General features: G+C 73.2%; 187 protein-coding genes, 3 tRNA genes, 1 pseudogene and 1 riboswitch (1 of these 192 cut by a window edge). Of the genes and pseudogenes, 69 read left to right on the top strand and 122 right to left on the bottom strand.

The genetic code is table 11. The features are described 5' to 3' along the window. Positions 1-127 precede the first annotated feature (127 nt). A pseudogene (locus O3T09_RS06300) lies at positions 128-610 on the top strand (IS5 family transposase); the annotation flags it as partial. Here the strand turns inward: O3T09_RS06300 and O3T09_RS06295 are convergent. The 7 genes from O3T09_RS06295 to O3T09_RS06265 form a co-directional block, all read right to left on the bottom strand. After that, positions 607-1,509: a cytochrome c oxidase assembly protein gene (locus O3T09_RS06295; RefSeq protein WP_036317477.1), complete on the bottom strand. Its 903-nt coding sequence runs from the start codon at positions 1,507-1,509 to the stop codon at positions 607-609. The pseudogene O3T09_RS06300 and the gene O3T09_RS06295 overlap by 4 nt on opposite strands. A 211-nt stretch (positions 1,510-1,720) precedes the next feature. Continuing rightward, complete coding sequence (locus O3T09_RS06290; protein WP_168167992.1) at positions 1,721-1,951, bottom strand: hypothetical protein; 231 nt, start codon at positions 1,949-1,951, stop codon at positions 1,721-1,723. Positions 1,952-2,006: 55 nt separating this feature from the next. Continuing rightward, positions 2,007-2,690, bottom strand: coding sequence for a vitamin K epoxide reductase family protein (locus O3T09_RS06285; RefSeq protein WP_080695921.1), 684 nt, complete (start codon positions 2,688-2,690; stop codon positions 2,007-2,009). A gap of 8 nt (positions 2,691-2,698) precedes the next feature. Beyond that, the gene (locus O3T09_RS06280; protein WP_036317487.1) at positions 2,699-3,451 is read right to left on the bottom strand and encodes a DsbA family protein; all 753 of its coding nucleotides are present in this window, start codon (positions 3,449-3,451) and stop codon (positions 2,699-2,701) included. A gap of 80 nt (positions 3,452-3,531) precedes the next feature. Then, complete coding sequence (locus O3T09_RS06275; protein WP_041102741.1) at positions 3,532-4,449, bottom strand: cation diffusion facilitator family transporter; 918 nt, start codon at positions 4,447-4,449, stop codon at positions 3,532-3,534. A gap of 72 nt (positions 4,450-4,521) precedes the next feature. Beyond that, positions 4,522-5,235 carry a cation diffusion facilitator family transporter gene (locus O3T09_RS06270; RefSeq protein ID WP_036317504.1) on the bottom strand — a complete coding sequence of 238 codons (714 nt, stop codon included), beginning with the start codon at positions 5,233-5,235 and terminating at the stop codon, positions 4,522-4,524. Then, the gene (locus O3T09_RS06265; RefSeq protein WP_020628509.1) at positions 5,232-5,564 is read right to left on the bottom strand and encodes an ArsR/SmtB family transcription factor; all 333 of its coding nucleotides are present in this window, start codon (positions 5,562-5,564) and stop codon (positions 5,232-5,234) included. Before O3T09_RS06265 ends, O3T09_RS06270 begins: the two co-directional genes overlap by 4 nt. Positions 5,565-5,706: 142 nt before the next feature. Here O3T09_RS06265 and O3T09_RS06260 point away from each other — a divergent pair. Both O3T09_RS06260 and O3T09_RS11885 read left to right on the top strand, forming a co-directional pair. After that, positions 5,707-6,601 (top strand): IS5 family transposase gene (locus tag O3T09_RS06260; RefSeq protein WP_102708157.1). Its coding sequence is split into 2 segments (ribosomal slippage): positions 5,707-6,063 and positions 6,065-6,601, totalling 894 coding nucleotides; the frame shifts between segments, so codons are not numbered across the junction. Next, positions 6,571-6,831: a helix-turn-helix domain-containing protein gene (locus O3T09_RS11885; protein ID WP_083325321.1), complete on the top strand. Its 261-nt coding sequence runs from the start codon at positions 6,571-6,573 to the stop codon at positions 6,829-6,831. The genes O3T09_RS06260 and O3T09_RS11885 overlap by 31 nt, the downstream gene beginning before the upstream one ends. Here O3T09_RS11885 and O3T09_RS06255 read toward each other — a convergent pair. Beyond that, positions 6,793-6,864 (bottom strand) — tRNA-Asn (locus O3T09_RS06255). The two genes, O3T09_RS11885 and O3T09_RS06255, sit on opposite strands and share 39 nt — an antisense overlap. Before the next feature lie 206 nt (positions 6,865-7,070). Between O3T09_RS06255 and O3T09_RS06250 the strand changes: the two genes are divergently transcribed. Continuing rightward, the gene (locus tag O3T09_RS06250) at positions 7,071-7,730 is read left to right on the top strand and encodes a PepSY domain-containing protein (RefSeq protein ID WP_070709229.1); all 660 of its coding nucleotides are present in this window, start codon (positions 7,071-7,073) and stop codon (positions 7,728-7,730) included. 81 nt (positions 7,731-7,811) lie between these two features. Here O3T09_RS06250 and dnaG read toward each other — a convergent pair whose 3' ends face one another. The 3 genes from dnaG to O3T09_RS06235 all read right to left on the bottom strand — a co-directional run bounded on the left by dnaG (position 7,812) and on the right by O3T09_RS06235 (position 11,002). Then, positions 7,812-9,722, bottom strand: a complete 1,911-nt coding sequence (dnaG, locus tag O3T09_RS06245; protein WP_102708158.1) for a DNA primase — start codon at positions 9,720-9,722, stop codon at positions 7,812-7,814. Between the two features lie 30 nt (positions 9,723-9,752). Continuing rightward, complete coding sequence (locus O3T09_RS06240; RefSeq protein WP_070708491.1) at positions 9,753-9,998, bottom strand: hypothetical protein; 246 nt, start codon at positions 9,996-9,998, stop codon at positions 9,753-9,755. Between the two features lie 62 nt (positions 9,999-10,060). Further along, positions 10,061-11,002 (bottom strand): arsenic resistance protein, encoded by a 942-nt coding sequence (locus O3T09_RS06235; protein WP_373271566.1) that lies wholly within the window; start codon positions 11,000-11,002, stop codon positions 10,061-10,063. On the opposite strand from O3T09_RS06235, the gene O3T09_RS06230 reads away from it, so the two are divergent. Next, complete coding sequence (locus tag O3T09_RS06230; RefSeq protein ID WP_129866888.1) at positions 10,976-12,559, top strand: anthranilate synthase component I family protein; 1,584 nt, start codon at positions 10,976-10,978, stop codon at positions 12,557-12,559. The genes O3T09_RS06235 and O3T09_RS06230 overlap by 27 nt on opposite strands. Positions 12,560-12,672: 113 nt before the next feature. After that, positions 12,673-13,575, top strand: coding sequence for an SIR2 family NAD-dependent protein deacylase (locus O3T09_RS06225; RefSeq protein ID WP_134416448.1), 903 nt, complete (start codon positions 12,673-12,675; stop codon positions 13,573-13,575). On the opposite strand, the gene O3T09_RS06220 is transcribed toward O3T09_RS06225, so the two are convergent. The 3 genes from O3T09_RS06220 to O3T09_RS06210 all read right to left on the bottom strand — a co-directional run bounded on the left by O3T09_RS06220 (position 13,502) and on the right by O3T09_RS06210 (position 16,747). Continuing rightward, the gene (locus tag O3T09_RS06220; protein WP_144819127.1) at positions 13,502-14,908 is read right to left on the bottom strand and encodes a deoxyguanosinetriphosphate triphosphohydrolase; all 1,407 of its coding nucleotides are present in this window, start codon (positions 14,906-14,908) and stop codon (positions 13,502-13,504) included. The two genes, O3T09_RS06225 and O3T09_RS06220, sit on opposite strands and share 74 nt — an antisense overlap. Then, entirely contained in the window at positions 14,901-16,211 is a 1,311-nt protein-coding gene (gene dusB, locus O3T09_RS06215) for a tRNA dihydrouridine synthase DusB (protein ID WP_002856235.1), read from the bottom strand. Before dusB ends, O3T09_RS06220 begins: the two co-directional genes overlap by 8 nt. 119 nt (positions 16,212-16,330) lie before the next feature. Beyond that, a complete protein-coding gene (locus tag O3T09_RS06210; RefSeq protein WP_002856236.1) occupies positions 16,331-16,747 on the bottom strand; it encodes an ankyrin repeat domain-containing protein in 417 nt (138 codons plus the stop codon). Between the two features lie 139 nt (positions 16,748-16,886). Between O3T09_RS06210 and O3T09_RS06205 the strand changes: the two genes are divergently transcribed. Beyond that, positions 16,887-17,909: an LLM class flavin-dependent oxidoreductase gene (locus O3T09_RS06205; RefSeq protein ID WP_044659687.1), complete on the top strand. Its 1,023-nt coding sequence runs from the start codon at positions 16,887-16,889 to the stop codon at positions 17,907-17,909. Next, on the top strand, positions 17,906-19,204 hold the full coding sequence (locus O3T09_RS06200; protein ID WP_144824878.1) for an MFS transporter: 1,299 nt from the start codon (positions 17,906-17,908) through the stop codon (positions 19,202-19,204). The genes O3T09_RS06205 and O3T09_RS06200 overlap by 4 nt, the downstream gene beginning before the upstream one ends. A 7-nt stretch (positions 19,205-19,211) precedes the next feature. Here the strand turns inward: O3T09_RS06200 and O3T09_RS06195 are convergent, their stop codons facing one another. The 3 genes from O3T09_RS06195 to O3T09_RS06185 are packed head-to-tail and all read right to left on the bottom strand — an operon-like array spanning position 19,212 to position 22,359. Then, positions 19,212-19,847: a cation transporter gene (locus tag O3T09_RS06195; protein WP_020628397.1), complete on the bottom strand. Its 636-nt coding sequence runs from the start codon at positions 19,845-19,847 to the stop codon at positions 19,212-19,214. Continuing rightward, the gene (locus O3T09_RS06190) at positions 19,844-20,968 is read right to left on the bottom strand and encodes a GNAT family N-acetyltransferase (RefSeq protein ID WP_260840817.1); all 1,125 of its coding nucleotides are present in this window, start codon (positions 20,966-20,968) and stop codon (positions 19,844-19,846) included. Before O3T09_RS06190 ends, O3T09_RS06195 begins: the two co-directional genes overlap by 4 nt. An 8-nt stretch (positions 20,969-20,976) precedes the next feature. Next, a complete protein-coding gene (locus O3T09_RS06185; protein WP_227449016.1) occupies positions 20,977-22,359 on the bottom strand; it encodes a glycine--tRNA ligase in 1,383 nt (460 codons plus the stop codon). 141 nt (positions 22,360-22,500) lie between these two features. Between O3T09_RS06185 and O3T09_RS06180 the strand changes: the two genes are divergently transcribed. Continuing rightward, entirely contained in the window at positions 22,501-22,743 is a 243-nt protein-coding gene (locus O3T09_RS06180) for an RNA-binding S4 domain-containing protein (protein WP_002856244.1), read from the top strand. A 52-nt stretch (positions 22,744-22,795) separates the two neighbouring features. Here the strand turns inward: O3T09_RS06180 and O3T09_RS06175 are convergent, their stop codons facing one another. Continuing rightward, positions 22,796-23,488 carry an alpha/beta hydrolase gene (locus tag O3T09_RS06175; RefSeq protein WP_269295444.1) on the bottom strand — a complete coding sequence of 231 codons (693 nt, stop codon included), beginning with the start codon at positions 23,486-23,488 and terminating at the stop codon, positions 22,796-22,798. Between the two features lie 80 nt (positions 23,489-23,568). Here O3T09_RS06175 and O3T09_RS06170 point away from each other — a divergent pair, with 80 nt between their 5' ends. Beyond that, positions 23,569-24,462 carry an SGNH/GDSL hydrolase family protein gene (locus O3T09_RS06170; protein ID WP_060973781.1) on the top strand — a complete coding sequence of 298 codons (894 nt, stop codon included), beginning with the start codon at positions 23,569-23,571 and terminating at the stop codon, positions 24,460-24,462. A gap of 75 nt (positions 24,463-24,537) precedes the next feature. Here O3T09_RS06170 and metX read toward each other — a convergent pair whose 3' ends face one another. Together metX and O3T09_RS06160 are read right to left on the bottom strand one after the other, a co-directional pair. Beyond that, a complete protein-coding gene (metX, locus tag O3T09_RS06165) occupies positions 24,538-25,668 on the bottom strand; it encodes a homoserine O-acetyltransferase MetX (protein WP_101965803.1) in 1,131 nt (376 codons plus the stop codon). Beyond that, entirely contained in the window at positions 25,665-27,032 is a 1,368-nt protein-coding gene (locus O3T09_RS06160; RefSeq protein ID WP_101965802.1) for a bifunctional o-acetylhomoserine/o-acetylserine sulfhydrylase, read from the bottom strand. The genes metX and O3T09_RS06160 overlap by 4 nt, the downstream gene beginning before the upstream one ends. Before the next feature lie 130 nt (positions 27,033-27,162). Next, positions 27,163-27,278: riboswitch (SAM riboswitch) on the bottom strand. A gap of 177 nt (positions 27,279-27,455) precedes the next feature. Between O3T09_RS06160 and O3T09_RS06155 the strand changes: the two genes are divergently transcribed. Further along, the gene (locus tag O3T09_RS06155) at positions 27,456-28,091 is read left to right on the top strand and encodes a VOC family protein (protein WP_101965801.1); all 636 of its coding nucleotides are present in this window, start codon (positions 27,456-27,458) and stop codon (positions 28,089-28,091) included. A gap of 18 nt (positions 28,092-28,109) precedes the next feature. Here O3T09_RS06155 and O3T09_RS06150 read toward each other — a convergent pair whose 3' ends face one another. Continuing rightward, entirely contained in the window at positions 28,110-29,006 is an 897-nt protein-coding gene (locus O3T09_RS06150) for a CPBP family intramembrane glutamic endopeptidase (RefSeq protein WP_101965800.1), read from the bottom strand. Between the two features lie 140 nt (positions 29,007-29,146). On the opposite strand from O3T09_RS06150, the gene O3T09_RS06145 reads away from it, so the two are divergent. After that, entirely contained in the window at positions 29,147-30,223 is a 1,077-nt protein-coding gene (locus O3T09_RS06145; protein WP_144819576.1) for a phosphotransferase, read from the top strand. 15 nt (positions 30,224-30,238) lie between these two features. Here the strand turns inward: O3T09_RS06145 and gatB are convergent, their stop codons facing one another. From gatB to O3T09_RS06090, 11 genes are all read right to left on the bottom strand, one after another. Next, positions 30,239-31,744 (bottom strand): Asp-tRNA(Asn)/Glu-tRNA(Gln) amidotransferase subunit GatB, encoded by a 1,506-nt coding sequence (gene gatB / locus O3T09_RS06140; RefSeq protein WP_100058902.1) that lies wholly within the window; start codon positions 31,742-31,744, stop codon positions 30,239-30,241. Then, entirely contained in the window at positions 31,741-33,357 is a 1,617-nt protein-coding gene (gene gatA, locus O3T09_RS06135) for an Asp-tRNA(Asn)/Glu-tRNA(Gln) amidotransferase subunit GatA (protein ID WP_200970021.1), read from the bottom strand. The genes gatB and gatA overlap by 4 nt, the downstream gene beginning before the upstream one ends. 7 nt (positions 33,358-33,364) lie before the next feature. Continuing rightward, positions 33,365-33,661: an Asp-tRNA(Asn)/Glu-tRNA(Gln) amidotransferase subunit GatC gene (gene gatC, locus O3T09_RS06130; protein ID WP_113914051.1), complete on the bottom strand. Its 297-nt coding sequence runs from the start codon at positions 33,659-33,661 to the stop codon at positions 33,365-33,367. A gap of 204 nt (positions 33,662-33,865) precedes the next feature. After that, a complete protein-coding gene (locus tag O3T09_RS06125) occupies positions 33,866-34,390 on the bottom strand; it encodes a GNAT family N-acetyltransferase (protein ID WP_269295443.1) in 525 nt (174 codons plus the stop codon). Next, positions 34,387-34,869, bottom strand: a complete 483-nt coding sequence (locus O3T09_RS06120) for a hypothetical protein (RefSeq protein ID WP_145032323.1) — start codon at positions 34,867-34,869, stop codon at positions 34,387-34,389. Before O3T09_RS06120 ends, O3T09_RS06125 begins: the two co-directional genes overlap by 4 nt. Continuing rightward, positions 34,866-35,783 (bottom strand): inositol monophosphatase family protein, encoded by a 918-nt coding sequence (locus O3T09_RS06115; protein ID WP_269295442.1) that lies wholly within the window; start codon positions 35,781-35,783, stop codon positions 34,866-34,868. The genes O3T09_RS06120 and O3T09_RS06115 overlap by 4 nt, the downstream gene beginning before the upstream one ends. After that, the gene (gene ligA, locus O3T09_RS06110) at positions 35,780-38,173 is read right to left on the bottom strand and encodes an NAD-dependent DNA ligase LigA (RefSeq protein ID WP_002854358.1); all 2,394 of its coding nucleotides are present in this window, start codon (positions 38,171-38,173) and stop codon (positions 35,780-35,782) included. Before ligA ends, O3T09_RS06115 begins: the two co-directional genes overlap by 4 nt. A 40-nt stretch (positions 38,174-38,213) precedes the next feature. Then, positions 38,214-38,972, bottom strand: coding sequence for a PP2C family protein-serine/threonine phosphatase (locus O3T09_RS06105; protein ID WP_002854360.1), 759 nt, complete (start codon positions 38,970-38,972; stop codon positions 38,214-38,216). Between the two features lie 11 nt (positions 38,973-38,983). Then, complete coding sequence (locus tag O3T09_RS06100) at positions 38,984-40,123, bottom strand: adenylate/guanylate cyclase domain-containing protein (protein ID WP_002854368.1); 1,140 nt, start codon at positions 40,121-40,123, stop codon at positions 38,984-38,986. Then, positions 40,120-40,647 (bottom strand): PH domain-containing protein, encoded by a 528-nt coding sequence (locus tag O3T09_RS06095; RefSeq protein WP_049158532.1) that lies wholly within the window; start codon positions 40,645-40,647, stop codon positions 40,120-40,122. The genes O3T09_RS06100 and O3T09_RS06095 overlap by 4 nt, the downstream gene beginning before the upstream one ends. 30 nt (positions 40,648-40,677) lie before the next feature. Continuing rightward, a complete protein-coding gene (locus O3T09_RS06090; RefSeq protein ID WP_269295441.1) occupies positions 40,678-41,514 on the bottom strand; it encodes a biotin--[acetyl-CoA-carboxylase] ligase in 837 nt (278 codons plus the stop codon). A 189-nt stretch (positions 41,515-41,703) separates the two neighbouring features. On the opposite strand from O3T09_RS06090, the gene O3T09_RS06085 reads away from it, so the two are divergent. From O3T09_RS06085 to O3T09_RS06060, 6 genes are all read left to right on the top strand, one after another. Further along, positions 41,704-43,287: an acyl-CoA carboxylase subunit beta gene (locus O3T09_RS06085; RefSeq protein ID WP_122054107.1), complete on the top strand. Its 1,584-nt coding sequence runs from the start codon at positions 41,704-41,706 to the stop codon at positions 43,285-43,287. Beyond that, positions 43,284-43,577, top strand: coding sequence for a hypothetical protein (locus O3T09_RS06080; RefSeq protein ID WP_269295440.1), 294 nt, complete (start codon positions 43,284-43,286; stop codon positions 43,575-43,577). The genes O3T09_RS06085 and O3T09_RS06080 overlap by 4 nt, the downstream gene beginning before the upstream one ends. 35 nt (positions 43,578-43,612) lie before the next feature. After that, positions 43,613-45,298: a DUF885 domain-containing protein gene (locus O3T09_RS06075; RefSeq protein ID WP_269295439.1), complete on the top strand. Its 1,686-nt coding sequence runs from the start codon at positions 43,613-43,615 to the stop codon at positions 45,296-45,298. Next, positions 45,295-45,990 (top strand): Maf family protein, encoded by a 696-nt coding sequence (locus O3T09_RS06070; protein ID WP_002854386.1) that lies wholly within the window; start codon positions 45,295-45,297, stop codon positions 45,988-45,990. Before O3T09_RS06075 ends, O3T09_RS06070 begins: the two co-directional genes overlap by 4 nt. A gap of 164 nt (positions 45,991-46,154) precedes the next feature. Then, positions 46,155-48,011 (top strand): acetyl/propionyl/methylcrotonyl-CoA carboxylase subunit alpha, encoded by a 1,857-nt coding sequence (locus O3T09_RS06065; RefSeq protein ID WP_002854389.1) that lies wholly within the window; start codon positions 46,155-46,157, stop codon positions 48,009-48,011. A 171-nt stretch (positions 48,012-48,182) separates the two neighbouring features. Further along, positions 48,183-49,628: an MFS transporter gene (locus O3T09_RS06060; RefSeq protein WP_002854390.1), complete on the top strand. Its 1,446-nt coding sequence runs from the start codon at positions 48,183-48,185 to the stop codon at positions 49,626-49,628. A 121-nt stretch (positions 49,629-49,749) separates the two neighbouring features. On the opposite strand, the gene O3T09_RS06055 is transcribed toward O3T09_RS06060, so the two are convergent. Further along, positions 49,750-51,189, bottom strand: coding sequence for an NAD(P)H-quinone dehydrogenase (locus tag O3T09_RS06055; protein ID WP_269295438.1), 1,440 nt, complete (start codon positions 51,187-51,189; stop codon positions 49,750-49,752). Between the two features lie 64 nt (positions 51,190-51,253). Between O3T09_RS06055 and O3T09_RS06050 the strand changes: the two genes are divergently transcribed. The 9 genes from O3T09_RS06050 (at position 51,254) to O3T09_RS06010 (ending at position 59,904) form a co-directional block, all read left to right on the top strand. After that, positions 51,254-52,099: a purine-nucleoside phosphorylase gene (locus O3T09_RS06050; protein WP_052520063.1), complete on the top strand. Its 846-nt coding sequence runs from the start codon at positions 51,254-51,256 to the stop codon at positions 52,097-52,099. Beyond that, positions 52,099-53,829, top strand: coding sequence for a phospho-sugar mutase (locus O3T09_RS06045; protein WP_002854393.1), 1,731 nt, complete (start codon positions 52,099-52,101; stop codon positions 53,827-53,829). The genes O3T09_RS06050 and O3T09_RS06045 overlap by 1 nt, the downstream gene beginning before the upstream one ends. A gap of 20 nt (positions 53,830-53,849) precedes the next feature. Further along, positions 53,850-54,539: a deoxyribose-phosphate aldolase gene (deoC, locus tag O3T09_RS06040; protein WP_036334234.1), complete on the top strand. Its 690-nt coding sequence runs from the start codon at positions 53,850-53,852 to the stop codon at positions 54,537-54,539. Between the two features lie 58 nt (positions 54,540-54,597). After that, a complete protein-coding gene (locus tag O3T09_RS06035; RefSeq protein ID WP_002854395.1) occupies positions 54,598-54,903 on the top strand; it encodes a hypothetical protein in 306 nt (101 codons plus the stop codon). Positions 54,904-54,981: 78 nt separating this feature from the next. Further along, positions 54,982-56,049 carry an acyltransferase family protein gene (locus O3T09_RS06030; RefSeq protein WP_002854397.1) on the top strand — a complete coding sequence of 356 codons (1,068 nt, stop codon included), beginning with the start codon at positions 54,982-54,984 and terminating at the stop codon, positions 56,047-56,049. Next, on the top strand, positions 56,046-56,987 hold the full coding sequence (locus tag O3T09_RS06025; RefSeq protein ID WP_002854398.1) for an arsenate-mycothiol transferase ArsC: 942 nt from the start codon (positions 56,046-56,048) through the stop codon (positions 56,985-56,987). Before O3T09_RS06030 ends, O3T09_RS06025 begins: the two co-directional genes overlap by 4 nt. Positions 56,988-57,615: 628 nt before the next feature. Next, entirely contained in the window at positions 57,616-58,503 is an 888-nt protein-coding gene (locus tag O3T09_RS06020; protein ID WP_036334236.1) for a nucleotidyltransferase family protein, read from the top strand. Then, positions 58,493-58,825, top strand: a complete 333-nt coding sequence (locus O3T09_RS06015) for a PqqD family protein (RefSeq protein ID WP_049158517.1) — start codon at positions 58,493-58,495, stop codon at positions 58,823-58,825. Before O3T09_RS06020 ends, O3T09_RS06015 begins: the two co-directional genes overlap by 11 nt. Positions 58,826-58,860: 35 nt before the next feature. Next, positions 58,861-59,904, top strand: a complete 1,044-nt coding sequence (locus tag O3T09_RS06010) for an acyltransferase family protein (RefSeq protein ID WP_216879618.1) — start codon at positions 58,861-58,863, stop codon at positions 59,902-59,904. Between the two features lie 6 nt (positions 59,905-59,910). Here O3T09_RS06010 and mfd read toward each other — a convergent pair whose 3' ends face one another. Together mfd and O3T09_RS06000 are read right to left on the bottom strand one after the other, a co-directional pair. Further along, positions 59,911-63,567, bottom strand: coding sequence for a transcription-repair coupling factor (gene mfd, locus O3T09_RS06005; protein WP_269295437.1), 3,657 nt, complete (start codon positions 63,565-63,567; stop codon positions 59,911-59,913). Beyond that, complete coding sequence (locus tag O3T09_RS06000; protein WP_002854411.1) at positions 63,564-64,628, bottom strand: MauE/DoxX family redox-associated membrane protein; 1,065 nt, start codon at positions 64,626-64,628, stop codon at positions 63,564-63,566. The genes mfd and O3T09_RS06000 overlap by 4 nt, the downstream gene beginning before the upstream one ends. A 184-nt stretch (positions 64,629-64,812) precedes the next feature. Here O3T09_RS06000 and O3T09_RS05995 point away from each other — a divergent pair, with 184 nt between their 5' ends. Both O3T09_RS05995 and O3T09_RS05990 read left to right on the top strand, forming a co-directional pair. Beyond that, on the top strand, positions 64,813-65,340 hold the full coding sequence (locus O3T09_RS05995; RefSeq protein ID WP_002854412.1) for a DUF2505 domain-containing protein: 528 nt from the start codon (positions 64,813-64,815) through the stop codon (positions 65,338-65,340). 89 nt (positions 65,341-65,429) lie between these two features. Further along, positions 65,430-65,999 carry an arsenate-mycothiol transferase ArsC gene (locus O3T09_RS05990; protein WP_100069087.1) on the top strand — a complete coding sequence of 190 codons (570 nt, stop codon included), beginning with the start codon at positions 65,430-65,432 and terminating at the stop codon, positions 65,997-65,999. A 45-nt stretch (positions 66,000-66,044) separates the two neighbouring features. Here the strand turns inward: O3T09_RS05990 and pth are convergent, their stop codons facing one another. The 3 genes from pth to O3T09_RS05975 all read right to left on the bottom strand — a co-directional run bounded on the left by pth (position 66,045) and on the right by O3T09_RS05975 (position 68,612). Then, entirely contained in the window at positions 66,045-66,620 is a 576-nt protein-coding gene (gene pth, locus O3T09_RS05985; protein ID WP_002854414.1) for an aminoacyl-tRNA hydrolase, read from the bottom strand. A gap of 7 nt (positions 66,621-66,627) precedes the next feature. Then, positions 66,628-67,266: a 50S ribosomal protein L25/general stress protein Ctc gene (locus O3T09_RS05980; protein ID WP_002854415.1), complete on the bottom strand. Its 639-nt coding sequence runs from the start codon at positions 67,264-67,266 to the stop codon at positions 66,628-66,630. Between the two features lie 185 nt (positions 67,267-67,451). After that, on the bottom strand, positions 67,452-68,612 hold the full coding sequence (locus O3T09_RS05975) for an O-antigen ligase family protein (protein WP_232502371.1): 1,161 nt from the start codon (positions 68,610-68,612) through the stop codon (positions 67,452-67,454). A 318-nt stretch (positions 68,613-68,930) separates the two neighbouring features. Between O3T09_RS05975 and O3T09_RS05970 the strand changes: the two genes are divergently transcribed. Next, positions 68,931-70,334: a polysaccharide biosynthesis tyrosine autokinase gene (locus tag O3T09_RS05970; RefSeq protein WP_002854417.1), complete on the top strand. Its 1,404-nt coding sequence runs from the start codon at positions 68,931-68,933 to the stop codon at positions 70,332-70,334. Positions 70,335-70,395: 61 nt separating this feature from the next. Here O3T09_RS05970 and O3T09_RS05965 read toward each other — a convergent pair whose 3' ends face one another. Together O3T09_RS05965 and rfbB are read right to left on the bottom strand one after the other, a co-directional pair. Continuing rightward, complete coding sequence (locus O3T09_RS05965) at positions 70,396-71,811, bottom strand: sugar nucleotide-binding protein (RefSeq protein WP_002854419.1); 1,416 nt, start codon at positions 71,809-71,811, stop codon at positions 70,396-70,398. A 13-nt stretch (positions 71,812-71,824) separates the two neighbouring features. Further along, entirely contained in the window at positions 71,825-72,820 is a 996-nt protein-coding gene (rfbB, locus tag O3T09_RS05960; RefSeq protein WP_002854422.1) for a dTDP-glucose 4,6-dehydratase, read from the bottom strand. Between the two features lie 42 nt (positions 72,821-72,862). Here rfbB and O3T09_RS05955 point away from each other — a divergent pair, with 42 nt between their 5' ends. Then, complete coding sequence (locus O3T09_RS05955; protein WP_080556388.1) at positions 72,863-73,789, top strand: glycosyltransferase; 927 nt, start codon at positions 72,863-72,865, stop codon at positions 73,787-73,789. 385 nt (positions 73,790-74,174) lie between these two features. On the opposite strand, the gene O3T09_RS05950 is transcribed toward O3T09_RS05955, so the two are convergent. Next, the gene (locus O3T09_RS05950) at positions 74,175-75,017 is read right to left on the bottom strand and encodes a glycosyltransferase family A protein (protein WP_080556389.1); all 843 of its coding nucleotides are present in this window, start codon (positions 75,015-75,017) and stop codon (positions 74,175-74,177) included. Positions 75,018-75,065: 48 nt separating this feature from the next. Here O3T09_RS05950 and O3T09_RS05945 point away from each other — a divergent pair, with 48 nt between their 5' ends. Further along, positions 75,066-76,070 (top strand): glycosyltransferase family 1 protein, encoded by a 1,005-nt coding sequence (locus tag O3T09_RS05945; protein WP_145015632.1) that lies wholly within the window; start codon positions 75,066-75,068, stop codon positions 76,068-76,070. 27 nt (positions 76,071-76,097) lie between these two features. Here the strand turns inward: O3T09_RS05945 and O3T09_RS05940 are convergent, their stop codons facing one another. The 3 genes from O3T09_RS05940 to O3T09_RS05930 are packed head-to-tail and all read right to left on the bottom strand — an operon-like array spanning position 76,098 to position 78,510. Further along, complete coding sequence (locus O3T09_RS05940) at positions 76,098-77,030, bottom strand: glycosyltransferase family 2 protein (RefSeq protein WP_002854428.1); 933 nt, start codon at positions 77,028-77,030, stop codon at positions 76,098-76,100. After that, positions 77,027-77,539 (bottom strand): acyltransferase, encoded by a 513-nt coding sequence (locus O3T09_RS05935; protein WP_002854430.1) that lies wholly within the window; start codon positions 77,537-77,539, stop codon positions 77,027-77,029. The genes O3T09_RS05940 and O3T09_RS05935 overlap by 4 nt, the downstream gene beginning before the upstream one ends. Next, positions 77,536-78,510 carry a glycosyltransferase family 2 protein gene (locus O3T09_RS05930; protein WP_002854432.1) on the bottom strand — a complete coding sequence of 325 codons (975 nt, stop codon included), beginning with the start codon at positions 78,508-78,510 and terminating at the stop codon, positions 77,536-77,538. The genes O3T09_RS05935 and O3T09_RS05930 overlap by 4 nt, the downstream gene beginning before the upstream one ends. Positions 78,511-78,584: 74 nt before the next feature. Here O3T09_RS05930 and rfbA point away from each other — a divergent pair, with 74 nt between their 5' ends. After that, on the top strand, positions 78,585-79,454 hold the full coding sequence (rfbA, locus tag O3T09_RS05925; RefSeq protein ID WP_002854434.1) for a glucose-1-phosphate thymidylyltransferase RfbA: 870 nt from the start codon (positions 78,585-78,587) through the stop codon (positions 79,452-79,454). 4 nt (positions 79,455-79,458) lie between these two features. Here rfbA and O3T09_RS05920 read toward each other — a convergent pair whose 3' ends face one another. The 10 genes from O3T09_RS05920 to O3T09_RS05875 are packed head-to-tail and all read right to left on the bottom strand — an operon-like array spanning position 79,459 to position 91,002. Then, positions 79,459-80,580 (bottom strand): glycosyltransferase, encoded by a 1,122-nt coding sequence (locus O3T09_RS05920; RefSeq protein WP_002854435.1) that lies wholly within the window; start codon positions 80,578-80,580, stop codon positions 79,459-79,461. Between the two features lie 9 nt (positions 80,581-80,589). Beyond that, complete coding sequence (locus O3T09_RS05915; protein ID WP_002854436.1) at positions 80,590-81,552, bottom strand: glycosyltransferase family 2 protein; 963 nt, start codon at positions 81,550-81,552, stop codon at positions 80,590-80,592. A gap of 16 nt (positions 81,553-81,568) precedes the next feature. Continuing rightward, the gene (locus O3T09_RS05910; RefSeq protein WP_002854438.1) at positions 81,569-82,606 is read right to left on the bottom strand and encodes a glycosyltransferase family 4 protein; all 1,038 of its coding nucleotides are present in this window, start codon (positions 82,604-82,606) and stop codon (positions 81,569-81,571) included. Then, complete coding sequence (locus O3T09_RS05905) at positions 82,603-83,748, bottom strand: acyltransferase family protein (RefSeq protein ID WP_002854439.1); 1,146 nt, start codon at positions 83,746-83,748, stop codon at positions 82,603-82,605. The genes O3T09_RS05910 and O3T09_RS05905 overlap by 4 nt, the downstream gene beginning before the upstream one ends. Continuing rightward, complete coding sequence (locus tag O3T09_RS05900; RefSeq protein ID WP_269295436.1) at positions 83,745-84,884, bottom strand: glycosyltransferase family 4 protein; 1,140 nt, start codon at positions 84,882-84,884, stop codon at positions 83,745-83,747. The genes O3T09_RS05905 and O3T09_RS05900 overlap by 4 nt, the downstream gene beginning before the upstream one ends. Continuing rightward, positions 84,875-87,118, bottom strand: coding sequence for an N-acetylneuraminate synthase family protein (locus O3T09_RS05895; RefSeq protein WP_002854446.1), 2,244 nt, complete (start codon positions 87,116-87,118; stop codon positions 84,875-84,877). The genes O3T09_RS05900 and O3T09_RS05895 overlap by 10 nt, the downstream gene beginning before the upstream one ends. Continuing rightward, on the bottom strand, positions 87,115-87,906 hold the full coding sequence (locus O3T09_RS05890) for an acylneuraminate cytidylyltransferase family protein (protein WP_002854448.1): 792 nt from the start codon (positions 87,904-87,906) through the stop codon (positions 87,115-87,117). The genes O3T09_RS05895 and O3T09_RS05890 overlap by 4 nt, the downstream gene beginning before the upstream one ends. Further along, a complete protein-coding gene (locus O3T09_RS05885) occupies positions 87,903-89,024 on the bottom strand; it encodes a hypothetical protein (RefSeq protein WP_002854450.1) in 1,122 nt (373 codons plus the stop codon). The genes O3T09_RS05890 and O3T09_RS05885 overlap by 4 nt, the downstream gene beginning before the upstream one ends. Continuing rightward, complete coding sequence (locus O3T09_RS05880) at positions 89,021-90,082, bottom strand: CgeB family protein (protein ID WP_002854452.1); 1,062 nt, start codon at positions 90,080-90,082, stop codon at positions 89,021-89,023. The genes O3T09_RS05885 and O3T09_RS05880 overlap by 4 nt, the downstream gene beginning before the upstream one ends. Next, entirely contained in the window at positions 90,079-91,002 is a 924-nt protein-coding gene (locus tag O3T09_RS05875; protein ID WP_269295435.1) for a glycosyltransferase family 2 protein, read from the bottom strand. The genes O3T09_RS05880 and O3T09_RS05875 overlap by 4 nt, the downstream gene beginning before the upstream one ends. Positions 91,003-91,202: 200 nt before the next feature. On the opposite strand from O3T09_RS05875, the gene O3T09_RS05870 reads away from it, so the two are divergent. Next, a complete protein-coding gene (locus O3T09_RS05870) occupies positions 91,203-92,297 on the top strand; it encodes a PqqD family peptide modification chaperone (RefSeq protein WP_269295434.1) in 1,095 nt (364 codons plus the stop codon). 53 nt (positions 92,298-92,350) lie between these two features. Here the strand turns inward: O3T09_RS05870 and lepB are convergent, their stop codons facing one another. The 12 genes from lepB to rsmI all read right to left on the bottom strand — a co-directional run bounded on the left by lepB (position 92,351) and on the right by rsmI (position 106,818). Continuing rightward, on the bottom strand, positions 92,351-93,103 hold the full coding sequence (gene lepB / locus O3T09_RS05865; RefSeq protein WP_269295433.1) for a signal peptidase I: 753 nt from the start codon (positions 93,101-93,103) through the stop codon (positions 92,351-92,353). A gap of 2 nt (positions 93,104-93,105) precedes the next feature. Then, complete coding sequence (locus O3T09_RS05860; RefSeq protein WP_020627447.1) at positions 93,106-94,086, bottom strand: ribose-phosphate diphosphokinase; 981 nt, start codon at positions 94,084-94,086, stop codon at positions 93,106-93,108. 111 nt (positions 94,087-94,197) lie between these two features. Next, positions 94,198-95,691: a bifunctional UDP-N-acetylglucosamine diphosphorylase/glucosamine-1-phosphate N-acetyltransferase GlmU gene (gene glmU / locus O3T09_RS05855; RefSeq protein ID WP_269295432.1), complete on the bottom strand. Its 1,494-nt coding sequence runs from the start codon at positions 95,689-95,691 to the stop codon at positions 94,198-94,200. A gap of 37 nt (positions 95,692-95,728) precedes the next feature. Beyond that, positions 95,729-95,800: transfer RNA gene (locus tag O3T09_RS05850), tRNA-Gln, on the bottom strand. A gap of 64 nt (positions 95,801-95,864) precedes the next feature. Next, positions 95,865-97,358 (bottom strand): sugar transferase, encoded by a 1,494-nt coding sequence (locus O3T09_RS05845; protein WP_269295431.1) that lies wholly within the window; start codon positions 97,356-97,358, stop codon positions 95,865-95,867. A gap of 140 nt (positions 97,359-97,498) precedes the next feature. Continuing rightward, positions 97,499-99,340 carry an ABC-F family ATP-binding cassette domain-containing protein gene (locus O3T09_RS05840; RefSeq protein WP_269295430.1) on the bottom strand — a complete coding sequence of 614 codons (1,842 nt, stop codon included), beginning with the start codon at positions 99,338-99,340 and terminating at the stop codon, positions 97,499-97,501. 65 nt (positions 99,341-99,405) lie between these two features. Then, entirely contained in the window at positions 99,406-100,374 is a 969-nt protein-coding gene (locus O3T09_RS05835) for a 4-(cytidine 5'-diphospho)-2-C-methyl-D-erythritol kinase (RefSeq protein ID WP_269295429.1), read from the bottom strand. After that, complete coding sequence (rsmA, locus tag O3T09_RS05830; protein WP_060775311.1) at positions 100,371-101,294, bottom strand: 16S rRNA (adenine(1518)-N(6)/adenine(1519)-N(6))-dimethyltransferase RsmA; 924 nt, start codon at positions 101,292-101,294, stop codon at positions 100,371-100,373. Before rsmA ends, O3T09_RS05835 begins: the two co-directional genes overlap by 4 nt. A 60-nt stretch (positions 101,295-101,354) precedes the next feature. Continuing rightward, positions 101,355-103,175 carry an ABC transporter ATP-binding protein gene (locus O3T09_RS05825; protein ID WP_260849690.1) on the bottom strand — a complete coding sequence of 607 codons (1,821 nt, stop codon included), beginning with the start codon at positions 103,173-103,175 and terminating at the stop codon, positions 101,355-101,357. 24 nt (positions 103,176-103,199) lie between these two features. Further along, the gene (locus O3T09_RS05820; protein WP_269295428.1) at positions 103,200-104,153 is read right to left on the bottom strand and encodes a TatD family hydrolase; all 954 of its coding nucleotides are present in this window, start codon (positions 104,151-104,153) and stop codon (positions 103,200-103,202) included. A gap of 120 nt (positions 104,154-104,273) precedes the next feature. Next, positions 104,274-105,761, bottom strand: coding sequence for an NAD-dependent succinate-semialdehyde dehydrogenase (locus O3T09_RS05815; RefSeq protein ID WP_206396960.1), 1,488 nt, complete (start codon positions 105,759-105,761; stop codon positions 104,274-104,276). Between the two features lie 172 nt (positions 105,762-105,933). Next, positions 105,934-106,818 carry a 16S rRNA (cytidine(1402)-2'-O)-methyltransferase gene (gene rsmI / locus O3T09_RS05810; protein ID WP_216879589.1) on the bottom strand — a complete coding sequence of 295 codons (885 nt, stop codon included), beginning with the start codon at positions 106,816-106,818 and terminating at the stop codon, positions 105,934-105,936. Between the two features lie 67 nt (positions 106,819-106,885). On the opposite strand from rsmI, the gene O3T09_RS05805 reads away from it, so the two are divergent. The 4 genes from O3T09_RS05805 (at position 106,886) to O3T09_RS05790 (ending at position 112,528) form a co-directional block, all read left to right on the top strand. Beyond that, positions 106,886-107,758: a hypothetical protein gene (locus O3T09_RS05805; protein ID WP_216879588.1), complete on the top strand. Its 873-nt coding sequence runs from the start codon at positions 106,886-106,888 to the stop codon at positions 107,756-107,758. A 55-nt stretch (positions 107,759-107,813) separates the two neighbouring features. Then, positions 107,814-109,427 (top strand): dolichyl-phosphate-mannose--protein mannosyltransferase, encoded by a 1,614-nt coding sequence (locus O3T09_RS05800; protein WP_216879587.1) that lies wholly within the window; start codon positions 107,814-107,816, stop codon positions 109,425-109,427. Positions 109,428-109,495: 68 nt separating this feature from the next. After that, the gene (locus tag O3T09_RS05795) at positions 109,496-111,334 is read left to right on the top strand and encodes an AMP-dependent synthetase/ligase (protein ID WP_002854481.1); all 1,839 of its coding nucleotides are present in this window, start codon (positions 109,496-109,498) and stop codon (positions 111,332-111,334) included. Positions 111,335-111,439: 105 nt separating this feature from the next. Continuing rightward, a complete protein-coding gene (locus O3T09_RS05790; protein WP_002854482.1) occupies positions 111,440-112,528 on the top strand; it encodes an alkene reductase in 1,089 nt (362 codons plus the stop codon). Between the two features lie 85 nt (positions 112,529-112,613). Here O3T09_RS05790 and O3T09_RS05785 read toward each other — a convergent pair whose 3' ends face one another. The 3 genes from O3T09_RS05785 to O3T09_RS05775 are packed head-to-tail and all read right to left on the bottom strand — an operon-like array spanning position 112,614 to position 115,789. Further along, positions 112,614-113,834 (bottom strand): TIGR01906 family membrane protein, encoded by a 1,221-nt coding sequence (locus O3T09_RS05785; RefSeq protein ID WP_002854489.1) that lies wholly within the window; start codon positions 113,832-113,834, stop codon positions 112,614-112,616. Positions 113,835-113,881: 47 nt separating this feature from the next. Further along, positions 113,882-115,441, bottom strand: coding sequence for an adenosylhomocysteinase (ahcY, locus tag O3T09_RS05780; protein WP_002854490.1), 1,560 nt, complete (start codon positions 115,439-115,441; stop codon positions 113,882-113,884). A gap of 45 nt (positions 115,442-115,486) precedes the next feature. Continuing rightward, complete coding sequence (locus tag O3T09_RS05775; protein WP_036334265.1) at positions 115,487-115,789, bottom strand: DUF3499 family protein; 303 nt, start codon at positions 115,787-115,789, stop codon at positions 115,487-115,489. 62 nt (positions 115,790-115,851) lie between these two features. On the opposite strand from O3T09_RS05775, the gene O3T09_RS05770 reads away from it, so the two are divergent. After that, positions 115,852-116,397 carry a hypothetical protein gene (locus tag O3T09_RS05770; protein WP_100069088.1) on the top strand — a complete coding sequence of 182 codons (546 nt, stop codon included), beginning with the start codon at positions 115,852-115,854 and terminating at the stop codon, positions 116,395-116,397. 55 nt (positions 116,398-116,452) lie between these two features. Here the strand turns inward: O3T09_RS05770 and O3T09_RS05765 are convergent, their stop codons facing one another. Next, positions 116,453-116,980 (bottom strand): WhiB family transcriptional regulator, encoded by a 528-nt coding sequence (locus O3T09_RS05765; RefSeq protein WP_269295427.1) that lies wholly within the window; start codon positions 116,978-116,980, stop codon positions 116,453-116,455. 170 nt (positions 116,981-117,150) lie between these two features. Between O3T09_RS05765 and O3T09_RS05760 the strand changes: the two genes are divergently transcribed. Further along, positions 117,151-117,774 carry a hypothetical protein gene (locus O3T09_RS05760; RefSeq protein ID WP_269295426.1) on the top strand — a complete coding sequence of 208 codons (624 nt, stop codon included), beginning with the start codon at positions 117,151-117,153 and terminating at the stop codon, positions 117,772-117,774. A gap of 27 nt (positions 117,775-117,801) precedes the next feature. Here O3T09_RS05760 and O3T09_RS05755 read toward each other — a convergent pair whose 3' ends face one another. After that, positions 117,802-118,419 (bottom strand): GtrA family protein, encoded by a 618-nt coding sequence (locus tag O3T09_RS05755; protein WP_269295425.1) that lies wholly within the window; start codon positions 118,417-118,419, stop codon positions 117,802-117,804. 162 nt (positions 118,420-118,581) lie between these two features. Between O3T09_RS05755 and O3T09_RS05750 the strand changes: the two genes are divergently transcribed. Genes O3T09_RS05750 through manA form a run of 4 tightly spaced genes read left to right on the top strand, consistent with a single transcriptional unit; the run spans position 118,582 to position 123,240 of the window. Then, positions 118,582-119,787 carry a 5-(carboxyamino)imidazole ribonucleotide synthase gene (locus tag O3T09_RS05750; protein ID WP_144820049.1) on the top strand — a complete coding sequence of 402 codons (1,206 nt, stop codon included), beginning with the start codon at positions 118,582-118,584 and terminating at the stop codon, positions 119,785-119,787. Then, positions 119,784-120,341 carry a 5-(carboxyamino)imidazole ribonucleotide mutase gene (gene purE, locus O3T09_RS05745; protein ID WP_049147836.1) on the top strand — a complete coding sequence of 186 codons (558 nt, stop codon included), beginning with the start codon at positions 119,784-119,786 and terminating at the stop codon, positions 120,339-120,341. Before O3T09_RS05750 ends, purE begins: the two co-directional genes overlap by 4 nt. Further along, positions 120,341-121,954 (top strand): LCP family protein, encoded by a 1,614-nt coding sequence (locus O3T09_RS05740; RefSeq protein ID WP_441338887.1) that lies wholly within the window; start codon positions 120,341-120,343, stop codon positions 121,952-121,954. The genes purE and O3T09_RS05740 overlap by 1 nt, the downstream gene beginning before the upstream one ends. Positions 121,955-121,995: 41 nt before the next feature. Further along, positions 121,996-123,240 (top strand): mannose-6-phosphate isomerase, class I, encoded by a 1,245-nt coding sequence (manA, locus tag O3T09_RS05735; protein ID WP_269295423.1) that lies wholly within the window; start codon positions 121,996-121,998, stop codon positions 123,238-123,240. Positions 123,241-123,263: 23 nt separating this feature from the next. On the opposite strand, the gene glpX is transcribed toward manA, so the two are convergent. After that, positions 123,264-124,286: a class II fructose-bisphosphatase gene (gene glpX, locus O3T09_RS05730; protein WP_010079310.1), complete on the bottom strand. Its 1,023-nt coding sequence runs from the start codon at positions 124,284-124,286 to the stop codon at positions 123,264-123,266. Positions 124,287-124,393: 107 nt separating this feature from the next. On the opposite strand from glpX, the gene O3T09_RS05725 reads away from it, so the two are divergent. From O3T09_RS05725 to O3T09_RS05715, 3 genes are read left to right on the top strand one after another with little or no spacing between them, the layout of a single operon-like run. After that, entirely contained in the window at positions 124,394-124,984 is a 591-nt protein-coding gene (locus O3T09_RS05725) for a DUF4245 domain-containing protein (protein ID WP_061866912.1), read from the top strand. Continuing rightward, positions 124,981-125,652, top strand: coding sequence for a carbonic anhydrase (locus tag O3T09_RS05720; RefSeq protein ID WP_049147417.1), 672 nt, complete (start codon positions 124,981-124,983; stop codon positions 125,650-125,652). Before O3T09_RS05725 ends, O3T09_RS05720 begins: the two co-directional genes overlap by 4 nt. A 55-nt stretch (positions 125,653-125,707) precedes the next feature. Further along, positions 125,708-127,129 carry a class II fumarate hydratase gene (locus tag O3T09_RS05715; protein ID WP_044659622.1) on the top strand — a complete coding sequence of 474 codons (1,422 nt, stop codon included), beginning with the start codon at positions 125,708-125,710 and terminating at the stop codon, positions 127,127-127,129. Between the two features lie 90 nt (positions 127,130-127,219). On the opposite strand, the gene O3T09_RS05710 is transcribed toward O3T09_RS05715, so the two are convergent. Further along, a complete protein-coding gene (locus tag O3T09_RS05710) occupies positions 127,220-127,723 on the bottom strand; it encodes a prepilin peptidase (protein WP_036316321.1) in 504 nt (167 codons plus the stop codon). A 330-nt stretch (positions 127,724-128,053) separates the two neighbouring features. Then, entirely contained in the window at positions 128,054-129,502 is a 1,449-nt protein-coding gene (locus O3T09_RS05705; RefSeq protein ID WP_119217512.1) for a PhoH family protein, read from the bottom strand. Between the two features lie 228 nt (positions 129,503-129,730). Here O3T09_RS05705 and O3T09_RS05700 point away from each other — a divergent pair, with 228 nt between their 5' ends. After that, positions 129,731-130,372: a rhomboid family intramembrane serine protease gene (locus tag O3T09_RS05700; RefSeq protein ID WP_260840436.1), complete on the top strand. Its 642-nt coding sequence runs from the start codon at positions 129,731-129,733 to the stop codon at positions 130,370-130,372. On the opposite strand, the gene O3T09_RS05695 is transcribed toward O3T09_RS05700, so the two are convergent. Continuing rightward, positions 130,351-131,124 (bottom strand): isoprenyl transferase, encoded by a 774-nt coding sequence (locus O3T09_RS05695; RefSeq protein WP_041105013.1) that lies wholly within the window; start codon positions 131,122-131,124, stop codon positions 130,351-130,353. The genes O3T09_RS05700 and O3T09_RS05695 overlap by 22 nt on opposite strands. Positions 131,125-131,229: 105 nt before the next feature. Here O3T09_RS05695 and trhA point away from each other — a divergent pair, with 105 nt between their 5' ends. Then, complete coding sequence (gene trhA / locus O3T09_RS05690) at positions 131,230-131,949, top strand: PAQR family membrane homeostasis protein TrhA (protein ID WP_078025759.1); 720 nt, start codon at positions 131,230-131,232, stop codon at positions 131,947-131,949. A 156-nt stretch (positions 131,950-132,105) separates the two neighbouring features. Here trhA and O3T09_RS05685 read toward each other — a convergent pair whose 3' ends face one another. Beyond that, entirely contained in the window at positions 132,106-132,510 is a 405-nt protein-coding gene (locus tag O3T09_RS05685) for a hypothetical protein (protein ID WP_036384966.1), read from the bottom strand. A 48-nt stretch (positions 132,511-132,558) separates the two neighbouring features. Next, the gene (gene mca, locus O3T09_RS05680; protein WP_269295422.1) at positions 132,559-133,551 is read right to left on the bottom strand and encodes a mycothiol conjugate amidase Mca; all 993 of its coding nucleotides are present in this window, start codon (positions 133,549-133,551) and stop codon (positions 132,559-132,561) included. A 115-nt stretch (positions 133,552-133,666) separates the two neighbouring features. Here mca and O3T09_RS05675 point away from each other — a divergent pair, with 115 nt between their 5' ends. From O3T09_RS05675 to O3T09_RS05665, 3 genes are all read left to right on the top strand, one after another. Next, positions 133,667-134,113, top strand: a complete 447-nt coding sequence (locus O3T09_RS05675; RefSeq protein ID WP_098093465.1) for a DUF4307 domain-containing protein — start codon at positions 133,667-133,669, stop codon at positions 134,111-134,113. 258 nt (positions 134,114-134,371) lie between these two features. Further along, a complete protein-coding gene (greA, locus tag O3T09_RS05670) occupies positions 134,372-134,866 on the top strand; it encodes a transcription elongation factor GreA (protein WP_060973861.1) in 495 nt (164 codons plus the stop codon). Between the two features lie 97 nt (positions 134,867-134,963). After that, positions 134,964-135,602, top strand: coding sequence for a GPP34 family phosphoprotein (locus O3T09_RS05665; protein ID WP_036316333.1), 639 nt, complete (start codon positions 134,964-134,966; stop codon positions 135,600-135,602). A 10-nt stretch (positions 135,603-135,612) separates the two neighbouring features. Here the strand turns inward: O3T09_RS05665 and ilvA are convergent, their stop codons facing one another. The 20 genes from ilvA to O3T09_RS05565 form a co-directional block, all read right to left on the bottom strand. Next, positions 135,613-136,944, bottom strand: a complete 1,332-nt coding sequence (gene ilvA, locus O3T09_RS05660) for a threonine ammonia-lyase (RefSeq protein WP_070709175.1) — start codon at positions 136,942-136,944, stop codon at positions 135,613-135,615. Beyond that, positions 136,944-138,161, bottom strand: a complete 1,218-nt coding sequence (locus O3T09_RS05655; protein ID WP_070709173.1) for an AI-2E family transporter — start codon at positions 138,159-138,161, stop codon at positions 136,944-136,946. Before O3T09_RS05655 ends, ilvA begins: the two co-directional genes overlap by 1 nt. After that, positions 138,158-139,129: an aldose 1-epimerase family protein gene (locus O3T09_RS05650; RefSeq protein ID WP_036339976.1), complete on the bottom strand. Its 972-nt coding sequence runs from the start codon at positions 139,127-139,129 to the stop codon at positions 138,158-138,160. The genes O3T09_RS05655 and O3T09_RS05650 overlap by 4 nt, the downstream gene beginning before the upstream one ends. A 121-nt stretch (positions 139,130-139,250) precedes the next feature. Beyond that, positions 139,251-140,126, bottom strand: a complete 876-nt coding sequence (locus O3T09_RS05645; protein ID WP_036339974.1) for a Bax inhibitor-1/YccA family protein — start codon at positions 140,124-140,126, stop codon at positions 139,251-139,253. A 183-nt stretch (positions 140,127-140,309) separates the two neighbouring features. Beyond that, positions 140,310-140,386, bottom strand: a tRNA-Leu gene (locus O3T09_RS05640). Positions 140,387-140,477: 91 nt separating this feature from the next. Beyond that, positions 140,478-141,893 carry an NAD(P)/FAD-dependent oxidoreductase gene (locus tag O3T09_RS05635; RefSeq protein WP_036339972.1) on the bottom strand — a complete coding sequence of 472 codons (1,416 nt, stop codon included), beginning with the start codon at positions 141,891-141,893 and terminating at the stop codon, positions 140,478-140,480. A 53-nt stretch (positions 141,894-141,946) separates the two neighbouring features. Further along, positions 141,947-143,545 (bottom strand): DUF501 domain-containing protein, encoded by a 1,599-nt coding sequence (locus O3T09_RS05630; RefSeq protein WP_269295421.1) that lies wholly within the window; start codon positions 143,543-143,545, stop codon positions 141,947-141,949. Positions 143,546-143,595: 50 nt separating this feature from the next. Further along, positions 143,596-144,402, bottom strand: coding sequence for an FtsB family cell division protein (locus O3T09_RS05625; protein ID WP_102708598.1), 807 nt, complete (start codon positions 144,400-144,402; stop codon positions 143,596-143,598). Between the two features lie 137 nt (positions 144,403-144,539). Then, positions 144,540-145,817, bottom strand: a complete 1,278-nt coding sequence (gene eno / locus O3T09_RS05620) for a phosphopyruvate hydratase (protein WP_036339963.1) — start codon at positions 145,815-145,817, stop codon at positions 144,540-144,542. 177 nt (positions 145,818-145,994) lie between these two features. Further along, entirely contained in the window at positions 145,995-146,801 is an 807-nt protein-coding gene (locus O3T09_RS05615; RefSeq protein ID WP_119217515.1) for a MazG nucleotide pyrophosphohydrolase domain-containing protein, read from the bottom strand. A gap of 7 nt (positions 146,802-146,808) precedes the next feature. Continuing rightward, a complete protein-coding gene (locus tag O3T09_RS05610; RefSeq protein WP_036336747.1) occupies positions 146,809-148,020 on the bottom strand; it encodes an adenosine deaminase in 1,212 nt (403 codons plus the stop codon). A 24-nt stretch (positions 148,021-148,044) separates the two neighbouring features. Continuing rightward, a complete protein-coding gene (locus O3T09_RS05605; RefSeq protein WP_102708600.1) occupies positions 148,045-148,692 on the bottom strand; it encodes a DedA family protein in 648 nt (215 codons plus the stop codon). Positions 148,693-148,696: 4 nt separating this feature from the next. Further along, on the bottom strand, positions 148,697-150,031 hold the full coding sequence (locus tag O3T09_RS05600) for a thymidine phosphorylase (protein WP_078025770.1): 1,335 nt from the start codon (positions 150,029-150,031) through the stop codon (positions 148,697-148,699). A 75-nt stretch (positions 150,032-150,106) separates the two neighbouring features. Beyond that, on the bottom strand, positions 150,107-150,538 hold the full coding sequence (locus O3T09_RS05595) for a cytidine deaminase (RefSeq protein ID WP_102708602.1): 432 nt from the start codon (positions 150,536-150,538) through the stop codon (positions 150,107-150,109). A gap of 2 nt (positions 150,539-150,540) precedes the next feature. Continuing rightward, positions 150,541-151,848 carry an ABC transporter permease gene (locus O3T09_RS05590; protein ID WP_020626190.1) on the bottom strand — a complete coding sequence of 436 codons (1,308 nt, stop codon included), beginning with the start codon at positions 151,846-151,848 and terminating at the stop codon, positions 150,541-150,543. Further along, on the bottom strand, positions 151,845-153,260 hold the full coding sequence (locus O3T09_RS05585; protein ID WP_101965730.1) for an ABC transporter permease: 1,416 nt from the start codon (positions 153,258-153,260) through the stop codon (positions 151,845-151,847). Before O3T09_RS05585 ends, O3T09_RS05590 begins: the two co-directional genes overlap by 4 nt. Further along, positions 153,257-154,855: an ABC transporter ATP-binding protein gene (locus O3T09_RS05580; protein WP_144818792.1), complete on the bottom strand. Its 1,599-nt coding sequence runs from the start codon at positions 154,853-154,855 to the stop codon at positions 153,257-153,259. Before O3T09_RS05580 ends, O3T09_RS05585 begins: the two co-directional genes overlap by 4 nt. A gap of 126 nt (positions 154,856-154,981) precedes the next feature. Next, positions 154,982-156,139, bottom strand: coding sequence for a BMP family lipoprotein (locus tag O3T09_RS05575; protein ID WP_036313327.1), 1,158 nt, complete (start codon positions 156,137-156,139; stop codon positions 154,982-154,984). 144 nt (positions 156,140-156,283) lie between these two features. Beyond that, positions 156,284-157,540 (bottom strand): amidohydrolase, encoded by a 1,257-nt coding sequence (locus tag O3T09_RS05570; protein WP_036314553.1) that lies wholly within the window; start codon positions 157,538-157,540, stop codon positions 156,284-156,286. Between the two features lie 61 nt (positions 157,541-157,601). Continuing rightward, entirely contained in the window at positions 157,602-158,753 is a 1,152-nt protein-coding gene (locus O3T09_RS05565) for a mannose-1-phosphate guanylyltransferase (RefSeq protein ID WP_144818790.1), read from the bottom strand. A gap of 246 nt (positions 158,754-158,999) precedes the next feature. Here O3T09_RS05565 and sdhC point away from each other — a divergent pair, with 246 nt between their 5' ends. The 4 genes from sdhC to O3T09_RS05545 all read left to right on the top strand — a co-directional run bounded on the left by sdhC (position 159,000) and on the right by O3T09_RS05545 (position 162,543). Next, a complete protein-coding gene (gene sdhC / locus O3T09_RS05560; protein WP_078025777.1) occupies positions 159,000-159,404 on the top strand; it encodes a succinate dehydrogenase, cytochrome b556 subunit in 405 nt (134 codons plus the stop codon). Between the two features lie 3 nt (positions 159,405-159,407). Continuing rightward, positions 159,408-159,887, top strand: a complete 480-nt coding sequence (locus tag O3T09_RS05555) for a succinate dehydrogenase hydrophobic membrane anchor subunit (RefSeq protein ID WP_036314556.1) — start codon at positions 159,408-159,410, stop codon at positions 159,885-159,887. 77 nt (positions 159,888-159,964) lie between these two features. After that, positions 159,965-161,752: a succinate dehydrogenase flavoprotein subunit gene (gene sdhA / locus O3T09_RS05550; protein WP_100057761.1), complete on the top strand. Its 1,788-nt coding sequence runs from the start codon at positions 159,965-159,967 to the stop codon at positions 161,750-161,752. Next, on the top strand, positions 161,752-162,543 hold the full coding sequence (locus O3T09_RS05545; protein ID WP_100057760.1) for a succinate dehydrogenase iron-sulfur subunit: 792 nt from the start codon (positions 161,752-161,754) through the stop codon (positions 162,541-162,543). The genes sdhA and O3T09_RS05545 overlap by 1 nt, the downstream gene beginning before the upstream one ends. 178 nt (positions 162,544-162,721) lie before the next feature. On the opposite strand, the gene O3T09_RS05540 is transcribed toward O3T09_RS05545, so the two are convergent. The 8 genes from O3T09_RS05540 to O3T09_RS05505 all read right to left on the bottom strand — a co-directional run bounded on the left by O3T09_RS05540 (position 162,722) and on the right by O3T09_RS05505 (position 169,494). After that, positions 162,722-163,249, bottom strand: a complete 528-nt coding sequence (locus tag O3T09_RS05540; RefSeq protein WP_144818788.1) for a hypothetical protein — start codon at positions 163,247-163,249, stop codon at positions 162,722-162,724. A gap of 8 nt (positions 163,250-163,257) precedes the next feature. Then, on the bottom strand, positions 163,258-163,842 hold the full coding sequence (locus tag O3T09_RS05535; protein ID WP_101965812.1) for a hypothetical protein: 585 nt from the start codon (positions 163,840-163,842) through the stop codon (positions 163,258-163,260). Positions 163,843-163,950: 108 nt separating this feature from the next. Continuing rightward, entirely contained in the window at positions 163,951-164,607 is a 657-nt protein-coding gene (locus tag O3T09_RS05530; RefSeq protein ID WP_102708603.1) for a hypothetical protein, read from the bottom strand. Positions 164,608-164,665: 58 nt separating this feature from the next. Next, the gene (locus tag O3T09_RS05525; RefSeq protein ID WP_102708604.1) at positions 164,666-165,949 is read right to left on the bottom strand and encodes an ABC transporter permease; all 1,284 of its coding nucleotides are present in this window, start codon (positions 165,947-165,949) and stop codon (positions 164,666-164,668) included. Next, positions 165,946-166,707, bottom strand: coding sequence for an ABC transporter ATP-binding protein (locus tag O3T09_RS05520; RefSeq protein WP_269295420.1), 762 nt, complete (start codon positions 166,705-166,707; stop codon positions 165,946-165,948). Before O3T09_RS05520 ends, O3T09_RS05525 begins: the two co-directional genes overlap by 4 nt. A gap of 188 nt (positions 166,708-166,895) precedes the next feature. Then, the gene (gene trpS / locus O3T09_RS05515; protein ID WP_049145560.1) at positions 166,896-167,978 is read right to left on the bottom strand and encodes a tryptophan--tRNA ligase; all 1,083 of its coding nucleotides are present in this window, start codon (positions 167,976-167,978) and stop codon (positions 166,896-166,898) included. Between the two features lie 26 nt (positions 167,979-168,004). After that, positions 168,005-168,931, bottom strand: a complete 927-nt coding sequence (locus tag O3T09_RS05510; RefSeq protein ID WP_070708991.1) for an exodeoxyribonuclease III — start codon at positions 168,929-168,931, stop codon at positions 168,005-168,007. Further along, positions 168,931-169,494 (bottom strand): hypothetical protein, encoded by a 564-nt coding sequence (locus tag O3T09_RS05505; RefSeq protein ID WP_020624732.1) that lies wholly within the window; start codon positions 169,492-169,494, stop codon positions 168,931-168,933. The genes O3T09_RS05510 and O3T09_RS05505 overlap by 1 nt, the downstream gene beginning before the upstream one ends. Positions 169,495-169,596: 102 nt before the next feature. Here O3T09_RS05505 and O3T09_RS05500 point away from each other — a divergent pair, with 102 nt between their 5' ends. Beyond that, positions 169,597-171,099, top strand: coding sequence for an MFS transporter (locus O3T09_RS05500; RefSeq protein ID WP_063718690.1), 1,503 nt, complete (start codon positions 169,597-169,599; stop codon positions 171,097-171,099). A gap of 16 nt (positions 171,100-171,115) precedes the next feature. Here the strand turns inward: O3T09_RS05500 and O3T09_RS11840 are convergent, their stop codons facing one another. The 4 genes from O3T09_RS11840 to glyA form a co-directional block, all read right to left on the bottom strand. After that, the gene (locus tag O3T09_RS11840) at positions 171,116-172,984 is read right to left on the bottom strand and encodes an ABC transporter permease (protein ID WP_036314576.1); all 1,869 of its coding nucleotides are present in this window, start codon (positions 172,982-172,984) and stop codon (positions 171,116-171,118) included. Between the two features lie 3 nt (positions 172,985-172,987). Further along, the gene (locus O3T09_RS05485; RefSeq protein ID WP_070709516.1) at positions 172,988-173,968 is read right to left on the bottom strand and encodes an ABC transporter ATP-binding protein; all 981 of its coding nucleotides are present in this window, start codon (positions 173,966-173,968) and stop codon (positions 172,988-172,990) included. A gap of 97 nt (positions 173,969-174,065) precedes the next feature. Further along, entirely contained in the window at positions 174,066-174,977 is a 912-nt protein-coding gene (locus O3T09_RS05480) for a bifunctional methylenetetrahydrofolate dehydrogenase/methenyltetrahydrofolate cyclohydrolase (RefSeq protein WP_020624736.1), read from the bottom strand. Positions 174,978-174,984: 7 nt separating this feature from the next. Continuing rightward, positions 174,985-176,265 carry a serine hydroxymethyltransferase gene (gene glyA, locus O3T09_RS05475; protein WP_010079361.1) on the bottom strand — a complete coding sequence of 427 codons (1,281 nt, stop codon included), beginning with the start codon at positions 176,263-176,265 and terminating at the stop codon, positions 174,985-174,987. 227 nt (positions 176,266-176,492) lie between these two features. Here glyA and O3T09_RS05470 point away from each other — a divergent pair, with 227 nt between their 5' ends. After that, complete coding sequence (locus O3T09_RS05470) at positions 176,493-178,007, top strand: catalase (protein ID WP_036314582.1); 1,515 nt, start codon at positions 176,493-176,495, stop codon at positions 178,005-178,007. Between the two features lie 105 nt (positions 178,008-178,112). Here O3T09_RS05470 and O3T09_RS05465 read toward each other — a convergent pair whose 3' ends face one another. Beyond that, the gene (locus O3T09_RS05465) at positions 178,113-179,651 is read right to left on the bottom strand and encodes a hypothetical protein (protein ID WP_101965723.1); all 1,539 of its coding nucleotides are present in this window, start codon (positions 179,649-179,651) and stop codon (positions 178,113-178,115) included. Positions 179,652-179,830: 179 nt separating this feature from the next. Here O3T09_RS05465 and purU point away from each other — a divergent pair, with 179 nt between their 5' ends. After that, a complete protein-coding gene (purU, locus tag O3T09_RS05460; protein WP_036314586.1) occupies positions 179,831-180,736 on the top strand; it encodes a formyltetrahydrofolate deformylase in 906 nt (301 codons plus the stop codon). Positions 180,737-180,778: 42 nt separating this feature from the next. On the opposite strand, the gene O3T09_RS05455 is transcribed toward purU, so the two are convergent. Continuing rightward, positions 180,779-181,786 carry an IS481 family transposase gene (locus tag O3T09_RS05455; RefSeq protein WP_036314588.1) on the bottom strand — a complete coding sequence of 336 codons (1,008 nt, stop codon included), beginning with the start codon at positions 181,784-181,786 and terminating at the stop codon, positions 180,779-180,781. Between the two features lie 126 nt (positions 181,787-181,912). On the opposite strand from O3T09_RS05455, the gene O3T09_RS05450 reads away from it, so the two are divergent. Then, the gene (locus O3T09_RS05450) at positions 181,913-182,434 is read left to right on the top strand and encodes a gamma carbonic anhydrase family protein (RefSeq protein ID WP_036314590.1); all 522 of its coding nucleotides are present in this window, start codon (positions 181,913-181,915) and stop codon (positions 182,432-182,434) included. Positions 182,435-182,467: 33 nt separating this feature from the next. After that, the gene (locus O3T09_RS05445; protein ID WP_241251982.1) at positions 182,468-183,463 is read left to right on the top strand and encodes a D-isomer specific 2-hydroxyacid dehydrogenase family protein; all 996 of its coding nucleotides are present in this window, start codon (positions 182,468-182,470) and stop codon (positions 183,461-183,463) included. A gap of 27 nt (positions 183,464-183,490) precedes the next feature. Here the strand turns inward: O3T09_RS05445 and O3T09_RS05440 are convergent, their stop codons facing one another. From O3T09_RS05440 to O3T09_RS05420, 5 genes are all read right to left on the bottom strand, one after another. Next, positions 183,491-184,783 carry an ABC transporter ATP-binding protein gene (locus O3T09_RS05440; RefSeq protein ID WP_144826111.1) on the bottom strand — a complete coding sequence of 431 codons (1,293 nt, stop codon included), beginning with the start codon at positions 184,781-184,783 and terminating at the stop codon, positions 183,491-183,493. 35 nt (positions 184,784-184,818) lie between these two features. Further along, entirely contained in the window at positions 184,819-185,721 is a 903-nt protein-coding gene (locus O3T09_RS05435) for a carbohydrate ABC transporter permease (protein WP_080695955.1), read from the bottom strand. Next, complete coding sequence (locus O3T09_RS05430; protein WP_070708749.1) at positions 185,718-186,689, bottom strand: carbohydrate ABC transporter permease; 972 nt, start codon at positions 186,687-186,689, stop codon at positions 185,718-185,720. The genes O3T09_RS05435 and O3T09_RS05430 overlap by 4 nt, the downstream gene beginning before the upstream one ends. Next, entirely contained in the window at positions 186,686-187,987 is a 1,302-nt protein-coding gene (locus O3T09_RS05425) for an extracellular solute-binding protein (protein WP_070708748.1), read from the bottom strand. Before O3T09_RS05425 ends, O3T09_RS05430 begins: the two co-directional genes overlap by 4 nt. Positions 187,988-188,073: 86 nt before the next feature. Next, on the bottom strand, positions 188,074-190,767 hold the full coding sequence (locus tag O3T09_RS05420) for an ATP-dependent helicase C-terminal domain-containing protein (RefSeq protein WP_206450415.1): 2,694 nt from the start codon (positions 190,765-190,767) through the stop codon (positions 188,074-188,076). A 66-nt stretch (positions 190,768-190,833) separates the two neighbouring features. Here O3T09_RS05420 and O3T09_RS05415 point away from each other — a divergent pair, with 66 nt between their 5' ends. Further along, positions 190,834-192,681: a glutaminase gene (locus tag O3T09_RS05415; RefSeq protein WP_060974374.1), complete on the top strand. Its 1,848-nt coding sequence runs from the start codon at positions 190,834-190,836 to the stop codon at positions 192,679-192,681. Between the two features lie 46 nt (positions 192,682-192,727). Here the strand turns inward: O3T09_RS05415 and O3T09_RS05410 are convergent, their stop codons facing one another. Next, complete coding sequence (locus O3T09_RS05410) at positions 192,728-194,326, bottom strand: TIGR01777 family oxidoreductase (protein ID WP_069941536.1); 1,599 nt, start codon at positions 194,324-194,326, stop codon at positions 192,728-192,730. Positions 194,327-194,398: 72 nt separating this feature from the next. On the opposite strand from O3T09_RS05410, the gene O3T09_RS05405 reads away from it, so the two are divergent. Next, positions 194,399-194,992 carry a methylated-DNA--[protein]-cysteine S-methyltransferase gene (locus tag O3T09_RS05405; protein ID WP_095353386.1) on the top strand — a complete coding sequence of 198 codons (594 nt, stop codon included), beginning with the start codon at positions 194,399-194,401 and terminating at the stop codon, positions 194,990-194,992. 161 nt (positions 194,993-195,153) lie between these two features. Here O3T09_RS05405 and O3T09_RS05400 read toward each other — a convergent pair whose 3' ends face one another. The 3 genes from O3T09_RS05400 to purH all read right to left on the bottom strand — a co-directional run bounded on the left by O3T09_RS05400 (position 195,154) and on the right by purH (position 200,686). Beyond that, entirely contained in the window at positions 195,154-197,376 is a 2,223-nt protein-coding gene (locus O3T09_RS05400; RefSeq protein WP_100058387.1) for an NADP-dependent isocitrate dehydrogenase, read from the bottom strand. A 197-nt stretch (positions 197,377-197,573) separates the two neighbouring features. Further along, positions 197,574-198,926 (bottom strand): magnesium transporter, encoded by a 1,353-nt coding sequence (gene mgtE / locus O3T09_RS05395; protein WP_136940005.1) that lies wholly within the window; start codon positions 198,924-198,926, stop codon positions 197,574-197,576. A gap of 68 nt (positions 198,927-198,994) precedes the next feature. Beyond that, a complete protein-coding gene (gene purH / locus O3T09_RS05390) occupies positions 198,995-200,686 on the bottom strand; it encodes a bifunctional phosphoribosylaminoimidazolecarboxamide formyltransferase/IMP cyclohydrolase (protein WP_070709860.1) in 1,692 nt (563 codons plus the stop codon). 120 nt (positions 200,687-200,806) lie between these two features. Between purH and O3T09_RS05385 the strand changes: the two genes are divergently transcribed. Next, positions 200,807-202,228, top strand: a complete 1,422-nt coding sequence (locus O3T09_RS05385; RefSeq protein WP_070709858.1) for an MFS transporter — start codon at positions 200,807-200,809, stop codon at positions 202,226-202,228. On the opposite strand, the gene purN is transcribed toward O3T09_RS05385, so the two are convergent. Then, positions 202,215-202,778, bottom strand: a complete 564-nt coding sequence (gene purN, locus O3T09_RS05380; RefSeq protein WP_020621609.1) for a phosphoribosylglycinamide formyltransferase — start codon at positions 202,776-202,778, stop codon at positions 202,215-202,217. The two genes, O3T09_RS05385 and purN, sit on opposite strands and share 14 nt — an antisense overlap. Before the next feature lie 22 nt (positions 202,779-202,800). Between purN and O3T09_RS05375 the strand changes: the two genes are divergently transcribed. After that, entirely contained in the window at positions 202,801-203,238 is a 438-nt protein-coding gene (locus O3T09_RS05375; RefSeq protein ID WP_070709856.1) for a hypothetical protein, read from the top strand. Between the two features lie 10 nt (positions 203,239-203,248). Here O3T09_RS05375 and O3T09_RS05370 read toward each other — a convergent pair whose 3' ends face one another. Further along, complete coding sequence (locus tag O3T09_RS05370) at positions 203,249-204,613, bottom strand: cell division protein PerM (protein ID WP_233263244.1); 1,365 nt, start codon at positions 204,611-204,613, stop codon at positions 203,249-203,251. A 160-nt stretch (positions 204,614-204,773) separates the two neighbouring features. Between O3T09_RS05370 and O3T09_RS05365 the strand changes: the two genes are divergently transcribed. From O3T09_RS05365 to O3T09_RS05350, 4 genes are all read left to right on the top strand, one after another. Beyond that, a complete protein-coding gene (locus tag O3T09_RS05365) occupies positions 204,774-205,991 on the top strand; it encodes a glycosyltransferase family 4 protein (RefSeq protein WP_070709353.1) in 1,218 nt (405 codons plus the stop codon). A gap of 74 nt (positions 205,992-206,065) precedes the next feature. Continuing rightward, positions 206,066-207,124 carry an aldo/keto reductase gene (locus tag O3T09_RS05360; protein ID WP_070709355.1) on the top strand — a complete coding sequence of 353 codons (1,059 nt, stop codon included), beginning with the start codon at positions 206,066-206,068 and terminating at the stop codon, positions 207,122-207,124. 157 nt (positions 207,125-207,281) lie between these two features. Beyond that, positions 207,282-208,622 carry an NADP-specific glutamate dehydrogenase gene (gdhA, locus tag O3T09_RS05355; RefSeq protein ID WP_020621604.1) on the top strand — a complete coding sequence of 447 codons (1,341 nt, stop codon included), beginning with the start codon at positions 207,282-207,284 and terminating at the stop codon, positions 208,620-208,622. Between the two features lie 193 nt (positions 208,623-208,815). Then, positions 208,816-209,116: the 5' portion of a hypothetical protein gene (locus tag O3T09_RS05350; protein ID WP_020621603.1), read on the top strand. It continues 758 nt past the right edge of the window; only the first 301 of its 1,059 coding nucleotides appear in the window; its start codon is at positions 208,816-208,818; the stop codon falls past the right edge of the window.

The following is a 209,116-nucleotide window of genomic DNA, read 5'->3' as shown; positions in this document are numbered from 1 at the left end:
TCCCATCACGGTGGCCAGCACCACCACCCAAACGGGCAAACCAGCTGGCCACCAGTGGGCAGTTCTGATGGCCACCAGCGGGAAGAAACACTGGCCGCCTATGGGCAGAACTCAATGGCCCTTGACATCCCGGGGAGGGCTGAGCACGAAGATCCATCAGCTCGTCGATGGGACCGGGCTGCCGCTGGTCAGCCTGATCACCCCCGGCCAAGCCGGGGACTCCCCGATGCTGCTGCCGCTGCTGGGGCGGCTGCGCGTGGCACGGCCGGTAGGGCGGCCCCGGACCCGCCCCGAGGCGGTGCTGGGCGACAAGGCGTACTCCTCCCGGGCGATCCGCACCCACCTGCGTGCCCGCCGGATCAAAGCCGTGATCCCCGAGCCGGCGGATCAGCAGGGCCACCGCAGGCGCCGCGGCTCGGCCGGTGGCCGTCCCGTGGGCCTGGACTCGCAGGCTTACAAGGGCCGGAACGTGATCGAGCGCCAGTACGCGCACCTGAAGCAATGGCGGGGCCTGGCAACCCGGTACGACAAGTACGCGATCGTCTACCGGGCCGCCGTGGTGTTGAACGCTGTGCTCGCGTGGTCCAAACGATTGTCAGACATGCCCTAGCTCTCGTTCCGTCTTCGGGAGAGGCTGGCGAGGTACTCGTTGTAAGAGTCGAGTTCGGCGTCCTCGGCTTTCTGTCGCTGTCTCGAGGTGCGCACGTCGCGGGCTCGCCAGCGGGACAGGCAGACGATGAGCACTACGAACATCGGCAGCTCCGCGTAGGTCCATACCAGCGTGCCGGCGATCGCCTGGTCGATGACGGGGTCATGGCTGCCTGTGGGGGTGGCGTATGCGCTGAACAGCGGTGTGGCGGTACGGAGCAGGATCAGGCCGAAAATGGCGTGGATCTGGATCTCGACGGCGATATCGACGAATCGTGCGGCGAAGGAGGGTTGGCGCGGTAGCGGATCGGAGGACCATAGCGGTGTTGCCGAGACGATGCCGAGGACGAGGATGACGAAGAGCAAGGCGTCCTGGCCGAAGGGGATGCGCATGATGACGCTGATCGCGTCGGTCAGGTAGAGGACCGGGTACAGCAGTATCGCAATGACGATGGCGACCACAGGGTGCAGTGCGGCGCTCCAGAATCGTGAGCGCAGTCCCCCGTGCGCGGCACGGAGCACGAGACGCCCGAGGCCGGTGTGCGGTGTGCTGCGCAGGAGCAGCAGCCCGGGTGACCCTGCGATGAGGAGCGGCGGAACGACGGTCAGCAGGGTGATCTGCTGGAACACCAGCGCTGTGATGGATTCCGTCGCGAGACGGTTCACACCGAACATCGTGATAGCGAAGATCAGGGCGCACCCGATCAGGAACGATGCTGTGCGGGCGATCGCCCAACGGCGCCTGTTTCGCCACATCCAGATCGCTCCTCGCAGATACAGTGCCGCGAACAGCAGAGCGGCGATGCCGACGGGTGAGCCGGTGAGGGGTTCGAACGTGACCCACTGGTCGATCGGCGGCACAGCGAATTTCCCTTCATCGAGGCGATCAAACGTCGGCGACTTCGGCCGCGGTGGTGGTGCCGGAGCGGGGTCAGGTGAGGCCGGAGTAGGAGTGGGGCCTTGGCCCTTGATCGTGGACACGGTGTCGGTTCGGTTATGCCGCTTCCGCAAGCGGCACCGGCTCCCAGGGCAACCAGGTACAAGGGAATCTGCCACCGCTCCAGCCAGCCGATCATGTACTTCCTTTCCGGGCGAGGACCTTGCCTCCATCCTCACGGAGCTGCCCGGTTGTCGCGACGTGGCGGTAGAGGGCCTGTTGGACAAGGAACCTACTGCCTGCCCTTCTCGGTTTCCCAACCTGTGTCCGGCTTTGCCGACAGCTCGGCTCCTCACGCCTCAGGTAGTGCCCGAGCGCCAGCCCTGCTTGGCGGGCGCCGATCACTAGCACGTCGGTCTTGGCCATGGTGTGGTTTCTCCTCGTTGCGGGCGCGTGGGCGGGCCGTAGTGCGGCTGGTGTGTCAGTAACCGGTGAGGGCCGGGAAGAAGGTCCAGAACACCGAGGCGGCCACGGCCACATAGGCGATGGCCACCAGGGTTCCGGCCCAGCCGGCGGAGAACCGCACCACCGCGGCGTGCGCGGGGATCACGCCGTGGGCGAGGTTGCGCACGGTGAGCAGGATGAACAGCGGGATCATCGCCGCCCACACGATCATGCAGTACAGGCACAGGATGTGGATCTCGAACAACGCCTGGGACCACAGCCAGATGGTGAACACCGTGCCGGCGGTGACCCCGGCCTGCAGGCCGGCCCAGTACCAGCGCCCGGGGCTCGCCCCGGAGAGGGTCACCATGGCGGTGGTGATGACCACGGCGAACGCCACGATGCCGATCAACGGGTTGGGGAAGCCGAACAGCTCGGACTGCCAGGTCCCCATCACCTTCCCGCAAGACACCCAGGGGTTGATGTCACAGCTGGTGATGTACCCGGCATCCTCGTACAGCTCCAGGCGTTCGAGCACCAGGATCGCCGAGGCCACCCAGCCGACCACCCCGGTGATCAACAGCACCAGGCCGAACGGACGGTGCCGGGCGACAGTCGGTATCCCCGCTACGTCGGAGGCCTGCCCGGTACCGGCAGGGCGGTCGGTGGTGGTCGTGGGGATCGTCACGGGTGAATTGGTGTCGGTGTCGGGGACACTCATGGGCCCGGTCAGTCCGTCGTGGCGGCGGCGTCGACCTCGGCGCGGAACTGCTCGAGGGTGTTCAGAGTGAGCATCTGTCCGTCCAGGAAGAAGGTCGGGGTGCCCTGCACGCCCAGCGCGGTCCCGTCGGCCACGTCGGCCTCGATGCGGTCGCGGGTGGCCGGGTCAGCCACCGCGGCATCGTAGGCGGCCATGTCCAGGCCGAGATCCTCGGCGTAACCGCGGAACACCGGGCTCCGGTCCTCAGTGGTATGGCTCCACTGCTCCTGGGTGTCGAACATCTGCTGATACATCGCCTCGTACTGTCCCTGCTGGCCGGCGGCTTCCACGGCTACGGCGGCGGTCATCGAGTTGGGATGTCCGGGCAGCGGGAAGTAGCGGTGCACAAAGGTCACCGTGTCGGCGTACTCGGCGCGCAGTTCTTCCACGACCGGGTAGGCGGCCTTGCAGCCCTCGCACTCGAAGTCCAGGAACTCCACCAGCACGGCCTGCTCGTTCGGGGCCTTGGACAGTACCCGGCTGTCTGGGCGCATCACCGGCGTGGCCTCCGAGGGGGCGCTCTGCCCGGTCCCGGAGGAGGCAGTTTGCCCGGAGCCCTGGGGGGCGGCGTCGCGGGGGCCGCTGGCGGCCACCACTCCGACGATCAGCCCGGCCAGCACCACAGCGGCCAGTACGACCCAGACGATGGTCTTGGCCTTGCGGGATGTGGTGCCCGGTGTTGACGGATCAGAGGGGGTCGGATTGCGGGTCGGTGTGCTCACGAAGGGATCCGTTTCGGTCGGTGGCGACGGCACCCTGCCGTCGGGGTGGGAATGAGCTGGGGCTGGGATGCAGGGGTGGGTCAGGGGTGGAGGGTCTCAGTGTGGGGGTGGGTGGCCGGTTCGATTTGGAAGGTGGAGTGTTCGATGGGTACTTGGAAATCCTGGGCCACGCACCGTTGCAGGTCGGTCAGCACAGTGCCCAGGTGCGCGGCGGTCAGGCAGCCGTTGTGCACGGTGACGTGCGCGGAGAGCACGGGGGTGTCGGAGTCGATGCGTGAAGCGTGCAGGTCATGGACCTCCAGCACGTGCGGCAGCTCCGATAGCCGGATGCGGACCGCCTCCAGGTCCAAGCCCTTGGGGGTGGTCTCCATGAGTACGTCGATGGTGTCGCGAAGCAGGATCAGGGCTCTGGGCACGATCAGTGCGGCGATCAACAGGGACACCACCGCATCGGCGCGATTCCAGCCGGTGGTGGCGATCACGATCGCCGAAACGATCACTGCGACCGATCCCAGGGCGTCGTTGAGTACCTCCAGGAACGCGGCCTTCATGTTCAGGTTCTCACCTCGGGAAGAGGCCAGGATCGCCAGACCGATGAGGTTGCCAGCCAAACCGATCACCCCGAACCAGAGCATCGCGGTGGATTCGACCTCGGGGGGTTCGATGAGCCGGCGTACGCCCTCCACGGCTACGAAGCCGCCCACGGCCAGCAGCACCGCGGCCTGCGCGGCCGCGGCGATGATCTCGGCGCGCTTGTACCCCCAGGTGCGCTTGTCCGTGGCCGGGCGCAGCGCCAGGGTCGCGGCGGTCAGGGCGATCAGCAACCCGGCTGAGTCAGTAAACATGTGCCCGGCGTCGGCCAGCAGGGCCAGACTGCCCGAAGCCAGCGCGCCGATGACCTCGGCGACCATGATCGTCGCGGTGATGGAGAAGACCACGGCCAGCCGGCCCCGCCGGCCCGCCGCCGGAAGAGCATGGGAATGATCGTGTCCGCTCATACCGGGGTCTCTTCCACTCGATGAATCATCAGCTTAACGTCACCATCCTGTCCGGCGATACTGAAGGCACGCTCAATGCGCACAGCAGGCGCAATCCGCCCCGCAGCCATCGCCGTCCTTCTCGTTCTGGTCCCCGGCGATCAGCGCGGAGGCGGGGGTGCAGCAGGCATCCCCGCGCCAGGCCTCCACCCCTTCCTTGAGGGCGACGGCGGCGATCACCAGGGCCGCGACTGGGTCGGCCCAGGTCCAGCCCAGGGTGCTGTTGAGGACCAGGCCCACCAGCAGGACCGCCGAGAGGTAGGTGCAGATCAGGGTCTGTTTGGAGTCGGCCACCGCGGAGGCGGACCCGAGTTCGCGGCCAGTGCGCCGCTCGAACCAGGACAGGAACGGCATGATGGCCAAGCTCACGGCGGCCAGCACGATCCCCACCGTGGAATGCTCCGGTTGCCCGGCCCCGAACAGGGTGCGCACGGCGTCGACGGTGATGAAGGCGGCCAAGCCGAAGAAGGAGAAGGCGATCAGGCGCAGCGCCACCTTCTCCCGGCGGTGCGGGTCCGGGGTGGCGAACTGCCAGGCCACCGCGGCGGCGGAGAGGACCTCCACGATGGAGTCCAAGCCGAAGCCGATCAACGCGGAGGACGAGGCCACGGTGCCGGCGGCCAGGGCGATGGCCGCCTCGATCACGTTGTAGGTGATGGTTCCGGCCACGATCCAGCGGATCCGGCGGTGCAGGACCGCACGGCGGTCGTCCGTGAGGGGCTTGGAGCTCAGCGTGAGGGTGCTCATGCGCAGGTGCATCCCGCAGCGGAGCAGCAATCCGGGTCGATGGTCAGCGTCAACTCCAGCAGCTCCCCAAGGGTCTGGCCCAGCCGGGGGTCGGCCAGGGCGTACCAGACGTTGCGGCCCTCGGCGGTAGTGGTCACCAGCCCGCAGCCGCGCAGGCAGGCCAACTGGTTGGACATCACCTGCTTGGACACCCCCAGCTCCCCGGCCAGCGCCGACGGGCGGGCCGGCCCATCACGCAGGGCCAGCAGGATCCGGGTCCGGGTGTCATCAGAGAGGGCATGGCCCAGTCGGGACAACGCCGAGACATGAGTGAGGGTCGTGGTGCTCATGCCTAGAACGGTACAGCATAACGTGTACCCTTGTCGGGGTGCCGCCCGGCAAGCGGCCGGCACCATGGCCCGATCCCAGGAGGTCCGCGCAACTAGGGCGTGTCTGAGAATAGATGCACGAGTCAGCTGAGACCCTGGGGACATGTCCCGGTTCCAGATGCTCTCTGACACCCAATGGGAGTTGATCGCCCCGATGCTCCCGACCCGGACCGGCCGCGCCGGCAGGCCGTTCGCCGACGCCCGCACCATGGTGGAGGCGATCATCTACCGGTACCGGTGCGGAATCGCTTGGAGGGATCTGCCCGAGGTCTACGGGCCCTGGCAGACCGTGTGGACCTGGCATCGGCGCTTGGCCGAAAAAGGCACCTGGGACACGGTGCTGGCCACGCTGACCGCCGCCGCTGACGCCGAAGGCCTGATCGATTGGTCGGTCTCGGTGGACTCCACGATCGCCCGCGCCCACCAGCACGCGACGAACATCACCCGCCACACAGGGGGATGGATCGAACTACAAGAATCCGCGTGAGGAGCCGGCCGATCACGGCATCGGGCGCTCCCGTGGCGGGCTGAGCACGAAGATCCATCAGCTCGTCGATGGGACCGGGCTGCCGCTGGTCAGCCTGATCACCCCCGGCCAGGCAGGGGACTCCCCGATGCTGCTTCCTCTTTTGGAGCAGCTGCGCGTGACCCGGCCAGTAGGGCAGCCCCGGACCCGCCCCGAGGCCGTGCTGGGCGACAAGGCGTACTCCTCCCGGGCGATCCGCACCCACCTACGCGCCCGTGGGATCAAAGCGGTCATCCCCGAACCAGCCGACCAGCAGGGCCACCGCAGACGGCGCGGTGCCCGCGGCGGGCGCCCCATTGGCCTCGACGCGGCCGCCTACAAGGGCCGCAATGTCATCGAGCGCCAGTACGCGCACCTGAAGCAGTGGCGGGGTCTGGCGACCCGGTATGACAAGTACGCGATCGTCTACAGGGCCGCTGTGGTCCTGAATGCTGTGCTCGCGTGGTCGAAGGCATTGTCAGACACGCCCTAGCAGCAGCGCTCGGCGTCTCACAGAGCGGCATCTCACACCGGCTTCGCGCGCGGGTGGCCTTTACGTTGGAGGAGCTGGCCACCATCGCGGAGGTCTTCGACATCACGCTCGCGGAGCTGCTCGGCCCGGTCATCCTCCAGGCACGAAGAAGCCCCCACACCGACATGGTCGGTGCAGGGGCCTCTGCTCGGCTCCCCCGGTTGGATTCGAACCAACAACCCTTCGATTAACAGTCGAATGCTCTGCCGTTGAGCTACGGGGGAATGTGCCGCGAACCGCCGGAGCCGTTCGGACAACGGATGGAACTCTACCAGAGCCCCCGCCCGCGTGCCACCCGGCCGCGGGGCGCCGTCGTCGCCCTGCCCGCCCCCGGGGACCGGCGGCCCTTGCCAGGCACGGCTCCGGCAGGCCTACCGTGCGAGGACATCCCCAGAATCATCAGGAACGGACCCGAAGGAGAGACGTGTCCATGACCATCACGACCCTCACGCGTAAGACCGCCCTGACCGGCACGGGCGTGCTGGCCGCGCTCGCCCTCGCGGCTTGCGGCACCACGGCCGACAACGGCGACGACGGCTCCGTCTCGCCGGAGGTCGACGCCTCCTCGGCAGTGGCGAGCACCCCCGCCACGGACGACGCCTCGACCACGTCGGCCTCGGCGTCGTCGTCGGCGTCGTCGACGGCCGCCGCGGCCAGCAGCGGCTCGGGCACCGGCCAGGCCGACGACCCCGCCTACGCGGTGATCGACGCGGTCCTGGAGAAGCACGGCGACGGCATCATCGTCGAGGTGGACGCCAACGATGACGACACGACCTGGGAGGTCGACGTCGTGGTGGGCGAGGAGGTGAAGGAGCTGGACGTCACCGCCGACGGCGACATCACCGAGACCGACCGCGAGTCGGATCTCGAGGACGTCCAGAAGGCGAAGGACGCCGAGGTCACCGCCCAGCAGGCACTCGACACCGCCCGGGAGGGACGTGACGGGGTGACCCTGGACAAGATGGACCTGGACGACGACAACGGCACCCTCCAGTGGGAGGTCGAGTTCGACCGCGAGGACGGCTCGGACGGCCCCGAGGTCGAGATCGACGCCAGGTCCGGTGAGGTGCTCACGGTCGACGAGCACTGACGCCGCGCGGCCAGCCGGCCGCCGTCTCCCGAACGAAAGCGCGTCTGGGGCCGCCGTTTCCCGAACGAAAACGGGTGGGGGTCAGTCGTCGGCGCGGAGGGCCCGGCGGCGCGCCTCCAGGTCCATGAGCTCGCTGTTGAGGCGGGTGAACTCGGCGGGGTCGCCCTCGGGGCCGAGCCGCTGCAGGCGCCCGAGCAGCTCCTCCTTGCGGTGCACGATCTGCAGGGCGAACAGGCGGTTCATGATGTCCCGGCAGTACCGGTCCACATCCTCGGGAGTGCGGGCGGGCAGGTCGCGGACCGCCAGCTCGGAGACGACGCCGGCCACCTCCTGGGGCACGGCGTCCCGCACGGCGTCGACCCAGCGCTGCGGCGTCGCCCCCGCCGACCCGGCCATCTTCACGCCCTGGTGGACGGCGGCGTACTGCGGGACCGTGAAGCGGGCGGCGTACAGCGCGGTCCACTGCTCCGCGGAGAGCAGGGTCGGATGCTGCAGCACCACCTCGAGGGACTCACGCTCCCGACGGGCGACGGGGTCGCGCGGATCCACCGGCACCACGATCCGCGGCGCCGGGGCGGCGGCCTCCCCGTGGCGGCCCGTGGGCCCGATCGCCTGCCCGTCGTCCGCCAGGGCTGGCCGCGCCTCGGGCTCGGGCCCCCGCCGCGGCGCGCGCCCGGCCGCGACCACGGCGCGGTGCACGGCGTTCGGGTCCAGACCGAGCCAGCCGGCCAGCTCCCGCTCGTAGCCGGGACGCAGGACGGCGTCCTTGATGCCCGCCACGATCGGCGCCGCGTGGCGCAGGGCACCGGCGCGGCCCTCCACGGTGTCGAGGTCGTAGTCCTTGAGCCCGGCCCGGATCGCGAACTCGAAGAGCGGGCGCCGCGAGGCGATGAGCGCGCGCACCGCCTCGTCGCCCTTCTGCATGCGCAGATCGCACGGGTCCATGCCGCTGGGCTCCACGGCCACGAACGTCTTGGCGAGGAAGCGGTGGTCCTCGTCGAACGCCTTGAGCGCGGCCTTCTGCCCGGCCTCGTCGCCGTCGAAGGTGAAGATCACCTCGCCGCCCGTGCCGTCGTCGGAGATCAGGCGGCGGGCCACCTTGATGTGGTCCGCGCCGAACGCGGTGCCGCACGTGGCCACCGCCGTCCCGACACCGGCCAGGTGGGCCGCCATCACGTCCGTGTAGCCCTCGACGAGCACCAGCTGGCGCTCCTTGGCGATCGTCCGCTTGGCCAGGTCGATCCCGTAGAGCACCTGCGACTTCTTGTAGAGCGGCGTCTCGGGGGTGTTGAGGTACTTGGGCCCGGGGTCGTCGTCGTACAGCTTGCGCGCGCCGAAGCCGATGGTCGCGCCGGTCATGTCCCGGATGGGCCAGAGCAGGCGGCCGCGGAACCGGTCGTACAGGCCGCGCTGCCCCTCGGACACCAGCCCGGAGGCGCGCAGCTCCTCGTCCCGGAACCCCTTCTGCCGCAGGTGGTCCAGCAGATGCGACCACCCCTGCGGGGCGTATCCGAGGCCGAACTGCGCCGCGTGCTCCTGTGTGAATCCCCGCTGGGTGAGGAAGTCGCGGGCGGCCTGGGCCTCAGGCGAGCCGAGGGCCCGACGGAAGAACTCGTCCGCCACCTTGTTCGCCTCGAACAGGCGACGACGGCGCCCCGTCTCCGCCTTGTCCGGGCCGGTGCCGCCGTCCTCGTAGTGCAGCTCCACCCCCACGCGGGACGCCAGCCGCTCCACGGTCTCCGTGAACGTGGTGTGCTCGAGTTCCATCAGGAAGCTGATGACGTCCCCGTGCGCGCCGCAGCCGAAGCAGTGGTAGGTGCCCACGCCGGGGCGCACGTGGAACGACGGCGTCCGCTCGTCGTGGAACGGGCACAGCCCCTTGAATGAGCCCACGCCCGCCGAGCGGAGGGTGACGAACTCCTCCACGACGGCCTTCAGATCCGTGCGCTCGCGGACGAGGTCGATGTCCTTGCGCACGATCAGTCCAGCCATGCGGACCATTCTAGGGACGGGGCGGAGCGGTCAGCCCCGAGCGGAACCGGCCTCCGTGGACGGCTCGGCCTCCGCTGCGGCCTGTGCAGGACCGGTCCCCGCCGCGCGGGGCGCTTCGGTCCGCGCCGCGCCCGCTCCCTCGGACGCGGGACGCCCGGTGGCGGGGTCGATCACGGGCAGCGCGCCGGTGGCCGCCTCGACCAGCGGATGGAACAGCGCGGCCGAAGCCAGGCCGCCGTGACGGCGGCGCGCCGAGGACACGAACGAGAGGCTCATGTCGCCCACCATAGCGACCCGCGACCGTGATTCCGGTCACGGGAAGGCAACATTCTGGGCGGTCAGGTCACGGTTCGACGCGCGCCCGCCCCCGCGGACTGCCCGTGCAGCGGCAGCAGCCGGGGCACCAGCCGGACGAGGCTCACCATCACCCCGAGCTCCACGAGCGTCTGCGTCACCACCACGAGCGGGGCCGGGTCCAGGCTCGCCGGCAGGGCCAAGGTCAGCGGCAGCACGACCAGGGAGTTCCGCGTCGCGCCCGAGAACACGAGCGCCCGCCCGGCGGGCACGTCGAGGCGCGCCCACCGCGCAGCCACCACGCCGAGGGCCACCGTCACGGCGGCGAACGCCGCGAACAGGGGCACGACGGCGGCCAGCGCGGGCAGCTGCTCCCCCACCCCGCGGATCTGTGAGGCGACCACCGTGAACAGCGTGACGACCATGAGCGGGACCATCGCCGCCGTGAACCCGCGCACCACCCCGGCCGCCGCGCACCGCACCCCACCGCGGCCGCGCACCGCACCCCACTGGAGCAGCGCCGCGAGCGCGAGCGGCAACAGGATCAGCACCACCAGCGCGCGGACGAACGGCCCGGCGTCGACGGCGGCGACCGCCTCCGGACCGGCGAACGCCCGCAGCAGCACGGGCAGCACGACCAGCTGGACGAGCATAAGCAGCGGAGCGGCCGCCAGCAGCCTCTCGGCCACCCCGCCCGCGAGCGCGGTGAACGCGATGACGTAGTCCACGCACGGGGCCAGCAGCACGAGGAGCACGCCCACGAGCAGCGCGTCGTCGTGGGCCACGAACCGACTCAGCCCGAACACCACCGCCGGCACCACCACGAAGTTCAGGACCAGCAGGGACGCCAGGAACCTGCCGTCCCGCAGGCCCGCGCCCAGCGCGGGGAACGGCACCGCCAGGAACGTCGCCAGCGTACGGAGCGATCCGGACGGGGGCTGACCCCTACGCTGGGGGCCATGCCCACCGCGCCCGCCCCGCCCCAGGACGCCTCCACTCCCCTGCACGTCGCCGTCCGCACGCTCGACGCCGCGGCGCTCGCCGCGGCCGGGCACACGGCGGCGACCGCCGTGGCCGCGGTCTATGCGCACGCCGTCGTGCGCGGGGCCGCGTCGTTCTGGCTGGACTCCGCCCTGCCGGACCCGGCCGAGGCACGCTGGTCCGTGGCAGGCGACGGGCTGGATGTGCTCGGCGAGGAGCATGGCCGTGCGCCCTCCCCCGGCCCGCGGCTGGTCCGGCACGACGACCCCGCCGATCCGGACCGCGCGTGGGCGGACCTCGCGGCCGCGGCCGCACCCCGGCCGGTGGTCGGCGGCGAGGGGCTGCCCCTGCGCGGCGGCCTGGTCGGCTGGCTCGGCTACGAGCTCGGCCTGGCGGATCTGGGGGTGACACCGCCCTCACGTCGAGCCGAGGACCCCGCGTCCCTGCCCGCGCAGTTCTGGGTGCGCCCGTCCCGCTACGTCGTGGCGGACCACGCGGCCGGGGTGCTGCACTGCTGCGTGGCCTCCCTCGATCCGACCGCCGCGGAGACCGGGGCCGACCGCTGGGCAGGGGACGTGCGCCGCGCCCTCGCCGCGGCCCGCCGCGCTCTCGAGACGGCGTCGGGCGACGTCGTCGTGCCCCCGCCGCGGGACGCCGGTCCGGGACCACGGGCCGATGAGGAGGCGCCGGGCACGTGGCGCGAGGACCGGGCAGCGTACGCCGAGCAGATCGCCCGCTGCCGCGCCGCGCTGCACGCCGGCGACTCCTACGAGCTGTGCCTGACCACCCGCTTCGACGCCGACCCCGGGCTGCGCGTGGACCCGCTGGTCCTCTTCCACGAGCTCGCCGCGCACCAGCCGGCCCCGTATGCGGCGCTGCTGGAGCACGGCACGGGTGCCCGCCGGTGGGCCGTGGTCTCGGCCTCCCCCGAGCGGTTCCTCGCCGGGCGCGCGGGCCGGTACAGCACCAAGCCGATCAAGGGCACGGCCGCCCGCCTGCCCGACCCGGCCGAGGACGCCGAGGCCGCCCGCGCGCTCGCCGCCGATCCCAAGACCCGGGCCGAGAACCTCATGATCGTGGACCTGCTGCGCAACGACCTCTCGCGGGTGTGCGAGCCCGGCTCCGTGCAGGTGCCCTCCCTCATGGCGGTGGAGAGCTACGCGACCGTCCACCAGCTCGTCTCCACCGTCACGGGCACCGCACGAGCCGGCGTCGAGCCCGTGGACGTGGTGCGGTCGCTGTTCCCGGGCGGGTCGATGACGGGCGCGCCGAAGCGACGCAGCGTCGAGCTGCTGGCCGCGTGGGAGGCCTCCCCGCGCGGGGTCTACTCCGGGGCGCTGGGGATGCTGAGCGCGGACGGGACGACGTCGTTGTCCGTCGTGATCCGCACGGCCGTGCTCACCGGGGGCCGCTGGTCCGTGGGGGCCGGCGGGGCGATCGTCGCGGACTCGGACCCGGCCGCCGAGCACGACGAGGTCCTCCTCAAGGCCCGCGGCCTGCGCCGGGCCCTCGCCCGCGCCGCCGGCACGGGCCTGCCGACGACGTCGCCCGACCTCACCTGACCCCACTCACGGGTTCGGGGGCGATATTCGGCGGTATTCCGACGGAATAACGCCGCAAACCGCCCCCAAACGAAGGGGGGCGACCACCCGTGCCGCCTGCCTAGGCTGGGGACATGGCCGATCCGCACCCCGTCCTCGCCGCCTCCGCCCCCGACCTCGACCCTGACGTGCTGGACGCCGTCCGCGCGCTCGTGGCCGCCGCCGAGCGTCCCGTGGTGCTCTCCGGGGCGGGGATGAGCGCCGAGTCCGGCATCCCCACGTTCCGCGACGCCCAGACCGGCCTGTGGGAGCGGTTCTCCGCGGAGGAGCTCGCCACGGAGGAGGCATTCCTCGCGGATCCCGCGCTCGTGTGGTCCTGGTACCGGTGGCGTGCCCGGATGGTGCGGGCCCGCCAACCGAATCCGGGGCACGACGCCGTCGCCGTCTGGCAGCGCCGCACGCCCGGCCTGGAGGTGGTCACCCAGAACGTGGACGACCTGCACGAGCGCGCCGGCGCCCGGGTCCTCGCGCACCTGCACGGGTCCCTGTTCGAGCACCGCTGCGCCGACTGCGGGGCCCCCGCCGACGTCGATCCGGGCGCGCCCGCGGACGAGGCGACGGCCGGCTCCGAGGCCGACCTCGAGGCGATGCTCCGCGAGGCACCGCCGGCCTGCACCGTGTGCGGGGACGGGCTGATCCGCCCGGGGATCGTGTGGTTCGGGGAGATGCTGCCGGCCGAGCCCTGGGACCGCGCCTTCGCCGCGCTCGAGGACTGCGACCTGTGCCTGGTGGTCGGCACCTCGGGCATCGTCCAGCCGGCGGCGTCCCTGCCGTTCGTGGCGCTGGGGGCCGGGGCCGCCGTCGTGGAGATCAACCCGGTGGAGACCGAGCTGAGCGGCGCGGTCACGCACGTCCTGCGGGGTCCCGCCGGCGCGGTGCTTCCCGCGCTGCTGGACCCGCCGGTCAGAGCCAGACGCGACGGAACTCCGCGCCCTGCACCAGGGTGTGATGCCACTCGACGGCGGTCGAATCGGTGAGCGAGGCGATCTGGTCGATCACCACGCGCCGCCGGGCGGCGTCGTCGGGGGCCTGCGCCCAGTCGAACGCGAACATCGGCTCGAGGTACCGGTCCCCCGTGGCCTCCAGCAGCGCCACGAGCTCCGCGAGCACCTCGCGCTGCCGCGCGTAGAGCGGCTGGCGCTGCTCGGCGGTCATCACGTAGGCCGCCGCGATGCCCTTCATCACGGCGATCTCGGTCTCCGTCTCCTCGGGCACCACGACGTCGGCCCCGTGGCGGGTGAGCGGCTCGTTGCCGAACACCTGGCGCGTGGCGTCGAAGGCGGCGCTGCAGAACCGGCCGATCAGCTGGCTCGTCATGTCCTTCATCGCCGCGAGCGCCCGCCGGGAGCCGTCCATCTCGGAGACCCACACGTTGGTGGCCTCGAGGCGGGCCAGGGCCGCGTCGACCTCGGCCGGGTCCGTGTGCGGCAGGTACCACTGGCGGGTGGTCTCCACGACGCGCTCCCGGTGCTCCGGGATGGCCAGCCACTTGAGCTGGAACACGGCGTTGACCACGCCGTCCTCGACGTCGTGCACGGAGTAGGAGATGTCGTCCGCGAGGTCCATGACCTGCGCCTCCATGGACGTGCGCGTGCCGGGCACCCCGGCGCGGAACCAGCGGAACACGGGCAGGTCGTCCTCGTAGACGCCGAACTTGCGCGAACGCGTGCCGTCGGGGCGCAGCGGGGCGTCCTCACGGGTCCACGGGTACTTGCACGCGGCGTCGAGGGCGGCGCGCGTGAGGTTCAGGCCCGCGGAGGAGCCGTCCGCGAAGAGCTTCTTCTGCTCGAGGCGGGCCAGCAGGCGCAGGGTCTGGGCGTTGCCCTCGAAGCCGCCGACGTCCTCGCTGAGCGCGTCGAGCGCCTTCTCCCCGTTGTGCCCGAAGGGCGGGTGGCCGAGGTCGTGGGACAGGCAGGCGGTGTCCACGAGGTCGGGGTCGCAGCCCAGCGACCGGCCGAGCTCACGCCCCACCTGGGCCACCTCGAGCGAGTGCGTCAGGCGGGTGCGGGCGAAGTCGTCCGCGTCCGGGGCGACCACCTGGGTCTTGGCCCCCAGCCGGCGCAGGCCCGCGGAGTGCAGCACGCGGGCACGGTCCCGCTCGAAGTCCGAACGGTAGGAGGACTTGGGCGGCTCGGGCAGCCACCGCTCCCGGTCCCACGGCGTGTAGCCGGGGGTCTGCACGGCGCGGCCGGCATACGGGGGCCGGCCTTCCGGGCCGAACAGCACCGGCTGGTGGGCGGCGCCGGTCCAGGGCGACGACGGCGCGGCGGGCGTTCCGGCTGCGGGCACCGGCGTCGTGGGCTCAGCCACCGGAGACGTCCAGCTCGGCGGCCTGGATCATGGCCTGCTGCTCGGCATTGAGCTCGCGGGAGTCGAGCCAGCCGTCCGGCAGGTGCGGGCGCTTGGGGGCGCCGGAGCGGCCGCGCGGGCCCTCGGCGGCCTCGCCCGGGTAGGGCTGGTCGCGGTCCACGCGGGCGAGGATCTCGCGCATCGTGGCGAGGTCCGGGACGGTGGACAGGGCGGTGCGGATCTCGGAGCCCACGGGGTAGCCCTTGAAGTACCAGGCCACGTGCTTGCGGATGTCCCGCAGGGCCTTGAGCTCGTCGCCGCCGAAGGTGCCCACGAGCAGCTCGGCGTGGCGGTACAGCGTGTCCGCGACCATGCCGAGCGTCGGCTGGAACCGGTCCTGGCGGCCCTCGAACGCGGCCTGCAGGTCGCCGAACAGCCACGGCCGGCCCTGACAGCCGCGGCCGATCACGACGCCGTCCACGCCGGTCTGCTCGACCATCGCGATGGCGTCCTCCGCAGACCAGATGTCGCCGTTGCCGAGTACGGGGATGTCCGGCAGGGCCTCGCGCAGCCGGGCGATGTCGTCCCACACGGCGGTGCCCGAGTAGAACTGGCGCGTGGTGCGGCCGTGCAGGGCCACGGCGGCGACGCCGAGGTCGCGGGCCGTGCGGCCGGCGTCGAGGAAGGTCAGGTGGTCCTCATCGATGCCGCGACGCATCTTCACGGTCACCGGGATGTCCCTCTTCGCGGCCTCGGTGACGGCCGCCTTGACGATCGAGGCGAACAGCTCCGACTTCCACGGCAGGGCCGAGCCGCCGCCGCGCCGGGTCACCTTCGGCACGGGGCAGCCGAAGTTCATGTCGATGTGGTCGCAGCGGTCCTCCTCGACCAGCATCCGCACCGCCGCGCCGGTGGTGACCGGGTCCACGGAGTAGAGCTGGACGGAGCGGGGCACCTCGTCGGGGTCGTGCTGGATGATGCGCATCGACTCGGGCTTCCGCTCGACCAGCGCGCGGGCCGTGACCATCTCGTTGACGTAGAGGCCGCCACCGTACTCGCGGCACAGGCGGCGGAACGCGGTGTTGGTGATGCCGGCCATGGGGGCGAGCACCACGGGGACGTCGATGGTCAGCGGCCCCAGCCGCAGCGGGGGCAGGGCCAGGCGGTCCGTCGTCGGGGCGGGGTGGCGGGCCTCGTGGAGCTGATCGTCGTCGGTGATGCGTCGACCGGCGCCGGCGGACTTGGCGTAGTGCGCGGCGTGGAGGTCGGCGACGTCGTCGGCGTCGGTCACCGCCGCGGCGGGGAGGGTGTGGGAAGAAGTCATGTCGGACCCCATTCTTCCATTCCGCCCGGCACCCGCGTCACCGTGCCCCACCACGAGGCCCGCTGGGAGGCGATCGCAGAGGCACCCCGCCGGGACGGGCAGACCGTCCTCCCGGCGGGTCAGGCCTCCGACGCCGGCGCCGCGTCCCCGCCGTCGAGCACCGCCAGCAGGTCAGCACCGGCGAACATCTGAGCGGTCTGACGCGCCGAGGGGGTGCCCGCGTCCGGGTCCGCACCGGCCGCGAGCAGATGCCGCATTGAGGCGACATCCCGTTTGAACGTGGCGCAGGTCAGGGCGCGCTGGCCGCGATCGTTGGCGTGCTCGATCTCGGCGCCGGCCTCGATCAGCATCGCCACCGTGTCCGGGTGCTCGTGATAGGCGGCGAGGGTGAGGAAGGAGTCGCCCGCGTGGTTGCGCAGGCGCGTGCTCACCCCGGCGTCCAGGTACGCCTTCAGCTGGGCCGTGTCCCCGTCACGCGCCATGTCGAAGAGCCGGTTCGCCAGCTCGATGTCCTTCTCGCTCCACTGCTCACTCATGCCCGCCAGTATGGCGGACGCCGCGGCGATCGACCGCTCCGCAGCGACATCTCCGCGGGTCTGCCCGCAGGTGATGTCGCCGGCCGGCGGTCAGACGAGCACCGGGAACAGCCCCGCCCGCCCCGCGGTTGCACCCGGCATGACCCGCAAGCACCTCGGCTTCCTCAACTTCGGCCACTGGATCCACCGTCCCGGCGCCGAACCGGACGCGCGGCAGGCCCTCGACGACGTCGTCGCCATGGCCGTGGCCGCCGAGGACGCCGGGCTCGACGGCGCCTGGCTGCGCGTCCACCACTTCCAGCGGATGTTCTCCTCGCCGTTCCCGATCCTCGCCGCGATGGCCGCCCGCACCGAGCGGATCAGCCTCGGCACCGGCGTGATCGACCTGCGCTACGAGAACCCCCTGTACATGGCCGAGGCCGCGGCCACCACGGACCTCATCTCCGGCGGCCGGCTCGAGCTCGGCGTCTCCCGCGGCTCACCCGAGGCCGCCCTCGACGGCCAGGCGCAGTTCGGCTACACCCTCGCCGAGGGGCAGACCTGGGCCGACGTGACCCGCGAGCGCGGACGCCGCTTCCTCTCGGCCGTGCGCGGTGAGGGGATCGCGGCGCCGGACCTGACCTCCGGCTGGGCGCACAGCTCGCAGCCGCTGCGGATCGAGCCGCACTCCCCCGGGCTCGCGGACCGGATCTGGTGGGGGTCGGGGTCCACGCCGTCGGCGGTCGAGGCGGGGCGGGACGGCTACAACATGCTCTCCTCCACCCTGCTCCTGCAGGACGACGGCCGACCCTTCCACGTCCAGCAGGCCGACCAGATCGCCCGCTACCGGGAGGCCTTCGCCGCGGCCGGCCACGCCGGTCCGGGCCGCACGGCGGTCACGCGCTCCGCGTTCGTCATCCAGGACCGGGAGGACGAGCTGTACTTCGGTCGGGAGCGGGCCTCGCGCGACTCCTCCGGCATGCTCGAGGGCGGCGCCGCCCGCTCCGGCCCGACCTACGCCGGGTCCGCCGAGGAGGTCGCGGAGAAGCTCGCCGCCGACGACGCCGTCGCCGCCGCCGACTGGGTCCTGTTCGCCAACCCCAACCAGCTCGGGGTCGAGTACAACGCGAAGATCTTCGCCGGCTGGGCGGAGGTCTGGCGCCTGCTCGGCTGGGATGCATGAGCCAGGCCGCGCCGCACGTCCCAGCCGACGACGGCTTCGCCCGAGCCCGTCGCGCGCGCTGGGCCGTCACCGCCGCCTTCGCGACGAACGGCGCCCTGCTCGGCGCGCTCATCCCGCACTACCCGGAGGCGAAGGCCGCGTTCGGACTGGACCCGGCCGCCTTCGGCCTGCTCGTCATCGCGCTCGCCGTGGGCGGCACGCTCGCCGGGCCCCTGCCCGCGCCGATCCTGCGCCGGTTCGGCGCCCGCCGCGTCATGCTCGCCGGCAGCGTGGCCATCGCCCTGCTGACGACGGCGGCCGGTCTCGTCCTCGACATCGCCGGGGCGGGCGCGGGGGCCGGGCACGGTGCGGGCACGGCCGCGGGCTGGCCGCTGTGGGTCTTCGCGGGCCTCGTCCTGGCGTCGGGCGTGCTCGACGCCGTCGTGGACACCGCCCAGAACGCGCAGGGCCTGCAGGTGCAGACCCGGCTGGCCCGGCCCGTGCTCACGACCATGCACGCCGGCTGGAGCCTCGGAGCGGCCGCCGGCGCCGGGCTCGGCGCCGCGGTCATCACCGTGGGCGGCCCCGCGGCCCTGCACCTGGGGCTCAACGGCGCCGTGTGCGTCGCGGTGCTGCTGGGGGTCCGGCGCCTGTTCCTGACCGAGGACCCCGCGGATCCGGTGCCGACCGATGACGCGTCCGACGAGGCATCCGCGCGCCCGACGCCGGCCCGCAGCGGGGTGCTCCCGCCGCGTGCCGCCCTGGCCGCGCTCGTCCCCGCCGTGGTGATCGCGATGGCCGGCTTCGGCGTGGAGGAGTTCGGCAACGCGTGGGCCACCCTGTTCCTGATCACCGAGCGCGGCCTGGACCCGGCCGCGGCGGTGCTCGGCGCGTCGACCCTGCTGGGCGCGCAGTTCATCGGCCGCCTCGCGGGCGACCGCACCCTGGCCGCCCTGGGACGACGCGGGGCGTTGACGGCGGGGCTGGGCGCCGTCGTCGTGGGGCTGGGGCTGGCCCTGGCGCCGCTGCCCGAGTCGGTGGCCGTGCCTGCCGCGTTCGCGGGGCTGGCCCTGGCGGGGCTCGGCTGCGCCGTGGTGGTGCCCGTGGCCTATGCCCTCGGCGACGAGGCGCCCGGGCTCAAGCCGCAGACCGGGCTGGCGGTGACGAGCTGGTGCATGCGGCTGGCCGGGGTCGGGCTCAGCCCGGCGGTCGGGGCGCTGGCCGGCGCCGTCGGTCTGGCACCGGCGCTGACGGTGTTCCTGGGCCTGGCCGTCGTCGGGGCGGTGCTGGCCGCCCGGCTGCCCGCCACCCCGTAGGAACCGCTCAGTCGTCGTCGACCTCGCCGGCGAGGGCCCGGGCCGCCAGGTGCTCCTCGGTCGCGGCCTCCCAGATCTCCTTGGCGGCGGAGCCGTTGAGCAGCACGAGCAGCACGCCCACGATGATGTCCGCCCAGCCCGACGCCGTCAGCACGGTGATCCCGGACAGGGCGATCAGCACGGCGCCGGCCACGAGGTCGTTGCGCGCCGCGAGCCACGCCGCCCGGGTGAGGGAGCCGCCGTCGGTGCGGACGCGGGACAGCAGGGCCACGCACACGAGGTTCACGAGGATCGAGCCGACGGCCACCCCCAGCAGCACGCCCGCGGCCGGCGGCTCGGGGTCCCCGACCTTCGTGGCCGCCATGACGAGCGCCGCCACGGCCGGCAGCACGATGACCCCGGCCATGACCTTGCCGATGACCGCCTGCCGGGCCGCCGTCCACCCCAGCGCCACGAAGATCAGCAGGTTGACGGCGAAGTCCTCGAAGAAGTCGACGGAGTCCGCCACGAGGGCCACCGAGCCGATCCCCAGGGCCAGGATGATCTCGACCACCAGGTAGGCGCCGTTGAGCAGGGCCACCGCGAGGACGGTGCCCCGCAGGGCGCGGGCGCGCCGGCGGTCCGCTGCGGCCGCCCGGTTCACGCGCCCGGCGCGTCGTCCACGAACACGTACGTGTCCACCAGGGTCCGCGCCGCGTTGCCGCCGATGAGCCCGTCCACGATCCGTTCCAGCGGGGCCATCGCCTCGTCCACCTCGATCTGCACGGGGTACTGGGCCACGAGCAGGGCGAGCAGGTCGGCCACGGCCTGCAGCGCGTCCTCCTCCCCCAGCTCCGGGTCCCAGCCCACGAGCACATCGGCCGGCGCGTCCTGGCGCTCCGGCGTGTAGGACACCGCGAACGCGCGGATGCGCCCGCCCTCGGCCTTCGGCGCGTCGCGGAGCACGACGGCGCCCGCGGCCCCGGTGGCCGGGCCCAGCAGCAGCTGCTGGGCGGCCCCGACACTCAGGGTCGACGGGTCCCACGCGTGCACGGCGTCGTAGAACGCGGTGACCGCCTGCGTCAGCTCGACGGAGCCGGTCGAGGCCTCCTCGAGGACCACGCCGTCCGGGTGCTCCTCCCCGCGCACGTCCGGCAGGCCGATGGCCCCCGGGGCGATCGCGACGCGGCGGGAGCGCTGCACGGGCGTGAAGCCCTCGGCCACGAGGAACGCCTCGGTGCCGGCGGCCAGGGCGGCGGTCTGGGACCGCACGGCGTCCGTGTCCACGGGCGGGCGGCCCGTGGCACCGTCGGCCTCGGTCTGCGGGTCGGCGCCGGCCACGCCGGGCACCAGGGCGTCCCTGGCGAACCGGGCCTTCAGGGCCGTCGTCGGGATGGCGCCGGCGGCGTGCGCCTGTACGGCGAGCCCCCGCAGGGCCGCCACGAGCGCCCGGCCGATGCCCCGGCGCCGCTCGGCGGCCGCGGTCTCGACGTACAGCCACAGCCGCCGCGGGTGCACGGACGAGGCGTAGACGACGCCGGCCGCCACCGGCACACCGGCGGCCTCGGCCACGAGCGCGCGGCGCCAGGGCCGTTCCGCGTCCTCGGCGAGCATCGCCCGGTCCTGGTGCTGCTGCGCGTTGGCTGGGTCACCCCACACCTCGAGCAGGGCCAGGTCGTCCCCGGGCCGCCAGGGACGCAGCACGATCTTCCCGCCGGCGACCGCGGCGGAGTCGAACAGCGCGCCGCCGTCGTCGTGCCCCGCAGCCCCGACCGTTCCCGTCACGTCCCCGCTCACTTGACCAGGCGCTCCAGCAGGTAGGACTTCACCTGGGACAGCGCCACGCGCTCCTGGGCCATGGTGTCCCGCTCGCGGATGGTCACGGCCTGGTCCTCGAGGGTGTCGAAGTCCACGGTGATGCAGAACGGGGTGCCGATCTCGTCCTGGCGGCGGTAGCGACGGCCGATCGCGCCGGAGTCGTCCGTCTCGATGTTCCAGAGGGTGCGCAGCTCCGCCGCGAGGGACTGGGTGGCCGGCTGCAGCTCGGGCTTCTTCGACAGCGGGAGCACGGCGGCCTTGACCGGGGCCAGGCGCGGGTCCAGCTTGAGCACGGTGCGCACGTCCACGCCGCCCTTGGCGTTCGGGGCCTCGTCCTCGGCGTAGGCGTCCACGAGGAACGCCATCATGGCGCGGGTCAGGCCGAAGGACGGCTCGATCACGTACGGGGTGTAGTGCTCGTTGTTGGCCTGGTCGAAGTACTGCATCTTCGTGCCCGAGTGCGCGGTGTGCCGGCCGAGGTCGTAGTCGGTGCGGTTCGCGATGCCCATCAGCTCGCCCCAGCCGTCGCCGCCGGTGAAGCCGAAGTCGTACTCGAGGTCGATCGTGGCGTCCGAGTAGTGGGCCCGCTCGTCCGCGGGGACGTCGAACTTCCGCAGGTTCGCGGGGTCGATGCCGAGGTCGATGAACCAGTCCCAGCAGTCCTCGACCCAGCGGTCGAAGTGCTGGCCCGCCTCGGCCGGCGGCACGAAGTACTCGATCTCCATCTGCTCGAACTCGCGGGTGCGGAAGATGAAGTTGCCCGGGGTGATCTCGTTGCGGAACGCCTTGCCGATCTGGCCGATGCCGAACGGCGGCTTCTTCCGGGCCGCGCCCAGCACGTTGAGGAAGTTCACGAAGATGCCCTGCGCCGTCTCCGGGCGCATGTAGTGCAGGCCCTCCTCGTTGTCCACGGGGCCGAGGTAGGTCTTGACCAGGCCCGAGAACAGCTGCGGCTCGGTCCAGGCGCCCTTGGTTCCGCAGTCCGGGCACACGATCTCGGCCATGCCCTCGGCCGGCCGGCCCTTCTTGGCCTCGAACGCCTCGAGCAGGTGGTCCTGGCGGTGCCGCCTGTGGCACTGGGTGCACTCCACGAGCGGGTCGGTGAAGGTCTCGACGTGGCCGGAGGCCTCCCACACGGCGCGCGGCAGGATGATGGAGGAGTCCAGGCCCACCATGTCCTCACGGGAGCGCACGAAGGTCTTCCACCACTCGGCCTTGATGTTCTCCTTCAGCTCCACACCCAGGGGCCCGTAGTCCCACGCGGAGCGCGAACCGCCGTAGATCTCACCGGCCTGGAACACGAAGCCTCGGCGCTTGGCGAGGTTGATGACGTTGTCCAGCGGGGACTTGGCAGCCATGGGGGCATCACTTCCGTACTCATCGGCGGGGCGGGAGGGGATCACGACGACGACGGCACCCGGCCGCCTTCGACGCGGCGGGCCCGTTCCGGCGCGGCGCGCCGGTCGATCCCGTCCAGCCTACCGGCCATGATGGACACCATGACCGAGACGAACGCACCCGACGCCCAGCCCCTGCCCATCCGTGACGCATCCATCCGCCTCGGCCAGGCGCTCAAGCTCGCCTCCCTCGTGGAGGACGGCGCCATGGCCCGCGACGTCGTCACCGACGGTCTCGTCACCGTCAACGGCGCGGTCGAGACGCGTCGCGGAGCCCAGCTGCACGACGGGGACGTCGTGGAGTTCAACGGCGAGGCGTTCGTCGTCCAGGCCGAGCAGGCCTGAGCCGACGCACCGGCGGGCGGCCGCGGCGCCGTCGTCGAACAGGCCCGGTGGGTCAGCCGCGGGGCGGCACCATGTGGGCGAGATACTCCTTCACGTGGCCCAGCTCCTGCTCGTTGATCGCGTGGCCGAGTCCGGCGTAGACGATCTTCATGAGGTCCACGTGGGCGTTCAGCCAGGCATGGGTCTCCTCGACCCGGGGCTCGGAGATGATCGGGTCCTCCTGGCCGCGGCCCCAGAAGACCTTCGGTCGGACGCGGGCGACGTCGTCGTCGCGAGTGAACAGCTCACGCAGCCGCGGCTCGGTGAGCTCCGGGTCCACCACGAAGCCGGACAGCGCCACGGTGCACGCGTAGGCCTCCGGGTCCAGGCGCAGCAGCGACGTGGCCATCGCCATGCCCTGCGAGAAGCCGAGCAGGGAGACGATGCGGAAGTCCCCGCGCACGGCCTGCACCCAGGCGTGCAGGGCCTCGACGGCCTCGCGGACCGGCTCGGCGGTGGAACCCAGCTCGCCCGTGACCGGGTCCTGGGAGAGCGGGAACCAGGCGTGGGAGCCCGGCTGCAGGGGCAGGGGCGCGCGCACGGCGGCCACCGTCACGTGCTCGGGCAGGTGCGGGACGAGGCCGAACAGGTCGTCCTCGTTCGCGCCGTAGCCGTGCAGGACGATCAGCAGGTCCTCGGTGCGCTCGCCCTCGGGGCGGGACCAGCGGACGACGGGCTCGACGGCGGGGGTGGGGTTCGCGTTCACGTCCGCCAGCCTAGCGAGCGGCACGGTCGGCCCCACCCGGAGGTTGACCCCTCCCGCGCGACGCGGGCAGAATCCTACCCGTGGGTAACCCATCCTCCTCCCAGCCTCCGCACGCCTCCGACGCGACCCCGGTCGACGACCCCGCCGCCCATCCGTGGCGCCGCTACGTCGCCATCGGGGACTCGTTCTCCGAGGGCATCGGCGACCCGGACCCGGACCGCCCCGGCTACCACCGCGGCTGGGCCGACCGCCTGGCGGGGGAGCTCGCCCGCCTGACGCCGCCCGGTGAGGACCTGGCCTACGCCAACCTGGCGGTCCGCGGGAAGCTGCTGGACCAGATCGCCGAGGACCAGGTGGAGCCGGCGCTCGCCCTGCGGCCTGACCTCATCAGCGTGTGCGCGGGCGGCAACGACATCCTGCGCGGCGCGGACCCGGACGAGATCGCGGTCCGGCTGGACGCCGTCGTCGAGCGTCTGGCCTCCGACGGCGCCACCGTGCTGCTGTTCAACGCGACCGACGTGAAGGGCACGCCCGTCATCGGCCGCATCCGCGGCACCGTGGCGATCTACAACGAGAACGTGCGCACCATCGCGCTGCGGCACGACGCGCTGGTGCCGGACATGTGGTCGCTCAAGGACCTCGCCCGGCGGGAGATGTGGGCCGAGGACCGCCTGCACTTCTCTGCGCTCGGGCACCACACGATCGCCGCGATGGTGCTGGACACCCTCGGCGTGGAGCACGGCCTCGAGCACCTGCGCCTGTCCCCGCCGGCGCCGCGCACGTGGCGCGAGGCCCGCGCGTCGGACGCGGCGTGGGTGCGCACGCACCTGGCGCCGTGGGTGGTCCGCCGCATCCGCGGCGTCTCCTCCGGCGACGGCGTCACGGCCAAGCGCCCCGTCCCCGAGCCGCTCTTCGGCGCGCCGATGCCGCGGGGCTCGGACCACACCGAGCCGCTGGACGTCGTCGAGCCCTGAGCCCGGCCGGCGGGGACCGGTGGCCGTTTCTCGAACGAAAGTGCCGCGACACGCCGCCGTTTCCCGAACGAAAGTTCAGAGGGCGAGGGTGCGCTTGAGCGTGTCGGCCACCTGGCCGTATTCGGTGAGGAAGCCGTCGTGGCCGATGGGCGAGGCGATCGTGTGCACCGGCGGCCGCGCGGGCAGCGCCGCCGCGAGCGCCTCGGACTCGGCCGGCAGGTAGAGCCGGTCCGAGTCGACGGCGGCCACGAACGCCCGGCCCCGGTAGTCCGCGAGCGCCGCCGCCACGCCGCCGCGCCCGCGCCCGACGTCGTGGCCCATGAGGGCCTCGGTGACCACGAGGTAGGAGTTCGCGTCGAACCGGTCGGTGAGCTTGGCCGCCTGGTGGTCCAGGTAGGACTCCACGGCGTAGCGCCCGCGCCCGCCCGGCACCCCGACGACGGCGCCGAACGGGTCCTCGACGCCCTGCGGTTCCCGGCCGAACCGCTGGCCGAGCTCTCCCGCCGTGCGGTAGGTGGTGTGGGCGATGCGCCGGGCGATGCCCAGGCCGGCCACGGGGCCGGGGCCGGGGTAGTAGTCGCCGCCCTGGAAGTCCGGGTCGAGGCGGATGGCCGCGGTCTGGGCCTGCCCCCACGCGATCTGGTCGGCGGAGGAGGCCGCGGTGGCGGCCAGCACACCCACCCCGGCGACGCGCGCGGGGTGGGTCGCGGCCCACTCGAGGGCGCGGGCCCCGCCCATCGATCCGCCGATCACGGCGCGCCAGGCGCCGATCCCGAGGTGGTCGGCCAGGCGCCGCTCGGCCTCGACCGCGTCCCGCAGCGTGAGGAACGGGAACCGGGAGCCCCAGGGCCGCCCGTCGGGGGCGGGCGTCGAGGGCCCGGTGGAGCCGTGGCAGCCGCCGATCATGGCGGGGGCGACCACGAACCACCGGTCCGTGTCCACGGCGCGGCCCGGGCCGACGAGGGCGTCCCACCAGCCCGGCGTCGGGTCCTCCTCGTGCGCGGCCACGTGCGCGTCGCCGGTGAGGGCGTGCAGCACGAGCACGGCGTTGGAGCCGTCGGCGGCGAGGGTGCCCCAGGTCTCGTAGGCCAGCTCGACGTCGGGCAGCAGCCCGCCGGTCTCGGTGCGCAGCTCGCCGACCCGCAGGCGGTGGCGGCCGCCGCGGGGCAGCGCGGTGCGCGACGGACGCGTGGCGACGGCGGTCATGCCCGCTCCCCCGCGTCGTCGTCGCCGCGGCGGGCGGCGGCCGCGAAGCCGCGCTCGAGGTCGGCGAGGATGTCCTCGACGTCCTCCACTCCGAGTGAGAGCCGCACCAGACCGGGGGTGACGCCGGCGGCGCGCTGCTCGTCGTCGGTGAGCTGGGAGTGGGTGGTCGAGGCCGGGTGCACCACGAGCGAGCGGACGTCACCGATGTTGGCCACGTGGTGGTGCAGGGTGAGCCCGTCCACGAACGCGGCCCCGGCCTCGCGGCCGCCCGCGATCTCGAAGGAGACGAACGCGCCCGCGCCCTTCGGCAGGTAGCGCTGGGCCCGCTCGTGCCACGGGCTGGACTCCAGGCCGGCGTAGACCACGTGCTCGACGTCGTCGCGGCCCTCCAGCCAGCGCGCCACCGCGGCCGCGTTGGCCACCTGCCGCTCCATGCGCAGGGACAGGGTCTCCAGGCCGAGGTTCACCAGGAAGGCGTTGAACGGGGAGATGGCCGAGCCGTAGTCGCGCAGCAGCTGCACGCGCGCCTTGAGGATGAAGGCCAGGTTGGCGCCGAGCGGCGAGCCCACCCCGAGGTCCCGCGCGTACACGAGGCCGTGGTAGGACTCGTCCGGCTCGTTGAAGCCGGGGAACCGCTCGGCGTGCTGCGCGTAGTCGAACGTGCCGGCGTCGACGATCACGCCCGCGATGGCCGCGGCGTGCCCGCCGAGGTACTTCGTGGCGGAGTGGGTGACGACGTCCGCGCCGTGCTCGATCGGTCGCAGCAGGTACGGGGTGGCCAGCGTGTTGTCCACGATCAGCGGCACGCCGGCCTCGTGGGCGGCGTCGGCGACGGCGCGCACGTCCAGGACGTCCCCGCGCGGGTTGCCGAGGGTCTCGCCGAAGAACGCCTTGGTGTTCGGCTTCACGGCGGCGCGCCAGGACTCGAGGTCGTCCGGGTCGGTCACGAACGTCGTCTCGACGCCGACCTTGGCGAGGGTGTGCTTGAACAGGTTCTGCGTGCCGCCGTAGAGGCTGGCCGAGGCGACCACGTGGTCGCCGGCGCCGGCGAGGTTGAGGATCGCGAACGTCGTCGCCGCCTGACCGGAGGCCAGCAGCAGCGCGCCCACACCGCCCTCGAGCGCGGCGATCTTCTCCTCCACCGGGCCCTGCGTCGGGTTGCCGATGCGGGTGTAGAGCGGGTCGAGGTCCTTGAGCGCGAACCGGTCCGCGGCCACCTGGGCGGACGGGAAGTCGTACGAGGTGGTCTGGAAGATCGGCAGGGCGGTCGCACCGAAGGCGTGCTGGCCGACGGCGACGCCCGCGTGGACCTGCGCGGTGGAGAAGCCCCAGGCGTCGGGGGTCGGGGTGGGCTGGTCGGTCATGGCGGACCCTCCTGAAGGGTTCAGGGGCCGGACCCGGCCGCCCCGCCCGCCGGCCGACGTGCCGATCCGCGGACCGGCGTCGTCGAGGTGCCGGAGATGACCCGGCGCCGTCGAGAGGGGCCGTGGGATCGGCCCGCGCTTGCCGGCGTCCGTTGTGGGGCCGGCCTGGTCGTCACCCGGGGCACCCCACCGCGGAAGGAGGGTTGCCGGTCAGCATGCCGGGGCCTGTTGCTGACTCTCGTGACCGTGCCTCCGAGTGTAGCCCGCCGCCCCGCCACGATTTCGTCACGCGTGTCACACGTGGATACGCTCTCCGCACGGGGCGCCCGACCCGTCAAGGGCTCGACGCCCCTGGACTCGCACCAGGTCAACCCCCGGGGCAGCCCGGGAACGGAGAGGAACAGCGCAGTGCACACCTGTCGCATGGACCACGTGTCCTACGCCGCCGGCCCCGAGGGCCTGGACGCCACGGTCGCCCGCATCGCCGAGACGCTGGGCATCGAGCGGATCAAGGGCGGTGTCCACCCACGTTTCGGCACCCAGAACGCGCTCTTCCCCATGACGGAAAGGCAGTATCTGGAGGTCGTCGAGGCCCTGGACCACCCGGCCTCCCTCAGCGCGCCGTTCGGCCAGCTCGTGCGCGCCCGCACCGAGCAGGGCGGCGGCTGGATGAGCTGGGCGGTGGCCACCCCGGACATCGGCCGGTTCGAGCGCCGCCTCGGCCGCGAGGCCGTCCCCGGCAACCGTCGCTTCCCGGACGGCCGCGAGCTGTCCTGGCGCCAGATCGGCATCAAGGGAACCCTCGCGGACCCGCAGCTGCCGTTCATCCTGCGCTGGGCCGACGGCCAGGAGGACATGCACCCCTCGCAGGCGGCCGAGCCGCAGGCCACCATCGAGCGCCTGAACATCGCCGGCTCCCCCGAGCGCCTCGCCGAGTGGCTCGGCGACGACGAGGACGGCCAGGTCCAGGACGTGAACATCGAGTACGTCGCGCCCTCCGGCACCCCGGGCATCGTCTCGGTCACCTTCCGCACCCCGAAGGGCGAGGTCACGCTCTGAGCGCGGGGGCGGGGCCGCTCAGCCGAGCAGCCCCGCCCGCGCCAGCAGCGGGTAGCCGACGAACCCGACGGCGTCCAGCAGCGCGTGCGCGATGACCAGGGGCATCACCCGGCGCACCCGCAGGAACACGAGCGCGAACACCACGCCCAACAGGGCGTTGCCCACGCCCGGCCCGATCCCCTGGTACAGGTGGTACGCCCCGCGCAGCAGCGCGAGGGCGAGCACCACCACGGCCGCGCGGGTCGGCAGGTACAGCCCCTCGGCGCTCACCCACGACGACGGCACGGCCGGCGCCGGATCGCGCGCCAGGCCCGCGGCGCGCAGCCGCTGCAGATACCCGAGCCGGTCGACGAGCCAGGCGCCCACGATGACCTCCTCCAGCAGTCCGTGCCGCAGCGCGGAGAGCAGCAGGACCGGCACCTGATACCAGCTCTCCCCGAGCGCCGAGCCGACGATCGCCGTCGTGATCCCCAGGGCCCGGCCGGCGGCGTAGACGCCGAGCGTGCCCAGCCCGATGGCCGCGAACAGGCCCAGGCCCCAGGCCAGGTCGCGGCCGGGGCGGCGCAGGTCGAGGCCGAGCACCCGGAACGGGTTCCGGCCGCGCAGGTGCATCAGGTGCAGCACGAGGGCCACCGGCACCAGCGCGAACCCGATGCCGAGCAGCTGATAGGTCAGGTCGAACACCCAGCGGTCGGCCAGGGCCGGGTTGAGGACGGTGGTCTGCTCGCCGAGCGGGGCCTGGGTGGCCTTGTCGATGAGCTGGACGATCGCGTAGACCGCCGACTTCCCCAGAGAGAGGCCGAGGACGATCGCGATCTCCCACCGCACCGTGCGCGCCGAGGGGGCGGGCAGCGCGGGGGCGGGTCGGACGGCCGGGCCGGCCTGGGAGCGGGACGTGCGCGGGGTGGCGGGCATGCCCCCCAGTATCCGCCCGCCCCTCTCCCCCCGGGCGCTTTCGAACGTGAGGGAGGGCCTGTCTCCCGTTCGAAAGTCCCCATTCCCCCGATGTCACGTTCGAAAGTCCGGGAGGGCGGAGGGAGGGTTAGCGTGGTCGTGTGGTCTCCCCGCCTGCCCCCAGCGAGCTCGAGCTGGTCCACCGCGCCCTGCAGCACCTCCGCCCCGGCCTCGACCCCGCCCTCGCCCGCCGGCTCCGCACAGCCGACTGGGCCGCGGCGTCCGTGGAGGAGGGCGGGCAGTTCCACCGCGTGCTGGTGCTCGAGGACGTCGGCGTCCTCCGGATGACGCGGGCCCACGAGGTCGGCGCCGCCCCCGCCGCGCGGTGGGCGCCCGAGCGGGACCCCGCGGCGCACCTGCCCCGGCGCCTGGCCCTCCTCGACGGGCTCGCCTCGGCCCTGGCCGAGCGCGACGTGCCGTGGGCCGTCCCGGTCGCCCTCTCGGACCCCGTCCCCGCGGGCCCGGGCGCCGCGGTGCTGCAGCGCTTCCTCCCGGGCGGGCCGCACCCGCCGCACGAGGGCGATCCGGCCGTGCTGCGCGGCGTCCTCGACGACCTCGCCGCCGTGGACGTCACCGACCCGCGGATCGCCCCGCACCTCGGCCGCCCGTTCGCGTTCCGCGGCCCGTGGACGCCGGAGCGCGCCCGGCACGTCGCGGCGCTGCCGGGGGCGGTCGCCGCGCGCCTGGGCGCGTGGGAGGGGCACGACGTCGACGCGCGGCTGGGCGCCGAGGCGTGGCCGGACGCGGTGGCTGCCCTCGCGGACGCGGTGACGACGTGGACCGCCGCGCCGCCCGTGCCGCCGTCGCTCGTGCACGGCGACCTGGCCGGGCACAACATGCGCTGGCGCGCCGTGCCCGAGGACGAGGACCCGCGCGCCCCGCTGCGCTGGGCGCTGGCCGGGGTGCTGGACTGGGACTTCGCGTGCGCGTGGGACCCCGCCCTCAACGTGGCCTACCTGGCGCTCTGGCACGGCGAGGAGAAGGTGCCCGACCTGGCCCGGGACGCGGCCGAGGCGCGCCGGGCCCGCGTGTGGCTCGGGGCGATGGCCCTGGAGACGCTCGACGACGCGGCGGCCCGGGACGCGATCGTCGGCGGGCTGGCCGCGGGGTCCTGGCGGCGCCTGCTGCGCAAGACCCTGCCCCGCGTGGCGCGGGCCCTCACCGCCCTGGACGGCTGAGGGCCCGCGCGGTCGTCAGGACACGCCCAGGCGCTCCAGGACGATCTCGCGGACGCGGCCGGCGTCGGCCTGCCCGCGGGTGGCCTTCATGACCGGGCCGATCAGGGCGCCGACGGCGGCCATCTTGCCGCCCTTGATCTTCTCGGCCACGTCCGGGTTGGCGGCGATCGCGGCGTCGACGGCCTCGGTGAGCGCGCCGTCGTCGGACACCACGGCCAGGCCCTTCGCCGAGACGACCTCCTTCGGGGCGCCCTCGCCGTCGGCCACCAGACCGAGCACCTGCTTGGCGATCTTGTCGTTGATCGTCTTCGCGGCGATCAGCTCCTCGACCTCCACCACGTGCGCCGGGGTGATCCCCAGCTCGGCGACGGCGACCTCACGGACGTTCGCCAGGCGGGCGATCTCGCCCATCCACCACTTGCGGGCGGCCGCCGCGGAGGCGCCGGCCTCCACGGTCGCGACGATCTCGTCCAGGACGCCGGCGTTGACGACGTCGCGGAACTCCTCGTCCGAGAAGCCCCACTCGGCCTTGAGCCGCTTGTTCCGCACGGCCGGCAGCTCGGGCATGGCCGCGCGCACGCGCTCGACCCACGCGGCGTCCACGTGCACGGGCACGAGGTCCGGCTCGGGGAAGTACCGATAGTCGTCCGCGTCCGACTTCGGGCGGCCCGAGGTGGTGCTGCGGGTGTCCTCGTGCCAGTGGCGGGTCTCCTGCGTCACGGTGCCGCCCGCGGCGAGCACCGCGGCCTGGCGCTGGATCTCGTGGGTGACCGCGTGCTGCACGGCGCGCGTGGAGTTCACGTTCTTCGTCTCGGTGCGGGTGCCGAACTCGGTGGCGCCCTTGGGCATCAGCGAGACGTTCGCGTCGCAGCGGACGTTGCCGCGCTCCATCCGCGCGTCGGAGATGTCGATGGCCTGCACGATGTCCCGGATCGCGGTGACGTAGGCGCGGGCCAGCTCGGGGGCCCGCGCGCCGGCGCCGACGATCGGCTTGGTGACGATCTCGATGAGCGGCACGCCCGCACGGTTGTAGTCGACGAGAGACGCGGAGGCGCCCTGGATCCGTCCGGAGCCGCCCACGTGGGTGAGCTTGCCGGCGTCGTCCTCGAGGTGCGCGCGCTCGATCTCCACGCGGAAGACCTCGCCGTCCTCCAGCTCGACGTCCAGGTGGCCGTCGAAGACGATCGGCTCGTCGTACTGGGAGGTCTGGAAGTTCTTCGGCGTGTCCGGGTAGAAGTAGTTCTTCCGCGCGAACCGGCAGGTCTCGGCGACCTGCGCGTCCAGGGCCACGCCCAGGCGGATCGCGTACTCCACGACCTTGCGGTTGAGCACCGGCAGGGTGCCGGGCAGGCCGAGGTCGAGCGGGGTCACGTTGGTGTTCGGCTCGTCGCCGAACGTGTTGGGCGCCGAGGAGAAGATCTTCGTGGCGGTGTTCAGCTCCACGTGCACCTCGAAGCCCAGCACGGGGTCGAAGCGCTCCATCGCCTCCGCGAAGTCCATGGTCTGCTCTGCGTGGCTCATGCCCGGCCTCCTGCCGTGGTCGCGGTGGTGGCGCGCTGCGCGCCCTTCTCCAGCTCGGGGGCCTCGGCCCACACCGGCCCGCCCCGGCGCTGGGCCACGAGGCGTTCGAGCGCGGCGCCGGCCTCGTACAGGCGGGCGTCCTCGCGCGCCGGGGCCATCAGCTGCAGGCCGTAGGGCAGCCCGTCGACGACGCCGCCCGGCACGGACATGCCCGGGATGCCGGCGAGGTTGGCCGGGATGGTGGCCAGGTCGTTGACGTACATGGTCATCGGGTCGTCCGTCTTGGCGCCCAGCTCGAACGCCGGGGTCGGCGCGGTGGGCGTGAGGATGACGTCCACCTGCTCGAAGGCGCGGGCGAAGTCCTCCTGCACGAGCGTGCGGACCTTCTGCGCGGAGCCGTAGTAGGCGTCGTAGTAGCCGGCGGACAGCGCGTAGGTGCCCAGGATGATGCGGCGCTTGACCTCGGCGCCGAAGCCGGCGGCGCGGGTGGCGCCCATAACCTGCTCGATCGTGCCGCCGCCGTCGGGCACCACGCGGTGGCCGTAGCGGACGCCGTCGAAGCGGGCCAGGTTGGAGGAGGCCTCCGAGGGCATGATCAGGTAGTACGCGCCGAGGGCGGCGTCGAAGCTGGGGCACGAGACCTCCACGATCTCCGCGCCGGCCTCACGCAGGGCGGCGACGTGCTCGTCGAAGCCGGCCCGGATGCCCGGGTGGAACGCCTCCGCCGGCAGGTCCGTCACGACGCCGACGCGCAGCCCCGCCAGGTCGCGGCCGCGGGCCGCGGCGGTCAGGTCCGCCGGCGCGTCGGCCAGGGACGTGGAGTCCTGCGGGTCGTGGCCGCCGATGACCTGCTGCAGCGCCGCGGCGTCGGCCACGGTGCGGGCGGCGGGGCCGATCTGGTCCAGCGAGGAGGCCATCGCGATCAGGCCGTAGCGGGAGACCGCGCCGTAGGTGGGCTTCACGCCGACCGTGCCGGTGAACGCGGCGGGCTCGCGGACGGAGCCGCCGGTGTCCGAGCCGAGGGCGAAGGGGGCCAGGAAGGCGGCGACGGCGGCCGCCGACCCGCCGCCCGAGCCGCCGGGCACGCGGTCCCCGTCCCACGGGTTGCGGGTGACGCCGAACGCGGAGTGCTCGGTGGAGCCGCCCATGGCGAACTCGTCGAGGTTGGTCTTGCCGAGGATCGGCAGGCGGGCCTCGCGGAGGCGGGCCACCACCGTGGCGTCGTACGGGCTGAGCCAGCCCTCGAGCATGCGGGAGGCGGCCGTGGTCGGCTGGCCGCGCGTGACGATGTTGTCCTTCACGGCCACGGGCACGCCGGCCAGCGGGTGCAGGGCGTCGGCCTCGGGGCCGCCGGCGGCGCGGATCGCGTCCACCTCGGCGGCGACGGCGAGGGCCTCGTCCGTGTTCACGTGGAGGTAGGCGCGCACGCCGCGGTCGCCGTCGGCGTCGGCGCGCACGTCGCCGTCGTGGGCCGCGATGCGGTCCAGGTGGGCCTGGACGAGCTCCACGGAGGTGGTTGTGCCGGCGCGCAGGCGCTCGGCCATCTGCAGCGCGGTGAGCCGGACGAGCTCGTCGGCGCCGAGGGTCGCGTTCACGTCGAACGTCTCGGTCATGGGGTGATCACTCTCCGTCCAGGATGGCGGGGACCTTGAACTGGCCGTCCTCGGAGTCCGGCGCCTGGTCGAGGGCCTCCTCCTGCGTGAGCATGCCGGCGGGCACATCCTCGCGGAACACGTTCTCCAGCGCGATGGGGTGGGACGTCGGCGTCACGTCGTCGCCCGCGGCGTCCTGGACCGCGGAGACGTGCTCCAGGATCTTCTCCAGGTCGCCGGACATCGTGTCCAGCTCCTCGTCGGTCATCCGGATGTGGGCCAGGCGAGCCAGATGCTCCACCTGATCCCGGGTGATCTCAGGCATGGATCTCCTCGTGTGACGGGTCGGGGCGGGGTGGACGACGCCGGCGCGGCGGCGGCCACATCGGAATCGAGTCTAGTGCCGGGGCCTGGACGGCCGCCGCCACCGCTTCGGGGCGGGAAATCCACCCCACTGCGGCTCCCCGGGCCCGCATGACAGGGATTTCCCGCCCCGCATGGGGTCCCGGCGCCGATCTCCCGCCCGGGGTCAGTCCAGCGCGAGCCGGTAGACGAGGAACGGGCCGGTCTCGTCGGCCGGGTCGAGGTCCGGCACCACGTCCGCGAGGAACCAGTCCCGCTCCGGGACGCGCACGAAGCCGGCGCGCTCGTACATCCGGTGGGCGCCGGTCATGGAGGGCATGGTGGTCAGCACGACGGCGTCCACGCCCTCCTCGGCGCGGGCCCGCGCCACGATCTCGGCCAGCAGGGCGCCGCCCACCCCGCGGCGGTGGAACCGCGGGTGCACGGCGAGCATGCGGAACTCGTACTCCCCGTCGCCGGAGGTCTCGGCCAGGGGCGAGCCGGGCGGGGTGAGCACCACGGACCCGGCCACCTCGCCGCCGACCTCGGCCACGAGCACCTCCGCGCGGCCGGCCCGGTCGGCCACGTCCATGAGGGTCCTCACGTAGGCGTCGTCGGGGGCGATGTGGCCGCCGTCGACATAGGACGCCAGGGTGAGCTCGGCGACCGCCTCGTGGTCCTCGGGGCGCAGCGGGCGGACGAGGGCGCTCATGCGTCGACCCCGGCGCGCTGGCGCAGCGTGTCCTTCAGGCGGGCGCGGGTCGCGTCCGTGGCCACGACGTAGTCGCGCCGACGCAGCCAGGCGGTGGGCACGGCCTGGTGGGGGTGGCCGTCGCGCGCCTCGTGCAGCCCCGCGAGGAACGTCGCGGCCGCCGGCTCCTGCCAGATGTTCACCCAGTAGGCGCGCTCCCGCTCCTGCGCCGTCAGTTCCTTGACCAGCCGCCTCGTGAACGGGCAGCCCGGCCGCCAGAACACGACGACGCCGCCGCGCTCGACGTGCGCCTGCGCGCCGGCGAACGGCCGTGAGCGGACCCGGACCGCCCACCGGTACGTGACCGCGTAGCCGGCCAGGACGAGCCCGGCCACGATCATGCCGACCTGCTGCAGGCGCGTCCCGGCGATCACGAACGCCAGGCCGCCGGCCACGAACAGGACCGGGTAGAACCACGGGTCTCCGACGATCCGCCTCATGCCGTCTCCCCCGTCACGGCGGCCAGGGCGGCCGCGTCCACGTCGCCGGCCACCATCCAGTCAGGATGTGCCGTGCCGTCCGCCGAGGCGGGCCGCGTGACCGCGACGCCGGCCTCCTCCGCCACCAGCGCGCCGGCGGCCCAGTCGTACTCCTGCGTGCCGAACTCGGCGTACGCGTCCAGGGTGCCGTCGGCGACCATGCACAGGTCCAGCGCCGCCGAGCCGATCCGTCGCACGTCCCCGAACGCGGGCAGCAGGGCCGCGAGCGCCCGCACCTGCAGGGCCCGGCGGGCGGGGTCGTAGCCGAAGCCGGTGGCGAGCAGCCGCCCCGAGCGCCCCGGCACGGGACCGGTGAGCCGCACGGGGGCGGCATCGCGGTCGGGCACGTCCACGCCCGCCGTCGTCGCGTCCGCGGTGCTGAAGGCACCCCGGCCCGCGCTCGCGAACCAGGTGCGCCCCAGCGCGGGCGCCGCCACAACGCCGGCCAGCCAGCGTTCGGTGCCCTCGGCCACCCCCAACAGGTCGGCGGTCTCGGCGTCCACCGGACCGGTGACGCCCACCGAGGTGCAGAACTGCGGCAGGCCGCGCACGAAGTTCGTGGTGCCGTCCAGCGGGTCGATGGACCAGCGGTACCCGGACGGCTCGGCCGGACGGGTGGCGCCGTACTCCTCGCCGGTGATCTCGTCCGAGGCGCGGTAGCCGGCGATGACCTCCCGGACGGCCTGCTCGGCGCGGCGGTCGTAGTCGGTGACCCAGTCGGAGCCGGAGGACTTCGTCTGCGCGCCGATCTCCTCGACGCCCAGCGGGACGGCCGGGTGGTGACCGGTCCAGCGCCGGGCCAGGACGTCCGCGCCGGCGCGCGCGGCGGCCTTGGCGACCACGAGCAGGCCCGGGACCGTGGTGCGCGCGCTCATGCCGAGGCCTCCACGTCTGCGGCGCCGTCGGTGGTGTCGTCCGTGTCCGCCGGGCGCACCGCGTCCGCGCCGCCGGCCAGCAGCGCCGTGAACCCGGCCTCGTCCAGCACGGGCACGCCGAGGGACTGCGCCTTGTCCAGCTTGGAGCCGGCGGCCTCGCCGGCCACCAGGAAGTCGGTCTTCTTGGACACGGACCCGGAGGCCTTGCCGCCGCGCACGAGGATCGCCTCCTTCGCGGAGTCGCGGGAGAAGCCCTCGAGCGAGCCGGTGACCACCACGGTCAGGCCCTCGAGCGTGCGCGGGGTGGACTCGTCCTGCTCGTCCTCCATGACCACGCCCGCCGCGGCCCACCGGTCCACGATCTCCCGGTGCCAGTCCTCGGCGAACCACTCGATGAGCGCGTCCGCGATGATCGGGCCGACGCCGTCGATCTCGGCCAGCCGGTCCCGGTCGCCGGCCTCAGCCGCCGCGCGCAGCGCCGCCATCGAGCCGAACGCGGTGGCCAGTGAGCGGGCCGCCGTCGGGCCCACGTGCCGGATGGACAGCGCCACGAGGGTGCGCCACAGCGGCTGCGACTTGGCCTTCTCGAGCTCGTCGAACAGACGCAGCGTGTTGGCCGTGGGCGCGGACGGCCTCTTCGCGGTGCCGGCGGTGAAGAAGTACGGCTTGAGCGTGAACACGCCCGAGGGCACCATGCGGCCGTCCACCTTCGTGCGGCCCTCGCGCCACACGCGGACCTCGCCGAGGGAGCGCTGCAGGTCCGTCAGCCCGTCCTCGCCGCGCGGGCCCGTGATCTCCTCCGGTGTGCCGGAGGCGAGGTCGAAGATCTGCGCCTCCGCCGTGATGGGGCCCGGGCCCTCGGGCCGCACCTGCCCCTCGTGCTCGGCCGGGTCCTCGCCGGGGCCCTGGACGAGCCAGCGGGCGGCCTCCTCGCCGAGCGCCTCCACGTCGAAGGCGCCGCGGCTGGCCAGGTGCTCGACGCGGCCGGCCAGCTGGGCCGGGCAGGAGCGGGCGTTGGGGCAGCGCAGGTCCACGTCCCCCTCCTTGGCCGGGGCCAGCGGCGTGCCGCACGAGGGGCAGTGCGTGGGCATGACGAACTCGCGCAGCTCCCGGCCGGCCTCGATCGCCTTCTCGCGCAGCGGCAGCACGGGGCCCACGACCTCGGGGATCACGTCCCCGGCCTTGCGCACCACCACGGTGTCCCCGATCAGCACGCCCTTGGCCTTGACCACGTCCTGGTTGTGCAGGGTGGCCAGGGAGACGGTGGACCCGGCCACGGTGACCGGCTCCATCACCGCGAACGGGGTCACCCGCCCGGTGCGGCCCACCGAGACCGCGATGTCCCGCAGCAGCGTGTGCACCTCCTCCGGCGGGTACTTGTACGCCACGGCCCAGCGGGGCACGCGGGAGGTGTGGCCGAGGTAGCGCTGGTCCGCGAACGCGTCCGCCTTCAGCACGATGCCGTCGATCTCGTGGATCAGCTCGTGCCGGCGCCGGCCGTACTCCTCGATCACCGCGACGACGGCGGCCAGCGCCTCCTCGTCCGCGCCCTCCACCCGGCGGGTGTAGGGGCTCACGGGCAGGCCCCAGCCCGCGAGCGCGTCGTACACCTCGTGCTGGGACTCCAGTCCGAACGCCTCGACCGAGCCGATGCCGTGCACGAACATGGCCAGCGGGCGCTGCGCGGTGACCGCCGGGTCCTTCTGGCGCAGGGCGCCGGCGGCGGCGTTGCGCGGGTTCGCGAACGGCGTCTGGCCCTCCTCGGCACGGCGCGCGTTGAGCTCGGCGAAGGCGGCGGAGGACATGAACACCTCGCCGCGCACCTCGAACTCGGCGGGCCAGCCCTCGCCGGAGAGCTCGTGCGGGATGTCCCCGATGGTGCGCACGTTGGCGGTGACGTCCTCGCCCGTGACGCCGTCGCCGCGGGTGGCGGCCTGCACGAGCCGCCCGTCCCGGTAGCGCAGGGCGACGGCGAGCCCGTCGATCTTCACCTCCACGAGCCAGCGGGGCGCCACGCCCGGCCGCACCTGCGTCAGGGCCTGCGCCGCGCGGCGGAACCAGACCTCGAGCTCCTCGATGGAGAACACGTCCTCGAGCGAGTACATGCGGGCCCCGTGCCGGACGGGGGCGAACGCCTCCGAGACCTCCCCGCCGACCTCCTGGGTGGGCGAGTCGTTGGACACGAGCTCGGGGTGCAGGGCCTCGAGGTCCTCGAGGCGGCGGTACAGCGCGTCGTACTCGGCGTCCGAGATCTCCGGGGCGTCCCGCTGGTAGTAGGCGGTCCGGGCGGCGCGGACCCGCTCCACGAGGTCCTCGTACTCCGCCCGCAGGTCCGCGGCGGGGATGTCCTGCGGATCGGGCTGGGCGGCGGATTCCTTGGGGGTGCTCACCCGGCCCAGCGTAGTCGGCGTCACGGACGGCGCACCCGGGTCAGGGGATGCGCACGAGCACCGCCGTGACGTTGTCCCGGCCGCCGCGCCACAGGGCGGCGCCGATGAGCTTCTCGAGGGCGTCCTCGAGGGTGTCGGCGTCGTCGATCAGCGCGCGGATCTCCTCGTCCAGCAGCTCGCCGGTCAGGCCGTCGCTGCACAGCAGGACGAGGTCCCCGGAGGCGAGGGGGACCTCGGCCACGTCCACCGTGAGCGCCTCGCGTGAGCCGAGCGCGCGGGTGATGACGTTGCGGCGCGGGTGGACGCGGGCCTCGGCGGGGGTGAGCTCCCCCGCGTCGACGAGCATCTGGACCGCCGAGTGGTCCACCGTGAGCTGCTGGAGCACCGGCGAGCCGACGGGCCGCAGGTACACCCGGGAGTCGCCGACGTTCGCCACGGCCCAGCGACCGCGTTCCGTGTCCAGGCAGGCCAGCACGGTGAGGGTGGTGCCGGAGCGCCCCAGCCCGGCCTCGACGACGGCGGCGTCCGCCTCGTGGATCAGGTGGCCGAGGTCCTGGGGCGTGTGGGCCGTGCCCGGGGCGAGCACCTCGGGGGCGCGGCGGCGCAGGGTCTCGATCGCGGCGGCCGAGGCCACCTCGCCGGCCTCGTGCCCGCCCATGCCGTCGGCCACGGCGGCGAGCACCAGCGGCTCCCCCACCACGGTCCACGCGTCCTCGTTCAGGTCGCGGACGGCGCCCACGTGGGTGGCGCCGGCGGCCTGGGGGCGCGGCGCGGACGGAGTCTCGGGGCGGGGGTCCACGGGGTCCTCGATCAGTCGGCGAGCAGGGTCTGGGCCGACCCGTCCAAGAGCAGGGAGGGGCGGACCTCTCCGAACCCGCGGACGATCCTGGGCGGCTGCGGGACGAGCACGAAGCGCTCGTCCCGGGACAGGGCCGCAGCGGTCATGGCGTCCACGAGCACGGTACCCGGATCGGCCAGGGACGTCAGCCGCGCGGCGAGGTTCACGGTGGGCCCGTAGATGTCTCCCATGCGGGAGAGCACCCGTCCCCACGTCAGGGCGACGCGCGCCGAGGGCAGCTCCTCGTCCGCGGCGATGGTCTCGGCCAGGGAGAGCGCGATCGCGGCGCCGGCCTCCGGGGTCTCGGCGTTGAACATGACCTCGTCGCCGATGGTCTTCACGAGCCAGCCGCCGCCGGCGGAGATGGTCTCCGCGGCGAGGGACTCGAAGCGGAGCACCATGCGGGCCAGCGTCCGGTCGTCCATGGTCCGGGAGAGCGTCGTGTAGGAGACCATGTCCGCGAAGCCGACGGCGCGGGCCAGCGGCAGCGGCGCGTCCGACTCGGAGCCGTCGCGGCCCTCGGCGCTGGCCGCCAGCCCGGCCTCCACGCGCACGGTCAGGCGCTGGACGGCGCGGTTGAGCTGGCGCCGGTAGACGATGCGCATGGCCTTCTCGAGCGGTCCGACCATGTCCGGGAGCATGTCGACGACGGCCCGCCGCGCCTCCGGGTCCGTCAGGTCCTCGGAGGCGATCTTGTCCTCCACGAGCGCCTCGATCTGCCACACCACCATGCGGTCCGTCATCTGCCCGATCGAGCGGGCCAGCGAGATGGCGGTGTCCTCGTTCAGCGTCCCCGAGCGCACGAGCGTGAGCACGGACTCGAACGCCTCGATGTCCGCCTCGGTGAAGGCCTTGTGCCCCTCCGGCGACGTCGGGTAGCCCAGCGCACGCCAGATCTTCCGGGCGGAGGCCATCGAGACGCCGAGGCGCTGCGCCACCTCCCGTGAGGTGTAGGCGCGCGGGCCCACCACCAGGCCGGCGTCGAGCGTGCGCATCGCGCTCGTCCAGCCGGCGGGCTGGGCGGACCGCTCCTCGACGTCGCGGGCGGTCGTGTCCTCGGCCGGCGGGACGATCGGCAGCGGTGCGGTGTCCGGTGTCTCCGGACGGCTCATCGGAGGTCTCCTGTCGGGACGGGGGCGGGCCAGGTCCTGGTGCGGGCCTGGCGGGTGAGGTGGGCCAGGGCCTCCTCGAAGCGCGCGGCCTCGGGGACGTCGCGCAGCCGCCAGTGGACCTGGCGGGCGGGCTCCTGGAAGAGGATGTGCAGGTCTCCGGCGCCCGAGCCGCGGCGGCGCCGCTGCACGTCGGCGATGGACACGAGCGGCATGGCGGCCCCGGAGCCGCCGACGCCGGCGCGCTGGAGGATGCGGCGGTCGGTGACCACGGTGCGCCGGAAGACCCAGCGCCACAGCGGACGGACGGTGCCGGGGAGCAGGACGAGCGCCGCGACCACCCACGCGGCCGCCTCGAGTACGGCGCGGTTCGCGGCGACGATCCCGGGCAGGTCGGGGCGTGCGAGCACGCCGACGGCCAGGCCGAGCAGGAACGCGACGGCCACGAGGACCGCGGCGGGGCGCAGCAGCGCGCGCGGGTGGGTGCGGGTGCGCACCATCACCTGCTCACCGGGCTCGAGTCGCACGGCGGTCACCTCCTGACCGGGACGGGTGTGTCATGCGCCGCGATGGACGTCTCCGCGCAGGTGGGCCACGTCCCCCGCACTGACCTCGGTCTCGATTGTGCCACGATCCGGTGTGACGTGCCTCACGCGCAGGGTGCCGCCGGGACCGAGGCCCACGGCCGTGCCCTCCAGCACGCCGCCGCCGGGCAGCTCGGCGCGCACCGCGCGGCCCAGGGTGGAGAGCCGGTCCGCCACGGCCGCCACGGCGGGGTGACGCCCGTCCACGGCCGCCGTCTGCCCCGCCACGCCCGCCGCGAAGCGGTCCACGGCCGCCACGACGGCGTCGCGCAGCTCGACCGCGAGGTCCCGGGGTGCGGGCACGGCGTCCGCGCCGATCCACTCCGCCAGATCCGTGGCGGTGTCCACCGGGGCGGCCCCGCGGTGGTCCAGGTTCACGCCCATCCCGACGACGACGCCGGGCCCCTTGCCGTCCGAGGACAGCGCCACCGTGGCCAGCACGCCGCACAGCTTGCGCCCGTCCGTGGCGAGCACGTCGTTCGGCCACTTCACGTGCGTCGGGACGCCCCGGGCCGCGAGGCGCTCGGCGACCGTGGCGGAGGCGACGAGCGAGAGCCAGCTCAGGTGGGCCGGGGAGACCGGCACCCCGCCGGACTCGGGACGCAGGTACACGGACAGGGCGAGCGCCGCCCCCGGCGCGGCGCTCCACACGCGGGAGTGCCGACCCCGGCCGGCCCGCTGGTCCGCGGTGGCCACGGCCGCACCGTGTCGGTGCCCCTCGCGGTCCAGCCGCGCGAGGAGCTCATCCTGCGTGGAGCCGGCGGAGTCCAGCCAGGTCAGGTCCGGTGTGGGGGCGTCGTCGGGGTGCATGCCCCTAGATATACACGGCGTCCCCGGGGGCGGGCTGAGCGGGCCGATCCGCCGCCGGGACGCGCGGACGGGCGGTCCGGGCCGACGTCCTCGCCGTTTGTGGGCTTCCTCCAACGGAGGGCGTCCGCGGCGGCCCGTACACTGGCCGACTGAGCCTCCGCATCTGGCGGACCACCACAAGGAGGACGTGTGACCGATCCCGATCTGACCACCACGGCCGGCCGGCTGGCCGACCTGCATCGGCGGCTCGAGGCGACGGCCGCGCCCGGCGGCCCGGACGCCGTCGAGCGCCAGCACGCGCGCGGCAAGCACACCGCGCGCGAGCGGATCGACCTCCTCCTGGACGAGGGCTCCTTCGTGGAGCTGGACGCGCTGGCCGTGCACCGCACCACCGCGTTCGGCATGGACGCCAAGCACCCGGCCGGCGACGGCCTGGTGTCCGGCTTCGGCACCGTGGACGGGCGCCAGGTGGCCGTCTACTCCCAGGACTTCACCGTCTTCGGCGGCTCGCTGTCCGAGCGCAACGGCCAGAAGATCGTGAAGGTCCAGGAGTTCGCCGCGCGCAACGGCTGCCCCGTGATCGGCATCCTCGACGGCGGCGGCGCGCGCATCCAGGAGGGCGTGGCCTCCCTCGCCCAGTTCGCGGACATCTTCCGGAACAACGTCCTGGCCTCGGGCATGATCCCGCAGATCTCGCTGATCATGGGCCCCTCCGCCGGCGGCGCGGCCTATTCGCCGGCGCTGACGGACGTCGTGGTGATGGTGGACCAGACCTCGCACATGTTCATCACCGGCCCGGACGTGATCAAGACCGTCACGGGCGAGGACGTGGACATGGAGACCCTCGGCGGCGCCCGCTCGCACAACGCCACCTCCGGCACCGCCCACTACATGGCGTCCTCGGAGGAGGACGCGATCGCCTACGTGCAGGAGCTGCTCGAGCTGCTGCCCTCCAACAACCTCGCGGAGGCCCCGACCTTCGAGGCCGCGGACCCGGAGCCCACGGACGAGGACCTCGCCCTGGACGAGATCGTCCCGGACTCCGCCAACCAGCCCTACGACATGCTCGCGGTCATCGCCTCGATCGTGGACGAGGGCCACCTGCTGCAGCTGCAGGAGCTGTACGCGCCCAACGTGATCACCGGGCTGGCCCGCCTGGACGGCATGAGCGTGGGCGTCGTCGCGAACCAGCCGATGCAGTTCGCCGGCACCCTGGACATCGCCGCCTCGGAGAAGGCCGCGCGGTTCGTGCGCTTCTGCGACGCGTTCAACATCCCGATCATCACCCTCGTGGACGTGCCCGGGTTCCTGCCCGGCACGGACCAGGAGTTCAACGGCATCATCCGCCGCGGCGCCAAGCTGATCTACGCCTACGCCGAGGCCACCGTGCCGAAGCTGACCGTGATCACGCGCAAGGCCTTCGGCGGCGCGTACATCGTGATGGGCTCCAAGAAGCTCGGCGCGGACCTGAACCTGGCCTGGCCGAGCGCGCAGATCGGCGTGATGGGCGCCCAGGGCGCCGTGAACATCCTGTACCGGCGCGACCTGAAGGCGACGGCGGAGGCGGGCGGCGACGTCGACGCGCGCCGGGCCGAGATCGTGGCCGACTACGAGGCCGAGCTGCTCAACCCGTACCAGGCCGCCGAGCTGGGCTACGTGGACGCCGTGGTGCCCCCGCACGCCACCCGCGGCCAGCTCATCCGCGCCCTGCGCGCCACCCTGCACAAGCGCGAGGCCCGCCCCGCCAAGAAGCACGGGAACATGCCGCTGTGAGCGCCCCGCTGGGTCCGGGCGCCCCGGACGAGAACGACGAGTCCACGCAGGCCACGCCGGCGTCGGCCGACCCGCTGCAGCTCAGCGGCCCCGAGTTGGAGCCGGAGGAGATGGCCGCGCTGGCCGCCGTCCTCGAGGCGGCCGCCGCGGCTCGGGCCGAAGCCGCCCGGCTCGCCGCCGAGGCCGCCGACCCCCGTCCCCTGGACCGCACGCTCCGCCGTCGCGGTGACCTGGGCCTGTGGGCCCGGCCCGGCCGCGGCCAGTGGCGTCAGGGCGCGGGCCCGCAGTGACCCGACGGGCGGGCGCCAGCGCCTAGAGTGCCGGTATGACCCAGCACACCTCCCAGGCCGCCGACGGCGCCCGCACCCCGTCCGCCATCGACGCACTCGCCGAGCGCTACGTGACCGACCTCCTCGCCCTGCATCCGGACACCGCCACCGAGCTCGGCTTCCCGGGCCGGGAGACCGAGTACACGGACTTCTCCCCCGCCGGCGCCCGCGCCGACGACGAGCTCAACGCCCGCCTGCTCGAGGAGCTGGCCGCGCTCGAGCCGCAGGACGAGACGGACCGCGTCACGAAGGCGGCCATGCAGGAGCGCATCGGCCTGGAGCGCGAGATCCACGCGACCGGCCGCACCGAACTGAACAACATCGCCTCCCCCGCCCAGGGCATCCGCGCGGTCTTCGACCTCATGCCCACGGACACCGCGGAGCAGTGGGGCCACATCGCCGGCCGCCTCGAGAACCTGCCGGCCGCCCTGCGCGGCTACACCGAGTCCCTGCTCGCCTCCCGCGACGCCGGCCACGTGGCCGCGGTGCGCCAGGTGGACATCGTGGTGGAGCAGGCCCGCGCCCACGGCGCCGCGGGCGGGTTCTTCCCGGGCCTGGTCGAGCGGGCCGAGGCAGCCGACGTCGTGGACGACGCCCTGGCCGCCCGCATCCGTTCCGGCGCGGACGCCGCCGCGCAGGCCTACCGCGACTTCGCGGACACCCTCGAGGCCGAGCTGCGCCCGCACGCCCCGGAGGCGGACGGCGTCGGGATCGAGTACTACCGGCTGGCCTCCCGCGTCTTCCTCGGCGCCGAGATCGACCTCGAGGAGACCTACCGCTGGGGCCAGGAGGAGCTGGCCCGCATCATCGCCGCGCAGCAGGCGGACGCCGAGCGCATCCGGCCGGGCGCCACGATCGAGGAGGCGCGCGCGATCCTGGACGCGGACCCGGAGCGCACCCTGAAGGGCACCGAGGCCCTGCGCACGTGGATGCAGCGGCTCTCCGACGACGCGGTCGAGGCCATGAAGGAGCACTTCGAGATCCCGGCCCCGATGGACCGGCTCGAATGCATGATCGCCCCCACCCAGGAGGGCGGCATCTACTACACCGGCCCCTCGGACGACTTCTCCCGGCCCGGCCGCATGTGGTGGTCCGTGCCCCCGGGCGAGGACGAGTTCACCACGTGGGCGGAGACCACCACGGTCTACCACGAGGGCGTGCCGGGCCATCACCTGCAGATCGCCACCGCCATGATGAACCGGGAGAACCTCAACCTGTGGCGCCGCAGCTTCTGCTGGACGTCCGGCCACGGCGAGGGCTGGGCCCTGTACGCGGAGAAGCTCATGGAGGAGCTCGGCTTCCTCGACGACCCGGGCGACCACCTCGGCATGCTGGACATGCAGCGCATGCGCGCGGCCCGCGTGGTGTTCGACATCGGCTACCACTGCGGCTTCGACGCCCCCGAGTCCGACGGCGGCGGCGCGTGGACCCCGGAGAAGGGCTACGCGTTCCTGGCCAAGCACCTGAGGATCTCCGAGGGCCAGCGCCGCTTCGAGTTCACGCGCTACCTCGGCTGGCCGGGGCAGGCGCCGGCGTACAAGGTGGGTCAGCGCATCTGGGAGCAGATCCGCGCCGAGCACGAGCAGGCCGAGGGCGCCGACTTCGACCTCAAGGCCTTCCACACGCGGGCCCTGCGCCTGGGCAGCATGGGCCTGGACACCCTGCGGGAGGCGCTCGCGTGATCCCGCACGACGACGGCGCGGCCGGCCCCGGCGCGGGCCTGCGGCTGGTGCTCGGCTCGGCCTCCCCCGGCCGGGCGGAGGTCCTGACCCGGGCGCGGGTGCCGTTCCGCGTCGTCGTCTCGGGGGTGGACGAGGCGGCCGTGGGCGCGGCGGCGGGCGACCCGTCGCCGGCGGAGCTGGCGGGCCTGCTGGCGGAGGCCAAGGGCCGTGACGTGGCCGCCTGTGTGGCGGCCGCCGGCGTCGAGGCGCCCACGCTCGTGCTCGGCTGCGACTCCGTGTTCGAGTTCGAGGGCCGCGCCCACGGCAAGCCCTACGAGCCCGAGGTCGCCGTCGAGCGCTGGCGCGCCCAGGCCGGCCGGGAGGGCGTGCTGCACTCGGGCCACTGGCTGGGCCTGGTGCTGCCGGAGCCCGGGGCCGGGTCCGGGGTGGCCGCGGAGGCGGGCGTGGTGTCCGCCGTCGTGCGCTTCGGCGCCGTCACCGAGGCCGAGATCCAGGCCTACGTGGCCACGGGCGAGCCGCTGCACTGCGCGGGCGCGTTCACGGTGGACGGCGCGGGCGCGGCCCTCGTGGACGGCGTGGACGGGGACCCCAACGCGGTGATCGGGCTGTCCGTGGCGTGGCTGCGGCGGGCCATGGCGGCCCTGGGCCAGGACGTCACCCGATTGTGGGAACCCTCCAACGCGCAGCGCTGATCCGGCGCGACAGGGCCGCGTGCCTCGGAGGGTTCCGCCACAACGAGTAGGGTGCTGGTCAGAGTCGGCGCCGTCCCGCGCCCTTCGCCCCACCGGGTGAGGGGCACGACCCCGGACGTGGCGCCTGCACCCCCAGCCGTGATCGTCCGAGGAGTCCATCGCCCATGAGCATCGCCGACGCACCGCAGGCCTCGGTCGTCCCGCCCGTCGACCCCGCGGCGGAGCGCCGGTTCTCCCGGGTGCTGATCGCCAATCGCGGCGAGATCGCCGTGCGCATCATCCGGGCCTGCCAGGACGAGGGGCTGACCTCCGTGGCCGTCTACGCCGAGCCGGACCGGGACGCCCTGCACGTGAGGCTCGCAGACGAGGCCGTGGCCCTCGGCGGGGAGACCGCCGCCGACTCCTATCTGGTGATCGGCAAGATCCTCGACGCCGCCGAGCGAGCGGGCGCGGACGCCGTGCACCCCGGCTACGGCTTCCTCTCCGAGAACGCGGACTTCGCGCGCGCCGTGACCGACGCCGGCCTCGTGTGGATCGGACCGCCCGCCGAGGCGATCGACCGGCTGGGCGACAAGGTCTCGGCCCGCCAGCTGGCCACCAAGGTCGGCGCCCCGCTGGCGCCGGGCACCACCTCCCCCGTGACCGGCACGGAGGAGGTCGTCGCGTTCGCGGACGAGTTCGGCCTGCCGGTGGCCATCAAGGCGGCCTACGGCGGCGGCGGCCGCGGCATCAAGGTGGCCCGCACGCGCGAGGAGATCCCCGAGTTCTACGAGTCCGCGGTCCGCGAGGCCGTGGCCGCGTTCGGCCGGGGCGAGTGCTTCGTGGAGCGCTTCCTGGACAAGCCGCGCCACGTGGAGACGCAGTGCCTGGCGGACGTGCACGGCGACGTCGTCGTGATCTCCACCCGCGACTGCTCGCTGCAGCGCCGCAACCAGAAGCTCGTGGAGGAGGCCCCGGCGCCGTTCCTCACGGACGAGCAGAACGCCCGCCTCGTGGAGTCCTCCAAGGCGATCCTGCAGGAGGCCGGCTACGTCGGCGCGGGCACGTGCGAGTTCCTCGTGGGCCAGGACGGCACCATCTCCTTCCTCGAGGTGAACACGCGCCTGCAGGTGGAGCACCCGGTCTCCGAGGAGATCACCGGCATCGACCTCGTGCGCGAGCAGTTCCGCCTGGCCCGCGGCGAGGCCCTCGGCTACACGGACCCGCAGCCCCGCGGCCACTCGATTGAGTTCCGCCTCAACGGCGAGGACCCGGGCCGCAACTTCCTGCCCGCCCCCGGCCGGCTCACCACGTTCCGCATGCCCAGCGGCCCGGGCGTGCGCGTGGACTCCGGCGTGGTGGAGGGCGAGACCGTCTCCGGGGCCTTCGACTCCATGGTCGCCAAGCTGATCGTCACCGGCGCGGACCGCCGCCAGGCCCTGCAGCGTGCCGCTCGCGCCCTGCGCGAGGCCGAGATCGTCGGCATGCCTTCGGTACTGCCCTTCCACCGCGCCGTGGTGCGCGACCCCGCCTTCGCGCCCGAGATCGCCGGCTCGGAGGAGCCGTTCTCGGTGCACACCCGGTGGATCGAGACGGAGTTCGCGAACCACATCGAGCCGAGCGCCCTCACCCCGGCGGAGCCGGCCCCCCGCGAGGCGCGCCACACCGTGACCGTGGAGGTCAACGGCAAGCGCGTGGACGTCACCCTGCCCACGTGGGGCGAGGCCCTGCACACGATCTCCGGCGCCGCCCAGCGGGCCGGTGCGGGACGACGTCGGCCCCGCGGCAAGCGCGGCGTGCCGGTGGCCGCGGCCGTCAGCACGGACGCGCTGACCGCCCCGATGCAGGGCACCGTGGTGAAGGTCGCCGCCGAGAACGGCCAGACCGTGGCCGAGGGCGACCTGATCGTGGTCGTGGAGGCCATGAAGATGGAGCAGCCGCTCGCGGCCCACCGCGCGGGCGTGGTCAGCGGGCTCGAGGTCGAGCCGGGCCAGACGGTCACGGCCGGCACGGTGGTCGCCACCATCGCCGACGCGGAGTGAGCCGCCGGCGACGACGGCGGGGAGCGCCGTCGTCGCCGACTGGTTCCACATGGTGGACGACGGGGACGTGACTCTCGCAGATCGGCGCGAACAGGCTTAGCCTGACACGCATCTTCGTCTCACATCGTGGTCGATTGCGACCCCCTGTGCCCGTCATACCAGGGAGACACCATGTCCCACTCCACCCCGCCCGTGAACTCGGGCGCCCCCACCGCCACCACCGATCTCACGTCGAACGCGGTCGCCGCTGCGGAGGAGGTGCCCCGCTCGCGGGTCATCATCGCCTCGCTCGTGGGCACCTCGATCGAGTTCTACGACTTCTACATCTACGCCACGGCCGCCGTCTCGGTGTTCCCGCTGATCTTCTTCGCGGGCGGCGACGACAACACGGCCCTGCTGGCCTCCATGGCCACCTTCGGCGCGGCGTTCGTCGCCCGGCCGCTGGGCGCCGTCGTCTTCGGCCACCTGGGCGACCGCGTGGGCCGCAAGACCACGCTCATCGGCTCGCTGCTGACCATGGGCATCGCGACGTTCCTCATCGGCCTGCTGCCCACGTACTTCCAGATCGGCCTGTGGGCGCCGGCCATGCTGACGCTGCTGCGCTTCTTCCAGGGCCTGGGGCTCGGCGGCGAGTGGTCCGGCGCCGCCCTGCTGGCCACCGAGTACGCCAAGGACGGCAAGCGCGCGCAGGCGGCCATGTGGCCGCAGCTCGGCGCGCCGATCGGCTTCCTGCTGGCCAACGGCCTGTTCCTCACGCTCGTGCTCGGCTTCGACCACGACTCCACGAGCCCGGTGCTCGACGGTCCGTTCCTCACGTGGGTGTGGCGCCTGCCGTTCCTGCTCTCGATCGTGATGGTGGCCGTGGGCCTCTACGTCCGCGTCAAGCTCGAGGAGACCCCGGTCTTCCAGCGCGCCCTCGACCGCGACCAGCGCGTGAAGGCGCCGCTGGGCGAGGTGTTCCGCCGCAACTGGTGGGAGCTGATCCTGGGCACCTTCGTCATGTACGCCACCTACGTGCTCTTCTACCTGATGACCACGTGGATCCTCTCCTACGCGATCGGCAAGCCGGCCAACGGCTTCCTGGGCGTCCCCTACGCCGAGTTCCTCGTGCTGCAGCTGGTCGGCATCCTGTTCTTCGCGGCGTTCGTGCCGGTCTCCGGCCTGCTGGCGGACCGTTTCGGCCGCCGCCCCACCCTGATCGTGATCTCGGTGCTCATGGTGCTGTTCGGCCTCTCGTTCGGCCTGTGGCTCTCGCCGGAGAACATGGGCGTGGGCGCGGAGCTGAACGTGCCGCTGATGCTGGCGTTCCTGGCCACGGGCATGACGCTCATGGGCCTGACCTTCGGGCCGATGTCCGCGGTGCTGCCCGAGCTGTTCCCCACGAACACGCGCTACACCGGCTCCGGCATCGCCTACAACGTGTCCTCGATCCTCGGCGCCGCGCTGACCCCGTTCATCGCCGCCTGGCTGGTGCAGAGGTTCGACGTCTCCTACGTCGGCTACTACCTGGCCGCCGCCTCGGCGATCACCGTCATCGCACTGGCGCTCTCCCCCGAGACCCGGCACACGGACCTCGACACCGTCACCTCGGCCCGCGAGCGCCGCGCCGCGCGCTGACCCCGGCCGGCCCCCGGCGCTCCCCCGCGCCCCCGCCCGCACTGTCGAACGTGACATCGGGGGAATGGACGCTTTCGGTCGTGAGATGGGCCCTATCTCACGACCGAAAGTCGTCTCTGGGTCAGATGCGCACGTGGAGGCGGCGTGCCGCCTCCGCGATCGACCCGGACATCGACGGGTACACGGTGAAGGTGTCCGCGAGGTCGTCCACGTGCAGCTTGTGCGTGACCGCGAGCGCGAGCGCGTAGATCAGCTCGGAGGCGCGCGGCGAGACCACCACGCCGCCGATCACGGTGCCGGAGCCCTGACGGGCGAAGATCTTCACGAACCCCTCCTCCGCGCCGGACATCTTGGCGCGGGGGTTGGTGTGGAAGTCCAGTCGCAGCACGTCCGCCTGGTACTGGCCGGAGTCCACCTGCGCCTGCGAGACACCCACGGTGGCGATCTCCGGCGAGGTGAAGATGTTCGAGGCCAGCAGGTGCGGGCGCAGCGGCTTGAGGGCGTCGCCGAGCAGGTGGGCGACGGCGATGCGCCCCTGCATGGCCGCCACCGAGGCGAGGGCGAGCTTGCCCGTGCAGTCGCCCGCCGCGTAGATGCTCGGCACGGACGTGCGGGAGACGCCGTCCACGAGCACGTGGCCGGAGCCGGTCAGCTTCACGCCCACGTCGTCGAGGCCGAGGCCCGCCGTGTTCGGCACGCCGCCGACGGCCACCAGCGCGTGGGAGCCCTCGATCGACGGGGTGTCCTCGGCGCCCTCGCCGGAGAGGTGCACGCGCACGCCGGTCTCGGTCCGCTCGACGGACTCGGCCCGGGAGCGGGAGACCACCCTGAGGCCGTTGCCCTCGAAGACCTTCTCGAGCAGTTCGGCGGCGTCGGCGTCCTCGCCGGGGAGCACGCGGTCGCGCGAGGAGACGAGGGTGACCTTGGCGCCGAGGCGGTTGTAGGCCGAGGCGAACTCGGCGCCGGTGACGCCGGAGCCCACGACGATCAGGTGCTCGGGCAGCTCCTTGAGGTTGTAGACCTGCTTCCAGTTGAAGATCCGCTCGCCGTCCGGGACGGCGGTGGGCAGCTCGCGGGGGCTCGCGCCGACGGCCACGAGGATCGCGTCCGAGGTGATGATCTCGGGCTCGGCGCCGGCGTCGGCGTCGTCGAGGGCGCGGACGGACACCTCGTGGGGGCCGACGACGCGGCCCACGCCGTCGATCACCCGGACGCCGACCCGCTCGAGGCCCGCGCGGATGTCCGAGGACTGCTCGTGGGCCAGGTTCAGGATGCGGTGGCCGACCCGGCCCATGTCCGCGTGGACGTCGGCCCCACCGAGGTCGACGCCCAGGTCCACGGAGGCGCCCACGCGGCGCATCGAGTCGGCGGCGGCGATCAGCGTCTTGGAGGGGACCACGTCCGTGAGGACGGCCGCGCCGCCCAGCCCCTGGCGCTCGACCAGGGTCACGCGGGCGCCCAGCTTCGCGGCCACCATGGCGGCCTCGTAGCCGCCGGGGCCGCCGCCGATGATGGTCAGGGACGGGATGAAGGTGCTGTTTTCCTCGCTCACGGGCTCCATTGTGTCCGCCGCGGACGGGAAAGTCCTAGCCCGCGCTCACGGGACACCGCCTAGACTCCACGACGTGACCGACCAGACCAGCATCCCCTCCCCCGACTCCCCCGTGACCGGCGACCATCCGGGCTTCGCCGAGGCCCGCGCGGCCGCCGACACCATCGCCCGGGCGACGGGCGTGGCGGAGCACCGCGTCGCCGTCGTCCTCGGCTCCGGCTGGGGCGAGGCCGCCGGCCTGATCGGCGACGAGGTCGCCGCCGTGCCGCTGGCCGAGGTGCCCGGCTTCCACGCCCCGAAGGTGCCCGGCCACAACGCGGTGATCCGCTCGGTCCGACTGCCGGACGGCACGCACGCCCTTGTCTTCGGCTCGCGCACGCACTTCTACGAGTCCCGCGACGCCCAGGCCGTGGCGCACACCGTCCGCACCGCCGCCGCCGCCGGGGCGCGCACCGTGGTGCTGACCAACGGCTGCGGCGGCCTGGACCCGGAGATCGCCCCGGGCACCCCCGTCCTGATCGCGGACCACATCAACCTCACCGGCGCCACCCCGCTCGCCGGCGCCACGTTCGTGGACCTGACCGACCTCTACTCCCCGCGGCTGCGCGCGATCGCCCGTGAGGTGGACCCGTCCCTGCGTGAGGGCGTGTACGTCCAGTTCGCCGGCCCGCAGTACGAGACCCCCGCCGAGGTGCGGATGGCGCGCACCCTCGGCGGCGACCTCGTCGGCATGTCCACGGCGCTGGACGCGATCGCGGCCCGGCACGCCGGGCTGGAGGTGTTCGGCATCTCGCTGGTGACCAACCTCGGCGCCGGCATCTCGGAGACGCCGCTGTCCCACGCCGAGGTCGTCGAGGCCGGCCAGGCCGCCGGCCCGCGCATCGCGCGCCTGCTCGCGGACATCGTGGGGCGGCTCTGATGCCCGCGCATCCCCCGCACGACGACGTCGCCGCGCTCCCGGAGGACGTCCTCGCCCGGGCTGAGCGGTGGGCGGCGGAGGACCCCGATCCCGCGCACCGGGACACCCTGCGCGCCGAGCTCGACGCGGCCGCCGGCGTCGGCCCGGAGGCCGCGGCCGCCCGGGCGGCGCTCGCCGCCCGCTTCGCCGGGCCGCTCGTCTTCGGCACCGCCGGCCTGCGCGCCGAGGAGGGCCCGGGCGAGTCCCGCATGAACCGGCTCGTGGTGCGCCGCACCGCGGCGGGTCTGGCCGCGCACCTGTGGGACGGCGTCGGACGGGACGCTGCCCCGCCGCTGGCCGTCGTCGGGTACGACGCGCGGCGCGGTTCGGCCGCCTTCGCTGCGGACACGGCCGCCGTCCTGACGGCCGCGGGCGTGCAGACCGTCCTGCTGCCGGATCCGCTGCCGACGCCGGTGCTCGCCTTCGCGGTGCGCCATCTCAGCGCGGACGCCGGCGTGATGGTCACGGCCAGCCACAACCCGCCCGCGGACAACGGCTACAAGGTCTACCTCGGCGGGCGGCTCACGGACGAGGCGGGTCGAGGGGCGCAGATCGTCTCCCCCGCGGATGCGCAGATCGCCGCCCGCATCGACCACGCGGCGTGGACCGCGGACATCCCGCTCGCCGAGGATGGCTGGACCGTGGCCGGGCCGGACCTGCTGGAGGCCTACCGCGCGGCGGCCCTCGGCGTGCTCGACGACGACCGGCACGGCCACCGCGACCTGCGCGTGGTCTACACGCCCCTGCACGGGGTGGGCGGCGCCGTGGTCCCGGGCCTGCTCGAGGACGCCGGCTTCGGCCCCGTCCACGTGGTGGCCGAGCAGGCCGCCCCGGACCCGGCCTTCCCCACGGTGGCGTTCCCCAACCCGGAGGAGCCGGGGGCGATGGACCTCGCCCTCGCCCTGGCCGCCGAGGTGGACGCGGACCTGGTGATCGCCAACGACCCCGACGCCGACCGCCTGGCCCTGGCCGCGCCCGTCACCGACGCGCACGGCGTCCGTACGTGGCGGATGCTCTCGGGCGACGCCGTCGGGACGCTGCTGGGCGCGCACGCGATGCCGGCCCTGCACGCGGCCGGCCGCAGCGCCGCGAACTCCGTGGTCTCCTCCCCGCAGCTGGCCGCCCTGGCCGAGGCGAACGGGGTGACGCACCACGTCACGCTGACCGGCTTCAAGTGGATCTCCCGCGCCCCGGACCTCGGCTTCGGCTACGAGGAGGCCCTCGGCTACTGCGTGGACCCGGACATGGTGCGGGACAAGGACGGCATCACGGCCGCCCTCATGGCCGCGGAGCTGACCGCCGCCCTCACGGCGCAGGGACGCGGCCTGACGGACGCCCTGGCCGACGTCGACGCGGTCACCGGCGCCATGCCCAGCGCCCAGGTCTCGGTCCGCGTGGCGGACCTGTCCCTGATCGCCCGCACCATGACCGCTCTGCGTCAGCAGGCCCCGGCCACGCTCGCGGGCGAGCCGGTCACCGTGCGCCGAGACCTGGCCGCCGGCGGGGACGGGCTGCCGCCCACGGACGCACTGCTGTTCGCCACCGACTCCGGCACCCGCGTGCTCGTGCGTCCCTCCGGCACCGAGCCGAAGCTCAAGTGCTACCTCGGCACCCGGGACGCCGACCCGGCCGCGGCCGCCGAGCGGCTCGAGGCGCTGCGGGCCGAGGTGACGGCCCTCGTGGGCGGCTGAGCCTCGGTAGGCTGGTGGGCATGACCGTCTCCCTCACCACCGCCGAGCTGGCGAAGTACATCGACGCGACCGCTCTGAAGGCCGACACCTCGGAGGCGGACGTGCGCCGCCTCGTGGCCGAGTCCCGCGAGGCCGGGGTCAAGAGCGTCTGCATCAACCCCGTGTGGGTGCCGCTGGTGGCCGCCGAGCTCGCGGGCTCGGACGTGCTGACCTGCACCGTGATCGGCTTCCCCCTCGGCGCCAACGCCTCGGAGGTCAAGGCCTTCGAGGCCCGGCAGGCGATCGACGCCGGCGCGGACGAGGTGGACATGGTCCTCGACATCGCCGCGGCCCGCGCCGGGGACCGCGCCCGGCTCGTCGCGGACGTCCGCGCCGTGGCCGAGGCCGCGCATGCGGGCGGCCCCGCGGGTGAGGGCGGGGCGCTGCTCAAGGTGATCGTGGAGACCGCCCTGCTGGACGACGACGCGATCGTCCTGGCCTGCGAGGCCGCGGTCGAGGCCGGGGCGGACTTCGTCAAGACCTCCACGGGCTTCTCCACCGCGGGCGCCACCGTCGAGCACGTCGCGCTGATGCGCCGCACCGTGGGCGAGGACATCGGAGTGAAGGCCTCCGGCGGGGTGCGCACCCGCGCGGACGCCCTGGCGATGATCGAGGCCGGCGCCACCCGGATCGGGGCCAGCTCCGCGCTTGCTATCCTGGGATCCGACTGACTCGCATCACTTCGGCCGGGCGTCCGCCCCGGCCGGGACCGCACCGAAGGAGCATCACGTGATCCGCAACGGCAAGGCCATCGACCACTCCAACGTGGGCGGCGTCTGGGGTTCCCTGATCGCCTTCATCGTCGCCTTCGGCGCGTTCCTCGGCTGCCTCTACGCCATGGGCTTCTGGTCGCTCGAGTCGGTCTGGGTCCCCGGCCTGATCGCGCTGGCCCTGGCCACCGTGGCCTTCATGATCCCCCAGGTGTTCCTGGGCCGCAGCGACACCGTGGACACCACCGCCATCCACACCCGTCCCGCCGTCGAGCACGCCGCCACCGGCGCCCACGCCGTCGAGACCGGCGCCGCGCACCGCTGAGCCGTCCCGGAGTCGAGGATCGCTGACACCGGTCGTCCGGCCGCCACGCGCCGAAGGGCGTCCACCCGCAACACGGGGGTGGACGCCCTTCGGCTTGTCTCCATCGCGGCGGTGGTGCTGGGTCACGCGTACCTGACGGACCTCACCTTCAGCCGGTACCTGGAGATCTGGCGGATGCCGCTGTTCTTCTTCCTCACCGGCTACTTCTGGACGCGCGGCCGCCCCTGGGCCAAGGACGTGCGGGGCCGCTTCCGGAGCCTGATGGTGCCGTACCTGGTGTGGGCGGCGCTCATGTCCGTGGCGGCGTTCGCGTGGTTCGCCGACGACCCCGACCTGCTGCGGCGCCTGGTGCTCACCGGCTGGTACGGGGGCGCGGACCAGGAGCCCCCGTGGTGGGCCTTCTGGTTCATCTCCGTCCTGTTCTTCACCACGGTGCTGCGCCGGTTCCTCGAGCGCTTCCCGTCCGCCGTCGCCTGGGCGGTGGGCCTGGCCGGGCTGGCGTGGGCCCACCTCGTGCCGGACTCCGCGATCGCCCGCACGCCGCTGGGCGTCGGGCTGGCCCTGCCCTGCCTGCTGTTCGTCCTCAGCGGCGAGATGTTCCGCCGCCACGTCCAGCCGCACGTGCGGCGCCATCGGACGCTCATCGGCGTCGGCCTGGTGCTGCTCGGGCTGGTCGCGGTCCGGCTGGGCCTGGAGCCGCCCAACATCAAGTTCGGCGGCTTCGGCACGCCGGTGCTCACCCCCGCCGTGGGCGTCCTGATGTCCGCGGGGATGGTGCTCGTGTTCGGTTCCATGGTGGAGAGGCTGCTGCGCTCCTTCGCCCGACGCACCGGGACGGGTCAGGCCCTGCGCCGCGTCATCACCGCCCTGGTCCGGACGGGCACTGTGGTGGTGCTGCTGCACGGCTGGGTGCTGATGTGGATCATGCGCCACGGCGTGGAGGACAACTTCGCCAAGTTCGCCCTCGCGCTCGCCCTGAGCTGGGTGGCAGGCCTCGCCCTGCTCGCCACCCCCCTGTCCAAGCCGTTCACGGGGGCGCGCCGCCGCTGGTACCCGGTGCACCGCCTGCGACGCGTGGAGCCCCCGCACCCCGTCACGTCCGCGCTGCCGCGCGTCACGACCGCCTCGGAGAGGACACACCCATGAGCAGGGATCATCGCCCCCCGATCCGCAATCCGTTCCTGCCGCCGACGCCGGAGGAGCCCGAGGTGCCGGCCCACGACGGCGGCCACCCGGCGGGTGACGGCGGTGACGCCGACGCCCCGGCGGCCTCCACGGGGCGGGAGGATCGCCTCGCCGAGTTCCGGCTCGGCCCGGCGTTCCGCCCCCACCCGGCCGACCCCGCCGCGCCGCGACAGCGTGCGACGCCGGCCGAGCGCGCGGTGGCTCCCGCGACCGCCGCGACCGCTGAGCCGGCCTCGCCCGCCTCACCGGCCGACCGTGCCCCCGGCCCCCTGCCGAGCGCCCGCGTCCTCGTCGTGTGCACGGGCAACATCTGCCGCTCCGCCTACGTGGAGTACGCGCTGCAGGCGCAGCTCAACGCCCTGCTCGGCGACCGGGGCCGCGCCGAGGTCACGAGCGCGGGCACGGAACCGAACCAGGCGCTCACCGTCCCCGGCCCGCTGCTCGACCTCGCGCCGAGCCGCCGAGTCCGCGCCGCGTTGACGCAGCATCGACCGCAGCAGCTGACCGGGCGTTCGCTGGCGGACCAGGACCTCGTCCTGACCGCGACGGACGACCACCTGGACGAGGTGCTGCGCGAGGACCCCGCGGCGGTGCGCCGGACCTTCACGATCCTCGGCATGGGCACCCTCCTGCGCGACCACGGCGAGGAGCTCGCCGCGTCGGTCCCTCCGGGCGCGGGCGTCACCGTGCTCGTCACGGCGCTGGCGGAGCTGCGCTCCCGCCTGATCGCCCACGGGGAGCGGCCGGACGCGGATCTGCCGGACCCGTTCCGCGGCCCCGCCGAGGGCTACGCCGCGATGGCGCAGACCGCGCAGCCGATCATCGAGCTGCTGGCGTGGGAGATCGCCCGGGCCCTGGACGGGGACCTCGTGGAGGACGAGGACCCGACGGGCGCCTGACCGGCCGGCCTCAGAGATCGGGGACAGCGCCGCCTCCACTGCCACGCGCAGGGGGTGCGCAGCCGGGGGCGGACAGGCGCAGCCTAAGAATGCGTAGGCGCCGAGGATGGCGAGGACGAGCACGACGCCACCCCCATCTGCGGCGTCGACCAGAGCCACAGGACGGCGCACGCCAAGCCCGCCATGGAGGTGCGGAGCCCGTGAGGAAGACGCACACCGCGGCGGTGACGAGCAGGGCCACCTTCCACCGCCGCGTCCGCACCAGAGCGAGCGGCAACTGAGCCGACCGCGGGCGATGCAGTCAACACGACCGATGAAACCCGCGATCCGCACCCACCAGCGCAACCAGTCCAGGTCTGGGATGCCCTACGGCAGGGGGACGATCGCGGGGAACGGCATGCTCGGTGAACATGGAGAATGGAACTCTACAGGTGGATCTAGACAGGTCGCACAGCTCATCGCCAGTCCTGCCACGCGTTCATGGATGGCACGTCGGCACGGAGCGCCCGGGAGCGTGCGGGTCTCGCGCCGTCAGTCCACGAATCCACCTGAATCCCCTTTCACTTTGCACCGGGTATCCGGCACAGTCACCACCGGGCCCTCCTTCCGGTGGACTAAGCTCGCGGCCATGGGGGAACGAGCGACGGGACAGCGACCGGCCGCCCCGCCGTCCTTGGACCTCGAGGTCCGCGTCCGCCTCGCGCACGCCCGCATCACGCATCTGCTGGACCGGGCCGGCATCCGCGGCCTGCACGTCAAGGGCTACGCCACCGAGCCCGGCGTCTACCCCGATCACCGCCGCAGTTCGGACGTGGACCTGCTGGTCCATCCGGCCGATGCCGCCGCCGTCACCGCGCTCCTGCGCTCCCACGGCTGGGAACCGGTCGCCACCTTCTCGGAGGGGTCGATCTTCCAACACGCGGCCACGCTCTGGCACGACCAGCTGGGCTATGTGGACGTGCATCGGCTCTTCCCCGGCCTCGGAGCGTCCCCCGAGACGGCCTTCGACGCCCTGTGGAGCGAGCACATCCACCTCGTGATCGCCGGCCGGCCCGTCCCGGTGCCGAGCCCGCGCCACCAGCGGCTCGTCGTGATCGTCCACGCGGCCCGCGACCCGTTCCGCGGTGGCCTCGACGTCCGGCACATCCGGGAATCCCTCCCCGCCGAGAGCTGGGCCGCCCTGCGCGAGGAAGCCCACCGGCTGGACGCGGGCGCGGCCTGGCACGTCGCCACGGGCGAGGCCGCCGACGGCGTCGACACCCGGCAGCTGGCCCTCTTCGCGGCGCTGCACGAGAGCCAGAGCGGTCTCGAGCTGTTCCGCACCCGGTGGCGGTCGGCCGCCACGGTGCGGGAGCGGGCCGTCCTCGTGGCCCGCACGATCCCGGTGAACCGCCCCCATCTGCAGATGCGCCTGGGCCGGCCTGTCACCCGCGCGGACCTGTGGCGTGAGCAGGGCGCCCGGCTCGGCGCACTCGCCGGCTGGGCCTGGACGAAGGCGGTGCGCCGTGGCCGTTGAGACCACCGAGGGCTGGGCGCTCGCCCCCGACATCGCGTGGGCCTGCACCGCCGGCGGCCAGGCCGCCGTCATGACGCTCGAGGCCGGTCAGCCGCTGCTGCTGAGCGCCTCGGGCGACGTGATCTGGGAGGTCCTCGTGGGCGGCCGCACCCCGGAGGACGACCTGGTCGCGGATCCGCCGGCGCCGCTGTCGACGACGGACGTCACGGTCCAGGTCGCGGAGGCGTTCGGCCTCGCCCCCGCCGACGTCGCGGCCGACGTCCACGCCTTCCTTGAGATGCTCGAGGCGCACGGCGTCCTCGTCCGCGTGAGGAAGGCCTGACCCGCCTCGATGTCTGCCCCTGAAGGATCGCCCTCGTGAGCCCTGCCCCGCCTCCCGTCCGCACCCACGCCCGCTTCACAGAGCTGGACGGGCTGCGCGGTATCGCCGCGCTCGGTGTCGTGCTGGCCCACTACATCACCCTCGCGAACACGTTCTTCCCCCATCTGCGCCAGGCCCCGGTCGACTTGAACCCGCTCACCCTCGGCGTCCACCTGTTCTTCCTCATCTCGGGCTTCGTCATCTTCATGACCGTCCGGCGTGTGGGCTCCGCCCGGGAGTTCCTGACCGCGCGCGCCATCCGCCTGTTCCCCCCGTTCTGGGTGGCCCTGCTCCTCACCAGCGCGATCGGCTACCTCTCCCACGAGGCCTGGCTGAAGCCTGGGCTGCGACAGTTCCTGGCGAACCTCACCATGGCCCCGAAGCTGTTCGGGGAGAAGCCCGTCGATGGGGCCTACTGGACGCTCGCGGTCGAATGGGTGTTCTACCTGGGCATGGCCCTGCTCTGTGCGCTCGGCCTGACGCGCCGGGAACAGCTCACCACGTGGCTCCTCGCACTCTGGGCCGTGGCCAGCGTGGGCCTGAGCGTGGGGCTCACCCTCTGGCGGTCCGCTGGCTCAGGCCTGGCGGACGTCCTGCTGACCGCCACGATCGCCGAGTACGCTCCCCTTTTCGCGAGCGGCGCCCTCCTCTTCCTGAGTCGCGAACGCGGCCGCCTCGACCCGCGCCTGGCCCTGACCCTGCCGTCGGCACTGGCCACCGCACTCATCGTCCAGGGCCCGGGCCACGCGATCATGCTGGCCGTCCCGATCGTGATCTTCGTGGCCGTCGTCGTGCGCGAGCGCACCGCCGTGCTGCGCACTGCGCCGTTGCAGTTCCTCGGACGGGTCTCGTACGGGTGGTACCTGCTGCACCAGAACATCGGCTACGCGATGATCTCGCTGACGCAGGACCGGGTCCTGGGCTTCCTCATCGCGTTCCCGCTCACGCTCGGACTGGCGTGGGCGCTGTACGAGCTGGTGGAGGTTCGCCTGAGCCGCGTCCTGCGGCGGCGGCTGCTCCCCCGGCGTCGGACGGCCTGACCCGTCTCAGCCCTCCGGCGTGAAGATCGCGTCGACCACCTGCTGCGCCCACTCGAGCAGCGGGACGTCCACGAGGTCTTGACCCATGACCGGCTTGGTCTTGGGACGCGGGATGAGGACGCCGTTCAGGGCGGGCTTGACCTGGGCGCCCTTGTACATGCGGGTCAGGCGCATCTGACGGGACTCCGGCAGGTCCGCGGCGGGGCCGAACTTCACGTTCTGCCCCAGCAGCATCACCTCGGTGACGCCCGCGGCCCGGGCCCGGTTGCGGAACCGGGCGACGGCGACGAGCGCCTCCACCGGCTCCGGCAGCGGGCCGTAGCGGTCCTTGAGCTCCTCCACCACGGCGTCCACGGCGGCGTCGTCCGCGGCCTGGGCGAGGTTGCGGTACATCTCCAGGCGCAGCCGCTCCCCCGGCACGTAGTCGTGCGGCAGGTGGGCGTTGACCGGCAGCTCCACCTTCACCTCGGCGGGCGCGGTGTCCTCCTCGCCCTTGAAGTCGGCCACGGCCTCACCCACCATCCGCAGGTAGAGGTCGAAGCCCACGCCGGCGATGTGCCCGGACTGCTCCCCGCCCAGCAGGTTGCCGGCGCCGCGGATCTCGAGGTCCTTCATGGCCAGCTGCATGCCCGCGCCGAGCTCGTTGTGGGTGGCCACGGCCTTGAGCCGTTCGAGGGCCACCTCGCCCAGGGGCTTCTGCGGGTCGTACAGGAAGTACGCGTACGCCCGCTCGCGGCCACGGCCTACGCGGCCGCGCAGCTGGTGCAGCTGCGAGAGGCCGTAGCGGTGGGCGTCCTCCACGATCAGGGTGTTGGCGTTGGCGATGTCCAGGCCGGTCTCGATGATCGTGGTGGAGACGAGCACGTCGAACTTCCGCTCCCAGAAGTCCACCATGATCTGCTCGAGCCGGGCCTCGCTCATCTTGCCGTGGGCGACGGCGATCCGCGCCTCCGGCACCAGCTCGGCGATGCGCTTGGCCACCTTGTCGATGGTGGTGACGCGGTTGTGCACGTAGAACACCTGCCCCTCGCGCATGAGCTCGCGGCGGATGGCCGCGGTGACCTGCTGGTCCGAGTACGGGCCCACCGAGGTGAGCACGGGGTGGCGCTCCTCCGGGGCGGTGGCCAGCGTGGAGGTCTCGCGGATGCCGGTGAGGGACATCTCCAGGGTGCGCGGGATGGGCGTGGCGGACATGGCGAGCACGTCCACGTTGGTGCGCATTTTCTTCAGCGCCTCCTTGTGCTCGACGCCGAAGCGCTGCTCCTCGTCCACGATCACCAGGCCCAGGTCCTTGAACTGCACCTGGTCGGAGAGCAGCCGGTGGGTGCCGATCACCACGTCCACCTCGCCGTGCGCGAGCCCCTCGATGACCTCCTTGGACTCCTTGGCGGTCTGGAACCGGGAGAGCGCGGCCACCTTCACGGGGAAGCCGGCGAACCGGTCGGAGAACGTCTGGTGGTGCTGGCGGGCGAGCAGCGTCGTCGGGACGAGGACGGCCACCTGCTTGCCGTCCTGCACCGCCTTGAACGCGGCGCGCACGGCCACCTCGGTCTTGCCGAAGCCGACGTCTCCGGAGACGAGCCGGTCCATGGGCACCGCCGCCTCCATGTCCTTCTTGACGTCCTCGATGGTGGTCAGCTGGTCCGGCGTCTCGATGAACGGGAACGCCTCCTCCAGCTCGGCCTGCCACGGGGTGTCCGGGGCGAACGCGTGGCCGCGCGAGGCCATGCGGGCCGAGTACAGGCGGATGAGCTCGCCGGCGATCTCGCGGGTGGCGCGCTTGGCCTTGGACTTGGTCTGCGCCCAGTCCGAGCCGCCCATCTTGGACAGCGACGGCGTCTCCCCGCCCACGTAGGTGGAGATCAGGTCGAGCTGGTCGGTGGGCACGAACAGCCGGTCGCCGGGGGCGCCGCGCTTCGAGGGCGCGTACTCGAGCACGAGGTACTCGCGGTAGGACTCCTCGGCGCCGGGGGCGGTGCGCGGTCCGCCGGTGACCTTGCGGCGCTGCAGCTCCACGAAGCGGGCGATGCCGTGCTGGGAGTGCACCACGTGGTCACCGGGCTGCAGGGTCAGCGGATCGACGGCGTTGCGCCGCTTCCGGGCCAGCCGTGCCCCGGGGGCGCGCGTGCCCGCGGTGCGGTGCCGGCCGAACAGGTCGTGCTCCGTGATCAGGGCGATCTGCGCGTCCGGGATCGTGAAGCCGGAGCCGACGGGCGCCGTCGCGATGGAGACCCGCCCCGGGGCGAGGTCCGCGGGCAGGGGCCCGTCCGCCACGGAGGCCGTGAGGCCGGCCTCCGTGGTGAGCTCGGCGAGACGGCGGGCGGAGCCGGGGCCGTCGGTGAGGACCACGGCATGCCACCCCTCCGCGAGCCGGACGCGGGTGTGCGCGACCATGGCCTCGATGTCGCCGGAGAAGGTCTGCGCGACGCCGAGGGTGGCGCGCAGGGTGGCGGCGTCGGGCAGCAGCTCATCGTCCGAGACCAGCGCGGTGACGGACCAGAACCCCTGGTCCTGCTCGAGCGCGGCCGCGCGGAGTTCGGCCACCGTGAGGAAGCCGCCCGCGGCGGACTGGTCCGCCCCGGCCACGTCCACCGGGGCGACCGCGCCCTGCGCGGCGCCGGCCCACGCGGCCTGGAGGAACTCCTCGTTGGTGGCCAGCAGGTCGTCGGCGCGGCCGCGCAGGCGCTCGGGCTCCACGAGGACGGTCAGCGAGCCTGCGGGCAGCATGCGGGGCAGCGACGTCATGGCCTCGGCCAGCAGCGGGGCGAGGGACTCCATGCCCTCCACGGCCACGCCCTCGGCGATCCGGTCCAGCATGTCCGCGGCGGCGGGCATGGCCGGGATCAGCTCCTTCGCGCGCCGGCGCACGTGGTCCGTGATGAGCAGCTCGCGGCACGGGGGCGCGTACAGCTCGGAGGGGTGGCCCGAGCCGTCCTCCGTGGTGTCCTCGAGGGAGCGCTGGTCCGCCACGGAGAACCAGCGCATCTGCTCCACCTCGTCGCCGAAGAACTCGATGCGCACGGGGTAGTCCTCGGTGGGCGGGAACACGTCGATCAGCCCGCCGCGCACGGCGAACTCGCCGCGTCGGCTGACCATGTCCACGCGCGAGTAGGCGGCGTCCGCGAGCGCGGCCACCACGCCGTCGAAGTCCCGCTCCTCCCCCGTCCGCAGGGTCACGGGGCTCAGCTCGCCGAGCCCGGCCACGAGGGGCTGCAGCACGGCGCGCACGGGGGCGACGACCACGCGCAGCGGGCCCTCCGCGTGCTCCTCGGGGTGGGCGAGGCGGCGCAGCACGGCCAGGCGGGCGCCCACGGTGTCCGAGCGCGGGGACAGGCGCTCGTGGGGCAGCGTCTCCCAGGACGGGAACAGTGCGGCGGCACCGGCGGGGGCCCAGGCGGCCAGGTCGGTCACGAGGTCCTCGGCCTCGCGGGTGGTCGCCGTGACCACGAGGACGGCGGCGCGCTCGCCGTGGCCCTCGGCCAGCGCCTCGGCCAGGACGGTCAGTAGGGGCGCGCGGGCGCCGTCGGGCAGGCCGATCTCCAGTTCGACGCCCCGGGCCTCGAGCGGCCGGGAGGCGGAGGCGGCGGCCGCCTCGATGGCGCGTTCGGCGCGCAGGCGCGGCAGCAGCGGGGCGAGGACGGGGGTGGTCTCGGGGGCGCTCATGCGCGGACCTCCGGGGTGGCGGTGGAGCCGTCCGTGGCGGCGGGCAGTTCGGTGGTCATGATCTCCCGGATCTCTTCGAGGAAGGCGAGGACGTCGTCGGCGCCGCCCACCGGGCCGCCGGCGGTGAGCCGGTCCGTGCCGAGCAGCACCGCGGTGGGGAACGAGTGCAGGCCGAGGGCCTGCGAGGCGGCGCCGGCCGGGTCGGCGAGCACGAGCGACGCGTCGACGGCGCCGCTGTGGATCGCCCCCTCGGCGCCGGGGGCGTGCTGGGGCATGATGACCCGCAGCCGGACCGGCCCGAGCGCGTCCTTGAACTCGTCCAGCCGCTCGATCACCCGCGCGCAGGAGCCGCACCCCGTGGACAGGCGCAGGGCCACCACGGCCCCGTCCGCGACCAGCCGGTGCAGACCGGTGTACTCGCCGTCCGCGACCACGACGGCGTCCGGGAACGGGTGGCGTTCGGGCTCGGCGCCGTCGGCCGGGTCGACGGCGGCCGGGGCCTCGGGCGTGGGCGTCGCCGCGGCGACGTCGGGTGCGGCCGGGACGGACTCACGCCCGGCCAGGAACGCGGCGGTCGCGAGCAGCACGGACACGAGCAGGGCCCACGCCCACGCCCCGGCGCCGAAGGCGGCGAGCGGCTGCCAGGCCAGGCCCGCGCCGTGCACCGCCAGCGAGACGATCCCCTCGGCCAGGGCCAGGACGGCGAGGACCAGGAAGACGACATTGCGGACCACGGTGGTGCGGGAGATCGGGGCGGCCGAGGCCTCGCCGAAGCAGCCGCACGAGACGCCGTCGTCCTGGGCCCGGACCACGAGCGCGAGGAAGGCGGCGAAGAGGGCCACGGCCACCAGGCCGACGACGGGACGCAGCAGGGTGAAGGGCTGCAGGAGGGCGGCGGCGAGCAGCAGCTCGAGCCAGGGGAACGCGCGCGCCAGGGCGGGGGCCGCGAACGGGCGGGGCACCCTGAGCCGGGTGAACGTGGCCTGCACGTCCTCGCCGGAACGGAGCTTCGCCGTCCCGCTCAGGAGCAGGATGAGGGCCACGGCCCAGAGTGCCGACATGGCGGACACACCTTCCAGGGGGTTCACGAGGGGTCGCGCGGCCGGTCCCGGCACCGTGCACGGGACCCGGGTCGCGGAGGCCAGCATATAAGGTGAGAGATGGACGCCCATCGCCGTCGGCGAACCGGTGCAGGCCCTCTCACGGCCCGCCGGGCGCGGCCCGACTTGACCCCGAGGAGACACCGTGGCCTTTTCCGCTCAGCAGTCCATCCCGCACCCGCCGGCGGCCGTGGCAGCCGCCCTGGCGTCCGAGGACTTCCACCGTTCCGTGGTCGAGTCCTTCGGCGGCTCCCTGGTCTCGTTCTCCGTGGAGGGCTCCCCGGAGGGCCCGATGACCGTCACCGCCGTGCGCTCCCTGCCCGCGGACCGCATCCCGGATCGTGTCCCGGACATGGCCCGCAAGCTCATCGGCTCCGCCCTCCAGGTGGAGCAGGTGGAGCGCTGGGACGCGCCCGCCGCGGACGGCTCCCGCGCCGGCACCACCACCATCACCGTGCCCTCCGCCAAGGCGACGGCGGACGGCTCCCTCCGCCTGACCGCCGCCGGTGAGGGCTCCCAGTTCTCCGTGGACGGCACCCTCGTCTGCCGGATCCCGCTGGTGGGCTCGAAGCTCGCGGCGAAGGCCGAGCCGATGGTCGGCAAGGTCGTCAATCGTCAGGCCCGGGCGCTGTCCTCGTGGCTCGAGCGTGACGGCGGAGCCGCGCGCGGTTGATCTCGTTCTCCCGTCGCCCGGCGCCGACGAGCCCGGCTCCGCCTGCCCGACGGGGGCGTCGGGCCCTCCCCCCGCCGGACGCCGTGCTCATGGTGTGCACCGGCAACGTGTGCCGCTCGGCCTACGCGAGCCGAGCCCTGCAGGGCCGGCTGGCGGCTCTGGTCCCCGGCCGGGTGGAGGTCGGCAGCGCCGGCACCCAGCCGAACCAGGCCCTGAGAGTGCCCCCGCCGCTCGTGCGGCTTGGCGCCGAGGCCGGCGTCACCGGGCTGGAAGGCCACCGGCCCGCCGCGTTGCAGCCGTTCATGGTGGCGGAGGCGGATCTCGTGTTGGCCGCGGCTCAGGAGCACATGCGCTTCGCACTCCATGAAGTGCCGCAGGCGGTCACCCGGATGTTCACCGTGCTGGAGCTCGCGGCGCTGGTCCGCGCGATGGACCAGCGGGACGGGCGGGACTGGATCCCCGCCGGTCGCGGAGTGCGCGCCTTCGCCGCGGAGGCGGCCCGCCACCGGGCCCTCGCCCGGTCGACCGCCCAGCCCCTCGACGTCGTGGACCCGTTCCGCGGGCCGGTGGAGGGGTACGCGGAGATGATCCAGATCATGGATCCCGCCCTGGAGACCATCGCGGACGCCCTGGCCCGCGCCGTGAGCCCGACCCCCTGAGCGTGGGGTTGCGCCCCCCGTCGAGCACGCCGCGGGGCGGGAGGCTCAGTGGAACGCCTGCTGGGCGGGCTCGAGCCCGTCCGTGACGAGCTTCTCGACGGCGTCCGCCGCGCGGTCCACGTGCAGCGGCAGGACGTCCTGCTCGGGCTTGGTGAAGGGGCGCAGCACGAAGTCGGCCACGTCCATGCGGCCCGGGGGTCGGCCGATGCCGACGCGCACGCGGGCGTAGTCCTTCGTGCCCAGCGAGGCGGTGATGGACTTCAGGCCGTTGTGGCCGCCCTCTCCCCCGCCGCGCTTGAGGCGCAGGGTGTCGAACGGGATGTCCAGCTCGTCATGGACCACCACGAGGTCCTCGGGGCCGATCCCGTAGAAGGACGCCAGCGCGGAGACGGGGCGGCCGGAGACGTTCATGTAGCCGGTGGACTTCGCGAGCACGACCCGCGGTCCCCCGATGCCGAGGCGACCCGTGGCCACCACGGCGCCGGCCCGGTGGCGGGTGAACCCGACCCCCATGCGGGAGGCGAGCTCATCCGCCACCATCTGGCCGACGTTGTGACGGGTGCGCTCGTACTCGGACCCGGGATTGCCGAGCCCGACGATGAGCGTGGTCCCCGTCGCCACGGCGTGATCAGTCCTCGGAGCCCTCGGACTCGCCCTCGGCGGGCTCGCCCTCAGCGGACTCGGCGGCCTGCTCCTCCTGCACGGACTCGTCGCCGAGGTCCTGCTCGACGACCTCGCTGACGGTGGCGATGACGATGTCGTCCTCGAGCTGCAGGGTGGCGCCGGCGGGGACCTGCACGTCCGGGGCGTACACGTGGTCGCCGGCCTCGCGGCCCTCGACGGAGATGGTGACGGCCTCGGGCAGGTCGGTGGCGTCGGCCTCGACCGGCACGGTGACGTAGTCCAGCACGTACTCGGTGCCGGGGGCGACCTCGCCCTCGACCTGCACGGTGACCTCGACGACGACCTTCTCGCCGCGACGGACCTCGATGAGGTCCAGGTGGTCCACGGTGTCCTTGATGGCGTGGCGCTGGATGTCCTTGGGCAGGACCAGGTGCTCCTCGCCGGCCTCGTTCACGACGGTGAGCAGGGCGTTGGGGTTGCGGACGGCCAGGGTGGTCTCCTGGGCTGGCAGCAGCAGGTGCACGGGCTCCTGGCCGTGGCCGTAGACGACGGCGGGGATCAGGCCGGCACGGCGGGCCTGGCGGGCGGCGCCCTTGCCGAAGTCGGTGCGGCGGGTGACCTTGATCTTGAGCTGGTCAGACATGATGCGTCCTCCTGTGGGGGTCTCGGCCGCGCAGCCGGGGGCGGCGCGGGATGCGGCCAGGAGGGGGCTTCAGTGCCGCAGCGGGTCAGCATGCTGACGCGCGGCGGCGGCCTCGTCGATCACGGAGCGCACGCTCCCTCGCCTGGGCAACCTGAGCAGGATAGCACCGGTGGTGCTCGACGCGTTCAGCGGCCCGCGCGTCGGGACCGCTCGATGATGCGGTCCAGCTTGCGGCGGTGGGCCCGGTCCTTCGCGGGGGCGCCATGGTCCTCCTCGTCCTCCTGGGCGCTCAGCAGGAGTCCGCAACCGAGCACGATGGCGCCGAAGATCGTGATGAACACCTCCCCCAGCTGGAGCGAGGCCACGAGGATGATGAGGGCGGCCGCTTCGACGGCGACACGGGAAGGTGAGCGGTGCGTCCGGGCGAAGGGCCGAAGGCACAGCCAGAGGTAGGCGCCGACCACCACGATCAGGAACGGCCAGCCGCCCTCGACCAGGAGACCCAGATAGGAGTTGTGGAAGAACATGGACACGTGGTCCAGGTCCACGAATGCCGTGGAGAGGCCCTGGCCGAAGAAGGACGTCTCCGCCACCTTCTCCACGGACGCCGCCTGGATCTGCGCCCGGAACCAGTCCGTGCCCGTGCGGTCGCCGAAGATCCCGAGGTCGGCCAGGTTCTCCTCGGCCCAGCTGACGAACCAGCCCATGACGACCGCGAGTGCGATACGGAGGGCCCGCCCCAGGTAGGGGCTCACGAGGATCCACGCGACCGCGCAGAACAGCGCGGCCATCGAGGTCCGCGAGCCGGTGAGGAAGGTCAAGACGGAGCCGGCACCCAGCACGAGGAACTTCGGGCCCATGCGTTGCATGGTGGCCACGAGCAACACCGGCAGGAGCGCATAGAAGAGGCCGGAGACGTTCTTGTCCCCGAGGAAGCCGGTGAGGTACCCGCCGTAAGTGTCCGGGGCCAGGCCCGCGTAGAAGAGGGGCACGTTGATCAGTGCTCCGGCCGTCATCCCGTAGAGGATGCCCTTGATGTCGATCCGCTCGCTGGCGATGGCGTAGATCAGCAGGATCAGGAGCGTGATCCTGGTGGCGCGCCGGGTGGGGTCAAGGTCGTTGCGCACGGTCACCGCGACGAGATACGCCACCAGGGCCAGTGCGACGAGGGCCAGCATGCCGTAGTGGGAGAGGTCCCGGCGGGGCTGCCGGAATGAGGCCAGGAGCAGCAGAAGGATCGCGGAGAACTCCGCGAACGGGATCGGCAGGCCCGGAGCGGTGAACGCCTCCACCACCAGACCGACCGCCAGTACGGCCTCGAACAGCCGCGGCGAGGCCGACGTCACCAGTGGGTTCCACGGGGAGCGCGTCCACGCGGCCTGACCGTCCGGGACGAGGCCGAGCGAGGCGTGGCCCCGGGCAGGCCGATCCTCGGGTGGCGCCACGGCCCTCACAGCGCGGGCAGCCGTCCGGTCACGGGGCGTGCTCGAGCGCATGGTGCGGAACCTTTCATGGACGCCGGGCGATACTCGGTTCAGCGTAGCGCGGTGGCGGGCGCCGTCCTCGGGGCCCTCAGGCCGCGCGGTGGGTCTTGGTACCGTGGACCGCGCGTGCCTCGCCCACGACGGCCCGCGCGTCCCCGTCCATGACCCCCGAGGTGCTCCGTGACGATCGTCGACTTCTTCCGCCTGCTGCGCGCCAACCTCCTCCTGCTCTTGGCGGCCGCCCTCGTGGGGGGTCTGCTGGGCTGGGGCTACTCCGCGCTGCAGCCCCGGATCTACGCGTCCGAATCTCAGGGGCTCCTCGCCGCGCGGAACGCGGATCAGAGCCTCATCGCCGGCAACGGACCCGCCGAGAGCCGGGCTCAGGCCTACGTCGCCCTGATCAACAGCCAGGCCGTGCGTGAACGCGTGGCACAGGACACGGGGCAGGACGACGACGACTCGCTCTCGGCGGCGCTCGTCCCCGGGTCCAGCATGATCAAGGTGACCGCCACCTCGACGGATCCCGAGACCGCCGCGCGGCTCGCGAACAGCGCCCTGCAGGCGACGGCGGACGTGGCGGCGGAGGTGGACAAGAACAGCCCCCTGGAGGTCGTGCCCCTGTCGGACGCCCGCGTGCCCTCTGCCCCCGTGAGCCCTGACACCCGTCGCAACGTCCTCTTGGGCGTCGTGGCCGGACTGGGTGCGGGACTCGCCATCGCCGTGCTCCGCCGCCTGCTCGACGTGAAGGTGCGCAGCCGCGCCGACGTGAAGGAGATCACCGGCGCCGGCGTGATCGGCGCCGTCCCAGAGAACGCGTCCCTGACTCGCACGGGCGAGGCGGCCGTGGACCTCGACCCCCGGGCCGGCGAGGCCATCCGGGCGCTGCGCACCAACCTCAAGTTCGTCTCCGTCGACGAGCCGCCGCGCGTCGTCTCGTTCACGAGCGCGGACCCCTCCGAAGGCAAGTCGACCGTCGCCTCGAACCTGGCCCGCGCCCTGGCCCTGGCCGGCGAACGGGTGCTCGTGGTGGACGCCGACCTGCGGCGCCCCCGGCAGCACGACCTCTTCAAGGTGGCGGGCGACGTGGGCCTGTCCGAGGTGCTGGCCGGTGAGGTGCAGCCGGACGACGCCCTCGCGGCCACCGGAATCCCGAACCTCACGCTGCTCCCCGCCGGCCGGACGCCCCCGAACCCGTCGGAGCTGCTGGGCTCGAAGCGCATGCGGGCCCTGCTGAAGCTGGCATCGGAGGACTTCTTCGTCATCGTCGACTCCCCTCCCCTGCTGCCCGTCACGGACGGCTCGCTCCTGGCCACGGCCGTGGACGGGACTGTGCTCGTGGTGCGTCAGGGGCGGACCCGCAAGGACCACCTGGAGGCGGCTGTGGAGAATCTCGCCGCAGTGGACGCGCATCTGCTGGGCGTCGTCATGAACGGCGTCGCGCGCTCCCAGCGCGGCGGCGGATACGCCTATGGCTACGGGTACGAGAGCACGTACCACAAGTCCCACGAGAAGTACCTCTCGAGCGTCGGCTCGTCCGCGAAGAAGGGGCGGCGTTCACGCCGCAAGGCCCGCACGCGCAGCTGATCGCCCCCCACGCACGAAGCCCCCGCCGAAGCCGGCGGGGGCTTCGTCATGCGGGACGCGGTCAGCGCCTCAGGTACGTCCGCAGGCGTTCGCGCTGGTCCGGGGCGGTGTAGCCGACGGCGGCCAGGGGCCCGAGGTCGAGGGCGCTGTTGGTCGGCCGCGGGGCCACGCCCTCCTTGCCGGCCAGGTACCCGGCGGTGGTCGTGGCGGACACGCGCCCGGCGTCGTGGCCGGTGTCCTCGAAGACCCACCGGGCGACGTCGTGCCACGTGACCACGTCGCCGCTGTTGGTCATGTGGAACGTGCCCGTGGGCGCGTCCGTGGTGACCAGGTGCAGCAGGGCGTCGGCGAGGTCGTCGGCGAAGGTGAGGCGGCCGTGCTGGTCGGCGACGACGGCCGGGTCGATCCCGCGCTCGGCAAGGGAGGCCATGGTGGCCACGAAGTTCTTCCCCTCCCCGATCACCCAGGAGGTGCGCACGATCCAGTGCCGCGGCACGGTGCGCACCGCGGCCTCGCCGGCGGCCTTCGACTGGCCGTAGACGCCCAGCGGCGCGAGCGGGTGGTCCACCGGGTGCTCCCGCCCCACGGGGAGGGCACCGTCGAACACGTAGTCCGTGGACACGTGGGCCAGGGGCACGCCGGCCTCGGTGCAGCGGCGCGCGAGCTCGGCGACGGCGGTCGCGTTGACGGCCCAGGCCTGGGCCCGGCCCTCGGGCGTCTCCGCGGCGTCCACCGCGGTCATGGCGGACGCGTTGACCACGGCGCGCAGGCCGCGGAAGTGCTCCCGCGGCCACGAGGCCGGATCGGTCATGTCCCACGTGTCCCGGCCGTGGGCCTCGACCGGGATCCCCGCGGCCTCGGCGCGGACCACGAGGGCGCGGCCGAGCTGGCCGCCGGCGCCGAGCACGAGGATCGGGGCGGGCGGCATGGGGGTGACGTCCGCGAGCATCGGGTGGGCGCGGTCCTTGTCCGAGAGCTCGGCATCCTCGAGCGGGATGGGCCAGGCGATGGCCGCCGTCGGGTCCGCGAGGTTGAGGAACGTGTACTGGCCCTGCGCGTCGGCGGACCAGTGGTCGTTCACCAGGTACGTGTAGGCGGTGTCCGGCTCAAGCGTCTGGTAGGAGTTGCCCACCCCGCGCGGCACGAAGACGGCCTTCTCCGGGCCGAGCTCCACGGTGGCGACGGCGCCGAAGGACGGCCCCTCGCGCAGGTCCACCCAGGCGCCGAAGATCCGGCCGTGGGCGACGGCCACGTACTTGTCCCAGGGTTCGGCGTGGATGCCGCGGGTGGTGCCGACAGCGTCGTTGAAGGAGATGTTGTTCTGCACCGGGGCGAGCGAGGCCAGGCGGGGGTGCTCGACGGCGAGGGCGCGGATCTTCTCCCGCTGCCAGTTCTCCTTGAACCAGCCGCGGTTGTCCCCGTGGACGTCGAGGTCGAGGACGAGCAGGCCGGGGATGGCGGTCTCGGTGATGCGCATCAGCGGTGCCCCCTCACTGGCCCTGGGCGCGGTACGTGGCCTCGACGGCGGCCTTGGCCGGACGCCACCAGGCCTCGTTCTCGCGGTACCAGCGGACCGTGTCCGCCAGACCGGCGCGGATGTCCGTGAACTGCGGCTCCCAGCCGAGCTCGGTGCGCAGGGCGGTGTTGTCGATCGCGTAGCGCAGGTCGTGGCCCGGGCGGTCGGCGACGAGGTCGTAGTCGTCCGCGGGGCGGTCGAAGAGCTCGAGGAGGATCTCCACGATCTCCCTGTTGTTCCTCTCCCCGTCCGAGCCGATCAGGTACGTGCGGCCGATCTCGCCGCGTTCGAGGATGCGCAGCACGGCCGAGGAGTGGTCCTCCGTGTGGATCCAGTCCCGGACGTTGACGCCCTGGCCGTAGAGGCGGGGGCGGACACCGTCGATCAGGTTGGTGATCTGGCGCGGGATGAACTTCTCGATGTGCTGGTACGGGCCGTAGTTGTTGGAGCAGTTGCTCAGCGTGGCCTGCACGCCGAAGGAGCGCACCCACGCGCGCACCAGGTGGTCCGAGCCGGCCTTCGAGGCCGAGTAGGGGCTGGAGGGGTTGTACGGGGTGGTCTCGGTGAACTTCGCCGGGTCATCGAGCTCGAGGTCGCCGTAGACCTCGTCCGTGGACACGTGGTGGAAGCGCTTGCCGTGCTTGCGGACCGCCTCCAGGAGGACGAAGGTCCCGACGATGTTCGTCTGGATGAACGGGGAGGGATCGTTCAGCGAATTGTCGTTGTGGGACTCCGCCGCGTAGTGCACGACGGCGTCCGACTCGGCGACCAGGCGGTCCACCAGGGCCGTATCGCAGATGTCCCCGACCTCAAGCGTGACGCGGTCCTCGGGCAGGCCGGCGAGGTTCTCCCGGTTGCCGGCGTAGGTCAGCTTGTCCAGGACGACGACGTCGTGCCCAGTCTCGCGGACCACGTGGTGGACGAAGTTCGAACCGATGAACCCGGCGCCGCCGGTGACGAGGAGGTGCATGGGGTCGAGTTTATGCGTGCCGCTTCTGCCTAAGATCGGAAGGTGGACATCCTCACCGTGGCCCGCCGGGCCAAACACCGCGCTTACGTCGCACGGAAGCACACCCGCTGGGCAGCCTGGTCCGCAGCAGCTAGGGCCCGAGCCCAGTATTCGAAGGCACGCGGTTACACCTACGACCGGGCCCGTTACGCGGTGGCCGGCGGGGCCGAGGGAGCCATCCTGCAGCCTGCAACCAGCACCTTTCCCGTCGACCACCTCTGGTTCCCCACCCTGCTTCCGCATGCCGAGGAGGAGCCGGCCCCACGACGTCTCTACCTCCTGTGGACAGGGGACAACCCGCTCACTTCCAATCGCCGTCGCTCCGTGGACGTCGTCCGGGAGGAGAACCCGGACCTGTCCGTCGAGCTGGTGACTCCTGAGAACCTCGCGGACTACGTCGTTGACGGACACCCCCTGCCCACGACGTACGAGCACCTCTCCCCCGTGCACCGGTCGGACTACCTCCGCGCCTACTTGATGTACCACCACGGTGGTGTCTACCTGGACATCAAGCCCTACCGCGGACGGGCCAGCGCGTACTTGGATGTGCTGGACACCGATCCCACCGTCTGGGCGGTGGGATCGGCTGAGGTCCCGGGTAACTGGAGTCCTGCGTTGCGGGGACGCCTGTCGGCGGACCTCACCACGCACGCCAGCAAGGTGCTGAACCAGATGTCCTTCGCGTTCCGCCCCCACACCGAGCTGGCGGCAGCATGGCTGTCCGAGGTGGAGCGACGCCTGCGATACTTCGCGGACGTGCTGAGCGCGCATCCAGCCGTCGACGCGATGGGCGCATACGGCGAGTACCCTGTGCCGTGGTTCGCACTGCACAGCGCCTCCCTGTCACCACTCGCTCTCAAGCACCACGAACGTGTAAGGATCATGGACTCTCTCGAGCTGTCCCTGGGCGGATTCGAGACCTACCGCTAAGCCTGTAGCCCTTGGGGAGCAATTTGCGAACAGCACCGAGGCGGTGAATCGATACGCGCCGTAAGCCCGCAGAGGCTTTTAAGCATCCGACAGCGCGGCTCAACCCCGGGTGCACGTGGGTGCGGAACCAAAGCGGACCCCTTTCCATGAACCCGCGGGACGCGCCGGATGGGTCGTCAGCGCGAAGTGCCCCGGTACGGATCTCGGAGCGAGGGTGCCGCCCCAGTGCCGCCGGGCCTGACGGTCGACACCGGTGCACCCTCGCCGCGGGCGCGGTGACCACACAATGCTCCGAACCCGACGGCTTCTCCGCTCAGCGCGCCCTCAGCCCTCTCCTGATCGCCTAGGGGGTTGTCAGGCGCCGTCCGCGCAACGTGATTCCAGGTCAGGAACGCGGATCCCGACGGAGGCCCCAGAGCGCAGACACGCCGGCACGCAACCGCGCATAGTGAGGCCGGAGGTACAGGCGGTCTAATACAACCTGGTGTCGCAGCGCCTTCTCTCGCTCAGCCGCCTTCCACAGGCCTCGGCAGAGCTCCGGAAGGTGAGCTGTATCGAGGTTTCGCAATACCGCTTCTCGCGTGGCATCGGTCACCTCGGGGATATATTGCCGCTCGGATCGTTGCCCTGGGCGTATGCGGTAGTGGAGCGTTGCGGTCGGCAGGGTCGCAGTCTGCCCGCTCGTGGAGAGCAGGAGGCGGAGCCAGAACTCATGATCCTCAAGGCCTCCATGCAGGCCCTCGTCGAACCCACCGACAAGTTCAGCATCTTTGCGCCGACAGGCCGAGCCGATGGGAACCTGGTTCTCAAAGGCGATGTCTGGGCCCCGAAGACCCGTGGCGGGCCGGTACGACCAGTCTGCAGTTCCGAAAGCTGCAACGGCCGGCACGGCCACAGCAACCCCCGGCTCATGGAGGGCCGACACCGACTCTGTGGCATGCATCGCGTCTACCCAATCGTCGCCGTCCAGGAACACGATGACATGGCCCCCGGCGGCGGCGAGACCAGCATTTCGCGCAGCCGCCGGGCCCGCATTCTGCTGGCGGATCACCCGCAGTCGATCATCACTGCGGATGAGGGCGCAGGAGACGGGGGCAGCTGAGCCGTCATCGACGACGATGACCTCCACACTTGGGTGAGTCTGATTCAAGGCGGACGACACCGCCTGACGCAGATGGTCGGGAGAGTCGTTGTAGGTCGGAATGACGTAGGACACCAGCTCACTCACGCTGGAAGCCTAAGGCCATCGTCTTCCGGAAGCTATTAGGGTGCAGTCATGAGCGTCGACATCCTCTACATCCGCCCCGGCGGGAGCGGCTGGGGACCCATCGCTCAGTTGGCGATGCTGACGGCCAAGGTCCTGGGGGGACGTCTCGCAGAGGTAGAGGACACCGGCCGTGCATCAATGGCGCAACGGGTGTCGTCGTTGCTGCCCCGCGGACCTCGCCGGCGGGGACGGCGCCTGCTCGTGATCGCCGGAAATCCAGCGGCCCTTGCCCTGGCCGCACGTCCGAACATGTGGTGGCCAGGCTACGACTCTACAGCGGCATGGGTGATCGATTCGTTTTGGACGGACCGAATCGCCCGGATCGCCCGGCATCGTCCCCACCTGGACCACCTATTCATCACGGACCCAAACCTGGCTGAGGAGTGGCGCTCCGCCACCGGGCGGCCTGTGGACGTGCTCCCGTGGGGTGCAGACACCCTTGCCTTCCCCGCCGTCGCGGCCCCGCGGCCCGTCGACCTACTCCGTCTGGGGCGTCAACCGGCGGCCTGGGAAGACGACAACGTGACCGCCGCTGAGGCGGCCGACCACGGGGTGGTTTTCGAGGGACGGCCCCCGACCGCACCGACCCCCGAAGCGAACCAGGCGGCCGTTCGCGACGCCCTGGCCCGGGCTCGCCTCGTCTTAGCTTTCTCCAACCGTGTCAGCCCGGCCCCGTACACGCATCCGACCCGTGAGTACCTGACTGGACGATGGATGGACTCACTCGCAGCGGGTTGTCTCGTCGCCGGAACGGCGCCGTCTACAGCCACCGATCTCCTCTGGCCCGGAGCTACCTTGGAGATCTCACCGAACGACCGCGCGGCTGCCTGGCCAACGATCGCGGCGGCAGCCGCGGCGTGGACGCCTGAACAGGCTGCCATTCAGCAGGTACGTGCCCGCGCCACCGTCGATTGGCGGTGGCGGCTCGTAAATCTGTGCCGCATTCTTGGCTGGGATGATGCTGAACGCCGCGCGGCGAGGGCGACCCGGTCGCTCGACCTGTCGCGCTACTGACGGGCAGCTTGCCCGCGGTGGTCGAAGTCAGCGGCGAAACAGCCGGTATCGCATCATCCCCTCGAGGGCGCCGACGTGGGCACCCACATGGGCGGACCAGGCGAGTTGGGCCGCCTCGTCACGCCGCGACGCCGGGAGGGCGGCCACACCGCGTAAGACTTCCCGAGCGGAGGCCTTCAGACTGGGGCCTCGCATCGGACTGTCCCGGTAGCGGGTCCACAGGTAGATGCGACCGCGCTGCTGGATGCGCTGCTGCCGGAACAGGCTTCGTGGTTCGGACTTGAGCCGATAGTGGACGACTGCCTGGGGCACACTCACCACCTTCATCCCGGCCCGCTGGGCCCGCCAGGCGAAGTCCGTCTCCTCCGCGCCGCCCGGATACGCGACGTCCATCCCCCCGAGGGCGAGGTACGCCGATCGGTGGATCGCGAAGTTGCCCCCGGCCACTGTCGGAAGATGGCCAGCGAACCCGCCGGGGTTCTCTTTCACCGCCGTCGGGCGGGCGAGCTCGTCGACCTCGGGGTCCGGTCCGATCCGATAGGCGGCGAGGACCTCGGGCGAGTTGAAGCGCCCGTGGTGGAGGGCACCGGTGGCGATTCGAAAGGAATCCTCCGCGACGGCGTCAGTGAGGGATCGCGCCCACGCGGGGCCCACGAGGTCATCAGCGTCGCAGAAGAGCAGGATCCTCCCCCGCGCCGCCCGAGCCGCCACGTTGCGCCCGTGGGACGCACTCGCCGGTCCCGAGGCATGGACAACCCGCACGGTGAAGGGAACCGGCTCCTGCAACGCCGCCTCGCGCGTTCCGTCGGTGCTGCCGTTGTCCCCGATGACCACCTCAAAGGACGGAGCATGCACCTGGGAGGCCAGGGCGCGCAGCTGCTCCGGGATCCACTTAGCAGCATCCTTCGCCGGGACGATCACACTGACGATCGGTGTACCTGCAACCGCCGACTCGTTCATGTGCCGCCCTCCCCGTCAACATCGCGAACTCGTCGGGCGGGCACACCGGCGTACAGGCCATTCGGCTCGCAGTCTTTGGTGACGACGGCGCCGGCCGCGATGATGCACCCTGCACCGACATTCACTCCCGGAAGGATGATCGCGCCGGCCCCGATCCACGTGCCGTCGCCGATCACTACCGGCTCCGGCCCGCCTTTTCCGGCTCGCATCTCCGGACCACCGATCGAGTGCTTGGCGGTGATGATCATGGACCGCGGACCCATGTAGACGTTCCGCCCCAGGGCAACGGGTCCGTTGTCGATGAACACCTCACGGTTGAGGAAGCACCCCTCTCGCATGGACAACGACGAGGGGTCCAGCACCCTCACCTCAGCGGAGAACCAAGAATCCCGGGCGCCCTGCAGGCCGAGCCGTGCGAGGAGGGCGGGACGCACGCGGTTCGGGAGGACTTCGGAACGCGACGCGACAAGAAGAAGACGGCGAGCGGTGGCCCCTCCGGGGATTTTCATGCGCGCTCCTCCCCCTGCCTCGTGATGGCCATACCGACTCCTAGGGCGCTGGCCGGCCGGCGCTTCCACGGCACGTATACCTCGGCCTTGCCCCAAGCGTGGCCAGCTGCAGTGTTCAGGCGCATCCACACCCCGGGCCAGTCTCGCGGTTTGCGCCCGGCCCCCATGAGCACGGCGCTACCGGCTGCGCGCGCCATCTCGCCCCAGGGGCTGGGGAAATGCGAGCGAGCGTTCAGCCCATAACGGTCGGCAACCAGAGCATGGGCGTAGGCCGAGCGTCGGGCCAATCGGGTGCGGAAGCGCAGGTCCCATTTCCCGCGGAAGGCGATGCGCACGGCGGGGGCTTCATCCACCGGGATGCCCAGGCGGTGTGCCCTGACGCCGAAGTCATTGTCCTCGTAGACCCCGCCCAGGGAGATGTCGAAGCCGCCGACGCGTGTGTAGACCTCCCGGGTCGCACCGAAATCCCCGCCCATCAGGACGGGAAATGCATCGCGGAGGTTTCCGGGGACCACGTCCGTCCAGTCAGCCGTGTCGCCCATCGCGGCGCGGATGTCCTCCAGCCCCCCGGTCATGTCAGTGTTGCTCATGAGTTGGGCTCCACCCGACCACAGGGGCGTGACGGAGAAGGCCCGCGCGCCGTTGCGCACCCACCACCGGGACACGACATCGTCCGCGTCGGCGAACATGAGCAGATCCGCGTGAGCATGCGCTGCCCCCACATTTCGTGCGAATCCCGGGCCTTGGTGCTCGGGTGCGCTCACAAGACGCAATGGGTATGAGACCTCCCGAGCCAGCCGGCGGACCACGGACGCAGTGCCGTCGGTGGAGGCGTTGTCCACGACGACGACCTCGTAGGAAGGAGCCCCGCTCTGGGCGTTCAGGGCCTCCAACTGCAGAGGGAGGAAGCGCTCTGCGTCGAACGCGGGGATGATCACGCTGATTTCGGGCAGCGCGCTTGTCTGGCTCACAGCTCGATCCTATCCCGGTAGGGTGCCCGGTAGACACGCACTCACCGAGCGTTGAAGGGACGTCGAAGTCGCATATGAAGGGCATCATCCTCGCCGGCGGCACCGGCTCCCGCCTGCACCCCATCACCCATGGCATCTCGAAGCAGCTCGTGCCCGTCTATGACAAGCCGATGATCTACTACCCGCTGTCGACGCTGATCTTGGCGGGCATCAGCGACATCCTGGTCATCACCACCCCGCACGACGCGCAGCAGTTCCAGCGGCTCCTGGGCGACGGCTCCCAGTTCGGGATCTCGCTCAGCTATGTCCAGCAGCCCTCTCCCGACGGCCTGGCACAGGCGTTCATCCTCGGGGAGGAGCACATCGGAGACGAGCATGTCGCGCTCGTCCTGGGGGACAACATCTTCTACGGCCCCGGCATGGGCCAGCAGCTGCGCCGTCACACCCAGGTCGACGGAGCCACCGTGTTCGGCTACTGGGTGGCGGACCCCAGCGCCTACGGCGTGGTGGAGTTCGACGACGCCGGCAAGGCCGTCTCACTGGAGGAGAAGCCCAAGGAGCCCAAGAGCAACTATGCGGTGCCCGGGCTGTACTTCTACGACAACGACGTCGTCGAGATTGCGAAGAGCCTCAAGCCGTCGGCACGCGGCGAGCTGGAGATCACCGACGTGAACCGCACCTACCTGGAACGCGGCAGCCTCAACGTGGAGGTCCTTCCCCGGGGCACGGCATGGCTGGACACCGGCACGTTCCACGACCTGAACGACGCCTCCAATTTCATCCGCACCATCGAGTCCCGTCAGGGCCTCAAGGTCGGCTCGCCCGAGGAGGTCGCCTGGCGTCAGGGCCTGCTCACCGACGACGAACTGCGCGAGCGCGCCGAGCCTCTCGTGAAGTCCGGGTACGGTCGATACCTGTTAGACCTACTCGCCTCGCACCACTGAAACGTCAGTCGTCCGTCAACTCCGCGACCAGCGCACGGATCTGCCGAGCGAACGCACCCTCGGAGAACCGCTCGGCATGCGCCTGCATCGCCGCCCGGTCCCAGTCATGCGCCAACAGACGTTCCACCCCGCCAGCCACCGCATCCACCGTCGGGGCGTCCACGAACACCCCGTTGACGCCGTCCACGATGGTGTCCAGGTAGCCGCCCGCACGCAGCGCCACGGTGGGCACGCCCCACGCGCTCGCCTCGAGCGGCGTGATGCCGAAGTCCTCGTGGCTCGCAGCGATCAGTGCGATCGCGTGCACGTACGCCCAGCGCAGCTGCGCGTCGGTGAGGTCCTGGCCGAACACCACGTCCTCCCCCGCCATCGCACGCAGCCGGGCCTCCTCCGGGCCCTTGCCGATCACCACGAGCGGCCGCCCCGCACGGGCCGCTGCCGCGATCGCCACGTCCACGTGCTTGTACGGCATGAGCCGCGCGACCGACAGCAGGAAACCGTCCTCCGCCGGCCGCTCGGCACCGGGGATCGGCTCCTGCGGGCCATCCGTGCTCACGGAGTGCGGCGGGAACACGAGGTCCACGCCGTCGAGCCCGTAGACGTCCTCGATCCGCTCCTTCACCACCGTGGAGTTGGCCACATAGCGTGATCGGCGCCGGACGGCCGCGCGGTCCCACCTGCGCAGGCCCGGGCGCAGCACGCGGGCGACCCGGCCCTTGATGCTGTCCCGTCCGTCCTCACCCAGGTAGTCGTCCAGCAGGTACACCCAGCGCGCCGGGGTGTGGCAGTAGACGAGCGTGGCGCCGTCGTAGCGGAATCCATGCGCCCAGCCGGACGTCGAGACGACGGCGACGGACTCCTTCACGTGCATCAGTGAGGAGGCCAGGGGCAGCAGCGGCAGTGCCCTCCGCGGGTCCTTCCGCAGCAGCCCCACCCGGTTCAGGGGCGACGTGACGATGTGCGCGTCCTTGAACTCGGGGAACGTGCCCTCGGGGTCGTAGAACGTCGTGTAGATGGGCGCGTCCGGCCACATCCGGTGCAGGGCGAGCACCACCCGTTCCGCCCCGCCCTTTTGGGTGAGGTAGTCGTGGGCGATGGCGATTGTTGCGGGGGTCTGTTCCGACATCGTGTCTCCTCAGATGGCCCGTTGGGCGCGGTGGGGACGGGCTCGTCCGGCTTCGGCGGCGCCCTCCACCTGGAGGGCGATGAGTCGACGGGCGAGCCCCCGGGGCAGGTGGTCCGTGACGGCGTCGATCAGAGCACTGGAGCGCGTGAGCGTGGCTTCGGTGGTCCCCAACGCCACCAGGCGCACGGCAGCACCCCACACGCCTCGCGGAGCGCCGATGGTGCCGAGCGGTGCCGCCCCGTGCTTGCTCACGAACAGGTTCCGCGCGGCCGTGCCGTGCAAGGCCCGCACCGCCTTCGAGTGCGTCGTCACGGCGGCAGCGTGGTGCCGCGTCTCCAGCTCGGGGCGGATCACCACGGGATAGCCTGCCGCGTGCAGCCGGTAGCCGTAGTCGATGTCCTCCCACCCGTACTGTCGGTAGTCCAGGTCGTAGCCGCCGATCTGCTCGTGCAGGGCACGGGGGACGGACACGTTGCCGGCCCAGTGCCGCCACTGCCGATCCGCCGGCAGCGCATACGCGTGCTCGCGGTGCAGGACGTCCTGAGCGTCACCGTAGGCGCGCTGATACGGGGTGGGCTCCAGGACGTTCACGTAGAGTCCGATCGCTCCGCCGGGCCCGCCCGCGTGCGCGGCCACGTGGTTCCGGATGTAGTGAGGTCCGGGCTCGAGATCGTCATCGGCACGGATGAGAATACGGCCGGACGTCGCGTCGGCACCGGCGTTGAGCGCGCCGACCCGTCCGCGGTTCTCCGGGAAGACGGTCCAGCTCAGGTCCAGGCCCGGGCGTTCCGCGGCCAACTGCCCGAGCACCGCTTCCGACCCGTCCACATCCCCGTCCACGACCACGTGGACCTCGAACGGCGGGGCGTCCTCCTGCGCGGCGAGAGCGCCGATCAGGCGCGGCAGCCGCTGAGCACCGCCCCGGCTGGGGACGATCACGCTGGCCTCGGGGGTCAGGGGCGTCTCGGTCATGAGTCCTCCGCGGGGGTCATAGGGACAAGTCATCCAGGAGCTCGGCGACGGCGGCGCGGCCAGCCTCGGGAGAGAACAGCGACGCCCAGCGGTGCCGCTGGGAGTGGGCCACCTCGCCCAGATCGACCGCACGCACGGCCCGCAGGCAATTCGCGAGTGCGGCAGCGTCCCGCTGCGGAACAACGAAGGGGTGATCGCTGCCGACCACCTCGGGAACGGCCCCCGCATCGGAGGCCACCACCGGAACGCCCGCCGCCATCGCCTCGGCCGCCACGAGGCCGAAGGACTCCGCCCACTGCGACGGCACGGCCAGCACGTCCACGGAGGCCAAGAACTCGCCGGTGTCCTGCCAGCCGAGCACCTGGACGTCCTCACCGGCTGCCGTCAGGGCGGTGGCGAGTCGCTCGGCCTCGTCATCCGCCACGAACCGGCTCTCCCCCGCGACACGGAACACGAAAGCACCCGGGTCGGTCTTCCGCAGCAGCGCGGCGGCCTCGAGCAGCGTCAGAATGCCCTTGTCCTCGGACAGCCGGCCGAGGAAGCCCACGGTCACCGGCCCATCGGCATCGCGGGTCCGTTCTGCCTGCGGCGTCCTCGGACCCGGAACCCAGTTGTGGAGCACGCGGGCCCCGTGGATGCGGTCCGCCGCGAACCGGGAGGGCACGAGGACCGCGAGCGCGCCGGGGCGCGCCAGGGCGGAGAACACGCGCAGAACCGGCTTCGCGGGCACCTGGTGCAGGTGCACGATCCGGCGCGGCCGGCCGGCCAGGGCGGTGGCGGGCAACAGCCCGTTGCACCACACGACGTCGTCCCCGTCACGGCCACGGTCCCAGGCCCGGAGAGCACGCAGGTACCCCAGTCGTCCGGGCCCACCCACGCGGACCACGTCGAAGCCGTCCGCGGCCAGGCGATCGGCGGTCTCGGCCGGGTGCGCCGGGGCCACGACGCCTACATCCCGCCCCAGCTCGCGCAACGCCGTGGCGAGATGGTGCAGCATCACCTCGCCGCCGCCCACCTCACCCTGGTTCGCCAGAATCCAGATGCGACCGGTCATCGGGCCGGCTCCAGGGATCGGGGATGACCGGTGCGCGCGTCCACGACGGAGCGGACGCGGGTCAGCCCCCGCTTGGCCACGCGGCCGAGGTGCTCCTCGCCGTACTTCTGCAGGGCCCAGGCGAGCACGGAGACCACGGCCAAGGCCACGAGCATGGCCATGTTCCGGCCCACATACGGCCAGAGCGCGTGGATGAGGATGTATCCGGGGATGGCGTGGAGGATGTAGAGGGAATAGCTGATCTTCCCGTACCACTGGACAGGGGCCAGGAGCAGCACGGACGTCCTCTCCCGCAGCATCACCGTGACTGCGAGGAGCACCACCACGAGGACCTCGAGGGCCAACGGCATCCCCCGCATGACGAACGTGCTGCCCACCGCGGACACCGCGGCCGCCGCGACCCAGCCGCGGTGCCGCCCCGTCTGCCGCGCGATGTACAAGGCCATCCCCAGCACGAACAACGGGGCGTACTCGGCCACGGTGGCGTTGTTGAGGAGCTTCACCCACAGGGGGTCCCGCTGAGGGTCCCAACCCACGTGCGGCGCGGTAAACAACACAACGCCCCACGAGATCACCGACCACGCGATGCTCCCCCACAGCACCACGCGGTCCGAAAGGCGGCAGCGCGTGAGATACAGGAGGATCAGGATGATCACGTAGAACTGCATCTCCACCGCGAGCGTCCAGTAGACGTCCACCACGTTGTCCACGCCGACCCACCGCTGGACCATCGTCAGGTTGACGAGGGCCTGGCCCCACGTGAAGGGGAAGCCGGGCACCGGATGCAGCAAGAGCAGCACCACGGCGAACACCAGGGAGATCCAGTACGGCGGATAGAGCCGGGCCGCCCGGGAGATCGCGAAGTCACTCGGCCGGCGCGCCCCACGGGCGGACATGAAGATCACGAACCCGGAGATGATGAAGAACAACTGCACGCCCGCAGCACCCCAGGCCGCGTCGTGGAACGCGGCGGGATCTTGCGGGTAATGCGAATTGTGGGCACCTGTGTAATGCGAGAACACCACCGCCAGCGCGGCGAGGCCGCGCAGGCCGTCCAACTCCCGGAACCGGGGTCCCGGCACGCGCTTCTCGGCCGGAGCCACCGACGCCGATCCCGGCTCGTTCGGGCTCGCCGCGGTCATCGGGTACCCACCTTCCCCACCCGGCGCCCGAGCACCTCGAGGGTCGCCTCGGCGGTGGCCCGGGCCATGGTCTCCACGTCGCCCACGCGCACCTCGCCCGGCCCCTGGGCGGCGGCACGCGTCACGGCGTCGGCGACGGCCGCCGGCGTGGCCTCGTGGACCAGGCGCTCGGGCGGCAGGATCTCCCCGTTGTCGCCCACGTCCGTGGCGACGGCGGGCAGGCCGGCCGCGGCGGCGTCGAGCAGGGTGTAGCTGAGGTTCTCCCACGCCGAGAGCTGCACCAGCACGTCATGCTCGGCCATGGTGCCCCACGGCTCCACGAAGCCGGGCACGTCGACCGCATCCGTGACACCGAGGTCCTCGGCCTGGGCGCGCAGCTGCCCCTCCAGCGGACCCGAGCCGGCCAGCGTCAACCGCGTCCCGGGGTCGCGCTCCAGCAGGGCGGGCAGCGCGGCGATCAGCCGGTCGAGATTCTTCTCGGGGGCCAGCCGGGACAGGGACAGGATCCGCAGCCCCTCCCCCGGTGCGCGCCGCTGCCCCGCGGCCGCGGCGCGCACCGCGGGCACGTCCACGCCGTTGCGCACCACGGTGAGGGGCGCCCCCGCACCCCATTTGCGTCGGAGCACGTCCGCGGTGGACTGCGCCACCGCGATCACGAGGTCCGTGCCGCGCAGCCGGGCCCGGTGCGCGGCGTTCTTCACCCGGGCCGCGGCGGCACGGTTGTACAGCTGGTCGTCCGGGGCGATCCCGTGCTCGGTGCTGAGCAGCGCCGGTGCACCGGCCCGGCGCCCGGCACGTTCCGGGCCGAGCGCGGTGAAGGCCGCGAGGTCGGCGTAGGCCAGATGCGTGTGGACCGCGGCCGGGCGCAGGGTGCGCACCGCCGTCCGGAGCGTCCGCACCGAGGCGGCCAGGCCGGCGTCGGGCCCGATGTCCCCGGTGAACACCGCCGCGCCCTGCTCGCGCAGGCGCTCGGCGAGCGGTCCCTCGGGGCAGAGCACCGCCAGACGCAGACCGGGCAGGCCCACGCGCGCGACGTCGAGGACGTGCCGCGCCACGCCGCCGAGGTCGGCGACGGGCACCACCCAGAGCGTCAGCGAGGCCGGGGCGGGCGCCGTCACGTCCGGCGTCACAGCCACTGCTCCAGCCGGTCCAGGGCCGTCCAGAAGCCCTCGCCGTTGTTGATGTGGCCCTGCCAGATCTCCGGGATGAAGCTCACCCCGGGGGCCAGGCGGTCCAGCTGCTCGCACAGCACGGGCCAGTCGACGTCGCCCTCGCCGATCTGCGGTCCCTCCCCGTCCACACCGGTGGCGTCCACGAGATGCAGGTGGATGGTGTGCGGGGCCAGCTTCTCCACCATCTCCGAGAAGGGGATCCCGAGGAACGTGGCCGAGAGCTTGGAGTGGGAGATGTCCAGGCACAGGGGCACCCCCGTGGCCTCCACGAACGCCACGGTGTCGTCCGGGTCCATGAAGAGGTTGTGGTACTGCTGACCGCCCATCAGCCACGGGAACGGCGGCAGCGTCTGCGCGGCGATCCGGATGCCGGAGGTGTCCAGGCGCTTCACGGCCTCGGCGATGCGCTCGTACTTCGGCTGCCTCTCCTCCGGGCGGATGTGCCGGTCCAGGGTGAACCCGCCCATGGTGATGACCATGATGGGCGCCTCCTCGGACGGGAACCAGCGCTTCAGGTCCCGGGTGATGTCGATCGTGCGCTGCACCTCGGCGATCGAGCGCTCCCACACGGCGTCGTCGTCGCTGGCCAGGTCCACGAGGAAGTCGCCGGAGAAGATGTCCGGCAGGTGGGTGGTGAAGCCCATCGGCAGGGGCTCGGTGAACACCGAGTCGATGTCCATCTCGAGGTCCTTGTAGGAGAAGTGGAACTCCAGGAAGTCCGGGGTGCAATCCTTCGTCAGCGCCGCGACGTCGTGGTAGCGCACCGGCAGACCCCAGGGGCGCCGGAACTGAAACTGGCGCCCGGTGGGCACCGTGTCCGTGAGGTCGCCGGCGAAGAAGAAGTCGCCCTCGGCCATCTCGCGGTGCAGGGTGCGGCCGACCAGGCGCGGCAGCTCGTTGGGCTGCAGGCCGCGGCCCGGGGACTTCACGGTCACGTCGTCGGCGGTGATCGTGGCGCCGGCCTGCAGCGGACGGGCCGCCACCAGGGACTTGGCCAGGTTGATGCGGTTCATCGCCTCGCCCGTGGAGACCACGCGCTCGGTCCCGACGCCGATCGACTCCTCGATGTCCCGCGTCTGCCGGACCATCTGCGCGAACTCCTCCGGCAGCAGGGAGACCTTGTGGTCGTTGCCCTCGAGCCCCCGGTCCACGGTGAAGTGCTTCTCGATGATCGCAGCGCCCCGGGCCACCGCGGCCAGGGCCACGTGGAAGCCGCGCTCGTGCCCCGAGTAGCCCACCGGCGTCTGCGCGATCTCCGCGAGCCGGTCCAGGTAGGCCAGGTTCACGTCCTTGTAGGGGGCGGGGTAGGTGGACTGGGCGTGCAGCATCGCGAAGGGGACGCCGAAGGAGCGCACCAGTGCAACCGACTCGCGGATCTCCTCCTCCCGGGACATGCCGGTGGAGAGCACCATCGGCAGGCCGGAGGCGGCCGCGTCCCGCAGCAGACCGTGGTTCGTCAGGTCCGCCGAGGCGATCTTCACGCCGTCCACCGGGTACGCGCGCAGCACCCGCATGGACGGGGCGTCCCACGGGGTGCACATCAGGGCGACGCCGGCGTCCCGGACGTGGTCGAACACCCGCACCATGTCCTCGGCGGAGAGCGAGAACTTGGCCAGCTCGTCCAGAGTGCGCTGGGCCCCCAGGTCCTCGCCGGCGGTGGCCGCACCGGACTGCCGGTAGAGGGCGTCCATGTCCCGCAGCTGGAACTTCACGGCGTCCGCGCCCGCCTCCACGGCCAGGTCCACGAGACGGCGGGCCAGGTCCACATCGCCCTGATGGTTGTTGCCGATCTCCGCGATCAGGAACGCCGGGTGGCCCTCCCCGATCCGGTGCCCGCCGATACACAGCTCCGCCTCCCGGTCGATCGCCAGGGCCGTCAGGCGGCCGCGCTCGTCCAGCAGCGGCAGGTGCCGCGCCCCGGTGGGCAGGGCCTCGCGCATCTCGGCCGGGGAGGCGCCCAGGGGCGCCGTCGCCGGGTCGCGGTGGGCGACGTCGGCCGCGGCCACGTCCAGCGGCGCCTCCGGATGCGCCACGCGCCAGCGGCGCACGTCCCCGTCCGTCAGCGAGCCGACGAGGAAGCCGTGGGAGTCCACCACGAACACGGTGCGCTCGCGGTTGTCGGTCATCTTCTGCAGGGCGACCAGGAGCGAGTCCTCGGGGAAGACGAGGTAGGGGGTGAGCCTGCGTTCGATGATCACTGCGCGCCTCCGGGAGTGCGGTTGGGGCCGGTGGTGGGGGACTCGGCGGTGTGCGGGGCACCGAGGCCGGAGCGGTGCTGGAGCACCTTGTGGACCGCCAGGTACTGGTCCATCTGCTGCTCGGCCAGGGCGAAGTCGAGCTCGGTGTCGATGTCCACGCCCTCGAGGTCGTCGAGCTCCAGCAGGCCGATCCGGCCGCCGAGCCGGTTGTGCAGCCGGTCGTAGACCCAGGGGCGCGTCACGTAGAGGGACCCGTTCTCGCGGAACCGCAGGTCGGTGCCCGTCATGTCCTGCCGGCGCTTGCGCGCCGTGACGTCGAAGTCCGGGATCGGCTCCCCGTCGAGGTCCTCAGCGTGGCGCCACAGGAACGGGGACACCGGGACGACGCCGACCAGCGAGTCCACCCCCGTGTCCCGGAACTGCCGCACGGCGCGGTCCAGGGTGCCGGGCAGGCGGAGCGGGCTGGTGGCCTGGAGGAGCATCACGCCCTCGGGTTCGACGCCGGCCGCGCGCTCGGCCGCGAGCACGTGCTCGATCACGGGCTCGGTGGGGGTCGAGTCCTGCGCCAGGTGGGCCGGGCGCAGGCCCGGGACGTCCGCGCCGTAGCGGAGGGCGACCTCGGCGATCTCGGCCGAGTCCGTGGAGACCACCACGTGCAGGTCCTCCTCCGCCTCGAGGGCGGCCTGGATGGTCCAGGCGACGAGCGGGTGGCCGCCCAGGAGGCGGATGTTCTTGCCGGGCAGCCCTCGGGACCCGCCGCGCACGGGGATGACGCACAGGATGCTCACGCGGTCTCCTTCCAGACGTGCTCGGCGATCGCGGCCGCAGGGTCCGCGGTCGGCGAGGCCAGGGGCGGGGTGGGCTCCGGGGTGCGGCCGGGCCGCCACCGGCTCATGCCGTAGCGCCGCCAGAACCCCTCCAGCCAGGCGGGCGGGTCCGGGTGGACGGCCCACGCGGGTCTGCCGGCCTGCGCGGCCTCGAGGATCCCGGTGGAGAAGACGGCCGCCACGGGCCCGCGGGTGGCGATCAGGGGCGCCCCGGCGTCGTCGATCCGCACGCCGGCCCTGCGCCAGGCCACGTGCTGGCCGCGGGAGAGGCGGTCCCGCTCGGCCGGGTGGGGGCGGTAGGCGGCGCCGGTGGCCCGCACGTACTGTTCGGCGGCCGCGGCGAAGTCCCGGCGGGGCAGCTCGGCGCCGTGCAGCTGGCCGAGGAACACCCCGGGGCCGTCGTCCCCGGCACCCGAGAGCGCGGGCGCGGCCCGGCGGGCCTGCTCCAGCAGCGCCGAGCCCACCGGGACGGCCTCCACATCGGCGCGGCCCTGGGTCCACCAGTGCGCGTCCGCGCTCGTGAAGGCGTACAGGGTGGCGTCCTGCGGGACGGGCGGCGTGGACACGGCCAGCAGCCCGTGCTGGACGACGCCGATCCGCGCCCCCCGCTGCCGGGCCCAGCGCACGGCGGCGCGGCCCGAGGGCAGGTACTCCCCCGCCACCAGGACGCGGCGGAGCCCGGACAGGCGCTCCGTCACGACGTCGGCGGTGGCGGCGTGCTCCCGGTGACCCGCGGCCCCGGGCAGGGCGGGTGCGTCACCGGCAGGCAGCACCCAGCCGACCCCGGCGGCGACCTCCGGCCGCGCGGTCGCCAGGGCGGCCACGGGCGAGGCCAACGCGGCCAGCTGCGTGGGGCCGAAGGACTCGAGGGCGACGAGGGTGTGCACGTCCCCCGCCGGCAGGAGCAGGCGGGGAGCGTCGTCGCCGGTGGGCCGGCGGCGTGTCAGGGCGCCGGCCACGGCCCGCACGGTCGAGCGCGCGGTGTCCGCGGCCCGCCGGGTCAGCGGCCACTGGGCGCGCTGCCACGCGTGCCAGCGTGGCAGGTCTTCGGAGCGCCAGAAGAGGGGCGCGTCGGTCATGCCCACCACCCCTGGGCCATGGCCGCCCGGTGCGCGAACGTGTGCTCCGCGTGCGACCGGCGGCGGCCGGCCTCTCGGATGCGCGCTCCCCAAGCGGGGTCCGCGACGATCCGGCGGCCCAGCTCGATGAGGTGGTCCGCGTCCTCGAAGACGAGCACCTCCTCTTCCGGGACGTAGAACTCGGCCACGTCGGCCCGATCGACCAGCTGGAGACCGCCCATGCCGGGCACCTCGAAGGTCCGCATCGCGTGGCCGGCCTGCAGGCCGTGGATGTTGATGGCGCCCGCGGCGGCCGCCTGCACGGCGTACGCCTCCTCGAGGGGGATGTCCCGTTCGGCCGGCAGGTCCGGACGGGTCAGCTCCCACGTGCGCAGGCGGTCCACCGGGTGGTGGCTCCACTGACGCCCGTAGGCGCGCACGGGCACCCCGGCCGCGGCCAGGCGGGTGAGCAGCTCCACGCGGTTCGGGTAGCGCGAGCCCACGAAGACCAGCTCGTCGCGCCGCGGCACCTGAGGCAACGCCATCGCCGGGTCGAAGCCGTTGGGCATGTAGTGGGCGTCCACGCCCTCGCCGGCCAGCAGCTCGGCCTCGGAGCGGGCGTAGCTGAGCACCGGCCCGACGGAGCGCAGGAACTCCATCGAGTAGTCGTGCCGCGCGAGGTCGTCGTACAGCCAGAGCATGCGGGGCAGGCCCGCCTCGAGGATCTCGGACCAGAAGTCCTCGCCCAGCGAGTCCCCCTTGATCACGAGCACGCGGTCCGGCCGGGCCTCGCGCAGCGCGGCCACGGCCCGCCCCGTGTCCCAGGCGACCCGCGCGGCCGTGCGGTCCACGCCCGCCTTCTGCGGCAGCTCGAGCAGCCCCTTGTTCCGCAGCTTCATGCCGAGCGTGGCGTAGGCGTCGTAGCAGTGCACCGTGACGTCGAAGCCCTGGGCCGCCCACGCCGCCGCGATGGAGCGGTGATAGCCGTGGAACGCCGGCGAGACGAGGAACAGCCGTTCCGGGGAGCGGCCGCCCCGCGCGTCGGGCGGCGCCGGCACGGTGTAGCCGGTGGCGCTCATCGGCGCTGCCCCTTCCAGACCAGCGCGTGCTCGTCCCGGAGCACGGCGCGGGCGTCCACGTCCACACCCCGGGCCTGCCGGAGCATGTTCACGGCGAAGTTCGCCCCGGTGGCCGCGGTGAGCGCGGCCTTGAGGGCCCGGGGGTGACCGAACTTCCGGGCGTAGCGGTACCGGGAGTCCACCAGCCAGCCGCGCCGGCGCAGCGGGTCCGAGGAGCCGTGCAGCCCGTGCGGCACACGGACCGCCGGGACCACGATCGACGGCACGCCGCGCTCGCGCAGGCGACGCTGCAGGTCGACCTCCTCGGAATTCATGAAGTACTCCTCGTCGAACCCGCCGACGGCGCGGACCTGCGCCATCGGCAGGAGCAGCACGGCGCCCATCACCCAGTCGACCGCCACGGGCGAGACGGACCGGGCCGCCGCGACGTCGTGCCCCACGGCCTCGTGGAGCACGTCCAGGTGACGGAAGCGGGCCAGCGGAGTCAGCCACTCGACGGTCTGGTGCAGGACCGTGGGGAAGTGCCGGCCGGACCACTGCGGCGTGCCGTCCTCGTTGACGACCTGCGGGCTGACCACGGCCGGCTGGTATGGAGCGGCCGCCGCCACCAGCGCGTCGATCTGCGCCCCCGTGATCTCGGCGTCCGAGTTGAGGACCAGGGCCAGCTCGGTGGTGACCGCGGCCAGCCCGGTGTTCACGTTCGCCCCGAACCCGCCGTTGCGCTCGCGGCGCACCACGGTCAGACGCGGATCGTGGGCTTCGGGATACGGGGTGGGCGAGGCGTCGTCCGAGACCACGATGGCGGCCAGCGCGTCCCCGGGATCGGCCAGCAGGCGGTCGACGAGGGCGAGGGTGGGGGCCGGATCGCCGTAGTGCGGGATCACCACGGTGACGGCCGCCGTGGTCGGCTGGGCTGCCATGCGGGTTCCTCCCTCGGCTCGGATGGAGGGCGCACCCAGCGCCCGAGAACCTGTGACGAGTATAGGGAAGGACTGGCGAGGACCCGCGCCGTCCGGTGGGGCGGCCTCGTGGCCGTCGACACGGTGCTCGGTACACTGACCGGACAGCCACGGGATGGAGAGGGTGGGCCATGCCCGGCACCCACGGGGAGGACGAAGCCATGCGCGAGACGACCGCGTTGCGCATCGGCGCCGGACTCGATGCCGTGACGGTCAGCGGCCTCACGGGAGACGAGCGGGCGGAGGTCGTCGAGTCCTGGGCCCGATGCGGTGTGGAGGCCGTGGAGCCGCCGGCCCGCGCGGATGCGCACCGCGACGCCGACACCGCGCGTCCGTGGCTCCAGTGGCACGAGGACCTGGTGTTCCTGGCGACCTCACGGGCGATCGAGTCCGCCCGCGGCACCCACCTGCTGTTCCATGCCGCGTGCCTCGCCGCACCGGACACCGGGGCGGCGATCGTCCTGGTGGCGGCGTCCGGGACGGGCAAGACGACGGCCACGCGCCGACTGGGGCCCCATTTCGCCTACCTCACCGACGAGACCGCGATCATCGCCCCCGACGGCCTGTCCGTCACCCCGTACCCCAAGCCGCTGTCCGTGCTGGACGCACGGGGAGTGCGGCCGAAGACCCAGCGCGGCCCGGACGACCTGGGTCTCGGCCCGACCCTCGCCGCCGCCCGGCTGGCCCGGATCGCCGTGCTGGACCGCGTGCGGGATCCGGCGGGCCCGGTGACGCCGCGGGCGGAGCCCATGGAGCTCTTGGCTGCGCTGGGGGCGCTCGTCCCCCAGACGTCCTCCCTCGCCCGGCTCCCCCGCGGTCTCGTGACGCTGTGCCGCGTCCTCGACGCGGTCGGCGGCGCCCGACGCCTCGTCTACGCCGAAGCCGAAGACCTGCGGGACGTCGTCGACGGCCTGCTGGCGGCCCCGCCCACGCCCGTCACCCCCGCCTGGGAGGCACTCACCGATGAGGAGCTGCGGGCCTCGGCCGGTGCGGCGGCCCCGGGCGCGGTGTCCCGCTGCTCCGTCGACGACGGCATCCTGACCGACAGCGGCCGCCTGGTCCTGCTCGTCTCCGAACGGCTGGTCGTGCTCGACGGTGTGGGCCCGACCGTCTGGCTCCTACTGGACGAGCCGCGGACGGCCGCCGACGTGGTGGCCCATCTCCGCGCCGAAGGGCCCGTGCCCGAGGACGCTGAGGCCCGGGTGCGGGAGGCGATGGACGCCCTGATCGCCGTGCAGCTGGCCACGGCCGGCTGAGCCGGCACGGCCCGAAGACGGCCGTCGCCCAGGAGCCCCGCCCCCTCAGGAGATCAGTGCCCGCCCCAGTGCGTGGGCGGCCAGACGGTCACGAAGACCTCGCCCACGATGTCCTCGCGGGTGACGAAGCGGGCGCAGTCCCCGGCCTGGTCGGCGGGGATGCCGCGGCACGCGATCACGGAGTCGGCCGAGTTCGAGCGGTGGTCGCCGAGCACGAGCATCGAGTCCTCCGGCACGGTGACCGGGCCGAAGCAGCGCGCGGACATCACCTCGGACTCGCAGTCCAGCTCGTCCCGGAGGAACGGCAGGTCATTGTGGATGTACGGCTCGTCCAGGGGCTCCCCGTCCACGGTCACGGCGCCCTCGGCAGTGCAGCACTCCACGGTCTGCCCCGCGGTGCCGATCACGCGCTTGACCAGCGCCTGCTCGTGCGAGCGGCCGATGCCGGTGAGGTCGCCGAACGTGCGGACGGCGTTCTCCACGGCCCCCTCGGACGATGTGGGGGTCGCCCAGTCCTCGTTCGCCGTGAAGACCACCACATCCTGTGAGTCGGCCATCCCGTCCGGGTAGGCGGTGCGGTTGACCAGCATGCGGTCCCCCACCTCGAGGGTGTTCTCCATCGAGCCGGACGGCACCGAGTACACCTTCACCCACAGAGCCTGCACCACGGCGACGACCGCGATGGCGACCACCACGTTCAGCAGCAGGGAGGCCCAGAACGGCAGGCGCGGACGGCGAGGCTGCGGCGCGGCGCCCGCCCCGCCGTCGACGTCGTCCCCGGGGACCGGCTCGAGGCGCTCGGCCATGGTCAGGCGACGCCGTCGAACAGGCTGGTGACCGAGCCGTCCTCGAAGACCTCGCGGATCGCGCGGGCGATCAGCGGGGCGATCGAGAGCACCGTGAGGGTCTCGAAGCGCTTCTCCTCCGGGATGGGCAGGGTGTTGGTCACCACGACCTCGCGGGCGCCGCACTCGCCGAGACGCTGGGCGGCCGGGTCCGAGAACACCGCGTGCGTGGCGGCGATGATGACGTCCTTCGCGCCGGCGTCCTTGAGGATCTGCACGGCGCCGGCGATGGTGCCGCCGGTGTCGATCATGTCGTCGATCAGCACGCAGACGCGGCCCTCGACGTCCCCGACCACGGTCTTGGACTCGGCCTTGTTCGGAACGGTGAGGTCCCGGCTCTTGTGCACGAAGCCCAGCGGCACGCCGCCCAGGCGGTCCGCCCACTGCTCCGCCACGCGCACGCGGCCCGTGTCCGGGGAGACCACCGTGACCTCCTCGCCCTCCACGCTGGAGCGGATGTGGTCCGCCAGCAGCGGGATGGCGAACAGGTGGTCCACCGGGCCGTCGAAGAAGCCCTGGATCTGGGCGGTGTGCAGGTCCACGCTCATCACACGGGAGGCGCCGGCGGTCTTGTACAGGTCCGCGACGAGACGGGCCGAGATCGGCTCGCGGCCGCGGCCCTTCTTGTCCTGGCGGGCGTACGGGTAGAACGGCGAGACCACCGTGATGCGGCGGGCGGAGGCGCGCTTCATGGAGTCCACCATGATCAGCTGCTCCATGAGGTGGTTGTTCAGGGGCGCCGGGTGCGACTGGATGATGAACACGTCCTTGCCGCGCACCGACTCGCCCGAGCGCACGTAGATCTCGCCGTTGGCGAAGTCGTAGGCGCTCATGGGGAGCAGCTCGGTGCCCAGCTCCTCGGCGATCTCCTGCGCGAGCTCGGGGTGGGCGCGGCCCGTGGCCAGCACCAGTCGCTTGTCCTCGCTGCGGCTCAGCTCCGTCATGACGTCCTCAACATCCTTCGTGGTCTCGCGTTCCAGGACCGACGGCGTCCGGCGTCGGTGTCGGCCGCCCGGGGCGGCCCGGTCCTCGCACCCATCCTAGGGCGCGAGGGATCAGCCCTCGGCGTCCGCGACGGCCGCCCCGGCCGCCTCAGCGGCCTGCGCGGACGTGCTGCCGGGGCGCTTGGCGGGCACCCAGCCCTCGATGGTGCGCTGCGTCACGGCGTTCAGCGCCAGGGCGCCGGCCGGGACGTCGTCGCGGACCACCGCGCCGGCACCGGTGTAGGCGCCGTCGCCCACCGAGACCGGGGCCGTGAACACCGTGTTCGAGCCGGTGCGCACGTGCGCGCCGATCACGGTGCGGTGCTTGGCGACGCCGTCGTAGTTGGCGGTGATGTTGCCGCAGCCGATGTTGGTGTACTCGCCGATCTCGGCGTCCCCGGCGTAGCCCAGGTGGGAGAGCTTGGCACCGCGGCCCACGGTCACGTTCTTGGTCTCGTAGAACGCGCCGATCTTGCCGTCCTCCCCCAGCACCGTGCCCGGGCGCAGGTAGGTGAACGGGCCGACGGTCGCGCCCGCGCCGATCACGGCCTCCGTGGCGTCGGTGCGCTTCACCACGGCACCCTCCCCCACCTGCGTGTCCGTGAGGGTGGAGTCCGGGCCGACGACGGCGCCCGTGGCCACCGACGTCGTCCCGTGCAGCTGGGTGCCGGGCTTGAGCGTGATGTCCGAGGCGAGGGAGACGGTGACGTCCACCCACGTGGAGGACGGGTCGACGACCGTGACGCCCTCCTTCATCCAGCCGCGCAGCACGCGGTCGTTGAGCTGGCGGCCCAGGTCGGAGAGCTGCCGGCGGTCGTTGGCGCCCTCGACCTCCCACACGTCGTCCGTGCCCACCGAGGCGACGCGGCCGCCCTCGGCGCGGGCCATGCCGAGCACGTCCGTGAGGTACTTCTCACCCTGCACGTTGTCCGTGGAGATCTCCGGCAGGGTGCGGCGCAGCAGGGCGGCGTCGAAGGCGTAGATGCCGGAGTTGACCTCGCGGATCGCCGCGAAGGAGTCGTCCCCCGTGGACTCGGCGTGGGCGAGGGCGTCCTTGTGCTCCATGATCCGCTCCACGAGGCCCTCGGCGTCGCGGACGATGCGGCCGTAGCCCGTGGCGTCCTCGAGGGTGGCGGTGAGCACGGTGACGGCGTTGCCGTCCGCCTCGTGGTCCGCGACGAGGCGGGCGAGGGTCTCCGGGGTCAGCAGCGGGACGTCGCCGTAGGTCACCACGACGGTGCCCTCGAGGTCCGCGGGCAGGGCGGCCAGGCCCAGCTCGACGGCGCGGCCGGTGCCCGGCACGTCGTCCTGGTCGGCGATCGCCAGCGCGTCGATGCCCAGCTGGGCCGCCACCGTCTCGATGTGCTCGGCCACGCGGGCCCGCTCGTGCCGGACCACGGCCACGAGGTGCTCCGGCGCGAGCGACCAGGCCGCCGCGAGGGCGTGGCCCACGAGGGAGCGCCCCCCGATCGCGTGCATGATCTTCGGCGTCGTCGACTTCATGCGGGTGCCCTGACCCGCGGCCAGGACGATCACGGCGGAGGGACGAGCGGACGGCTGGGACATGGGGGCTCCTGCACCGGTGGGGGTCAGAGGACGGGGGTTCCGCCCCTAGGATTCGAACCTAGACCGCACGGCTCCAAAGGCCGGCGTGCTGCCATTACACCAGGGCGGAGCGCCGGACCCCAGGGGGCGGCGACGACGGCCCATTCTTCCACACAGGTCGCGCGGATCCGGGGTCAATAGGCGCCGTCGGCGGCGATCACGGCCTTGACGGTCCGGCCCAGGATCACGAGGTCGCCCAGGATGGACCAGTTCTCCACGTAGTAGAGGTCCAGGCGGACCGCCTCCTCCCACGGGAGGTCGGACCGGCCGGAGACCTGCCAGAGGCCCGTGATGCCGGGCTGCACCAGGAAGCGGCGGTGCACGTACTGCTCGTAGGCCTCGACCTCGTGCGGCAGGTGGGGCCGCGGGCCCACGAGGGACATGTCCCCCCGCAGCACGTTCACGAGCTGGGGCAGCTCGTCGATGCTGGTGCGGCGGATGAGCTTGCCGACCCGGGTGATGCGCGGGTCGTCCTTCATCTTGAACAGGACGTCCGCATCCCCGCCGTCCGAGACGAGCCGCTGCCGGATCTCCTCGGCGTCCACCACCATGGAACGGAACTTGAGCATGGTGAACGGCCTGCCGCCGAGACCGATCCGCTCCTGCCGGAACAGCACCGGCCCGCCGTCCGTGGCCTTGACCGCGATCGCGACGGCGATCAGCAGCGGCGAGATGGCGATCAGGCCCAGACCCGACGCGACGACGTCGAACGCCCGCTTGGCGAACGCCTTGCCCTCGGAGAGGCGCGGGGTGGAGAGGTGGATGAGCGGCAGACCCGCGAGGGGCTGCGTGTGGAGGCGGGGTCCGGCGACGTCCACGAGGGCGGGCGCCATGATCAGGGAGACGCCGCGCTCCTGCAGCTCCCAGCCCAGCCGGCGGACGTCCGAGGGGACGAACGAGTGGCCCGAGGTGATCACCACGGCTTCGACGTCGCGCTCCTCCACGTGGGCGACCACGTCCTCCACGGTGTCCAGGTCCGTGGAGACCGGTATCGGGAGGTAGTCCTCCTGCCGGGTCTTGTATCCGGGGAGGGCCGCGGCCACGGGGGCGTAGCCGGCGCCGGCCTCGGAGTCGAGGGCCTCGAAGATGTGCCGGACCGCCTTCGGGCCGCCGACGAGCAGGAGCCGCCGCCGGAACCTGCCGCGGTGTCGCTGCCGCGCCACCCACCCGCGCACGAGGAACCGGCCCAGCAGGAGCAGGAGCACGCCCAGCGGCAGAGCCAGGCCCACGTAGCCGCGCGCCACTTCGAGACCTGCCGCATAGGCGAGGATCGCGACGGTGCCGAAGAGGTAGAGGGTGCCCTGCAGGACCCGCTTGTACTCCTCGCTGCCCACCCCCAGGATCCGGATGTCCCGCGAGCCCTGGATGGTCAGCGCGAGCACCCAGGCCGCGCTCAGGGCGAGGCTGATGACGCTGTAGTCGATGACTTCGGCGCCGGGGAGGGTGGTGCGCCGCGGTCCGCCGAAGCGGAGCTGGGCCGAGACGAAGGTGGCGAGCAGCACCGCGACCACGTCCACGATGAGGACGAGCAGCGGAAGGCCCCGCTCCCAGGGCCGGCCCAGGACACGGCCGCGGGCGGTCGATCCCATGCGGAGCGCGGTCGACTCATCACCGGGACTCCCGATCACGCTCTGCTCCTCCGTCCTGACGCGGGGGATGGTCCACGTCGTGGGGGTCGGGCATGATGCTGTACCCCGGCCCCCGATTATAGGCCGGAAACAGCCTTCAGCTGTGCCACCTGCCACACTCTGCTGTGCGCGCCCGCCCGTCAGTCCCCTTCGGCGAGTTCAGCGGCCTGCAGCCACTCCTCCTCCAGGACGTCCAGCTGCGCGTCGAGGTCCTTCAGGTCGGCGGAGGCCGCGGTGAGGGCGTCGAAGTCCTGCGCCTGCCCCAGCTCGGCCATCCGCGCCTCGAGGCCGGACCTCCGGTCCCGGAGCCGCGTCATCTGCTTCTCGAGCCGGGCCATCTCCTTGCGGGCCAGCCGACGCTCCGCCTCGGTGGGCCCGGTGTCCTCCTCCGGCCCGCCCATGCCCGCGCACGTCCCGACGACGTCGTTGCGGCCCCGAGCTGCGCCGACTCCCCGGGCCGGGCCGCCGGCGTCGTCCATCGCGGCGCGCAGCTCGAGGTACTGGTCCACCCCGCCGGGCAGGCCGCGGACCTTGCCGTCCCCGAGCAGGGCGACCTGGTGGTCGGTGACGCGCTCGAGCAGGTAACGGTCATGGGAGACCACCACCAGGGTCCCCGGCCACCCGTCGAGCACGTCCTCGACGGCGGCCAGGGTGTCCGTGTCCAGGTCGTTGGTCGGCTCGTCGAGCATGAGGACGTTGGGCTCGCCCACGAGCAGGCGCAGCAGCTGCAGGCGCCGGCGCTCGCCGCCCGAGAGCTCCGAGACCTGAGTCCACTGCCGGGAGGTGCCGAAGCCGAGCATCTCGAGCAGCTGGCCGGAGGACATCTCGCGGTCACCGACCTGGAAGGACGAGCCTTCGCGGGCCATGACTTCGGCGACGCGCAGGTGGGCGACATCGTCGAGCTCCTTCACGTCCTGGGTGAGGGTGGCCGAGACCACCGTCTTGCCGCGCTTCACCCGCCCCGAGTCCGGGGCGATGCGGCCGTCGAGCAGGCGCAGCAGGGTCGACTTGCCCGCACCGTTGACGCCGACCACGCCGAGCCGCTCGCCGGGCGCCAGGCGCAGGGTGACGTCGTCGAGGATCGGCTTCTCCCCCAGCGTCAGGCTCACGTGCTCGAGGTCGAGGACGTCCTTTCCGAGCCGGGCCGTGGCCATCTTCGCCAGGGACACCGAGTCGCGCGGGGCGGGGACGTCCTCGATGATGGCGTTGGCCGCCTCGATGCGGAACTTCGGCTTGGACGTGCGCGCCGGGGCGCCACGGCGCAGCCAGGCGAGCTCCTTCTTCACCAGCTGCTGACGCTTCTGCTCCGTCACCGCCGCCTGCCGGGAGCGCTCCGCACGCGCGAGCATCCACGCGGCGTAGCCGCCGTCGAACGGGTCCACCGTGGCGTCGTGCACCTCCCACGTGCGCGTGCAGACCTCGTCGAGGAACCACCGGTCGTGGGTGACCACCACGAGGCCGCCGTCGGTGGGGCGCCAGCGCTGCTTCAGGTGGCGGGCGAGCCACGCGACGCCCTCCACGTCCAGGTGGTTGGTGGGCTCGTCGAGGAAGAGGACGTCGTCGTCCCCGGCCAGCAGACGGGCCAGGGCCACGCGACGGCGCTGGCCGCCGGAGAGGCCCCGCACGGGCTGCTCGAGGTCGAAGCCGTCGAGGAGACCGCCCAGGACGTCCCGGACCTTGGGGTCCGAGGCCCACACGTGGTCCTCCACGTCCCCGACCACGGCCTCACGCACGGTGTGCTCCGGGTCGAGCCGGTCCTGCTGGTCCAGCACGCCCACGCGGACGCCGCCGCGGCGGGTGACGCGGCCCGTGTCGGGTTCCTGGAGGCCGGCGAGGATGCGCATGAGGGTGGACTTGCCATCGCCGTTGCGGCCCACGAGTCCGATCCGGTCCCCCTCATCCACGCCGAGGGAGAGGCCCTCGAGGACGGTGCGGGTTCCGAAGGCGATGCCGATGTTCTCGGCGCCGAGCAGGTGGGCCATGGAGGAGGTGGTCCTTTCCGGACGGAGGAGGGGTGGTCGGGTGCGGCGGGGTGCGCCGCCGGCTGTCAGAGCACGTGGGCGCCGGGCACGGGGCCGTGGACGGGGAGGGCGCGCACGCCCGTGCGCTCCTCGATGGCCGAGGCCAGCCGCAGCGCGGAGGCCTCGTCCTGCGCCACGAAGAGCAGGGTGGGGCCGGAGCCGGAGACCATGCCGCGCAACGCGCCCTCGTCCAGGCCGAGGTCGAGGACGTCCGAGAGCTCGGGGAACAGGACGACGGCCGGGGTCTGCAGGTCGTTGTCCATGGCGGTGGCGAGTTCGAGCGGGTCCGCCGCGGTGAGGGCCCGCAGGACGGCCTCGTTCACCTCCGGGCGCGTCGGCCCGTCGGGAAGGTGGCCCTCCCGGCGCAGCTCGTCCAGGGTCTGGAACACCACGGGGGTGGACAGCCCGGCGTCCGCCGGGACGAGGACGAGGTGCACCGGAGTGCGGGCCGCGACGGGGGTCAGCTCCGCCCCGGTCCCGAGCCCGACGGCGGCGCCGCCCAGCACGCTGAAGGGCACGTCCGCGCCCAGCGGGGCGGCCAGCTCGGCGAGCTCGGCGCGGGTGTGTCCGGTCTCCCACAGGGCGCTGCACGCGAGCAGTGCGGCGGCCGCGTCGGCGGAGCCGCCGCCCATGCCGCCCGCGACCGGGACCTGCTTGGCGACCTCGAGGTGGACGCCGTGGGTGTCAGGATCCAGCCCGAGGGTGCGCCGCAGGTGCGCGGCGGCGCGGTGCGCGAGGTTGCGCTCGTCCCAGGGCACGTCCTGGGTGTCCACCAGACTGATGTGGCGGCCCGACGGGCCGACGGTGATCCTCCCGTCCGCGCGCGTGATCGCCGTGACGGTCTCCCGCAGGCTGACGGCCAGGTACACGGTGGCCACAGGGTGGTAGCCGTCCGCCCCGGGGGGTCCCACCCGCAGGGACAGGTTCACCTTGCCGGGGGCGCTGACCGTGACGTGCCGGGCCGTGGGGTCGAGGCCGAGGTCCTCGGTCGTCACGCGCTCACCTCCTCCGCCGCACGCCGCGGGCCGTGCTCGGCGATCCGCGCGAAGGCCGCGATGTCCAGGGCCTCGCCGCGGGCGCGCGGGTCCACGCCGGCGGCCACCAGGGCGTCCTCCGCCGCCTGCGGCGACCCCGCCCAGGAGGCGAGCGCGGCGCGCAGGGTCTTGCGGCGCTGGGCGAAGGCGGCGTCCACCACGGCGAAGACCTCCCGGCGGGACGCGCCGCCCGCCGGCGGCTCGCGCCGGGTGAAGGCGACCAGCCCGGAGTGGATGCGCGGAGCCGGCCAGAACACCTGGGTGCCGATGGTGCCCGCCTTGCGCACGTCCGCATACCACGCCGCCTTGGCGGACGGCACGCCGTAGACCCTGGAACCGGGCCCGGCCGCGAGACGGTCCGCGACCTCCTCCTGCACCATCACCAGGCCGTGCCGCAGCCCCGGCAGGACCGCGAGCGCGTGCAGCAGCACGGGCACGGCCACGTTGTAGGGCAGGTTCGCCACGAGCGCGGTGGGGCCGCCGGCGGCGGCAGCGGGCCGGACCTCAGCCAGGGCCTGCTCGCTCAGCGTCATGGCGTCCGCGTGCAGCACGGCGAGGGCGTCCTCGGCCCCGGGGCGGAACTCGGCGGCGGTGCGCGGCAGGCGGGCGGCGGTGACGGGGTCGATCTCGACGGCGGTGACGGCGGCGGCCGCGTCCAGCAGGCCGAGGGTGAGCGAGCCCAGCCCGGGGCCGATCTCGAGCACATGCTCGTCCGCGGTCACATCCGCGGCCTGCACGATGCGCCGGATCGTGTTCGGGTCGATCACGAAGTTCTGGCCCCACTGCTTGGTGGGACGCAGGTCCAGCTCGGCGGCGATGCGCCGCACGTCCGCGGCGCTCAGCAGCGGGGCGGGGGCGGGGTGCGGGGAGGGCTGGACCATGCCCGCGAGTCTATCGGGGCGCCGGACAGGGTAGCCGGGGCGCAGCGGCGCGGGCTCCGCTCAGGTGGAGAGGTCACCGAGCCGGACGAGCTCGCGGAACTCGGGGCTCGTCTCCTGCAGCCCGGCGAACGTGCCCTGGCCGATGATCCGCCCCTGGTCCATCAGCACGATCTGATCGCAGCGCTTGACCGTGGAGAGACGGTGGGCGACCACGATGACCGTGATCCGTCCGCGCAGCGACTCGATCACCTCGGTGACCCGGCGTTCCGTGAGGTTGTCGAGGGCCGACGTCGCCTCGTCGAGCACGAGGAGGCGGGGCCGCCGGAAGAGTGCGCGCGCGATGCCCAGGCGCTGGCGCTGGCCGCCGGAGACGCCCACGGCCCCTTCGCCGATCACGGTGTCCAGGCCGTCGGGGAGCTCGTCCAGCCACTGCCCCAGCTGGGCTTCGCGCAGCACGCGCTCCACCTCGGCCCGGTCCGCCGTCTCGGCGGCCTCGACGTCCAGGAGCACATTGTGCAGCACCGTCCCGTTGACCACGGTGACGGACTGCGGGACGAACGCCACGTTGTCCCACCAGCCGCGCGGGTTGGCCTCGAGCTCCACCCCGTCCACGTAGACCCCACCGCGCTGGGCGTGGTGGAAGCCGATGACCAGGTCCACCAGGGTGGTCTTGCCGGCACCGCTGCCGCCCACGAAGGCGTACGAGGAGCCGAAGGGGATGCGCAGGTCGATGTCGCGCAGGACCGGTTCGGCCTTGCCGGGGTAGGTGAAGGACGCGTCCCGCACCTCGATGGACTCCTCGAACGTGATGCGCTCGTAGGGCCGGTCCGCCGCGTGCAGGACCGGCTGCGCGGCGGCGAGTTCCGCCGTCGTGCGCTCGAAGGCCGGCCAGGAGGTGCGGATCTCGTTGGTGGTGGCCATGAGCGCGGCCATGGACGGCAGCACACGGAAGCCGGCCATCGCGAGCAGGGCGAGCGAGCCGAACGCCTCCCCGCCGCGGCCCTGGATGAAGGCCACGGCCACGAGCGCCGCGATGGCGGCCACGAAGGCGACCTCGAGCACGTAGCGCGGCATCATCGTGAGGATCATCTTGAGCCGCGTGGCTTCCGCGCTCTCCGCGCGGGCGGCCCGGTACTCCTCCATGAAGGCCGAGTCGTTGCCGCGGATCTTCACGTCCTTGTAGTTCTCCAGGCCCTGCAGCGCCGCGGTGTTGGCCCGCTCCCCCGTGGTCACCAGGGCCCAGCCCAGACGCGAGGCCGGGCGGCGGATCACGGTCTTGATCACCCAGGCGACGGCGAGGAAGTACAGGGCCATCCCGAGCCCCGTCAGCGGCATGGAGACGCCCACCACGACCGCCACCGCGACGAGCGTCACGGCCTCCGTGAGGAATGTGACGGACGCGTTCACCACGCCCGTGTACGCCATGCTGGAGGTGCCGGTCACGTTGTTGACCAGGGTGCCGACCGTGCGCGTCAGGTGCAGGCCGTAGTCGGCCCGCAGGTAGTAGCGCAGCAGCGTGGCGGACGTGCGGATGAGGTTCTGGTTGGTGAACCCCATGGTCCACCAGCGGAACGCGAGCACCAGGATCGCCTTGAGCAGGAAGGCGACCACGATCACGACGGCGAAGGCCACCGTCTGCTCCGGCACCGTCACGGCCCCGAACCGGGCCAGCAGCCCTTGGAGCACCGGGGAGCCCAGCTCACCCGAGGTCAGCAGGCTGACCAGCGGGATGATCGAGGCGAGCGCCACCATCTCGAGGCCGGCCACGAGGACGGACCCGAGGACCACGAACACGAGGCGGATCCGCATGGGGCGGTCCACCAGGTACTGCGTTCCCTCGGGCAGCCGGGCTTTGAGGAGTCGGGTCAGCACGTCGCCCATCCTAGGGGCCGGGTCTGGATCGGCTTAGAACGCCCCGTACACCCGGGCGGTGTTCTCGCTCACCGCGCGGGCGAGGGCCGCCACATCGTCTCCGCGCGTCTCCGCCATGCCCCGCAGTGTGACCGGGATCAGGTAGGGCGCGTTGGGGCGGCCCCGGTGCGGATGCGGCGTGAGGAAGGGCGCGTCCGTCTCCACGAGCAGCAGCTCGGCCGGGGCGATCCGCAGCGCCTCGCGCAGTTCGCCGTTGGCCTTGAAGGTGACGGGACCGGCGAAGGACATGTGCCAGCCGTGCTCGGCGCACGTGCGGGCCAGGTCGGGGCCGCCGGAGAAGCAGTGGAACACCACGTGCGGGGGCAGCCCGCCGTCGGCCGCCTCCTCGAGCAGGATCCGGACGACGTCGTCGTGCGCGTCCCGGTCGTGGATCTGCAGGGCCGTGCCGAGTTCGCGGGCCAGCCGGATGTGCCGGCGGAAGGACTCCTGCTGCGCCGCGTGGCCGGCCTCGTCCTGCGTCCGGAAGTAGTCGAGGCCCGTCTCGCCGACGGCGCGCACGCGGGGGTGGCGGGCGAGCTCCGCGATCTGCGCGAACGCCTCCTCGAACTCGCCGCGCTCGGTCAGGCGGGCCGCGTCGTTGGGGTGCAGCGCCACGGCGCCGAGCAGGCGGGGCTCGGCCTCGATCGCCGCGATCGTGAACCGGGCCGAGGCGACGTCGCAGCCCACCTGGACCGCGCCGGTCACGCCCACGGCCTCCGCCGCGTCCATCGCCCGGTGGACGTCCACCCGGACCAGGCCGTCGCGGAAGTCGAGGTGCGTGTGGTTGTCCACGACGGGCACCGGCAGCGGCTCCGGTGCGGGCGGGTACTCGAGACGACGCCGGCGTCCCGACTTCTCCTCGCGGGCGTCCCGGCGCGGGCCGCCGTCGTCGTCCGGCTGCTGGGCGGGGGCGCGGTAGGCGAGGGGGGTCTCGGATGCGTGGGCCATGCACCCCACTCTAGGGAGCCGAGCCCGGGGCCCCCGACACGCCTCGGGGGCGGTATCGGGTGGTATCCGACGTGGATACCACCCGATACCGCCCCCGGAGGGCACGGTTCGACGCGAGGGTCAGGCCTTCGCGGCCGCCCACGGGTCGGCGATGCCGATGTACTGCACCGAGGTGTACTCCTCGATGCCCTCGGCGCCGCCCTCGCGGCCCAGGCCCGACTGCTTCACGCCGCCGAACGGCGCGGCCGGGTTGGAGATGACGCCCACGTTGTAGCCCATGAGGCCGAACTCGATGCTCTCGGCCACGCGGTACATCCGGGCCTGATCCTTCGTGAACACGTAGGAGGCGAGGCCGTACTCGGTGTCGTTGGCCATCTCGATGGCCTCCTCCTCGGAGGAGAAGGTCACGATCGGGGCCACCGGGCCGAAGATCTCCTGCTGGAGGATCGGGTTGCCCTTCTCCACCTTGATCGCGGTCGGCGCGTAGAAGTAGCCGTCGCCCTCGATCTTGTGGCCGCCGGTGAGCACCTCGCCGCCGGCCGCCACGGCGTCCTGGACGAGCTGGTCGATGTCGTCGCGCGCACCCTCGTCCACGATCGGGCCGAGGGTGGACTCCGGGTCGGTGCCGCGCAGGGGCTTGAGCGCCTCGAGCTTGGCCACGAACTTCTGCGTGAACTCCTCGGCCACGTCCTCGTGGACGAGGAAGCGGTTGGCGGCGGTGCAGGCCTCGCCCATGTTGCGCATCTTCGCGGCGAAGGCGCCCTCGACGGCGGCGTCCAGGTCCGCGTCCTCGAACACGAGGAGCGGGGCGTTGCCGCCGAGCTCCATGGAGGTGCGCAGCACGTTGTCCGCCGCATCCTTCATGAGGCGCACACCGACCGGCGTGGAACCGGTGAAGGACACCTTGCGCAGCCGCCGGTCCTGCAGGATCGGGCTGGAGATCGACGAGGCGGAGGAGCCCGCCACGACGTTGAGCACGCCCTTGGGCAGGCCGGCCTCCTGCATCACCTGCGCGAACAGCTGGGTGGTCAGCGGGGTCAGCTTGGCGGCCTTGAGGACCATGGTGCAGCCGGCGGCGACGGCGGGGCCCACCTTGCGGGTGGCCATGGCCAGCGGGAAGTTCCACGGGGTGATCAGCAGGCACGGGCCCACCGGGCGATGGTGCACCTGCATGCGCAGGGTGCCCTCGGGCACGGTCAGGGTGCGGCCGTAGTGGCGGCCGGCCTCCTCGGAGAACCAGCGCAGGAAGCCGTTGCCGTACGTGACCTCGCCGCGGGCCTCGGCGAGCGGCTTGCCCATCTCGAGGGTCATCAGCAGCGCGAAGTCCTCGGCGCGCTCGTTGATCAGGTCGTAGGCGCGGCGCAGGATGTCGGCGCGCTCCTTGGCCGGGGTGCGGGCCCAGTCGGCCTGCGCGGCGCAGGCGGCGTCGAAGGCGGCCATGGCGTCGTCGGAGTTCGCGTCCTGCAGGCTCGCGATGACCTTGCCGGTGGCCGGGTCCTTCACGTCGAAGGTCTTGCCGGAGGAGGCATCGCGCCACTCGCCGTCGATCAGCAGACCGGTGGGGACGGACTCCAGCAACGCCTTCTCGCGCTCAGCGGTCACGGTCATGATGCACCTCTTTCGGGGTCGGTGGTCGGAGGCGGCACGCCCCGCGTCCTGTAAAGGAAACGGGTGGACGGCCACGGGTATTCCGACGCCGCCCGGCGGCGGCTCCACGGCTGATCCTAGCCAGGCACCGGCGCCGCGCCATCGCACATGAGCCTCTGTGTAGCCGGGCGGGTCAGCCCCGTGCCGCGAGCACCGCCTGGTAGAGCTCCCGGCTCCGCATCCCGTGGGCTCCGGCCACCGCCGCCACGGCCTCCTTGAGCCGGGTGCCGGACTCCACCAGCACCGCCACCTCGGCGACGGCGTCCGCCTCGGACGACTCCCCCTCGGCGCCGGGCGCGGCCGGCCCGATCACCAGCACGATCTCCCCGCGGATCCCCTCCCCCGCGTGCCGCTCCGCAGCCCAGGCATGCACCTCGGCCGCGGTGCCGCGCACCACCTCCTCGTGCAGCTTGGTGAGCTCGCGGGCCACGCACACCGGCCGTTCCGCACCGAGGACCTCCACGACGACGGCCAGCGCGTCCGCCAGACGCTGCGGCGACTCGAAGGCGACCACGGTGCGGGCCTCGGTCAGCAGGGAGGTGAGCCATCGCCGTCGTTCCCCGTCCTTGCGGGGGACGAAGCCATCGAAGGCGAACCGGTCCGTCGGCAGGCCGGACAGGGCGAGCGCGGTGGTCACGGCGGAGGGGCCGGGCGCACACGTCACGGGCAGCCCTGCGGACACCGCGGCCGCCACGAGCCGGTACCCCGGGTCCGAGACCGTGGGCATGCCCGCGTCCGAGACCACCGCCACCGTGGCACCGCCCCGCACCTGGTCCAGCAGCCCCTGGGCGGAGGCCGTCTCGTTGTGCTCGTGATGGGCCACCACCCTGCCCGCCGGGGTGACGCCCAGTCCGGCGCACAGGCGCCGCGCGGTCCGGGTGTCCTCGGCGGCGATCACGTCCGCCTCCGCCAGCAGCTCACGCAGGCGCGCGGACGCGTCCCCGAGGTTGCCGATGGGGGTGGCGGCCAGGACGATGCGGCCGGACGGGGACGGCAGATCAGTCGGTCTCGGGGTCATATGTCAAGATCGTAGAGGCACCGCCCCGAGCCCGCCCGGGCCCACGCCTCTCCGGAAGGTCAGGACCATGCCCGTCGAGCCCCGCATCTGCATCACGTCCGGTGGCGACGAGATTCGCCTGCGCTCCTACGTCAACCACGCGATCTACGCTCGAGAGCACGGGCTGGACTACCGGCTCGAGACGGGCATCGACCCGCATATCGTCACCAAGTTCGACTACAAGGTCGCCATCCTCCGCCGGCTGCTCCCGCGTTATGACTGGCTCGTGTGGATGGACGACGATGCCTTCTTCACCGACTTCGAGGCGGACAACCTCCGACGCCTGATCTCCGAGGCCGAACGTGACGACATCAGCCTGGTCATCGCCGAAGGGCCCACAGAGCCGAACGGGTTCTGGTCACGCATCAACACCGGGGTCATGCTGCTCCGGAACGACGAGACGGCGCGCACGATCGTGGAGTCGACCTCGACAGCGGACCTGGCCACGGTCCGGGCCTGGTGGGACGACGATCGCGACGGTCTCTTCACCCACGGCGACCAGGACCAGATGTGGTGGGCCATCCAGACGGGCGGGCACGCCGAGCGCGTCCGGATCGTCGGCCACCGAGAGCTGAACTCGCGCGGGCACTACTACGAGGACTCCCTGACGGACGCGTTCGTCATGCACTTCACGGGGTATCCGGACAAGGAACTCGGCATCGCCCGCTTCGCCGACCGCTTCGACATCGGACAGGAGATCGTCCCTGAGCCGCTCCTGGACAAGTATCACGTCAGAGTGCGCAGCCCGCTGAGCGGCGCCCGCCGTGCCTGGCGGGAACGCTCGGTGGACACGCTGGCAGCGGTCAAGTACCGGCTCCGCCCCCACAAGGACCGGATCCGGCGCGTGGCAGGATTCCTCCCGCCCGCCGTGCGCCGCCGGTGGCCGCTCGGCCACGTCTGAGAGCAGACCGCACGTCGAAGAGGCCTGCTCCACCCGGCCCCCTAGCATGGAGCCCGTGCCCGCCACCGCCCTCGCCCCCCGCCCCGCCGCCGTCGCGGCCGACGACGGCCCCTTCGGCGTCGCCGCCCTGCGCGCCCGCCTCGGGGTGAGCGCGGCGCCCCTGACGCGGTGGCACTGGATCCTGCCGCTGCTGGTCACGGTGATCGCCGGCGTGCTGCGGTTCACGAACCTGGCCCACCCGGACCAGCTGATCTTCGACGAGACCTACTACCCCAAGGACGCCTACTCCCTCCTGGAGTCCGGCTACGAGCGGCGGTGGGACGAGGACGTCAACGACGCGTTCGCGCGCGGCGAGGCGGAGCCGCTCGAGGGGGCCGCCTACGTGGTGCACCCGCCGCTGGGCAAGTGGCTGATCGGCCTGGGCATGCTCGCGTTCGGTCCGGACAACGGGGTGGGCTGGCGATTCAGCGCCGCGGTGGCCGGCACGCTGTCCGTCCTGCTGGTCGCCCTCGCCACGCAGCACCTGCTGCGCTCGGTGTCCCTGGGCGCGGTCGCCGGGCTGCTGCTGGCCGTGGAGGGCCACCACCTGGTGATGTCCCGCATCGGGCTGCTGGACGTCTTCCTCTCGTTCTTCGTGCTCGCGGCCTTCGCCGCGCTGCTGGCGGACCGCGTGCACGGGCGGCGGCTGCTCGCGGAGCGGCTCGCCCACGACGTCGCCCGGCGGGGACGCGACGCCCTGGCCAGCGGGCCGTGGCTCGGCTGGCGCCCGTGGCGACTGCTGGCGGGCGTACTGCTGGGCGCCGGCTGCGCCGTGAAGCTCTCCGGGCTGGCGTTCATGGCGGCCTTCGGCCTGCTCACGGTCCTGTGGGACATGTCCGCGCGCCGGACCGCCGGGGTGCGGCGCTGGGCGTGGGCCGGCGTCGAGAAGGACGGCCTGTACGCGTTCCTGGCCGTGGTGGGCGGCGGCCTGGTCGCCTACCTGGCCTCGTGGACCGGCTGGTTCGTCACGGAGGGCGGCTACTACCGGGACTGGCACCGGGACAACCCGCCGGAGGGCCTGCTCGCCGGGCTGGTCCCCGGCCCGCTGCGCTCCCTGTGGCACTACCACGTGGAGTCCACGACCTTCCACCAGGGCCTCACCAGCCCCCACGACTACGCCGCCAACCCGTGGACCTGGCCATTCATGGGCCGGCCCGTGAGCTACTACTACGAGGGCGCAGAGCCCGGCGAGGGGATCTGCCCGGCGGACGCCGCGGGCGCGTGCTCGGCGGCCATCACGGACATCGCCAACCCGTTCGTGTGGTGGACGGGCCTGGCCGCCGTCCTCGTGTGCGTGTGGCTGCTGGTGCGCCACCGGGACTGGCGGGCCGGCGCCCTGCTCGGCGCCTACGCGGCCGGGCAGCTGGTGTGGTTCCTGTGGCCCGAGCGGACCATGTTCTTCTTCTACACGATCGCCTACGAGCCCTTCCTCGTGATGATGATCGCCCTGGCGCTCTCGCTGCTGCTGCGGCCGGGCCTCCGGCCCGGGCCCCGCTGGGGCTCGGCCCTGGTGCTGGCGTACGTGACGATCGCCGTCGCCGTGTCCCTGTTCTTCCTGCCCGTGTGGATCGGCGACGTCATCCCGTACGACCAGTGGCGCTGGCGGATGTGGTTCAGCAGCTGGATCTGACGGCCGCGTCGCGGGCGCGGGCGTGCCCGACCGCGCGCCGCACGCCCGGAAATGGATACGCTCGGACCGTGCAGAACCAGAGCCCCGTCCATGAGTCCGCCACCGAGCTCGTCGGCATGCCGCCGGCGGACTCCACCATCACGGACCTGATCGTCGCCTCCTGTGCCGACCGGCCGGACGCCCCCGTGTACGCCGTGCGCAACGGTGCGGGCGGCTGGGTGGACGTCCACTTCACCGCGTTCCTCACCCAGGTGCGCGCCGTGGCGGCCGGCCTCATCGCCCGCGGCGTCCAGCCCGGGGACCGAGTGGGCCTGTTCTCCCCCACCTCCTACGCGTGGGCCGTCCTCGACCAGGCCGTGTGGTTCGCCGGCGCCGTGTCCGTGCCGATCTACGAGACCTCCTCCGCCCACCAGGTGGAGCACATCGTCACGGACTCGGGCCTGCGGGTGGTCGCCGTCGGCAGCGACGAGCTCGGCGAGCGTGTCGCCGAGGCCGCCGGGCACGCGGGCGTGGACGTGGCGACGTTCCCGCTGACGGACGAGGGGCTGGCGGAGCTGGCCGAGGCCGGCGCGTTCGTGTCGGACGACGCCGTCGAGCACGCCCGCTCCCTGGCGACCCTCGCCAGCCCCGCCTCGATCGTCTACACCTCCGGCACCACCGGCCGCCCGAAGGGCGCCGTGATCACGCACGGCAACTTCGTGGGCGCGGCCATCAACGTGCTGCACTTCGCGCGCGAGGTGGTCCAGTGGTCCCCGGAGACGACGACGTCGCGCACCCTGCTCTTCCTCCCGCTGGCCCACGTGCTCGCCCACGCCGTCCAGGTCATCTGCCTGTACGCCCGCATCCAGGTGGCCCACTCCGGTTCCCCGGCCACGCTGCTCGGCGACCTCGCCTCCTTCCACCCCACGTGGCTGCTGGCCGTGCCGCGCGTGTTCGAGAAGGTCGAGGCCGGCATCGAGGCCAAGGCCCAGAAGGGCGGCACCGGGCGGATCTACGCGGCGGCCAAGCGCACCGCCATCGAGTGGTCCACGGCCGTGGACGAGGCCGAGTTCGGGGACGGCCCCGGCCCCTCGGCCCTGCTGCGCGCCCGGCGTGCGCTGTTCGACCGGCTGGTCTACCGCAAGATCCGGGAGGCCCTCGGCGGCGAGGTGATCTCGTGCGTGTCCGGCGCGTCCGCCCTCTCCCCGGAGCTGGTGCACTTCTTCCGCGGCGCCGGCATCCCGATCGTGGAGGGCTACGGCCTCACGGAGACCACCGCGCCGGCCACCGTGAACATCCCCGGCGCGCACCGCGTGGGCACCGTGGGCCTGCCCGTGGCCGGGGTGACGGTGAAGATCGCCGAGGACGGCGAGATCCTCATCCGCGGCCCCGTGGTGTTCGACGGCTACCACGGCATGCCGCAGGCGTCGGCGGAGGCGATGGAGGACGGCTTCTTCCGCACCGGGGACATCGGCGCGCTGGACGAGCACGGCTTCCTGCGGATCACCGGCCGCAAGAAGGACGTGATCATCACCGCCGGCGGCAAGAACGTGTACCCCACGCCCATGGAGGAGGCGCTGCGCCAGCACCGGCTCATCGAGCACGTCGTGGTGGTCGGGGAGAACCGCCCGTTCGTGGGCGCCCTCATCACCCTGGACTCCGAGGCCCTCACCCAGTGGGCCCTGGACCGCGAGCTCAGCCTCACGCCGGCCGAGGCCGCGACGGACCCCACCGTGCTGGCCTCGATCCAGGAGGCGGTGGACCAGGTCAACGCGGGCGTCTCCCGCGCCGAGTCCATCCGCCGCTTCCGCATCCTGGACCACCCGTTCACCGAGGACTCCGGGCACGTCACCCAGTCCCAGAAGCTCAAGCGGGCCCAGGTGATCGAGGACCACGCCGAGGACGTCGAGGCCCTCTACCGCCGCTGAGGGAGGGCGCCGCACCCCCGCCGCCGGAATGCCCTGCCTCCGGAATAACCTCCGGCGGCGGCCGGTTGGCGCGGAGGACCATCTCCCCGAGCGATCGGAACCACCGTGCCCTCCCTGTTCGACCCCCTGGACGTCGGCGCCCTGCGCCTGGACAACCGCATCGTCATGGCCCCCCTGACCCGCCAGAGGGCGGGCGAGGACGGCGTCCCCACCGAGCTGCACGCCGAGCACTACGCCCAGCGCGCCACTGCCGGACTGCTCGTCACCGAGGGCGCCTTCCCCTCCTTCCGCAGCCGGGCGTTCCCCGGCCAGACCGGCCTCGCCGACGACGCCCAGACCGACGGGTGGCGTGCCGTGGCGCAGGCCGTCCACGAGGCCGGCGGACACGTGTTCGTCCAGGTCATGCACGGCGGGCGCATGTGCCATCCGGACCTGCTGCGCGGCGCGGAGCCGGAGGCCCCCAGCGCCATCGCCCCCGGGGTGCCGGTGCGCGGGTTCAGCGGCAAGATGGAGGGGCCGGTGCCCAGCGCCCTGGACACGGAGGAGCTGCCCCGCGTGGTGGCCGAATTCGCCGACGCCGCCCGCCGGGCCGTCGAGGCCGGGCTCGACGGCGTGGAGGTCCACGGCGCCAACGGGTACCTGCTCCACGAGTTCCTGGCGCCCTCCAGCAACACCCGCGAGGACGCCTACGGCGGCTCCCCCGAGAACCGGGCGCGCCTCACCGTGGAGGTGGTGCGCGCCGTCGCCCAGGCCATCGGCGCCGAGCGCACCGCCCTGCGCATCTCCCCCGAGCACAACGTGCAGGGCACCATCGAGGAGGACCGCGCGGACGTCCTGGCCACCTACGACGCTCTCCTGGCCGGCCTCGCCGACCTGGACCTGGCCTACCTGTCCGTCATCCACCAGGACGTGGCCGGTGACCTCGCGGCGCACCTGCGCGAGTCCTTCTCCGGGCCCCTGGTGCTCAACAGCGGCTTCGGCGCGGTCACGGGCCTGGAGGAGGCCCGCCGGATCGTGGAGGACGGCCTGGCCGACGCGGTGGCCGTGGGCCGCGAGCTGATCGCCAACCCGGACCTGGCGCGCCGCTGGCGCGAGGGGCTGCCCCTCAACGAGCCGGACCCGACGACGTTCTACACGGGCGGGGCGCACGGCTACACGGACTACCCGTTCGTGGACGGGTCCCCGTCCTCCTGAGACCCGCACACCCGCCGGACGCACCGCGCCCCGCCTCCCATCACTGGGGGGCGGGGCGCGTTCGTGCGGGGGCCTCAGCGGCCCGTCACCGCAGCTGCGCGTCCTCCTCGCGGGCCCAGCGCAGGCGCGTGGACTCGAAGGCACTGCGCTGGTCCGCGGTGCGCTCACGACGGCGGCGCGTGGGCCACGTGAGCACGAGCGTCACGAGGGACGCCAGCAGGGTCACCAGCCCGACCACCACGGCCGCGTCCACCCAGAACTGTTCGGGATAGAGGCGGATGAGGGCGTCCCGCACGGAGAACGTCCACGTGCCGTCCGCGAAGAACAGCGAGTGGAACCCGGCGAAGAACGTCTCCCAGCCCAGCACCGCCAGGACCGCGAGCGCGATCACCGCGAGCGGCAGCCACACGGCGCCGGCGAACAGGGCGCGGCGCACCCCGCCGGGGCTGGTGCGCAGCAGGGACGCGATGAGCAGGGCGCACACCACCACGAGCACCACGAGCGCCGCTGCGGCGATCCACAGCACGGTCTTCACGTCCGTCATGTGGTCGACCTCGACCTCGGCGAACAGGGGCGCGCCCTGGTGCGTGAGGCTGCTGAGGTACCGCGGCCCGGCCAGGTTGGTCACGTAGTCCAGCCCGGCGGAGCCGTAGTGCATGCGGTCGGCGAGGGTGAAGCCGAACCGGTCCGCGGGGAACCCGGGCCGGTGGTACTCCAGCCACAGGAACACCGGGCTCGCCACGAGGCGGACGGCAGCCAGCAGCAGGGCGAGCGGGGCGAGGATCGCCAGCAGCACCTGCGCCAGGCGCGGGCCCGCCTTGGGCAGGCGCGCGCGCTCCTCCGGCGTGGGGCCCTGCAGGGCCGCCTCCTGCGTCACGGGGGCGGCGGTGCCGTCCTCGGGGTAGCGGTCGACCGGGACGGCTGCGCTCGAACCCGCCGCGCGGGCCCCGACGGCGGCGCTCAGCGGGCCGAGCTCGTCGGCGCCGGGCAGCTGCCGCCGGTCGCCCTCGGGCACGGCCCGGGAGGCGACGATGTCGCGGTCGGCGTCCGGGGCCGGGCGGTCGGCGTCGCGTCGGTCCGCGGCCGCCGCGTCCCCGCCGCGCAGCGCGGCGAGGTCCTCGGGGCTGAGCGCCGAGGTGTGCTGGGCGCCGCCGTCGTCGTCCCGGTCCATGGCGGGCAGCGCCTGGGTGCGGTTCGGGTCGTCCGCGGCGTCGTCCTGGACGAACGCGCCGTAGTCCAGCCCGGATTCGAAGTCCTCCGCCCCGGCGCGCTCGTCGCGCCCGCGGCCGGCCTGATGGGAAGCCATGTCCGTGCCTCTCTCGAGTGGGTCCGTCCGCCCGCGGGCGCCGGGGATCAGTAGCGGTAGTGGTCGGCCTTGAAGGGGCCGGCCACGTCCACGCCGAGGTACTCGGCCTGGGCCTTGGTCAGCTCGGTCAGCCCGACGCCGAGGGCGTCCAGGTGCAGGCGGGCGACCTTCTCGTCCAGCACCTTGGGCAGCGTGTAGACGCGCTTCTCGTAGTGCTCGCCGGTCAGGGCGCCGGTGCCCGTGGAGCCGCCGAAGAGCTCGATCTGCGCCATCACCTGGTTGGTGAAGGACGCGCTCATCACGAACGAGGGGTGGCCGGTGGCGTTGCCGAGGTTCAGCAGGCGGCCCTCGGAGAGCACGATGATGCTGCGCTCGGCCTCCGTGCCGCCGTCCAGGGTCCACTCATGGACCTGCGGCTTGATCTCGGTCTTCACGACGCCGGGGATGCGGGCCAGGCCGGCCATGTCGATCTCGTTGTCGAAGTGGCCCACGTTGCCCACGATGGCCTTGTCCTTCATGGCGGCCATGTGCTCGGCCATGATGATGTCCTTGCCGCCGGTGGTGGTGACGAAGATGTCGCCCTCGCCCACCACGTCCTCGAGGCGGGCCACCTGGTAGCCGTCCATCGCGGCCTGCAGCGCGCAGATCGGGTCGATCTCCGTGACGATCACGCGGGCACCCTGGCCGCGCAGGGCCTCGGCGGCGCCCTTGCCGACGTCGCCGTAGCCGCAGACCACGGCCACCTTGCCGCCGATCAGCACGTCCGTGGCGCGCATGATGCCGTCCGGCAGGGAGTGGCGGATGCCGTACTTGTTGTCGAACTTGGACTTGGTCACGGCGTCGTTCACGTTGATCGCCGGGAAGAGCAGGCGGCCCTCCTGCGCCAGCTGGTAGAGGCGCAGCACGCCCGTGGTGGTCTCCTCGGAGACGCCACGCAGGGTGCTGGCGGTCCGGGTCCAGTGCTGCGGGGCGCGGGCCAGCGAGCGACGCAGCGTCTCGAGGATGATCCGGTACTCCTCGGGGTCGTCCTCGGTGGCGCTGGGCACGGCGCCCGCGGCCTCGAACTCGACGCCCTTGTGCACCAGCAGGGTGGCGTCGCCGCCGTCGTCCAGGATCATGTTGGGGCCGCGCTCCGGATCCTCGTCGGCACCCGGCCAGGTGAGGATCTGCGAGGCGGTCCACCAGTAGTCCTCGAGGGACTCGTTCTTCCAGGCGAACACCGGCACGCCCTGCGGGTCCTCGGGGGTGCCCGAGCCCACGACGACGGCGGCGGCGGCCTCGTCCTGCGTGGAGAAGATGTTGCAGGAGGCCCACCGGACCTCGGCGCCGAGGGCGGTGAGGGTCTCGATGAGCACGGCGGTCTGCACGGTCATGTGCAGGGAGCCGGCGATGCGGGCGCCCTTCAGCGGCTGGGTCTCCCCGTACTCCTCGCGCAGGGACATCAGCCCCGGCATCTCGTGCTCGGCCAGGCGGATCTGGTGGCGGCCCGCCTCGGCCAGGGACAGGTCCCGGACCGTGAAGTCGAACGAGGCACCGGGCACGGTGGTGCGGTTGGCGAAGGCCGGGTCGACGTCGGGTGTGCGGAACTCTGCGGAGGTCTCAGTCATGCCCTCCAGCCTAGCGATGCCCCGGACGGCACGACACGCGCCGCGTCAGTCCCCGTCACGCACCACGCGCAGCCCGGGGCGGGACGGCGGGACGGCCACGGGCCGGGTGGGGACCGTGCGCACGCCGCCGTCCGCGTCCACGGCCTCGTAGTGCTCGGGCAGCTCCAGCCGCAGCACCTCCCAGCCGCGCGGGGCCGTGGTGCGCCGAGCGTGCTCGCCGCAGAGGTCGTACGTGTGCGGCTCCGCCCGGCGCGACAGGGGCCCGATGACCACCTGCGAGTCCGCGTAGTTGTACGTCAGCGTGGCCAGGGCAGGGCTCTGGCATCCGGTCTTGCTGCAGCGTCGCATGGGTCCCACGCCCGTCACCCTACTCGGCGGACGGCCCGGGGCGGTGGCCTACCATGGCGCGCATGACCGCGCCCGCCTCCTCCGATCCCCTCGACCCCCTGCCGTTCCGGGCGGGCGACGCCGCGGGGGCCGAGCCGGGCGTCGAGGGCGGCCCGGCCGAGGCCGGCGTCACCTCCCCCGCGGGGCGCGGCGTCCGGGACCGCCGTGGCCGAGGACTGCGGCATCCGCGCCCGTTCGGTGCACGTTCGGAGCGGGGCCGGGGCGAGGCGCTGCTGACCGCCGTCGAGAAGGCGGTGGACCGGCTGGGCTCCCTGGACGCGCCCGGGCTGCGGCACGTGACCGCGCGGGTGGAGCGCATTCCGGACCGGCTCGACGAGCGACTGCGCGAGCTCCATGCCGGCCAGGAACGGGATGAGGAGGCGCTGTTCGCGCGGGCCGAGCGTCAGGGCCGGGACGGGGTGCTGATCACCCTGTTCGAGCGGCCGCTGCGGGACGCGGCCGACCCGGCCGACCTCGAGGGGGCCGTCTACGGGGTCGCGCTGAGCCGCTGCGCCGAGGCGCTGGGCGTGGACCCGCAGGTGCTCGACCCCAGCTGGGGTCGCGGCTGAGCCCGGACCGGGCGGTCCGCGCCGGGCACCGCGCCCGGTGGACGGGCGCCGTGCGTCAGGCGCGGGCGCGGCGCAGGCGGCGACGCTCGCGCTCGGAGAGCCCGCCCCAGATGCCGAAGCGCTCGTCGTTCGCCATGGCGTACTCCAGGCACGCGTCCTTGACGGTGCAGGCCTCGCACACGCGCTTGGCGTCCCGCGTGGAGCCGCCCTTCTCCGGGAAGAACGCCTCGGGGTCCGTCTGCGCGCACAGGGCGTCCGCCTGCCAGGCCAGCTCGCCCTCGACGGGCTCGGTGGTCACGCCCGGGATCGCGGCCCAGTCCTGGGAGACGGGCACGGCCTCGACCGGACGCTCGTCGCCGGGGAAGAGGGCGGTGACGGTGGCGGCCGGGGTGCCGGTCTCGTCGTCGAGGTCGTGGGCGGTGAGGAAGGCGGTCGCCTGGTCCTCGAGGCTCGCGCCCGGGACGCCGGCCTGCGGGTCGGCGGGGTCGAGGAACCAGTCGCTGGGGACGCTCCGCGGACGAGGCGCCGGCGCCTGCGCGGGATCGGCGCGGTGCGCGTCCTCGACTCGCGGGGTCTGCTCCATGTGTGACGCCTCTTCCCGGGATCGACGTGGCGGTGTGGGCCGGGTGATCGTGCGGTCCGCGCGGGTGCCGGGCAAGCCGGCGGGCCCCTCCTGCCGGGACCGTTGGCCCGGGTTCATTACATCGGTGTGATTCATGCCGAGTCAAACCGAACGGGTGCCACACTGGGCCCATGGTCTCCCTCTCCGCACCCCGGTCCATCGGCCCCCTCGTGCTCCGCCTCGCCTCCTCCCCGCGGCCCGCGCTCGTCCAGGAGCCGGGGGCCCCGGACGAACCCGGCGCGGTGGACCAGCGCATCGAGCTCTCGGGCCGCGTGACCGTGAACTGGGCCGCCAAGTTCGCGGGCCTGCTCGGCGCCGAGGGCATCGGCGCGGGCGACGCCGTCGCCCTGGACCTGCCCGTCCACTGGCTCTCCCACGCCCTCGCCCTCGGCGTGCTCTGCGCCGAGGCCGAGCCCGCCCTCGAGGGTGACTCCCCCGCCGCCGTCCTCACGGACCGGCCCGAGGCGTGGCCGGACCCGTCCGCGGCCGTGTTCGCCGTGGCCCTGCCGCGCGGCCTCGAGCCCGAGTTCGACGGCCCGGCCGCCGACCCGGCCGTCGTGGACGTGGCCGCCGAGATCCGCGCCCAGCCGGATGCCCTGCCCGGCCCCGTGGACCACGTGCGGCCCGCGTCGATCCCGGCCGGGGCCGACGTCGCCCCGGACGACGACGGCCCGCGCCCCCGCCTGACGTGGGCGGGAGTGCGGGCCGCGCTGGAGGCGTGGGACGCGGGCCGGGCGGTGACCGTGCGCCCCTGACGGGGCGGTGGGGTCAGGCGGGGACGCTCAGACCCCGGCGTCGGGGGCGCGGTGCCGGGCCGGACCGTCGGCCCGATGCCCGCGCTCGGCGGGCCGGCCCCGGGCCTCGTGCCGGCCGTGCGGAGGCAGCTGGTCCTCGCGCAGCACGGGCATCTGGCCGGTGATGATCGCGAGGTCGTTGGCGAAGCCGGGCTCCACGTCCAGCTTCTCCTTGAACACCCAGAACCGGTAGGCGAAGTAGCGGAACACGGTGCCGAAGAACAGGCCGATCACGTTGCCGGCGATGAACAGGCCGGTCGGGTCGGTCACGCCCAGCAGGTACTGCGCGATCGCCACGCAGCCGGCCTGGATGCCCAGCCCGATCGCGTTCATGATCAGGAACATCACGAGCTCGCGCGTCTTGTTCGAGGAGCGCTTGTCCCGGAACGTCCAGTAGCGGTTGGCGACCCAGCTGAACAGGGTGGCGACGACGCCGCCCACGATCTTGGCCTTGACGTTGGACCCCTCGAGCGGGCCGGTCATCATCCACCAGAAGACGAGCGAGTCCACCACGAACGCGGCCGCACCGACGGTGCCGAACTTGGCCACCTCCCGCCACAGCAGGGAGGCCATCCCGGTCAGGCGGCCCCAGAGATCGGACAGCATGGGCGTGGACTCCTCGGTTCGGGACGGGGGTGTGCACGCGGGCCGGACCCGCGCAGGGCTGGGGAACACTGTAGCCGCGCCCCCGGCGCGCGACCTCCTCGGATCCGGCGTCGGCCGCCCCTCCGTGACGGAGTTCTCAGCCGGTCCGACTACCCTGTGCGGGTGACTTCCCCTCGACTCGGTGTGATCGGTGGCGGGCAGCTGGCCCGCATGATGGCGGGCGCGGCCGCGGAGCTCGGCGTGCCCTTCCGCGTGCTCGCGGAGGCCCCGGACGCGTCAGCGGCCCAGGTCGCCCCCCACGTGGTCGGCGACCACGCGGACCTGGCGGACCTGCGCGCGTTCGCGGCCACGGTGGACGTGGTCACCTTCGACCACGAGCACGTGCCCACCGAGCACCTGCGGGCCCTGCAGGAGGCCGGCGTCGCCGTGCGCCCCGGCCCCGAGGCGCTGCAGCACGCCCAGGACAAGCTGGTCATGCGCGCCGCCGTCGAGCGGCTGGGCCTGCCGAACCCGGCGTGGGCGCCGGTCGACGACCTCGAGGCCGTCCTCGCCTTCGGCGACGAGCACGGCTGGCCCATGATCCTCAAGACCGCCCGCGGCGGCTACGACGGCAAGGGCGTGCTCAAGCTCGACGACGCCGACGACGCCCGCACCTCCGCCGCGGACGGCACCCTGGCCGCGTGGCTCGGCGCCGGCATCGCCCCGCTGCTGGCCGAGGCCCTCGTCCCCTTCTCCCGTGAGCTCTCCGCGCAGGTGGCGCGCACCCCCTCCGGTGAGGTGGCCGTCTACCCCGTCGTCGACTCGGTCCAGGTGGCCGGCGTGTGCGACCTCGTGGTCGCCCCGGCCCAGGACCTCGACCCGGCCGTCGCCGCGGCCGCGACCGCCGCGGCCGTCCGCCTCGCCGAGGAGCTGGACGTCACCGGCATGCTCGCGGTCGAGCTGTTCGAGACGCCGGGGGTCGGCCCGGGCTTCCAGGTGAACGAGCTGGCCATGCGCCCCCACAACTCCGGCCACTGGTCCATGGACGGCGCCGTCACCGGCCAGTTCGAGCAGCACGTCCGCGCCGTGCTCGACCTGCCGCTGGGCGAGACGGCCCCCCGCGGGGCCGGCGTCGTGATGAAGAACGTCCTCGGCGGCGCCCGCGAGGACCTGCACGCCGGCAGCGTCGCGGCCCTCGCCGCCCACCCGCAGGCCAAGGTCCACCTCTACGGCAAGGACGTGCGCCCGGGCCGCAAGGTCGGTCACGTCAACGTCGTCGCGGACCACGGCCTCAGCCTCGAGGAGGCCGTGCGGACCGCCGAGTCCGCCGCCGCACTGCTGCGCGACGACGCCCCCACCACCGGCACCGAGACGGAGGCCCGCCCATGACCGCCACGCCCCAGTCCCCCGCCCAGCCCCTGCAGGACGACGCCCCGGTCGTCTCCGTCGTGATGGGCTCCGACTCCGACTGGCCCGTGATGAGCGCGGCCGCCGAGGCCCTGCGCGAGCTCGACGTGCCCGTCGAGGTCGGCGTGGTCTCCGCGCACCGCATGCCCCACGAGATGGTGGAGTTCGGCGCCCGCGCGCACGAGCGCGGCATCCGCGTGATCGTGGCCGGCGCGGGCGGCGCGGCGCACTTGCCCGGGATGCTCGCCGCCGTCACCCCCCTGCCCGTGATCGGCGTGCCCGTGAAGCTCAAGAGCCTGGACGGGATGGACTCCCTGCTCTCGATCGTCCAGATGCCCGCCGGCGTGCCGGTGGCCACCGTCTCCATCGACGGCGCCCGCAACGCCGGCCTGCTGGCCGCCCGCATCCTCGCCTCGGCCGACACCGCGGAGGGCGACCGCCTGCGCGCCGCCCTCGCCGAGCACGCCGACGAGCTCAACGCCCAGGCCCGGGCCAAGGGGGCCCGCCTGCGCGAGCGGATGGCCGCCGACCGCTGATGTCGCCCGCCACCGGATCCGTGCCCGCCGGTCACGCGCAGCCCGACCCGCTCCGAGATCCACGCGTCGCCTCCCCCACCGAGCGCACCCGCCGGGCGCTGATCCTCACCGCCCTGACCCTGCTGGTCCCCGGCGGCGCCCAGCTCGTGGCCGGCAGCCGCCGGCTCGGCCGCGTGGCGCTGCGGGTCACCGTCACCGTGTGGGCCGTGCTGATCCTCGGGCTGCTGTGGTGGCTGGTCTCCCGCGCGAGCCTGATCTCGCTCATGGCCCGGGACGGCGTGCTGCTCGGGCTGGCGGTGGTCCTGGCGGCGCTGGCGGTGGGCTGGGCGGTGCTGTGGGTGGACACGTTCCGGCTGATCCGGCCGCACCTGCTCGCCCCCGGCGCGCGGAAGATCACGGCGGCGGTCACCGCGCTCGCGCTCGTGCTCACCAGCGGCGCCCTGCTCTACGGCGGCTGGGCGGCGAACACGAGCCGCGGGGCGCTCGGCGAGGTCTTCCAGGAGGGGCCGGCCGTCCCGGAGGCCGAGGGCCGCTACAACATCCTGGTCCTGGGCGCGGACGCCGGCGAGGGCCGCCAGGGGCTGCGCCCGGACTCCATGCACGTGGTCTCCGTGGACGCCCGCACCGGCGCCATCGTGATGTTCTCCCTGCCCCGCAATCTCCAGAACGCGCCGTTCGTCGAGGGCTCCCCGCTGTGGGACGTGTACCCCAACGGCTTCGACTGCGGCGACGAGTGCATCCTCAACGCCCTCTACACGGACGTGGAGGAGCATCACGCAGACCTCTACCCGGACGCCGAACACCCCGGCGCCGAGGCCATGAAGGACGCCGCCGGCGGCATCCTCGGCCTGGACGTCTCCGGCTACGCCCTCATGGACATGGGCGGCTTCGCCCAGCTGATCGACGCCATGGGCGGGGTGGACGTCGTCAGCGGCGGCTACGTGGTGCACCGCGGCGTCCGGCCCGACGGCGCCTGGGGCAACATCTGGTGGGAGCCGGGCACCCACCACTTCAACGGCGACGACGCGCTCGCCTTCGCCCGCTCCCGGCACTGGTCCACCGACTACGCCCGCATCCGCCGGCAGCAGTGCATGCAGGCGGCGATGCTGGAGCAGTTCAGCCCCGCCACCGTGCTCACCCGCTTCGAGGGGATCCTCGCGGCGGGCCAGCAGATCGTGACCACCGACCTGCCGCAGTCCCAGCTCGGCACGTTCGCGGACCTCGCCGAGCGCTCGCGCGGCCAGAAGATGCGGCGGCTGACCATCGGCCCGCCCGACTTCGGCGACACGGGCACCCACTTCACCACCTACCCCGACTACGACCTCGTCCACCGCCGCGTGGACGAGATGCTGGCCGCCGAGTCCCCGACCGCCGGATCGGAGCCGACCGGGGTCTCGACGACGCCGCTGCTCACCGTGCTGGCCGTCGTCGCGCAGGAGACGCAGGCCCCCGACGTCGACGAGGACGACCCGGCCACGTGGCCGGCCCCGCCGACCCGCACCGACGGCGAGCCCTTCACCGCCGAGGACCTGATGACGGCCGAGGACCTGGGCCAGGAGGACGTGCTGAACCACGCGTCCTCGACCAACGGGCTGTGCATCCCCGCCCCGTGAGGCGCGGCGCGCGGGCCGACGGGCTGACCTAGGCTGGGCGCATGCACGTCCTGAAGCCCGTGATCCGTGACTACGCCTGGGGCTCCCCCACGCTCCTCGCCGACCTGCAGGGACGCGAGCCCACCGGCCGCCCCGAGGCCGAGCTGTGGCTGGGCGACCATCCGGGCGCCCCGTGCGTCGCCGTCGTGGCGGACGGCGCCCACGTCGGCCTGGACGAGGTGGTGGCCGGGGACCCCGAGCACTGCCTCGGGCCCGCCGCACCGGAGGGCCGTCTGCCCTTCCTCATGAAGCTGCTCGCCGCGGGCGCCCCGCTGTCCATCCAGGCGCACCCCACCCTGGAGCAGGCCCGCGCGGGCTTCGCCGCGGAGGAGGCCGCCGGCGTGCCGGTCGACGCCCCGGAGCGCAACTACAAGGACGCGAACCACAAGCCGGAGATGCTGCTCGCGCTGACCCCCTTCTCGGCGATGTGCGGCTTCCGCTCCCCCGAGGTCTCCTCGGACAGCTTCGAGGCCCTGGCCCGTGCCCTCACGGAGCGGGCGGACGGGGACACGTCCGCCGTCGCCATCGCCGCCGCCCGGATCAGCCAGACCCTCGCCGCCGGCGACCTCGAGGACGCGTTCACCTCGATCCTCGACCCCGACTCCGTGTGGGGCTCCCCCGGCGCCGTCGCGCAGGTCGTGGACGTGCTGCGGGCCGCGCCGGACCTGGCCGAGCGCGACCCCTCGCTGGCCACGGCCCTCGAGGTCGCCCAGCACCACCCGGACGACCCCGGCGTGGTGGTGGCCATCCTGCTCAACCGCGTGGACCTGGCCCCGGGTCAGGCCATCCATCTGCCCGCCGGCAACGTGCACGCGTACCTGCACGGGCTGGGCGTGGAGGTCATGGCCGCCTCGGACAACGTGCTGCGCGGCGGGCTCACCCCGAAGCACGTGGACGTGCCCGAGCTGCGCCGCGTGGTCACCTTCGAGGCGCTGCCGGTGCCCTCCACCGAGCCCGAGCGCGTGGCCGACTCCGTGGTGGCCTTCCGCCCGCCGTTCGAGGAGTTCGAGCTGCTCCAGGCCACCCTCGAGGACGACGCTGTCCACGGGCTCGACGTGCACGGGCCCGGGATCGCGGTGGTCACCCGCGGCACGGCGAGCCTGGCCCTGGCAGGCCAGGAGATCGAGCTGGGCCCGGGCGAGGCCGTGTTCCTGCCCGCCGCGGAGACGGCGTCCGGCCCGCTGGCCGTCCGCGCCGCGGCCGGCGCCCCGGCGACGGTGCACGTGGCCGGCCTGCCGCGGGGCTGAGCCCGGCAGACCGGCCCGCGGGCTCAGCGGGCGTCGCGGTCCCCCAGCCACTTGGACCACTTCTTCACGTCGTGCTCGGCGTCCACGGTGCGGACCGTGCCGGACGACGAGCGCATCACGATGGACTGCGTGTGCACGCGGCCGTCGGCGAAGCGCACACCACGCAGCAGGTCGCCGTCGGTGATGCCGGTGGCCGCGAAGTAGCAGTGGTCGGAGGTGACCAGCTCGTTCGTGGTCAGCACCGCGTCGAGGTCGAGGCCGGCGTCGAGGGCCTTCTGCTTCTCGGCGTCGTCGGTGGGGGCCAGGCGACCCTGGATGATGCCGCCGGTGGCCTTGATCGCGCACGCGGTGACGATGCCCTCGGGGGTGCCGCCGATGCCCATCATCATGTCCACGCCGGTGCCCGGGCGGGCGGCGGCGATGGCGCCGGCGACGTCGCCGTCCAGGATGAACTTCACGCGGGCGCCGGCCTGGCGGATCTCCTTGACCAGGCCCTCGTGGCGGGGACGGTCCAGCACGCACACGGTCACCTGGGAGACGGGCTTGTCCAGGGCCTTGGCCACGAGGTTCACGTTCTGCTTCACCGGCAGGCGCATATCCACGAAGTCGGCGGCCTCGGGGCCCACCACGAGCTTGTCCATGTAGAACACGGCCGACGGGTCGAACATGGTGCCGCGCTCGGCCACCGCGAAGACGGAGAGCGCGTTGTTGTAGCCCATGGCGGTCAGGCGGGTGCCGTCGATCGGGTCCACGGCCACGTCCACGGCGGCGCCGGAGCCGTCGCCGACCTGCTCGCCGTTGAACAGCATGGGGGCCTCGTCCTTCTCGCCCTCGCCGATCACCACGGTGCCGTCCATGGCCACGGTGTCCATGAACGCGCGCATCGCGTCCACCGCGGCGCCGTCCGCCTTGTTCTTGTCCCCGTAGCCCACCCAGGGGCTCGCGGCGATGGCCGCCGCCTCGGTCACCCGCACCAACTCCATGGCCAGGTTGCGGTCCGGGACGTGATTCTCGTAGCCGGTCTTCTCCGAGGACGCGCTGGTCATCGCTGCTCCGATCCTTGCTCGCGGCGCTCCGTCCGCACGGGACGGGGCGTGAGGGCGGCTCTGCCCCGGTCCTCATCCTACGGGGGTGGCCTCCCACGGGTGGCACAATGCTGACCGTGAGCTCCGCCGACCCCCACGCCCCCGCCCCCCGTCCCGTCCTGACCGCCACGCAGGCGCAGCGGGCCCGGCAGCCGTGGATGGCCATGGTGCTCTCCCTGGCGGCTCTGCTGGCGATCGTGGCCGTGGTCCTCCTGCTCAACCCGGAGCCGCCGCAGCGGCCCCGTGAGGACCGCGTCGACGTCGCCGCCGAGGCCGCCACGATCCCCCACGACGACGGCGACCTGCCGGCCCTGGCGCCCGAGGTACCGGAGTCCTGGTACGCCAACTACGCCCGCCTGCAGAAGCTGGACGGCGTCTCCACGTGGGACGTCGGCTGGGTGGTCACGGACACGGTGTTCGCGGGCCTGCAGCAGGCCGAGGACGTCGACCCCACCTGGGTGAGCCTGCGGGTGGACCAGGTCCCGACGTCGGAGACGATCGAGATCGACGGGATCGCGTGGGACCTCCACGCCGATCCGAAGAAACCGGAGCGACGGCTCGTGGCGGAGGTGGACGGCAGCACCGTGGTGCTGACCACCACCGGCGACCGCGCCGTCCTCGAAGACCTGGCGCACGGCGTCGCGAAGGAGACCCGATGACCCCCCACACCCGCCCCGAGACGACGCCGGCCCCCGACGTCGTCGTCCCCACCTCCGACCTGACCCCCGCCGAGGCGTGGGAGGTCCTCGTCGAGGGCAACCGCCGCTTCGTGGCGGGCGAGCCGAGCCACCCGAACCAGAACGCCGAGCGCCGCAGCGGGCTGACGGCCGGCCAGGCCCCGGTCGCCGTGATCTTCGGCTGCGCCGACTCGCGCCTGGCGGCCGAGATCATCTTCGACCTGGGCCTCGGCGACGTGTTCGTGGTGCGCACGGCCGGCCACGTGATCGACGACGCCGTGCTGGGCTCCATCGAGTACGGCGTGGACGTGCTGGAGATCCCGCTCGTCATCGTCCTGGGCCACAACTCGTGCGGCGCCGTCACGGCGACGGTCGAGTCCTACATCTCCGGCACCATGCCGCGCGGCTTCGTGCGCCCCCTCGTGGAGCGCATCATCCCGTCCGTGCTGGCCGGGCGTCGCCGCGGGCTGGAGGAGGTCGACGAGTTCGTGGCCGAGCACGTGGACCAGACCTGCGACCACCTCCTGGAGACCTCGCAGTCCGTCCGCGCGGCCGTCGAGTCCGGGCGCACCGCCGTCGTCGGGCTCACCTACTCGCTGTCCGAGGGCACCGCGCGACCGGGCCGCGTGCACGGCGACCTGGCGGTCTGACGACGTCGGGCGTCCGGTGCGGCACCGGGCGCCCACGCCGTCCTAGGATGTGACCATGACCGCAGAGAACACCGATCAGCAGTTCCGCATCGAGCACGACACCATGGGCGAGGTGAAGGTGCCGGTGAACGCGCTCTACCGTGCACAGACCCAGCGCGCCGTGGAGAACTTCCCGATCTCCGGCAAGGGCCTCGAGCCCGCCCACATCCACGCCCTCGCGCAGGTCAAGAAGGCCGCGGCCAAGGCGAACGCCGAGCTGGGCATCATCTCGCAGGAGCGCGCGGACGCCATCGTCGCCGCCGCGGACCAGGTCATCGCCGGCGACCACGACGACCAGTACCCGATCGACGTGTTCCAGACCGGCTCCGGCACCTCCTCCAACATGAACACCAACGAGGTGCTCGCCACCCTCGCCACCCGCGCACTGAAGGAGGCCGGCTCCGAGGACGAGGTGCACCCCAACGACCACGTCAACGCCTCCCAGTCCTCGAACGACGTGTTCCCGACCTCCGTGCACGTGGCCGTCACCGCCGCCCTCGTGAACGACCTCGTCCCGGCGCTGGACCACCTGGCCGTCTCCCTCGAGAAGAAGGCGGAGGCCTTCGCCGGCGTCGTGAAGTCCGGCCGCACCCACCTCATGGACGCCACTCCGGTGACCCTGGGCCAGGAGTTCGGCGGCTACGCCGCGCAGGTCCGCTACGGCATCGAGCGCATCCAGTCCGCGCTGCCGCGCGTGGCCGAGGTCCCGCTCGGCGGCACCGCCGTGGGCACCGGCATCAACACCCCGAAGGGCTTCTCCGCCCGCGTGATCGAGCTGCTCGCCGAGGAGACCGGTCTGCCGCTGACCGAGGCCCGCAACCACTTCGAGGCCCAGGCCAACCGTGACGGCCTCGTGGAGGCCTCCGGCCAGCTGCGGAACATCGCGTTCTCGCTCATGAAGATCAACAACGACCTGCGCTGGATGGGCTCCGGCCCGAACACCGGCCTCGGCGAGATCGCCATCCCGGACCTGCAGCCGGGCTCCTCGATCATGCCGGGCAAGGTCAACCCCGTGATCTGCGAGGCCGCGATCATGGTGTGCGCCCAGGTGATCGGCAACGACACCACCGTCGCCCTGTCCTCCACCAACGGCGCGTTCGAGCTCAACGTGGGCATCCCCGTGATGGCCGCCAACCTGCTCGAGTCCATCCGCCTGCTGGCCAACACGACGCGCGTCATGGCGGACAAGATGATCGACGGCATCGAGGCCAACGAGGAGCGCTGCGCCTTCCTCGCCGGCGCCTCGCCGTCCATCGTGACCCCGCTGAACAAGGTGATCGGCTACGAGGCCGCCGCCAAGATCGCCAAGCACGCCGTCGCGAACAAGATGACCGTGCGCGAGGCCGTCGTGGACCTCGGCTACGTCGAGCGCGGCGAGATCACCGAGGAGCAGCTGGACAAGGCCCTGGACACCATGTCCATGACCCACCCGGAGTGATCCGGCGGATTCGGTGAGCGGCGCGACGCCGCCTCCCGGGCCACGACGCCGAGCGGCCGTCCTCCCGTGCGGAGGGCGGCCGCTCGTCGTTCACGCCAGCACCAGCACTCCGGCGGCCGCCGCCACCATCGCCGGCCCGAACGGCAGCGCCGTTCGCCCCGTCGCCCGGCCCGCGAGGACCAGCAGCCCCGCCACGACGCCGCCGAGCAGGATCGCGCCCACCCCGGCGGCGAGCACCGCCGTCGGACCGAGCACCCCCGTGTACACGCCCAGGCCGCCGGCGAGCTTCACGTCCCCCATCCCGAGGCCGCCGCGGCTGAGCACGTGCAGCGCGAGCATCGCCACGGTGTAGCCGAGACCGCCCAGCAGGCTGCAGAGGGCCAGGTCACCCCGGCCCGCCAGCAGCGCTCCCCCGGTCATCATCGCCAACCCGCCCAGCGCCAGCCGCAGCGTCCATCGGTTCGACAGCCGATGCTCCCGCAGGTCCGTGCGCACGAGCACGCCCGAGCACACCGCGAACCACGCCAGCCCCAGGGTCCACAGCACCGCCGTCGCCGGCGCGCCGTGCGTCCACGCCCATCCCACTCCGCTCATGCGCCCAGCCTAGGCCGGGCGGCGCACCCGCCGGGCCGCCGTCCACAGGCGATCAGGCCACCTCGCGTTCACGGTCCGGCCACCCGGTGTTCTGCCGACAGCGCAACCGGGGCCGCCCATTGCGACGACCCCGGGCACGGGTCTACTCTGAAGTCACGAGCTTCCAGCCGTCTCATGGACGTACGGGGCTCACACAGACCCCATGGCCTCAATCCCGTTTCAAAGGGGCCATGGTGGCGGGCTTCCTCGGTCCCCCATCCCCCCTCCGCGGGGCCGAGCACCCCCGCCGGGGGCCGCTGCTTCGGCAGCGGCCCCTTTTTCATGCCCGGCTCAGGCTCGGCCCTCCTCCAGCAGGTCCGTGACCAGCGCGGCGATCGGCGAGCGCTCGGAACGGGTCAGCGTCACGTGTCCGAACAGCGGGTGGCCCTTGAGGCGCTCCACCACGGCCGCGATGCCGTCGTGCCGGCCCACGCGCAGGTTGTCCCGCTGGGCGACGTCGTGGGTCAGCACCACCTTCGAGTTGCGGCCCATCCGGCTCAGAACCGTGAGCAGCACGTTCCGCTCGAGCGACTGCGCCTCGTCCACGATCACCCACGCATCGTGCAGCGAGCGGCCGCGGATGTGCGTCAGCGGCAGGATCTCCAGCATCCCGCGGTCCACCACCTCGTCCACCACGGACGGGGAGACGAGCGCGCCCAGGGTGTCGAACACGGCCTGCGCCCACGGGCCCATCTTGTCGCCCTCGGAGCCGGGCAGGTAGCCCAGGTCCTGGCCGCCGACGGCGTACAGCGGGCGGAACACGACCACCCTGCGGTGCTCGCGGCGCTCCATCACGGCGTCGAGGCCCGCGCACAGCGCCAGCGCGGACTTGCCGGTGCCCGCGCGGCCGCCGAGGGAGACGATGCCCACGCTCGGATCCGTCAGCAGCTCGATGGCCAGCCGCTGCTCTGCGGAGCGGCCGTGCAGGCCGAACACGTCGCGGTCCCCGCGCACCAGGCAGGCTCGGCCGCCCTCGCCGACCCGGGCCAGAGCGGAGCCCCGGGGCGCGGTGAGCACCAGCCCCGTGTTGACCGGCAGGCGGTCCGCCTCGGCCGGGGCCTCCTCCGGCCCGGTCTCGACGCCCGTGCCGGTCAGGGTCCCCAGCGGGACGCCGGCCAGGTCGACCGCGCCGTCGTCGTAGAGGGCGTCCAGCCGCTCCTGCGCCACGCTGAGGGAGACGGTGCCGCGCCAGCCCGAGTCACGCACGAGCTCGTGGCGGTACTCGTCCGCGGCGAGGCCCATGGCCGCCGCCTTCACGCGCATCGGCAGGTCCTTGGACACGACCGTGACCGTGGCGCCCTCGTCCGCGAGCGCCTTCGCGACGGCGAGGATGCGGGAGTCGTTGTCCGTGCCGCGGATGCCCAGGGGCAGCACGTCCACGGATACGTGGTTCAGTTCGATCCGCAGCGTGCCGCCCTCGGGGGTGATCGGCACGGGCTGGTCCAGCGCGCCGTGGCCGCCGCGCAGGTCGTCGAGCAGGCGCAGGGCCGTGCGCGCGTAGTAGCCGAGGTCGGGGTCGGCGCGCTTGGCCTCGAGCTCCGAGACCACCACGAGCGGCAGGACCACCTCGTGCTCGGCGAAGTGCAGCAGGGCGCGCGGGTCCGAGAGCAGCACGGACGTGTCCACCACGTAGGTCCGCAGGCCGGTCGCCTCCGCCGGCCCCGCCTCGGCGCGCGCCTGGCCCGGCCGGCTCGGCGGCTCCTGCCGGGTCTGCGCGTGCTCCACGAGCTCTGCCACCATGTCTGCCTCCTGTGCCGGTGAACCATGTGGGCGGGGGTCCGCCCACGGGCCACGCTAGGAAGCGGCGTCGTCCGCCGGGGCCCGGCACGGTGAACCCGGGATGAAGTCGCGGTGACGGTCCGTCCGGGCCCCGCCACGGTCCCCGAGGGCCAGTGCTCTCTACACTGGAGACGCGCCGCCGACGTCCCGACGGCCGCCCGCTCCCCGTCCCCAGGAGGGCCCTTGAGCATGCACCGCCCGTCCCCCGGCCTGCCCGATCTGCCGGGCGGCCCGGCCCCCGCCCCGACCCTGGCCGAGCGCGCCGGCGGCCGCCTGCTGGGCGCCGTCGCGCCCACCGCCGTGCTGATCGCGGCCATGTGGGTCGCGCAGTTCGTGCTGATCTTCCTCGGCCGGGTGATCATCCCCGGCGTGGGGCTGATCCCGCGACGCCTCGAGGGCCTGGACGGGGTCCTGTTCTCCCCCGTGCTGCACGCCGGCTGGGCCCACTTGATCGGCAACACGACGGCGCTGGTCGTCCTCGGTCCGCTGGCCGCCCTGGTCTCGCGCCGGCCGGTGGCCCTGCTCGTCTGCGCCTGGCTGGGCTCGGGCCTGCTGACCTGGGTGATCGGCACCCCGGGCGTGCACATCGGCGCCTCCGGGATCGTGTACGCGCTGATCGCGTTCCTGATCGTCTACGGGGTCGCGGTGCGGCGGATCGGGGCGGTCGTCGTCTCCGTGCTCGTCGCGCTCACGCACCTGGGCTCGAGCCTGATCGGCCTGCTGCCGGCACCCGGCATCTCGTGGACCGGCCACCTGGCCGGGGCCGTCGTCGGGGTGCTGCTGGGCCTGTGGTGGGGCCGCGCCGACCGTCAGGTGCCGAACCGGCGCTGACGGCTGCCGTAGTCGCGCAGGGCGCGCAGGAAGTCGACCTTGCGGAACGCGGGCCACATGGCCTCGCAGAAGTAGAACTCCGAGTACGCGGACTGCCAGAGCAGGAACCCGGAGAGCCGCTGCTCCCCGGACGTGCGGATGACCAGGTCCGGGTCCGGCTGGCCGCGCGTGTAGAGCCGGTCCGCGATCTGCTCGACGGTGACGGACTCGGCCACCTCCGCCGCGCTGTGGCCCAGGGCGTGCTCGTCCCGCAGCAGCTCGCGCACGGCGTCGAGGATCTCCTGGCGGCCCCCGTAGCCCACGGCGACGTTCACGTGCACGCCGTCGTGGCCCTTGGTCTGCTCGGCGACCTCGGCGAGCCGTCGCGCCATGGGCTCGGGGAGCAGGTCCACCGCGCCGACCGGCTGCACGCACACGGGGGCACGGCCCTCGGCCGGCTGGGCGAGGCGCTCCGCCGTCGTCTGGATGATCTCCAGGAGCGGGGCGAGCTCCTCCGCCGGGCGCCGCAGGTTCTCGGTGGAGAGCATGTAGAGCGTGACCACGGGGATGCCGGCCTCGTCGCACCAGCCGATGAAGTCGAGGATGCGCTCGGCGCCGGCCTGGTGACCCTGCTGCGTGGACGCCCCGAACGCGCGGGCCCAGCGACGGTTGCCGTCCACCAGCACGCCGATGTGCCGAGGCAGCCGCTCCGGGTCCAGGCCGCGCGTCAGCCGCCGCTCGTACAGGCGGTAGAAGGCCTCGGGTCGACCCACGGCGCGCTCCCCTCTCGGACGGTCCTGCGAGCCTCCAGGATACGCGCGCGGCACACAGCGACCATCCCGTGCCCCGGCCCCGGGCCGACCGACGACAATGGAGGCATGGACCCTGTGACACCCCTCCGCGAGACCGACGCCGCCCGTCGCCTGCGCTGGCGCATCGAGCGCATCCGCGACCCCGACCATCCGCTGTACAAGCCCCGACTGCGCGGTTGGATCCACGCGGTCATGGCGCCGCTGACGCTGGCGGCCGGCATCGTGCTCATCGTGCTCGCGCCGACCGCGACGCTGCGGTGGGCCAGCGCGGTCTACGCCGTGACGGGCCTGCTGCTGTTCGCGGTCTCGGCGACGTACCACCTGGTGCAGTGGAACGAGGTGGTCTCCCGTGTCCTCAAGCGGTTGGACCACACGAACATCATGCTGGTCATCGCCGGCACCTACACGCCGCTCTCCCTGGCCCTGCTGGCTCCGGACCGGGCGCGCGTGCTGCTCACCCTGGTGTGGGTGGGGGCCGTGGCCGGCGTCGCGTTCCGGGTGCTGTGGACGGACGCGCCGCGCTGGCTCTACACGCCGGTGTACGTGGCCCTCGGGCTGGCGGCGCTGCTCTACCTGGGCGACTTCTTCGCCGCGGATGCGGCGGCGGGGTGGCTGATCGTGGCCGGCGGCGTCGCGTACATCACGGGCGCGGTCTGCTACGCGCTGCAGGCCCCCACGATCCACCGCGAGTGGTTCGGCTTCCACGAGCTGTTCCACGCCTTCACGGTGGCCGGCTTCGTGTGCCACGCCGTCGCCATCTACCGGGCGGTGCTCGTCGTCGCCTGAGCGTGTCGGGGACGGGAGTCTGCGCCCCGCCGGGCAGCGCCGAGGCCCGCAGACGCGCCGCTACGTCCATGCCGTAGCGGCGCGTCTGCGGGCCTCAAGGGTTCGGGCGTGGAGTCTCCGGCGTCGAGTCTCGGGCGTGCACGGGCCCGACGACGGTCAGTCGCGTCCGGTGTCCGGGGCCTGGGGCTCCGGGGCCGGCTCCTGGAGGTACCCGGGGTACTTCTCCTGCAGGCGGCGCAGCCGGTCCTCGGAGTCCGCGTCCAGGTGCTCGCCGCCCGCGCGGACCTCGTCCGGCAGGTGCTGCTGATGGCGCTCCACGAGCATGGCCTCGGCCTCCGGGGAACGCTGCTGGACGCGGCGCACCGAGCGGACCATGACGCGGAGGACGATGATCGCCATGACCACCATGAGCGCGGTGAACAGGAACCCCTCGATGCCGGGGGTGACCTCCGCCTCCTCGAGCCCGGGGCGCAGCGTCGGCTCCGGGACGGCGGGCACCGGCGCGGGGCTCGCGGCCGCGAGCGCGGTGAGGACGAGGGGAAGGCCAGACAGGGGTGTCACGCCGCCCCACTCTACCGGCCCCGGCCGCACGGCCCGAGCCGGGGCGACTCAGCGCAGGCCGGCGAAGAGGTCGTGCTCCGGCAGCTCGGAGGGCACGCGCGAGTCGATCAGCGCGAAGTCCTCCCACGGCCAGGCGCGCCGCTGCAGGTCGTGGGGGGCGTCGAAGAACATGCCGTCGGGGTCGATCTGCGTGCGGTGCGCCCGCAGGGCGGCGTCGCGCTCGTCGAGGAAGCCGGTGACGTCCACCTGCGTGGTGACGTCGTGGTCCGCGGTGACCCACGGCGGGATGACCTCCGGGTCGGGCACGTCCTCCCCGGCTTCACGGCGGCGCAGCACCTCGCGCATCGCGTCCATCGCGTCGAACATCATCAGGCGTCGGGCGAACGGCACGTCCTCGCCGTCGGCCTCGGCCACCGCGGCCATCGTGCGGAACTTCCGCGGGTTGAACCCGCAGTCGTAGTAGACCTTCGAGACCTCCCACGCGGGCCCGGCCTCGGGGTACTCGTCCGCGAGGCCGGCGGCCCGGTAGGCCTCCATCGTCACGGCGTGGGCCTGCAGGTGGTCCGGGTGCGGGTAGCCGCCGACCTCGTCGTAGGAGATGAGCACGTGCGGGCGGAACCGGCGCACGAGCGAGATCAGCGGGGTCGCCGCATCCTGGAGCGGGACCTCGGCGAAGCAGTTCGCCGGGAGGGCGGGCAGCGGATCCCCCTCGGGCAGGCCCGAGTCGAGGAAGCCGAGCCAGGCGTGCCGGATGCCGAGGATGCGCGCGGCCTCCGCCATCTCCTCGCGGCGCACGGCCGCGATGTCCCGGTCGGCCCGGGTGGTGTCCCCGAACGACGGGTTGAGCAGGGTGCCGGCCTCGCCGCCGGTGCACGTGACGACCATGACCTCGGCCCCGGCCGCCGCGTAGGCGGCCATGGTGCCGGCCCCCTTCGAGGACTCGTCGTCCGGGTGGGCGTGCACCGCCATGAGGCGCAGCCCGGTGGAGGGCGGCAGGGCGGTGCCTGCGGCGGGCTGGGCCTGGGGGGTCTGATCGGCCACGGGGATCGCACACTCCTGTCCGGATGGCGGGGCCGCCGCGGGGGCGACGGCGTGAGGGGGCTGGGCCGACGTCCTTATCGGCCTCCGGCGGCGGGCAGCGGCTAGGGTGGAGGGGATGTCCCACCACGCCCCCGCGGTCCGCGCGCAGGACCCCACACTAGCCAACCGGTACGGCACGGACCACACGCGTCCGGACCGTCGTCGGCTGTGGGCGGGCCTCGGCGGGCTCGGGCTGGTCGTGGCCGTGCTGCTGTCCGTGTGGATCGGCCTGAACATGTCCGTGGGCGCCATCGAGTACAAGGACGTCGGCTTCACCATCGAGGACGACGGCCACGCGACCGTCACCTTCCAGGCCTCCGTCCCGGAGGGCGTCCAGGCCGAATGCGATGTGCTCGTCACCGACTCCCACGCCGCCCCCGTCGGCTTCCGCACCGTCCGCCTGGAGACCCTGCCGGCCGACCGGCGGGACTCCCCCTCGGACGCGCAGCAGCGCTACACCGTGGACGTGCGCACCGTGGTGCGGGGCGACTCCGGCGTCGTCGAGACCTGCCGCAAGGTCTGACCCCTCCCGGAGTGCTCCGCCCTCGGCGAAGCGGCCGCCGTTGGTGTGACGCACGCCGCCCGGATAGACTCGTCGGAGCATTCCCGCCCCGCCGGTGAGTCAGGCAGGCGTCGCACGGAGCCCTCGGGTCACGCGCGTCCTCCTGATCGGCGGGGTCTTTCGCATGCGGGCGCGTCCGCCGGACGCGGATCGCGCGCCAGACCCGGTGCGCCGCGCCCCGGACTCCGCATCACCCGAGACAGAAAGGCGGAACAGAGCATGACCACCAGCCAGTCCGACGCCCCGTGGCTGACCCAGGAGGCGTACGATCGCCTCTCCAAGGAGCTCGAGTACATCTCCGGTCCCGGCCGTCAGGAGATCATCGAGCGCATCGAGGCCGCCCGCGATGAGGGCGACCTCAAGGAGAACGGCGGCTACCACGCCGCCCGCGAGGAGCAGTCGAAGAACGAGGGCCGCATCGCCGAGCTGAAGCACCTGCTCGAGACCGCCCGCGTGGGCGAGGCCGCCGAGAACGACGGCGCCGTGCACCCGGGCACCGTGGTGACCGCCGTCGTCGCAGGCGACGAGATGACCTTCCTCTTCGGCAACCGCGAGATCGCCGCGGACGACGAGTCGCTCGAGGTCTACTCCGAGCGCTCCCCGCTCGGTGAGGCCATCAACGGCGCCAAGAAGGGCGACAAGGTCTCCTACACCGCCCCGAACGGCAAGGACATCAAGGTCGAGGTCAAGGACGTCCAGCCCTACTCCGGCTGACCCTGCCCGGCTCCGACGGCGGCCGCGGTCCCCCCGAGGGGACCGCGGCCGCCGTCCGTCCCGGACCCCACCGCGCCCCCGTTGCTACTCTGGCCCCATGCTGACCGTCGAGAAGGCACACCTGCTGCTCACCCGCGAGGACGGGTGCTCCGAGAGCCCCTCCCACCACCGCGTTGCCCTCGCGGCCGCCGCGCTGGCCGACCACCGGTCCGCCGGGATCGTGACCCTCGAGGACGTCCCCGTGGACCGGGCCCGCGTGCTCGTGACCGCGGCCGGCACCACCGGCGACCCCGTCCTGGACTCCTCCCTCGGACAGGTCGACGCCCTGGCCGGCCGACCGCTCGTGGCCACCGTGGCGGCCGGCAAGCCGGACCTGCGCAAGGCCGTCGTCGCCCATCTGACCGAGACCGGCCGCCTCACCGAGCGCAAGGCCTTCCTGGCCACCCGGCACGTCCCCCGCGGCACCGAGCGCGCCGAGCTGCTCGCGCACCTGACCGCCGTCGTCCTGGACGAGGCAGAGCCCTCCGACGAGGACGTGCTCCTGCTCGGCGTGCTGCAGCACCTCAACCTGGCCCGGCGCCTGCTGCCGGGCGCCCACGAGCGCTATGACCGTCGCGAGATGGTCCGTCGCATCGAGACGCTGACGCGCGAGGACCTCCTGGTCCAGGCCGTGCGCCGCGCGGTGGGCGGGACCTGCGGCACCATCACCGCGGCCGCCGCCGGCTCCGTGGCCTGAGCCGGCCCGGTCAGGGCAGCGGGGCCGGGCTGTAGCCGGCCCCGCGCAGCGCCTCCAGGACCTGGGCGGAGTGCTCGGCGCCGCGGGTCTCCATGTCGATCGTGATGTGCACGCCGCCCATGGACAGCTCCGGGCCGACGCGGGTGTGGTCCACGCGCACCACGTTGGCGTCCGTGTCCGCGATGATCCGTGAGATCGTGGCCAGCTCGCCCGGGCGGTCCCGCAGCGGGATGCGCACGGTCATGTAGCGCCCCGCGGCCGACAGTCCGGCCTGGATGGACTTCAGCATGAGCATCGGATCGATGTTCCCGCCGGAGAGGATCACGGCGGTGGTGCCGAGCTCGAAGCCCAGGTCCGCCGTGCGGCCCGCCAGCAGGGCGGCCACCCCGACGGCGCCCGCCGGCTCCACCACGAGCTTGGAGCGCTCGAGGAGGTGGACGAGGGCCGCGGCGATCTCGTCGTCCGTGACGGTCACGACGGCGTCCACCAGCTCGGCGGCGATCCGCAGCGGCAGGGCCCCGGGCTTGCCAACGGCGATGCCGTCCGCGATGGTGGACACGCTCTCCAGCACCTGGACGCGGCCCTCCTCGAGGGAGCCGGGGAACGCGGCGGCGGTGGCCGCCTGCACCCCGATGACCCGCACCGTGCGCCCACGACGCCGGGCGGCCTCCTTGAGGGCCACGGCCGTGCCGGCGATGAGTCCCCCGCCGCCGATGCCCATGATCACGGTGTCCACGTCCGGCAGCACGTCGAGGATCTCGAGGCCGACGGTGCCCTGGCCCGCGATGACGGCCGGGTCGTCGAACGGCGGGATGAACACGGCACCGGTCTCCGTGGCCCACCGCTGCGCCTCGGCGAGGGACTCATCCACGGTGGAGCCGTGCAGGACGACCTCGGCACCGTGGTCCCGGGTGGCCTGCAGCTTGGGCAGGGCCACGCCGTGCGGCATGAAGATGCGGGCGCGGATGCCGAGCTTGGCGGCCGCGAGGGCGACGCCCTGGGCGTGGTTGCCGGCCGATGCGGCCACGACGCCGCGGCCGCGCTCCTCCTCGCTCAGCTGCGCCATCCGCACGTAGGCGCCGCGGACCTTGAACGAGCCGGCCCGCTGCAGGTTCTCGCACTTCAGGTGCACGTCCGTGCCCACGGCCCGTGAGAGCGCCCGGGAGTGCTGCAGCGGGGAGCGCTCGGCGATCCCGCGCAGCGTCTCGCGCGCCCGCTCGATCTCCTCGAGGGTGACGGGCAGCTCTGCCGGGGCCGGCGGACCGTCGGCGGGCCGCACCCACCGGGGCGACGGCGTCGGTCCGGTCCGGTCCGGGGTGTTCGTGGCCTGCGCCGCGCCCATCAGGCGTCGTCCCCGTGCCGGGTGCCCGCGTCGGCCTCGGAGGCGAGGGCGGCGTCCTCGTGCGTCGAGGGGCGGTACCGGTGGGAGCCGGCCGCCTCGTCCTCCGCGCCGCCCGGTTCGAGGGCGTGGTCCGTCCGCTCCGTGAGCTCCTCCGGCACGTCCGCGGTGAGGGCGCGGACGAAGCTGTTCACGAAGGCCAGCACCGGCACGGCGAACACGGCGCCCGCCAGCCCGAAGACGGTGGACCCGGCGGCGACGGCCAGGAACACGGCCAGCGGGTGCAGCGCGACGGCCTTGCCCATCACGAGCGGCTGCAGGACGTTCGACTCGATCTGCTGCACGAGCAGCACCACGCCCAGCATGAGCAGCGCGTTGACCAGGCCGTTGGACATCAAGGCCAGGAGCACCGCCATCGCGCCGGTCAGGGTGGCGCCGATCATCGGGATGAACGAGGCCAGGAACACGAGCACGGCCAGCGGGATGGCCAGCGGCACGCCCAGGATCAGGGCACCGATGCCGATGCCGACGGCGTCGATGAACGCCACGAAGATCTGGACCCGCACGTAGGAGCCGAGCGACTGCCAGCCCGAGCGGCCCGCGCGGCCCACGGTGGCCCGGTGCGCCTTCGGCACGAAGATCAGCAGGAAGCGCCAGATGCGGTCGCCGTCGTAGAGGAAGAAGATCAGGGAGAACAGGGCGATGAACAGGCCCGCACCGATGTTGACGGCCGTGGAGCCGAACGAGACGGCGCTGTTTATGACCGTGGCGGAGTTGTCCCGCAGCGTCTGCCACAGGCCCTCCAGCCCGGCACCGGAACGGGGGATCTCCACGCCCACGCCGGCCAGCCAGGCGATCGCGTCGTCGACGGCCTGGCCCAGCTGGTCGCCCAGTTGGGCGAAGCCCTGGACGATCTGCTGACCGGCGAGCCCCATGAGGCCCACCACGACGACGACCAGCAGCAGCACGCACAGCAGGGCGGCCGCGACGCCCGGCACCTTGATGCGCCGCATCGCCTGGAACACCGGGGCCAGCAGGGTGGCCAGCAGCGCGGCCACGAGGATCGGGATCACCACGAGGCTCACGAAGCCCAGCAGGTACACCACGACGCCGATGCCGATGACGACGGCCACCAGCCGCCAGGACCAGGCCGCGGCCACCGTCAGCCCATAGGGCACGTCCTTGTTGATCTTGGTCTGGGCCGCCAGGGTCGAGCTCACGCGCGATCCTCCTCGTGTGGGTGGTCGGGGACATGGGGGGTCAGACCCCACTGGACGCTCCAGCGGGCGTGCGGGGCGAGCCGGTGCAGGCCCTCCCCCGAGTTCAGGGCGTCCGCGGGAGCGGTGAGCGGCTCCACCGCGAGCGCCGTGTCACGGCCGGGCAGCCGGTCCGTGACGAAGACGTGGGTGTAGGCGAACGCGTGGTCGGACCACAGGGTCACGGCCCGGCCGTCCCCGGCGAGCAGAGTCTGGCGGTGCCGGCCGTCGGCGTCCGGCGTCAGGCCGGTGAGGCACACGTCCAGGGCGTCCTCGCCCACGGCCCGGCCGCGGCGGAAGTCCAGGTCCGTGCCGTCCACCGGCAGGGTCTCCACGGGGATGAGGTCCTCCCCCGTGCGGATCCAGGCGTCCGCGGGCACACGCAGGCTCAGCTCCGCCGTCGGGACGTCCCCGATCCGCAGGAACGGGTGGGCGCCGACCGCCACGGGCACGGTGGCGTCCGTGTGGTTCTGCACCTCGGCGGTGACGGTGAGGCCGCCGTCCGCCTCGAGCTCGTAGGTGACGCGGTGAGTGAGCCGGAACGGCCAGCCGTGCTGGGGGTGGATCTCACCGCGCAGGGTCACCGCGTGGGCGGAGAACGTCTCTGTGACGAAGTGGGTGTTGCGCAGCAGGCCGTGGCTGGCGTGGCCGCGCGCGGGTTCGGTGACGTCCAGGCGCTGCTCGACGCCGTCCAGGATCCAGCGGGCGCCGGCGACGCGGTTCGGCCACGGGCTCATCTGGATGCCGTTGGCGGCGGGCGGGACCACGTCCTGGCCGTACGGCTCGGTCAGGTCCACGCCGGCCACGCGGTACCTGCGCAGGGCACCGGCCAGGCCGACGACGACGGCCTCCGCGGACCCGCGGTGCAGGCGGTGCTGGGTGCCGGTGGCGTCCGGGGCCCCGAAGGCGGGCAGGTCGCTGGTCTCGGTCACGGGACCTCCTGAGTGGCGGCGAGGGACCCCCTCAATCTACGCCCTCGCGGACGCAGACCGCCCCGGCCCTGTGCAGGACCGGGGCGGCGGTGCGGGTCTCCGTGCGGGGACGGGGCGCCGGTCAGTCGTTGCCGCGCAGGATGGAGAGGATGCGCAGGATCTCGACGTACAGCCAGATCAGGGTCACGGTCAGGCCGAAGGCCACGGACCAGGAGTACTTCTGCGGGGCGCCGTTCTTCACGCCCACGGCGGCCATCTCGAAGTCCATCGTCAGCGAGTACGCGGCCAGCAGCACGGCGATCGCGCCGATGATCAGGCCCAGGCCGCCGGTGCGCAGGTTCGCGATGCCCGTCCAGGTGAGGACCAGGTTGACGAGCATGAAGACGAGGTAGCCCAGCATGGCCGCCATGACGATCTTCGTCATGCGCGGGGTCGGGCGGAACTTGCCCGAGGTGTACAGGGCCAGCATCACCGCGAACACGGAGAAGGTGCCGAGCACGGCCTGCACCACGATGCCCGGGTAGGCGCCCTCGAAGAACGCCGAGATGCCGCCGAGGAACAGGCCCTCGGCCAGGGCGTAGAGCATGATCAGCACGGGCGAGGGCTCGCGCTTGAACGCGTTGACCAGGCCCAGCACGAGGCCGGCGATCGCGCCGATGATCATCAGGCCCGGCGAGAACCAGCCCACGGCGCCCGCCACCACGACGAGCACGAGCATCAGGCCGGTCTTGCCGACGACGTCGTTGAAGGTCATCCGGCCGGTCTGCTCCGGGCCGGCGGAGGGCGCGCGGAAGGCGTCCTCCATGGACTGCTGGTGCGCGTACTGCTGGGCCGCCTGGCCGGCGCCGAACGCCTGGGCCTGGCCGTACGGGCTCTGCTGCTGGCCGTACGGGGACTGCGCGGACTGCTGCCCGCCCTGGTACCAACCGGGCTGCGCCTGTCCGCCGCCCTGCATCTGCTGCTGGAAGTTCTGAGAGTTCATGACCGGATTCGCCACGGCTCGCTCCTTCGGGTCGAGTCGGCCCGGTCGCACGCCGCCGCAGTGAGCAGCGCTCGTGCCCCGGGGTTCAGCACGATCCTATCGGGATGTCTGCGTCCGCGCGCGGGGCGGAGCGTGGATCCGCGCCGGTTCACCGGCTGTTCACGGTGGGCGCAGAAGCGAGGCGCGCGGGGAGACGCGTGGTGCCCCCGGCGGGACTCGAACCCGCAACACGCCGATTTTAAGTCGGCCGCCTCTGCCAGTTGGGCCACGGGGGCGTGGCGGGCCCGTGGACGCGGGCCCGGGTGCGGACGACGCCGGCCCCGTCCGATGCACTCGGACGGGGCCGGCGGCCCGCTGGCTGCGGGATCAGCCCTTCGAGGACTCGAGGGCCCGCTGCCGCTCGAAGCGGCCGGGCTCGAGCTCGACGCCGGCGGCGCGGCGGAACGGGTTGAACGGGGTGTCCAGGCCCGCCACCGAGGTGGAGTCGCGGCCGAACAGGGTCTCGGCGACCCAGCCGGAGAGGATCCGGAAGCGGCGGTCCAGGGTGGGCATCGCGTAGGCGTGGTAGCCGCGGTGCGCCAGGAAGGCGGCCGGGCCGGAGATCTTCACGCCGAGCGGGTTGCCAACGCCCTTGAAGAAGCCCAGGCCGGCGACGGCGCCGAGCGACTTGTGCACGTACTCCTGCACCTCGCCCTCGCCGTGGCGGACGGCCATGTAGTTGGCGGCCAGCTGCTTGGCCTGACGGCCGGCGTGCTGGGCGTTCGGGACGCAGAACCCGCCGGGGCCCGCGCCGGTCAGGTCCGGGACGGCGCAGACGTCGCCGCAGCCCCAGGCGCCCTCGAGCACGCCGTCCTCCCCGTCCTTGACCTGGAGGGTGGGGGTGACCTCGATGCGGCCACGCGCCTCGACCGGGAAGTCGGTCTGCTTGGCGACGGCGTTGGCGGCCACGCCCGCGGTCCACACGAGGGTGTCGGCCCCGAACTTCTCCTTCTCGGACTTGTCCTTCATGTCCACGAGGGTCATGATCCCGTCCGTGGCGTCGCCCAGCGAGGTGTTGAGCAGGACCTCGATGCCGCGGTCCTTCAGGTGCTCCACCACGCCGACGGCCTGGTCCTCGCCGACCTCGGGCATGATGCGGCCCATCGCCTCGACGAGCACGATGCGGACCTCGGACTGGGACAGGCGCGGGTTGCGGGCGACGGCGGTGCGGATGAGGTGCTCCATCTCGCCCACGGTCTCGATGCCGGCGAAGCCGCCGCCGACCACCACGAAGGTCAGGGCGCGGCGACGGGCCTCGGCGTCCACCATGAGGGAGGCGGCGTCCAGGCGCTCCAGGATCTGGTTCCGCAGCGTCACGGCCTCCTCCACGGTCTTCAGACCGATGCCGTGCTCGCCCAGGCCCTTGATCGGGAAGACGCGGGTGGTGGCGCCGGCGGTCATGGCGATGTCCTGGTAGGGCAGCTCGAACTCGTGGCCGTCCTCGCCGCGCACGGTGGCCAAGCGGCGGGCGTGCTCCACCTTCACGACGGTGCCGCGCAGCACCTCAGCGTCCTTGAGATGGGTGGCGAGGTCCACGACGACGTTGCGCCCCACGATGTGGCCGCCGACGACCTCGGGCAGGAACGGCTGGTACGTCATGTACGGCAGCGGGTCCACGACGGTCACGACGCCGCCGCGGTCCTTGACCTTGGTCTGCAGCTCCTTCGCGAGCTGGAAACCGGCGTAGCCGCCGCCGACGATCAGCAGGCGCGGCTTGGGAGACAGTTCAGGAGTGAGAGACATACCGCCAGTCTACGCACGCACCGGCCCCGCCCCTCCATCTTCCGCCGCCGTGATCAGGACCGCAGCGAGAGCACGATCCCGTCCAGGATGTCGTGCTCGCTCGCCCAGGCCTCGGTGACGCCCGCGGTCTCGGCCACCCGCTCCAGGACGGTGCTCCACAGCAGCGCGCCCGCGCCGATCACGTCCACCCGTCCCGGGTGCATGAACCCCCGCTCGGAGCGCTCGGCCCGGGTCGCGGCCACGAGGCCCTCCGCCGCCGCGCGGAACTCCGCGATCGGCAGGCGCGCGCCGTGGATGGCCTCGGGCTCGTACGTGCTGAGCCCGAGGGCCTCGGCGGTCACGGTGGTCACCGAGCCGGCCACGCCGACTACGCGGGCCACGCGTTCCAGCGGCAGGCGGGCGGCGGCGTCGTCGAGGAGGCGGCGGGCGTCCGCGCGGGCCGCGGCGACCTCGTCCGACGTCGGGGGGTCGGAGCGCAGATGACGCTCGGTGAACCGCACGCAGCCCATGTCCAGGCTGACCGCGCCCACGACCTCGCCCGCAGGCGTGCCGACGACCAGCTCGGTGGAGCCGCCGCCGAGGTCCACGACGAGCACGAGGTCCTCCGGGCCCAGGTCCGCGGTCTCGACGGCGGAGACGGCGCCCGCGAAGGACAGGGCGGCCTCCTCGGCGCCCGAGACGACCTCCGGCTCGACGCCGAGCCGCTCCCGGACGCCGTCGACGAACGCGGCCCGGTTGGAGACGTCCCGGCTGGCGGAGGTGGCCACGAACCGGACCCGGCCGGCGTGGTGGCGCTGGACCAGGCGGGCGTACTCGTCCACCGCCGCGAAGGTGCGCTCCAGCGCGGCGTCGGAGAACGCGCCGGTGGCGTCCACGCCCTCGCCCAGGCGCACCACGCGCATCTCGCGCACGACGTCGGTCAGCGGCGCCGTCGGGTCGGCCACGGCGCCGGTGGTCTCATCCGTCCCGGCCGGCCGGGAGATCAGCAGGCGGATGGAGTTCGTGCCGCAGTCCACGCCGGCCACCGTGACCTCCTTGAGCGCGGCGACGCGTTCGAGGTGCCTCACGTGCCGGGACAGGTCCTTCGTGGGCACCGCCGCGGCCTCGTCCCACGCGCCCTCGCACGCGCAGACCTCGGGCGTCCACCACGGGGCCACCAGGGCGATCGCCTCGTCACCGAGCGGGTTCACCCCCGGCCCGGCCGCGAGCGCGTGGCCCACGAGGGCGTGCAGGCACTTCACGCGCTCGGGCATGCCGCCGGCCGAGACCCCGGCGATCTCCGGGACGGGCCCCGTGCCGGCCTCGGCCCCGACCCGGTCCCGCTCGGCGATGTAGGCCTCGTGCGCCGCGCGGTGCGCGGCCGCGAGCGCGGGATCCTGGGCGAGGCGGTCGTTCATGCGTGCCATCTCCCCGTCCGCCTCCACGCGCGAGACCGCCGCCGTCAGCACGGGGTGCGTCAGGTAGAAGGTCGTGGGGAACGGGATGCCGTTGGAGAGCCGCGGCGCGGTGGTGGCCACGAGGGGGTTGCCGCACAGGCAGCGGGCACCGATCTCCACGACGTCCCGGACCGGGCGGCCGAGCTGGCGGGACAGGGTGTCCAGGTCCTGCTCGGTGACGGTGCGGTCCTGGGCGGGGCGGGGGCTGACGGTCATGGTGTCCTCGGGGGTGCGGGGGTGGTGCGGGCGGGGGCGGGACGCGGGGCTCACTCGAGCCCGGCGCGGACGGCCGAGTCCCACAGGCCCTCGGCCCACGGCAGGCGGGTGTTGACGACCTCGTCCGCGTCGGCGGCGGGCGTGTCCTCGGTCTCGGTATCGGTGTCGGTCTCGGAGGGCCGCCCCGTCACGGAGTACAGGGTCTCCCCCGGCATGACCAGCTCGAGACGCTCGCGCGCCTGTTGGGTCACGTAGGCGGGGTCGTCCCACAGCTGGATCCGCCGCTCGTAGTCCTCGCGCTGGGCCTGCATGGCGGCGATCTCCTCGCGCGCGGCCGAGATCTCCAGCTGCTGGTTCAGGAACGCGCGCAGCGTGGGGGCCACCAGGACGGCGGCCAGCAGCAGCACGGCGACGACGATGAGCGAGCGGCCCGTGATCTGCCGGGCCGGCACCGGCTCCGGCAGCGGGGCCCGACGGCGGGCGGCCGTGGCGGCGGCGGACGCGGCGCGGCGGGGGGCGGGCCGGGTCCGACGCCCGGCCGGGCGGGCCGGCGCCGTCCGGCGCGGGGGTGCCGACGGGGACGCGGGGGCGGCGGGGGCCGTGTCAGCCCGGTCCGCGTCCGGGTGCCCGTCCAGGTGTCCGTGGTGACCGGCCTGGCGGCGCTCCTGGACGCTGTGCAGGTCGATGACCTCGGCGCCCGTGGCCGCGGGCGTCGGCGTGGTGGCCTCAGGGGTCGGCGTGGGCGCGTCCGCCTTCGGGGAGGCCGTCGTCGGGGCCGCCGGGGCGGCGACGGCGGTCCGGCGCGGGGCGCCCGTCGTCGGGTCGACACGGGGCACGCGGGGGCGGCGCGGACTCATCGCGGACTCCTTCGGACGCGTGGCGGGGACCCCCACAGCCTACTGCCCGCCCCTGGCAGGCTCCTGGCCACACCCGGGACGGACGCGGGCCCGCCCGGAGGGATCCGGGCGGGCCCGCGCGTCGTCGTCGGGGACGGTCAGCCGCGGAAGCGCGGGAAGGCGGAGCGGCCCGCGTAGACGGCGGCGTCGGCCAGGTCCTCCTCGATGCGCAGCAGCTGGTTGTACTTGGCCACGCGGTCCGAGCGGGCCGGGGCGCCGGTCTTGATCTGGCCGGCGTTGGTGGCCACCGCGAGGTCCGCGATGAACGTGTCCTCGGTCTCGCCCGAGCGGTGCGAGATCATGCAGTGGAACATGTGGCGCTGGGCCAGGGAGATCGCGTCGAAGGTCTCGGTCAGGGAGCCGATCTGGTTGACCTTCACGAGCAGGGCGTTGCCGGCCTTCTCGTCGATGCCGCGCTGCAGCCGCTCCACGTTGGTGACGAACAGGTCGTCGCCCACCAGCTGGACGCGATCGCCCAGCTGCGCGGTCAGGTGCTGCCAGCCGTCCCAGTCGTCCTCGTCGAGCGGGTCCTCGATGGAGACGATCGGGTAGTTGTCCACCAGCTCGGTGTAGTAGGCGGCCATCTCCTCGGCGGAGCGCTGCTGGCCCTCGAAGGTGTAGGAGCCCTTGGCGAAGAACTCGGAGGAGGCGACGTCCAGCGCCAGCGCGATGTCCTCACCCAGGCGGTAGCCGGCCTTCGTCACGGCCTCGGCGATGAGGTCCAGGGCGGCGCGGTTGGACTCCAGGGACGGGGCGAACCCGCCCTCGTCGCCCAGGCCGGTGGACAGGCCCTTCTCCTGCAGCACGGTCTTCAGGGCGTGATAGACCTCGGTGCCCCAGCGCAGGGCCTCGCGGAAGGACGGGGCGCCGATCGGGGCGATCATGAACTCCTGGATGTCCACGTTGGAGTCCGCGTGGGCGCCGCCGTTGAGGATGTTCATCATCGGCACGGGCAGCACGTGGGCGTTCGGGCCGCCCAGGTACTTGTAGAGCAAGAGGTCGGAGGCCTGCGCGGCGGCCGCCGCGACGGCCATGGACACGCCCAGGATCGCGTTCGCGCCCAGCTTGCCCTTGTTGGGGGTGCCGTCCAGGTCCAGCATCGCGCGGTCCACGGCGCGCTGGTCCGCGGCGAACTCGCCCTCGAGCTCCTCCGCGATGCCCCCGACGGCGGCGACGGCGTCCAGCACGCCCTTCCCGCCGTAGCGCTTCTTGTCCCCGTCACGGCGCTCGACCGCCTCGAACTCGCCGGTGGACGCGCCCGAGGGCACGGCCGCGCGGCCCAGGGAGCCGTCGGTGAGCAGGACCTCCACCTCGACGGTGGGGTTGCCGCGCGAGTCGAGGATCTCGCGAGCGTGGATGGCGTCGATCAGGGCCATGGACGGGTCTCCTTCAATCGAAGTCGGAAGTCGTGCCCGCGGCGTGGACACGGCCTCAGCCTAGCGGGGACCTCAGGTTCCAGTCGGCCGCGCGCCGGCGACAAGACCGCCGTTCCCCCCGGCTGCGATGTCGCTGGGGCGCGGTCGGAACTGCGGCCGGGCCGAAGCGGCGTCGCGTCAGCCGGACGGGCGCAGGGCCGACCAGTCCCCCGCACGCACCCGCGCCACCGTGGTGCGCAGGGCCCGTTCGGGGTCGAGCCCCGCCGCCCGGGCCCGGCGCACCAGCGCGAACAGCTCCGCCCCGAGCGCGGCCTCGTCGGGCCACCCCGCCGCCGGGCGCTCCCCCGCCTCGGCGGCCGGCGCCGGGACGTGCGCGGCGAGCGGGTCCGGCTCCTGCCGGGCCGCGCGGTCGACCACCTTCGCGGCGGCGGCCAGCGCCGGCAGCCGGGCCGGGATGTCGCCGACGTCGAGGCCCGGGCCGGTGCCGCCGTCGTCGTGGGCCGGGGCGGCGGGCGAGAGCCCCGCGGCCGCCCGCTCCTGCGCCTTGACCCGCTCCCAGGCCAGCTCGACGGCCTCCGGCGTGACGGCGGCGAGCTCCCCGGCCGGGCGCAGGCCGCCCTCGGGGGTGAGCACGAGCGGGTTGCGCCGGATCATCTTGGCCGTGAGGGCGTCGGCGGCGTCGTCCACGCGGAACCCGGCCGTCTCCGCCGGGGCGCCCGGCGCCCGGGAGACGGCGGCGTGCAGGACCACCTGGAACAGGACGTCCCCGAGCTCGGCGGCCAGGGCGGGGTACGCGCCGTCGGCCCGACGCGCGGGCACGTCGGCCCACGCGGCGGCGTCGCGGGACTCGATCTCCGCCACCGCCTCGTACGCCTCCTCCACGAGGTACTCGGCGAGGTCGGCATGCGTGAGCGCGGCCGTCCAGGGGCAGTGGTCGCGCAGGGCCTCGACCACCGCCACCAGACGGTCCACACTCGCGCTCACGGGCGGATCAGTCGTCCTCGTCCTCGTCGTCCAGCTCCTCGAGGACAGGGCCGACGGCGTCGCCGGAGATGACCTCGCCCCAGCCGGCCACGAGGATCTCGGCGAGGTCCTCGCGCTCGTCCACGGACAGGAAGGCGGCCTCGGCGGCGTTGAGCTGCAGGTCCAGCAGCTCGGAGAGCGAGTAGCCGAAGGTCTCGGCGAGCAGGTAGAGCTCGTCGGTCAGGGACACGTCCGAGACGAGCCGGTTGTCCGTGTTCACGGTGACGCGGAAGCCGAGCTGCACGAGCAGGTCGATGGGATGGCCCGCGATGCCCGCCGCGGCGTCCACCGCGCCGGTCTGCAGGTTCGAGGACGGGCAGACCTCCAGGGCGATCTGCCGGTCCCGCACCCACGCGGCGGTCTCGCCCAGGTCCACGAGGCCGGTCAGCTCGTCCAGCTGCTCGCCGTCCTCGTCCACACCGCCGTACTCCACCGAGATGTCCTCGGCCAGGCGCACGCCGTGGCCCAGACGCAGGGCGCGGCCGTCCACGAGGGCCGAGCGGACGGAGTCCAGGCCGTCGCCCTCGCCCGCGTGCACGGTGACGGGCAGGTGGTGGGCGGCCAGCCACGTGAAGGTGTCGGCGAAGCGGGAGGGCGGGAACCCGGCCTCGGCGCCCGCGATGTCGAAGCCCACGACGCCGGCCTCGCGGTGGCGCACGGCCAGCTCGGCGATCTCCTGGGCCCGGTCGGCGTGCCGCATCGCGGTGACCAGCTGGCCCACGCGGATCACGTGGCCCGCGGCGTCGGCGGCCTCGACCGCCTCGTCCAGGCCGGCCTGCACGGCCTCGACGGCCTCGTCCAGGCTCAGCCCGCCGGCCAGGTGCTGCTCGGGGGCCCAGCGGATCTCGCCGTAGACGACGCCGTCGGCGACCAGGTCCTCGACGAACTCGCGGGCCACGCGGCGCAGCTGCTCGCGGGTCTGCATCACGGCGGTGGTCAGGGCGAAGACCTGCAGGTACTTCTCGAGGGACTCGCCGTTGGCGTGCTCGGCGATCCACTCGGCCAGGCCCTCGACGGTGTCCGCGGGGACCTCGACGCCGGCCTCGCGGGCCAGGTCGAGGACGGTGCCCACGCGCAGGCCGCCGTCGAGGTGGTCGTGGAGGGAGACCTTGGGCAGGACGGCCAGGTCGACCTCGAGCGGGGAGGGGGATGCGGTGTCCGGAAGCTGCGTCGTCGTCACGGGCGTCACTCTACGGCAGGGCGCTCAGCGCAGGGCCTCCTGCTCGGCCAGGGTGAGGCCCTTCACCCCGGCGCCCAGCCGGCGGCGCAGCAGGGCCTTGAGCAGACGGTCCAGCAGCAGGCCCACGAGCGCCGCGCCCGTCACGGAGGCGGCGATCTGCAGCACCGGGTTCTCCAGCCAGCCCGCGGTCAGGCGCGCGATCATGATCGAGTACGCGGCCCAGCTGGCCGTGGAGAGCAGGTCCAGCGCCACGAACCGCACCGGCGGATAGCGGGTGGCGCCGGCGGTGAAGTTCAGGGCCACGCGGCCGCCGGGGATGAACCGGGCGGTGAACAGCAGCAGCGCGCCGTGACTGTGCAGGTGGTGCCGGGCGACCTCGACCGTGGCCCGCACCCGCCGCAGCCGCATCCACCGGAACCGCTCCACGCCCACGGCACGGCCGATCGCGTACGCGGCCACGTCCCCCAGGAACGCGCCCGCGAAGCCGACCCCCCACAGCGCCCACAGGGAGAACGGATGCCCGTCGCGGACGATCGCACCGAGGGCCACCAGCACCGACTCCGACGGGAAGATCGGCACGATGCCGTCGAGCAGGCACAGCAGCAGCGTCAGCGGCAGGACCCACCACTGCGCGGAGGCGTGGAGGATCGCCCCCTCGAGCCACGCGAGCATCCGGTCAGCCGATCCGGTCCAGGATCACGGAGCGCTCGCGCAGGGTCCGGGCGGCGGCGTCGTCGAGCTCGCCGACGGCCCAGCCGCCGGCGAGCGCGGCCTTCGCCCGCTCGAAGCGCTCCGGCGTGTCCGTGTGCAGGGTCAGCACCTTCTGGCCCCGGGCCACGCGCTCGCCGGGGCGCACGTGCACCTCGACGCCGGCCGCGGCCTGGACGGCCTGGCCCTGCCGCTCCCGCCCGGCGCCGAGGCGCCACGCGGCCAGGCCCACGGCCATCGCGTCCAGCTCGGTGAGGACGCCGTCCGTCTCCGCGACGACGTCCTCGGTGTGGGCCGCCGTCGGGAGGGCCGCGCGCGGGTCGCCGCCCTGGGCCTCGATCATCCGGTTCCACACGTCCATCGCCCGGCCGTTGGCCAGGTGCTCGGCCGGGTCCACGTCCGTGACCCCGGCGCCTGCGAGCATCGCGGCGGCGAGCGCCACGGTGAGCTCCACGACGTCGGCCGGGCCGCCGCCGGCGAGCACCTCCACCGACTCGCGGACCTCGAGGGCGTTGCCGGCCGTCCGGCCCAGGGGCACGGACATGTCCGTGAGCAGCGCCGAGGTGTCCACCCCGGCGTCCCGGCCGAGGTCCACCATGGTCCGGGCCAGCTCGCGGGCGGACGCCTCGTCCTTCATGAACGCGCCCGAGCCGCACTTGACGTCCAGCACGAGGGCGCCGGTGCCCTCGGCGATCTTCTTGGACATGATCGAGGAGGCGATCAGCGGGATGGCCTCCACCGTGCCGGTGACGTCGCGCAGGGCGTACAGGCGCTTGTCCGCCGGGGCCAGGCCCGAGCCGGCCGCGCAGATCACGGCGCCCACCTCGGAGAGCTGGCGCAGCATCGCCTCGTTGCTGAGGTCGGCCCGCCACCCGGGGATCGCCTCGAGCTTGTCCAGGGTGCCGCCGGTGTGGCCGAGGCCGCGGCCGGACAGCTGCGGCACCGCCACCCCGAAGGAGGCCACGAGCGGGGCCAGCGGCAGGGTGATCTTGTCCCCCACGCCGCCGGTGGAGTGCTTGTCCGCGGTGGCCAGGGGGCGGCCGTCCGGGGTGGTGAGCCCGCCGAAGTCCATGCGCTCGCCCGAGGCGATCATCGCGTCCGTCCAGCGGGCGATCTCGGCGCGGTCCATGCCGTTGAGCAGGATCGCCATGGCCAGGGCGGACATCTGCTCGTCCGCCACCACGCCGCGGGTGTACGCGTCCACCACCCAGTCGATCTGCTCGGGCGACAGCGTCCCCCGGTCCCGCTTGGTGCGGATCACCTCGACGGCGTCGAAGGGCTCGGCCTGCGGCTGCGCGGTCATGGGGTTCTCCTCGGGGGGACGGCTGCGACGGTCAGCCTCCGACTCTAGCGAGCGGGCCCGGGAGCGCGCCGCAGGTCAGGGACGGTCCGCCCGCTCCAGGTCGGCCGGGCCGAAGGCGTCCGGCAGCACCGCCTCGATCCCCCGCTCCCCCGCCGGGGTGAGCAGCACGAGCCCGGGGGCGCGGAACTCGTACAGCAGCTGGCGGCACCGCCCGCAGGGCATGGTGAGCACGCCCGCGCCGTCCACGCACACGAACGCGGCCAGCCGGCCGCCCCCGCCCATGCGCAGGTCGGCCAGCAGCGCGCACTCGGCGCACAGCGTCAGCCCGTAGGACGCGTTCTCGATATTGCAGCCCGAGACGAGGCGGCCGTCGTCGGTGAGCGCGGCGGCGCCCACCCGGAACCCCGAGTAGGGCACGTAGGCGTGCTCCGTGGCGGCCAGGGCCGCGGCCCGCAGCCGGTCCCAGTCCACACGCGGCGCCGTCGTCGTGTGCTGCCCGTCCGCCACGGCTACTCCTTCACGTACGGCACGCCCGAGGCGGCCGGGCCGCGCGAGCGGCCCACGAGGCCGGCCACGGCGAACACCGTGACGAGGTACGGGAGCATCGCCATGAACTGGCTCGGCACCGGGGTGCCGAGGATCGCCAGGACGTACTGCATGTTGGTGGCGAAGCCGAACAGCAGCGCCGCGAAGAACGCGCCGATCGGGTTCCAGCGGCCGAAGATCACGGCCGCGAGCGCGATGAAGCCCTGGCCCGCCGTCATCTCCTTGGAGAAGGACGACGCCGAGACGAGCGTGAAGAACGCCCCGCCCATGCCGGCCACCGCGCCGCCCAGCAGGACGGCGGCGTACCGCGTGCGGTTCACGTCGATGCCCACGGTGTCCGCGGCCTTGGGGTGCTCGCCCACGGCGCGCACGCGCAGGCCCCAGCGGGTGCGGAACAGGGCGAACCACAGCGCGATCACGAGCAGGTACATCGCGTAGCCCAGGATCGTCTGGTCGAACAGGATGGGCCCGAGCACGGGGATGTCCGCCAGGCCCGGGATCCGCAGGTTCGGGAAGTGCGGCGGCGCGTTGAGCTCGGTGTCCCCGCCCGTGAGGACGGTGGAGTACAGGAAGCTCGTCAAGCCGGCCACGAGCACGTTGAGCACGACGCCGACGATCACCTGGTTGACCAGGTACTTGATCGAGAACACGGCGAGCAGCCAGGACACGAGGACGCCGGCCACGATCGCGGCGGCCAGGCCCGCCCAGGGCGAGCCGGTGGCGGTGCCGACGACGGCGGCCGTGAACGCGCCCGCCAGCAGCTGACCTTCGATCGCGATGTTCACCACGCCCGAGCGCTCGGCCAGGATGCCGGCCATCGAGCCGAAGATCAGCGGGACGGCCAGCGCGAACGAGCCGGCGATCAGGCCGGTGAGGAACACGGTGGTGTTGTCCGCCGAGCCGATCACCCAGATGAGGAACGCGGCCACGAACGCGACGGCGAACAGGGCCGCGGCCCAGCCGGGGGTGCGCCCCGAGCGCAGGGTCGCCAGCCAGGCCACCGCGGTCAGCACCGCCATGAGCCCGACGAGCAGCCAGCCCCCCAGCACGGGGTCGGCGGTCAGGTCCGGGAGCACGACGGCGTCGGACGCGTGGGAGAGTCGGAAGGTCGCCGTCGCCTCGGGGGCGCCGAGGGCGAAGACGGCCAGGGCCAGCAGGGTCAGGATCGTCAGGGCGATCGGGGTGGTCCAGTGCCGGACCACGACCCGGGCGGGCTCGGCGGCCTCGGGGCGGACGACGTCGGCGTGGGGCCGGGCGGCGGTCGCGCTCATCGGGCGTCCCCCTTCTGCTCGTGCGGGCGGTGGGTCGGGGCCGTGTCCGTGGGCTGCGTGGTCGGGGCCTGCGGGTCCGCGACGGCGGCGGCCGCGGCCTCCTGGACGCCCGTGGACGGGGCGGCGGCGTGGCCGCCGGCGCCGGTCAGCGCGGCGCCGGCCACGGCGGGCTGGGTCACGGGGTCGGCCGCGCGGCGGGCGCGCGCGGCGCCCGGGGCGGGCAGCCGGAAGATGGCGCGCACCAGCGGCGGGGCCGCGATGAGCAGCACGATCACGGACTGCACCACGAGGACGATGTCGACCGGCACCCCGGTCTCGGTCTGCATGGTCACGCCGCCGGCGCGCAGGGCGCCGAAGAGCAGGCCCGCGAACAGCACGCCCACCGGGTGGGACCGGCCGAGCAGCGCCACCGTGATCGCGTCGAAGCCGAAGGACCCGGCCACGGAGGTGTTCAGCGTGCTCTCCGTGCCGGCCACGTGGGTGGCGCCGGCCAGGCCGGCGAGGCCGCCGGAGATCGCCATGGCGGCCACGTAGGAGCCCTTGACGGAGATGCCGGCCGTGCGGGCGGCGTCCGGGTTGGCGCCCACGGCCCGCAGGCGGAAGCCGAGGGTGGAGCGCTGCATCAGCCACCACGTGAAGAGCACGGCCAGCAGGGCGACGAAGAAGCCCCAGTGCAGCCGGAAGTCGGTCCCCAGCAGCCGCGGGAACATGGCGGAGCGGTCCAGCGGCGCGGACACCGGGTTCGTGGTGCCGGGCGCCCGCAGGACGGGGGTGTTCAACAGGTAGGCGAGCAGGTTCACCGCCACGTAGTTGAGCATGATCGTGAGGATCACCTCGTGCGCGCCCGTCCAGGCCTTGAGCACGCCGACGACGGAGCCCCACAGCACGCCGCCGAGCACGCCCATCACGACGACGAGCAGCAGGTGCACGCCGGCCGGCAGGTGCAGGTGCACGCCGAACCACGTGGCGAACATGGCGCCGAAGATGAACTGACCCTGGCCGCCGATGTTGAACAGGCCCGCCCGGAAGGCGATGGCGATGCCCAGCGAGATGATGATCAGCGGGGTCGCCACGGTGAGGGTCTCGGTGAGCGGGTAGAGCATGCCCGTCGCGTCCGAGGCCCGGTAGTTGAAGACGGCGCCGCGGAACAGGGCCGCGAAGGCTCCGGCGAACGCGGCCCAGGCGGCGGAGAGCAGGTCTCCCGGGCGGGCGAAGAAGTAGCCGGCGGCATCGCGGACGTCCTCGTCCACGGCGATGATCAGCAGGCCGGAGATCAGCAGGGACAGCAGGATCGCCAGGACGGTGACCGTGCCGTTGCCCGAGAGGATCCGGCGCAGGGCGGAGTCGGCGGGGGCGGGCCGGACGCGGGGGTCGGACGCGGGGGCCGGGCGCTGCGGGGCGGCGGTGCTCACGGGCGCTCTCCTTCCGTGGTGGGGTGGGCGGCGGGCGCCGCGCCGGCGGTGCCGGGCGTGTCCGCGGCGACGTCCGCGCCGGAGGCGAGGGCCGCGTCGTCGGGGGTCTGGCCGGCCATCATGAGGCCGAGCGTCTCGCGCGAGGTGTCCCCCGGCACGATGCCGACGATCCGCCCGTGGTACATCACGGCGATCCGGTCGGCCAGCTCGAGGACCTCGTCCAGCTCGGTGGAGACGATCAGCACGGGGGTGCCGGCGTCGCGCTCGGCGATGATCCGGTCGTGCAGGAACTCGATCGAGCCGACGTCCACGCCGCGCGTGGGCTGCGAGGCGATGAACAGGCGCAGCCCGTCCACGAGCTCGCGGGCCATGACGACCTTCTGCTGGTTGCCTCCCGAGAGGGAGGAGACCGGCAGGTCCACGCCCTGGGTGCGGACGTCGAACTCGGCCACGCGGCGCTCGGCGAGCGCCCGCACCGCGGCGGGGCGCATCTGCACGGCGTTGCCGGCCGGGGCGACGTCGTACCGGTTGAGCACCATGTTCTCCGCCACGGAGAACGGGCCGACGAGCCCGTCCGTGGAGCGGTCCTCGGGCACGAAGCCGACGCCGGCGCGGATGATCTGGCGGGTGGACCGGCCGATCAGCTCCCGGCCGTCCAGGGTGACGGAGCCGGTGGCCTTGACCAGGCCCATGATCGCCTCGGTCAGCTCGGTCTGCCCGTTGCCCTGCACACCGGCCACGGCGAGGACCTCGCCCTGGCGGACGGCGAAGGACACGGCGTCCAGCAGCACCTGGCCCGTGGGCGAGACGACGGAGAGGTCCTCGACGCGGAACGTCTCCTCCCCCAGGGTCGGGGCCGTCTTGCGCCGCTCGAGGACGACGTTCCGGCCCACCATGAGGGCGGCCAGCTCGGCGGCCTCGGCGGAGGGCTCCGCCGTGCCGACCACGCGGCCGCGGCGCAGCACGGTGATGTCGTCCGAGACGGCCTTGACCTCGCGCAGCTTGTGGGAGATGAACACGATCGCCGTGCCGTCCGCCCGCAGCTGCCGGATGATGCCGAGCAGCTCGTCGGTCTCCTGGGGGGTGAGCACGGCGGTCGGCTCGTCCAGGATGAGGATGCGCGCGTCGCGGACGAGGGCCTTGATGATCTCGACGCGCTGCTGCACGCCCACGGGCAGGTCCTCGACGACGGCGTCCGGGTCCACGTCGAAGCCGTACTGCGCGGAGATCTCCCGGATCCGCCGGCGGGTGGCCTCGAGGTCGAGCACGCCCAGGGCGCGGGTGTGCTCGTCGCCGAGGGCCACGTTCTCGGCCACCGTGAAGACGGGCACGAGCATGAAGTGCTGGTGCACCATGCCGATGCCCGCGCGCATGGCCTCGCCGGGGCCGGAGAACCGGACGGGCTCGCCGTCGAGCAGGATCTCCCCCTCGGTGGGCTCGTAGAGCCCGAAGAGGACGTTCATCAGGGTGGACTTGCCGGCGCCGTTCTCGCCGAGGAGGGTGTGCACCCGCCCCGACTCCACGGTCAGGTTCACGTCCTCGTTCGCGGCGAACGAGCCGAAGCGCTTGGTGATCCCGCGCAGTTCGAGCCTCATCGAGGGCCTTCCGTCTGGTCGATGCTCGTGGTGCCGCGCTCGGCGGCGGGGGCGGGCCGGGCGCCCGCGCGCCGCGGGGCCGGTCCGGAGGGGTCCGGGCCGGCCCTGCGGCGGTGGCGAGGCGGGTCAGGCCTCCGGGGAGTACTCCGAGCCGACCTTCAGCTCGCCCGAGACGATCTTGGCCTCGAGATCCTTGAGCTCGTCCTTGAGCTCCTGCGGCACCGTGTCCTCGAAGTCGTGGAACGGGGCCAGCTCGACGCCCTTGTTCTCCAACGTGCCCACGTAGGGCTCGGCCGAGAACTCGTCCTTCAGGTCCGCGGCGATCACGTCGGCGACGGACTGGCCCATGTTCTTCTTCACCGAGGTGAGGATCAGGTTGCCGTCCTTGGTGGACTCGTAGCCGTCCGAGTCCGGCCAGATGACCTTGACGTCCTTGCCGCCCTGGTTCGCCTCGCGGACGGCGTCCAGGGTGCCCAGGCCCACGGGGCCGGCCACCGGCATCACGATGTCGGCGCCCTCGTTGATGAAGTTGGCGGTGTTCGTCTTGCCGTTGGCCACGTTCTTGAAGTCGCCCGTGAAGGAGCCGGTCTTCGCGTCCTTGTCCCAGCCCAGGACCTTGACGTCCTTGTCCTTGACCTCGTTGTAGTGCTCCACGCCGCGGGCGAAGCCGTCCATGAAGATGGTGACGGTGGGGATCTCCATGCCGCCATAGGTGGCCACGGTGCCGGTCTCGGTGGTGCCCGCCGCCAGGTAGCCGGCCAGGAACGCCGCCTGCGCCGTGTCGTAGGTGAGCTTCTGGACGTTGTCGGAGAAGCCCTCCGCGGTGACGTCCACGCCGAAGAAGTGGGTGTCCGAGTGCTGCGCGGCGATCGGCTTCATGGCGTCGCCGAGGAGGAAGCCCACGCCGATGACGGCGTCGCAGTCGGCGTTGACCATGGCGGTCACGTTCGGGGTGAACTCGCTGGGCTCGTTCGACTCGGCCTCGCTGGTGGTGATGCCGTAGGCCTTCTCGGCGGCCTTGAGGCCCTCGTAGGAGGACTGGTTGAAGGAGCGGTCGTCGAAGCCGCCCTCGTCCGAGACGATGCAGGCCTTGTAGTCCTTGTTGTCCGAGCCGACGCCGTCCACGGTGGCGATGGCCTCGCTCTCGGCGGCGCCGGAGCCCGAGGCCTCGGACTGCTCCGGCGGGGCGCCGCACGCGGTCAGCAGCAGGCCGGAGACGCCGAGCGCGGCGGCGGGGAGCAGGAGACGACGGCGGCGCGCGGCCGACGGGGTGGCGATGCCCATGGGGTCCTCATTTCGGAAGGCACGGTGCGAGGCCCGCGGCCGGTGGCCGCGGAAAGACGGGGCCCGTGCGGGTGGCCCCGTCCGGATGAGCGCGAGTCTACCGAACGGTGGGCCCGTCCCCTCCGGCGGGGGCGGGCGGTGGGGTCAGTGGTGGTCCTCGCCCGTGAGCACCTGCAGCGCGGCGGCGGTGAAGACCCGCATGCCCACGCCGATGGCCCGCTCGTCCGGCGCGTAGTCCCCGCGGTGCAGATCGTAGATGGGGCCACCCGGGGACCGGGTGCCGAGGCGCAGCATGGAGCCGGGCACCTTCTGGGTCATCCAGGCGAAGTCCTCGCCGCCCATCGACTGCGGGGTCAGGACGATCGCCCGCGAGCCGAGCTCCCGCCGCGCCGCGGTCTCGATCAGCGCCGTCTCGCCCTCGGTGTTGTGCACCGGCGGGACGCCGCGCACGTGCTCGAGCTGCACGTGCACGCCGTACGGCGCGGCCACCTGTCGGACCACCTCGTCGAGCAGCGCGCCGGCCTCCTCCCACACGTCCGCGTCGAGGCAGCGCATGGTCCCGGCCAGGTAGCCGGTGTTGTCGATCGCGTTGGGCGCGCTGCCGGCGGCGATCTGCCCCCACACCACGGAGACGGCCGAGCGCACGTCGATCCGCCGGGAGAGCACGGCGGGCACGTTCACGGCGATCTGGGACAGGGCGAAGACCATGTCCTCGGTGAGGTGGGGCCGCGAGGTGTGCCCCCCGCGTCCGGTGAGGGTGATCCGGATCGTGTCCGCCGCCGAGGTGATGGCGCCGATGCGGGTGCCGATCGAGCCGACGTCGACCTGGGGGTCGCAGTGCGCCGCCAGGATGCGGGGAACGTCGTCGAGGATCCCCTGCCGCAGCACGGCCAGGGAGCCGCCGGGCAGCCGCTCCTCCGCGGGCTGGAAGATGACGCGGACCGTGCCGTGGACCCGCTCGCCGACCGCGCGCAGGTCGGGGTCGGCGGTGGCCCCGCGGAGGATGCGGCCGAGGGCGACGGCCACACCCGCCATCACGGCGGTGTGCATGTCGTGGCCGCACGCGTGCGCGACGCCGTCATTGACGGACACGTAGGGCAGGCCGGTCTCCTCCTCGACCGGCAGCGCGTCGATGTCCGCGCGCAGGGCCAGCACCACCGGCCCCTCCCCGACGTCCACGTAGGCGCCCGTGGACTCCATCCGCACGGGCGAGAGCCCGTAGCCGGAGAGCAGCTCCACGATGCGGTCGGTGGTGCGGTACTCCTCATAGGAGAGCTCGGGATGCCGGTGCAGGTCCCGGCGGAAGGACACGATCTCGTCCTCGAGCTCGGCCACCACGGGGCCCACCGAGGGGACGGAGGTCGGACGGGGCCCGGTCAGCACGGAGTCGGAGGTGGTCATGGCCCAGCACCCTACTCCGGGGGTGCCGGTCGATGCGGGCCGGACCCGGCCCAGGGCGCGGTCAGAGGACCTCGTCCACACCCTCCGCCTTGAGCGCCTCGACGGCCTTCTTGACCTCCTGGGCGTGCTCCGTGGTGGTGACCAGCAGCGCGTCCTCGGTGTCCACCACGACGACGTCCTCGATGCCGATCAGCGCGATGACGCGCTTCGTGTCCGTCACCACGACGCCGGACGCGTCGTCCGAGTACACGCGCGGGGTGTCGCCGATCACCGTGATGCCGGAGGCGTCCTTGACCGGGTTCAGGCGGGCGATCGCCGCGAAGTCCCCCACGTCGTCCCACGTGAAGGAGCCGGGGATCACGGCCACGTCGCCGACGGCGGCGGCGGGCTCGGCCACGGCGTAGTCGATGGCGGTCTTCGTCAGCTCGGGCCACACCCGGGCCATGACCTCGTCCCGCTCCGGCGTCTCCCACGCGCGGGCGATCTCCATCAGGCCGGCGTGCAGCGCGGGCTCGTTCTCCTCGAGGTGGGCCAGCATGAGGCCCACGGGCGCCACGAACATGCCCGCGTTCCAGAGGTAGCGGCCGGACTTCACGTACTGCTGGGCGACCTTCAGGTCCGGCTTCTCCACGAACGCGGCGACGTCGTGCGCGTCCGGGGCGCCGGCCACGCGGAGACGGCGGCCCCGGCGGATGTAGCCGAAGCCCGTGGCCGCGTGCGTGGGCTCGATGCCGATGGTCACGATCCGGCCCGTGGCCGCCGTCTCGACGGCCTGCCGCACCGCGTCCTGGAAGACCTCCACCGGGGAGATCACCTGATCCGCCGCGAACGAGCCCATGATCGTGTCCGGGTCGCGCAGGGAGAGGATCGCCGCGGCCAGGCCGATGGCGGCCGCGGAGTCCTTGGGCGAGGGCTCGAGCACCAGATCCGTCTCCGCCAGGGCCGGCAGCTGCATGCACACCGCCTCCCGGTGGGCCTCCCCGGTCACCACGAGCATGCCCGCGGCCAGGGGCGCCAGACGGTCCCACGTGGCACGGATCAGGGTCTGGCCCGAGCCGGTGAGGTCGTGGAGGAACTTCGGCGCGGCGGCCCGCGAGAGGGGCCACAGGCGGGTGCCCACGCCCCCGGCGGGGATCACGGCGTGGAAGCGGGACAGGGCCGTGCCCGGCGCGGCCTCGCGCGGGGCATCGGTCAGGTTCGGATCGGTGCTCACCGGGCCAGACTACGGAACCGTCCGGACGGGGGACCACTCGACGCGTCCCAGGCGGGGCACAGCCCAGACCGAACAGGACGGCGGCGGGGCGCCGCACGCGTCACAGTGGTCGCCCGGGTCCCGATCGGGCACGGAGGCGCGGGAAGGGTCTACCCTAGGTGGAGGAATCCACTCGCACACGCCCCTGCCCGTCGTCGTCCCACGGCGGAGGACCGGGATCGTGCATTCCCCCTGGAGGTATCAACCGTGTCTAGCGCCACTGCGCAGGCCCCGGCCAAGAACGGCCGCGGAACCCTGTACCGGGGCCACGGCGGCATGTGGTCCTGGGTGGGCCACCGCGTCACCGGCGTCGTCATCTTCTTCTACCTGCTCGTCCACGTGCTGGACACGGCCCTGGTCCGGGTCTCCCCCGAGGCCTACAACGCCGTGATCGGCTCGTACAAGACGTGGTACTTCGCGCTCGGCGAGGCCGGCCTCGTCGCGGCGATCATCTTCCACGCCCTGAACGGCCTGCGCATCATCCTGGTCGACTTCTGGAAGGGCGGCACCCAGCACCACAAGACCCTGCTGTGGATCGTGCTGGGGCTGTGGGTCGTCCTGACCCTGGGCTTCGCCATCCGTCACTTCAGCCTCGCACTCGGAGGTCACTGAGCCATGAGCACCACCGCTGAGACCACCATCGCGGCGCCCCGCAGCCGCCGTCTGGACCCCAAGTACACGCGCGACGGCGGCGGCCGCGGCAACTTCGAGATGCTCGCCTGGCTGTTCATGCGCATCTCGGGCGTCTTCCTCGTCGTGCTGATCGCCGTGCACCTGACCACCAACCTGCTGGTGGGCGACGGCATCCACGCCATCGACTTCGGCTTCGTGGCCGGCAAGTGGGCGCACCCGCTGTGGCAGTTCTGGGACCTGGCCCTCCTGTGGCTGGCCATGCTGCACGGCGCCAACGGCGTGCGCACGATCATCAACGACTACACCCGTCGCGGCAGCGCCCGCTTCTGGCTGACGATGATCCTGTACATCGCCACAGCCGTGATCATCATCCTCGGCACCCTGGTGATCTTCACCTTCGATCCCTGCATGGTGGACGCCTCCGGCGCCCTGCTCGAGGGCTCCCCGGCCTTCTGCGGCTGACCTCGGAAACGCTCGCCCTGCGGTGCGGCCGGCCCGAGCGGCCGCCGCGTCACAGACACCCAGAAAGAGAGACCTGAATGCAGGTGCACAAGTACGACGTGGTGATCGTCGGCGCCGGCGGCGCGGGCATGCGCGCGGCCATCGAGGCCGGTCAGCGCGCGCACACCGCCGTCCTCACCAAGATCTACCCCACGCGTTCCCACACCGGCGCGGCCCAGGGCGGCATGTGCGCGGCCCTCGCCAACGTCGAGGAGGACAACTGGGAGTGGCACACGTTCGACACCGTCAAGGGCGGCGACTACCTGGTGGACCAGGACGCCGCGGAGGTCATGGCCAAGGAGGCCATCGACGCGGTGCTCGACCTCGAGAAGATGGGCCTGCCCTTCAACCGCACCCCCGAGGGCAAGATCGACCAGCGCCGCTTCGGCGGCCACACCCGTGACCACGGCAAGGCGCCCGTGCGCCGCGCCTGCTACGCCGCGGACCGCACCGGCCACATGATCCTCCAGACGCTGTACCAGAACTGCGTCAAGCACAACGTGGAGTTCTACAACGAGTTCTACGTGCTCGACCTGCTGCTGGTGGAGGAGGACGCCGTGCGCGAGGACGGCACCGCCTACAAGCAGAAGCGCACCGCCGGCGTCGTCTCCTATGAGCTGGCCACCGGCGAGATCCACGTCTTCCAGGCCAAGTCGGTCGTCTTCGCCACCGGCGGCGCCGGCAAGGTGTACAAGACCACCTCGAACGCCCACACCCTCACCGGCGACGGCATGGCCATCGCCTACCGCGCGGGCCTGCCGCTCGAGGACATGGAGTTCGTGCAGTTCCACCCGACCGGCCTGGCCGGCCTGGGCATCCTGCTCTCCGAGGCCGCACGCGGCGAGGGCGGCATCCTCCGCAACGCGGACGGTGAGCGCTTCATGGAGCGCTACGCCCCCACCATCAAGGACCTCGCCCCGCGCGACATCGTGGCCCGGTCCATGGCCGAGGAGGTCCGTCAGGGCCGCGGCGCCGGTCCCAACAAGGACTACGTGCTCCTCGACCTGACGCACCTGGAGCCCTCGCACATCGACGAGAAGCTCCCGGACATCACCGAGTTCGCCCGCACGTACCTGGGCGTCGAGCCCTACACGGAGCCGGTGCCGGTGTTCCCCACCTGCCACTACTTCATGGGCGGCATCCCCACGAACATCAAGGCCGAGGTCCTCCAGGACAACGACACCGTCGTGCCGGGCCTGTACGCCGCCGGTGAGGTGGCCTGCGTGTCCGTGCACGGGTCCAACCGCCTGGGCACCAACTCGCTGCTGGACATCAACGTGTTCGGCCGCCGCGCCGGCATCTACGCCGCCGAGTACGCTGCCCAGGCGGACTGGGTGGAGCTGCCCGAGGGCGGCGAGCTGCCGACCGTGGAGCACATCGAGAACCTGCGCTCCGCCACCGGCTCCGAGCGCGTTGCGGACATCCGCGCCGAGCTCCAGGAGTCGATGGACGCGGACATGCAGGTCTTCCGCGACGAGGACTCGATCCGCCGCGCACTGGCCAAGATCGAGGAGCTGCGCGGCCGCTACGAGAACGTGTCCGTCCAGGACAAGGGCCACCGCTTCAACCTCGACCTGCTCGAGGGCATGGAGCTGGGCTACCTCCTGGACATCGCCGAGGCGATGACCCTCGCGGCCCTGGGCCGCAAGGAGTCCCGCGGCGGGCACTACCGCGAGGACTACCCCGACCGCGACGACGAGAACTTCATGGCGCACACCATGATCTACCGTGACGAGACCGCGGAGATGGAGGGCGTCAAGGGCATCCGCTTCGAGACCAAGCCCGTCGTCGTGACCCGTTACCAGCCGATGGAGCGTAAGTACTGATGAGCCACTCAGCAACCGAGACCGAGGCCCCCGTGGCCCAGGCGCAGACCCAGTCCGCCGGCGGCGGCGTAGGCGAGGTCGAGAGCTTCGACATCGTGCTCAAGGTCCGCCGCTACCTCCCGGAGTCCTCCGAGGAGTCCTACTGGGACGAGTGGCGCCTGACCATGTACGGCACCGACCGCGTGCTGGACGCCCTGCACAAGGTCAAGTGGGACCACGACGGCACCCTGTCGTTCCGCCGCTCCTGCGCCCACGGCGTGTGCGGCTCCGACGCCATGCGCATCAACGGCCGCAACCGCCTGGCCTGCAAGACGCTCCTGAAGGACCTCGACCTGTCCAAGCCCATCCTGGTGGAGCCCATCAAGGGCCTGCCGGTGGAGAAGGACCTGATCGTGGACATGGACCCGTTCTTCCAGTCCTACCGCGAGATCATGCCGTTCCTGGTCGCCGAGGGCCACGCGCCCACCAAGGAGCGCTACCAGTCCCAGGCCGACCGGGCGATCTACGACGACACCACGAAGTGCATCCTGTGCGCCGCGTGCACCTCGTCCTGCCCGGTGTTCTGGACGGACGGCCAGTACTTCGGCCCGGCCGCCATCGTCAACGCGCACCGGTTCATCTTCGACTCGCGTGACGAGGCCGGTGACATGCGCCTGGAGATCCTGAACGACAAGGAGGGCGTGTGGCGCTGCCGCACGACCTTCAACTGCACCGACGCGTGCCCCCGCGGCATCCAGGTGACCAAGGCGATCGCCGAGGTGAAGCGGGCCATCCTGGCCCGCCAGTTCTGATCCCCCGCACCACGACGGCGGCCCGTCTCCTCACGCGAGGAGGCGGGCCGCCGTCGTCGTGGGTGGTGCCCCTCCCGCCGAGGCCCGCAGACGCGCCGTCACCGGCCCGGTGTCGCGGCGTGTCTGCGGGCCTCGGCGTGGGGACGGGACCGGAGGCGGAGGCGGAGGCGGTCCGAGCTCAGCCGTCGAAGCCGTCGCGCGTCTCCCGCCGGTGCGCCACACGCAGCCACATCGCGCTGGACACGAGCATCCCGACGACGGCGCCCAGCACGACCGGACCCCCTCCCCCGGCCTGCACCATCCGCCCGCCGTCGACCATCCAGAAGGCCGCCGTGAGCATCCCCAGCACCACGAGCACGCTCCCCACGGGGCGCACGGCCCGGATCCGGCGGGTGATGCCGGCCAGGAGCACCAGGGTCAGGACGACCACCGCCGCGGCGGCCACCGGCCCCGCCCCCGCCGGGGTGAGGAACGCGGCGACGTCGGCGTCGGTGACCTCGCTCGCGCCCCAGGAGCGCGCCTCCAGCACGGCGCGGGCGTAGCCGGGCGTCGCCTGCAGCGCGAGCACGCCCCCCACGCCGGCCGCGCTCAGTGCCCCCGTGACCGCCGTGACGGTCTGGAACAGGCGCAGGGGACGCAGGGCCGCGCGATCGGGACCGGGGTCGCGCTCCGTGGTCTCGTGGGGATCGTCGTGGAGGGGGTGCATGCCCCCCATCATGCCCGGCGGCGCAGGAAGGTCGTCGCGAGGCCCGGGTTGAAGGCGCACACGAGCCAGGCCGCGTTCACGAGCGCGAACAGCCCGCCCAGGACCAGGGGCAGCACCACGTCCCCGGCGGGGAAGACGAACAGGCGGATGGCCCCCAGCAGCGTCACGAAGATGGCGATCGAGGCGAACAGGGCACCCATGATGCGCGCCGTGTTGCTGTGCCGGGTCAGGCCGACGAGGACGATCGCGTAGACCGCCAGACCCAGCAGGGTCGCGAACCAGACACTGCCGGTGAGGGCGCCCTCGATGGCCTCGGCGGTCATCGCGGGCGACTGCGCGCCGCCCTCGGGCAGCGAGTCCGCGATGTCCTGGGCCGCGCCCGGGAGGAGGTTGCGCAGGATCGACGCGGCATAGAGGACTGCGGACGCGACCGTCAGTCCGAGCAGCGCCCGGAACACGCCGGGGGTGCGGGCGTCGGGGCGGATCAGCGGGCGGGCGTCCGGGCCGGAGTGCCCGGCGATGCGCCGCCGCGCCTCATCCGGGCCCACCACGGGCCGCCCGCCGCCGTCCAGGTCGTCGGGGTGGGGGGACACGGGATGCGGGGGTCGATGATCGGAGGCCATGTCGTCATGGTCTCCGCTGGCCGACGCCGGGGCGAGGGCTGGCGACCCCGGACTCGCCGCCGGCGAACGGCGTCGGGATCAGGCGCGGCGGCCCTGACGGGTGTAGGCCGCGACCTGCGGGTTGAAGGCCTTGACCAGCCACAGGATGTTCACGATCACCAGCGCCAGGCTCAGCACGGAGGCCAGGACGCCGCCGATGCCGGGGTAGGTCACGAAGGAGAAGATGCCGCCGACGGCGCTGAGGGTGCCCAGGATCGCGACGACGATGCCGAGGATGCGGGCCCAGTTCTTGGCCCCGCGGAGGTTGAAGTACACCAGGGCGTACAGGGCCACGCCGATGAGCAGGACGATGATCGTGCCCACCGTCACGGAGGCGCCCACGACAGGCGCGATCTCCTCCACCTGCTCGGGGGTGAGGCCGCTCTGGCGAAGGGAGTCCCGCATGCGTTCGATGCTCTCCTCGCCGCCGAACAGGGCCGGCAGGGAGGACAGCACGTACAGCGCGAGCGACGTGAGCGTCAGCGTCAGGAGCGCGGGGAACGCGGCCGGCTCCGGGACGATGCCGTACGAGCTGCCCGGCTGGGCACCATGGCCCGGGGCCGCGTAGGGCTGCGTGCCGTAGCGGGAGCCCGCGGCGGGCTGGCCGTATGCGGGGTTCTGGCCCGGGTACGGGCCGGGGCCGCCCGCGGCGGGCTGCTCCGGGTTCGGGTCCGGGTTCGGTCGATCGGTGGTCATGGTGTGCTCCTCGGTGTCGGGGGTGCGGGTGGTGGTGATGACGGGCGCGGCGGCAGGATCACTCGTGCCGCAGTGCCTCGATGGGATCCTTGCGGGCCGCACGCAGGGCGGGCAAGGTGCCGGCGATGAACGCGATGGCCACGATCAGCAGCAGGATCAGCAGCAGGGCGAGGGGGTTGACCGCGAACAGGACCAGGCCGGTGACGCCGCTGAGGGGGCCGGTGGTCAACACCTGGTTCGCGATGAGTCCGACGGCGACGCCCAGGCCGATGCCGACCAGCGAGCCGAGCAGGCCGATCACGACGGCCTCCATGGTGAACAGGCCGAAGATCTTCCCGCCGGTCATGCCGAGGGCCTTCATGAGGCCGATCTCCCGGGTGCGCTCCTGCACCGCCATGAGCAGGGTGTTGATGATGCCGAAGCTGGCGGCGAGCAGCGCGATGAGCGCGAAGCCGGTGAGCACCCACGTGACGGCGTCGATGATGCCGCGGATCACGCCGAGCTGCTCCTCGAGGGTCTGCGCCAGCAGGCCCTGGTCGGCCAGCGCCTGCTTCACGGCGTCCTCGTTCGCCTCCGGGTCCTCCACGATCGCCGTGGCCTGGAAGTAGGTGTTCCGCTGCGACTCCGGCAGGCCCTCCGTCGTGATGTCGTAGATCGCCTGCTCCAGCGACTCCGACGGCGTCGGGGCGGTGCCCGCACCGGACGCGGCCGCCTTCGTCACACCGACCACGGTGGCCGTCACGGACTTGTGCTCCTGCAGCGGGGTCGCCGCCACGACGGTCAGCTCCGTGCCGACCAGGTCCTCGGCGTCGCCGGCGCCCAGGTCCTCCACCCACGACTCGGGCATGACGATCTCCGCGGCGCCGGCCTCGGGGGCACGGCCGGCCGAGAAGGTGAGCATGTCGATCTCGCCGGAGCTGCCCATGAAGCCGGTCTGCCACTTGCGGTCGTCCGGGCCCTGGATGTACTCCGGCTCGGCCACCCGATAGGTCTTCACCTCGGTGACGTGCTCGGTGTCCTCGATCGCGGCGAGGTCCTCCTGCGTGAGCAGCGGCATGCCGAACATCTCGCCGCCGGCGGCGTCCTGCTCCGTGTACTCCTGGGGCGAGCCGCTCGCCGCACCGGCCGAGGACATGTCCTGCTGCTTCATCACGGTCAGCTCGCCGGGCTTGCCGAAGCCCTCGACCACGTTGTCCACGTACTTGTTGATGCCCGCGCCGAGCCCCGTGGTGAGGGTCAGCGTGAATGCGCCGATCACGATCGCGACGACGGTGAGGAAGGTGCGCAGCTTGGAGCGCATCGTGTTGGCGAGCGCCGTGCCCGCGACGTCGGTGGCCTTCATGCCCGCGCTCCGTCCCGCTCGGTGCCGACGCGCTCGTCGGCGATGACCACGCCGTCCTGCAGCTCGACGCGACGGTCACACTTCGCGGCCAGGTCGTCGTCGTGCGTGACCACCACGAGGGTGATGCCCTCGTCGCGGTGCAGGCCGAAGAGGATGTCCTCCACGGCCGCCGAGGTGGCGGAGTCCAGGTTGCCCGTGGGCTCGTCCGCGAACAGCACCGTCGGGTTGTTCACGAGCGCACGGGCGATGCACACGCGCTGCTTCTGGCCGCCGGAGAGGTCCGTGGCCTTGTTCTTCGCCTTGTCCGCGAGCTCGAGCCGCTCGAGCACCGCCATGCCGCGGCGGGTGCGCTGGGCCCGGCCCACGCCGGCGATCTTCAGCGGCAGCACGGTGTTCTCCAGGACCGTCTGGTTCGGGTTCAGGAAGAACTGCTGGAACACGAAGCCGAACCGCTCGTTGCGCAGCTGGGAGATCTCCGCGGTCTTGAGCTGGGAGACGGGACGGCCGTCCATCGCGACGACGCCGGCGGAGGGCTGGTCCAGCAGCGCCAGCAGGTGCATCAGGGTGGACTTGCCGGAGCCGGACTTGCCGACGACGGCCAGGGACTCGCCGCGCTGGATCTGCAGGGTGATGCCCTTCAGCGCGTCGAAGCGGGACGCCCCGCGACCGTAGACCTTGACGAGGTTCTCCGTCTCCAGGACGGGTTCGGCGCCGGGCGGGACCTCGGCGACGGCGGGGATGGGGACAGCGGTGGACATGGCTCCGGCACTCCTCTGTCGGTGGGGCTCGCCCCCGCTGCGGCAGGAGCGGAGGCAGTGCCTCCATCCTGACAGCCGCGCACGCGCCGCCGCCTCCACCTCGAGTCGGAGAACACGACGGCCCGCGTCCCCCGCAGGTCGGGGGCGCGGGCCATCGTCGGGAGGCCGCGGGGCCGGTGCGGCCCGGCTCAGCGCAGCGGCGGCAGGAAGCCGACCTTGGCGTAGACGTCCTCGAGCACGGGCGTGGCCACGGCGCGGGCCTTCTCGGCTCCGGAGGCGAGGATGCGGTCCAGCTCAGCGGGGTCGGCGAGCAGCTCGAGGGCGCGCTCGCGCACGGGGGCCAGGCGCTCGACGACAGCGTCCGCCACCGCGACCTTGAGGTGCCCGTACATCTTGCCGACGAACTCCTCCTCGAGCTGCGGGATCGGCGTGCCGGACACCGCGGCGAGGATGGTCAGCAGGTTGGAGACGCCGGGCTTGGCCTCGCGGTCGAAGCGCACCTCGGTGCCGTCGTCGGTGACCGCGGACTTGATCTTCTTGGCGGTCTTCTTCGGCTCCTCGAGGATGTTGATGAGCCCGTTCGGGGACGCCGCGGACTTGGACATCTTCGACGTGGGGTCCTGCAGGTCGTAGATGCGCGCGCCGGTCTCCGGGTAGAAGCCGGTGGGCACCACGAACGTCTCGCCGTAGCGGTGGTTGAAGCGCTGGGCGAGGTCGCGGGTGAGCTCCACGTGCTGGCGCTGGTCGTCGCCCACGGGCACGCCATGCGGCTGGTAGAGCAGGATGTCCGCGGCCATGAGCATGGGGTACGCGAGCAGGCCGACGCCGGCCGCGTCCGCGCCCTGCTTGGCGGACTTGTCCTTGAACTGGGTCATGCGCATGGCCTCGCCCATGCCGGTCATGCAGGTCAGCACCCACGCCAGCTGCGCGTGCTCGGGCACCTGGGACTGGACGAACAGCGTGGAGCGCTCGGGGTCGATGCCGCCGGCGATGAACTGCGCGGCGGCCACCCGCGTGCGCTCCGCCAGGGCTGCCGGGTCCTGCGGCACGGTGATGGCGTGCAGGTCGGGGATGAAGAAGAACGCCTCGAAGTCGGCCTGGGTGCGCTCCCAGTTCACGAGGGCGCCGAGGTAGTTGCCCAGGTGGAGGGAGTCCGCCGATGGCTGCATGCCGGAGAGCACGCGGTGCCGGGCGGACGCGCCGGGCAGGTGGGCGGTGGCGGCGGCGTCCTGGGCCAGGACGTCCTGGACGGAGTTCTTCTTCATGGTCATCTCAGCCTCGGGTCTCTCCTGCACGGTCAGAACTGGTAGTCGACCACGAGCGGGGCGTGGTCGGAGAAGCGGGTGCCCCAGCTGGGGGCGCGGTCCACGACGGCGGTCGTCGCCCGCTCGGCCAGGCCCGCGGTCGCCATGTGGTAGTCGATGCGCCACCCGGCGTCGTTGTCGAAGGCCTTGCCGCGCATGGACCACCACGTGTACGGGCCCGGCACCGGCCCGGCGAGGGCGCGGTGCACGTCCGTGAAGCCGAGCTCGCCGAAGAACCGGTCGAAGTAGGCGCGCTCCTCGGGCAGGAAGCCGGCCTTCTTCACGTTGCCCTTCCAGTTCTTGATGTCCAGCTCGGTGTGGCCCACGTTGAGGTCGCCCGTGACGAGGGCGTGCCCCTCCCCCGCGGCCAGCTCGGAGAGGCGGCGGACCATCTCGTCGAGGAACCGGTACTTGTCCTCCTGCTTCGGGGTGTCGACCTCGCCCGAGTGCACGTACGCGGAGACCACGGTCAGCGGCGAGCCGTCCGGCAGGCGCAGGTCGGCCTCGATCCAGCGGCCGGCGTCGTCGAAGTACCCGTCGGCGTCGGCGATGCCCGTGCGGACCTCGCCGAGCGGGAACCGCGAGGCGATCGCGACGCCGGCCCGCCCCTTGGCGGCGGCCACGGCGTCCGCCAGGTGCACCTCGTCCCAGTCCTCGCCCACGATCTCGCGGACCAGCTGCGCCGTGACGTCCGCGGGGGCGCGCACCTCCTGGAGGGTGAGCACGTCCACGCCGCGGCCGGCGAACCACTCCCGCATGCCCTTGCGGTGCGAGGCGCGGATGCCGTTGACGTTCACGGTGGCCACGCGCACGGCGCCGTCGGCCTTGGGCGCCCCGGCGTGGGCGTGCACCACGGGCTCGCCCTCGGCGGGCTCGGGGTACTTCCCGGTGACGGGGTCCTTCTCGGGCAGCGCCGTCATCAGCCGATCACCGTCCCGCTCACCGGGCCCTCGGCGCCGCCGGTCCGGGACTCCTTGATCATGTCGCGGGCGTTGGAGGCCGTGATGTCGATGGTCTCCAGGGCGCGGTCCACCATCTCGCGGTCCATGCCCTCGCCTGCGGCGAGCTGCTCGCGCACCACGCGCACCTGCACCTGGGCGATCTTGAACGAGTGGTCCAGCTTGGTGTCCCGCAGGGGGTCCGCGGCCGGTGCCGGCGGGGCCACCGCGGGGGCGGCGGCGTCGGTGTCCCGGCCGCGCAGGGCGGCGACGTCGGCGCGGGCGTTCTGCATGGCGGTGTCCACCTTGCGGCCCGCGGCCTGGACGCCGCGGCGCATCTGCAGGTACACGACCACCGCGAACACGAGCCAGCCGGCGGCGACGGCGACCACGAGCCACCCGATCACGTCGTTCTGGTTCGCGGCGAAGATGATCGCCACGATCAGGATGACGATCATCGCAACGAAGCCGAGCGATCCCACGCGCAGGCCGGCGCGGGGGCCGCGGCGCGCGCCGTCGGGACCGGGGGTCAGGGACTGGGACATGGGTGCTCCTCCGGAGGGGCTCGTGGGGTCTGCCCTCCATCATCCCGCATCGTGGGGTGCGCTCCGAATCGGGCGGCCCGCATCGGCGCCTATCCTGAGGCGATGACCCCCCGGCCCCCACACCCCGCCGACCCCGTGTCCGGGGCCTTCACCCCTGACCAGCACCGCATCCTCATCGCACTGCTCATGCCGCTCTTCCTCGCGCTGATGAGCGTGTCCGTGGTGAACGTGGCGCTGCCGGCCATCGAGTCGGGCCTGGACGCCACGAGCGCGGATCTGCAGTGGGTGCTGGCGGGGTACACGCTGACGTTCGGCACCGTGCTCGTGGCCGCGGGCCGCGCCGGCGACCTGTGGGGGCGCAAGAACCTGTTCCTGGCGGGCATCACGCTGTACATGCTCGGCTCCCTGCTCTCCGGCTTGGCCGGGGACACCCTGCTGCTCAACGCGGGGCGCCTGCTCACGGGCCTGGGCGCGGGCGTGTTCAACCCCCAGGTCATCGGGTTCATCCAGTCGAACTTCCACGGCCGCGCCCGCGGGCGGGCCTACGGGCTCTTCGGCACCGTGGTGGGCCTCGGCGTGGCCGTGGGGCCCCTGCTCGGCGGGCTGTTCCTCGGCGCGTTCGGCCCCGAGTGGGGCTGGCGCTCCACGTTCCTCATGAACGTGCCCGTGGGCCTGGCCGCCGTCGCGATGGGCGCCCTCTGGCTGCCGCCGCCCACCCGCGTGCACGGCCTGCCCCCCGCCCCCGGACCACGCGGGATCGCCGCGCTCGACCCGGTGGGCGCCCTGCTGCTCGGCGCCGGCGGGGTGAGCCTCATGGTGCCGTTCATCGTCCCGGGCACCGCCTGGCTGCTGGTGCTCGCCGCCGCGCTCGTGACGGCGTGGTGGCTGTGGGAGAAGCGCGTGAAGGCCCGGGCGTCGGCCACCGGCGTGCAGCCCATGGTGGACCCGGCCCTGTTCCGGCGGCCGTCCTTCACGATCGGCGCGCTCGAGTCCACGATCTACCTGGCCACCATGCCGGCGGTGTTCGCGATCGTGGCGATCTTCCTGCAGCGCGGCATGGGGTTCACGCCGCTCGAGGCCGGCCTCGTGGGTCTGCCCGGCGCCGTCGTCGTGGCCTCTCTGTCCCCGTGGGTGGGCTCGATGGTGCAGCGGCGCGGGCCCGTGCTCGTGCTGCTCGGCGCTCTGGTGGGCCTCGTGTCGCTGGGGGTGCTCGCGCTCGCGTTCGAGCGCAGCGCAGCCGGCGCGTGGTCGCCGTGGATCGTGGGGGTGGGGCTGATCGTGCAGTCGGCCTCGCAGGCCCTGCTGCTCACCAGCACGCAGGTGCTGATGATGGACGACGTCGCCGGCCACGAGGCGGGGGCGGCCGGCGGCGTCGCCCAGACGGCGCAGCGCCTCGGCACCGCCCTGGGCCTGTCCGTGGTGACGGGCGCGTTCTTCGCGGCCCTGGCCGGCGCCGCAGCCGAGAGCGCCGGGCCACCGTCGGCCGCGGCGTACGCGCACGCGGCCTCGACCGCCATGGGCATGGTGGCCGTGTGCTGGGCGCTCACCGCCGTGGTCGCGGCCCTGGACGTGGTCCGGCGGCGCCGCGCGGTGCGCGCGGCCTGACCGGCCCGCGGGGGCCTCAGCGCAGGAACAGCGCGCCGAGCCGGCGGGCGGCGAGCCACACCCCGATGCCGGCCATCACCACGAAGTAGAGGACGTGGCCGGCGGTCGCCCAGCTCAGCACGCCCACCGCGAGCGCGCGCATCATCTCCACCGCGTGCCACAGCGGGAACACGCGGATCACCCACTGGATCGGCTCCGGGTAGACCGCGAGCGGGAAGAACGTGGCCGAGAACAGGAACATGGGCATCAGCACGATCTGGACCCAGTCCATGTGCTGGAACGTCTTCATCCAGCTCGTCACCGCCATGCCGAGGGAGGCGAAGCCCAGCGCCACGAGCAGGGCGCCGGGGATCATGAGCAGCGCCGTCCAGGAGGTGACGAGCCCGGCCACGGTCATGACGATCAGGAAGCCGACCGCGTAGATCAGCCCGCGCAGCAGCGCCATCGCGATCTCCCCGAGCGCCACGTCCAGCGGGCCCAGCCGTGTGGAGAGCATGGTCTGGTACGTCTTCGCGTAGCGCAGCTTGAAGAACACGTTCCACGTGGAGTCGTAGATGGCGCCGTTCATCGCCGAGACCGCCAGCAGTGCGGGGGCGAGGTACATGCCGTACGGGACGGGGGTGCCATCCGGGCCGGCCACGTCGCCGACCAGCGCACCGAGCCCCAGCCCCAAGGAGGCCAGGTAGAGCACGGGCTCGAAGAACCCGGAGAAGAACACCACCCAGTTGTTGGACTTCAGGGAGAGGAACGCCCGCTCCATCACCGCGCGCACGTTGCCCGAGTACGCGCCGGCCAGCGGGCCGCGGCGCACGGGGATCTCGGGCAGGGGCGGCACGGCGACGGCGTGTTCCCGCACCACCGACGACGACGGCGCGGCCGGGTCCGCCTGCGCGGCGGCGGGTGCGACGTCGGCGCGGGCGGCCCCGGTGCGCGCGGCACGGCAGCCCAGGCGCGGGGCACGGTCCCGACGGGCGACCGTGACGGCGTCGCGGTCCGGGGTGCCGCGGACCCAGCCGAGGCGGCGCGTGTAGATCCGCACCGCGAGCCAGGCCCCGCCGAGCGCGAGGGCCAGCAGGAACGCCACGTGCACCACGGTGAGCCAGACCGGCTCGGCCATCCCGTAGGAGAGCACGCGGCCGAGCTGGGCGGCATGCCACTGCGGGGAGAGCCAGCCGATCCAGCGCAGCCACACCGGCAGCGCCTCGAGCGGGTAGAAGGTGGCGGAGAACAGGAACAGGGGCATGACCACGAGCCGCTGCAGGGTGGCGAACTGGCCCTTGTCCTCCCTCAGGGAGGCCGCGAACGCCATGATCGGCGCGCCGACGGCGAGCCCGCCGAGCGTGGCGGTGAGGACCTGCACCCACGCCCACGGGCTCGAGACCACGCCGAACGCCAGCATCACCAGCAGGAACACGGCAGCCTGGAACACGAACCGCAGGCTCACCGCCACGAGGTGGCCCAGGGCGATCTGCGCCGGAGACAGCGGAGTGACCTGCGCCGCGTAGTACGTGCGCTGCCACTGGAACCCGCCCATCACCGGGTAGGAGAACTCGACGGACGCGGTCATCAGCGCGCCCGAGGCCAGCAGCGCCGGGGCGATGAACGCGACGTAGGAGACCCCGCCCAGGGCGTCCTGCGGCATCCCGCCGCCCATGAGCTGGGCCAGGCCCAGACCCATGGCCAGCAGGTAGAGCACGGGCTCGCCGAGCGCCCCGACGAGCAGCACCGCGCCGTAGCGACGCATGGACCGCAGCTGGTGCTCGGCGTAGAGCAGGACGCCGCGGCGCTTCACGCGCTCCGCGGACGCCGCCGCGGTGACCGGCGGGCGAAGCGGCTCGGCGGGCGAGGCGGGGCCGGGGGTCGTCGTCGTGGTGGGGGACGGCACGGGTCAGTCCACCAGGGTGCGGCCGGTGAGGATGAGGAACACGTCCTCGAGGCTCGCGCGGCGGGTCAGCGTGGTGGCGGGGGCGGGCAGGGCGCCCTCGTCGACGAGGCGCTGCACGACGTCGTGCAGGTCGTCCGCGCGTCGGGCGTAGACGAGGACGCGGTCCGGGAGGACCTCGACGCGGTGCACGACGCCGTCACCTGCGTGGGCCTGGACGGTGCGGGCCGCGGCCTCGTTGCGGTCCGCGCCGAAGCGCGCCTCGAGGACCTCGCGGGAGGCGTGCTCGCGGATGAGCTCGGCGGGGGTGCCGGCGGCCATGATCTCGCCGCCGTCGACCACGACGAGCCGGTCGCACAGCTGCTCCGCCTCGTCCATGTGGTGCGTGGTCAGCAGCAGCGTGGTGCCGCGTTCCTTGAGCCGGTAGAGGCGGTCCCACAGGATGTGGCGGGCCTGCGGGTCCAGGCCCGTGGTGGGCTCGTCGAGGAGGAAGAGGGCCGGCTCGTTGACCAGGGCGCGGGCGATCACGAGCCGGCGCTTCATGCCGCCGGAGAGGTCGGTGACCTTGGCGTCCGCCTTCTCGGTGAGCTGGGCGAAGGCCAGCAGCTCCTCGGCCTTGGGCCGCAGGTACGAGTAGGGCAGGCCGAAGTAGCGGCCGTAGATCAGGATGTTCTCCCGGGCGGTGAGCTCCTCGTCCAGGTTGTCCTGCTGCGGCACCACGCCCAGGCGCGCACGGACGGCCGGCCCGTCCTCCTCCGGGTCGATGCCCAGGATGGTCAGCTCGCCCGCGGTGCGCTGCGAGGTGCCCGCGAGCATGCGCATGGTGGTGGACTTGCCCGCGCCGTTGGGGCCGAGCAGGCCGAAGCACTCCCCGGGGCGCACGTCCAGGTCGATGCCCTTCACAGCGTGGAACTCGCCGTACTGCTTGCGCAGCCCACGGGCACGGATGACGGAGGCGGGGGCCGCGTGCAGAGTGGTGTGACTCACAAGGCGACAGCATAGGCGCACCACCCGCCCGGACGCGCGCCGCCCCCTCGGCGACGAACCCTGCGATTCGCAGGGTTCGTCGCGGGGCGGGGAGAGGTCAGGCTCCGGCCCGCTCCCCCGCCCAGTCCTCGCCGTCGGCGGCGCGCTCGGCGGCCTCGACGACGTTCGCCAGCAGCATGACGCGGGTCATCGGCCCGACGCCGCCCGGGTTCGGCGCCATCCAGGCCGCCTTCTCCTTCACGGCCGGGTCCACGTCGCCCAGGACGCGCGACGTCCCGTCCTCCCCGGTCACGCGGGAGACGCCCACGTCCAGGACGATCACGCCCTCCTTGACCTGCTCCGGCTTCACCATGTGGGCGGAGCCGGCGGCGGCGATCACGACGTCGGCGCTCGCCAGCAGCTCGTCGAGGTTCGTGGTGCCGGTGTGGGCCAGGGTCACGGTGGCGTTGACCTCGCGGCGGGTGAGCACGAGGCCGGCGGGCCGGCCGATGGTCACGCCGCGGCCGATCACGAGCACGTGCTTGCCGGCCAGCTCCACACCGTGGTGGCGCAACAGCTCGACGCAGCCGGCCGGGGTGCACGGCAGCGGCGAGTCCAGCTCGCCGCCGACCGAGGCCACGAGCCGCCCCAGGTTCATGGGGTGCAGGCCGTCCGCGTCCTTGTCCGGGTCGATGGCCTCGAGCACCTTCTGGGTGTCCACGTGCTTCGGCAGCGGCAGCTGGACGATGTAGCCCGTGCAGGCCGGGTCCTCGTTCAGCTCGCGCACGACGTCGAGGATCTGCTCCTCCGTCGCGTCCGCGGGCAGCTCACGCTGGATGGACTCGATGCCCACCTCGGCGCAGTCGCGGTGCTTGCCCGCCACGTACTTCTGCGAGCCGGCGTCCTCACCGACGAGCAGGGTGCCGAGGCCGGGGGTGTGCCCGCGCTCGGCGAGGGCGGCCACGCGGCCGCGCAGCTCCTCCTTGATCGCGGCGGCGGTGGCCTTGCCGTCCAGGACCTTCGCGGTCATCGGCGGCTCACCAGCCCTCGAGGCCGTCGTACAGCGGGAAGTCCTCGGTGAGCTTCACGACGCGGGCGCGCAGCGCCTCCACGTCCGGGCTCGGCTTCAGCGCCTCGGCGATGACGTCGGACACCTCGCGGAACTCGGCCTCGCCGAAGCCGCGGGAGGCCAGCGCGGGGGTGCCGATGCGCAGGCCGGAGGTGGTCATCGGCGGACGCGGGTCCCACGGCACCGAGTTGCGGTTCACGGTGATGCCGACCTCGTGCAGGATGTCCTCGCCCTGCCTGCCGTCCAGCTGGGACTCGCGCAGGTCCACCAGGACCAGGTGCACGTCCGTGCCGCCGGTGAGCACCGAGATGCCGTGCTCGGCCATGTCCGGGGCGGTCAGGCGCTCGGCCAGGATCTGCGCGCCGGCCAGGGTCCGCTCCTGCTTCTCCTTGAAGTCCGCGGAGCCGGCGATCTTGAAGGCCACGGCCTTGCCCGCGATCGCGTGCATCAGCGGGCCGCCCTGCTGGCCCGGGAACACGGCGGAGTCGATCTTCTTCTTCAGCTCCTCGGTGGAGAGGATGAAGCCCGAACGGGGGCCGGCGAGGGTCTTGTGCACGGTGGAGGAGACGACGTCGGCGTGCGGCACCGGGTTCGGGTGCAGGCCGGCGGCCACGAGGCCGGCGAAGTGGGCCATGTCCACCCAGAGCCGGGCGCCGACCTCGTCCGCGATCGAGCGGAAGGCGGCGAAGTCGAGCTGACGGGGATAGGCGGACCAGCCGGCCACGATCACCTTCGGCCGGGCCTCGAGGGCCTTCTCGCGCACCTTGTCCATGTCGATGCGGTGGGTGTCCGGCTCCACCTCGTACGCGGCGATGCTGTAGTTCTTGCCGGAGAAGTTCAGCTTCATGCCGTGCGTCAGGTGGCCGCCGTGCGCCAGGGACAGGCCCATCATCGTGTCCCCGTGGTCCAGCAGCGAGGTCATCACGGCCACGTTGGCCTGAGCGCCGGCGTGCGGCTGGACGTTGGCGTGCTCGGCGCCGAACAGGTCCTTGGCGCGCTGGATGGCCAGGTTCTCGGCCACGTCCACGAACTCGCAGCCGCCGTAGTAGCGGCGGCCCGGGTAGCCCTCCGCGTACTTGTTGGTCAGCACCGAGCCCTGCGTCTCGAGGATGGCGCGCGGCACGAAGTTCTCCGAGGCGATCATCTCGAGCGTGCCCCGCTGGCGGCCGAGCTCGTCCGCGAGCGCCGCGGCGATCTCCGGGTCCACCTCGGCGAGGGGCTGGGTGTTGATGTCGGGCGTCTGCGTCACGGGGGTTCCCTTCGAACGGGGGTCTGTGCGGCCGGAAGGCTCCGGTGCCCTCCATCCTAGTGACCAGGCGCCGTCGTCGGGCCTGCGCGACGGCGGCCCGCGGCCCCGGCGACCGACCCCGGCACCCGGTTCTTTTGACTGATTCAGAAATATGCCAAGATCGGGGATGACGCCGCCCACCGCGCCGATCGGTGCGCGGCCGACGTCGATCGACGAAGGAGAGTTCCATGACGGAGTACCAGAAGAAGACCCCGCACGCGACCGGTTCCACCCGCCAGAACGGCGCCCCGGCCATCAGCGACCGCCAGTCCCTGACCGTGGGCAGCGAGGGGCCCATCGTCCTGCACGACACCCACCTGCTGGAGACCCACCAGCACTTCAACCGCATGAACATCCCGGAGCGCCGCCCGCACGCCAAGGGCTCCGGCGCCTTCGGCGAGTTCGAGGTGACCGAGGACGTGTCGAAGTACACCAAGGCCCTCGTGTTCCAGCCGGGCACGAAGACCGAGACCCTCCTGCGCTTCTCCACCGTGGCCGGCGAGCTCGGCTCCCCGGACACCTGGCGCGACGTGCGCGGCTTCGCACTGCGCTTCTACACCGAGGAGGGCAACTACGACATCGTCGGCAACAACACCCCGATCTTCTTCCTGCGCGACCCGATGAAGTTCACCCACTTCATCCGCTCGCAGAAGCGCCTGCCGGACTCCGGCCTGCGCGATGCCACCATGCAGTGGGACTTCTGGACCAACAACCCCGAGTCGGCGCACCAGGTGACCTACCTGATGGGCCCGCGCGGCCTGCCCCGCACCTGGCGTGAGATGAACGGCTACGGCTCCCACACCTACCTGTGGGTCAACGCCCAGGGCGAGAAGCACTGGGTGAAGTACCACTTCATCTCCCAGCAGGGCGTGCACAACCTCTCGAACGACGAGGCCACCAAGATCGCCGGCGAGAACGCCGACTTCCACCGCCAGGACCTGTTCGAGTCCATCGCCAAGGGCGACCACCCCAAGTGGGACCTCTACATCCAGGCGATCCCCTACGAGGAGGGCAAGACCTACCGGTTCAACCCCTTCGACCTGACGAAGACGATCTCCAAGAAGGACTACCCGCGCATCAAGGTCGGCACGCTGACCCTGAACCGCAACCCGGAGAACCACTTCGCGCAGATCGAGTCCGCCGCGTTCAGCCCGAGCAACACCGTGCCGGGCATCGGCCTCTCCCCGGACCGCATGCTCCTGGGCCGCGCCTTCGCGTACCACGACGCGCAGCTGTACCGCGTGGGCGCCCACGTGAACCAGCTGCCGGTGAACCGTCCCAAGAACGCGGTGCACAACTACGCCTTCGAGGGCCAGATGTGGTACGACCACACCGGCGACCGCTCCACCTACGTGCCGAACTCCAACGGCGACTCCTGGTCGGACGAGACCGGCCCGGTGGACGACGGCTGGGAGGCCGACGGCACCCTGACCCGTGAGGCCCAGGCGCTGCGCGCGGACGACGACGACTTCGGCCAGGCCGGCACCCTCGTCCGCGAGGTCTTCTCGGACCAGGAGCGTGACGACTTCGTGGAGACCGTGTCCGGCGCGCTGAAGGGTGTCCGCCAGGACGTCCAGGCCCGCGCCTTCGAGTACTGGAAGAACGTGGACGCCACGATCGGCCAGCGCATCGAGGACGAGGTCAAGCGCCACGAGGGCGACGGCATCCCCGGCGTCGAGGCCGGCGGCGAGGCCCGCATCTGACGGCCCCCTCCCCCGGCGGGCGCCCGCGCGCCCTCCGCTGAACGCACGGCGGCCGCTCCCTCACACGAGGGGGCGGCCGCCGTCGTCGTGGGGCGAATGCCTTGGTCAGCGCTTGCCCCAGCGGCGCTCCTGCGCCTGGGACAGCTTGTCCTTGACCACCTTCACGACCTTGTCCTTGGCGGGCACGGCCACGTTGTCCCGCAGCGGGACGGCGACCTTGTCACGCACGGTCTCGAACGCGGAGGCCGCCACGGCGCCGGCCTGGGCCAGCTTCGACTCACCCTCGGCGTCCGAGGCTCGGGTCTCGTCGCGGTCCGCCCGCAGGTCCGGGAGGGCGGCGCCCTCGGTGTCGTCCTCGGCGGGCTCCTCATCCGTGGGGGCGGAGGAGGTGGAGGTGTCTGGGGCCACGGTCGTGGGCGTCGACGACGTCGGCGCGGCGGTCCCGGCAGTCCCGGCGGCTGCCGCCGACTGGGCGGCGCGGGCCTCGCGGCGGGTCGCCGGAGTGGCGTCCTCCGCACGGCCGGACGAGGCCGCGGTCGGATCCAGCTCCGGGGCGCCGCCCAGGGGCGTGGCCGGCGTGGTGCCGGCGTGGGTCTCCGGGGCCTCGGCCCGGCGGGTGGCCGGGGCGGCCTCGAGCGGCGGGCGCTCAGCCGCGGGCTCGACCGCCGCCGGCTGCGCGACGTCCGCGCCGTGGTCATCGGTGCGCGCCGGCTCGCGGTCCGCCTCCGCCACGCGACCGGGCACCCCGGGCGTGCCGTCGATGCGCAGGGACCCGGCGGCCGAGCGCTCCGTCCCGTCGACGCCGGTCTGCTGGGCCTGGTCCGACTCGGTGGCCACGACGGTGACCGAGCCGTGCGCGGTGGTGGCGACCGTGTGCGTCTCGAGGTGCTCGCCCTGCGGGACGGGGATCCCGTCCGTGGCGAACTCCTTGGTGGGGGTGTGCTCGGCGGCGACCTCGTCGGCGGGGACGGTCCCGTGCACGTGCTCGGGGGCCGGGGTGAGGTGGCTCCTCTGCTGCGGAGCCTCGGCCACCGGTGCCGCCGGGGCGGGGGTCTCGGTCACCGGGGACGGGGAGGCCGGGGTCGCCGGGACGTCCGCCGCGGGCGTCTGCTCGTCCAGGGTGACGCCGGAGCCGCCGGCCACACCGGCCGCGCCCAGGCCCACGGTGTCCGCCTCGCGCACCGTGCTCGGCACCGCCGGAGCGGGGCGCAGAGTGCCCCGGGTGGCCGGAGCCGCGGCGTCGCGGCGGTGGGTCTGAGCGGTGGCCTCGGTGCTCGGGGCGTCCTGCTGGTCCACGGTCACCCCGGCACCGCCGGCCACGCCGGCGCCGGACTCGTCGGTCTCGCGGTCCGCCGCGGCGGTGTCGAACGCAGCCAGACCCCCGGCGGGCCTCACGGCCGGCGCCGGGCGCGCGTCCTTCTCGGCCGCCACCTCGTCCAGGCGGGAGAGGCGGGTCGGGGCCGCGGGGGCGGCCGCCTGCTCACCCGCGGTGTCCGCGCTGACGCCCCGGCGCTCGAGCCGGGTCTCGGCGGCCTCGGCCTCGGCCTCACGACGACGGCGGGAGGCGATCACCGAGACGATGATCAGGATCAGCAGCACGACGATGATCGCCGCGATGATCCAGTAGAGGGTGGACTGTGGCATGGGGGTGCTCCTCGGTCGTCTGGGGCGACCGGCCGGGCCGGGCGCCGCGTCGTGCCTCCCCCGCCGCCGCGCGGCGGGGAACCTGGTCTTGAGGATGACACGGGGCCCGGCTCCCCGACCAGGGATCAGCCCCGTCATCCCGCGGTTCCGCGCGGCCGGCACCGCCTACCATCGACGCCATGGACACGGCAGCCCTCTCCCCCAGCCCCTCCCCCGCCTCCGGCGCGGAGCACGCCCGCGTGCTCACGCTGGCCTGCACGAACCGCAAGGGCATCGTGCACGCCGTGACGGGCGCCCTGCTGGGCGTGGAGGCGGACATCACCGAGTCGCAGCAGTACGACTCCCCGGACACCGGCGACTTCTTCATGCGCGTGGAGTTCGTGACCCCGGCCACGCGGGAGGACATCGAGCAGGCGCTCGCGCCGGTGCGCGAGGAGTTCGGCATGCGCATGGGCCTGTGGGACGCGGCGCAGCGCATGCGCACCCTCGTGATGTGCTCCAAGGACGGGCACACCCTCAACGACCTGCTCTTCCAGCAGCGCGCCGGCACCCTGCCCATCGAGATCCCCGTGGTGGTCTCGAACCACCTGGACCTGCAGCCGCTCGCCTCCTTCTACGGCGTGCCCTTCATCCACGTGCCCGTCTCGAAGGACCCCTCGAGCCGGGACTCCAAGGAGGCCGCGGAGGACCGGCTGCGCGACCTGATCGCCCAGTTCGACATCGAGCTGGTGGTCCTGGCCCGCTACATGCAGATCCTCTCGGACGAGCTGTGCCGGGACCTGGCCGGGATGGCCATCAACATCCACCACTCGTTCCTGCCCTCCTTCAAGGGCGCCCGCCCCTACCACCAGGCGCACGAACGCGGCGTGAAGCTCATCGGCGCCACCGCCCACTACGTGACCGCCGACCTGGACGAGGGCCCGATCATCGCGCAGTCCGTGCAGCCGGTGACCCACGCCCAGACCGCCGCCGACTTCGTGGCCCGCGGCCGCGACGTCGAGGGCTCCACGCTCGCGCAGGCCGTGCGCTGGCACGCCCAGCACCGCGTCCTCGCGGACGGCCGGCGGACCGTCGTCTTCAGCTGAGCCCGGGACGACGGCGCCACGCGGCGCCGTCGTCCTGCCCGCCTAGGTGTAGGAGGGCATGACGTTGTTGACTCGGGCCGGTGCCAACGAGGCCGGAGGGGCGTCCCCGCAGGAGGTATGAGGCCGATGGTAGTTGTAGTGGTTCACCCACACGGCCAGCGCCTCACGCCGAGCTTGCTCTGAGGTATACGGGCGGGCGTAGAGGACCTCATCGACCATCAGCCGGTTGTACCGCTCGACCTTCCCGTTATGGCGCGGGGTGTAGGGTCGGATCCGGTGATGCCGGCCCCCGAGCGAGACCACCTTGGCGGTGAAGTCCACGGCCCGGTAGTTGTTCCCGTTGTCCGTGACCACCCGGTCCACGGTGATGCCGTGGGCGGCGAAGAACGCGCGGGCCCGGCAGAAGAACCCGATCGTGGTCACCGCCTTCTCATCCTCCAACGCCTCGGTGTACGCCAGGCGGGTGTACCCGTCGATCGCCGAGTGCAGGTAGGTGTACCCGACCCGCCGGCCGGCACCACGCTTGGAAGCACGGCCTGCTTCACTTTCACGTCCGTGAGCACGCCAGCCGCCCCCGTCAGGGATCTTCCCGATCTTCTTCACGTCCAGGTGCACCATGTGCCCCGGGCCGCGGGCGGTGATCTTCTGGGGTCGTTGGCGCAGGTCCTCACCCGTGGGCGCGAGGTCTGGCAACCGGGAGATGCCCAGTCGGTGCAGCCACCTGCCCACAGTGCGCAGGCACAGCTGGTGGCCTTCAGAGACGAGGTGGTGATGGATGCGGCGGGCTGACCACTTCTCCCTGCGACGCAGGGTCTGGATCTGGGCCACCACCTCGGGGTCGAGCTGGGCAGGTGAACGGCGCGGACGGCTGGGCCGGTCGAGCAGCCCGGCCTCGCCCTCGGCGCGGTAGCGGGCCACCCAGGTGGCCACCGTGGGCCGGCTCACCCGGAACTCGGCGGCCACGTGTGCCTGCGGGATCCCGTCGTGCAGGTGGCGGTGGACCATCCTGAGACGGCCGGTGGGAGTCAGGGGTGCGTTAGCGTGAGTCATGAGTGGGTCTCTTCTGGCAGGTGGGTTGTTGAGGAACTTCCATCCTGCGGGAGAGGCCCACTCGTCTCATCTCAGCCCGGTACGGATGTCAAGAACCTCATGACCCACAACACCTAGGCTGGTGGCATGGCCCACATCATCACCGTCGCGGGTGCCACCCCGCGCATCCACGAGTCCGTCTTCCTCGCCCCGACCGCCGCGATCACCGGCGACGTCGAGATGGCCGAGCGCTCCTCGGCCTTCTACGGCGTCTCCGCCCGCGGTGACTCCGCCCCCATCCGCGTCGGGGCGGGCACCAACCTGCAGGACAACGTGGTGCTGCACGCGGACGAGGGCTTCCCGTGCACCCTGGGCGCCGGTGTCTCCGTGGGCCACTCCGCCGTGGTGCACGGGGCCACCGTGGAGGACGACTGCCTGATCGGCATGTCCGCCACGGTGATGAACGGCGCGGTGATCGGGGCCGGTTCGCTCGTGGCCGCCGGGGCCCTGGTGCTCGAGGGGACGCAGGTCCCGGCCGGCTCTCTCGTGGCGGGCGTCCCCGCGAAGGTCCGCCGCCCCCTCACGGACGAGGAGCGGGAGGGCCTCAAGAAGAACGCGGCCACCTACCTGCGGCTGTCCGCCGCGCACCGGGACGCCGTCGCCGGCTGAACCGGGCCCGGAGGATGTGGGACGGTGGGCACCATGCCCACCTCTTCCGCTCTCCCCCGCACCCGACCCGACGACGTCCCCGAGCGCCTGCTCGTCCTCCCCGCGGCGCAGGACGTCGCCGGCACCCCCTACGCCCACGCCCGTCGGCTGGCCGAGCAGGCCGTGGCCGACGTCGGCGGCGCCGCCGTGGCCGAGGGCGACACCTCTGCCACGGCCCTGCTGATGGTCCGCCCGATCCCGGTCGATGCGCTCGCCGCGGCCCTGACCGCCCACCCCCACGTGAGCTGGGTGCAGCTCCCGTTCGCCGGGATCGAGCCGTTCGTCCCCCTCGTGCGCAGCCGCCCGGACATCGTGTGGACGTCCGCCAAGGGCACATACGCGCCGCCGGTGGCCGAACACGCGCTGCTGCTCACCCTGGCCCTGCTGCGGGACCTGCCCGCGCGCGTCCGCGCCACCACATGGGGTCCCTCCTCCGGGCGCACCCTGAACGGCCTGAATGCCGTGGTCGTGGGCGGCGGCGGAATCGCACAGGAGTACATCCGCCTGCTCAAGACCTGGGACGTGCACGTCACCGCGGTCCGCCGACGCGCGGGCGACGTGCCCGGCGCGGACCGCACCGTCACGACCGACCGCCTCGACGAGGTCCTGCCCGGCGCGCAGGTCGTGATGATCGCCGCGGCGGCCACCGAGGAGACCCGCGGCATGGTCGACGCCGACCGCCTCGCCCTCCTGGATGAGGACGCCGTGCTCGTGAACGTCGCCCGCGGGGCGCTGGTGGACACGGACGCCGTCGTCCAGGCCCTCGCGGCGGGTCGGCTGCACGGCTACGGCACGGACGTCACCGACCCCGAGCCCCTCCCGGACGGCCACCCGCTCTGGACCGAGGAGCGCGCCCTCATCACGCCGCACACGGCGGACACCCCGGAGATGTGCGTCCCGCTGCTCCACGCGCGGGTCGAGCGGAACCTGCGGGCCCGCGCGGCCGGGACGGAGCTGGAGGGCTTGGTGGACGCCGAGGGCGGGTACTGACCCGCCCCCGGCGTCCCCGGCGCCGGCTCAGCGGCGCGGCGCGTCCGCCTCGTGCTCGGCGGCGTCACGCTCGGCCGCCATCTCGATCTGGCGGCGGCGCTCCTCGGCGGCCCGGCGGGTCAGCTCGGCGCCGACCTCGGGGTCGCGGGTGAGGTTCTCACCGGTGGTCGGGTCGAACAGGTGCACCCGCGTGGTGTCCACCCACAGGCGGGTCGGCGTGCCCGGCCGGGCGCGGGACTCGCCGGAGAGGGTGGCCACGACGACGGGGCGCAGCTCATCCGCATCCAGGTCCTTGGCCAGCGCGGAGAGCATCTCGGCCACGGCCGGGTCCGGATCGAACTCGATGTAGCCGTACTGCTCGTGGCCCAGCCACTCCAGGTGCGTGAGCGTCGCGTCGAAGGTGGAGCCCTGGCCGCGGCGGCTGTCCTCCACCAGCTCGGCGTCCTCGAAGAACTCCGGCCGCAGGCCGAGGAACACGATGTCCCGCCCCTCGGCGGCGCGGGCCTTCTCGGGCGGCACCGGGATGTCACCGATCGGCGAGGACAGCACGTGGCCGCCCTCCTTCTGCTTCAGCGAGGCGGGCAGGAAGTTCATCGACGGCGAGCCGATGAAGCCGGCCACGAACAGGTTGAGCGGCTGCTCGTAGAGCTCGCGCGGGCTGGCCACCTGCTGCAGCTCGCCCTTCTTGAGCACGGCCACCCGGTCGCCCAGGGTCATGGCCTCGGTCTGGTCGTGCGTCACGTAGACGGAGGTGGTGGCCAGGCGGCGCTGCAGCTGCGAGATCTCCGCGCGCATCTGCCCGCGCAGCTTGGCGTCCAGGTTGGACAGCGGCTCGTCGAAGAGGAACGCGTCCGCCTCGCGCACGATCGCCCGGCCCATGGCCACGCGCTGACGCTGGCCGCCGGAGAGGTTGCCGGGCTTGCGCTCGAGGTGGTCCTCGAGCTCGAGCACGCGGGCGGCGTCGCGCACCTTGCGGTCGATCTCCTCATCGGAGGGCTTGTTGTCCTTGATCAGCCGCAGCGGGAAGGCGATGTTCTCGTACACCGTCAGGTGCGGGTACAGCGCGTAGTTCTGGAACACCATCGCGAGGTTGCGGTCCTTGGGGGCCGCCTCGTTCACGCGGCGGCCGTCGATCAGCATCTCGCCGTCGGTGATGTCCTCGAGGCCCACGATCATGCGCAGCAGCGTGGACTTGCCGGAGCCGGAGGGGCCCACGAGGATGACGAACTCGCCGTCCTCGATCTCCAGGTTCACGTCCTTGATGGCGTGGAAGCCGTCGTCGTAGGTCTTGTCGATGTGGTTCAGGGTGATGGAGGCCATCGGGGGGTCCTTTCGGGAGGTCTCGTGTGCGGGCCTCAGCCCTTCACCGCGCCGTTGGTCAGGCCGGCCACGATCTGACGCTGGAACGCCAGCACCAGGATCACGATCGGGATGGTCACGATGATCGCGGCCGCCGAGATGGCCCCGGTCGGCGACTCGAACTGCGAGGCGCCGGTGAAGAAGGCCAGGGCGGCGGGCACGGTGCGCGCGGTCTCGGTGGAGGTCAGGGAGATGCCGAACACGAAGTCGTTCCAGGCGATGAAGAAGGCGATGATCGCCGTCGTGAAGACGCCGGGGGCGGCCAGCGGGACGATCACCTTGCGGAACGCCTCGAGCGGGGTGGCGCCGTCCACCTGCGCGGCCTGGTCGAGCTCCCACGGGATCTGGCGGAAGAACGCGGCCAGGGTCCAGATGGAGATCGGCAGGGTCAGGGACAGGTAGGGGATGATCAGGCCGACCCACGTGTCGTACAGCCCGAGGGTGCGCCACATGTTGAACAGCGGCGTCACCAGGGAGATGACGGGGAACATCGAGACCATCAGGGACACCGTGAGCACGATCCGCTTGCCCGGGAAGTCCAGGCGGGCGATCGCGTAGGCGCACAGCGTGGCCAGGATGACGGCGATGATCGTGGCGATCACGGTGATGCCGATCGAGTTGCGCAGCGCCGTGAGGAACAGCTCGCGCGAGCCGCCCACGAAGATCTCCTCGTAGTTCACCGTGGACCACTGGGTGGGCAGCAGCTTGCCGTTGGCGAGGTCGGCGGGCGTCTTGAAGCTGGTCGCGAAGATCGAGAACAGCGGGAAGAGGCACCACACGCCGATCACGACGGTGAGGATCCACCACAGTGCGGTGGCCTTCCCGGTGCCGCGACGGTGGGGCGCGCGGCCCTCAGGCGCGCGGCCCTCAGGGGCGGGAGCGGATGCGGCGGTGCTCACTTGGAACCTCCTCGGTCGGCCAGGTCCACCTTGAAGCCCTTGACGGCGATGACCGCCATGAGGGCCACGCACAGGAACAGGATCACGGAGACCGCCGAACCCATGCCGATCTCGAGCCGGCCGATGGACGTGCGGTAGGCCAGCAGCGAGAGGACCTCGGTGCCGTAGGCGCCGTTGGTCATGATGTAGATGGAGTCGAAGATGCGGAACGCGTCCATCGCGCGGAACAGGACGGCCACCATGATCGAGGCCTTCATGTTCGGCAGGATGACCAGCTTCATCCGCTGCCACCACGAGGCGCCGTCGACGGCGGCGGCCTCGGTGAGGTCGCCCGGCACCTGGGCCAGGCCGGCCAGCAGGAGCAGGGAGATGAACGGGGTGGTCTTCCAGATCTCGGAGAGCATGATCACGAACAGCGCGGTGCTGCCCTGCGCGAACCAGTTCAGGTCCGCGTCGACGCCCGGCAGCCACTCGAACCAGGCGTTGATGTAGCCCGAGTCGATCGAGAACATGTAGAACCACGCGAACGCGGAGACCACGGTGATGATGCCGTACGGCACCAGGATGATCGTGCGGATCAGGCCGCGGGTCTGCTTGATGGCGTGGTGCATGGCCAGGGCCAGCAGGAAGCCGAGGATGAGCTCGACCACCACGGTCACCACGGTGATCAGCAGGGTCACCCCGAGGTCCTTCCAGAACACGGGGTCCGTGAGGATCACGCCGTAGTTGCCCAGGCCCACGAACTCGCGGTCGCCCGGCGCGGTGAGCCGGTACGTGAACAGCGAGTCGTAGAGGGCCTGCAGGATCGGGTACAGGACCACGAACAGCATCACGAAGAACGCGGGGCCGGCCAGGAGCCAGCCGAGACGCGCCTCGGACTTCGCGCGCTGGGACTTCACCCGGCGGGGGCGGCGACCCTCGGCGGCGCGCGGGGTGGATGCGGCGGGTGCGGTGTCGACGTGGCTCACAGCAGACGCTCCCCTCTCAGGACTTCCTGGATGAAGTCGTCGGTCTCGGCCGGGGTGGACTCGGTGACGCCCGACGGCGGCGCGTAGCGCTGCTGGATCGCGGTGGAGACCTCGTTGTAGTACGGGGTCTGCGGCCGCGGGGCGCCCAGCTCGAGGGACTCCCGGATGGTGTCCGCCATGGGGTACTTCTCGGCGACCTCGGGGGCGTCGTAGGCCGCCGGGTCGGCGGGCGGGTTGCCGTTCTCGACGAAGTACTGGCTCTGGTGCTCGGTGGTGGTGATGCAGGAGATCGCGTCCCAGGCGAGGTCCTGGTGCTCGGACTTCGCGCCCACCCCCAGGTTGATGCCGCCCACGGGCGGCGCGGCGTCCTTGCCCTCGACGGTGCGGGGGTAGACGGCCCAGCCGATGTCCTCGGGCAGGTCCTCCGGCAGCGAGCCCTCCTCCACGGAGCCGAGGGTGGCCGGCCAGACGAACGGCCAGTTGACCATGAACGAGCCGTTCTTGCCCTGGAAGAGCAGCATGGAGGCGTTCTCGTCCTGGGTCGGCAGGCCGGCGCTGCCGAGACCCTCCTTGCCGATGGTGGAGATGATCCGGGCGGCCGTGCGGCCGGCCTCGGAGTCGAGGTTCGTGGTGACCTCGTCCGTGGGCGCCTCGGCGTTGGGGACGATCTGCTCCCCGCCGCCCTCGATGAGCGCGTTGAGCCACACGGTCATGGACTCCGCACGGGCGCCCTGGACGGCCAGGTCCTTGTCCTGGCTGCGGGCGGCCTCCATCAGCTGGTCCCACGTGACGGGCTGGGACATGTCCAGCCCCGCGGCCTCGGCGACCGACTTGCGGTACCAGAGCAGCTGCGTGTTGGCCCAGAACGGGACCGTGACGAGCTCGTCCTTCCAGCTGGCGGCCGCGAGCGCGCCCTCCAGGGCGTTGTCCTTCGCGTACGCCTGCATCTCCTCCGGCACGGGGGCCAGGAACCCGGGCTCGGCGAGCTCGGGGACGAACGGCGGGTCGAGGGACATGATGTCCATCGACGTGTCGCCTGCGGCGAGGCGGCGGGTCAGCTGCTCGCGCTGGGATGCGGCGTCCGTCGGAAGCATGGACGTCTCGACTCTGTACCGGCCGTTCGCGGCGTCGGTGCACTGGGCGGCGATCTTCGCCTGCCCGCCGTCGTCGGGGTTGGTGTACCAGGTCAGGGTGGGCGTCTGCTCGGCCGGAGCACACCCGGCCAGGAGCGCGCCCGCGGCGACGGCGCCGGCCAGCGTGGCCCGGCGCCGTTGACGTGCCCGCGTGTCGTGTCTCACAAGTGGAACCTCAATCGATGCGAGTCGGATGTGACGGCCATCATCACGCATCACAGCGATTCCTGCACGTTTCGCGGACCCCTTTCTCAGCGGGCGCGGCGGTTCGTCCGGGCGGTCGGCTCCGCGGCGGCGGGATCCTCGGGCCAGGGGTGCTTGGGGTACCGCCCGCGGTTCTCGGCGCGGACCTGCGCGTAGGGGCCGGCCCAGAAGGACGGCAGGTCGGCGGTCACGGCGAGCGGGCGACCTGCCGGGGAGAGCAGGTGCAGGACCACCGGCTCACGACCGTCCGCGACAGCGGGGGTGACACGCGCCCCGAAGAACTCCTGCAGCTTGGCGGCGACCACGGGCGGGGTGTCCTCGTGGACGGCCGGATAGTCCACGACGACGGCGCGCCCGCTCGGCACGGGCAGGCGCTCGGGGGCGAGCTCGTCCAGCCGCCCCGCCTCCGGCCACGGCAGGGCACCGCGCAGCAGCGCCTCGGCGTCCAGGCGTGCGAGGGGCCGCCCCGCGGCCAGGTCGGCCGCGAGCCCGTCGACCAGGGCGTCCAGGCCGGGCAGCGCCGCATCCGAGAGGTCCGGCCACGGGGCGCCGAGGACGCGGTGGAGCAGGTGCACCCGGCGACGCAGGCGTTCGGTCCGGCCGCTCGGGTCGAACCGGTCGAGGCCGTCGGCGCTGAGTGCCGCGCGCACGGCCTGCGCGGCGGCGTCGGGGGCGACGGGGGCCGGCGTCTGGGCCAGCACGAGCGCGCCCAGCCGGTCCACGCGGCGGCCGGTGAGCCGGTCCCCGCGCCAGTCGGCGGTGTCCTCGATGCGCCGCAGGCCCGCGCCGGCGAGCTCGGCGAGCGGCCGGTCGATCGGCGCGGCCGCGCGGATCGTGGCACCCGTGCCGGCCGCGTCCCCGGCCACGCGGGCGACCTCGGCCACGGCCAGCCACTCCTGCCCCGCCAGGCCGCCGCCGGCGGCGTCGCGGGGCAGGGCCGCGCGGGTGCCGGAGGCGAGCAGGTACGCGCCCGCCTCCCCCGCGCGTCGGGCGATCCACGCGGGGAAGGCCAGGGCGGCCACGAGGCCGGCGGGGTGCCGCCGCGCGGCCGTCGCCTCGGGCCCGGGTTCGTCCGGCGCCCGCGTCTCCGGGGCGTGGTGCGCGTGCCGACGGGCGAGTCGTTCCAGTCGATCTGCCTCCCGGCGCCAGCGCCCGGCCTCCGGGTGCCGGCCGTCCCGCACGGCCGCGACCAGCGCCTCGAGGTCGGCCCCGGGGGCGCGCAGGTCCAGGACGAGGGCCGCCGTCGCCTCGGCCGCGGGGCGGGGCCCCGTCCACGGTGCCGCGCGCAGGAGGGCGTGGCCGAGCGGCGGGTCCAGGGGCAGCTCGGCCAGGACGGCGCCGTGCGGGGTGATGCGCCCGTCCGCGTCCACCGCGCCCAGGGAGGCGAGCGTGCGCTCGGCGGCGGCCATCGCGTCGGCCGGCGGGTCCTCGGGCAGGGTCAGCCCGCGGCCGCCCGGGGCGCCCCACGCCGCGAACGCCAGGGCCACCGGCGCGAGGTCGACGACGGCGAGGGCCGGCGTCGGGGCTGCGGGCGCGGTGCCCAGGGCCGCGGCGGTGTGACAGCGGACCACGGTGCCGGGGCCGAGGCGGGCGGCGCGGCCCGCCCGCTGGCCGGCGGCCGCGCGCGAGGCCTGGACGGTGACGAGCCCGGCCATGCCGCGCCCCCGGTCCCGGCGCGGCTCGCGGGCCAGGCCCGAGTCGATGACGAGGCGCACCCCCGGCACGGTCAGCGAGGACTCGGCGACCGCCGTCGCGACGACGACGCGCGGCACGGCGGGGTCGGCGCGGCCGGCGAGCGCGGCGTCCTGGTCGGCGGGTTCCTGGCGGCCGTGCAGGACGCGGACCTCGGTGTCCGGGGCGAGCGCGGCGACGCGCCCCGCGACGGCCTCCACCTCGGCCACGCCGGGCAGGAAGACGAGGGCGTCCACGGTCGGGTCGGCATCGAGCGCCTCGGCGTGGGCGCGCGCGGCCGTGGCCGCGACGTGGTCGAGGAAGGCCCGGTCCACGCGGCCCTCGGCGGTGAGGCGGTGGCCGCGGAAGGGGGCGTGCTCCTCGCGCAGCGGGTGCAGCACGGCCGGGGTGAAGACCACGGGCAGGGGCGCGTCCTCCCCCATGCCGCGGGCCCAGCGGGCGGCCAGGGCCGCCGCGTCCACGGTGGCGGACATGGCCACGAGCGCGAGTTCGGGACGCAGCTGCCGCAGGTCGGCGAGGAGGGCGGAGAGCACGTCCGTGTCCAGGTCCCGCTCGTGGACCTCGTCCAGGACCACTGCATCCACGCCGTCGAGCCCGGGGTCGGCCAGGAGGCGGCGCAGCAGCAGGCCCGGGGTCACGAACTCGACGGCCGAGGCCCCGCCGCCGGCCGCATCACCCCGCACGGCGTACCCGACGGCGGCGTCCGCGAGCCGGGCCCGCGCGTCGGGGTCGGCGCCGGGCTGCGCGTCGGCCGCGGCCGTCAGGACCGCCGTGCGCAGCCGCCGCCACGCCGCGCGCACCGCGACCCGCCGCGGCTGCGTGACCAGGACGCGCCCACCGCCGTGGTCCGCGAGCCGGACCGCGAGCGCGGGCGGGACCACGGTGGTCTTGCCCGTGCCCGGGGGCGCCTCGACGACGGCCGCCCCGCGCGCGTCCAGCGCCGATCCGAGGTCGGGCAGGGCGGCGGCGAACGTCAGGCCGGCGCTGAGGCGGCCGAGGGCGGCGGAGAGGGCGGAGGGGACGGTGACGGGATCGACGGGGGTGGGCATCGGGACCCATTGTGCCCGCCTCCGCCACGCTGTCCCGGGGCCGTCCCACTGACTAGGCTGTGACCCATGACCACACCCGTCCAGGAGCACCTCGATCGCCTCACGTCGGCCCACGCGGGCGAGGGGGAGGTCCCGGACGGGCTGGGCGTCGCGATGCTCCTGGTGGACGGGCACCGCTACGTCTCCGGATCCATGACGCCCGTGCCGCTCGCCACGCTCGCCTCTCCCCTGTTCCACGCGCAGGCCCTCGAGGACCTCGGCGCGGTGCGGGTGGGCGAGCGCGTGGGAGCCGCCCCCGTGCGCGACCTGGACCATCGGGTCGAGGTGGACGCCGTCACGGGCCTGCCGCACAACCCGCTGCAGAACGCGGGCGCGGTGGCCACGGCCTCCCTGGTGAAAGGCCGCGGTGGCCGCGACCGCACCGCACGCATGATGCAGCTGCTCTCCGCCCTGTTCGACCGCGAGGTCACCGTCACGGAGTCGGCCGCGCGCGCCGAGAACCGCGCCCAGCACCACACCCGGTCCGCTGCCTGGCTGATGAAGTCCCTCGACACCCTGGACGCCGACCCCGAGACGCTGCTCGAGGACATCGCCACGGTGCGTGCCGCCGCCGTGACCGTGGAGGACCTCGCCCTGCTCGCCGGCACCCTCGCGCACGGCGGTGTCCACCCCGTCACCGGGGACCGTGTGCTGAGCGAGGAGACGGTCCGCGGTGTGCTCTCCGTGATGGACTCCTGCGGCATGGACACCCGGGACTCCCGGTGGGCGTACGACGTCGGCCAGCCCGGCTGGGCGTCCACGCGCGGCGGCACGGTGCTCGTGGTGGTGCCGGGCCACCTCGGTCTGGCGCTGCAGTCGGACACGACAGACGAGAACGGGCTCGGCGCCGCGGCGATGGCCGCCCTGCGGACCATCGTCGAGGACTTCGAGCTGCACCCGTCGGTGGTCACCGGTTCCCCGCGCGCGGCCCTGCGCACCCACTACCGGATCGATCAGGCGCCCTCGGGCACGGTGCGCAGCGCCGTCGTCCTCGAGGCGCTGGGGCGGTTCGCGGACACCGTGCACGTGATGGAGCTGGGCGGTCACCTCGGCTTCAGCCAGGTGGACGCGATCGCCCGCGTCAGCCGCGGTCTGCCGGAGGTCCTCGAGACGCTCGTGGTGGACATGCGCTCGGTCAGCTCCGTCTCCCGTCCGGCCCGGCTGCTGGTGGCCCAGTGGTTCGCCCGCGCGCTGGGCAACGGGCTCGACGTCGTCGTCGTGGACCGGGACGCCGCGGAGATGAAGGAGCTGATGGCGGCCGTCGAGGAGTCCGTGGAGGTGGATCTGCCCGAGCCGCTGCAGGATGAGGCCGAGGGGGTGGACCCCGCCGCCGAGGGCGCGCAGTTCGTGTTCTTCGACTCCCGCTCGCGGGCCGCCCAGTGGGCCGAGCAGCGGCTGCTCTCCCGGCACGCCCCCCACCTGCTGCCGCGGGACGCCCAGGAGGCGGCCGTAGCACCCCTGCTGCAGCACCTCTCCGCGGACGACGCGCGTCTGCTCGAGTCCATGATGGACGAGCGGGTCTACTCGGACGGCCAGATCATCCGCCGCGCCGGCCAGCCGTTCGGCGGCATCTACGTGATCGTCTCCGGCACCGTGGAGCTCTCGGGTCAGGGCACGGGCAGCCGCCGCGTGCGCCGCACCCTGCTCACCCCGGGGATGACGTTCGGCGAGATGGCCCTGGGCCAGCCCGGCCGCCAGCCCTCCACCGTCCGCGCGCGCGGGCCGGTCACGGCGCGAGTCCTCACCGCCCAGGTGATGGTCGCGCTCCAGGAGGGCTTCCCCCAGCTGGCCCTGGCCCTGTGGGAGGCGCTGGCCCGCGACGCGTTCACCGCGCTGGGCCAGCTCATCCGGGAGACCGGCGCGCTGCAGGACTGACGACCCGCGGGGGCAGCGTCCCCGTGGGACGCTGCCCCCACCCCCGTCACCGCCCGAGGACGTGGCGCAACGCGCCCTCCAGTTCGGGGTCGCGCATCTCGTAGCCGGAGGAGACCAGCCGGTCCGCCACGACCTTCTGGTCCGCCGCGACGGTCTCCACCCGGCCCTCCTCGCCCAGCAGCAGGCGCGGCCCGGCCTCGGGCACCGGGATGAGAGCGGGCCGGCGCAGCACCCGCCCGAGCACGGTGGCGAACTCCTTCGCCGTGACCGGCTCGGGCGCCACCGCGTTGACCGGGCCGGTGACGCCGTCGTCGAGCACCGCGTGGGCGAAGGCCCCCGCGATGTCATCCGCGCCGATCCAGCTCAGCCACGGGCTGCCGTCGTGGCTCTCCCCGCCCGAGGTCGCGACCGGGCCGCCGAGCCCCGCGAGGAACAGCGGCAGCACCTGCTGCAGCATGCCCCCGGCCGGGCTCAGGACCACGCCGGTCCGCAGCATCGCCACCCGGATGCCGGACGTCTCGGCGCGTCGGGCCTCGGCCTCCCAGTCCGCGACGACCTCGGCGAGGAAGTCGTCCCCGGGCTCCAGATCCTCGACGAGGCCGCTGCCGAACGGGCCCGTGCCCGCGTCCGCCCCGTAGTACCCGATCGCCGAGCCGTTCACGAGCGCCCGCGCCCGCGCGTCGTCCCCCTCCCGTGCGGCGATCCGGGCGAGCGCGTCCACGAGGGTGCGCGTGCCGCGTACGCGCGAGTCGTGCACGGCCTCCTTGTGCGCGTCCGAGAACCGGCCGGCGATGGGCTCGCCCGCCAGGTTCACGACGACGTCGGCCTCGGCCAGGGCGTCCTCGTCCACGGTCTCCCGGCCGGGGTCCCACAGCGCCGCGTCCAGCGCGCCGGCCTTCTTCGGGCTCCGCACGAGCCGGATGACGCGGTGGCCGCCGGTGGTGAGCAGGGCACAGAGCTGCCGGCCGATCAGTCCGCCGGACCCCGTCACGGCGACCGTGCGAGCCGGCCCGCCGACGAGGGGGCCGGGATGGGCGGCGTGGAAGTCCAGGTCATCGGCCATCACGCGGGCCCGATAGGCGAACTGGCGGCCCAGCTCCGCCTCGAAGGCCTCGTGGGTGCGGCGCGAGGCCGCGGCGCCCAGACCGGGCACGCGGGACACCAGGGACTCCCCCGGCAGGGCGTACTCGATGTGGTCCGTCACGACCGTGCCCCGCCGGCCGTCCGCCGTGTCCGCCTCACCGGGCGCAGCGTCGTCGAGCAGGTGCGTGTGCCGCCAGGAGGCGAGAGGGCCGGAGACCATCTCGTCCCGGAACATGCGGCCCTCCTCGTAGGCCGTGTGGCGGGCCCGCCACGGCACCGCGGGCGCGGCCCCGCCGGGCAGGCGGGAGGCGACGGCGTCCGGCAGCAGGCCGGTGAGCATCCCGTGGGCCGCGCCGGCGAACAGGCCGGCCGCCCCGGGGGCCTGGATGCGCAGCCGCGACTCGGAGCCCACGCGGAGGCCGTCCGTGGGTCCGTGGACCACCTCGCCCGCGAAGGGCGGGGTGAGCCGCTCCAGCGCGCCGGGGTTCTCCAGCCAGCGGAAGACCACCTCACGCGGGTGGCGCAGGAGGGTGCGATGCTCGAAGACGCGGATCTCGGTCATGGACGCCAGCCTGACACAGGGAGGGGACGCGCGAACACCTGTCCGGGCCGGGCCGTGCAGGACAATGAGGGGATGGACCTGCTTCCCGAGCTGCGCTGGACCGCCGCCGCCCTGCCCGCCACCGAGCTCACCCTCGTGGCCGTCTTCTCCCCCGAGGACCAGACGGTGCGCGCCTCCGGCGTGGCCGTGCCGGAGGACTCGGAGCCCCCCGCCGCCGCGATCGGGCGCCTCCTCGAGACGCTCATGGACCGGCTCGTGGCCCTGGACCCGGAGACCGCCGACCGCGAGATGAACCCGCGCCCCGTGGAACCGCGTCCGGGTGCGTCCCAGCCCGTCGCCGACGCCCTGGCCGCCTACGCCGCGGGGGACGTGGCCGCGCTCGACGCCCTCGACGTCACCCAGCCGGGCACCGCGTTCCGGCAGCGGGCGTGGCGGGAGCTGCGCGGCATCGCCCCCGGCTCCCCCGCCACCTACGGCGGCCTGGCCGAACGGTGCGGGGCCCCGCGGGCCGTGCGCGCCGCCGGCGGGGCGTGCGCCGCCAACCTGGCGGCCGTCGTCGTGCCCTGCCACCGCGTGGTGCGCGCCGACGGCGCCGCGGGCCACTACCTCTACGGCACCGCCGCGAAGCAGGCCCTGCTGGCCCACGAGGCGGCGCGCGCGGGCTGACCGGCCCCTCCCCACGGCAACGTCGGTTGAGTTGTCACGGGTCCCGGGCACGCACACCCGTGACAACTCAACCCGCGTTGCGGACACGAGAAGGGGCCGGGCCGCGCGCTCCACGCACGCGACCCGGCCCCCGGCGCTCAGCCGCTCAGTCGCTCAGTCGCTCAGACGGAGAGCTTGTCCACGATCGCGTTGAGCGTCGCGGACGGGCGCATCACGGAGGTGACCTTCTCCAGCTCCGGCCAGTAGTAGCCGCCCAGGTCCACCGGGGAGCCCTGCACGCCGTTGAGCTCGGCCAGGATGGTCTCCTCCTGGGCCCCCAGCTCCTCGGCGATCGGCTTCGCCGCGGCCGCCAGCTCGGCGTCCTCGGTCTGCTTCGCCAGCTCGCGGGCCCAGTACAGCGCCAGGTAGAAGTGGCTGCCGCGGTTGTCCAGCTCGCCGACCTTGCGCTTCGGGGACTTGCCCTCGATCAGCAGGGTGCCGGTGGCGGCGTCCAGGGTGTCCGCCAGGACCTGCGCGCGGTGGTTCTCGTTCGCGACCGCCTCGTGCTCGAAGGACACGGCCAGCGCGAGGAACTCGCCGAGGGAGTCCCAGCGAAGGTGGTTCTCCTCCAGCAGCTGCTGCACGTGCTTCGGGGCGGAGCCGCCCGCACCGGTCTCGAACAGGCCGCCGCCGTTGAGCAGCGGGACGATCGACAGCATCTTCGCGGACGTGCCCAGCTCGAGGATCGGGAACAGGTCCGTGTTGTAGTCACGCAGCACGTTGCCGGTCACGGAGATGGTGTCCTCGCCGCGGCGGATGCGCTCCACCGAGAGCTTGGCGGCCTCGACCGGGGAGAGGATGCGGATGTCCAGGTCCTCGGTGTCGTGCTCCTTGAGGTACTCCTCGACCTTCTTGATGAGCTCACGGTCGTGGGCGCGGGTCTCGTCCAGCCAGAACACGGCCGGGGTCTGGGACGCGCGGGCGCGGGTCACGGCCAGCTTCACCCAGTCGCGCACCGGGACGTCCTTGGTCTGGCAGGCGCGCCAGATGTCGCCGGCCTCGACCTCGTGGGAGAGCAGGGTCTCCCCGGCGGAGTTCTTCACGGCCACGGTGCCCGCGGCGTCCATGATGAACGTCTTGTCGTGCGAGCCGTACTCCTCGGCCTTCTGCGCCATGAGGCCCACGTTCGGGACGGTGCCCATGGTGGTGGGGTCGTAGGCGCCGTTGGCCTTGCAGTCGTCGATCACGGCCTGGTAGACGCCGGCGTAGGAGGAGTCCGGGATGACGGCCAGGGTGTCCTGGGTCTGGTCGTCCTTGTTCCACATGCGGCCGGAGGTGCGGATCATGGCGGGCATGGAGGCGTCCACGATCACGTCGGAGGGCACGTGGAGGTTGGTGATGCCCTTGGCGGAGTTCACCATGGCCACGTCCGGGCCGTTCTCGTAGGCGGCGGCGATGGCGGCGCGCACACCCTCGGCGGTCTCGGCGTCGAGCTTGTCCAGGCCGCCCTCGATCGCGGCGAGGCCGTTGTTCGCGGACAGGCCGGCGGCGGCCAGCTGCTCGCCGTACTTCTCGAACAGCTCGGAGAAGTAGGCCTTCACGACGTGGCCGAAGATCACCGGGTCGGAGACCTTCATCATGGTGGCCTTCAGGTGCGCGGAGAAGAGGATGCCCTCCTCCTTGGCGCGCTTGACCTGCTCGGCGAGGAACGCGTCCAGGGCCTTGGCGGACATGAACGTGCCGTCCACGACCTCGCCCTTGAGGACCTTCAGGCCCTCCTTGAGCACGGTGGTCTTGCCGTCCTCGTCGGTGAACTCGATCGTCAGCACGTCGGCGGCCGGCAGGGTCACGGACTGCTCATTGGCGCGGAAGTCGTCCGCGCCCATGGTGGCGACGGCGGTCTTGGAGTCCGGGGTCCACTCGCCCATCGAGTGGGGGAAGCGCTTGGCGTACGCCTTCACGGCCTTCGGGGCGCGGCGGTCCGAGTTGCCCTCGCGCAGCACCGGGTTCACGGCGGAGCCCTTGACCGAGTCGTAGCGCGCCTTCGCGTCCTTCTCCGCATCGGTCTTCGGCTCGTCCGGGTACTCCGGCAGCGCGTAGCCGTCCGCCTGCAGCTCCTTGATCGCGGCGCGCAGCTGCGGCACGGACGCGGAGATGTTCGGCAGCTTGATGACGTTGGCCTCGGGGGTCTTCACGAGCTCGCCGAGCTCGGCGAGGGCGTCCGCGGTGCGCTGGTCCTCGGGCAGGACGTCCTTGAACGCGGCGAGGATGCGGCCGGCCAGCGAGATGTCACGGGTCTCCAGCTCCACGCCGGCGGTGCCCGCGTAGGCGCGCACGATCGGCAGCAGCGACGCGGTGGCCAGCATGGGCGCCTCGTCCGTGAGCGTGTAGATGATCTTCGACATGCGGATGATCTCTCCTTCTGGCCGCACTCGAGACGCGGCCCTCGTCGGCAGGGAACGGGTGACTCCCCGCCAATCTACCCGGCGCCTCGGACGCGCCACACCGTGTGTGGCTCGGCGTCAGCGCCCGCGGCCGGTCCGGCGGGCCCGCCCCGGAACGCCTCGCCGAGGCGGGAAGGGCGTCGTGGGTCGTGGCCGGCTCAGATGCCGAGCACGGCCTGGGCGATGAAGAAGTAGACGACCAGGCCGAGGGCGTCCACGAGCGTCGAGATGAACGGGTTCGAGAACACGGCGGGGTCGGCGCCGATCGTGCGCGCCGCCAACGGCATGAGGCCGCCGACGGTGGCGGCGAAGGCGCACACGGTGAACAGCGTCGCCCCGATCACGAGACCGACGGGCCACGAGAACACGAGCCCGGCGAGCACGAGGCCCAGCAGGCCGATGCACCCGCCCAGGGCCATGCCGACGCGCAGCTCGCGGACCATCACGCGCGGCGCGTCGCGGGGCCGGACGTCGTCGAGGGCGAGCGCCCGGGTGACCGTGGTGGCCGCCTGGTTGCCCGTGTTGCCGCCGGTGCCGATGATCAGCGGGATGAACAGGGAGAGGACGACCATCTCCTCGAGCGTGTCCTCGAAGACGCCGAGCACCTGCACGGTGAGGGTGGCCCCGATCGCGAGCACGAGCAGCCACGTGATCCGCGAGCGCATCAGGCTCAGGACGGAGGTCGCCAGGTAGGGACGACCCAGCGGCTCCACGCCGCCGGCGCGGGCGGAGTCCTCGGTCGACCCCTCGTCGAGGACCTCGAGGGCGTCGGCCACCGTGAACACCCCGATCAGGCGACCCTCCGAGTCCGTCACCGGCACGGTCCACAGACGGCGGTCCGCGCAGAGCCGGGCCACCTCCTCGGCGTCCTCGGTGGCGACGGCGGACACCGGTTCCCGCATGATCTCCGAGACTCGCGCATCGAGCGGCTGCGTGACCAGCACGGAGACGTCGACGACGCCCGTCAGACGCGCCTGGGGACTGACCACCGGCACGGAGACGATGGCGGCCTGCTCCTGCCCCCCGTGCTCCCGGAGGTTCTCGAGCGCGGTGGACACGGTCCAGTCCTCGCGCAGGCGCACGGGCGCCATGCGCAACCGCCGTCCCACCGAGTCCGCCGGGTAGCCCAGGAGCCGGCCGGCCTTGCCGCTCGCCTCCGCGTCGAGCCCGGCGAGCATCTTGCGGGCCACGTTGGCCGGCATCTCGTCGAGCAGCCGGGCCTGGCCCGAGACCCGCAGCTCGGCGAAGAGGTCCTGGACCTGACCGTCCTGGAGCTTGCGCACCAGGTCGGACTGCTGGCCCGTCTCCATGGCCGCGAAGACCTGGACCGCCGTCGTCTTGTCCAGGAGGCGGAACAGCATCGGGGCCATGCGCGGCTCGGAGCGGTCCAGGAGGTCGAGCGCGTCGCCCGGGGACAGCGCGCGCAGCAGCTCGACCGCGCTGTCGAGGTCGTCCCTGCGCAGGTGCTCACGGATGCGGTCCTCGACGCTCTCGACCTCGCGGCGGGTCATCGCCTCGTCACCTCCTGGGGGTCGCGGGGGCCCGGTCCGGGCCCCCGTCCGGCAGCGGCGCGCCGCGCTCAGCCGTGGAAGAAGTGGCGCGCCCCGGTCAGGTACAGGCTCACGCCGGCGGCCTCGGCCGCGGCCACGACCTCCTCGTCCCGGACGGAGCCGCCCGGCTGGACGACGGCCTTCACGCCGGCGTCGATGAGGATCTGCAGCCCGTCCGCGAACGGGAAGAACGCGTCCGAGGCGGCCACGGACCCGCGGGCCCGCTCGGGGGCGCCCTCCCCGGAGACGTTCTCCGCGCCGCCGGCGCTGCTCACGTCCTGCCCGCCGGTCTGCGCGGCGCCCAGGGTGTTGGCGCGCTCGACGGCCAGGCGGCAGGAGTCGAGGCGGTTGACCTGGCCCATGCCCACGCCGACCGTGGCGCCGTCGTGGGCCAGCAGCACGGCGTTGGACTTGGCCGCGCGCACGGCGCGCCACGCGAAGGCCAGGTCAGCCAGGACGGCCTCGTCGGCGGCGGGGCCGGCGGCGAGGGTCCAGGTGGCCGGGTCGTCGCCGTCCGCGTCCACCGCGTCCGCGATCTGCAGCAGCATGCCGCCGGAGACCTGCTTGGCCTCCACGGCGTCCCGCAGGAAGCCCTCGGGCAGGCTCAGCAGGCGCAGGTTCTTCTTGGCGGAGAGGATCTCCAGGGCCTCGGGCTCGAACGCCGGGGCCACGACGACCTCCGTGAACACGTCCTTCACCTGGGCGGCCATGGCGGCGGTGACGGGGCGGTTGGCCGCGATCACGCCGCCGAACGCGGAGACCGGGTCGCACGCGTGGGCCTTGGCGTGCGCCTGCGCGATGTCCGTGCCCGCGTCCGTGACGGCCACGCCGCACGGGTTGGCGTGCTTGACGATCGCCACGGCCGGGACCGGGTGGTCGAAGGCGGCGCGCACCGCGGCGTCGGCGTCCACGTAGTTGTTGTAGCTCATCGGCTTGCCGTGCAGCAGCTCGGCCTGCGCGATGCCGGGGGCCGCCGAGGAGTCCAGGTACAGCGCCGCGGGCTGGTGCGGGTTCTCGCCGTAGCGCAGGATCTGCGCGCGCTCGAGGGAGAAGCCGGCGTAGGGCGGGAACACGGGGATCTCGTCGGCGTGCGTGTCCTCGCCGAAGTGGGCGGCGGTCCAGGCGGCCACGGCGTTGTCGTACGCCGCGGTGTGGGCGAAGGCCAGGGCGGCCAGGCGCCGGCGGGCGCGCAGGTCGAAGCCGCCGGACTGGGCGGCCTGGACGACCTCGCCGTAGCGGGCCGGGTCCACGACGATCGCCACGGACGCGTGGTTCTTCGCGGCCGCGCGCACCATGGACGGCCCGCCGATGTCGATCTGCTCGACGACGGCGTCCTCCGCGGCGCCCGAGTTCACGGTGTCCACGAACGGGTAGAGGTTCACGACGACGAGGTCGAACGGCTCCACCTCGAGCGCGCGCAGCTGGGTCACGTGGTCCTCGCGACGACGGTCCGCCAGGATGCCCGCGTGCACGCGCGGGTGCAGCGTCTTCACGCGGCCGTCCAGGCACTCCTGGAACCCGGTGACCTCGGCGACCTCGGTCACCGGCACGCCGGCGGCGGCGATGCGCTGGGCGGTGGAGCCGGTCGAGACGATCTGCACGCCCGCGGCGTGGAGCCCGGTGGCGAGCTCCTCGAGGCCGGTCTTGTCGTACACGGAGATCAGGGCCCGCTTCAGGGGCACCGTGTCCAGGACGGTGGTGATGGGCTGGGCAGAGGTCACGAGGGGGCGCTCCTTCGAGGGGGTCCGGGTGCGTCCCCCAGCATAGGCCGGGCCGCATAATGGCCCAGGCGTCCGCGTGACGGACCGCCCCCCACTCCACCCGACGAACGGGAGCCGACCATGTCCTCCGCCACCCCACCCCGCCCCAGCGCCGACGGCGCGCACCCCGGACCCGGGCCCGACGTCGTCGCCCCCGACGCCGCCCTGCCCACCGGCGAGGCGGTCGTCCAGGAGCTGCCGTGGCGCTGGTCCGTCCAGGGCCGCATCTTCCTGATCGGCGGCCTGGGCTTCATGTTCGACGCATGGGACGTCACGCTCAACGGCGTGATGATCCCGCTGCTGCGCGAGGAGTGGGCCCTGGACAAGGCGGACGCCGCGTGGATCGGCACCGCCAACCTCATCGGCATGGCCGTGGGCGCGTTCCTGTGGGGCACCATCGCGGACCGCATCGGCCGCAAGGCGGCGTTCGCGTGGACGCTCGCGATCTTCTCCGTGTTCACGATCGCGGGCGCGCTGACGGACTCCCTGCTGTGGTTCGCGCTGTTCCGCTTCGTGGCCGGCATGGGCCTGGGCGGCACGATCCCCGTGGACTACGCGCTCGTGGGCGAGTTCACCCCGCGCCGGCTGCGCGGCCGCGTCCTGGCCGCGATGGACGGCTGGTGGCCCGTCGGCGCCGCGCTGTGCGGCCTCGTCTCCGCCTGGCTCGTGGGCACGTGGGGCGACTGGCGCCTGCCCCTGCTGGCCATGGTCCTGCCGGCCCTGCTCGTGTTCGTCGTGCGCCTGGGCATCCCCGAGTCCCCGCTGTTCCTGATGAGCCGGGGCCGCGAGGCGCAGGCCCGCGCCGTCATCGACCGCATGGTGGCGGCCACCGGCGCACCCCGCCGGCCCTACGCGATGCCCCCGGCCGAGCCGGCCCGCTCCGGCGGCGTCGGCGCACAGCTCGCCGCGGTCTGGCGGTTCTCCCCGCGGATCACCGCGGTCGCCTGGGCCCTGTTCGTGGCCATCATGCTCGTCTACTACATCGCGCTGCAGTGGCTGCCGACGTTCCTCATCGACGCCGGCTACGCGGAGGGCCGCGCCTTCATCATGACCTCCGGCATGGCCGCGGCCGGCCTGCTCGGCGTGGTCGTGGCCACCGTGCTGATCGAGGTCACCGGCCGCCGCTGGCTGCTGGCCGTCAGCGCCGTCGTCGCGAGCGCCCTGACCGTCTGGCTGGCGAGCGTGCTGGACGTGCCCGCCGCGGTGCTGCCGCTCGTGCTGACGTTCGGCTTCGTGGTGCAGGTCGCGATCCCGGTGCTCTACACGTACGTCTCCGAGCTGTACCCGACGACGCTGCGCGCCTCCGGCTTCGGCTGGGCGTCGGCGGCCTCGCGGGTGGGCGCGGGCCTGGGCCCGCTGCTCTTCGTGGGCACGCTGGTCCCCGCCCTCGGGCTGCCGGGGGCGTTCGCCGTCACCGGCGGGCTCGTGGTCCTGGCCTGCGCGGCGATGCTGGCGCTGGCCCCGGAGACCCGCGGCCGCACCCTCGAGGTCAGCGCCGACTGAGCTCGCCGAGCACGCGCAGCAGCAGGGCCCGCTCCTGGACCTTGATGCGCTCGTGCAGCTCGGCCTCGGTGTCCGTGTCCAGCACGGGCACCGCGGCCTGCGCGAGGATCGGGCCGGTGTCCACGCCCGCGTCCACCACGTGCACGGTGCAGCCGGTGACCTTCACCCCGTGCGCCAGCGCGTCCCGGACGCCGTGGGCCCCCGGGAAGGAGGGCAGCAGGGCCGGGTGGGTGTTGAGGATGCGGCCCTCGAACCGCTCGAGCAGCGGGGCGCCCAGGATCCGCATGAACCCGGAGCACACCACCCAGTCCGGCGCGTAGGCGACGACGGCGTCCGCGAGCGCCTCGTCCCACGCGCGCCGGTCCGCGTGGTCCTTCGGGGACACCACGAACGTCTCGATCCCGTGGGCGCGGGCACGCTCCAGGCCGCCGGCGTCGGCGACGTCGGCGCCCACCGCGGCGATCTCCACGTCCAGGGCGCCGGAGGCGACGGCGTCGAGGACGGCCTGCAGGTTGGTGCCGGAACCGGAGACGAGGGCAACGATGCGCATGCGCCCATCGTAGGGTGAGGGGGTGTCCGCCCCCGTTCCCTCCTCCCCGCCCCGCCCGCCGCAGGGCGCCCCGGATCCCGGCCGCGTGCGCACCGGCCGTGCCCTGCTGTGGCAGTCCGTGGCGCTGCTGGGGATGGTGCTCTCCTTCTCCCTCGTGCTGCCGTGGAAGCTGATCGCCCTCGCGCTGGGGCTGGTCGCCCTCGTGCTCGGCGTGCGCGTGTGGGTCACGAGCCGCGGCGCCGAGCGCTCGGGGCTGCCCCGCGCGGTGGCGTCCGCCGGCATGGCGATGGCGCTGATGGGCATGACGACGGCGGCGCTGCCGCTGCTCGCGTGGGACGCGACGGTCCAGCTCGAGCAGTGCGGCGCCTCCGCGCTCACCGTGCGGGCGCAGCAGGCGTGCGCGGACGAGTTCACCCGTCAGGTGGAGGAGCGCACGGGGGTGCCCCAGCTGCGGCCCTGAGCCGCGGGCGTCAGTCCCGCGCCCGGCGCGGGGACGGCCGGTCGCGCAGGCCCGAGGCGCGGTCGCCGGACCGCGGCACCGTCGTCGTCCCGTCCCGGTGCCCGGCCACGGCCAGGGCCGTGAGGTAGCCGGCCGCGCAGCCCAGCGCGACCCACCCGGCGACGGCGGCGCACACCGCCCAGACGTGGGAGCCGATGTCCGTCAGCGCGCCGAGCCCGAGCGTCCCGGAGGTGAGGGCCAGCGGCACGAGCAGCAGCAGCCCCGTGAGCAGTCCGGTGAGCACGGCCAGGGCCAGCGTGGACAGTGTCAAGGACACCGCGCGGCTGCCGTGGCGGGTGTGCAGCCAGTCGTCGAGGTGGTTCTCCCCCTCCCGCAGCAGCCACACGCCGGCCACGGCGCCGGCGCCGATCGGCACGGCCAGCAGGAGCAGCTGCCACGGCGACCACGTCCCGGGCAGCGCACCCAGCGCCGGGAGGGCGGGCGCGGTGGCCGGCGTCGCGCCGAACACGGAGTAGAGGCTGTCCGCGCCCACGGAGAACCCCGGGCCCGCCGTCCACGCGATCGACCACGCGGTGAACGTGGGCAGCCAGCCGATCTGCAGCAGCGCCAGGAGCAGGCCGCCCAGCGGACCGCCCCCGATCGCCTCGGCCACGGTGACGACGGCGGTCCACTCGACGGCCAGCCGCCCCGCCACGAGCAGCGCGTTCAGGCCCGTCAGGGCGAGCACGGCGAGGACCGCGGCGCGCACCACGGACCAGGCGTACGAACCGGCCCAGCGTTCGTACTGCGAGCGCCGCGAGATCCGCTCCGTGAGGTCCAGGCCGATCAGGTGCGCCCAGGTGCCGGCCTCGCGCCGCGCCCCCGCGAGGGCGGCGACGCCGAAGAGCAGGGCGGGCAGCAGCGCCGCCGGGGCGGGGTGGGCCGTCAGCTCGTCCGTGCCGGGCAGGAACGCGACGGCCAGCCCCACCAGGGCGTAGGCCCCCACCGCGCCCACGAAGGCCTGCCACGCCTGGTCCCGGTAGGACGCGCGGGCCAGGCGCCGGCCGGCCCGCCAGGACAGCGCGAGCGGGAGCAGGGTCAGGCCCCACGGCACGAGCCACGCCGTGCCGGTGATGAGGTGGTCCGGCGCGGTGGGCATGGCCGTGGTCACGGTGACGGGCACCGCGTGCAGGGCCAGCCACAGGACGCCGCCCACCTGGACGGCGCCTTCGATGGTCGGCCGCTCGAACCCGCCGGTGGCCCACACCGCGAGGGTGGGGACCATGACCGCGAGCAGGCTGATCATCGCCGTGACGAGCGCCTCGACCACCCCCTGCAGCCACAGCGGCAGGGGGACGGGGCGCAGCAGACGGGGCGCAGCGGGGCGGGAACTCACCCGTCCATGGTGCCACCCGACTCCGGGCGGCGCCTGGACGGGGGCGGGCCGCGCGGGCCGGTGCGACGACCGTCACCGGACCCGAGAGTTCATCGCGGGGTCACCGGGCCGTCGTCGGCGGGTGCCCCGGCCGTGGTCCGGGGTCCTTAGCGTCGGCCACGTGCGTGTCGTCGTGGTCGCCGAATCGTTCCTGCCCCATATGAACGGGGTCACCAACTCCATCCTCCAGGTGCTGCGCCACCTGCGGGAGCGGGGCGACGAGGCGATGGTGATCGCCCCGGCTGCCTCGTGGTCCGCCGGGTGGACCCAACGCGCGGGCGCCGGTGAGGCCCCCCGCGAGGTCGAGGGCTTCCCCGTGCGCACCCTGCCCTCCGTGCCCCTGAGCGGGTACGCCTCTGTGCGGGTGGCCGCCGGCACGGTGGGCCGGCTGCGCGGCATGCTCGCCGACTTCGCCCCGGACGTGGTGCACATCGCCTCCCCCTTCGTGCTGGGCTGGCGCGCGGTGCAGGCGGCCGAGGAGCTCGGCATCCCCTCCGTGGCCGTCTACCAGACCGAGGTCCCCGGCTACGCGGCCCGGTACGGCGCCCCGTGGCTGGAGGACGTCCTGTGGAGCCACGTGGCGCGCCTGCACAACATGGCCACGCTGACGCTCGCGCCGTCGTCGTTCACCGTCCGGCAGCTGCACCGCCAGGGGGTGCGACGCGTGCACCTGTGGGGCCGCGGCGTCGACTCCCGCCGATTCCATCCCGCCAAGCGGGACGAGGCGCTGCGCGCCGAGCTCGCCCCGAACGGCGAGAAGCTCGTGGGCTTCGTGGGGCGGCTGGCGCACGAGAAGCAGGTCGGGGACCTGCGGGTGCTCTCGGACCTGCCGGGCACCCGCCTCGTGGTCATCGGCTCCGGGCCGCTGCGCGAACAGCTCGAGCGGGAGCTGCCCGGCGCGCACTTCGCCGGCTTCCAGGGGGGCGAGGACCTCGCGCGCCACGTGGCCAGCCTGGACCTGTTCGTGCACCCCGGCGAGTCCGACACCTTCGGCCAGACGCTGCAGGAGGCGATGGCCTCGGGCGTGCCCGTCGTCGCCGTCGGCCGCGGCGGCCCCCTCGACATCGTGGACGCCTCCCGCACCGGCTGGCTCTACCCGCCCGGCGAGCTGGACGAGCTGCGCCGCCACGTCGCGGACCTCGTGTACGACGACGTCAAGCGGGCCGCGTTCGCCGACGCGGCGTGGGCGTCGGTGCAGGGCCGGACCTGGCCGGTGCTGTGCGAGCAGCTCGTGGGCTACTACGAGAAGGCGATCGCGGTGCAGGAGCGCCGCCGCGTGGAGCTGGCCCGCCGGCTGCTGACGGCGCCGTCGCTGCTGGCCGCGCGCGTGTTCGGCTGAACCCCGGGACGGACACCGGGCGGGCGCCAGGCGGCCCGGGTCTCGCGTCCGGAGTCGTGGCTAGGGTGGCGGGCATGGACGCCACCCCGCACCCCCGCCCCTCCGAGCCCGGCCCCCTGCCCGATCCCGCCGCGCCCCGCCGCCTCGCCGGCAAGGACGTGCACCCCGTCGGCCTCGGATGCATGAACATCGTGCACGGCTACTCCGGATTCCTCGACGACGACGCCGCCGTCGACCTGCTCACCCGCGTGCTGGACGACGGCACCGACCACCTGGACACCGCCACCCTCTACGGCGGCGGCCGCAGTGAGGAGCTCGTGGGGCGCGCGCTCGCCCGGGCGGGGTCGGGCGTCCGCGAGCGCGTGCTGCTCGCCTCCAAGGGCGGGCTCGTGCGGGACGGGCAGCGGCGGATCGACGGCCGCCCGGAGACGCTGCGCGCGCACGTGGACGCCTCCCTGAGCCGGCTCGGCCAGGACCGGATCGACCTGTACTACCTGCACCGGCTGGACCCGGAGGTCCCCGTCGAGGAGTCCGTGGGGGCGCTCGCAGAGGCCGTCACGGAGGGCAAGATCGGGGCGATCGGCCTGTCCGAGGTCTCGGCCGTCACCCTGACCCGGGCCGTGGCCGTCCACCCGATCGCGGCCGTGCAGTCCGAGTACTCCCTCGCCACCCGCAACCCCGAGTGGGGCGTGCTCGAGGCGTGCCGCCGCCATGGGACCGCCTTCGTGGCCTTCTCCCCCGTCAGCCGCGGCCTGCTCACGGACGCGCCGCCGCGGCTGGGCGGGCTGGACGCGGGAGATCTGCGGCACCGGCTGCCCCGCTTCGCCGAGGGCCACTACGAGGCCAACCTGACGCTGCGCGAGGCGCTCTCGGCCGAGGCCGTCCGGCTCGGGACGAGCACGGCGGGGCTCGCCGTCGCCTGGGTCCTGGCCCAGGGCAAGGACGTCCTGGCGATCCCGGGCACCACCTCGTGGGAGCACTGGCTCGAGGACCGGGGCGCGCACGAGGTGCGGCTGACCCCGGCCGACGTCGCCCGGCTGGACGACCTCGTCAACGACGCGACCGTGGCGGGCCCGCGCTACAGCGAGAGCCAGCAGGCCAGCATCGACACCGAGGCGGCGCCGCCGCGCTGAGCCGAACGCGGGGCCCGGGGTGGCCCGCGTCTCATTTCGGCAACAGAGCGCACTCCCTGTCAGGATGGGCGTCAGGCACCGCGGCCTCCTCCGACCGCGGCGCGCCACGGCGGGGGCACCGCGGGGCGTCTCTACCCCGACGTCCGAGGAGGACACCATGAATGAGTCTCTGGAGACCCTGCGCGACGAAGTGTTCGCGCGCAACCCCGGCGAGGCCGAGTTCCACCAGGCGGTGTCCGAGGTGTTCGAGGCGCTGGGGCCGGTGGTGCAGCGCCACCCCCAGTACGTCGAGGCCGGGGTCATGCACCGCCTCTGCGAGCCGGAGCGCCAGATCATCTTCCGCGTCCCGTGGATCGACGACGCCGGCGTCGTGCAGGTCAACCGCGGGTTCCGCGTGGAGTTCAACTCGGCGCTCGGCCCGTACAAGGGCGGGCTGCGCTTCCACCCCTCCGTGTACCTCGGGATCGTCAAGTTCCTGGGCTTCGAGCAGATCTTCAAGAACTCGCTCACCGGCATGCCGATCGGCGGCGGCAAGGGCGGCTCGGACTTCGACCCCGCCGGCAAGTCCGACCGCGAGATCATGCGGTTCTGCCAGTCCTTCATGACGGAGCTGCATCGCCACATCGGTGAGCACACGGACGTGCCGGCCGGTGACATCGGCGTGGGCGCCCGCGAGATCGGCTACATGTTCGGCCAGTACAAGCGACTGACCAACCGCTTCGAGGCCGGCGCCCTCACCGGCAAGGGCCTGACGTGGGGCGGCTCGCTGGTCCGCACTGAGGCCACCGGCTACGGCGCCGTGATGTTCGTCGACTCCATGCTGCGCACGCGCGGCGAATCCATGGACGGTCAGCAGGTGCTGATCTCCGGCTCCGGCAACGTGGCCATCTACGCCGCGGAGAAGGCCGCCGCGCTCGGGGCCACCGTGCTCACCGCGTCCGACTCCTCGGGCTACATCGTGGACCCGGACGGCCTCGACCTGGACCTGCTCAAGCAGATCAAGGAGGTCGAGCGTGCCCGCATCTCCGAGTACGCCGAGCGCCGCGGCGGGCGGTCCCGCTACGTGACCGGCGGCAGCGTCTGGGACGTCGAGGGCACCGTGGCCCTGCCGTGTGCCACCCAGAACGAGCTCGACGAGTCCGCCGCGCGGACCCTGCTGAAGAACGGGGTGAAGGCCGTGGCCGAGGGCGCGAACATGCCCTGCACCGAGGCGGCCGCCCACCTGTTCGTCGACTCCGGGACGCTGTTCGGCCCGGGCAAGGCCGCCAACGCGGGCGGCGTGGCGACGTCGGCGCTGGAGATGCAGCAGAACGCCTCGCGGGACTCGTGGAGCTTCGACTACACCCACGACCGGCTCGAGCAGATCATGCGCGACATCCACGACCGCTGCGTGGAGACCGCCGAGGAGTACGGCACGCCCGGCAACTACGTGGCGGGGGCGAACATCGCCGGGTTCATCAAGGTCGCCGACGCGATGATCGCCCAGGGCGTGGTCTGAGGCCCGGCCCTGTCCCTTCCGTGATCCTCCGCCGCCCTGCGACATCACCGCCGTTCTGACGCGCGGTGATGTCGCAGGGCGGCGGTCGCTCAAGGGCGCCCGGCTCCTGCACAGGCCCCCCGACGTCGGGTGCCCTCCACCGCCGGCGCGGCCGACCCGTCGCGCCCCGGACGGGCCCACGACACTGGGCCGCATGACCCTGCTCTCCGACCACTCGCGTGCGCTGCTCCCGGGACGCGGGCCCCTGCTCAGCGCGGCGGACCCTCACGACGGGGCGGCGCGGCGCCGTCTCGAACGCGCCTGGACCCGCGGGGTCCTCGTGCGGCTCTGCCCGCGCGTCTACATCAGCGTCAGCGACTGGGCCGCGCTGCGTCCGTGGGACAGGGCGGTCGTGTCCGCCGTCGCCCTCTCGATCGCCCGCCCCGCGACGGTGTTCACGGGCCTGACCGCGGCCCGGTTGCACGGTCTGGGGCCGGCCGTCGAGCCGCCCGTGC

The sequence above is a fragment of the Micrococcus sp. H39-S4 genome (assembly GCF_027158145.1).
Classification (GTDB): Bacteria; Actinomycetota; Actinomycetes; order Actinomycetales; family Micrococcaceae; genus Micrococcus; species Micrococcus luteus.
Note: the sequence above shows the minus strand (reverse complement) of the source record. Positions and strands in the feature narration are given on the sequence as shown.

What these genes read in the sequence shown, in the direction of transcription:
- O3T09_RS06290 (WP_168167992.1), bottom strand. Translation starts at nt 1,951, where the DNA reads ATGGCCAAGACCGACGTGCTAGTGATCGGCGCCCGCCAAGCAGGGCTG.
- O3T09_RS06285 (WP_080695921.1), bottom strand. Translation starts at nt 2,690, where the DNA reads ATGAGTGTCCCCGACACCGACACCAATTCACCCGTGACGATCCCCACG.
- O3T09_RS06275 (WP_041102741.1), bottom strand. Translation starts at nt 4,449, where the DNA reads ATGAGCGGACACGATCATTCCCATGCTCTTCCGGCGGCGGGCCGGCGG.
- O3T09_RS06270 (WP_036317504.1), bottom strand. Translation starts at nt 5,235, where the DNA reads ATGAGCACCCTCACGCTGAGCTCCAAGCCCCTCACGGACGACCGCCGT.
- O3T09_RS06265 (WP_020628509.1), bottom strand. Translation starts at nt 5,564, where the DNA reads ATGAGCACCACGACCCTCACTCATGTCTCGGCGTTGTCCCGACTGGGC.
- O3T09_RS06250 (WP_070709229.1), top strand. Translation starts at nt 7,071, where the DNA reads ATGACCATCACGACCCTCACGCGTAAGACCGCCCTGACCGGCACGGGC.
- dnaG (WP_102708158.1), bottom strand. Translation starts at nt 9,722, where the DNA reads ATGGCTGGACTGATCGTGCGCAAGGACATCGACCTCGTCCGCGAGCGC.
- O3T09_RS06240 (WP_070708491.1), bottom strand. Translation starts at nt 9,998, where the DNA reads ATGAGCCTCTCGTTCGTGTCCTCGGCGCGCCGCCGTCACGGCGGCCTG.
- O3T09_RS06230 (WP_129866888.1), top strand. Translation starts at nt 10,976, where the DNA reads ATGCCCACCGCGCCCGCCCCGCCCCAGGACGCCTCCACTCCCCTGCAC.
- O3T09_RS06225 (WP_134416448.1), top strand. Translation starts at nt 12,673, where the DNA reads ATGGCCGATCCGCACCCCGTCCTCGCCGCCTCCGCCCCCGACCTCGAC.
- dusB (WP_002856235.1), bottom strand. Translation starts at nt 16,211, where the DNA reads ATGACTTCTTCCCACACCCTCCCCGCCGCGGCGGTGACCGACGCCGAC.
- O3T09_RS06210 (WP_002856236.1), bottom strand. Translation starts at nt 16,747, where the DNA reads ATGAGTGAGCAGTGGAGCGAGAAGGACATCGAGCTGGCGAACCGGCTC.
- O3T09_RS06205 (WP_044659687.1), top strand. Translation starts at nt 16,887, where the DNA reads ATGACCCGCAAGCACCTCGGCTTCCTCAACTTCGGCCACTGGATCCAC.
- O3T09_RS06200 (WP_144824878.1), top strand. Translation starts at nt 17,906, where the DNA reads ATGAGCCAGGCCGCGCCGCACGTCCCAGCCGACGACGGCTTCGCCCGA.
- O3T09_RS06185 (WP_227449016.1), bottom strand. Translation starts at nt 22,359, where the DNA reads ATGGCTGCCAAGTCCCCGCTGGACAACGTCATCAACCTCGCCAAGCGC.
- O3T09_RS06180 (WP_002856244.1), top strand. Translation starts at nt 22,501, where the DNA reads ATGACCGAGACGAACGCACCCGACGCCCAGCCCCTGCCCATCCGTGAC.
- metX (WP_101965803.1), bottom strand. Translation starts at nt 25,668, where the DNA reads ATGACCGCCGTCGCCACGCGTCCGTCGCGCACCGCGCTGCCCCGCGGC.
- O3T09_RS06160 (WP_101965802.1), bottom strand. Translation starts at nt 27,032, where the DNA reads ATGACCGACCAGCCCACCCCGACCCCCGACGCCTGGGGCTTCTCCACC.
- O3T09_RS06155 (WP_101965801.1), top strand. Translation starts at nt 27,456, where the DNA reads ATGGACCACGTGTCCTACGCCGCCGGCCCCGAGGGCCTGGACGCCACG.
- O3T09_RS06150 (WP_101965800.1), bottom strand. Translation starts at nt 29,006, where the DNA reads ATGCCCGCCACCCCGCGCACGTCCCGCTCCCAGGCCGGCCCGGCCGTC.
- gatB (WP_100058902.1), bottom strand. Translation starts at nt 31,744, where the DNA reads ATGAGCCACGCAGAGCAGACCATGGACTTCGCGGAGGCGATGGAGCGC.
- gatA (WP_200970021.1), bottom strand. Translation starts at nt 33,357, where the DNA reads ATGACCGAGACGTTCGACGTGAACGCGACCCTCGGCGCCGACGAGCTC.
- gatC (WP_113914051.1), bottom strand. Translation starts at nt 33,661, where the DNA reads ATGCCTGAGATCACCCGGGATCAGGTGGAGCATCTGGCTCGCCTGGCC.
- O3T09_RS06125 (WP_269295443.1), bottom strand. Translation starts at nt 34,390, where the DNA reads ATGAGCGCCCTCGTCCGCCCGCTGCGCCCCGAGGACCACGAGGCGGTC.
- O3T09_RS06120 (WP_145032323.1), bottom strand. Translation starts at nt 34,869, where the DNA reads ATGAGGCGGATCGTCGGAGACCCGTGGTTCTACCCGGTCCTGTTCGTG.
- O3T09_RS06115 (WP_269295442.1), bottom strand. Translation starts at nt 35,783, where the DNA reads ATGAGCGCGCGCACCACGGTCCCGGGCCTGCTCGTGGTCGCCAAGGCC.
- O3T09_RS06100 (WP_002854368.1), bottom strand. Translation starts at nt 40,123, where the DNA reads ATGAGCCGTCCGGAGACACCGGACACCGCACCGCTGCCGATCGTCCCG.
- O3T09_RS06090 (WP_269295441.1), bottom strand. Translation starts at nt 41,514, where the DNA reads ATGCACCCCGACGACGCCCCCACACCGGACCTGACCTGGCTGGACTCC.
- O3T09_RS06075 (WP_269295439.1), top strand. Translation starts at nt 43,613, where the DNA reads ATGACCCAGCACACCTCCCAGGCCGCCGACGGCGCCCGCACCCCGTCC.
- O3T09_RS06065 (WP_002854389.1), top strand. Translation starts at nt 46,155, where the DNA reads ATGAGCATCGCCGACGCACCGCAGGCCTCGGTCGTCCCGCCCGTCGAC.
- O3T09_RS06060 (WP_002854390.1), top strand. Translation starts at nt 48,183, where the DNA reads ATGTCCCACTCCACCCCGCCCGTGAACTCGGGCGCCCCCACCGCCACC.
- O3T09_RS06055 (WP_269295438.1), bottom strand. Translation starts at nt 51,189, where the DNA reads ATGGAGCCCGTGAGCGAGGAAAACAGCACCTTCATCCCGTCCCTGACC.
- O3T09_RS06045 (WP_002854393.1), top strand. Translation starts at nt 52,099, where the DNA reads ATGCCCGCGCATCCCCCGCACGACGACGTCGCCGCGCTCCCGGAGGAC.
- deoC (WP_036334234.1), top strand. Translation starts at nt 53,850, where the DNA reads ATGACCGTCTCCCTCACCACCGCCGAGCTGGCGAAGTACATCGACGCG.
- O3T09_RS06025 (WP_002854398.1), top strand. Translation starts at nt 56,046, where the DNA reads ATGAGCAGGGATCATCGCCCCCCGATCCGCAATCCGTTCCTGCCGCCG.
- O3T09_RS06020 (WP_036334236.1), top strand. Translation starts at nt 57,616, where the DNA reads ATGGGGGAACGAGCGACGGGACAGCGACCGGCCGCCCCGCCGTCCTTG.
- mfd (WP_269295437.1), bottom strand. Translation starts at nt 63,567, where the DNA reads ATGAGCGCCCCCGAGACCACCCCCGTCCTCGCCCCGCTGCTGCCGCGC.
- O3T09_RS06000 (WP_002854411.1), bottom strand. Translation starts at nt 64,628, where the DNA reads ATGTCGGCACTCTGGGCCGTGGCCCTCATCCTGCTCCTGAGCGGGACG.
- O3T09_RS05990 (WP_100069087.1), top strand. Translation starts at nt 65,430, where the DNA reads ATGGTGTGCACCGGCAACGTGTGCCGCTCGGCCTACGCGAGCCGAGCC.
- O3T09_RS05980 (WP_002854415.1), bottom strand. Translation starts at nt 67,266, where the DNA reads ATGTCTGACCAGCTCAAGATCAAGGTCACCCGCCGCACCGACTTCGGC.
- O3T09_RS05965 (WP_002854419.1), bottom strand. Translation starts at nt 71,811, where the DNA reads ATGCGCATCACCGAGACCGCCATCCCCGGCCTGCTCGTCCTCGACCTC.
- rfbB (WP_002854422.1), bottom strand. Translation starts at nt 72,820, where the DNA reads ATGCACCTCCTCGTCACCGGCGGCGCCGGGTTCATCGGTTCGAACTTC.
- O3T09_RS05945 (WP_145015632.1), top strand. Translation starts at nt 75,066, where the DNA reads ATGAGCGTCGACATCCTCTACATCCGCCCCGGCGGGAGCGGCTGGGGA.
- O3T09_RS05940 (WP_002854428.1), bottom strand. Translation starts at nt 77,030, where the DNA reads ATGAACGAGTCGGCGGTTGCAGGTACACCGATCGTCAGTGTGATCGTC.
- O3T09_RS05935 (WP_002854430.1), bottom strand. Translation starts at nt 77,539, where the DNA reads ATGAAAATCCCCGGAGGGGCCACCGCTCGCCGTCTTCTTCTTGTCGCG.
- rfbA (WP_002854434.1), top strand. Translation starts at nt 78,585, where the DNA reads ATGAAGGGCATCATCCTCGCCGGCGGCACCGGCTCCCGCCTGCACCCC.
- O3T09_RS05920 (WP_002854435.1), bottom strand. Translation starts at nt 80,580, where the DNA reads ATGTCGGAACAGACCCCCGCAACAATCGCCATCGCCCACGACTACCTC.
- O3T09_RS05915 (WP_002854436.1), bottom strand. Translation starts at nt 81,552, where the DNA reads ATGACCGAGACGCCCCTGACCCCCGAGGCCAGCGTGATCGTCCCCAGC.
- O3T09_RS05910 (WP_002854438.1), bottom strand. Translation starts at nt 82,606, where the DNA reads ATGACCGGTCGCATCTGGATTCTGGCGAACCAGGGTGAGGTGGGCGGC.
- O3T09_RS05905 (WP_002854439.1), bottom strand. Translation starts at nt 83,748, where the DNA reads ATGACCGCGGCGAGCCCGAACGAGCCGGGATCGGCGTCGGTGGCTCCG.
- O3T09_RS05885 (WP_002854450.1), bottom strand. Translation starts at nt 89,024, where the DNA reads ATGACCGACGCGCCCCTCTTCTGGCGCTCCGAAGACCTGCCACGCTGG.
- O3T09_RS05880 (WP_002854452.1), bottom strand. Translation starts at nt 90,082, where the DNA reads ATGAGCGCCACCGGCTACACCGTGCCGGCGCCGCCCGACGCGCGGGGC.
- O3T09_RS05875 (WP_269295435.1), bottom strand. Translation starts at nt 91,002, where the DNA reads ATGGCAGCCCAGCCGACCACGGCGGCCGTCACCGTGGTGATCCCGCAC.
- O3T09_RS05870 (WP_269295434.1), top strand. Translation starts at nt 91,203, where the DNA reads ATGCGCGAGACGACCGCGTTGCGCATCGGCGCCGGACTCGATGCCGTG.
- lepB (WP_269295433.1), bottom strand. Translation starts at nt 93,103, where the DNA reads ATGGCCGAGCGCCTCGAGCCGGTCCCCGGGGACGACGTCGACGGCGGG.
- O3T09_RS05860 (WP_020627447.1), bottom strand. Translation starts at nt 94,086, where the DNA reads ATGACGGAGCTGAGCCGCAGCGAGGACAAGCGACTGGTGCTGGCCACG.
- glmU (WP_269295432.1), bottom strand. Translation starts at nt 95,691, where the DNA reads ATGTCCCAGCCGTCCGCTCGTCCCTCCGCCGTGATCGTCCTGGCCGCG.
- O3T09_RS05840 (WP_269295430.1), bottom strand. Translation starts at nt 99,340, where the DNA reads ATGGCCCACCTGCTCGGCGCCGAGAACATCGGCATCGCCTTCGGAACC.
- rsmA (WP_060775311.1), bottom strand. Translation starts at nt 101,294, where the DNA reads ATGGTCCAGCCCTCCCCGCACCCCGCCCCCGCCCCGCTGCTGAGCGCC.
- O3T09_RS05825 (WP_260849690.1), bottom strand. Translation starts at nt 103,175, where the DNA reads ATGGGCGACGTGCTGACCCGACTCCTCAAAGCCCGGCTGCCCGAGGGA.
- O3T09_RS05820 (WP_269295428.1), bottom strand. Translation starts at nt 104,153, where the DNA reads ATGGCCCACGCATCCGAGACCCCCCTCGCCTACCGCGCCCCCGCCCAG.
- O3T09_RS05815 (WP_206396960.1), bottom strand. Translation starts at nt 105,761, where the DNA reads ATGACCGTGACCGCTGAGCGCGAGAAGGCGTTGCTGGAGTCCGTCCCC.
- rsmI (WP_216879589.1), bottom strand. Translation starts at nt 106,818, where the DNA reads ATGACCCCGAGACCGACTGATCTGCCGTCCCCGTCCGGCCGCATCGTC.
- O3T09_RS05805 (WP_216879588.1), top strand. Translation starts at nt 106,886, where the DNA reads ATGCCCGTCGAGCCCCGCATCTGCATCACGTCCGGTGGCGACGAGATT.
- O3T09_RS05785 (WP_002854489.1), bottom strand. Translation starts at nt 113,834, where the DNA reads ATGGCTTCCCATCAGGCCGGCCGCGGGCGCGACGAGCGCGCCGGGGCG.
- ahcY (WP_002854490.1), bottom strand. Translation starts at nt 115,441, where the DNA reads ATGACTGAGACCTCCGCAGAGTTCCGCACACCCGACGTCGACCCGGCC.
- O3T09_RS05775 (WP_036334265.1), bottom strand. Translation starts at nt 115,789, where the DNA reads ATGCGACGCTGCAGCAAGACCGGATGCCAGAGCCCTGCCCTGGCCACG.
- O3T09_RS05770 (WP_100069088.1), top strand. Translation starts at nt 115,852, where the DNA reads ATGACCGCGCCCGCCTCCTCCGATCCCCTCGACCCCCTGCCGTTCCGG.
- O3T09_RS05765 (WP_269295427.1), bottom strand. Translation starts at nt 116,980, where the DNA reads ATGGAGCAGACCCCGCGAGTCGAGGACGCGCACCGCGCCGATCCCGCG.
- O3T09_RS05760 (WP_269295426.1), top strand. Translation starts at nt 117,151, where the DNA reads ATGGTCTCCCTCTCCGCACCCCGGTCCATCGGCCCCCTCGTGCTCCGC.
- O3T09_RS05755 (WP_269295425.1), bottom strand. Translation starts at nt 118,419, where the DNA reads ATGCTGTCCGATCTCTGGGGCCGCCTGACCGGGATGGCCTCCCTGCTG.
- purE (WP_049147836.1), top strand. Translation starts at nt 119,784, where the DNA reads ATGACCGCCACGCCCCAGTCCCCCGCCCAGCCCCTGCAGGACGACGCC.
- O3T09_RS05740 (WP_441338887.1), top strand. Translation starts at nt 120,341, where the DNA reads ATGTCGCCCGCCACCGGATCCGTGCCCGCCGGTCACGCGCAGCCCGAC.
- manA (WP_269295423.1), top strand. Translation starts at nt 121,996, where the DNA reads ATGCACGTCCTGAAGCCCGTGATCCGTGACTACGCCTGGGGCTCCCCC.
- glpX (WP_010079310.1), bottom strand. Translation starts at nt 124,286, where the DNA reads ATGACCAGCGCGTCCTCGGAGAAGACCGGCTACGAGAATCACGTCCCG.
- O3T09_RS05725 (WP_061866912.1), top strand. Translation starts at nt 124,394, where the DNA reads ATGCTGACCGTGAGCTCCGCCGACCCCCACGCCCCCGCCCCCCGTCCC.
- O3T09_RS05720 (WP_049147417.1), top strand. Translation starts at nt 124,981, where the DNA reads ATGACCCCCCACACCCGCCCCGAGACGACGCCGGCCCCCGACGTCGTC.
- O3T09_RS05715 (WP_044659622.1), top strand. Translation starts at nt 125,708, where the DNA reads ATGACCGCAGAGAACACCGATCAGCAGTTCCGCATCGAGCACGACACC.
- O3T09_RS05710 (WP_036316321.1), bottom strand. Translation starts at nt 127,723, where the DNA reads ATGAGCGGAGTGGGATGGGCGTGGACGCACGGCGCGCCGGCGACGGCG.
- O3T09_RS05705 (WP_119217512.1), bottom strand. Translation starts at nt 129,502, where the DNA reads ATGGTGGCAGAGCTCGTGGAGCACGCGCAGACCCGGCAGGAGCCGCCG.
- O3T09_RS05700 (WP_260840436.1), top strand. Translation starts at nt 129,731, where the DNA reads ATGCACCGCCCGTCCCCCGGCCTGCCCGATCTGCCGGGCGGCCCGGCC.
- trhA (WP_078025759.1), top strand. Translation starts at nt 131,230, where the DNA reads ATGGACCCTGTGACACCCCTCCGCGAGACCGACGCCGCCCGTCGCCTG.
- O3T09_RS05675 (WP_098093465.1), top strand. Translation starts at nt 133,667, where the DNA reads ATGTCCCACCACGCCCCCGCGGTCCGCGCGCAGGACCCCACACTAGCC.
- greA (WP_060973861.1), top strand. Translation starts at nt 134,372, where the DNA reads ATGACCACCAGCCAGTCCGACGCCCCGTGGCTGACCCAGGAGGCGTAC.
- O3T09_RS05665 (WP_036316333.1), top strand. Translation starts at nt 134,964, where the DNA reads ATGCTGACCGTCGAGAAGGCACACCTGCTGCTCACCCGCGAGGACGGG.
- ilvA (WP_070709175.1), bottom strand. Translation starts at nt 136,944, where the DNA reads ATGGGCGCGGCGCAGGCCACGAACACCCCGGACCGGACCGGACCGACG.
- O3T09_RS05635 (WP_036339972.1), bottom strand. Translation starts at nt 141,893, where the DNA reads ATGTCTCTCACTCCTGAACTGTCTCCCAAGCCGCGCCTGCTGATCGTC.
- O3T09_RS05630 (WP_269295421.1), bottom strand. Translation starts at nt 143,545, where the DNA reads ATGACCGTCAGCCCCCGCCCCGCCCAGGACCGCACCGTCACCGAGCAG.
- O3T09_RS05625 (WP_102708598.1), bottom strand. Translation starts at nt 144,402, where the DNA reads ATGAGTCCGCGCCGCCCCCGCGTGCCCCGTGTCGACCCGACGACGGGC.
- eno (WP_036339963.1), bottom strand. Translation starts at nt 145,817, where the DNA reads ATGGCCCTGATCGACGCCATCCACGCTCGCGAGATCCTCGACTCGCGC.
- O3T09_RS05605 (WP_102708600.1), bottom strand. Translation starts at nt 148,692, where the DNA reads ATGCTCGCGTGGCTCGAGGGGGCGATCCTCCACGCCTCCGCGCAGTGG.
- O3T09_RS05600 (WP_078025770.1), bottom strand. Translation starts at nt 150,031, where the DNA reads ATGACCGCGCAGCCGCAGGCCGAGCCCTTCGACGCCGTCGAGGTGATC.
- O3T09_RS05590 (WP_020626190.1), bottom strand. Translation starts at nt 151,848, where the DNA reads ATGAGCGCGACCGCCGCCCGGCCCCACGCCGACGTCGTCCGCCCCGAG.
- O3T09_RS05580 (WP_144818792.1), bottom strand. Translation starts at nt 154,855, where the DNA reads ATGAGGCTCGAACTGCGCGGGATCACCAAGCGCTTCGGCTCGTTCGCC.
- O3T09_RS05575 (WP_036313327.1), bottom strand. Translation starts at nt 156,139, where the DNA reads ATGGGCATCGCCACCCCGTCGGCCGCGCGCCGCCGTCGTCTCCTGCTC.
- O3T09_RS05570 (WP_036314553.1), bottom strand. Translation starts at nt 157,540, where the DNA reads ATGACCACCTCCGACTCCGTGCTGACCGGGCCCCGTCCGACCTCCGTC.
- O3T09_RS05555 (WP_036314556.1), top strand. Translation starts at nt 159,408, where the DNA reads ATGAGCACCACCGCTGAGACCACCATCGCGGCGCCCCGCAGCCGCCGT.
- sdhA (WP_100057761.1), top strand. Translation starts at nt 159,965, where the DNA reads ATGCAGGTGCACAAGTACGACGTGGTGATCGTCGGCGCCGGCGGCGCG.
- O3T09_RS05545 (WP_100057760.1), top strand. Translation starts at nt 161,752, where the DNA reads ATGAGCCACTCAGCAACCGAGACCGAGGCCCCCGTGGCCCAGGCGCAG.
- O3T09_RS05540 (WP_144818788.1), bottom strand. Translation starts at nt 163,249, where the DNA reads ATGCACCCCCTCCACGACGATCCCCACGAGACCACGGAGCGCGACCCC.
- O3T09_RS05530 (WP_102708603.1), bottom strand. Translation starts at nt 164,607, where the DNA reads ATGACCACCGATCGACCGAACCCGGACCCGAACCCGGAGCAGCCCGCC.
- O3T09_RS05525 (WP_102708604.1), bottom strand. Translation starts at nt 165,949, where the DNA reads ATGAAGGCCACCGACGTCGCGGGCACGGCGCTCGCCAACACGATGCGC.
- O3T09_RS05520 (WP_269295420.1), bottom strand. Translation starts at nt 166,707, where the DNA reads ATGTCCACCGCTGTCCCCATCCCCGCCGTCGCCGAGGTCCCGCCCGGC.
- trpS (WP_049145560.1), bottom strand. Translation starts at nt 167,978, where the DNA reads ATGACCATGAAGAAGAACTCCGTCCAGGACGTCCTGGCCCAGGACGCC.
- O3T09_RS05510 (WP_070708991.1), bottom strand. Translation starts at nt 168,931, where the DNA reads ATGACGGCGCTGCCCGAGAAGGACCCCGTCACCGGGAAGTACCCCGAG.
- O3T09_RS05505 (WP_020624732.1), bottom strand. Translation starts at nt 169,494, where the DNA reads ATGTCCCAGTCCCTGACCCCCGGTCCCGACGGCGCGCGCCGCGGCCCC.
- O3T09_RS05500 (WP_063718690.1), top strand. Translation starts at nt 169,597, where the DNA reads ATGACCCCCCGGCCCCCACACCCCGCCGACCCCGTGTCCGGGGCCTTC.
- O3T09_RS05480 (WP_020624736.1), bottom strand. Translation starts at nt 174,977, where the DNA reads ATGACCGCGAAGGTCCTGGACGGCAAGGCCACCGCCGCCGCGATCAAG.
- O3T09_RS05470 (WP_036314582.1), top strand. Translation starts at nt 176,493, where the DNA reads ATGACGGAGTACCAGAAGAAGACCCCGCACGCGACCGGTTCCACCCGC.
- O3T09_RS05465 (WP_101965723.1), bottom strand. Translation starts at nt 179,651, where the DNA reads ATGCCACAGTCCACCCTCTACTGGATCATCGCGGCGATCATCGTCGTG.
- purU (WP_036314586.1), top strand. Translation starts at nt 179,831, where the DNA reads ATGGACACGGCAGCCCTCTCCCCCAGCCCCTCCCCCGCCTCCGGCGCG.
- O3T09_RS05455 (WP_036314588.1), bottom strand. Translation starts at nt 181,786, where the DNA reads ATGACTCACGCTAACGCACCCCTGACTCCCACCGGCCGTCTCAGGATG.
- O3T09_RS05450 (WP_036314590.1), top strand. Translation starts at nt 181,913, where the DNA reads ATGGCCCACATCATCACCGTCGCGGGTGCCACCCCGCGCATCCACGAG.
- O3T09_RS05445 (WP_241251982.1), top strand. Translation starts at nt 182,468, where the DNA reads ATGCCCACCTCTTCCGCTCTCCCCCGCACCCGACCCGACGACGTCCCC.
- O3T09_RS05440 (WP_144826111.1), bottom strand. Translation starts at nt 184,783, where the DNA reads ATGGCCTCCATCACCCTGAACCACATCGACAAGACCTACGACGACGGC.
- O3T09_RS05420 (WP_206450415.1), bottom strand. Translation starts at nt 190,767, where the DNA reads ATGCCCACCCCCGTCGATCCCGTCACCGTCCCCTCCGCCCTCTCCGCC.
- O3T09_RS05415 (WP_060974374.1), top strand. Translation starts at nt 190,834, where the DNA reads ATGACCACACCCGTCCAGGAGCACCTCGATCGCCTCACGTCGGCCCAC.
- O3T09_RS05410 (WP_069941536.1), bottom strand. Translation starts at nt 194,326, where the DNA reads ATGACCGAGATCCGCGTCTTCGAGCATCGCACCCTCCTGCGCCACCCG.
- O3T09_RS05405 (WP_095353386.1), top strand. Translation starts at nt 194,399, where the DNA reads ATGGACCTGCTTCCCGAGCTGCGCTGGACCGCCGCCGCCCTGCCCGCC.
- O3T09_RS05400 (WP_100058387.1), bottom strand. Translation starts at nt 197,376, where the DNA reads ATGTCGAAGATCATCTACACGCTCACGGACGAGGCGCCCATGCTGGCC.
- mgtE (WP_136940005.1), bottom strand. Translation starts at nt 198,926, where the DNA reads ATGACCCGCCGCGAGGTCGAGAGCGTCGAGGACCGCATCCGTGAGCAC.
- O3T09_RS05385 (WP_070709858.1), top strand. Translation starts at nt 200,807, where the DNA reads ATGTCCTCCGCCACCCCACCCCGCCCCAGCGCCGACGGCGCGCACCCC.
- purN (WP_020621609.1), bottom strand. Translation starts at nt 202,778, where the DNA reads ATGCGCATCGTTGCCCTCGTCTCCGGTTCCGGCACCAACCTGCAGGCC.
- O3T09_RS05360 (WP_070709355.1), top strand. Translation starts at nt 206,066, where the DNA reads ATGGACGCCACCCCGCACCCCCGCCCCTCCGAGCCCGGCCCCCTGCCC.
- gdhA (WP_020621604.1), top strand. Translation starts at nt 207,282, where the DNA reads ATGAATGAGTCTCTGGAGACCCTGCGCGACGAAGTGTTCGCGCGCAAC.